This is a genomic window from Novosphingobium sp. 63-713 (genome assembly GCF_001898925.1).
In the GTDB taxonomy this organism is placed as follows: Bacteria; Pseudomonadota; Alphaproteobacteria; order Sphingomonadales; family Sphingomonadaceae; genus Novosphingobium.
This window is the reverse complement of record NZ_MKVS01000005.1, coordinates 1-230,686: the sequence shown is the minus strand read 5'-3', so window position 1 is coordinate 230,686 and position 230,686 is coordinate 1. Positions and strand designations below refer to the sequence as shown.

At 62.9% G+C, this 230,686-nt stretch carries 185 protein-coding genes and 2 pseudogenes (1 of these 187 cut by a window edge); 93 read left to right on the top strand and 94 right to left on the bottom strand.

Annotation, left to right across the window (positions count from 1 at the left end; all coding sequences use genetic code 11):
* Positions 1-317, bottom strand: the 5' end (the start) of a protein-coding gene (locus tag BGP00_RS02090) for a TonB-dependent receptor (RefSeq protein WP_292921759.1). Its footprint begins 1,954 nt before the window's first position; only the first 317 of its 2,271 coding nucleotides appear in the window; its start codon is at positions 315-317; the stop codon falls past the left edge of the window.
* A gap of 104 nt (positions 318-421) precedes the next feature.
* On the opposite strand from BGP00_RS02090, the gene BGP00_RS02085 reads away from it, so the two are divergent.
* Positions 422-1,381, top strand: coding sequence for a LysR family transcriptional regulator (locus tag BGP00_RS02085; protein ID WP_168601648.1), 960 nt, complete (start codon positions 422-424; stop codon positions 1,379-1,381).
* An 87-nt stretch (positions 1,382-1,468) separates the two neighbouring features.
* Here the strand turns inward: BGP00_RS02085 and BGP00_RS02080 are convergent, their stop codons facing one another.
* Positions 1,469-2,191 carry a DUF3142 domain-containing protein gene (locus tag BGP00_RS02080; RefSeq protein ID WP_310013664.1) on the bottom strand — a complete coding sequence of 241 codons (723 nt, stop codon included), beginning with the start codon at positions 2,189-2,191 and terminating at the stop codon, positions 1,469-1,471.
* Positions 2,188-4,323: a hypothetical protein gene (locus BGP00_RS02075; protein ID WP_292921763.1), complete on the bottom strand. Its 2,136-nt coding sequence runs from the start codon at positions 4,321-4,323 to the stop codon at positions 2,188-2,190. Before BGP00_RS02075 ends, BGP00_RS02080 begins: the two co-directional genes overlap by 4 nt.
* A 112-nt stretch (positions 4,324-4,435) precedes the next feature.
* Between BGP00_RS02075 and BGP00_RS02070 the strand changes: the two genes are divergently transcribed.
* The 3 genes from BGP00_RS02070 to BGP00_RS02060 all read left to right on the top strand — a co-directional run bounded on the left by BGP00_RS02070 (position 4,436) and on the right by BGP00_RS02060 (position 6,093).
* The gene (locus BGP00_RS02070) at positions 4,436-4,579 is read left to right on the top strand and encodes a hypothetical protein (RefSeq protein WP_292921765.1); all 144 of its coding nucleotides are present in this window, start codon (positions 4,436-4,438) and stop codon (positions 4,577-4,579) included.
* The gene (locus BGP00_RS02065; protein ID WP_168601652.1) at positions 4,569-5,375 is read left to right on the top strand and encodes an AraC family transcriptional regulator; all 807 of its coding nucleotides are present in this window, start codon (positions 4,569-4,571) and stop codon (positions 5,373-5,375) included. The genes BGP00_RS02070 and BGP00_RS02065 overlap by 11 nt, the downstream gene beginning before the upstream one ends.
* A gap of 121 nt (positions 5,376-5,496) precedes the next feature.
* Complete coding sequence (locus tag BGP00_RS02060) at positions 5,497-6,093, top strand: LysE family translocator (RefSeq protein WP_292921766.1); 597 nt, start codon at positions 5,497-5,499, stop codon at positions 6,091-6,093.
* Between the two features lie 79 nt (positions 6,094-6,172).
* Here the strand turns inward: BGP00_RS02060 and BGP00_RS02055 are convergent, their stop codons facing one another.
* The 5 genes from BGP00_RS02055 to BGP00_RS02035 all read right to left on the bottom strand — a co-directional run bounded on the left by BGP00_RS02055 (position 6,173) and on the right by BGP00_RS02035 (position 13,267).
* Positions 6,173-6,931, bottom strand: a complete 759-nt coding sequence (locus tag BGP00_RS02055) for a hypothetical protein (protein ID WP_292921767.1) — start codon at positions 6,929-6,931, stop codon at positions 6,173-6,175.
* Positions 6,932-6,962: 31 nt separating this feature from the next.
* The gene (locus tag BGP00_RS02050) at positions 6,963-8,237 is read right to left on the bottom strand and encodes a phosphatidylinositol-specific phospholipase C1-like protein (protein WP_292921768.1); all 1,275 of its coding nucleotides are present in this window, start codon (positions 8,235-8,237) and stop codon (positions 6,963-6,965) included.
* A 14-nt stretch (positions 8,238-8,251) separates the two neighbouring features.
* Complete coding sequence (locus BGP00_RS02045; protein WP_292921769.1) at positions 8,252-10,642, bottom strand: TonB-dependent receptor; 2,391 nt, start codon at positions 10,640-10,642, stop codon at positions 8,252-8,254.
* A 72-nt stretch (positions 10,643-10,714) separates the two neighbouring features.
* The gene (locus tag BGP00_RS02040) at positions 10,715-12,070 is read right to left on the bottom strand and encodes an MFS transporter (protein ID WP_292921770.1); all 1,356 of its coding nucleotides are present in this window, start codon (positions 12,068-12,070) and stop codon (positions 10,715-10,717) included.
* A gap of 9 nt (positions 12,071-12,079) precedes the next feature.
* The gene (locus BGP00_RS02035; protein ID WP_292921771.1) at positions 12,080-13,267 is read right to left on the bottom strand and encodes a TetR family transcriptional regulator; all 1,188 of its coding nucleotides are present in this window, start codon (positions 13,265-13,267) and stop codon (positions 12,080-12,082) included.
* Positions 13,268-13,423: 156 nt separating this feature from the next.
* Between BGP00_RS02035 and BGP00_RS02030 the strand changes: the two genes are divergently transcribed.
* Positions 13,424-15,067: a tannase/feruloyl esterase family alpha/beta hydrolase gene (locus tag BGP00_RS02030; protein ID WP_292921772.1), complete on the top strand. Its 1,644-nt coding sequence runs from the start codon at positions 13,424-13,426 to the stop codon at positions 15,065-15,067.
* Between the two features lie 78 nt (positions 15,068-15,145).
* Here the strand turns inward: BGP00_RS02030 and BGP00_RS02025 are convergent, their stop codons facing one another.
* Positions 15,146-15,751, bottom strand: a complete 606-nt coding sequence (locus tag BGP00_RS02025; protein WP_292921773.1) for a TetR/AcrR family transcriptional regulator — start codon at positions 15,749-15,751, stop codon at positions 15,146-15,148.
* 152 nt (positions 15,752-15,903) lie between these two features.
* On the opposite strand from BGP00_RS02025, the gene BGP00_RS02020 reads away from it, so the two are divergent.
* The 4 genes from BGP00_RS02020 to BGP00_RS02005 are packed head-to-tail and all read left to right on the top strand — an operon-like array spanning position 15,904 to position 19,604.
* Positions 15,904-17,133, top strand: a complete 1,230-nt coding sequence (locus tag BGP00_RS02020) for an NAD(P)/FAD-dependent oxidoreductase (RefSeq protein WP_292921774.1) — start codon at positions 15,904-15,906, stop codon at positions 17,131-17,133.
* The gene (locus tag BGP00_RS02015) at positions 17,130-18,029 is read left to right on the top strand and encodes a TIM barrel protein (RefSeq protein ID WP_292921775.1); all 900 of its coding nucleotides are present in this window, start codon (positions 17,130-17,132) and stop codon (positions 18,027-18,029) included. The genes BGP00_RS02020 and BGP00_RS02015 overlap by 4 nt, the downstream gene beginning before the upstream one ends.
* Positions 18,022-18,411 carry a DUF6379 domain-containing protein gene (locus BGP00_RS02010; RefSeq protein ID WP_292921776.1) on the top strand — a complete coding sequence of 130 codons (390 nt, stop codon included), beginning with the start codon at positions 18,022-18,024 and terminating at the stop codon, positions 18,409-18,411. The genes BGP00_RS02015 and BGP00_RS02010 overlap by 8 nt, the downstream gene beginning before the upstream one ends.
* A 23-nt stretch (positions 18,412-18,434) precedes the next feature.
* Complete coding sequence (locus BGP00_RS02005; protein WP_292921777.1) at positions 18,435-19,604, top strand: MFS transporter; 1,170 nt, start codon at positions 18,435-18,437, stop codon at positions 19,602-19,604.
* Positions 19,605-19,624: 20 nt separating this feature from the next.
* Here the strand turns inward: BGP00_RS02005 and BGP00_RS02000 are convergent, their stop codons facing one another.
* Positions 19,625-20,542 (bottom strand): LysR family transcriptional regulator, encoded by a 918-nt coding sequence (locus tag BGP00_RS02000; RefSeq protein WP_292921778.1) that lies wholly within the window; start codon positions 20,540-20,542, stop codon positions 19,625-19,627.
* Between the two features lie 104 nt (positions 20,543-20,646).
* Between BGP00_RS02000 and mdlC the strand changes: the two genes are divergently transcribed.
* From mdlC to BGP00_RS01980, 4 genes are read left to right on the top strand one after another with little or no spacing between them, the layout of a single operon-like run.
* Positions 20,647-22,212, top strand: a complete 1,566-nt coding sequence (gene mdlC / locus BGP00_RS01995; RefSeq protein WP_292921779.1) for a benzoylformate decarboxylase — start codon at positions 20,647-20,649, stop codon at positions 22,210-22,212.
* Positions 22,212-23,576, top strand: a complete 1,365-nt coding sequence (locus BGP00_RS01990) for an aromatic ring-hydroxylating dioxygenase subunit alpha (protein ID WP_292921832.1) — start codon at positions 22,212-22,214, stop codon at positions 23,574-23,576. The genes mdlC and BGP00_RS01990 overlap by 1 nt, the downstream gene beginning before the upstream one ends.
* Positions 23,573-24,058, top strand: a complete 486-nt coding sequence (locus tag BGP00_RS01985; protein WP_292921780.1) for an aromatic-ring-hydroxylating dioxygenase subunit beta — start codon at positions 23,573-23,575, stop codon at positions 24,056-24,058. The genes BGP00_RS01990 and BGP00_RS01985 overlap by 4 nt, the downstream gene beginning before the upstream one ends.
* Before the next feature lie 10 nt (positions 24,059-24,068).
* Positions 24,069-25,007 (top strand): 2-dehydropantoate 2-reductase, encoded by a 939-nt coding sequence (locus BGP00_RS01980; RefSeq protein WP_292921781.1) that lies wholly within the window; start codon positions 24,069-24,071, stop codon positions 25,005-25,007.
* A 132-nt stretch (positions 25,008-25,139) separates the two neighbouring features.
* On the opposite strand, the gene BGP00_RS01975 is transcribed toward BGP00_RS01980, so the two are convergent.
* The 5 genes from BGP00_RS01975 to hppD all read right to left on the bottom strand — a co-directional run bounded on the left by BGP00_RS01975 (position 25,140) and on the right by hppD (position 32,363).
* The gene (locus BGP00_RS01975) at positions 25,140-26,474 is read right to left on the bottom strand and encodes a DUF3999 family protein (RefSeq protein ID WP_292921782.1); all 1,335 of its coding nucleotides are present in this window, start codon (positions 26,472-26,474) and stop codon (positions 25,140-25,142) included.
* Positions 26,471-29,293 carry a DUF2339 domain-containing protein gene (locus BGP00_RS01970; RefSeq protein ID WP_292921783.1) on the bottom strand — a complete coding sequence of 941 codons (2,823 nt, stop codon included), beginning with the start codon at positions 29,291-29,293 and terminating at the stop codon, positions 26,471-26,473. Before BGP00_RS01970 ends, BGP00_RS01975 begins: the two co-directional genes overlap by 4 nt.
* Positions 29,294-29,410: 117 nt before the next feature.
* Positions 29,411-30,742: a fumarylacetoacetase gene (fahA, locus tag BGP00_RS01965; protein ID WP_292921784.1), complete on the bottom strand. Its 1,332-nt coding sequence runs from the start codon at positions 30,740-30,742 to the stop codon at positions 29,411-29,413.
* Positions 30,700-31,260 carry a VOC family protein gene (locus BGP00_RS01960; RefSeq protein WP_292921833.1) on the bottom strand — a complete coding sequence of 187 codons (561 nt, stop codon included), beginning with the start codon at positions 31,258-31,260 and terminating at the stop codon, positions 30,700-30,702. The genes fahA and BGP00_RS01960 overlap by 43 nt, the downstream gene beginning before the upstream one ends.
* Entirely contained in the window at positions 31,260-32,363 is a 1,104-nt protein-coding gene (gene hppD / locus BGP00_RS01955; protein ID WP_292921785.1) for a 4-hydroxyphenylpyruvate dioxygenase, read from the bottom strand. The genes BGP00_RS01960 and hppD overlap by 1 nt, the downstream gene beginning before the upstream one ends.
* Positions 32,364-32,519: 156 nt before the next feature.
* On the opposite strand from hppD, the gene BGP00_RS01950 reads away from it, so the two are divergent.
* The 3 genes from BGP00_RS01950 to BGP00_RS01940 all read left to right on the top strand — a co-directional run bounded on the left by BGP00_RS01950 (position 32,520) and on the right by BGP00_RS01940 (position 34,955).
* Positions 32,520-32,978, top strand: coding sequence for an Lrp/AsnC family transcriptional regulator (locus BGP00_RS01950; RefSeq protein WP_168601672.1), 459 nt, complete (start codon positions 32,520-32,522; stop codon positions 32,976-32,978).
* Positions 32,979-33,029: 51 nt separating this feature from the next.
* Positions 33,030-33,284, top strand: a complete 255-nt coding sequence (locus BGP00_RS01945) for a hypothetical protein (protein ID WP_168601673.1) — start codon at positions 33,030-33,032, stop codon at positions 33,282-33,284.
* A gap of 90 nt (positions 33,285-33,374) precedes the next feature.
* Complete coding sequence (locus BGP00_RS01940) at positions 33,375-34,955, top strand: MFS transporter (RefSeq protein WP_292921786.1); 1,581 nt, start codon at positions 33,375-33,377, stop codon at positions 34,953-34,955.
* Between the two features lie 101 nt (positions 34,956-35,056).
* Here BGP00_RS01940 and BGP00_RS01935 read toward each other — a convergent pair whose 3' ends face one another.
* From BGP00_RS01935 to BGP00_RS01910, 6 genes are read right to left on the bottom strand one after another with little or no spacing between them, the layout of a single operon-like run.
* Positions 35,057-36,355, bottom strand: a complete 1,299-nt coding sequence (locus BGP00_RS01935; RefSeq protein WP_292921787.1) for a sugar MFS transporter — start codon at positions 36,353-36,355, stop codon at positions 35,057-35,059.
* A 12-nt stretch (positions 36,356-36,367) separates the two neighbouring features.
* Positions 36,368-37,609, bottom strand: a complete 1,242-nt coding sequence (locus tag BGP00_RS01930; RefSeq protein WP_292921788.1) for a glycoside hydrolase family 27 protein — start codon at positions 37,607-37,609, stop codon at positions 36,368-36,370.
* The gene (locus BGP00_RS01925) at positions 37,606-38,442 is read right to left on the bottom strand and encodes a class I mannose-6-phosphate isomerase (RefSeq protein ID WP_292921789.1); all 837 of its coding nucleotides are present in this window, start codon (positions 38,440-38,442) and stop codon (positions 37,606-37,608) included. Before BGP00_RS01925 ends, BGP00_RS01930 begins: the two co-directional genes overlap by 4 nt.
* On the bottom strand, positions 38,439-39,176 hold the full coding sequence (locus tag BGP00_RS01920) for a GDSL-type esterase/lipase family protein (RefSeq protein WP_292921790.1): 738 nt from the start codon (positions 39,174-39,176) through the stop codon (positions 38,439-38,441). Before BGP00_RS01920 ends, BGP00_RS01925 begins: the two co-directional genes overlap by 4 nt.
* The gene (locus BGP00_RS01915; RefSeq protein WP_292921791.1) at positions 39,173-40,639 is read right to left on the bottom strand and encodes a carboxylesterase family protein; all 1,467 of its coding nucleotides are present in this window, start codon (positions 40,637-40,639) and stop codon (positions 39,173-39,175) included. The genes BGP00_RS01920 and BGP00_RS01915 overlap by 4 nt, the downstream gene beginning before the upstream one ends.
* Positions 40,636-44,076 (bottom strand): LamG-like jellyroll fold domain-containing protein, encoded by a 3,441-nt coding sequence (locus tag BGP00_RS01910; protein ID WP_292921792.1) that lies wholly within the window; start codon positions 44,074-44,076, stop codon positions 40,636-40,638. Before BGP00_RS01910 ends, BGP00_RS01915 begins: the two co-directional genes overlap by 4 nt.
* A 192-nt stretch (positions 44,077-44,268) precedes the next feature.
* Between BGP00_RS01910 and BGP00_RS01905 the strand changes: the two genes are divergently transcribed.
* Positions 44,269-45,540: a sugar porter family MFS transporter gene (locus BGP00_RS01905; protein ID WP_292921793.1), complete on the top strand. Its 1,272-nt coding sequence runs from the start codon at positions 44,269-44,271 to the stop codon at positions 45,538-45,540.
* A 261-nt stretch (positions 45,541-45,801) separates the two neighbouring features.
* Positions 45,802-46,977 (top strand): ROK family transcriptional regulator, encoded by a 1,176-nt coding sequence (locus tag BGP00_RS01900; protein ID WP_292925693.1) that lies wholly within the window; start codon positions 45,802-45,804, stop codon positions 46,975-46,977.
* A 4-nt stretch (positions 46,978-46,981) separates the two neighbouring features.
* Here BGP00_RS01900 and BGP00_RS01895 read toward each other — a convergent pair whose 3' ends face one another.
* The 7 genes from BGP00_RS01895 to BGP00_RS01865 all read right to left on the bottom strand — a co-directional run bounded on the left by BGP00_RS01895 (position 46,982) and on the right by BGP00_RS01865 (position 60,297).
* Entirely contained in the window at positions 46,982-47,875 is an 894-nt protein-coding gene (locus tag BGP00_RS01895; RefSeq protein WP_292921795.1) for an ROK family protein, read from the bottom strand.
* A gap of 27 nt (positions 47,876-47,902) precedes the next feature.
* Complete coding sequence (locus tag BGP00_RS01890) at positions 47,903-49,465, bottom strand: tryptophan halogenase family protein (protein WP_292921796.1); 1,563 nt, start codon at positions 49,463-49,465, stop codon at positions 47,903-47,905.
* Between the two features lie 107 nt (positions 49,466-49,572).
* The gene (locus BGP00_RS01885) at positions 49,573-52,587 is read right to left on the bottom strand and encodes a TonB-dependent receptor (RefSeq protein ID WP_292921797.1); all 3,015 of its coding nucleotides are present in this window, start codon (positions 52,585-52,587) and stop codon (positions 49,573-49,575) included.
* Between the two features lie 197 nt (positions 52,588-52,784).
* Complete coding sequence (locus tag BGP00_RS01880) at positions 52,785-53,768, bottom strand: YihY/virulence factor BrkB family protein (RefSeq protein WP_292921798.1); 984 nt, start codon at positions 53,766-53,768, stop codon at positions 52,785-52,787.
* Positions 53,765-53,965: a hypothetical protein gene (locus tag BGP00_RS01875; protein ID WP_292921799.1), complete on the bottom strand. Its 201-nt coding sequence runs from the start codon at positions 53,963-53,965 to the stop codon at positions 53,765-53,767. Before BGP00_RS01875 ends, BGP00_RS01880 begins: the two co-directional genes overlap by 4 nt.
* A gap of 48 nt (positions 53,966-54,013) precedes the next feature.
* On the bottom strand, positions 54,014-58,228 hold the full coding sequence (locus tag BGP00_RS01870; RefSeq protein WP_292925692.1) for a translocation/assembly module TamB domain-containing protein: 4,215 nt from the start codon (positions 58,226-58,228) through the stop codon (positions 54,014-54,016).
* Positions 58,228-60,297: a BamA/TamA family outer membrane protein gene (locus BGP00_RS01865; protein WP_292921802.1), complete on the bottom strand. Its 2,070-nt coding sequence runs from the start codon at positions 60,295-60,297 to the stop codon at positions 58,228-58,230. Before BGP00_RS01865 ends, BGP00_RS01870 begins: the two co-directional genes overlap by 1 nt.
* 447 nt (positions 60,298-60,744) lie before the next feature.
* Here BGP00_RS01865 and BGP00_RS01860 point away from each other — a divergent pair, with 447 nt between their 5' ends.
* The gene (locus BGP00_RS01860) at positions 60,745-61,248 is read left to right on the top strand and encodes a hypothetical protein (RefSeq protein ID WP_292921803.1); all 504 of its coding nucleotides are present in this window, start codon (positions 60,745-60,747) and stop codon (positions 61,246-61,248) included.
* 24 nt (positions 61,249-61,272) lie between these two features.
* On the opposite strand, the gene BGP00_RS01855 is transcribed toward BGP00_RS01860, so the two are convergent.
* From BGP00_RS01855 to BGP00_RS01835, 5 genes are all read right to left on the bottom strand, one after another.
* A complete protein-coding gene (locus BGP00_RS01855; protein ID WP_292921804.1) occupies positions 61,273-62,325 on the bottom strand; it encodes an acyltransferase in 1,053 nt (350 codons plus the stop codon).
* Between the two features lie 39 nt (positions 62,326-62,364).
* On the bottom strand, positions 62,365-63,954 hold the full coding sequence (locus tag BGP00_RS01850) for an ABC-F family ATP-binding cassette domain-containing protein (RefSeq protein WP_292921805.1): 1,590 nt from the start codon (positions 63,952-63,954) through the stop codon (positions 62,365-62,367).
* 174 nt (positions 63,955-64,128) lie between these two features.
* Positions 64,129-64,899 carry an ABC transporter permease gene (locus tag BGP00_RS01845; protein ID WP_292921806.1) on the bottom strand — a complete coding sequence of 257 codons (771 nt, stop codon included), beginning with the start codon at positions 64,897-64,899 and terminating at the stop codon, positions 64,129-64,131.
* Positions 64,896-65,822, bottom strand: a complete 927-nt coding sequence (locus BGP00_RS01840) for an ABC transporter ATP-binding protein (RefSeq protein WP_292921807.1) — start codon at positions 65,820-65,822, stop codon at positions 64,896-64,898. The genes BGP00_RS01845 and BGP00_RS01840 overlap by 4 nt, the downstream gene beginning before the upstream one ends.
* Positions 65,823-65,953: 131 nt before the next feature.
* A complete protein-coding gene (locus tag BGP00_RS01835; RefSeq protein ID WP_292921808.1) occupies positions 65,954-66,871 on the bottom strand; it encodes a LysR family transcriptional regulator in 918 nt (305 codons plus the stop codon).
* A 111-nt stretch (positions 66,872-66,982) separates the two neighbouring features.
* Here BGP00_RS01835 and BGP00_RS01830 point away from each other — a divergent pair, with 111 nt between their 5' ends.
* From BGP00_RS01830 to BGP00_RS01805, 6 genes are all read left to right on the top strand, one after another.
* Positions 66,983-68,422, top strand: a complete 1,440-nt coding sequence (locus BGP00_RS01830) for an aldehyde dehydrogenase family protein (RefSeq protein WP_292921834.1) — start codon at positions 66,983-66,985, stop codon at positions 68,420-68,422.
* Positions 68,419-69,987 carry an ABC transporter substrate-binding protein gene (locus tag BGP00_RS01825; protein ID WP_292921809.1) on the top strand — a complete coding sequence of 523 codons (1,569 nt, stop codon included), beginning with the start codon at positions 68,419-68,421 and terminating at the stop codon, positions 69,985-69,987. Before BGP00_RS01830 ends, BGP00_RS01825 begins: the two co-directional genes overlap by 4 nt.
* A gap of 202 nt (positions 69,988-70,189) precedes the next feature.
* Positions 70,190-71,272 (top strand): DSD1 family PLP-dependent enzyme, encoded by a 1,083-nt coding sequence (locus tag BGP00_RS01820; protein WP_292921835.1) that lies wholly within the window; start codon positions 70,190-70,192, stop codon positions 71,270-71,272.
* A complete protein-coding gene (locus tag BGP00_RS01815) occupies positions 71,272-71,664 on the top strand; it encodes a RidA family protein (protein ID WP_292921810.1) in 393 nt (130 codons plus the stop codon). Before BGP00_RS01820 ends, BGP00_RS01815 begins: the two co-directional genes overlap by 1 nt.
* Positions 71,665-71,760: 96 nt before the next feature.
* Positions 71,761-72,879 (top strand): heparan-alpha-glucosaminide N-acetyltransferase domain-containing protein, encoded by a 1,119-nt coding sequence (locus tag BGP00_RS01810; protein WP_292921811.1) that lies wholly within the window; start codon positions 71,761-71,763, stop codon positions 72,877-72,879.
* A gap of 53 nt (positions 72,880-72,932) precedes the next feature.
* Positions 72,933-74,255, top strand: coding sequence for an FAD-binding oxidoreductase (locus tag BGP00_RS01805; RefSeq protein ID WP_292921812.1), 1,323 nt, complete (start codon positions 72,933-72,935; stop codon positions 74,253-74,255).
* 119 nt (positions 74,256-74,374) lie between these two features.
* Here the strand turns inward: BGP00_RS01805 and BGP00_RS01800 are convergent, their stop codons facing one another.
* From BGP00_RS01800 to folE, 3 genes are all read right to left on the bottom strand, one after another.
* Entirely contained in the window at positions 74,375-79,846 is a 5,472-nt protein-coding gene (locus BGP00_RS01800) for a hypothetical protein (protein ID WP_292921813.1), read from the bottom strand.
* Positions 79,847-80,180: 334 nt separating this feature from the next.
* Positions 80,181-81,119 carry an FAD-dependent oxidoreductase gene (locus BGP00_RS01795; RefSeq protein ID WP_292921814.1) on the bottom strand — a complete coding sequence of 313 codons (939 nt, stop codon included), beginning with the start codon at positions 81,117-81,119 and terminating at the stop codon, positions 80,181-80,183.
* A gap of 13 nt (positions 81,120-81,132) precedes the next feature.
* The gene (gene folE / locus BGP00_RS01790) at positions 81,133-81,759 is read right to left on the bottom strand and encodes a GTP cyclohydrolase I FolE (protein ID WP_292921836.1); all 627 of its coding nucleotides are present in this window, start codon (positions 81,757-81,759) and stop codon (positions 81,133-81,135) included.
* A 192-nt stretch (positions 81,760-81,951) separates the two neighbouring features.
* On the opposite strand from folE, the gene BGP00_RS01785 reads away from it, so the two are divergent.
* Positions 81,952-82,533 (top strand): PAS domain-containing protein, encoded by a 582-nt coding sequence (locus tag BGP00_RS01785; RefSeq protein WP_168601702.1) that lies wholly within the window; start codon positions 81,952-81,954, stop codon positions 82,531-82,533.
* 84 nt (positions 82,534-82,617) lie between these two features.
* Positions 82,618-84,132 carry a cryptochrome/photolyase family protein gene (locus BGP00_RS01780; RefSeq protein WP_292921815.1) on the top strand — a complete coding sequence of 505 codons (1,515 nt, stop codon included), beginning with the start codon at positions 82,618-82,620 and terminating at the stop codon, positions 84,130-84,132.
* Here the strand turns inward: BGP00_RS01780 and BGP00_RS01775 are convergent.
* Together BGP00_RS01775 and BGP00_RS01770 are read right to left on the bottom strand one after the other, a co-directional pair.
* Entirely contained in the window at positions 84,091-84,252 is a 162-nt protein-coding gene (locus BGP00_RS01775) for a DUF2256 domain-containing protein (RefSeq protein WP_292921837.1), read from the bottom strand. The two genes, BGP00_RS01780 and BGP00_RS01775, sit on opposite strands and share 42 nt — an antisense overlap.
* A gap of 58 nt (positions 84,253-84,310) precedes the next feature.
* A complete protein-coding gene (locus BGP00_RS01770) occupies positions 84,311-84,694 on the bottom strand; it encodes a DCC1-like thiol-disulfide oxidoreductase family protein (RefSeq protein WP_292921816.1) in 384 nt (127 codons plus the stop codon).
* Between the two features lie 156 nt (positions 84,695-84,850).
* Here BGP00_RS01770 and BGP00_RS01765 point away from each other — a divergent pair, with 156 nt between their 5' ends.
* On the top strand, positions 84,851-86,395 hold the full coding sequence (locus tag BGP00_RS01765) for an FAD-binding domain-containing protein (RefSeq protein ID WP_292921817.1): 1,545 nt from the start codon (positions 84,851-84,853) through the stop codon (positions 86,393-86,395).
* Positions 86,396-86,403: 8 nt separating this feature from the next.
* Here BGP00_RS01765 and arsH read toward each other — a convergent pair whose 3' ends face one another.
* The 3 genes and pseudogenes from arsH to BGP00_RS01750 form a co-directional block, all read right to left on the bottom strand.
* Positions 86,404-87,144: an arsenical resistance protein ArsH gene (gene arsH, locus BGP00_RS01760; RefSeq protein ID WP_168601707.1), complete on the bottom strand. Its 741-nt coding sequence runs from the start codon at positions 87,142-87,144 to the stop codon at positions 86,404-86,406.
* A gap of 68 nt (positions 87,145-87,212) precedes the next feature.
* A pseudogene (locus BGP00_RS01755) lies at positions 87,213-87,629 on the bottom strand (aquaporin); the annotation flags it as partial.
* The gene (locus BGP00_RS01750) at positions 87,626-87,823 is read right to left on the bottom strand and encodes a hypothetical protein (protein WP_292921818.1); all 198 of its coding nucleotides are present in this window, start codon (positions 87,821-87,823) and stop codon (positions 87,626-87,628) included. The pseudogene BGP00_RS01755 and the gene BGP00_RS01750, both read right to left, overlap by 4 nt.
* Positions 87,824-87,957: 134 nt before the next feature.
* Between BGP00_RS01750 and BGP00_RS01745 the strand changes: the two genes are divergently transcribed.
* The 3 genes from BGP00_RS01745 (at position 87,958) to BGP00_RS01735 (ending at position 89,556) form a co-directional block, all read left to right on the top strand.
* Positions 87,958-88,260, top strand: coding sequence for a metalloregulator ArsR/SmtB family transcription factor (locus tag BGP00_RS01745; RefSeq protein ID WP_168601708.1), 303 nt, complete (start codon positions 87,958-87,960; stop codon positions 88,258-88,260).
* A gap of 67 nt (positions 88,261-88,327) precedes the next feature.
* Positions 88,328-89,308 (top strand): permease, encoded by a 981-nt coding sequence (locus BGP00_RS01740; RefSeq protein WP_292921820.1) that lies wholly within the window; start codon positions 88,328-88,330, stop codon positions 89,306-89,308.
* Between the two features lie 11 nt (positions 89,309-89,319).
* Complete coding sequence (locus tag BGP00_RS01735) at positions 89,320-89,556, top strand: thioredoxin family protein (RefSeq protein ID WP_168601709.1); 237 nt, start codon at positions 89,320-89,322, stop codon at positions 89,554-89,556.
* Positions 89,557-89,637: 81 nt separating this feature from the next.
* On the opposite strand, the gene BGP00_RS01730 is transcribed toward BGP00_RS01735, so the two are convergent.
* From BGP00_RS01730 to BGP00_RS01700, 7 genes are all read right to left on the bottom strand, one after another.
* Positions 89,638-90,018, bottom strand: a complete 381-nt coding sequence (locus tag BGP00_RS01730; RefSeq protein WP_168601710.1) for a glycine zipper 2TM domain-containing protein — start codon at positions 90,016-90,018, stop codon at positions 89,638-89,640.
* Positions 90,019-90,280: 262 nt separating this feature from the next.
* Positions 90,281-91,093, bottom strand: coding sequence for a peptidylprolyl isomerase (locus BGP00_RS01725; protein WP_292921821.1), 813 nt, complete (start codon positions 91,091-91,093; stop codon positions 90,281-90,283).
* Entirely contained in the window at positions 91,086-91,790 is a 705-nt protein-coding gene (narI, locus tag BGP00_RS01720) for a respiratory nitrate reductase subunit gamma (RefSeq protein WP_292921822.1), read from the bottom strand. Before narI ends, BGP00_RS01725 begins: the two co-directional genes overlap by 8 nt.
* Positions 91,783-92,481 (bottom strand): nitrate reductase molybdenum cofactor assembly chaperone, encoded by a 699-nt coding sequence (gene narJ, locus BGP00_RS01715; RefSeq protein WP_168601713.1) that lies wholly within the window; start codon positions 92,479-92,481, stop codon positions 91,783-91,785. The genes narI and narJ overlap by 8 nt, the downstream gene beginning before the upstream one ends.
* The gene (narH, locus tag BGP00_RS01710) at positions 92,481-94,004 is read right to left on the bottom strand and encodes a nitrate reductase subunit beta (RefSeq protein WP_292921823.1); all 1,524 of its coding nucleotides are present in this window, start codon (positions 94,002-94,004) and stop codon (positions 92,481-92,483) included. Before narH ends, narJ begins: the two co-directional genes overlap by 1 nt.
* Positions 94,001-97,738, bottom strand: coding sequence for a nitrate reductase subunit alpha (locus BGP00_RS01705; protein ID WP_292921824.1), 3,738 nt, complete (start codon positions 97,736-97,738; stop codon positions 94,001-94,003). Before BGP00_RS01705 ends, narH begins: the two co-directional genes overlap by 4 nt.
* Entirely contained in the window at positions 97,735-100,470 is a 2,736-nt protein-coding gene (locus BGP00_RS01700) for an MFS transporter (protein WP_292925691.1), read from the bottom strand. The genes BGP00_RS01705 and BGP00_RS01700 overlap by 4 nt, the downstream gene beginning before the upstream one ends.
* 219 nt (positions 100,471-100,689) lie before the next feature.
* On the opposite strand from BGP00_RS01700, the gene BGP00_RS01695 reads away from it, so the two are divergent.
* Positions 100,690-101,376 (top strand): helix-turn-helix domain-containing protein, encoded by a 687-nt coding sequence (locus BGP00_RS01695; protein ID WP_292925690.1) that lies wholly within the window; start codon positions 100,690-100,692, stop codon positions 101,374-101,376.
* Here BGP00_RS01695 and BGP00_RS01690 read toward each other — a convergent pair.
* Together BGP00_RS01690 and BGP00_RS01685 are read right to left on the bottom strand one after the other, a co-directional pair.
* Complete coding sequence (locus tag BGP00_RS01690) at positions 101,366-102,580, bottom strand: NnrS family protein (RefSeq protein ID WP_292925689.1); 1,215 nt, start codon at positions 102,578-102,580, stop codon at positions 101,366-101,368. The two genes, BGP00_RS01695 and BGP00_RS01690, sit on opposite strands and share 11 nt — an antisense overlap.
* A 39-nt stretch (positions 102,581-102,619) precedes the next feature.
* On the bottom strand, positions 102,620-103,087 hold the full coding sequence (locus BGP00_RS01685) for a hemerythrin domain-containing protein (RefSeq protein WP_292922951.1): 468 nt from the start codon (positions 103,085-103,087) through the stop codon (positions 102,620-102,622).
* 132 nt (positions 103,088-103,219) lie between these two features.
* Between BGP00_RS01685 and BGP00_RS01680 the strand changes: the two genes are divergently transcribed.
* The 9 genes from BGP00_RS01680 (at position 103,220) to BGP00_RS01640 (ending at position 117,441) form a co-directional block, all read left to right on the top strand.
* Complete coding sequence (locus BGP00_RS01680; protein ID WP_292922953.1) at positions 103,220-103,621, top strand: Rrf2 family transcriptional regulator; 402 nt, start codon at positions 103,220-103,222, stop codon at positions 103,619-103,621.
* 49 nt (positions 103,622-103,670) lie between these two features.
* Positions 103,671-104,912: a cystathionine gamma-synthase gene (gene metB / locus BGP00_RS01675; RefSeq protein ID WP_292922955.1), complete on the top strand. Its 1,242-nt coding sequence runs from the start codon at positions 103,671-103,673 to the stop codon at positions 104,910-104,912.
* A gap of 339 nt (positions 104,913-105,251) precedes the next feature.
* A complete protein-coding gene (locus BGP00_RS01670; RefSeq protein WP_292922957.1) occupies positions 105,252-108,737 on the top strand; it encodes a DUF3857 domain-containing protein in 3,486 nt (1,161 codons plus the stop codon).
* Positions 108,738-108,863: 126 nt separating this feature from the next.
* A complete protein-coding gene (locus BGP00_RS01665) occupies positions 108,864-110,228 on the top strand; it encodes an AarF/ABC1/UbiB kinase family protein (protein WP_292922959.1) in 1,365 nt (454 codons plus the stop codon).
* Between the two features lie 46 nt (positions 110,229-110,274).
* Positions 110,275-111,252, top strand: a complete 978-nt coding sequence (locus BGP00_RS01660; RefSeq protein WP_292925688.1) for a helix-turn-helix domain-containing protein — start codon at positions 110,275-110,277, stop codon at positions 111,250-111,252.
* A gap of 121 nt (positions 111,253-111,373) precedes the next feature.
* The gene (locus BGP00_RS01655) at positions 111,374-113,977 is read left to right on the top strand and encodes a TonB-dependent receptor (protein WP_292922962.1); all 2,604 of its coding nucleotides are present in this window, start codon (positions 111,374-111,376) and stop codon (positions 113,975-113,977) included.
* 5 nt (positions 113,978-113,982) lie between these two features.
* The gene (locus BGP00_RS01650; protein ID WP_366522324.1) at positions 113,983-115,068 is read left to right on the top strand and encodes an NAD(P)-dependent alcohol dehydrogenase; all 1,086 of its coding nucleotides are present in this window, start codon (positions 113,983-113,985) and stop codon (positions 115,066-115,068) included.
* Between the two features lies 1 nt (position 115,069).
* On the top strand, positions 115,070-116,479 hold the full coding sequence (locus BGP00_RS01645) for an aldehyde dehydrogenase family protein (protein ID WP_292922966.1): 1,410 nt from the start codon (positions 115,070-115,072) through the stop codon (positions 116,477-116,479).
* Positions 116,480-116,517: 38 nt separating this feature from the next.
* Positions 116,518-117,441, top strand: coding sequence for an alpha/beta hydrolase (locus BGP00_RS01640; RefSeq protein ID WP_292922968.1), 924 nt, complete (start codon positions 116,518-116,520; stop codon positions 117,439-117,441).
* Positions 117,442-117,460: 19 nt separating this feature from the next.
* Here BGP00_RS01640 and BGP00_RS01635 read toward each other — a convergent pair whose 3' ends face one another.
* Entirely contained in the window at positions 117,461-118,303 is an 843-nt protein-coding gene (locus tag BGP00_RS01635) for a sigma-70 family RNA polymerase sigma factor (protein WP_292922970.1), read from the bottom strand.
* Positions 118,300-118,752, bottom strand: a complete 453-nt coding sequence (locus BGP00_RS01630; RefSeq protein WP_168601729.1) for a carboxymuconolactone decarboxylase family protein — start codon at positions 118,750-118,752, stop codon at positions 118,300-118,302. The genes BGP00_RS01635 and BGP00_RS01630 overlap by 4 nt, the downstream gene beginning before the upstream one ends.
* A gap of 156 nt (positions 118,753-118,908) precedes the next feature.
* Between BGP00_RS01630 and BGP00_RS01625 the strand changes: the two genes are divergently transcribed.
* The 4 genes from BGP00_RS01625 (at position 118,909) to BGP00_RS01610 (ending at position 124,904) form a co-directional block, all read left to right on the top strand.
* On the top strand, positions 118,909-119,238 hold the full coding sequence (locus tag BGP00_RS01625) for a hypothetical protein (RefSeq protein WP_292922973.1): 330 nt from the start codon (positions 118,909-118,911) through the stop codon (positions 119,236-119,238).
* Positions 119,239-119,306: 68 nt separating this feature from the next.
* The gene (locus tag BGP00_RS01620; protein WP_292922975.1) at positions 119,307-120,557 is read left to right on the top strand and encodes a TolC family protein; all 1,251 of its coding nucleotides are present in this window, start codon (positions 119,307-119,309) and stop codon (positions 120,555-120,557) included.
* Between the two features lie 9 nt (positions 120,558-120,566).
* On the top strand, positions 120,567-121,697 hold the full coding sequence (locus BGP00_RS01615; protein ID WP_292922977.1) for an efflux RND transporter periplasmic adaptor subunit: 1,131 nt from the start codon (positions 120,567-120,569) through the stop codon (positions 121,695-121,697).
* A gap of 3 nt (positions 121,698-121,700) precedes the next feature.
* A complete protein-coding gene (locus BGP00_RS01610; protein ID WP_292922979.1) occupies positions 121,701-124,904 on the top strand; it encodes a CusA/CzcA family heavy metal efflux RND transporter in 3,204 nt (1,067 codons plus the stop codon).
* Between the two features lie 69 nt (positions 124,905-124,973).
* On the opposite strand, the gene BGP00_RS01605 is transcribed toward BGP00_RS01610, so the two are convergent.
* A complete protein-coding gene (locus BGP00_RS01605; protein ID WP_292922981.1) occupies positions 124,974-125,669 on the bottom strand; it encodes a DJ-1/PfpI family protein in 696 nt (231 codons plus the stop codon).
* A 79-nt stretch (positions 125,670-125,748) separates the two neighbouring features.
* On the opposite strand from BGP00_RS01605, the gene BGP00_RS01600 reads away from it, so the two are divergent.
* Positions 125,749-126,711 (top strand): GlxA family transcriptional regulator, encoded by a 963-nt coding sequence (locus BGP00_RS01600; RefSeq protein WP_292925686.1) that lies wholly within the window; start codon positions 125,749-125,751, stop codon positions 126,709-126,711.
* A 60-nt stretch (positions 126,712-126,771) separates the two neighbouring features.
* On the opposite strand, the gene BGP00_RS01595 is transcribed toward BGP00_RS01600, so the two are convergent.
* From BGP00_RS01595 to BGP00_RS01565, 7 genes are all read right to left on the bottom strand, one after another.
* Positions 126,772-128,247, bottom strand: a complete 1,476-nt coding sequence (locus BGP00_RS01595; RefSeq protein ID WP_292922985.1) for an aldehyde dehydrogenase family protein — start codon at positions 128,245-128,247, stop codon at positions 126,772-126,774.
* On the bottom strand, positions 128,244-129,869 hold the full coding sequence (locus tag BGP00_RS01590; protein ID WP_292922987.1) for a GMC family oxidoreductase N-terminal domain-containing protein: 1,626 nt from the start codon (positions 129,867-129,869) through the stop codon (positions 128,244-128,246). Before BGP00_RS01590 ends, BGP00_RS01595 begins: the two co-directional genes overlap by 4 nt.
* A gap of 27 nt (positions 129,870-129,896) precedes the next feature.
* Positions 129,897-130,325: a hypothetical protein gene (locus BGP00_RS01585; protein ID WP_292922989.1), complete on the bottom strand. Its 429-nt coding sequence runs from the start codon at positions 130,323-130,325 to the stop codon at positions 129,897-129,899.
* Complete coding sequence (locus BGP00_RS01580; RefSeq protein WP_292922991.1) at positions 130,322-130,750, bottom strand: cytochrome c; 429 nt, start codon at positions 130,748-130,750, stop codon at positions 130,322-130,324. The genes BGP00_RS01585 and BGP00_RS01580 overlap by 4 nt, the downstream gene beginning before the upstream one ends.
* The gene (locus BGP00_RS01575) at positions 130,747-132,306 is read right to left on the bottom strand and encodes an FAD-binding oxidoreductase (RefSeq protein ID WP_292922993.1); all 1,560 of its coding nucleotides are present in this window, start codon (positions 132,304-132,306) and stop codon (positions 130,747-130,749) included. The genes BGP00_RS01580 and BGP00_RS01575 overlap by 4 nt, the downstream gene beginning before the upstream one ends.
* 11 nt (positions 132,307-132,317) lie before the next feature.
* Positions 132,318-133,583, bottom strand: a complete 1,266-nt coding sequence (locus BGP00_RS01570; RefSeq protein ID WP_292922995.1) for an MFS transporter — start codon at positions 133,581-133,583, stop codon at positions 132,318-132,320.
* Between the two features lie 85 nt (positions 133,584-133,668).
* The gene (locus BGP00_RS01565) at positions 133,669-135,216 is read right to left on the bottom strand and encodes an FAD-binding oxidoreductase (RefSeq protein ID WP_292922997.1); all 1,548 of its coding nucleotides are present in this window, start codon (positions 135,214-135,216) and stop codon (positions 133,669-133,671) included.
* 179 nt (positions 135,217-135,395) lie between these two features.
* On the opposite strand from BGP00_RS01565, the gene BGP00_RS01560 reads away from it, so the two are divergent.
* The 3 genes from BGP00_RS01560 to BGP00_RS01550 are packed head-to-tail and all read left to right on the top strand — an operon-like array spanning position 135,396 to position 137,975.
* Positions 135,396-136,856 carry a 4-hydroxyphenylacetate 3-hydroxylase N-terminal domain-containing protein gene (locus BGP00_RS01560; protein ID WP_168601743.1) on the top strand — a complete coding sequence of 487 codons (1,461 nt, stop codon included), beginning with the start codon at positions 135,396-135,398 and terminating at the stop codon, positions 136,854-136,856.
* The gene (locus BGP00_RS01555) at positions 136,853-137,365 is read left to right on the top strand and encodes a flavin reductase family protein (RefSeq protein WP_292923000.1); all 513 of its coding nucleotides are present in this window, start codon (positions 136,853-136,855) and stop codon (positions 137,363-137,365) included. The genes BGP00_RS01560 and BGP00_RS01555 overlap by 4 nt, the downstream gene beginning before the upstream one ends.
* Complete coding sequence (locus tag BGP00_RS01550) at positions 137,358-137,975, top strand: TetR/AcrR family transcriptional regulator (RefSeq protein ID WP_168601745.1); 618 nt, start codon at positions 137,358-137,360, stop codon at positions 137,973-137,975. The genes BGP00_RS01555 and BGP00_RS01550 overlap by 8 nt, the downstream gene beginning before the upstream one ends.
* Before the next feature lie 295 nt (positions 137,976-138,270).
* On the opposite strand, the gene BGP00_RS01545 is transcribed toward BGP00_RS01550, so the two are convergent.
* Positions 138,271-139,743: a carotenoid oxygenase family protein gene (locus BGP00_RS01545; protein WP_292923002.1), complete on the bottom strand. Its 1,473-nt coding sequence runs from the start codon at positions 139,741-139,743 to the stop codon at positions 138,271-138,273.
* A gap of 274 nt (positions 139,744-140,017) precedes the next feature.
* On the opposite strand from BGP00_RS01545, the gene BGP00_RS01540 reads away from it, so the two are divergent.
* The 5 genes from BGP00_RS01540 (at position 140,018) to BGP00_RS01520 (ending at position 146,822) form a co-directional block, all read left to right on the top strand.
* Complete coding sequence (locus tag BGP00_RS01540; protein WP_292923004.1) at positions 140,018-142,327, top strand: TonB-dependent receptor; 2,310 nt, start codon at positions 140,018-140,020, stop codon at positions 142,325-142,327.
* A 190-nt stretch (positions 142,328-142,517) separates the two neighbouring features.
* Complete coding sequence (locus tag BGP00_RS01535; RefSeq protein WP_292923006.1) at positions 142,518-143,408, top strand: fumarylacetoacetate hydrolase family protein; 891 nt, start codon at positions 142,518-142,520, stop codon at positions 143,406-143,408.
* A 7-nt stretch (positions 143,409-143,415) separates the two neighbouring features.
* Positions 143,416-144,351, top strand: coding sequence for a cupin domain-containing protein (locus tag BGP00_RS01530; protein ID WP_292923008.1), 936 nt, complete (start codon positions 143,416-143,418; stop codon positions 144,349-144,351).
* Between the two features lie 44 nt (positions 144,352-144,395).
* Complete coding sequence (locus tag BGP00_RS01525; protein WP_292923010.1) at positions 144,396-145,592, top strand: FAD-dependent monooxygenase; 1,197 nt, start codon at positions 144,396-144,398, stop codon at positions 145,590-145,592.
* A gap of 3 nt (positions 145,593-145,595) precedes the next feature.
* Positions 145,596-146,822: a CoA transferase gene (locus BGP00_RS01520; protein ID WP_292923012.1), complete on the top strand. Its 1,227-nt coding sequence runs from the start codon at positions 145,596-145,598 to the stop codon at positions 146,820-146,822.
* A gap of 12 nt (positions 146,823-146,834) precedes the next feature.
* On the opposite strand, the gene BGP00_RS01515 is transcribed toward BGP00_RS01520, so the two are convergent.
* A complete protein-coding gene (locus tag BGP00_RS01515; RefSeq protein ID WP_168601751.1) occupies positions 146,835-147,548 on the bottom strand; it encodes an IclR family transcriptional regulator in 714 nt (237 codons plus the stop codon).
* Between the two features lie 114 nt (positions 147,549-147,662).
* Here BGP00_RS01515 and BGP00_RS01510 point away from each other — a divergent pair, with 114 nt between their 5' ends.
* Both BGP00_RS01510 and acnA read left to right on the top strand, forming a co-directional pair.
* Entirely contained in the window at positions 147,663-148,625 is a 963-nt protein-coding gene (locus BGP00_RS01510; RefSeq protein ID WP_168601752.1) for a hydroxymethylglutaryl-CoA lyase, read from the top strand.
* A gap of 4 nt (positions 148,626-148,629) precedes the next feature.
* Positions 148,630-151,083, top strand: coding sequence for an aconitate hydratase AcnA (gene acnA / locus BGP00_RS01505; RefSeq protein WP_292923016.1), 2,454 nt, complete (start codon positions 148,630-148,632; stop codon positions 151,081-151,083).
* Between the two features lie 45 nt (positions 151,084-151,128).
* On the opposite strand, the gene BGP00_RS01500 is transcribed toward acnA, so the two are convergent.
* Entirely contained in the window at positions 151,129-152,559 is a 1,431-nt protein-coding gene (locus BGP00_RS01500) for an NAD-dependent succinate-semialdehyde dehydrogenase (RefSeq protein ID WP_292923018.1), read from the bottom strand.
* Between the two features lie 41 nt (positions 152,560-152,600).
* Complete coding sequence (locus BGP00_RS01495) at positions 152,601-154,001, bottom strand: aldehyde dehydrogenase (RefSeq protein ID WP_292925685.1); 1,401 nt, start codon at positions 153,999-154,001, stop codon at positions 152,601-152,603.
* A 243-nt stretch (positions 154,002-154,244) separates the two neighbouring features.
* Between BGP00_RS01495 and BGP00_RS01490 the strand changes: the two genes are divergently transcribed.
* From BGP00_RS01490 to BGP00_RS01475, 4 genes and pseudogenes are all read left to right on the top strand, one after another.
* Positions 154,245-154,535 (top strand): transposase, encoded by a 291-nt coding sequence (locus BGP00_RS01490; protein ID WP_292925684.1) that lies wholly within the window; start codon positions 154,245-154,247, stop codon positions 154,533-154,535.
* A 110-nt stretch (positions 154,536-154,645) separates the two neighbouring features.
* Positions 154,646-154,903 (top strand): annotated as a pseudogene (locus BGP00_RS01485) (transposase); the annotation flags it as partial.
* 147 nt (positions 154,904-155,050) lie between these two features.
* A complete protein-coding gene (locus tag BGP00_RS01480; protein ID WP_292923989.1) occupies positions 155,051-155,515 on the top strand; it encodes a hypothetical protein in 465 nt (154 codons plus the stop codon).
* Positions 155,516-155,915: 400 nt separating this feature from the next.
* Positions 155,916-156,320 (top strand): DUF6326 family protein, encoded by a 405-nt coding sequence (locus BGP00_RS01475; RefSeq protein WP_292923991.1) that lies wholly within the window; start codon positions 155,916-155,918, stop codon positions 156,318-156,320.
* A gap of 125 nt (positions 156,321-156,445) precedes the next feature.
* Here the strand turns inward: BGP00_RS01475 and BGP00_RS01470 are convergent, their stop codons facing one another.
* Positions 156,446-157,174 (bottom strand): IS6 family transposase, encoded by a 729-nt coding sequence (locus BGP00_RS01470; RefSeq protein ID WP_292924045.1) that lies wholly within the window; start codon positions 157,172-157,174, stop codon positions 156,446-156,448.
* 36 nt (positions 157,175-157,210) lie between these two features.
* Between BGP00_RS01470 and BGP00_RS01465 the strand changes: the two genes are divergently transcribed.
* Positions 157,211-157,969 carry an SDR family NAD(P)-dependent oxidoreductase gene (locus tag BGP00_RS01465; RefSeq protein WP_292925683.1) on the top strand — a complete coding sequence of 253 codons (759 nt, stop codon included), beginning with the start codon at positions 157,211-157,213 and terminating at the stop codon, positions 157,967-157,969.
* A 47-nt stretch (positions 157,970-158,016) separates the two neighbouring features.
* On the opposite strand, the gene BGP00_RS01460 is transcribed toward BGP00_RS01465, so the two are convergent.
* From BGP00_RS01460 to BGP00_RS01445, 4 genes are all read right to left on the bottom strand, one after another.
* Positions 158,017-159,252, bottom strand: a complete 1,236-nt coding sequence (locus BGP00_RS01460) for a PQQ-dependent sugar dehydrogenase (RefSeq protein WP_292923995.1) — start codon at positions 159,250-159,252, stop codon at positions 158,017-158,019.
* Between the two features lie 31 nt (positions 159,253-159,283).
* Entirely contained in the window at positions 159,284-161,473 is a 2,190-nt protein-coding gene (locus BGP00_RS01455) for a TonB-dependent receptor (RefSeq protein WP_292925682.1), read from the bottom strand.
* Between the two features lie 90 nt (positions 161,474-161,563).
* A complete protein-coding gene (locus BGP00_RS01450) occupies positions 161,564-162,823 on the bottom strand; it encodes a PepSY-associated TM helix domain-containing protein (RefSeq protein WP_292923999.1) in 1,260 nt (419 codons plus the stop codon).
* 247 nt (positions 162,824-163,070) lie between these two features.
* Positions 163,071-163,559 (bottom strand): nuclear transport factor 2 family protein, encoded by a 489-nt coding sequence (locus BGP00_RS01445; protein ID WP_168601294.1) that lies wholly within the window; start codon positions 163,557-163,559, stop codon positions 163,071-163,073.
* Positions 163,560-163,765: 206 nt separating this feature from the next.
* Here BGP00_RS01445 and BGP00_RS01440 point away from each other — a divergent pair, with 206 nt between their 5' ends.
* Complete coding sequence (locus BGP00_RS01440; RefSeq protein WP_292924002.1) at positions 163,766-165,208, top strand: APC family permease; 1,443 nt, start codon at positions 163,766-163,768, stop codon at positions 165,206-165,208.
* 55 nt (positions 165,209-165,263) lie between these two features.
* Positions 165,264-166,760, top strand: coding sequence for an aldehyde dehydrogenase family protein (locus BGP00_RS01435; protein ID WP_292924004.1), 1,497 nt, complete (start codon positions 165,264-165,266; stop codon positions 166,758-166,760).
* 40 nt (positions 166,761-166,800) lie between these two features.
* Here BGP00_RS01435 and BGP00_RS01430 read toward each other — a convergent pair whose 3' ends face one another.
* The 3 genes from BGP00_RS01430 to BGP00_RS01420 are packed head-to-tail and all read right to left on the bottom strand — an operon-like array spanning position 166,801 to position 169,739.
* Positions 166,801-168,093, bottom strand: coding sequence for an FAD-binding oxidoreductase (locus BGP00_RS01430; protein ID WP_292924006.1), 1,293 nt, complete (start codon positions 168,091-168,093; stop codon positions 166,801-166,803).
* 14 nt (positions 168,094-168,107) lie between these two features.
* A complete protein-coding gene (locus BGP00_RS01425; RefSeq protein WP_292924008.1) occupies positions 168,108-168,530 on the bottom strand; it encodes a Rid family hydrolase in 423 nt (140 codons plus the stop codon).
* Positions 168,531-168,566: 36 nt separating this feature from the next.
* Positions 168,567-169,739 carry a tyramine oxidase subunit B gene (locus BGP00_RS01420; RefSeq protein WP_292924010.1) on the bottom strand — a complete coding sequence of 391 codons (1,173 nt, stop codon included), beginning with the start codon at positions 169,737-169,739 and terminating at the stop codon, positions 168,567-168,569.
* Between the two features lie 123 nt (positions 169,740-169,862).
* Between BGP00_RS01420 and BGP00_RS01415 the strand changes: the two genes are divergently transcribed.
* Complete coding sequence (locus BGP00_RS01415; protein WP_292924012.1) at positions 169,863-170,930, top strand: AraC family transcriptional regulator; 1,068 nt, start codon at positions 169,863-169,865, stop codon at positions 170,928-170,930.
* 1 nt (position 170,931) lies between these two features.
* On the opposite strand, the gene BGP00_RS01410 is transcribed toward BGP00_RS01415, so the two are convergent.
* The 4 genes from BGP00_RS01410 to BGP00_RS01395 all read right to left on the bottom strand — a co-directional run bounded on the left by BGP00_RS01410 (position 170,932) and on the right by BGP00_RS01395 (position 173,989).
* Entirely contained in the window at positions 170,932-171,294 is a 363-nt protein-coding gene (locus BGP00_RS01410) for a DUF6152 family protein (protein WP_168601289.1), read from the bottom strand.
* Between the two features lie 27 nt (positions 171,295-171,321).
* Complete coding sequence (locus tag BGP00_RS01405) at positions 171,322-171,825, bottom strand: DUF6644 family protein (protein ID WP_292924015.1); 504 nt, start codon at positions 171,823-171,825, stop codon at positions 171,322-171,324.
* A gap of 51 nt (positions 171,826-171,876) precedes the next feature.
* Positions 171,877-172,341: a DUF6644 family protein gene (locus BGP00_RS01400; protein WP_292924017.1), complete on the bottom strand. Its 465-nt coding sequence runs from the start codon at positions 172,339-172,341 to the stop codon at positions 171,877-171,879.
* 160 nt (positions 172,342-172,501) lie between these two features.
* A complete protein-coding gene (locus BGP00_RS01395; RefSeq protein ID WP_292924019.1) occupies positions 172,502-173,989 on the bottom strand; it encodes an alpha/beta hydrolase domain-containing protein in 1,488 nt (495 codons plus the stop codon).
* Positions 173,990-174,374: 385 nt separating this feature from the next.
* Here BGP00_RS01395 and BGP00_RS01390 point away from each other — a divergent pair, with 385 nt between their 5' ends.
* Entirely contained in the window at positions 174,375-174,803 is a 429-nt protein-coding gene (locus BGP00_RS01390; protein ID WP_292924021.1) for a cytochrome c, read from the top strand.
* Between the two features lie 64 nt (positions 174,804-174,867).
* On the opposite strand, the gene BGP00_RS01385 is transcribed toward BGP00_RS01390, so the two are convergent.
* The 3 genes from BGP00_RS01385 to BGP00_RS01375 all read right to left on the bottom strand — a co-directional run bounded on the left by BGP00_RS01385 (position 174,868) and on the right by BGP00_RS01375 (position 177,527).
* Positions 174,868-176,166 carry a DUF4185 domain-containing protein gene (locus tag BGP00_RS01385; RefSeq protein ID WP_292924023.1) on the bottom strand — a complete coding sequence of 433 codons (1,299 nt, stop codon included), beginning with the start codon at positions 176,164-176,166 and terminating at the stop codon, positions 174,868-174,870.
* An 82-nt stretch (positions 176,167-176,248) separates the two neighbouring features.
* Complete coding sequence (locus BGP00_RS01380; RefSeq protein WP_292924025.1) at positions 176,249-177,049, bottom strand: hypothetical protein; 801 nt, start codon at positions 177,047-177,049, stop codon at positions 176,249-176,251.
* Between the two features lie 91 nt (positions 177,050-177,140).
* Positions 177,141-177,527: a DUF6152 family protein gene (locus BGP00_RS01375; protein WP_168601285.1), complete on the bottom strand. Its 387-nt coding sequence runs from the start codon at positions 177,525-177,527 to the stop codon at positions 177,141-177,143.
* Positions 177,528-177,833: 306 nt separating this feature from the next.
* On the opposite strand from BGP00_RS01375, the gene BGP00_RS01370 reads away from it, so the two are divergent.
* Entirely contained in the window at positions 177,834-179,171 is a 1,338-nt protein-coding gene (locus tag BGP00_RS01370; protein ID WP_292924027.1) for a helix-turn-helix domain-containing protein, read from the top strand.
* 86 nt (positions 179,172-179,257) lie between these two features.
* Positions 179,258-180,655, top strand: a complete 1,398-nt coding sequence (locus tag BGP00_RS01365) for a serine hydrolase domain-containing protein (protein WP_292924029.1) — start codon at positions 179,258-179,260, stop codon at positions 180,653-180,655.
* 12 nt (positions 180,656-180,667) lie between these two features.
* On the opposite strand, the gene BGP00_RS01360 is transcribed toward BGP00_RS01365, so the two are convergent.
* Positions 180,668-181,846: a helix-turn-helix domain-containing protein gene (locus tag BGP00_RS01360; RefSeq protein WP_292924031.1), complete on the bottom strand. Its 1,179-nt coding sequence runs from the start codon at positions 181,844-181,846 to the stop codon at positions 180,668-180,670.
* Between the two features lie 324 nt (positions 181,847-182,170).
* Between BGP00_RS01360 and BGP00_RS01355 the strand changes: the two genes are divergently transcribed.
* Both BGP00_RS01355 and BGP00_RS01350 read left to right on the top strand, forming a co-directional pair.
* Positions 182,171-184,585: a TonB-dependent receptor gene (locus tag BGP00_RS01355; RefSeq protein ID WP_292924033.1), complete on the top strand. Its 2,415-nt coding sequence runs from the start codon at positions 182,171-182,173 to the stop codon at positions 184,583-184,585.
* Entirely contained in the window at positions 184,582-185,286 is a 705-nt protein-coding gene (locus BGP00_RS01350; protein ID WP_292924035.1) for a hypothetical protein, read from the top strand. The genes BGP00_RS01355 and BGP00_RS01350 overlap by 4 nt, the downstream gene beginning before the upstream one ends.
* A gap of 63 nt (positions 185,287-185,349) precedes the next feature.
* Here BGP00_RS01350 and BGP00_RS01345 read toward each other — a convergent pair whose 3' ends face one another.
* Positions 185,350-186,153: an SDR family oxidoreductase gene (locus BGP00_RS01345; RefSeq protein WP_292924037.1), complete on the bottom strand. Its 804-nt coding sequence runs from the start codon at positions 186,151-186,153 to the stop codon at positions 185,350-185,352.
* Positions 186,150-186,977, bottom strand: a complete 828-nt coding sequence (locus BGP00_RS01340) for a hypothetical protein (protein WP_292924039.1) — start codon at positions 186,975-186,977, stop codon at positions 186,150-186,152. Before BGP00_RS01340 ends, BGP00_RS01345 begins: the two co-directional genes overlap by 4 nt.
* A gap of 70 nt (positions 186,978-187,047) precedes the next feature.
* Between BGP00_RS01340 and BGP00_RS01335 the strand changes: the two genes are divergently transcribed.
* Genes BGP00_RS01335 through BGP00_RS01290 form a run of 10 tightly spaced genes read left to right on the top strand, consistent with a single transcriptional unit; the run spans position 187,048 to position 196,183 of the window.
* Positions 187,048-187,239: a hypothetical protein gene (locus BGP00_RS01335; RefSeq protein WP_292924041.1), complete on the top strand. Its 192-nt coding sequence runs from the start codon at positions 187,048-187,050 to the stop codon at positions 187,237-187,239.
* The gene (locus BGP00_RS01330) at positions 187,214-188,722 is read left to right on the top strand and encodes an aldehyde dehydrogenase family protein (RefSeq protein WP_292924043.1); all 1,509 of its coding nucleotides are present in this window, start codon (positions 187,214-187,216) and stop codon (positions 188,720-188,722) included. Before BGP00_RS01335 ends, BGP00_RS01330 begins: the two co-directional genes overlap by 26 nt.
* Before the next feature lie 41 nt (positions 188,723-188,763).
* Positions 188,764-189,801 (top strand): glycosyl hydrolase, encoded by a 1,038-nt coding sequence (locus tag BGP00_RS01325; protein WP_292925681.1) that lies wholly within the window; start codon positions 188,764-188,766, stop codon positions 189,799-189,801.
* Positions 189,788-190,261: a VOC family protein gene (locus BGP00_RS01320; RefSeq protein WP_292924785.1), complete on the top strand. Its 474-nt coding sequence runs from the start codon at positions 189,788-189,790 to the stop codon at positions 190,259-190,261. The genes BGP00_RS01325 and BGP00_RS01320 overlap by 14 nt, the downstream gene beginning before the upstream one ends.
* Before the next feature lie 35 nt (positions 190,262-190,296).
* On the top strand, positions 190,297-190,905 hold the full coding sequence (locus BGP00_RS01315; RefSeq protein WP_292924783.1) for an amino acid synthesis family protein: 609 nt from the start codon (positions 190,297-190,299) through the stop codon (positions 190,903-190,905).
* A gap of 3 nt (positions 190,906-190,908) precedes the next feature.
* A complete protein-coding gene (locus tag BGP00_RS01310) occupies positions 190,909-191,835 on the top strand; it encodes an alpha/beta hydrolase (RefSeq protein WP_292924781.1) in 927 nt (308 codons plus the stop codon).
* 26 nt (positions 191,836-191,861) lie between these two features.
* A complete protein-coding gene (locus BGP00_RS01305) occupies positions 191,862-193,415 on the top strand; it encodes an acetolactate synthase large subunit (RefSeq protein WP_292924779.1) in 1,554 nt (517 codons plus the stop codon).
* Entirely contained in the window at positions 193,412-194,158 is a 747-nt protein-coding gene (locus BGP00_RS01300; protein WP_292924777.1) for an SDR family oxidoreductase, read from the top strand. The genes BGP00_RS01305 and BGP00_RS01300 overlap by 4 nt, the downstream gene beginning before the upstream one ends.
* 31 nt (positions 194,159-194,189) lie before the next feature.
* The gene (locus tag BGP00_RS01295; RefSeq protein ID WP_292924775.1) at positions 194,190-194,735 is read left to right on the top strand and encodes a cytochrome b; all 546 of its coding nucleotides are present in this window, start codon (positions 194,190-194,192) and stop codon (positions 194,733-194,735) included.
* A gap of 26 nt (positions 194,736-194,761) precedes the next feature.
* A complete protein-coding gene (locus tag BGP00_RS01290; RefSeq protein ID WP_292924773.1) occupies positions 194,762-196,183 on the top strand; it encodes an NAD-dependent succinate-semialdehyde dehydrogenase in 1,422 nt (473 codons plus the stop codon).
* Positions 196,184-196,251: 68 nt separating this feature from the next.
* Here the strand turns inward: BGP00_RS01290 and BGP00_RS01285 are convergent, their stop codons facing one another.
* A complete protein-coding gene (locus BGP00_RS01285; RefSeq protein WP_292924771.1) occupies positions 196,252-197,961 on the bottom strand; it encodes an amidohydrolase in 1,710 nt (569 codons plus the stop codon).
* Between the two features lie 64 nt (positions 197,962-198,025).
* Entirely contained in the window at positions 198,026-200,164 is a 2,139-nt protein-coding gene (locus tag BGP00_RS01280; protein ID WP_292925680.1) for a TonB-dependent receptor, read from the bottom strand.
* Positions 200,165-200,376: 212 nt separating this feature from the next.
* Between BGP00_RS01280 and BGP00_RS01275 the strand changes: the two genes are divergently transcribed.
* From BGP00_RS01275 to BGP00_RS01265, 3 genes are all read left to right on the top strand, one after another.
* A complete protein-coding gene (locus BGP00_RS01275; protein ID WP_292924765.1) occupies positions 200,377-201,483 on the top strand; it encodes a helix-turn-helix transcriptional regulator in 1,107 nt (368 codons plus the stop codon).
* A 103-nt stretch (positions 201,484-201,586) separates the two neighbouring features.
* The gene (locus BGP00_RS01270; protein WP_292925679.1) at positions 201,587-202,615 is read left to right on the top strand and encodes a glycosyl hydrolase; all 1,029 of its coding nucleotides are present in this window, start codon (positions 201,587-201,589) and stop codon (positions 202,613-202,615) included.
* Positions 202,602-203,018, top strand: a complete 417-nt coding sequence (locus tag BGP00_RS01265; protein ID WP_168601267.1) for a VOC family protein — start codon at positions 202,602-202,604, stop codon at positions 203,016-203,018. Before BGP00_RS01270 ends, BGP00_RS01265 begins: the two co-directional genes overlap by 14 nt.
* Here BGP00_RS01265 and BGP00_RS01260 read toward each other — a convergent pair.
* Complete coding sequence (locus tag BGP00_RS01260; RefSeq protein WP_292924331.1) at positions 202,984-204,048, bottom strand: AraC family transcriptional regulator; 1,065 nt, start codon at positions 204,046-204,048, stop codon at positions 202,984-202,986. The genes BGP00_RS01265 and BGP00_RS01260 overlap by 35 nt on opposite strands.
* Positions 204,049-204,189: 141 nt before the next feature.
* Between BGP00_RS01260 and BGP00_RS01255 the strand changes: the two genes are divergently transcribed.
* Genes BGP00_RS01255 through BGP00_RS01245 form a run of 3 tightly spaced genes read left to right on the top strand, consistent with a single transcriptional unit; the run spans position 204,190 to position 207,546 of the window.
* Positions 204,190-205,521: a glutamine synthetase family protein gene (locus BGP00_RS01255; protein WP_292925678.1), complete on the top strand. Its 1,332-nt coding sequence runs from the start codon at positions 204,190-204,192 to the stop codon at positions 205,519-205,521.
* Between the two features lie 4 nt (positions 205,522-205,525).
* Complete coding sequence (locus BGP00_RS01250) at positions 205,526-206,275, top strand: hypothetical protein (protein ID WP_292924333.1); 750 nt, start codon at positions 205,526-205,528, stop codon at positions 206,273-206,275.
* Positions 206,272-207,546 carry a cytochrome P450 gene (locus BGP00_RS01245; RefSeq protein WP_292924334.1) on the top strand — a complete coding sequence of 425 codons (1,275 nt, stop codon included), beginning with the start codon at positions 206,272-206,274 and terminating at the stop codon, positions 207,544-207,546. Before BGP00_RS01250 ends, BGP00_RS01245 begins: the two co-directional genes overlap by 4 nt.
* A 37-nt stretch (positions 207,547-207,583) precedes the next feature.
* Here the strand turns inward: BGP00_RS01245 and BGP00_RS01240 are convergent, their stop codons facing one another.
* The 3 genes from BGP00_RS01240 to BGP00_RS01230 all read right to left on the bottom strand — a co-directional run bounded on the left by BGP00_RS01240 (position 207,584) and on the right by BGP00_RS01230 (position 210,581).
* Positions 207,584-207,970, bottom strand: a complete 387-nt coding sequence (locus BGP00_RS01240) for a carboxymuconolactone decarboxylase family protein (RefSeq protein WP_292924335.1) — start codon at positions 207,968-207,970, stop codon at positions 207,584-207,586.
* Complete coding sequence (locus BGP00_RS01235; RefSeq protein WP_292924336.1) at positions 207,967-209,148, bottom strand: MFS transporter; 1,182 nt, start codon at positions 209,146-209,148, stop codon at positions 207,967-207,969. Before BGP00_RS01235 ends, BGP00_RS01240 begins: the two co-directional genes overlap by 4 nt.
* 68 nt (positions 209,149-209,216) lie before the next feature.
* Positions 209,217-210,581 carry an aminotransferase gene (locus tag BGP00_RS01230; protein ID WP_292924337.1) on the bottom strand — a complete coding sequence of 455 codons (1,365 nt, stop codon included), beginning with the start codon at positions 210,579-210,581 and terminating at the stop codon, positions 209,217-209,219.
* A 262-nt stretch (positions 210,582-210,843) separates the two neighbouring features.
* On the opposite strand from BGP00_RS01230, the gene BGP00_RS01225 reads away from it, so the two are divergent.
* Positions 210,844-211,788 carry a LysR family transcriptional regulator gene (locus BGP00_RS01225; protein WP_292924338.1) on the top strand — a complete coding sequence of 315 codons (945 nt, stop codon included), beginning with the start codon at positions 210,844-210,846 and terminating at the stop codon, positions 211,786-211,788.
* An 86-nt stretch (positions 211,789-211,874) separates the two neighbouring features.
* Here the strand turns inward: BGP00_RS01225 and BGP00_RS01220 are convergent, their stop codons facing one another.
* Positions 211,875-213,056 carry an acyl-CoA dehydrogenase family protein gene (locus tag BGP00_RS01220; protein WP_292924339.1) on the bottom strand — a complete coding sequence of 394 codons (1,182 nt, stop codon included), beginning with the start codon at positions 213,054-213,056 and terminating at the stop codon, positions 211,875-211,877.
* 376 nt (positions 213,057-213,432) lie between these two features.
* Here BGP00_RS01220 and BGP00_RS01215 point away from each other — a divergent pair, with 376 nt between their 5' ends.
* The 4 genes from BGP00_RS01215 to BGP00_RS01200 all read left to right on the top strand — a co-directional run bounded on the left by BGP00_RS01215 (position 213,433) and on the right by BGP00_RS01200 (position 218,557).
* On the top strand, positions 213,433-215,685 hold the full coding sequence (locus tag BGP00_RS01215) for a TonB-dependent receptor (protein ID WP_292924340.1): 2,253 nt from the start codon (positions 213,433-213,435) through the stop codon (positions 215,683-215,685).
* Between the two features lie 82 nt (positions 215,686-215,767).
* A complete protein-coding gene (locus tag BGP00_RS01210; protein WP_292924341.1) occupies positions 215,768-216,343 on the top strand; it encodes an NAD(P)H-dependent oxidoreductase in 576 nt (191 codons plus the stop codon).
* Positions 216,344-216,462: 119 nt separating this feature from the next.
* On the top strand, positions 216,463-217,014 hold the full coding sequence (locus BGP00_RS01205; protein WP_292924342.1) for a GNAT family protein: 552 nt from the start codon (positions 216,463-216,465) through the stop codon (positions 217,012-217,014).
* 154 nt (positions 217,015-217,168) lie between these two features.
* Positions 217,169-218,557 (top strand): MATE family efflux transporter, encoded by a 1,389-nt coding sequence (locus BGP00_RS01200; RefSeq protein ID WP_292924358.1) that lies wholly within the window; start codon positions 217,169-217,171, stop codon positions 218,555-218,557.
* A 104-nt stretch (positions 218,558-218,661) separates the two neighbouring features.
* Here the strand turns inward: BGP00_RS01200 and BGP00_RS01195 are convergent, their stop codons facing one another.
* Positions 218,662-220,002, bottom strand: a complete 1,341-nt coding sequence (locus BGP00_RS01195) for a hypothetical protein (RefSeq protein WP_292924343.1) — start codon at positions 220,000-220,002, stop codon at positions 218,662-218,664.
* A gap of 65 nt (positions 220,003-220,067) precedes the next feature.
* Complete coding sequence (locus tag BGP00_RS01190; protein ID WP_292924344.1) at positions 220,068-222,437, bottom strand: TonB-dependent receptor; 2,370 nt, start codon at positions 222,435-222,437, stop codon at positions 220,068-220,070.
* 529 nt (positions 222,438-222,966) lie between these two features.
* On the opposite strand from BGP00_RS01190, the gene BGP00_RS01185 reads away from it, so the two are divergent.
* From BGP00_RS01185 to BGP00_RS01175, 3 genes are all read left to right on the top strand, one after another.
* A complete protein-coding gene (locus BGP00_RS01185; protein WP_292924346.1) occupies positions 222,967-223,332 on the top strand; it encodes a DUF6152 family protein in 366 nt (121 codons plus the stop codon).
* 61 nt (positions 223,333-223,393) lie between these two features.
* A complete protein-coding gene (locus BGP00_RS01180; RefSeq protein WP_292924348.1) occupies positions 223,394-224,194 on the top strand; it encodes a hypothetical protein in 801 nt (266 codons plus the stop codon).
* Positions 224,195-224,512: 318 nt separating this feature from the next.
* On the top strand, positions 224,513-225,784 hold the full coding sequence (locus tag BGP00_RS01175; RefSeq protein ID WP_292924350.1) for a hypothetical protein: 1,272 nt from the start codon (positions 224,513-224,515) through the stop codon (positions 225,782-225,784).
* Positions 225,785-225,791: 7 nt separating this feature from the next.
* Here BGP00_RS01175 and BGP00_RS01170 read toward each other — a convergent pair whose 3' ends face one another.
* The 3 genes from BGP00_RS01170 to BGP00_RS01160 form a co-directional block, all read right to left on the bottom strand.
* A complete protein-coding gene (locus tag BGP00_RS01170; RefSeq protein ID WP_292925677.1) occupies positions 225,792-227,102 on the bottom strand; it encodes a hypothetical protein in 1,311 nt (436 codons plus the stop codon).
* 473 nt (positions 227,103-227,575) lie between these two features.
* Positions 227,576-228,118 (bottom strand): cytochrome c, encoded by a 543-nt coding sequence (locus BGP00_RS01165; RefSeq protein ID WP_292924354.1) that lies wholly within the window; start codon positions 228,116-228,118, stop codon positions 227,576-227,578.
* A 36-nt stretch (positions 228,119-228,154) separates the two neighbouring features.
* Positions 228,155-230,302 carry a TonB-dependent receptor plug domain-containing protein gene (locus BGP00_RS01160; protein WP_292925676.1) on the bottom strand — a complete coding sequence of 716 codons (2,148 nt, stop codon included), beginning with the start codon at positions 230,300-230,302 and terminating at the stop codon, positions 228,155-228,157.
* Positions 230,303-230,686 lie beyond the last annotated feature (384 nt).

The following is a 230,686-nucleotide window of genomic DNA, read 5'->3' as shown; positions in this document are numbered from 1 at the left end:
GCAAAGGCATTGGCGCCGAAACTGCCGATGCCGCGCATATAAATCTGTGTGAAGGAAGCCGCCGGGGCCACCTGCAGCGCGGGCACCAGACGCGAAAGGTCGGTGGCCTGCGTCACCGATTGCTTGACCAGCGTGTCACCACCCACGGCGCTGACGGCCAGAGCTGCCTTCTGCAGGTTTTCCTCACGCCGCTGGGCGGTCACGACAATGTCCTGCAAACCGGCGCTCTGGCCCTCATTCGGCGCCGGATTTTGGCCCTGCGCCAGCGCGGGACCGGCAATCAAGGCAGAGGCCATCAGCATATATTTCAGGTGCATAACCTGTCTCCCCATGTGTTTTATGTGAAGAGAGGATGGCAAAGGCTTTTGTATAAAGGAAATATTTTGTATTTATCGAATGGATAACGAAAGCAAATCAACTAATGCGATTCAAGGGTCTCGATCTCAACCTGCTTCAGGTCCTCGACATGCTGATCGATCAGCGCAGCGTCACCCGCGCGGCCCAATTGCTGCATGTCAGCCAGCCCGCGATCAGCGCCGCGCTGGCACGGCTGCGGCTGCATTTCGAAGATCCGCTGCTGGTGCAGCATGGCAAGCGGATGATCCCGACGGCCTTTGCCCTGCGGCTGCAACCGGGCGTCAAATCGGTGCTGGGCGATCTGGAAGCGCTGGTCAACACGCCCGCCCATTTCGATCCGGCCACTTCCACGCGCCGGTTTCGGGTGATGGCCTCGGATTTCATTTTGGTCGCGGTGCTGGGCGATTTGTTGCCGCAAATCGAGCAGGAGGCGCCCGATGTGCGCCTGGATATCGTTTCGCCCCATGACAATGCGATTGCCATGCTGGAGGGCGGCGACGTCGACCTGCTGATCACCCCGCGCGATTATGTCAGCGACCGCCACCCTGCGGTCAATTTCTTTCAGGAGCGGCATGTGGTGGCCGGTTGGGCTGAAAACCCGTTGGTCCAGCGTGCGCCCGGTCTGGAGGATCTGCAGGCCGCGCGGTTCATATCGGTGCTGATCGGGCGCTCCGTCACTTCGTCCTTTGCCAATCACCAGCTTGCGCTTCAGGGCGTCACCATCAAAAATGCGCTGACGACCACCACTTTTGGCGTGGTGCCCCAATTGCTGGTGGGGACAGGGCGACTGGCGATCCTGCATGAATCGCTGGCGCGCAAGGCTGCCCAGCATCTGCCCATCCGTTACTGGCCGCTGCCCGTGGCCATTCCCGACATGCATGAGGCGATCCAATGCCATCGCGCACGGGCCAATGATCCCGCGATGGTCTGGCTGATCGATCGCCTGACGCAATGGTCGGCCGCCGTGATGGCGGAAAGGATGCCCGCTCTGCCGGCAGATATTGCAGTGTCTCCGGGCGCATGATTGATAGATTGCAGGATGAGCGAAAGGGTGCTTCGCCTCGCGCGGAACGATCAGGCATCCTTGCGCCGAGCCAATTTCGCGCTGCTTTCAATGTGTCGTTCGCATCAGGAACACGACATAACCAAGAAACGCCCGCTCCCCAGCCAAATCGGTTGGCGGATTCCATGCGCCGCCTTGCACCAGCGCAACGCGGAACGGGATCGGAAATCCGCGCATCTTGCGGAAATAGGCCTCGTAACCGGGAATTGTCTGGCGGCCCTGATAGGTCTGGATCACAACCTCGTCGATCACCGAACGCAGAGCGCGCAATTCCTGCGGATCGCCATGCGCGCTCCAGTCCATAAGACCGGTTATTGACAGGCGCCATTGCGCGGGCAACCGGGCGCGCAGATTGGTCAGAAACTGACGATAGCGGCCGATCCCATGGGTGGCTGCATCAAAGTCCACCTGAAGCCCGACCACATTGTTGCCTGCCATGCGCCAGCGGTCGAGGTCGGCAATCAAAGCCGCTTCGACACTTTCATTCCAATCCAGCCGCTCCACCCGTACCACAAGCCATAGCGGCGTAGGGGAGAGCTTCGGGACCCCCGGGCGGAGCCGCAGGAACCGGGGAGGTCCGCCGCGCCGCACCTCGCCGTCGAGCAGATACAGCAATTTCGGCCGGAGATCGGCCGATGGGCTCACCCCCGGCCACAGATAGAACGAAGCATAATGGCGCGGATCGACCGTCTGCCCTGATGCAGGCGGCGGCGGGGCCTGGCGGCACCCCGCCAACAGCATCGACACCATCAGGGCAAGGACGCGCCTCACCAGTAGTAACGCAGCGTCTTGGCCCATGGGCTGTCGGGATAGCGTCGCTTCAGTTCGAGGAACCACGCCTGCCGCTGCGATTTGGCGACCGATGCCTTGTTCATCGCGTCCGCGGTCAGGAACACGCCCGCGCATTCATTGTAGCCGCCCGGCGCATAGCACATCACCGACCGATAGAGCGCATAGGCGCGCTCGTCCGGGGTGGCCTGCGGATCGGCCAGGATGGCGGCATAGATCGCATCGCGGCGCAGCGGCGCGCCCGGAAATCGATCAGGCGCATTGCCCAAAGTCTCAGGGCCGACAGAGATGCCCCATACCATCCTCGCGGTGCTGAGAGGCGCGAAAGTATCGAATCCGTTGAGGCGCCAGAAATCGCCCAGACACAGCCGGGCGGGCCGATCGAGCGGCGAGCGGGCCAGCGTCGCCGCAGTTTGAGCCAGCGGCGGGCAGGCAAAGCCATCGGACCATTTGCCATGGGCGAACAGCCCGACCGCGACCGGATTCTCGCCCGCGAAATCGTAGAGTGTCCCCGGCGGCGCCCCTGTGGGAACCAAGGCCACATCACGCACGAAATCGGCATAGGCACCGTGCGACAGGCTCTTATAGAGCAGGATGAAACGGGCGATGTCGCGCTCGTGCTCCGGCCGACCGGTGTTGGCGGCCTCGGCGCGCAGGATCGACGGCGGCGCGATGGTCTGGAGCAGGATCTCGCGCGTCATCTGGTCTTCGATCGGCGATCCGGGCGCGAATATCAGGTCCAGCCGGTCCTGACGCTGCCAGTGGACGGCAAGGCCCAATTCGGCAAAGGGACGCTGATAGAGCGGCCGGCCCGCCGCGATCAGCCCGGCCCAGAAACCCGCCTCACCCGCATCGCGGCTATCGGCCAGCGCCATGCCGCGCAGGACCTGTCGGCTGAAGGCCAGCGGAGTTGCGCCGGGCGTATGCGTGTCTGCGGGAATGGCGGCCAGAATGCTGGCAGAAGGTTCGCCCGAATAATAGGCATGTGTCGCCTGAAGGAAAGCAAACAGGTCGGGGCGGCCGCCGAATACGGCTTTCTGGGCTGCAAGTTCATTGGCGCTGAGCGGCAGCTTGGCGGGCCCGGCCGGATCTGTCGATGGCGCGGTTTCGCTGTATGAACGGGCCTTGCGCATCTGTCGCATGTCGGTGACGGCCAGCAGCAGCGGCATGTCGCCCGCCCGGCGAATGACGTCATCGGCCTTGCCTTCGGCCAGCAGCTTGCCGTCAATTTCCTCGGCAAGATCGGCGGCCGCTTCGCTGTCCGGGGGCGTGGTGGCGGCCAGATGCTCATATGAGTGGGCCAGTTCCGCCATATCGCCCCGCAGCCACAGCACCCGCCGTGTCAGGCCCTGCGCCGAGGCGGTATAACGGCCATGCGGCCATGCCTTGAGATAAGCGGCAATGGCGCGTCCAGCCTCCACGGCGGCGCCGACATCGACTTTACCGCCATCGAAATTGCCATATTGGTCGGTTGCCCCCGCCGCCGCATGTTGAAGGGCAATGCGGATCGGCATGTAGGCAGAGGTTTCGGCCACCCACGGATCCCGAGCCCGCGTCAATGTGGCAAAACCATCGCGCGCGGCCTGCCAGTCGGCGGCATGGAAAGCCGCAGCTGCCTTGAGATAGGCGAGAAATTCCCTGCCTTGCGCACTGTTCACCGTCACCGCCCAGTCCACGGGTCCGCAGCCGACCTTGGCACGCAGAGCCAGCAGGGTGCTCCTTTCGCTGACCGGCACGGCGGCATTGGCCGCCAGCGCCGCTGCGAATTCCGCCTGCCCCGGGGCCGCGCAAGCCGGGTCGCCTCTTGCCGATGTATCATCCGTCGGCTGCGGATGGGGCCAAAGGGCGGCGCGCATGGATGACCATGTCAGGAAACTGTGGCCGAGCTGCTCCGTGGCCCAATCCGGTTCGGGATAGGCCGCGCCCGTGTCGCCCACCGGATGCAGGCTGCGCATCAGCCAGAGCAGGTTGATCCGGGTGTCGTTGCCCGGCGCGATAGCCGGACGACCGACCTCGTCATACTCCGGCGCCGCCAGACGCCAGACCGGGTAACTGGTGACATCCGCGCAGGCCCATGCGAGACCGGCAAAACCGAGCAACGCTGCGCCCGTCATCGCCGCATGGAAGGCCTTTCGAGAGGATAAGCGACCGGTTTTCCTCACCTTTTGGAAAAACACCATGCTTCGCCCCCTGCCGTTCATGATGGGACAGTAGCGGCCAAGGGACATGCTGACAATGCATCGGACCGGGCAATTTCCGGCATGGCGCAGCGCCGGATCACACGCCATGGATGGGGCGAACAGCAAGCCCGGCAATCGGCTGCTTTCTTCCATCGCTGTTCTGATGGTATGGAAAGCCTATGCCTCGTAGTCGCTATCATCACTTCGCCTGGTATCACGGCACGGAACTGTTCGAAGCCGCCTTCAGCAACCAGACATTTGCCCGCCACGCGCATGAGGGTTTTGCCATCGGCGCGATTGTCGATGGCGCAGGGGGCTATGTCTGCCGCGGAGAGAGCATGGTGCTCCCGACCGGATCGCTTTCGCTGATGAACCCCCAGGAGCCGCATACCGGCCATGCCGCCGCAGGTCAGGTGCGATACAGCATGCTTTATGCCGACGAAGACGCCGTAAGGGCGATACTGGGTCTGCGGGTGCTGAGGGGTTTTCCAGAAATAGCCACGCCTGACCGCGACCTGAAGGTGTCACGGGCCTTGGCGCGGTTGACCAACTGCCTCCGTGTGCCGGGCGCTCCGGACTACCGACTGGTTGTCGAGGAGGCGGTCCATGACGTTTTGGCGCTGACTTTCGCCCATTATGCCCGGGCCGAACTGCGCCAGCCCGGCCGAGAACCTGTCGCCATTCAAAGAATGATGGACCGCATCCGATCCGGCGTCGAAACCGGCGAGGCCCTGACGCTGGCTGACCTTGCCGTCGACACCGGCTGGACCCCGTCCTATCTTATCCGCGCAACCGTGCGGGCTACAGGCATGACGCCGCACGGCCATGTGCTGCGCGCGCGCGTCGATTTTGCCCGGCATCTGCTGCTGGCGGGGATCCCTTCGGCGCAAGCGGCGCTTGCCGCTGGTTTCAGCGATCAGGCGCATATGATCCGCCACTTCCGTCGCTATCTGGGCGTCACGCCGGGCGCGCTTATCCGCCACTGAGCAGGTCAATTTCGTTCAATCCCTGCGTTCCTTTTGCTGCGAGCAAGGCGGCGAAAGGAACTGTCCCCATGTCTTCATGCCCCGCCCCCGATCACCCCGCCAACCGATCGGGAAGGTCCTGATGCTGCCGCCTGTCGAAACGCTGTTGGCAATGAGCAGCTTTGCGCTGGCAGGTTCGGCAACACCGGGACCGGTCAATATCATCGGCGCCATGACGGGTACGCGGTACGGCACCGTCCGGGCTCTCCCTTTCGTGACCGGCGCGACGGTCAGCTTCCTCGCGCTGCTGTTGATCTGCGGCACGGGCATGCTGGCGCAGGCCGGATCGATCCTGACGGTTGCGCGGCCGATGACGCTGCTCGGCTCGGCCTATCTGCTATGGATGGCATGGGGGCTGGCGCGCAGCGACGGCGCGATCGGAGCGGCGCGGGCGCGCTCCATTCCGGGCTTCTGGTCCGGCGTGATGGTGCAGGGACTCAATCCCAAGGCATGGCTGGTCGTGCTCTCGGCCCTCTCCACCTTCATTCTGCCGCTCAGAGATCCGCGCGGAGGGTTGATGGCTTTCGTGATCCTGTCTGGCGTGATCTGCTGGCCATCGCTGGCGCTCTGGGCCTGGGGAGGTTCGCGCGTCCCCCAGGGATCGATGCGCCTGTTCAATCGCACCATGGCCTTGGCCCTGCTCATCTCCGTCGGCTATATCCTATGGCATGGGTTGTGATGAACCGCCGGCGCGCCGCCCCGTTTGGCTCGGACTGTGGCGCCCAGCCTCTGATCGCACCGGCCTCGGGGGACAGTGTTTACAGCAGCGCCGCTCTCTTCATCGCCAATTGGGCAATCATATCGCCCAGCAGATAGGTTGCCCTGTCCCGCGTCCATGCCTGGCCCGATTGCATGTCATATTCGACCGGCAAGGATATGCCGCTGATCGCTGCCGCTCTCAGGCCGACGGATTGCGACATCAGGATGCAGCGTTTGACGTGATCGCGATGGCCGACAATGCCCACGCGGCCCAATGCCTGGGCACCGCCCGCAAGGCGCAGGACGGCTTTGGCGACGCCTTCGGTGCTCAGATAGACGATTTTTCCATCCGGGCCTCGCTCCGGGTAAATCGGAATGACGCGCTCCATGTGAAAGGTCTCTTGCAGGATCGTCGCGATTTCCCATTGCGCATAAACCGGCACGTCCTTGATCGCGCGAATTTCGCCTACGGCCTGGGCAAGTCGGGCGTTGATCGGGCCGGGCACCGATCCGTCCGGCCCTGGACTTTGGCCCTTGGCGCCGGTTTCCGGAATGCGGTTGCCGAAGCTGTAGGCGATGAGCGCGTCGGCATCCCCTGCGGGCATTTGGGGATAGGTCCAAAGCATCGTCGCCTCGAACACAAGCGGCGCCAGCTTTCGTGCCACGCTTTCGCTGCCCAGTTCCTGGGCCATGTGCGTGACCATCAGCTCTTCCAGACCTGCTTTCGGGCCGACACCGGCCAGCGCCTCGGCGGTGGTGGCTGTGGCGCCCATGATGGCCGCCGTCGCGCCTTTGATGAGAGTACGGCGTGTCGTCATGGTTCCATCCCCGATATTGGCAAAATCCTGATCATGGCGCCGAAAGACCCGGAGCCGGATCACGGCGCGCCGGCCGGACGATAGGCGCCGCTTGTGCCGCGGCCCGATCCTTCCTCCCTGTCACCTCCACGGGCAGGCCGCCGCAGCGGTTGCCGGTCCGCATCGTGTTGCACAGGCTGGCCGCATGGCCGGGGAGACCGACGCTGAAGCCGCCGGGAAAGCGCGGATCGGCCCAGAGATAGTCGGTGGAAACCACCTGCGCGCCGGAATGCAGGGCCGTGTCGCGATGGGCGGTGTCATTGTTGCGGGCCTGCCATGTGCCTTCGTCGGCGCGGGTGCGCACCAGAAAACCGGCCTTCACATCGCGGGCGATGCGCTCTGCGTCCTCCACCGGCCTGTTCAGGGTCAGATAGGCGGCGGCGGGCGATTGCTCGTCGGTGTTGATAAACATCACGCGCCCTTCCAGCGACGAGCGATGCCCGCGATAGAGGGCTACCTTCTCGGGCGTTTCGTCCAGCGCGAAAAGGATGCGCCCGCGCGCCGCGCCCAGCCGGGGCCAGTTGTTGTGCAGGACCGCCTCGCGCAAGGTGGGATAATGGCCCTGCACATCGTCAGGCGTCAGCAATTGCGCGGCGGGCAGGACCGCGCGCACTTCGGCGTCCAGCGCGTCGAAGGCTGCCTCGTCGAAGGAAAGCAGCGGTGTGCGCCCCGGTGCTGTCCTGCCGTCCTTGGCGTTGATGAGGACAGTGATGGGGGCATGGCGGGGATGCGCGCGCGACCAGTCGCGCAAGAGGCCAAGACAGGCCTTGAACGTGATGCAGCTGGAGCGGAAATCGACATCGGGCACATGCTGCACCTTGAAGTCGGGCTGCTGCATGGCCTGCACCCAGCCCGGATCCAGCGCCGTTTGTGTCCGCGCAGCGATTTGGGGATGGGCATAGCGGCCCCCCTGCGGATCATAGACCACATCGATCTCGATCTCGCGCGCGCCGAAATCGAGCTGGGCGGCAAGGGACTTGTGGGCATAGTCCAGTTCCTGCGCCGCCTTGGGATCAGCACCGGCGATCAGCCGGTAATCGGCGGGAGGAATGGCGCGTTTGTAGCTGTTGTGCGTCCCTACCGTCAGCAGATCGTTGACCCGCAGATTGGTATCCATCCAGCGCTCTGCGCAGCCGCGCCCGGCATGGGCCACGTCCGGCGCGTCCAGACGGCAGGCGCCGGGGCGGGCTGCCGCCGCCGGGGCCGCAGCGGTCGCCACCATGGCCAAGGCCATGGCGACGCCGCCGCGCAAAAATTTGCCTTTCATCGCAAGGGCGCCTTTCAGAACTTGACCTGGGCAAAGGCGCCGACCGTGCGATAGGCATCGGGCGAGGTGTAATGCAGCAGGCCCAGCGCGCCATAGATCTGCCATCCGGTCGAGAAATACTGGTTGAACAGGTTGCGGGCATAGATGCCCAGTTCCACCTTGTCATTGGCGCGGGCCAGTGTGATCCGCCCGTTCACCAGACCATAGCCCGGCACATAGGAATAGCTGGCATTGGGTGTCTTGGTGCCGTCGGGATTGGTGACGGCGGGCGCGGTGATATTGCCCAGCATCGCGCCGGTCACAGTCTGCAGATCGGAGCGATAGACATATTCCACATGCGCTTTGATGTCGAATTTGTCATTGATCGGCGCGTTGTAATCGGCGGCGATCGTCGACATCCAGCGCGGCGCGTTGGTCAGGCGCGTGCCGGTGTAATTGGCATTGGCGCCGGCCACATAATCGGTGAATTTGGCATCGGTATAGGTCAGGGCGCCCGACAGCGACAGGCTGTGCGTGGGCTTGACCGCCACCTGCGCCTCAAAGCCCCGGCTGCGCAGGCCCGGCGCATTGCCGATGGCCGAAGCCAGAATGAACCCGCCCACGCCCGTTGAAACCGGGGTCAGGATCGTGGCCTGGAAATTGGTGTATTTCGAGGAGAAGACATCGAAATTGACGCGCAGGCGGTGGTTGAAGAATTCCCCTTTTTCGCCGATTTCCCAGCTCTTTACCGATTCCGGATTATAGGGGTCATACTTGTTGCCGACAAAGGCCACGCCGCCCGGCTTGTAGCCGGTCGAATAGGTGGCATAGAACATCACATTCCGGTTGAGCTGGAAGGTGGGCGCGATGCGATAGGTGAAGCGCTGCGAGGATTTCACACCATAGCGGAAATCGGCCGTCGGCGCCGTGCCGGTGGCGATGAAATTGACCGGGCTGCCCAGAATCGCCACCGGGTCGAAATTGGGATAGCTGATCGTCTGGTCGTTGCGGTCATAGTTATAGCGCCCGCCCAGCGTCAGGCTGAGCCGCGAAGTGGGGTTGAACTTGACCTGACCAAAGGCGGCCAGCGTTTCGTTATGCGCGTTGAACTGCACCGCATTGCCCAGCAACTTGCCGGTCACGGGATCATTGGCGCCGGTATTGGCGTAAAGCGTGCTGATCATCTGGCCGTTGACGATCAGCGGACTGGTGCCCAGCGGCCCCCATTGCACCTGCGTCTGGTTGGCGTGCAGGCGGTTGTAAAAGCCGCCGATCAGATATTCGACAAAACCGCCGGTGGGCGAGGCCAGATGCACTTCCTCGCTGAATTTGTCGGTCTTCAACCGGCCCGAATTGTACGAAATATAGGAATAGGCGTCATTGGGCAGCAGGTCGGCGGGCGTGTCGTTGCCATAGGCGGTTTCGCGATAGGCGGTGATCGAGGTCAGCGTATGATCGCCCAGTTTATAGGCGACATGCAGCGAGCCGCCCTGATTGGTGGTGCTGATCGAGCCCAGAAAGCCATCGGCCGTATCGACATTGCGCGGCCCCGGCGTCACGCCCAGCGCGATCTGCGCGGCGGTGACGGCGGCAGTGGGGGCAAAGCTGGTGCCCGCCGGACCGCCCACGGCGGTGCGCACGGATGTGTCGAAGTGATGAGTATATTCGCCCGCCAGAATGACTTCCAGATCCGGCGCAGGTTGCCACAGCAATTTGCCGCGCACGCCGAATTCATCGACACGCCCCAAATTGCGGTTGAGCGTGACATAGCGCCCCTTGCCGTCCTGTCCGACATCGAAAGCGCTGATGCGCAGCGCTGCTTTCTGGCCCAGCGGAATGTTGATCGTGCCGTTGATCGTGCGGTCATTGCGTTCGCCATAGCTGGCATAGACCTTGCCCGAAAAATCGTTCAGCTTGGGCTTGACGGTGGTGATGGCGATCACGCCCGAGGTGGAGTTCTTGCCGAACAGCGTGCCCTGCGGCCCCATCAGCACATCGACGCGCTCGATATCGACAAGGCCGGTGATGCCCAGATCGCGCTGGGCGTCCATCACCACATCATCGACCACCACATTGACCGATTTGGCATTTGAAAAGTCAAACGAGGTCGAACCCACGCCGCGGATCTGGAACGCCGCGCCCTGCGTCGGATCATAGGTCAGTCCTGGCGTGGTGTATTGCAGGTCGGTCAGCGACTGATAACCGCTGTTCTGCAAGGCGTCCCCGCTCAGCGAGATGATCGAGATGGGAACATTCTGCATCTTTTCCTGGCGCCGCTCGGCCGTAACGAGGATCTGATCGAGCGCGGGCGCGGCATCGGCAGCAGGGGCATCGGCCGCGCGGGCCGCGACGGGAACGACGGTCATGGCCGTGGCGGCAAGCAGCAAGGCAGGCGTGAGAGAAGCCGGGCGGCGGAAACTGGTCATGATTCGAAACCCCAAGTTGCGTTGGGGGGCGATTAGACGCTGGAGATGACAATTCAGAGACGATTGTTCAGCTTAAAAAACAGATTTTACCTTTTTAAAAATACGAGTGTTCAGCTCAATGGACGGCGTGGCCTCGCTCGTTTCGACACAGAGCGCCCGGCGTAGCAGGAAAGTGCAGCCGATGGCCGCCACCAGAATGACAGCTGCCAGCGCGCCGGTCAGCCAGGCGAGGCCAAGCCCCCTGTCGCCCATCGCCGCCATCGCGTGAAACAACAGGGCTGTGCCGATCATCGCGCCAAGATTGAAGGGCAGATGAAAACCGGCATAGAAAGCGGCCGCGGGAGCATCGCCGCCGTGCTGCCGATCCCGATCCAGCCTTTGCCCCAACAACACGCGCAGCAGCATGAAATCCACTGCCATCGTGGCCCCTGTGCCGCAGGACCAAAGGATCAAAGGCAGGATTTGCCCCGGCGGCAGCCATGGCAGAACAAGTGCCAGCCCGAGATTGAGCACAAACACAACTATCAGCATACGCAGCGGGGCGACGGCGCGAAGCAGGCCCGGCGCGATGCCAGTTCCGATCATCGCCGCCAGCGCCTGCGCCAGAATGCCCGGCGTGCCCCATTCGGCCAAATCGAGGCGCTGGCGGGCGATGAAGAGAAAGCTGCTGCCGATAACGGCCATATGCGCGCCCACCAGCAGGAACAGCGCGGCCAGCCAACAGTCTGCCGCAGAAGCCATAAGGACGCGAGACGGTTTGAGCGCGCTCCCCCAATCCGGTCTGGAGGGCACCATGGTCGGCCTCTCCTTCACACGCCAGATCAGCCAGCCATGGACCAGAGGCGATCCGGCCAGCGTCAGCCAGAGGAGGACATGGAAATCGTCCATGCCATGATGATCGTGGCGGCTCCACAGCAGCGCGGCGGCAAACAGGATGGAGCCCGCCATACCCGCCTGCGCGCGGGCGCCGAAAATCCGTCCGCGCGCCGGTACGCCGCTGGACCGTTCCAGCGCCCATGCACCATGGGCGAGGTTGGAAAGGACCCAGCCGCTGGCCCAAGGCAGAAGGCCGAGCAACCAGCCCAGGACCGTGCGATTTTGCGGCATGAGCCAAAGTATCAGGCCGCCGACACCTTGCAGCGCCATGCCTGTCATCACCCAGAAGCTGCGCCGCCGATGGGGATCGGGGGCCAGATCGCAGACCATCCCGAAGAGCACCTCGACAACAATGCCCCAGCCGCCCACAATGGTCAGGATCAGCCCGGCTTTGGCCACATTCAGCCCCGCCGCTCCCACCAGAAGCACCGGCAGATAGGTTTTGCGCGCCAGTTCATAACCGGAAAAGACGAAACTGGGCAGCGACAGCGCCAGCATTTCGGCATGGTCAGCGACCCGGCTGGAGGCCTGATCCTCCTGCATCACAGGCATGAGGCCCTCTCAGCGGCATACCTCGGCCAGACGGGTAAAGGCCGCATGAAGAACCTCATCCTCATCAAGCCCGCGCGCCATGGCCACCATGCGCATACCGAACAGGGCCACGGAAACCACCTGAGACGTGGTGCGATCCGCAATCCGCCCATGGGGCAGGCCCATGTCCCACAGCACCGAGGTGACGATATTTTCGCCGCGACGGCGCCGCATGTCGAGCGCATGAGGCCCCAGTCCGGGATGCCGGGCGGCGGCGATGGCAATGATCGAGGTTGCCCTGACCAGATCGCGGGAGGAGGCGTAATTGGCATGAAAGGGATGCGGCCGACCAAAGTTTTCGGCCAGATTGTGCCGGAAATTCGTGACAACCGCATGAAGGGCGGCCACCATCAGTTCATCGCGCGTGCCAAAATGATAGACCACGGTGGAGGCGGGCGTTCCGGCTGCCGCTGCGGCGGATCGATGGGTCAGCGCTTCCAGCCCGCAGGTGACGATCAGCCGCCCGGCCTGTGCCGCAATCAGCCCCCTCTTGCTGCGGTCGGGCGTATCGGGATAGGTTTGATCGGGTTCAAGCGCGGCGATCCACTGCTCCAGATGGCGGCCTTTTCCAATATCCTCGTCGGGATCGGGATAGATGCCGCCGGTGAAACGGTGCAGGCACAGGGCACGCAACATGCGATAGGCTGGTTTGGCATGGGCAAACAGCGAAAAACCGCCCTCGTCAAGGATATAGCCCAGCGCCGCATCGGCCTGACGCGGATCGCCAAACAGCACGTCGGCCCAGAACAGCCCCACCGCGTCCAGCCATGCGCCCAGAGCGGGGGGGCACTCTGCCCGTCGCCCGGCATCCTGCACCATATCAATCAGCAGGCAGGCGAGGGCGCGATGCCCAACAATCCAGTCGTCAAGAATGGTTTCGGCCAGCACGGCGCGCAGGCCGGGTCCTACCGGCGCCATCGCCTCAAGACGCCTCAGCCAGCTTTCGCGAAACAGGCGGTCCTGCCCCATCGCATAGTCGATGACCTGCGTCAGCAACTGCTCTTTCGACCCCATGGTCTGGGTCAGGGCATTCAGGCTCATACCGACCTTTTCGGCCAGCGGGCGCAGCGTCAATTCGGCAAGGCCATGAGAAGCGATCAGTTCCAGCGCCGAGGCGATGACGGATTGCGCGCCATGTGTTTCATCGACAGAAGTCATCAGCGTCCCGGGCGTTTGCAGGAATGTTTCCTCTAGTGGGAGCCTGTGGATTTGTCACCGGGCATGATGCCCGCTACATCGCGCTTTCCTGCGCTGTGGCCAAAGGCGAACGCACTGGCCACGCCGTATCCGGCGTCGGAAAAGGGGGATGGAACAATGAGCCGCAAACGGATCTTCGTCAGTCTGGCCGTCACTACATGGGCCAATGTCCTTTCCGGGACGGCCGTTCATGCCGCCGCGCCGCCCGAGGAAAGCCCCGCCGGTGCCTGCGCGGGGCTGGCGGGCATGTCGATCCCCGCTTCGAAAATCGGACTGCCGACCACGGGTGCGGTGGTCAGCACCGCGCGGCTTGTCCTGCCGGACTCATCGAACCCCAATGGCGAATTCTGCGAGGTGAGGGGCTTCATTCTGCCCGCGTCCACGGATGCGCCGAAGATGGAGTTTGAGGTCAACCTCCCAACCGCCTGGAACCGCAAAGCCGTCCAGTTCGGCGGCGGCGGTTTCGACGGTGTGCTGGTCACGGGCCTGGGCCATGCGGCGCTGCAGCCGGATTCGGTCCGCAATCCTCTGGCGCAAGGGTATGTTACTCTTGGCAGCGACGGCGGACACAAGGGAACAGCCGGTTTTGACGGCAGTTTCGCCCTCAATGACGAAGCCTTGCTGAATTTCGGTCAGCAATCGGTCAAAAAAGCCCATGATGCGGCCATGGCCATCATCACCGCGCGATACGGCCGCGCCCCCAAGCGCTTCTATTTCATCGGCGCGTCGCAAGGCGGCCACGAGGCGCTTGATGCCGCGGCGCGTTATCCCGCCGATTATGACGGCGTGGTGGCCAGTTATCCGGCCTATAATGTGACCATGCTGCATCTGGGATCATGGAATGTCGGCATGGCTCTCTATGAAAATGGCGGAGCAGGATGGCTGAACCCTGCCAAAACCAAGCTGCTTACCGATGCTGTCTATGCCGCTTGCGACAGTCTTGACGGGGCCAAAGACGGGATCATCAGCAATGTGAAGGGCTGCAACAAGCGGTTCAGCATCGCGACCGTTCGGGCCACTTTGCGCTGCGCCGATGGCAAAGACACTGGGGATGCATGCCTTTCGGACGCTCAGATTGCGGCGGTGGAAAAGATTACCTCCCCGTTCCGCCCCGGCTTCCCGATTTCCGGTTCCGAGGTGTTTGCGCGCTGGGCGCTGCTGGAAGGTGCCCTGTTCCACGGGCCTTCGACGCTGGGCTCGCGGCCCGTTCCCGCCAATCCCCCGACTGCGGCCGATCCGCTGCTCTACAACGCCGGTTCGGGCACCATAAAATATGTGATTACACGTCAGCCGGGGTTCGATCCGCTCACCTTCAGGCCCGATGAGTGGAAAGCGCGTGTGCAACAGTCGGGACAGATCATGGACGTGACCGATGTCGACCTGACGCCATTTCGGCGCAAGGGCGGCAAGATCATTTTGACCCATGGCACCATTGATGACTTCATCACCCCGCACAACAGCGAGGCCTATTATGAGCGACAGCTCGCTCGCCATGGCAAGGCCAATCTTCCATCCTTCATGCGCTTCTATGTGATTCCCGGCTTTGGTCACGGATTTGGCCTGTTCAGCGCCCGGTTTGATGGGCTCGCCGCGATTGACCGCTGGGCGGAAACGGGTCGTGCGCCGGAACGGCCGATTGCGGTTGATGCCAACAAGGACCAGCATCGTACGCGGCCCATGTGCGAATTTGGCTCCTGGCCGCGCTATCGCGGAACCGGTTCGGTGGACAGCGCCGCCAGCTTCACTTGCGTGAAGAATTAGCGGAACTTTCCAGGCGTCTCGTCGGTGATTTCCGGCTAATCCATGGCGCGGCCTTCCAAGGCGGCGCCATGATGCGGGTCAATCGACCAAGGCCGCCTTCACAGCCTGGGCCAGCACGCCGCTGTCCACTGCCTGCGCCGAAAGATCAGAGGGCTCAAAGGGCTTGAGCATCAGTTTGGAACGCAGCATGGCATAGCCATAGATCGCCGACCAGAAGGCCATCACCCGCACCGAAGTCTCCACCGGCGCATGGGCGGGCAAAGCGGCCTGCATCACATTGAGCAAGGTGCGATAGGCGCGATCCTGACAGGCGAGCAGCGCGGGATCGATTTCGGGCGAGGTCAATTCGCTTTCATACATCAGCTCGACAAGGCGGGGCTGGCGCGCGGCAAAATCCAGAAAGGCCTCACCCAGCGCCAGCAGTTGATCGGCCACCGGGGCGGGACTGTCGGCGATGGCGCTCGCGTCTGTGTTGAGTTCCGCGAAACCTTCGATGGCCACGGCCAGCAACAAGGCCCGCCGGTCGGTAAAATGGTAATAGGGCGCGGCCGTGCTGACCCCCACCTGCTGGGCCAGAGAGCGCAGCGACAAGGACAGGTGTCCATGTTCGGCCACATGCGCCCGCGCAGCGGCCAGCAGGTCACGACGCAGGTCTTCCTTGTGATATGTTTTTGCCTTGGCCACCTTGCGCTCCTGTTACCGGCCTTTCCCTACCAAGACTGGCGCTGGCTGCAAGGCCGGAGGAAGCGCTCTTGCCATCTATTTTAGCATCGCTTAGATAGCTCAATCTTAGCAATGCTAGATTCGGTGCCCAAGGGCATTTGAGGAGAGAGAAGATGGCACAATCGAAAGGGCGCATCGCGATTGTCGGTGCGGGGCCTGGCGGGATGGCCGCCGCGCTGGCCTGCCTGCGGCTGGGCTTTGAGGTCACGCTGTTTGAACGCGCAGGCGAGATCAGGGCGGCGGGCAACATCCTGAACCTGTGGCCCCCGCCCCAAAAGGTGCTCAAGCTGATCGGCGTTGATACCGAGGATCTGGGCGCGCCCTGCCACACCTATTTCGAAAGCCGCACAGGCAAACGCCGCGCCGATGTCCTGCTGCCACCTGAAGTCGAGGCGGAATATGGCGGCGGCTTTATCGGCCTGTTGCGCTGGGGCCTGTATCAGCGGATGATCGACGCCATCCCGCCCGAGGTGATCAAGCTGGGCCATGAACTGGTCAGGATCGACGATTACGGCGCGGGCGTGCGCCTGACCTTTGCCAATGGCGCGACCCATGAGGCCGATGTGCTGATCGGCGCGGATGGCATCAACTCCTTCGTGCGCGGCCATCTGTGGGGTGTGAAGCCGATCCGGCATCAGCGCCTGCATCTGGTGGGCGGCTATCTGTTTCTGGATCGGGAACCCGAGGGCGTCGGCATCATCGCCCATAATCGCACCACGCAGGTCAGCTACACGCCGATCCGTCACGAGGGCAAATGGGGCTATGAATGGTGGGTGCTGGAGGCCTGCGATCCGGCGGCCCCGGCGCCGCGCGACCTGATCGGTTTCTGCAAGGCGCGGGTGGAGGGATTTTCCAAGACGGTGCGCGATCTGATCGATGCCACGCCGGTGGAACATATGCAGCGCTGGGAAATCCGCGACCGTCCGCCGCTGAAGCAATGGTCCAAGGGGCGCATCACGCTGGTGGGCGATGCTGCGCATCCTACCTCTCCCTATGCCGCCTATGGCGCGGGCATGTCGATCGAGGATGGCTATTTCCTCGCCCGCGAACTGGCGGCGGTTGATATGGCCGATACGGCAGCAGTGCGGGCTGCGCTGCTTTGCTTTGAACAGCGGCGCATTCCCCATACGATACAGGTGACGCAAGGCGCCTATTACACCGGCAAGATCTTTCATCACTGCCCGGCATTCCTGCGCCCGATCCGCGACTGGATTTTCGACCACACGCCCTTTCTGCAAAAGATGGTGGGCGATGAAATGCCCAAACACATCCTCTCGCAATTGGCCGAGATCGAGGATGGCCAACCCTATATTCCCACCCACAAACGAAAGGCTGCGGCATGAGCGGCTTCCAATATGGCGTATCGCTCTACAGCTATACCGATGACATCGGCACGGTGATGGGGCTGGATGAGGCGCTCGAACATGTGGCCGACACCGGCGCCACCGGCATCGAGATCCTGAGTGAGAGCCACATTCCCGCCTATCCCCGGCCCGACACGGCATGGATAGACCACTGGTTCGCCCGGTTGGAGAGGCTTAAGCTGGTTCCCACCAATATGGCGTGCTGGGTCGATACCAGCATCACCCTCAACCATAACCGTACCGAGGAGGAAGGAGCAGCCCAACTGGCGCAGGATCTGCGTCTGGCCCATCTGCTCGGCTTCCGCTTCATCCGCCCCAAGTTCGGGGTGATAGACGAGGAACTGACCCCGCATCCGATCTGGCGCGGGGCGGTGGAGCGTGTGCTGGATCTGGCCGATGAACTGAACATCACCATCATCCCGGAAATCCATGCGCCCACCCCGATCCGCCATCCGGTGACCGAGGCCTATGTCGATTTCATCCAGAAGACCGGCACCCGGCACTTCGGCCTGCTGATCGACACCGGCATCTTTCAGGATCGCCCGCTGCCCTATTGGCCGGGGGAAACGCCGGAAATCCGCAAGGCCGCGCTCAGCTTTCTTGACGGCATCAAGGTGCCGGTCGAACATCTGGCCGAGGTGATCGACTATGTGCCCTTCATCCAGGCCAAGTTCCACCACATCGACGAGAAGCTGCACGATCACCATATCCCGTGGGATCGGATCGTGCCGATGCTCAAGAAGCTGAATTATAAAGGCTATCTCTCCAGCGAATATGAAGGCGTGCGCGACCCATGGGTGGCCATTGAGCAGGTGCGCCGCCAGCATTGCCTTATCCGCCGCCTCGAACGCGAAACGGAGCTTTCCCATGCCTGAGCGCAGCATCATCCAGTCCAGCGGCTTTGCCAATACCGAGGCAGGCTTCACCCTGCGGCTGCGCCAGCCCAACTATCGCGGCCTGCGCCTCAGCCTGATCGAGGGGATCGACATCACCGTCGACGGGCAAACCTATCCGGCCGAGGCCAACAGCATCCTGCTGCGCGGCGAGGTTTATTCCCATGCCGCCATGGCCGGGGCGATCGAGACGTGGTGGAATGTGGGCGAAACCATCGCGGTGCAGGTGGCAAAGCCGGACGGTCTGTCGGCGGGAGTGCATGAAGTGGGCTGCACCCTGCGGCTGCGGCATCCCTATTTTCCTCCGCAGTTCCAGCCCGCCTTTGTACGCGAAACCCGCCACATCACCATCATCCAACCATAACATACCAAAAGGGAGGGGCCGCGATGGCCACCGCATTTACCAAGCCGGCGCCTGTTGCGGGACCGGCGCAGGGGGTTCTCGTCATTCTGGCGGGGTTTCTGCCCATTCTGGCCATCGTTGCCCTTACTCCCGCCGTGCCCAATATGGTGGGGCATTTCGCAGGCGTGGCCGGTGCCACCACGCTGGTGCCCTTGGCCGTGACCGCGCCGGGGCTGATGATCGCGCTGTTCTCGCCCGTGATGGGCTGGCTCGCGGATCGTTATGGCAGGCGCGTCCTGCTGATCTGGGCGACATTCATCTATGGCTTTGTCGGCGTGGCGCCCTATTTTCTGGAAAGTCTGGCCGCGATCTTTGCCACCCGCCTTGCGCTTGGCCTGTGCGAGGCGGCGATCCTGACGATCACCAACACGCTGATTGCCGATTATTACCCCGAAGCGGGCCGCCGCAACTGGCTGATGGCGCAGGCCGCCATTGGCCCGATATTCGGCGTAACGGTGCTGATCGGATCGGGCCAGTTGGCGGCGTTTGACTGGCACCTGCCGTTCCTTATCTATGCGGTGGCGCTGCCGATTGCCGGGGCCATGGCGATCTTGCTGTTCGAACCGGCCCACCAGCGGGCCAGCAGCGCCGCCAGCAGCGAAACCTTCCCCACACGTCACATTGCGGTTTGCGGCGGCGTGACGCTGTTTGGGGCCTCGCTCTATTACGTTTATATCGTCCAGATCGGGCTGGCCTTTGAGGGCATCGGCCTCCACGCGGCGGACAAGGTCGGCATGCTGGTCGGCCTTGCCAATATCGGCGTGTTTCTGGGTGGGTTGGCGTTCAAACCTTTGTCCATCCGGCTTGGCGTTGCGGGACAGATCGCCGCGTTCCTCGGCTTTATGGGGGCGGGAATGCTGGGCATCGGTCTTGCCGCCGATATCGCCACGATGACGGGTTTTGCCATGATCGAGCAATTCGGCGCGGGCATCCTGATTCCGGCGCTGGTACTGTGGGCGATGCAGGGCGTCGCGCCCCAGCATCGCGGGCGCGCCATGGGCATCTGGAGCGCCTGCTTCTTCCTCGGCCAGTTCACCAGCCCGCTGGCGGTCTCATTGGTGCGGCTGAGCGGGGCCGGCATCGGCGGCGCCTTTGCCTGGTTGGGAGGGCTGGCGGTCATCTGCGCCGGTGTCGCGGTTTTGCGGGCAAGGTAGCAATGGCCGAAAAGGGGCGATCATGCCTCCTGAAACGGCGACGCCCCGCCGACCCCGAGTTTTTCAAGAAACAATTCGGCCGCCCGCGAAAGATAGCCATTGCTGCGCCGATAGATGCAGAAATGGCGCGGCAAAGTCAGGGCGGGAATGTCGAGCGCCACCAGGGAATCGGCCGCGATCTGGTCGCGGACCACCGGCCATGGCAGCCAGCCCAGCAGTCCGGTGGTTTGCAGCAGGGCGATCTGGGCGGCGATGGAATTGGTTTCAATCGCGATTTCCGGCATGGCGGCGCCCGCTTGGGCGATCAGGCCGTCAAAATAATGGCGCGGCGTCCGGCCCTTGTTGAGCATGACCCAGCGCTGTTGCAGGACATCGGCAAGCTGCGGCTTTTCCGGCAGCAGGCGGGCTGTGGCGCGGTTGCAGCAGACGGTGAAATGATCGCCCTCGCCGCAAGGCCCAAGCGGCCTGATGCCTTCGTAGACCAGACCTTCGCTGCCGATCATCAGGTCGATTCGGCGCTCGGCAAGTGCTTCGGTCAATTCGCCATCGGCTGCTTCGAACACTTCGACGCTGACTTGCGGGGCCGCGATCAGAAGCGCGCTGATCGCCTCGGCCACCGTGGCATAGATGGCCGAGGCGATCGCTCCAACGCGCACGCGGCTGCCCCGCAAGCCGTCGAGTTCGACCAGCGCCTCGCGGGCCTGCTGCATGTCGAAGGTCAGTTGCCTTGCAAAGCGGAGCAGGATGTCGCCCGCGATGGTGGGCGTCATGCCCTTGCTGTGGCGTTCGAACAACTGGCGGCCCAGGCGCAGTTCCATGTCATGGATCATCCGGCTCAGCGCGGGTTGGCTCATATTGACCTGATCGGCGGCGCGGCCAAGGCTGCCGCTGTCGGCAATCGCCACGATGGCGCGCAGGCGCTGTTCATCGAAAGTCATGCGGATTTAGTATGCCTTCCATCCATAATTGCAATGGATGATATGGACCGGCCCTCTTATCCTCGCGCCAAAGAGACGGTGAAGGGCAGCGAAGGATACCGGCTATGGCCACAGTCAGGGATGTCACCACGGATCTGCTGCGCAAACTGGGCATGACCCATGTTTTCGGTAATCCCGGTTCGACCGAATTGCCGATGTTCCGCGATTTTCCAGCCGATTTCCGTTATATACTCGGGCTTCAGGAATCGGTGGCGGTGGCCATGGCCGATGGCCACGCGCAGGCCACGCGCAATGCCGCGCTGGTCAATCTGCACAGTTCGGCCGGGACCGGCCATGCGCTGGGCAATCTGTTCACCGCGTTCAAAAATCAGGCTCCGCTGGTGGTGACCGCAGGCCAGCAGGCGCGTTCGATCCTGCCGTTCGAGCCTTTTCTTTTTGCTGAAAGACCCTGTGAATTTCCCCGGCCCTTTGTGAAATGGTCCTGCGAACCGGCCCGCGCCGCCGATGTGCCGCGCGCGATCCTGCGCGGATACCGGATTGCCATGACCCCGCCTTGCGGGCCGGTGTTCATCTCGGTGCCGGTGGATGACTGGGATCAACCATGCGACCCGCTCGATTTCGGCACGCTTGCCGCCGGCAATCCCGGCGATCCGGGCGAATTGGCGCAATTGGCCCAAGCCCTGACGAAAGCGCATGCCCCGGCGCTGGTGCTGGGCGCAGGATGCGCGCGGCAACAGGCGTGGCGCGCGGCCATCGATCTGGCCGAGGCGCAGGGTATGGCGGCCTATGTCGCCCCCTTTGCCAGCCGGAATGTGTTTCCCGAAGACCATCGCCTGTTCCGGGGCTTTCTGGCGGCCTCGCGGGAATCCATTGTCGAGACGCTGCGACAGCACGATCTGGTGATCGCGGTGGGCGGACCGCTCAACCTCTATCACACCGAAGGCGATGGCCCGCATCTGCCGCAAGGCACCAGCGTCTGGCTGATCGCCGAGGACCCCAATCTGCTGTCATTCGCGCCGTCGGACCGGGCCATTCTGGCCGATCCGCGCCTTGCGCTGGAAACGGTGGGGCGGCTGGTCGCGCCGCCCGCATCGCGCGCCGGTGTCCTGCCGCGTCCTCCGGCGCCGCTTGTTGCGCGGGACGGTCCCGGTTTGAATGATGCCTGCGTGATGGAGGCGATTGCCCGCCTGCGCCCCGCCGGATCGGTCGTGGTCGAGGAGGCGCCCTCCAGTCGGCCGGTCATGCAGCGCCATCTGCCCATGCTCGAACCGGACACATTCTACACCACGGCGGGCGGCGGGCTCGGCTATGCCCTGCCGGCCTCGGTCGGCATCGCGCTGGCGCGCAAGGAAGACAAGGTGATCGCGCTGCTGGGCGATGGTTCGGCGATGTATGCGATTCAGGGCCTGTTTGCGGCCGCGCGTGAGGAAACGCCTGTCAGTTTCCTCATCCTCAACAACCGGTCCTATGCCGCGCTGCGACAGTTTGGCAGCCATTTCGGATTGGAACGGGTCGAAGGCACGGATCTGGAAGGGCTGGATTTTTGCGCCCTTGCCCAAGGGCACGGGGTGGCCGCAAGGCGCGCGGCGACATCGGCCGAGCTTGACGAGGCCTTGCAGTGGTCCTTTACCTGTCCCTTGCCCACTCTTGTCGAAATCATGGTGGCGTGATGCAGAGCGACGCGACGGGCCATCAGCGCTTCCGCCTTGCCGCCCTGATCGACGACAGACCGGAGGAGGGCATATTCCGCGTCAACCGCGCGCTGTTTCGCGATGCGGCGCTGTTCGATCTGGAAATGCGATATGTCTTTGAAGGCGGGTGGGTGTTTGTCGGCATGGCGACGCAGGCCGAAAACCCGCATGACTTTTTCACCGCCAACATCGGCCGGGTGCCGGTCATCGTCAGCCGCGACGGCGAAGGCCAGTTGCATTGTTTCATCAATGCCTGTCCGCATAAGGGCGTGCGGCTGGTCCAGCGTCAGTGCGGACAGGCGCGGCACCATGTCTGCCCCTATCACAGCTGGACCTTTGACAGCGCGGGGGCCAATCGCGGCATCAAATGGGAAAAGCGCGGCTGTTATGGTCAAGGTTTCGCGGGTGAGGACCACAATCTGGCCCGTGTGGCGCGTTTTGGCGAATATCGCGGTTTTCTCTTTGCCAGCCTGAATGCGGACGTACCCTCGCTCGACAATCATTTGGGCGAGGCGCGCAAGCTGATTGATCTGGTGGTCGACAAGAGCCCGGAAGGGGTGGAACTCGTGCCGGGCCGTGTGCGCTTCACCTATGCCGCCAATTGGAAGATGCAGCTTGAGAACTGCTCGGACCAGTATCATTTCACCTCGACCCATCCCAGCTATATCCGCATCCTGAGCGAACGCGCGCTTGAAGAAACCTCGCAGGTGGTGACCGCGAGTCTGAGCAATGCCGATTTCTGGAAGGAGGATGCCGACGGCGTGACCGGCGGCACCTATTCGTTCGAGCATGGCCATGTGCTTAACTGGGGGCTGATGGGCGTCAGCGCGGCTTTGCCCGAGTATGAAAGGGCCGATGCGCTGGCTGAAGAGCTGGGCGTGGCCCGGCGCAACTGGATTTTCAACATGCGGAACCTGACCCTGTTTCCCAATCTCCAGATCGCCGAAAACGCCTCCAGTCAGTTGCGGATGATCCGGCCCATCGCGCCCGATCTGACCGAAATGCAGACATGGTGCATCGCGCCGCGCGGCGAGAGCGCCCGCGCGCGGGCGCTGCGGATCCGGCAATATGAGGACTTCTTCAATCCCACCGGCATGGCAACGCCTGATGATACGGTATGCTATGAAGAGGCCCAGACCGGTATGGCGCAGCAGGCCAACGGGTGGCTGCAAGGCCATGCGCGCGGGCTAGCCGCGAGTGTGGAAGGCGGCAATGACTTTTCCGACGCCTTGGACATGAAGCCTGCCCGCAGCGTTCTGGCCGACGCGCAATTGTGCGATGAAAGCCTGTTCCGCACCTACTATCGCGCCTGGGCACAGCGCATGGCGGCCGTGCTGTCATGAGCGGGCAGTTTGCCGAACTTCTCGCACGTGAGGCTTTGCTGCTGGATCGCGGCGCGTTTCAGGAATGGTTGGAGCTTTATACCCTCGATTGCCTGTTCTGGATGCCCGCATGGCGCGATGACGGTACACAGACCGATGATCCAGATCGTGAGCTTTCGCTGATCTATTATCGGGGGCGCCGCAACCTGGAGGACCGGATCAGGCGCGTGCAATCGGGCCTGTCGGTGGCCTCGTCGGTCATGCCGCGCGTCTCGCATATGATCGGCAATGTGCTGGTGGAGGAGGCGGATGCGGCAAGGGCGCGCATCGCCTCGGTGTTCAACGTCCATGTTCATGACGTGCGCACCGGCCGCGCCCATGTGTTCTTCGGGCGTTACGAGCATGAGTTCGTCCGCATCGAGGGGCGCTGGATGATCGCGGGCAAGATTATCCGCCTGATGAATGACACCATTCCCACCCTGCTCGATATTTACAGTATCTGAGGACGCCGACATGACTTCATTTCCCGATACGGTGGCGATCATTGGCGCCGGCGCCATGGGATGCCTGTTTGCCGCGCGCATGGCCGAGGCGGGCGCGCAGGTGACCCTTGTCGATGTCGACAGGGCGCGCATCGACGCCATTGCGCGCGATGGCATTCGCCTGACCGATGATCGCGGGACGCGCGACATTCGCGTGGACGCCGCTTTGGCAGGCGCGATCCCGGAGGCGCCGCAACTCGTCCTGCTGTTTACCAAGAGCTATCACAGCGCCGCGGCTATTGCCTCGATCCGTCACTGGCAGGCGCAAGGGCCGTTGGTGATGAGTTTGCAGAACGGGATCGGCAATGCGGAAAAGCTGGCCGATATGTTCGGCGCGGACAGGGTGCTTCAGGGCACGGCGCATATTCCCGCCGACCTTTCGCCGCCCAACGGGGTGGCCACCCATGGCTTTGGCCATATCCATTTCGGGGGCTTTACCGCCAAGGCCCACCGCGCGGCCCCGGATGTGCGCGATTTGCTGGAGTGCGCCGGTTTCGATGCCGTGCTGAGTGACGATGTGGAACGGGTGGTGTGGGAAAAGGTGGCTTTCAACGCCGCGCTCAACGCCACCTCGATGATCTGTCGGGCCACCAATGGCCAGATCAATACCCCGGCGGGCCGCCGTATCGCCCAAGGCGTGGTGCAGGAAACTGTCGCGGTTGCGCAGGCGCGCGGCCTGAGCCTGGATGCACAGAGCATTATCGGCACGGTCCATGCCGCGTTGGTCGAGCATGGCCATCACAAGCCCTCCATGCTGCAGGACCGCGAACATGGCCGGATGACCGAGATCGAGGCCATCAACGGCGCCATCGTGCGTGAAGGGGAGAGGCTAGGCATTGCAACGCCTGTTTGCGCGACGCTGGCCGATCTGGTGCGGGTGATCGAGGGGGTGGAGCATACGAGTTGCTGAATGATCGGGCGGGCGCCGCCGGCCTCGACATGATTGAGGATGACATGACGGCCGCAGACTTTGTCGGCAAGGACATGGCGGGCTTTATGGCATGAATTCGTTCCGCAAGATCACGGTGCCGCGCGTGCTCCTCTATCTTTGGGCGCGCGCGACATCATTGGCCCGAAGCAGCCGATAGGCCGCAAAACCCAGCACCAGCACCCCGCCGATCAACGCGGACCACAGCGCGATGATGCGCGGGGCAAACCCTTTGCGGCCATCGCCGGGGGCCACATCGATTTCGACAATCCGCCCATCGTCTTTCACCCGCGCCTGCGGGAAGGGCTCCGGCCGCGTGGCCAGTTCGGCCCTGTCGAAAAAGGCGGGTGGGGCCTTTGCCTGCCCCACGGCCAGGCGATAGGGGGCCGCGCCATTCAAGGCGGCCAGCACTTCGACCGGAGCCAATTGCAGATCCAGCCTGGGCGCCTGCGAAAATCCGGCGCTGCGAGCATCCGCTTCGATCGTGAATTCGCGCGGCCCGCCATCGCCCCATTCCAGAGATGCGCCCTTTTCCCCCTGCTTCACACTGCCCAAAGCGAGCGGCGTCCATGGCTGGTCTGGCGATGCACGGCCCAGCAGGCGGATCGGCACCACGCCATCCCGGCCGGTCATCGTGACCGTCAGGGCCGACGGCACCGCCCCTTCGGGCAGGGTCAAAAGCACATGATGCGGATCTTTCATCACCGCGCCCCTGGTGGCCACGGTGATGCGATGCGGCGCGGGCGTGGGCGAGGTGACAAGGTTTGCTCCGGTCACCATCGTGGCCGACGCGCCGCTCCATCTCACCCGCAGATAGCGCCCGCCCAGCACAGCGCCGCCCAGATCGATCCTGTCGGGCCCCAGCAGGCGCTTGCCCTGATCGGGCCGAAACAGCACCTTCTGCGTCAGGCTCTGCCAATGGCTGAGGTCGCTGCCCACGTCGAGCGAGACCGTCACCGGGTTTTGCACGGGCACGTCGGCTTCGAGCGTGATCGACATTGCCGGTTGGTCCAATTGGCGTGTGTCGAGCAGAACAGCGTGTTCCGATGCGGCGGGGGAGTGTTCATCGGTCTTGATGCTGACGGCCTGCGCTGCGCGATCCACCCGAACGGAAACGGAGGGGCCATGATGCGCAGGCGAGGGCGAACCAAACGGGGGCGAACCAAACGGGATCGCCTTGACCCGGACCACCGAAAATTCGCCGGGGCTCATCGGCAGCAAGGCCAGAGACAGCGTCCTGCCCTGCGCGTCGAACAGGCGAATGTCGCCCTTGTCCGCCCGCCGGATTGCCACCAGCGCGGCCGGAGGCAGCGCGACACGCTGAATTGGCTCCGCACCGGTCTCCACCGGCAGGGTCAGCGCAAAATCTTGCGGACCCAGCGGTTTGCCCTCATCCGCCCGGTCGCAAGAGGCCAGCAGCAGGAGTGTCAGGGCGGCAAGGCGCCTCATGCGTCCAACCCCGCGCGATCATCCGCGCGCGGCGGCAGCGGCACGAAATAACCGATCAACAGCATCAGCAGGCCCACCCCGATAAAGGCGACGATGCGCGCCACGCCTTCGACCTTGGACATATCGACGATCACCAGTTTGACAACGACCACCCCCAACAGGACCGCGCCGGTCAGCCACGGCAAGCGCTGGCGCCGCCGATGGGCAAACAGCATCAGGCCCATCGCGACCAGCGTCCAGAGCAATGAACAGCCCGACTGGACAATCTGGCTCTCGATCAATTCCTCGCTGCTCCACCCCACGCCCAGATAATGGTGAGCGGTACGCAGCCATAGGGTATTGACGATGGCAAAGTCCAGAACGGCGCCTGCGCCCATCCCCGTTTCGCTGACTATCCATCCGGCGCCGTCGGGCCGGGGCTGGGCGCCGCACAGCATTTGGCGCCACAGGCCCAGCGTAGCCAGAGCCAGCAGGGCCGTCAGATCGACCGGATTGAGCAGCGGCACATAGGGCAGGGGATCGGTCACCCCTTCGGCCATCAGTGTGGTGGCCAGCGCCCCGCCATAGACCAGCACGGCCAGCACCCGCGCCCCATGCCACCAATAGGCCCGCGCGGCCGGATCGAGCGGCCAGCCAAGCCCGGTCATATCGGCGCGCGATGCCGCCTTGCCCGCCCAGCGCGTGAGCGCGAAAAGCATGGCGGTGGCGCTGATGAGAAACACCACGCCCGCCCATGATGTGTCCCACAGCGCGCCGCGATCAATCCCCAGCCACAGCCCGTCCGCCACCATGGCCGTGCCCAGCAGCACGCCGCCGCCATGCATGGCGAGCGTCCAGCGATCCACGGGCAGATGCCGCAGCAGCCACAGGTGCAGGCCAATCGCCAGCGCCCAGTAGAACAGGTCGGGCAGATAGAGGATGTTGCGCCCATCCATCAACGCGGCCAGAAGGCAGAGCGTCAACAGCGGCAGGGAAAGCCGCGCGGGCCAGCCTGCGACCGGCCAGTCTTTGCTACGGCCAAAGGCCTGCGCGAGGGCCATTGCGCCCAGGATCGCCAGCATGGCGGTGTAAAGCTGCATATAGGGCGACAGCGCCGCCGCAGACAGGGAGGGTGCAGCAGCAGGGGCAGGCAGATAACGATCTGTTTCACGCAGAATGGCAAGGCAGACCAGCGCAAAGCCGCCCAGAAACCATGCCTTGCGCAAACTGTATTCCCACGGCGCATAGGCCTGCGCCAGAGAGGACCCGCTGTGCGCCAGAGGCGCGCGCAGCAGCCATGCGGTGAACAGCACCGGCAGGGCCACAAGCATCGGCACCATAAACCCGTTGTTGGCCAGCGGGAGCGCGGCAATGTTGGGTTCGAGAGACACCGCCACCATCAGCGCGGCGGCGGTCTGCAACAGCAAACCGAAAGCGCGCGGCATCCAGCGTGCCTGTCGCGCGCCCACCCAGAAGGCCCCCGCGCCTTCGAGCGCCCATGTGGCGGCGGTCCATTTTGCCTCCAGCGCCAAAGGCACGGCCAGCGTGACAAAGCCCACGCCGATGGCCAGCAGACATTCGTTGAGCAGGCGCATCTCGGCACGGCGGCGGCGCAGCGTCAGCGCGGCCATGCCGAGATAGGACGCGCCAAAGCCCAGCGCGGAAAAGGCCTCGGCAAAGGGGCGGCCATGGACCAGACCCGCCTGAAGCCCGAAACCGGCCAGCGCCGTCCCGAACAGCAGGGTGGAATCGGCGTAATTGCCAAGCGGGCCCGGCGTGTTGTGCGCATAGAGCATGGCCGTCGCGAGATAGATCGCGATCGAGGCGATGAGAAAGATCTCGCAGAGCAGGAAATGCCGCGTTTCATAAGCGGAAAAGCCCCACAGGCCCGCCAAAAGAAAGGTCGCGACAAAGCCCAGCAGATTGAGCGGCCGCCAGCTCTTTTTCCATGCGATCACCAGGATCGCCACATTCAGGATGGTGAGATAGGTGAACAGGCCGAGCGGCGTCTCGCTCTTGCCGCCCAGCAGCACCGGCACCGCAAACCCGCCCAGAAACGAGGCCAGCGCCATGGTCAGCGAATCCTGCATCAGCGCCAGCCCGCAGCCCAGCGCGGCAAACAGGATCATGAAGGCAAAGGCGGCCGCAGGCGGCAGCACCCCATAGGCCTTGGCCGCAGCGAACACCACGAGGTAGAGCACGGCCACGCCCGCTCCCTGAAGAGAGAGGCCAAAGGAGGGCCGCTCGATCCGCTTGTTGAGGCCCACCAGCAGCAGGGCCGCCCCGATCAGGGCAATCAGTGTCAGGCGCATTTCGATCGGAAACAGCCCGGCATTCGCCGCGAAACGCGCCAGAAAAACCAGGCCGACAAACAGCACCGCCAGACCGGCCCGCACAATCGTGTTGCCGCCCAACAGCCACGCGCGCGCCTTGGCAATGGCCTCCTCGACAGGGTCGGTGCGGGCGGGATGGTAGGTTTCGACGTGCCTTGGGGCGGCCCATCTTGCAGGGTCCGGTTGGCGATGGGCGTCCGGGGCAGGCGTCGGGGCGTCTTTGTGAGGGGGCGCATCGGCAACCGGTGCTGGAACGGTCTCGACCTCTTCCTCGACGGGTGCAGGGCTTTCGAGGGGGTGTGCGGCCTGCTTCTGGGGGGCGACCGGCTGGGCCTCGGCCAAAGCGGCCTGCACGGCGGACTGGATTTCCTGCTGCACCAAAGAGCGCAGCCATAGCCCCATCAGGGCGCCAAGGACCCCGCCGATAAAGACGCCCGTTAGATTATATCCCCCGGAAAAGCCCCCCAAAAGCGCGCCGACAATGGCGGCCCAGCCAATAATTCCCATCCCCGCCTCATCATCTCGTCTGAAGCGTCAGCTTCGCAGATTTGATGAAAATGGAAAGGCTTGTGTAATCCTCCTTAAACGGACTGGTCACGCTGGTCCTGTATGGAGCGTGCAGGCCTAACGCGCCTGCTCCACGATGCCGCGGCAGGGGCCAAAGCCGATGGCGCGATAGCCTTCGCGCATCGCGCGGGCGTGGAGCGTCAGTTCGTCGCCATCCTCCAGGAAGCAGCGCTGTTCTCCGCTGGGCAGGAGGACAGGATGTTGGCCGCCTTGGGAAATTTCCATCAAGCTGCCCTCGCTCCCGGGGGCGGGGCCGGAGAGCGTGCCGGTGCCCAGCAGGTCGCCGGTATGCAGATCGCAGCCGTTCGAGGCGTGATGGGTGACGATCTGAGCGGGGGTCCAGTACATGGCCTCGTGGGCCGCGCCTTGGCTCAATTGCTGCGCCTCAATGCCGCTCTTGCGCATTGCCGCGCTGGCCAGCGTGGCCGAGAGGGTGATCGACAATGCGCCCTGCGCCTGATCCTGCGCATCCCACAGATGGGGCAGGGGCGCAGGATCGCCCTGGGGCCGCGCGGGTTGCGCTACTCGGAAGGGGGCCAGCGCCTGCGCGGTGATGACCCATGGCGAGATGGTGGTAAGGAAGCTCTTGGACAGGAACGGGCCGAGGGGTTGATATTCCCACGCCTGAATATCGCGTGCGGACCAGTCGTTGAGCAGGCAGACCCCGGCAATCCTATCCCATGCCTCGCCAATCGGGATGGTTTCACCAAGGGCATTATCCCCGGCGATCCAGATGCCCAGTTCGAGTTCGTAATCAAGACGGCGGCAGGGGGCATAGGTCGGATGATCGGCATCGGGCGGCTTGATCTGGCCCTTTGGGCGGATCACCGGGGCGCCCGATACGCGGATCGAACTGGCCCGCCCGTGATAGCCGATGGGGACGTATTTGTAATTGGGTAGCAGCGGATTGTCGGGACGAAACAGCTTGCCGATGTTGGTGGCATGGTGGATGCCGACATAGAAATCGCTGTAATCGCCAATGGCAAAGGGCAGATGTAATTCAACACTTTGCGCAGGGTAAAGCCAAGGGGTGATCGCATCTTGCCGCGCCGGATCGGTCAGCACGGCGAAAAGCGCGTGGCGCAGCGCGCGCCGAGTGGCTGCATCAAGGCGAAACAGGGCGTTGAGCGTTTGTTCGCTCAAAGCCGGGCACAGGGCATCGGGCAGCAGGCCAGCCTCCGCCAGCCCTGTCAGATCGACGACATAATCGCCGATCGCCGAGCCAATCCGCCGCGTTTCGCCCTCGCGCGAAAAGACTCCCAGCGGCAGGTTTTGGACAGGAAAATCCGGGTGCTCATCGGCGCCCTCAACCCAGCTTGAGGCGGCGGCATCATGAGTATGGTCGATCACGCGCGATCTCCATCCCCGGCGGGCTCGTGATGCAGCCATTGCGCATGGCGCGGTGCGCGCTTGGTCCTGCTCCATTCCTCCAGCATCACCGGGGCCAGTTCGCGCAATTCGCGATATTGCTCGTCCGTGCCGATGTTGCAGGCCAGTTCAAGTCGATGGCCATTGGGGTCGAAGAAATAGATCGAGCGGAAAATCCCGTGATAAGTCGGCCCCAGCACGTCGATCCCCTGCGCCTCGATATGCGCTTTGGCGGAGAGCAGGGCGGCCTCGTCGGCGACTTCAAAGGCCAGATGCTGAACCCATGCGGGCGTGTTGGGGTCGCGGCCCATCTCGGGCTGGCCCGGCAATTCGAAAAAGGCCAGCACATTGCCCCCGCCCGAATCAAGAAACACATGCATATAGGGATCGAAGGCCCCGGTAGAGGGCACATGATCCTCGGCAAAGGCCGTGGTATAGGTCATGCCCAGCACGCGGCCATACCATTCCACCGTCTCCTTCGCGTCGCGGCAGCGATAGGCGACATGGTGGATACGTTGCAGTTGCGGTGCCTGTGTCATCATGCCTTCTCCGTCACGTTCAGCGCGCCGCGGCGCAACTGGTCGCGCTCGATGCTTTGGAACAGCGCGGTGAAATTGCCCTCGCCAAAGCCTTCGTCCTTCTTGCGCTGGATGAATTCGAAAAAGACCGGGCCGATCACCGTTTCGGAAAAGATCTGGAGCAGCAGGCGCGGGTCGCCCTCTTCGGTGCTGCCATCAAGCAGGATCCCGCGCCTTTGCAGTTCCGCCACCGGTTCGCCATGGCCGGGCAGGCGTTCGGCCAGCATCTCGTAATAGGTCGCGGGCGGGGCGGTCATGAAGGGCGTGCCGCTGGCCTTAAGCGCGTCCCAGCCCGCGATCAGGTCGTCGCAGCGGAAAGCGACATGCTGTATGCCCTCGCCATTATAGGCGCGCAGGAATTCGTCGATCTGGCCGCCGCCGGCTTTGCCTTCCTCGTTTAACGGGATGCGGATCTTGCCATCGGGCGCGGTCATCGCGCGGCTGGTCAGGCCCGTATATTCGCCCTTAATGTCGAAATAGCGGATCTCGCGAAAGCCGAAGACGCGTTCGTAGAAATGCGCCCAATGGGCCATCCGCCCGCCATAGACATTGTGGGTCAGGTGATCGATTGTGTGGAAACCGGCGCCGACCGGGTGGCGATCGACACCGGGCAGATAGGTGAAATCAATGTCATAGATCGACAGTTCATCGCCATAGCGGTCGATCAGATAGATGATCGAGCCGCCGATGCCCCGGATCGCGGGCAAGTGTAATTCCATCGGCCCGGTTTTCAGTTCCACCGGTTCGGCCCCGCGCTCGATGGCTGTGGCATAGGCATGGGCCGCATTGCGCACCCGCCAACCCATGCCGCACACCGAAGGCCCATGCTCGGCGGCGAAATAGGCGGCGGGGCTGTGCGCCTCGTAATTGGCGATCAGGTTGATCCCGCCCTGACGCCATAATTGCACATCCTTGCTGCGATGGTTGGCGATATGGGCAAAGCCCATGGCGGCAAAGACCGGTTCGAGCAGGCCCTTCTCCGGCGCGGAAAATTCGATGAATTCGAAGCCGTCCAGGCCCAGAGGGTTGGGGAACAGGTCGGTGGTCGGGGCGCTGTCGGCCATGGCTTTCTCTCCGCGATCAAAGGGCCGCGTTTTGCCGCAGCCGTTGGAGAAGGTTCTATCGCAAAACCCATGCGTGGTCCGCGCGAAGTTGGGGGGTAAACGGCTCCATTGCGCGCCACTCTTGCGCTCATTTATCCTTTCATGCAAAAATGGCGCATGGATCAACTCGACCGCAAAATCCTGACCCAGCTTCAGGCCGACGCCTCGCTGTCCCACGCCGACATTGGCGAGATCGTCCACCTGTCCGCTTCACAGGTCTCGCGCCGGATTGCCCGGCTGCAACAGGATGGCATTATCCGCAAACAGGTCGCCCTGCTGGATGAGGAAAATCTGGGCCTGCATGTCGAGGCCTTTGTCGCCGTGACGATGACCTCCTATGCCCCTGAAACCATCGCCCGTTTTCACGAGCGGATGCAGGCCATCGAAGGCGTGCTGGACTGCTGCGCCACCACGGGGGATTCGGACTATCTGCTGCGCATTCTGGCGCGCGATCTGCGCGGCCTGTCCGAACTCATCAATCGTGGGCTGCTGGGCCATGGCGATGTGGCCAGCGTCCGTTCCAGCGTTGTGCTGGACCGCATCAAGCGCACCACCGAACTGCCGCTGGGGGATTGAGGGCGGCACGGCATCTTCACCATGGCGTGCCGACAGGCTAAGGCCATGGTGATGACCGAACTTCCTCTGACGCCGCTCGAACGCGCCGCCCGCGCCATGTATGACAATGTTCAGCCCGATTGGGACTGGAGCGATCCTGATGCCGAGCCGATGCGCAAGCTGTATCGGGATAATGTCCGCGTCGCCTTCATGGCGGTGATGGAGCCCAGCGCGGCCATGATCGGCAAAGGCAACGCCAGACTGGAAGGCGGCGATTGCCTGGCGGTCTGGCAAACCATGGTCGCGGCCATGCTGCAGGGGCATTGACCGCGCTATCCCCGCAATCCCGCGCTCTCGCGGCTTTCCCTTGTCCGACAATAGGATTATCACGCCCCGGCAAGGGAAGGGTGAGGGCAGATGGGATCGATGAAAAGCACGCTGTCGGACCGGCACGTATGGGCCTTTGTCGCAGGCTGCATCGCGGTGACATTGGGTGTTTGCGCGCATTTGCCGATGTTCGCGATGGCGCGTGCCATGAATTATCAACTGGTCGGCATGCCCATGGACAACATGATGCTCTTTGGCATGGTGCTGATCGTTCTGGGCACGATGCTGGCCGCCTATGGCCTGTTGCCGCGCAATGTGACCGCGCAGAGGGAGAATGCCGCCCGGATCGAGGTGGCCGCGCCCGAGGATGCGCATCTTGGCCCCGCGCATTGGGGCCTGATGGCGGTGCTGACGCTTGCCCTTGTCATTGATGTCATGAAACCGGCTTCGCTGGGCTTCACAGTGCCGGGCATGATCAGCGAATATGGCGTGCCCAAGAAGACCGTCTCGCTGGTGCCGTTTTTCGCGTTGGCCGGGACGGTAACGGGATCGGTGCTGTGGGGCTGGATTGCCGATGTCTATGGGCGCAAGGCCTCGATCCTGCTCTCGGCGGTGATGTTTGTGGGCACCTCGATCTGCGGTGCGATGCCCAGTCTGGAATGGAACATTGCCATGTGTTTCATGATGGGCGCGGCGGCGGGGGGAATGCTGCCGGTGACCTATGCGCTGCTGGCCGAGATGATGCCGAACCGGCATCGCGGCTGGAGCCTGGTGCTGGTCGGCGGATTGGGCGCGGTGGGCGGCTATTTCGCGGCCAGCGGCATGTCTGCCCTGCTGCAACCGATCTTTGGCTGGCGCATCCTGTGGCTCGCAAATTTGCCCACCGGGCTGACGCTGGTGCTGCTGGGCGTGTTCATCCCTGAATCCGCGAAATTTCTGCTGGCGCGGGGCCGGGTGGAGGAGGCCGAGGCGGTCATGCGCCGGTTCGGAGCCAAGGCGCGGCGTACACAGGGCCCTGCCGATGGCGCGGCGCGTGAATCCCATGCGCTTGTCGGCTTTCAGCTCTACGGCAAACTGGCCGCGCTCAGCATCTGCGCGCTGTCATGGGGCCTGATCAACTTTGGCCTGCTGCTCTGGCTGCCGGCCGATCTTGTGGCCAAGGGCTATTCCGTGGGCGTATCAAGCCGCCTGCTGGCGGAAAGCGCGCTGATCGCCTTTCCCACCGTGTTCGTGGCCGCCCTGCTCTACAGCCGATGGAGCACCAAATGGGCGTTGACCTCGATGATTGTGCTGACCTTGCTGGGCCTGCTTCTGGTCTTGCGGCTGGAACTGGCGGGCGGCGGCAGTCCGGTTCTGCCGGTCGCCTTGCTGATCGTGGGAACGAATGGCATCATCGCCATCGTGCTGCCCTATACGGCCGAGAGTTTCCCGTTGAAGGTGCGGGGGCGGGCCACGGGCTGGGTGGCGGCCTGGACGAAGGGCGGCGGATTGCTGGCGCAGGGCTTGACGATCAGCGGGATCGCACTGTCGATGGGGGCATCATCGCTGCTGGTGATGGTGCCGACCGCGCTTTCGCTCTTTCTGGTGGCATGGTTCGGCAAGGAAACGCGCGGGCGCGATCTGCGCGATCTGGATGAGGATGGAGGGCGGGCAAGCCCCGTTCCGCTCTAGATTTTGTTTTACCCCGTTTTCCAAGCCATCAGATGATTCCATCTGCTTCGAAAACGCTGCGGGATCGTGGTCGTCGCCGCCCGCGATCCCGGTTTCGGCACTCAGGTCCGGTGCGGCCTGTGGGTATCATAGCCGAAATAGGCGATGACCGCATAGCAAATGGCGGGCAGGGCCAGCGCCAGTGACAGGCTGCCGGTCAGATCCGCCAGTGCGCCGGTCAGGATCGGCACGACGGCCCCGCCGAAAATGGCGATGTTGATGATGCCCGATCCGTCGGCCGCTCTGCGCCCCAGCCCTTTGCAGGCGAGGCTGAAGATGGTGGGAAACATGATTGAGTTCATCAGCCCGATCAGCAGCAGGCTGGCGGCGGCCAGATGGCCCGAGGCGTTGGCCGCGATCAGGATCAGCGCAATCGCGCCCATCGCATTGCAGGCCAGCACCTTGCCCGGAGAGACCGCCCGCAGCACCGCCGAGCCGACAAACCGCCCAACCAGCGTCCCGCCCCAATACCAGGGAATGTAAAGGCCCGCCGCCGCTTCATTAAGGCCCAGCACCTTGGGCTGTTTGAGATAATTGACGATCAGCGAGCCGATCGACACCTCCGCCCCGACATAGAGAAAGATGCAGAGCGCCCCCAGACCGAACCTCTTGTCGCGAAGCAGCGCAAAGCTGGCCCCCAGCGAGGAGCTTTCATGATGCTCCTCTTTGAAACGATGCCGGTTGACCCAGACCACCCCCGCCACCACCAGCAGCGCCAGAGCCAGCGCGGTGTAGGTATGCACCACGGTCTGGGTTTCGACCATGCGATAGGCCGCCAGCGCCGGTCCGGTCAGGGCGTCGCTCTTCCCTTCCCCCAGATTGCCAAGGATCAGTCCGGCGCCCACGGCGGGAAAGATCACCGTGCCCATCGAGTTGAAGCCTTGCGCAAAAGACAGGCGGCTATGCGCCGTCCGCGCCGGGCCCAGCAGCGAGATCAGCGGATTGGTCACGACCTGCACCACCACGACCCCGCTGGCCAGCACAAAGAGCGCGAGGAGAAACAGGGCGTATGTGGCGCTTTGCGAGGCGGGGATGAAAAGCAGGCAACCCGCCATCATCGCCAGCAGCCCCACCACCGCCCCGCGCATATAGCCGATCCGCTTGACCAGCGCCGCGCCGGGCAGGCCCATCACGGCATAGGCGGTGAAGAAGCAGAACTGCACCAGCATCGCCTGCGTATAGCTGAGCGTGAAGAGGTCTTTCAGCTTGGGGATGATGACATCGTTGAGGCTGGTGATGCCGCCAAAGATGAAGAACAGCGCCAAGACGAAAACCCGCAGTTCAGGGGCGTCAAGATGGGTGCCTTCCGCGTCCGGTGATGTCAGATCGCGCTCGGCGGACAGATTGGGGGCCAGTGCCATGGGGATCCCGCGTTATGGCTTGGGTTCAAGGATAAAGACCTGCGCATCGCGCGGCGCCACATGCAGGGGCAGAGGGCCCTGCGTGTCGCCGATGCGCCTGCCGGTCCAGGCGTCGATCAGGTTGAAATGATGCTCCCCGATCTTGGCAAAGGTCTGGGTCAGATCATCGCCCAGCGGTTCCTTGGTCCAGTCCAGCACATGGTTCTGCACAGAGGAGGAACGGTTGAGCGCGGCAATGGCCCAGCGACGGCCCGAGAGCGGCCGCGCCCAGATTTCCAGTTCGGAGCCACGCTGCCATGCGAAACCCTGAACGCCCAGCGCATCCTGATCGATGGCGACAAGGCGCGGGTTGGTCAGGACACGCGTGATTTCAGGCTTCAGGCCCGCAATATCGGCTCCCACGATTAGCGGCGCGGCCAGCATTGCCCACATCGCGAAATGCGAGCGGTTTTCGTTGAGATCAGTCAGATTGCCGACCTCGATCATATCCGGGTCATTCCAATGCCCCGGCCCGGCATAGCGGCGCAGGCCCTCCTGCTTGTCGAGGATCTCCATCACGCCCAGACTGTTCCAACTGCCATGGCCCAGTTTGCAGGACCAGCAATTGGCGATGTCGCCCGTGGTGCGCCACAGGTTGCCGATGCCCGCGGCCCATTCCCAAGGCTTGCTGTCGCCCCATTCGCAGATGGAAAAGACGATAGGGCGGCCCGCCTGATCCAGCGCGGCGCGCATCGTGGCATAGGCCTCGCGCGGGTTGCGCTGGGCCGCGCCGGTGCCGGTGTTGCACCAGTCATATTTCAGATAATCCACGCCCCAGCGGGCATATTGCGTCGCGTCCTGAAATTCATGGCCCTGACTGCCCGCGCGGCCGCCGCAGGTTTTGGCCCCCGCGTCGGAATAGATGCCCAGTTTCAGCCCGCGTGCATGGACATAATCGGCGAGCGCCTTGATCCCCGAAGGAAAACGAACCGGATCGGCCTGAATGAAGCCATCCTTGTCGCGCTCGCCTTGCCAGCAATCGTCGATGTTGACGTAGGTGTAGCCCGCATCGCGCATGCCGTTGGCCACCATCGCATCGGCCACGCCCCGGATCAGGCCTTCATCAATGCGGCAGCCATAGCGGTTCCAACTGTTCCACCCCATCGGCGGGGTTTGGGCCAGAGGGGCGGCACCCTGCGCAAAGGCGGGCGTGGAGGCGCAAACGAGCAACGCCATCAGCGCGGCGAGCAATTGGCGGAAGGAAAGGGATCTCACAAGACATCTCCCGAAAGAATAGGTTGCGCGATGAGGAACCGTGTGTGGGGGCTGATGCTCAGGGCGCTCAGGTCGGAAACAAGGGCGCAGTCGCCGGGAGCGGCGATGGCATCATCGGCATGAAGGGGGGCATTGAGGGGAATGACCAGCTTTGGCCTCTGGCCGTAGTCGGCCAGTATGGCGGGCGGCACCGGACCTTCGCACAGATCGAGCCGGAACAGCGGCCCATCGACCAGCCGCGCAGGCCCGCCTTCCGGCAGCATTTTATGCATCCGCGCCTTGTCATAGGTTTCGGGCAGGGCGACGGCCATCCCCTCGTCCAGATGCAGCGGCCTTGGGCGGCCATAGTCATAGAGGCGATAGGTGATGTCGCTGTTCTGCTGGATTTCCAGCACGGTGACGCCCGCGCCGATGGCATGGATGGTGCCCGCCGGAATATAGAAGAAATCGCCGGGCCGCACCGGATGCCAGGCCATCATCGCCTCGATCGAGCCATCAAGCGCGGCCCCGCGCAGGGTCTGGGAGTCGGTCGCTTCCCGCAGGCCGATGCCCAGTTTCGCAGCAGGCTGGGCCTCAATGACCAGCCAGCATTCCTCCTTGCCTTGCGCGCCCAGCCCTTTGGCGAGGGTTTGCGCATCGCTGGGATGGACCTGAACCGAGAGGTTTTCGCTGGTGAAAATGTATTTCACCAGCAATTCGCGCAGCGACGGCGGCGGATCGAACCAGATCTCGCCGGTCTTTCCCTGCGCGGGCGAGGGAAAGGGCGCGGGCAGATCGGCCCGGCCCCATGGCTTTTCCACCGCGATGCGCGGCAGAATGTGAACCAGGCTCATGCAAGATCCAGCCTGGCAAGGATGGGAAGCAGCACGCCGTTCATCGCCGCATAACCGGCAGGCGTGGGGTGAACACCATCGACGGCCAGCCCTTCGCGCATCGCGCCATCGGGCCCGGCAAGGACCGGGTGATAATCGACCCACACATGGCCATGGGCCCGTGCATAATCGCGCAGCCAGATATTATGGGCGGCAATCGGACCTTTGGTTTCAAGGCCGGGGCGCCACGGGAAATTACCCGCGGGCGGAATCGAGGCCAACAGCACGCGGATATGATGCGCCCGCGCCAGCGTGGCCATCGCGTCCAGATTGTCGCGGGTCATCTGGGCGGTCATCGGGCTGGTGTTGCCCGCAATGTCATTGGTGCCCGCCATGATATGCACCGCGCGCGGGCGCAGCGCGATCACATCCTGCATCATGCGCAGCAGCATTTGCGGCGTGGTCTGGCCGCCTATGCCGCGATTGACGCGCCCGGCGGGGAAAAACTCCGGGTTCTTGTCGCGCCAGCCCTGCGTGATGCTGTCGCCCATAAAGACGATGCGTGTGGGCGGCCCTTCGGCCAGCAGGCGGCGGTTGTCCTCGCCATAGCGGGCCAGCCAGGCGAAATCGGTATGGGCGCGGGCGGCTTCGGGGCTTTCGGCGGGGCCGGATTGCGCCCATGCCGGGGCGGCAAGGCCAAGGGGGGTGAGCGCGCCCAAACCTTTGAGTATGGCGCGGCGGTGGGTGGGGCTCATGGCTGGATCATCCATTGGCAGGGGGAGGCCTCTTGCGCCTGCGTTTGGGCGCCGGAGGCCGAGAACAGGAGATGCTCTTTGTTCGCGCCGAACGCAGGCCATGGCGGGCGGGCGTCGTCATTGGGATCGCCGCGTCCGGCAAAACTCAGCCAGTAATCGGCCAGCGAGAGCGAGCCGAAACGCGCGTCACCCAAGACATAGGGAATGTCCGATCCGTGGAAGGACAGGCCCCCATTGGCGGCCAGATCGAACTCATAGCGCCAGACCTTGCTCCCCGCGCGGGAAAGGAGATCAGCCCATTGTCCGGCGGGACAGCGAAACAGGATGTCGGTGGCGATGCGCAGGTCGCGATTGCCCCGACGCGGATCGGCGGGGGGATCGCCTTGGTCGAGGTGATAATAGGCGCGGGCCTTATCGGCATTGGGGCCAAAGGCTGCGTCAACGCCTGCATCGCGATGAGCGCGCCCGCCCGGCAGGCCGAATTCGGCGCGGTTCGATCCGATGATCACCGGCCGGGGCGGAGCATGGGCCAGCAGCACAGCAGGCGTGTCAGGCAGCACCGCGCCGTCAATGGTCGTGCGCAGCCATAGGAAATCATCGCTCTCCAGTGCCGGATCATGCAGCGTCCTGTCCGCCTCCAGCAGCGCATGGGCCGATGCGGCGCGCAGGGGTTCCACGCTGCCGTCCGTGCCCAGCATCGCGTCGAGTTGGTCGCCCAGCCGCAGGGCCTCGGGCAGAGGCCGCCATGAAAGGCCGAAGGATGGCGTGCCGCTTTGCATAATGGCGCGGGCGAACAGCCCCTTTGCCCCCGGCGCGGCCAGCAGCAGGCCGACATCCTGCGCCCCTGCGGATTCGCCAAAGATCGTCACATTGGCCGGATCGCCGCCAAAGCGGGCAATATTGGCCTGCACCCAGCGCAGCGCGGCTATCTGGTCCATCAGACCATAATTGCCCGCATGGCCGCCCTGTTCGGAGGCCAGCGTGCGATGGGGCAGATTGCCAAAAATCCCCAGGCGGTACTGGATCGCCACCAGCACAACCCCGCGCCGGGCCAGAGGCGAAAGCACCGTATCGCCCGCAGAGCCAGCTCGGTTGCTTCCGCCGTGGATCCACACCATGACCGGGCGCTTGCCCGTCAGGGCGGGGGTGGCGACATCCAGCGTCAGGCAGTCCTCGGAGGCGCGGACATAATCGGCGTGGTTCCAGCCATAGTCATTTTGCAGGCAGGAGGGGCCGGATTTCGCCCCATTGCGCCATCCTTTCCACGGTTCGACCGGGCCGGGCGGTCGCCAGCGCAGCGCGCCCAGCGGCGGCGCGGCATAGGGAATGGCGCGGAAGATCCGCGTGCCATGGGCATCGGTAGTGCCCTGAACCGCGCCGCCGGTAATCGCCACCGGCGGCGGGGAGGCCTGCGCGGCCCCCGCGCCGAGCAGCGCCATCAAAAGGAAGCCGGGCCATTTCATGGCAGGCGCGCCTCGGCCTCAACCACATTCCATCCGCGCAGCGCGACATGCGGTGCAGGCCCCTTGCGAGCGGGATAGCGGATGGTGATGGTCTGGCTCTGCCCGCCAGTCAGCGAGACATAATTGTCGCTGTAATAGGCGGGCAGGATGCGTTCGCCCTTGGCATCGAGCAGGGTCAGCTTGGCGGCAAGGGCAGGCGTGGCGGCAGGATTGGTGATAGTGACGCGCAATTCCTGCTCGCCGCCGATGGTGGCGGGCGGGGCCAGTTTGGCGCGCAGGGCTACCCTAGGCATGGTGTCCAGCGCGCGATAGCTGCCCTCATCCCGCCCGCGCCAGTAAAAATTGGACGAGACGAGGCGGCCCGAAGCATCGCTCAGGTTCTGCGTCACCAGCACCATCGGATAATCGGCCAGCGCCTTGTCCAGTGGCAGCGGGGCCAGCATCGTATCGGCATTGGCCGAGGCATCGAGACGGTCGGTGCGGGCGAAAAGCTCCTTGCCGTCCAGCCCCAGAATACGGCTGGTGGCGACAAGGCCGGGGGCGGGCTCGCGCGTGGTGTTGATCACCACAACCTCATTGCCGGGCAGGTTCAATTGCACATGGACCGGTTCGGAGGCCTTGGCGATGCCGTAATAGGCGGCATGGGTGTCGTAATCCGAACTGTAGATCTGCCATGCATTCGAGGTCCATGCCGGATGGGTCATCCACAGCAGGCGGCCCGAATTCTTGGTCCAGAGATGGCCGAGGAAGCCCTCGAACATGGCCTTATGGCCTTCAAGGTTCATCATCTGGGCCTTGCGCTCGAAATCGGCAAAGCTGGTGGCGGGGCCGAAACGGGTGTTCAGGCTGGCCATGAAGGTCTTGGTGTCGCCATTGCCGGAAAAATGCCAGTCGTGATAGGCCAGCGTGTCGCTGAGCGGCCATTGGTCCGCCTTGGGCACATAGGCCGCAATCGCCTCGCGCGTGGCCAGAGAAGGCGTGCCGGTTTCGACCGAAAATCCGGTGGCCAGATCGGTGAAATAGGCTTCGGGCTGGCGGTAATTATAGGGGCCGGAGCCTTGCAGGTTTACCGTGTTCGAGCTGCCCGTGAACCAGCGCGTGCCGTCGAGGCGGAAGAGCAGATCGTCCAGCCCTTCATTCAGCATCGGATAGGGCACGCCCTCGTTCCGCCCGAACCACACCACGATCGACGGATGGTTGCGATAGCGCTTCACGGTATCCTCGGCATTGGCGAGGAACAGGGCGGGGTCCTGCGGTTCGACCTGAAAATTCTGGGTCGATTGCCAGAAGTCGTTGAGCACCATCATGCCATATTCGTCGGCCAGATCGTAGAACTCATCCTCGGTGTTATTGCCCATCCAGTTGCGGATGATGTTGAGATGGGCATCCTTGTGCAGGCGGAAATAGGGCTCCAGTCGGGCGCGGTCATGGCGTTTCAGGGCATCGTCCATGCCCCAGCTTCCGCCCCGCGCGGCGATCTTCACGCCATTGACGCGGATGGTCAGATGCGGCTCGGGCAGCGTATCCTCCGCTCCCAGATCGCGCACCGCCGGGGATGCCTCCCCCGCCGCCGTCAGCGATTCAACCCAGCCCTTGGGGCTTTGCTTGATCGCCTCGTGGCGCACATCGATCAGCTTGATGCCCGCCTGCCGCCCATCGGTGGGCTGCACATTGACACGGCGCAGATGGCCCGCCCTGTCCATCAGCGAGAGGTCATAGGACACTTCGCGAATGCCGAAGCGGGTGGTGCTGGTGTCGGCGCTCTGCCCGTCGACGACGGCCTCGATGCGCAGCGTGTGGAGCGCCGGATCGCCATAGCCGTTGGGCCACCACAGGCGCGGGTTCTTGACATGCAACGCGGCAAATTCGGACGGCGCAAAGCGTGCCTCGCTCTCGCCGGGCGGGGCGGTGATTTCGCGGCTGATGCGCACATCGTCGAAACTGGCGGTGATGGTGACGCGGCGGGGTTGCGCGCCGTCATTGATGACCGGCACGGCGATGGAGATGTCGGCCGCATCCGTGCGCGGCAGAGGCAGGTCGGTGATGACCTGCGGATCGCCCAGACGCACCGCGCCGGTGGCCTGAATTTCCACATCCTGCCACAGGCCGGTGTCGCGGTCGCGGATGCCGGGAATCCAGTCCCAGCCCTCGGTGGCGATGAAGGTTGGCCCGTCGATGGCCAATTGTCCGCCGTTTTCGCCCACGCCCGCGCTGATGGATTGTTCATGCGGCGTGCCGGGATGCGGGGGCGGCGATACGCGGATGGCCACGACATTTTCGCCCGCCACCGCGTTGAAGGCAAAGCGGCCCCGCGTGAAGGCGCCCTTGGTGCTGCCCGCTCGGGCGCCGTTGATATAGGTCTCGCTTGCGTAATTCACGCCATTGAGAACCAGCGCGAGACGCTTGCCTGCTGCCGAGGCGGGCAGGGTGAAAGCGGCGCGATACCAGTAATCCTGCCGGGCAAGGCTTTCGGGGATTTTCAGATTGTTGAGGCCGAAATAGGGATCGGGATAGACACCGCGATCAATCAGCGTGGTCAGCACCGTGCCCGGAACGGTCGCCGCGCGCCAGATGCCTGCGGGCTTGCCGGGCAGCGAGAGGGCCGCGCCATCCTGCGCCACATCGGGCGCGGCGGCCAGTTGCCAGCCATGGAGGCGCCAGCGGTCGGCGGCAATCATCTCCATCGCGGGGCGGGGCGTCACGGGCTTGGCAACAGGCGCTGTGGTTTCGCCCTTGCCCACGGGCAGGGTCCAGGGGTCTTGCGGGCGCCAATAGCCGGTGTTGGCGGTTTTCTGGAATTCCCAGCCCACGCCGACCTGCCACATATGGACAAGCTCGAAGGCGGGGCGGGCGCCAGCCCTGGCGGCAATGGTTTTGGCGTTGGCCGCTTCGGGCGCGATCTGCGCAGCAACGAGCGAGCCGTTGAAATGGGCCTGCCCATCCTGCGCCGGGGCGATATGGATCTGTCCGGCAACCGGCTGCACCGGCAACGGTCCTGATGCCACCATCTGCCCATCGACATAGATCTGGGCGCCATCGGCCCTCAACGCGGCGGCGATATGGACCCATTGGGTTTTGACGAGCGGTTTGGGGGCAATCAGCCGATGCGACGCATCGCCCGATTGCAGCGCGGGCCGCCCGTCGATCAGCATCAGGCTTCGGTTTGGCCCTGACACATCGCCCAGTGTGATCAGACCGACCGAACCTTGCGCTATTTCTGCGGGATTGATCCAGGTCGATATCGTCATGCCCGATCGGCCGGACAGCAGATCCGAGGGCGGCAGTCCCCGGTCAATCCCGATGCCGCCTTGCAGGAATGTCGCATTATAGGGGCCAAGCGCTTCTGCCGATGCGGCCACCGGCGCGTCGGCCAAGGCGGGCTGGACAAGCGCGGGCAGGCAGGAAACAATCGCGCAAAGAGCAACGCTGCCGGCCATATTTCGGCCGAATTTAGGCAAAACCATATAACTCTCCCATGTCCCCGCGCCGGGCGCGGCGATCCGGACGCCATCTGTTCCGATGGGCATCATGCTTGCAAGCCTACCGAATTTATTTATTAATGCAAATTGAAATAATAAAAGGATGCCTGCCATATGCCCCCTTCTTCCCTCCCCCGATCCGGGCCTTCGATGGCCGCGCGTTGTGCGGTGCTGGCCAGCATGGCTGGGCTGCTGTTCGGCATTGATACAGCTGTCATTTCGGGCGTCACCCAGGCATTGCAGAAAGTCTTTGCCCTTAGCCCGCAGGATCTGGGGCTGGCGGTTTCCGCGGCCCTGTGGGGGACTTTGGCGGGCGCGGCCCTTGCGGGGCGGGCGGGTGACGTCTTGGGCAGCCGCCGTCTGCTGCTGTGGGTCGGATGGCTCTATGTCGTTTCGGCTCTGGGGACGGCGCTGGCCAACGGGCTGGTGAGTTTTTGCCTGTTCCGGCTGCTGGGCGGTCTGGCCATCGGCGCTTCCTCGGTCGTGGCGCCGGTCTATATTTCGGAAATCAGCGCCCCTGCCGAGCGCGGACGGCGGGTTGGCATGTTTCAATGCGCGATCGTTTCGGGGATTTTGCTGGCCTATCTCTCCAACGCGCTGGTGGCGCGGGGCGGTTTCGGGGCGATGGAATGGCGAGTGAAACTGGGGCTGGCCTGCGTGCCGGCGCTGGGCTTTGCGCTGTTGGCGCCATGGTTGCCCGACAGTCCGCGCTGGCTGCAGGCGCGTGGGCGCGATGCGCGGGCGGCGGCGGATCGGCTGGGGCTGATGCTGGAAACGGTCGCCCCGACGGTGAAGGACGAGCGCCTGTCATGGCGCCTGCATCGCAAGCCGATCCTGCTGGCCTTGGCGATCGGCGCGTTCAATCAGCTCTCGGGGATCAATGCGATCCTCTATTATCTCAATGACATATTTGCCGCCGCCGGTTTTTCGGGTTTTTCCGCCGACACCCAGGCCGTGGCCGTTGGGCTGGCCAATCTGCTGGCGACGCTGGCGGGCATGGCGATGATTGATCGGTTGGGGCGGCGTCCGCTGCTGCTGGCGGGGGCGCTGGGCACTTTTGCCGCGCTGGTCGGGGTGACGATGATCTTTGCCCTTGGTCAGGGCCGGGCATGGCTGTTGCCGCTGCTGGTGATGTTCATCGGCTTTTTCGCCGTGTCGCAGGGGGCGGTGATCTGGGTCTATCTTTCCGAACTTTTCCCCACCGCCGTTCGCGCGCGTGGTCAGGCGCTGGGCAGCAGCACGCATTGGGTGCTCAACGGCGCGATCAGTTTTGCCTTTCCGGTGCTGGCCGCGCATGGTCCGGCGCTGCCCTTTGCGGGTTTTGCGCTGGCCATGGCGGTGCAGGTCTTTGTGGTCTGGCGCTGGTTTCCCGAAACGCGGGGCGCCTCGCTCGACGATCTGGCAAGGCGCCTTGCCGGATAGGCCGCATGGTCCTTCGCGCAGGCAAACGTCGTGTCGGCCTCTATCCCAGCCTTACCCCGGCAAGGTCTGACTTAAGGCGGAACATGAAGGATCTCCTATAAAGAAAAATGTTTGAATTAATATTTTGTGGCTGGCCTTTGCCTGTGGCAAAGCGAAGAAGGTGAATGTGGGGCGCATGGGCGAAGTGATCGCGCTGCCTTGAAAGGATTTTTGGATGATGGCTCGGCACGTTCTCGTCTTTATAAAGGGATGGCCCGCCTGATGACGCATAGTCCGATCCGCCTTTCGGGCACCAATCTGGAACGCGCCGCCGACCATAATCAGCGCGTGACGCTGCATGCCATCCGCGTGAACGGGCCGATCACGCGGGTGGATCTGGCGCGGATCACCGGGCTGACGGCGCCCTCCATCGCCAATATTACCAAGCGTCTGGCCGCCGAAGGGCTGATCGAGGAGGCCGGGCAGATCCGCGGCGGGCGCGGCCAACCGGCCACCAAACTGGTGGTCAACAAGGCGGCCTGCTATTCGCTGGGTGTCAATATCGACCGCGATCATATCACCATCGTACTGGTCGATTTCGCTGGCGAGGTGATGGCGCAGGCCACGCGCGACATCGCCTTCCCCAAACCCGAGGACGTGCGCGATCACTACCGCGTGTCGGCCGCCGAACTGGTGGCGAAGGCCGGGGTCGATCCGGGCTTGCTGGTCGGTGTAGGGGTGGCCATGCCCGATGATTTCGGGCTGATCGACCTGCCCGGACGGCCCGAGGATTTCGCGCTCTGGGAAAGCACCAATATTGCCGCACTGCTGTCCGATCCCTTTGGCCTGCCGGTGTTTGTCGAGAATGATGCCGCCGCCGCCGCCATGGGCGAACAACAATTGGGCCACGGCCTGAAAGCGGCCAGCTTTTTCTATTTGCTGATATCGTCCGGCCTTGGCGGAGGGCTGGTGATTGACGGCAATTATATCCGGGGCGCGCAGGGCCGCAGCGGCGAAATCGGCTTCCTTTTGGCGCGGGGCACGGGTGAGCAGATCCAGAATCTCGTCTCGCTGTCGGGCGTCTATCGGCTGATGGCCGGGGAAGGGCTGACGCCCGCCGATCTGCGCGGCGACGGGGCTGCTTTGGAGCAGGTGCGCCGCCGCTGGATCGATCTGGCCAGCGATCAGTTGGTCGAGCCGCTGGTGGCGGTCAGTTGCCTGATCAACCCGGCGGCGGTGATTATCGGCGGGCGCCTGCCGGGGGGATGGATCGAGGATCTGGTCCATGCGCTCAACACAAGGCTGGAAAGCCATCGCCAGCATGTCCCCGTGCTGGCCCCGGTGATGAAGGCCCGACTGGCCGAGGAGGCGCCTTCGGTCGGCGCCGCCGTTCTGCCCTTCAGCCATTTCCTGCTGCCCAAGGCGACGGCCTTGTGGAAGGGGCCTGCCGAGGGCTGAACCATCAGCGCGCCTGTTCCTCCAACGCATTCAGCCCCAGCGCGATGGTGCCCAACGGCCCCGCCTGATCGCCAAGGCCGGGGGGCAAAATGAAGGTTTCCTCCGGCAGGGGAATGTAGCCTGCAACACTGTCGCGCACGTGGCGCTCGATCATGGCGCGCAGATGGGGCTGGCCATTGGCGACGCCGCCGCCGATCAGAATGCGGCGCGGGCCTGTGGCCATCAGCATGGTGTGGCACATCTGCGCCAGCGCATGGGCCACGCTGTCCCATAAGGGATGATCTGCGGGAATATCATGCACATGATCCTGCCCCAGCCGCGCCTTGATGGCAGGCCCGGCGGCCAGCCCTTCGACGCAATCGCCATGATAGGGGCAATGGCCCGGCCATGTGTCACCGGCCAGACGGGGGACGCGGATATGGCCCATCTCGCAATGGCCCAGCCCGCGCGTGGCATGGCCATTCACGATCAGCCCGACCCCTACCCCGGTGCCCACCGTGACATAGGCGAAATCCTGCAGGCCCTGCGCCGCGCCCCAGCGCTGTTCGGCCAGCGCGGCGGCATTCACATCCGTGTCGAAATGGCAGGGTACTGCGTAAGGCGCGCAAAGCGTATGAAGCACATCGGTGTCGCGCCAGCCCGGCTTGGCCGTGGCGGTGATATGGCCGAAATCAGGCGTGCCCGGCGTCAGGCCCACCGGGCCAAAGGAGCCGATCCCCAGCGCGTCAAACGGCGCCTTTGCGGCCCAATCGGCCAGAATGGCCGAGAGCGCGGGTAAGGTGATGTCGGGCTGCGTGGTGGGCACGGTGGTCTGTTCCAGCACATGCCCCTCGCCATCGCCGAGGGTGGCGACGCATTTCGTGCCGCCCAGTTCAATGCCGGCAATGCGAAGTGTCATAGATAGTCTCCAGGGGAATAAGGGTGGTCAGCCTACGCCGACGGGCGCGGCGGCGCGGCTCGCCTCTGGGGCAAGCCGGGCCAGAAAATCGCGGGCGGGGCGGGCATGGGCGGCAGCCGCCCTGATCGCCTCGCGCATATGGTCGAGCGCTTCGACCACCTGCGCATCGGTGAAATAATCGGCCATGGGATCATGCGCGGCGGGCATGATGCCGAAACCGGCATACATGCTCAGCCAGCTCGGATCGAAAAAGGCTTCCCATTCATAGCGAACCAGCTTGCCCCGCGCGCGCCAGAGCGACAATTTATGGGCCAGCTTTTCGGGCAGAGGCGCGGCGCGCATCTGGTCCCACAGCGGTTCGCCATGGCGGCGGTTGGCGTGATAATGCAGGATGAGAAAATCGCGGATGCGCTCATATTCCAGCGTGGTGGCCCGGTTGAATTCATCCGCCAGCGCCGGATCGCAGGCGCGGTCTGGGAAGAGATCGACCAGTTTTTCCAGCGCGGTCTGAATGAGCGTGATCGAGGTGGATTCGAGCGGTTCGAGAAAGCCTGCGGCCAGCCCGACGCCAATGCAATTGCCCCGCCAGAATTCCCGCCTGTGTCCCGCGCCAAAGCGGATCAGGTTGGGTTCGGCCAAAGCTTCGCCTTCGAGATGGGCGCGCAAGGTGGCCGCCGCTTCATCGTCGCTGATATGCGCCGAGGCATAGACATATCCATTGCCCACGCGGTGTTGCAGGGGAATACGCCATTGCCAGCCTGCCTTGCGCGCGGTGCTGGTCGTATAGGGCCGGTCAAAGCCGCCCGAGGCCGCGCAGGGCATGGCCACGGCCCGGTCGCAGGGGAGCAGGTCGGTCCAGTCCACCCATGAGCTGCCCATCACCTCACCCAGCAGGAGCGCGCGAAATCCGGTGCAGTCGATGAACAGATCGCCCGCGATGGAGAGCCCGCCGCGCGTTTCGAGCGATGTGATATGGCCCGTTTCGCCATCCGTGACGGTGCGTGTGATCACATCGTCGATCAGCCGCACCCCGCGCCGCTGCCCCAGATCGCGCAGCATGGCGGCAAAGCGCGAGGCGTCGAAATGGACGGCCCAGTCGAACACGGCCAGATCATTGACCGGATTGTCCACCGGCAGCATGAAGGCGCCGTTGCGGGCCATTTCGGTGCAAAGGCTGTAATCGCCCAGATCGCGGCCCAGCCCGGCTTGGGCGAGTTTCAGCCAATATTGATGAAAAGGCACCCCGCGCGAGGAAAGGCCGTAAAGGCCGAAAGGGTGAAAGAAGCGCGTGCCTTCGCCTGCCCATCCGGCAAAGTCTATGCCCAGTTTGGGCGTGCCGCCCGTGGCGCGCAGCACATCGAAGTCATGCAGGCCGATCATTCTGAAGAAATCGCGGATAGCGGGAACGGTTGCCTCGCCAACGCCGATTGTGCCGATTTCGTGCGATTCAACGAGGGTGATGCCAATCCCTCGCCCTTCGAACCGCGCGGCCAGATAAGTGGCCGCCATCCAGCCCGCCGTGCCGCCGCCCGCCACCACCACCGAGCGGATCGCGCCGGGAGAGGCGTTTTGCTGATCGAAGTCTGGCATTGCGATGCTCCTGAAAAAAACAGGCCTCAAAAAATCGGGCGGCGTTGCAGGCCGTTACGGCGCTGCAAGGCCGCCCGAAGGGGGAGGGACGGTGGGGAGGAGAGCGTTTAGAACCTCGCGCGGGCGCCGATCTGGAAGCGGCGTTCGTAGAGGTTGTTGAAGGCCTTCAGATCGGGCCAGACGAGGAAGTAATGTTCCGATTCCTTGGTCAGGTTCGACCCTTGCGCAAAGATCGTCACCTGCTTGTTCACATCATAGGACACCGAAGCATCGACGTAATTGGTGGGCGCCTGATACAGCGTCATGCCCGCGATACCGGCGAAATCGGACTGTTCGGCGCGCTTGGAGCGATAGTTCCACGCCACACGCGCCTGAAGGCCGTATTTTTCATACCAGAGCACGGCATTGATCTGATGCTTGGAATTGTCGTGGAACGGTTCCTTGGCGCCCGACAGGTCGTAATTGCCCGAGGAGGAGTCCGAATAGGTGTAATTGGCGTCAATGCCAAAACCGCCCAGCCAGCCCGGCAGGAAGTCAAAGCCATATTTGCCGCCCACTTCGACGCCCTGCAGCTTGCCGCCATTGCCCTGCACATTGGTGGTGATGGGCACGGTGGAGCGCACCACCCCGTCAAGATCGGGGATGTTGCTGCGCATCACCGTGGCGCTCTGGATAAAGCTCTTCACATCGATGCGGAACAGCGCAAGGCTGATCATGCTGGTGCGGCCGAGGTAATATTCCAGCGACACGTCATAATTGGTCGAGCGCCACGGATCGAGCTGCGGGTTGCCGTTCGAGCTGCCCCCCGCCACGTGGAAGACCGGCGGATTGGTGGTCGTATCAATGGCATAGTTCAGGTTAAGCCCGCCGCCCCACTGGTCAAGGTTGAGCGGGGTCATGTTCTTGGCCACCGCCGCGCGCACCCGCAGCTTGCTGGTCACATCGAGCGAGGCGTTGAAGGCGGGCAGGAAATCGGTGAAGGAACGGTCGGTGACCAGCGTGCCCGCGTCTGTGTTGGGCAGGCCATAGGGCTGGGGCGAACCGGCCAGATGCTGGATCACATGCAGGCTGGTGTTGATGATGCGCAGGCCACCATTGGCGTGGAAGGCCATCGAGCCGATTTCGCCGGCATAATTGAGCTGGGCAAAGCCGGACCACTGCTTGAAGCCGACCGAGAAGGTCTGGCCCGGCTGCACGAATTCCTTGTTGCCCGGATAGAAGCTGTTCTGAAACGCCAGCGGATCGCGCATGGCCATCGGGTTGATCGTATAGATCGAACCGACACCGCCCACCGGCAGGCTGGATTGCGTAAGCAGGCCCGACAGGGTGGGATCGGTGGCAAGGCGGGTCAGCCCGGCGGTCAGATACTGGCCCGAACCATTGGTGGCATTGCAGGAAGGATCGTTCATCTGAACGTCAAAGGCCTTCCACTTGACATAGCAACCGGCCGGGTTTGACGCGCCGTTGCCGCCATAGAGCGGGGCCGCGCGGTCGAACACGGTCTGCTGGGCGCTGCGGTCGCCATAGCGCAGGCCGAATTCGACGTTGAAGCTGTTGTTGAATTCATAGGCGCCGTCCAGACGCAGCACCTTCATATCCGCGTTCGAGCGCTGATTGCCTTCGGACGAAATCGTCTTGAGCGCATAGGCGCTCTTGTTGCCCAATTCATTGGTCAACTGGCTGGGCAGGGCGAAATTGACGGAAGATCCGGTGTAATCGACCGTCGCGGGCAGCGTGTTGTAAGTATAGCCCAGTGGGTTAAACGTGCGATTACCGCCCAGTGAGGCCGGATAGGTGCCAATGCCGTTGAACCATTGCGTACCGTCCGACAGCGAGAATTGGGCATAGCTGTTGTCGAGCCTGTAATTGGCCTTTCCATAGACGCCGCGCAGCGTCAGCCTCAGCTTGTCGCCCTTGTAGCGCAATTCGGCGTTGAGATTGGTCGAGTCCGAAATCGCGCGGTTGAGCTCGGAATAGCTGTCGAAATTCTGCAGTGTGTAATTGTACTTTTGCGTCGTGTTGAAATGGAAGCCGTTGATCAGCGATCCGGTGTCGCGGCTCTGCCCCGGCACGAAATCTGCGGCCTGCCAGTTGACGCCCTGCATCTGGAAACCGGAGGTGCCGGTGTACTGGTTTTGCTTGGTGTAGAAACCGTCGGCCACGAATTCGAGCGTGTCGCTCAGATGGGCCTGAAACGATCCGTTGACGCCGATGCGCTCGCGCTCGGTCACGCGGTTCCAGCCGGTATGGGCCTGGGGCGAGAAGAAGGAGTCGGTGGCGGTGCCATTGCCGTTGACGTCGATGCCGCCCGGCACATTGGTGCCGCGATTGGGATTGTCGAAGCGGAAGCCGCCATAGCCGGTGGCATTGGCCAAAGATTCATCGGCCAGACGCCCGCCATAGTCGCGCTGGATGCCCGAATAGGAATTGCCCAGATGGTCCTTGGAATAGGCCGCCGAGATCAGGAAGCCGACATTGTCATTGCGCCACGAGATAAGCCCGTTGAAATGGGGATCGAATTTCTTGGTGCTCGAACCCGATCCGCCATCGGCCGAAAATGCACCGTGCACGCCGGATTTCAGATCAAAGGGGCGGCGCGTCTTGAGGTCGATCGTGCCCGAAATACCCGCCGAGAGCATCGTGCCGGTCGCGCTCTTGATGACGCTGGCGCCGGAGAAGAGCTGCGAGGGAATGTCGGTGAAATTGGGCTGGACCGAGGTGATGGAGCCCGCACCAAGGAAGGACTCGCCGTTCATCAGCGTGACCACCTGCGGCAGGCCGCGCACGTTGACCGTGCTGCCTTCGCCCGCGTCGCGGCGGATCTGGACGCCCGGAATGCGCTGGAGCGAATCCGAGATCGTGGCGTCGGGCAGTTTGCCGATATCCTGCGCCGAGATCGCATCGACGATGCTGGCCGCATTGCGCTTGATGCTGACCGCGCGTTCGATGGAGGCGCGGATGCCGGTGACGATGATGCCCGGAGCATCCGCGTCAGGGGCCGCCGTTTGCGGGGCCGGGGCATCGGCGGCAAGCGCAACGCCGGGCATGAAGGTGGGCAGGGCAATGGCAAGCGCGGAAACGGCGCAGGACAACACACCAGACCGATTGGCCTTTGATCGCATGGGGATTCCTCTCCTGGGGTTGAGGCTCTTGGGAGACTCATTAAAGCAATTTGTTTTATCTATTTGCCCGAGGAGGGCGAGGGCGTCAAAGGAATTTTTAAGGTTGGATTAAGATGATTATATATCAATGCTATGGGGTGTAGAAAGCTGAACGACGCCAGCCCGGCAGGGCGTGCCCAGGATGCCCAAACATCTCGTTACACCCTGCTTCGTTTCCTCGCCTCAGCCCCCTTGTCGGCCAATGCCGCGCCGCGACGCCCCATAGGAAGGTCCGGGCCAACGGTGGTGTCCACCATCGTCTGCCGCTCGATCTCGCAATTGACCGCCGCCCCGATCAGCGCCGCATAAGCCGACAGATAGAGCCACACCTGAAACACCACCACCGTGGCCAGCGACCCGTAGACCGCATTGTATCGGGCGATATGGTCGACATAGACACCAAAGCCCAATGTCAGCCCCATCCAGATCACCGTGGACAGAAAAGCCCCCAGCGCGAGCCAGCGCCATTTGGCCGGTTGCCGGTCCGGCACCATGCGATAAAACACCGCAAAGCACAGGCTGACCACCACCACCGCCACGCTCCACACGGTGATGCGCGCCAATATCAGCACCTGTTCGCCCCACCATACCATCATCAGCGGCCCAGCCCAGGAAACCAGCGCGATGGCCGCCGTTGCCAGCACGCCGATCGCCACCATTCCGGCCGTTACCGCCACGGCCAGCAGAAAGGTGCGCCAGAAGGATCGTTTGGCCGGTTCCTCATAAATGAGATTCATCGCTGAAAGCAGCGAAAAGGCCGCATTCATCGCCCCATACAGCGCCACGCCCAGCGCCATCACCAGCCCCAGTCCCTTGGCGGGCGTTTCGGCATTGATCGCGGCCAACAGCGGCGGACGCGCCACCCGCATCACATCATCGGGCAGGAATCCGCGCAAACCGTCCAGCCCCGAGGCCACCGCATTGGGATCTCCGACCAGCCCATAGACCAGCACCACCGAGGCGATCATCGGCACAAAGGCCAGAAATGTGTAGAAAGACACGCCCGCCGCCAACAGGTTGAGCTGATGCTCGCCCATCGTCGCCCAGACCCGCCCGGCGATCTGGCGCCATGCCGCCCACGGCATTTCCAGCGGGCTGGTGGCGTCGCAGCCGGGGGCCGATGGGGGAACATGCGCGTTCATGGCCCGGTTGAGGCGGTTTCGGCCGCGCTGGGCAGTCCCTGCCCGGCCTCCTTGGCAATATGCAGGCGGGCCTGCATGTCACGCTCCATCGCGCTGGCGGTCTGGTCGGCTTCCTTGCTCCTGCGCTGCCATTGGTCATCAAAGCTTTCGCGGCGGCATCCCCCCGCCATCAGCGCCACCATGGCAAGAAGACCCAATCCGATCCCGCGGCCTGTTTGCGCGCCATGCCCCATCATCGCCTCTTCTCAATACCGCTTGCGATAGCGCGCCGTGACGCCGGTGCCGCCGAACTGGCCTGCCTGACTCAGGACCGAAAACGCCTTGGTCAGCGCGATTTCCAGCTGGGTGGCCATATAGCCGCGCGTGTCGGTCACAACCTCAACATAGATGTTGTTTGTGATATATTTGCCCGCCGCCAGCGCGGTCTGCCGCCCGGTGGTGGCATCGGCGCCCAGCACGCGCAGGCGGCTGATCGCGGTGGCCGATTGCAGCGCGCCCAGCGGATTAAGCCCGCCCTTGGCCCCGCGCAGCGTGTTGAGCGAGGAGGCAAGCTGGACCGCCTGAAGCGTCGAGAGGCTGCCCACCGGCCCGCCGAACAGAATGCGCGCCATCAATTCATCCTGCGGCAGCGCCGGGTCGGATGTCAGCGCGATTTCCGGGTTCGAGCCCGTGCCGGTGATGACGATGCTGATCGTCACATCCGAAATCGCGCCCGAGGCGCGGATATTGAGCGCCGGATCGGTCAGATCACCGCCATTGAGCGTGATCGTCCCGCTGTCGATGGTAAAACTGTGCCCGGCAAAATCCAGCGTGCCGCGCACCGCGCGCACCGTGCCGGTGATCGCTGGCTGGGTGGTCGATCCGCCGATGCGCAGGTTGCTCGACCATTCGCTGTCCAGCCCCATGCCCGTCACGAAGATCTGGTTGTCGGCCCGCACCCGCATGTCGAGGTTCCAGTTGACGGGCAGTGAATGCACCGGTTCGGCATCGCCGCTGATGCGCTCCGGCCCGATGGCGGGCTTGTGGCGCACGCCGCTCAGGGTGGGCACCGCCGCCGAACCCTGCCGCACGATGCGGTAATGCGTTTCGGGCAGATCGAGCGTGCCGCTGACCGTGGGCGGTTGGCCCGGTGCATTGACCAGCTTGATATCGCCGCTGGCCCGCGCCGAGAGGTCCGCCCCGCTGGCCAGTTGGGCGTTGGCCATGTTGATGCCCAACTGGATCGGATAGCCTTCCTGCGCGCTGAGCGAGATGAAGCCGCTGGCCTTGACCGTGCCGTCGCCCGCCTTCGCGGTGAGGCTCTGCACCTCCAGCCGGTCATTGGTGAACCGGCCCTGCAAGGCCATGTCGCTCAGGCGCGTACCATAGGTGGCGTTGTCATAGACCAGCTTTTGCGCGCGCACAGTGCCGGTGATGCTGGGCGCATGGGCCGATCCGCCGAAATCGGCGGCGATGCCGATCGGTCCCTTCAGGCTTTGATCGGAAAGCGCCGCCAGCGAGGCCAGCACATCGGCCGGACCATTGTAGCGCACCCCGCCGGACAGCGGCGCTGCCATCAGGCGATTGCTCCATGTGCCGGTTTCCGCCGCACCCATCGTGGCATTCACCTGCATTTGCCCGATCTGCGCATCCCCGCGCCGCACCAGCGCCTGAGCATGGGCGGCCCGGTTATCCAGTTGCGCGGCCATGGTGATATCCACCGGGGTCGAGACCGCCGAAAGACCCGTGCGGGTCAGTCCCGCCACCTGAAGATGGGCATCGACCCTGGGCATGGCCCCGGCGCCCGCCTGATCGAGATCGAGGCTGCCCGACATCCGCCCGCCCAGCCCGAGATCCGGCACAAAGCCGTTGACCAGCGCCAGATCGACGCCGTCAAGCCGCGCGCGCAGGGTGCTGGCCGCGCCATAGCGACCCTCGATCCGCAGGCTGCCGTTGTTGACCGAAAGCGTGGCGGGGCGCAGGAGATAGCCTGGTTTTTCCGGCACGATCTCGACCGCCCCGCGTGAGGCGATGTTGACGCCATTGATCCGCCCATTGACCGCCACCCGCCACAGATCGGGCGACAGCCTGCCTTGCGCGGCCAGACGGAACGGATAGCGGTTGCGCCCTTCGGTCAGCAGCTTCACGTCTCCCGCTCCATCGCGATAGGCAATGTTGGCCCGCGTCTGTGCCAGATAGAAATCGCCCTGCCGCGCGCCCGCCAGTTGCACATCGGCGTTCACCTGCGGCTGGTCGGCCATCACGGCATCGGCCTTGACCACCAGCCGCGCGATGCTCAGCCCGGCCTTGCCCGGCAGGCTGACATTCTGGCCGGTAATCGCGGCCACCGCCCGCTGATGCGCGCCCATGGCGGACAGTTCGACCCGCCCGTTCACCCCGGCCCCGGCAAGCGCCAGCGCGCCCGCAAAAGGCCCTGCGGCCTGCTGCTGCACATGGCCGGTGAGGGCGATTCCGGCAAGGCTGGTGCCGGGCCGCAGATCGACCGCCAGCGGCCCCTTGGCGGTGGAGACGAGCAGATCGGCGCCGATGGGGCCGTAATCGCTGGCGGCCTTGGCGTTCACCTGATAGGCGCCGCCCGCCCCGCGCACATCGGCCACCAGCGCGGCCAGCCCGACGCCCATGCCGGGGCGGGGCGCCTCCAGATGCAGCACCGGCTGCGCCACGCTGCCCTTTGCGCTCAACCGGATCGGACCATAGCGGTCGGAAGAGGCATCGGCGGCAAAGGCGATCTGGCCCTTGGCGTCATAGCGGCCCCGGCCATTGGCAAGGCGAAAGGCGGGCGCGGCAACGGTTAGTCCATCCACCGTCGCCACCCCGTCGCTGCCATAGCCCACCCGCGCGATAATCAGTGCATTGCCGCCCAGAAAGCCCGCTATCCCACCGCTGAGCAGACGGGTGGAGCGCGCGCTCACGCGGCCTTCCAGCCGGAAGCCCCCATTGGCCTGCGTCTTGAGCCCGATATTGGAGGCGAGGTTGAAAATACCGACGCTTTCAACGCGATAGCCGTTGATCGTGCCATTGAGCGTGCCGGTGTAGAGCGCGCGCGGCAGATCGGCGATCACCACGGCGCGCGCGTCGATCCGGCTTGATTGCAGGCGGATATTGTCGGACAGCAGCCGCCCGTCGGCATAGCCGAAATCGCCGCCAAAGCGGACATGGTCGAGCAAGGGCGCCACGCTGGCCGAGACGCCGGTAATGGCCCGCGCCGTGCCGTTTACGGGAATGCGCCAGTGGTCCTTGTCGAGCGCGGCGCTGCCCGATGCGGCAAGGCCGTCGATGCGGGTGGCGCCAAAGCCGATGGAGGCGGCCTTGACCGCATAGGCGATGCGCGGTGCGGCAAAACTGCCGTCTATAGTGGCCTCGGCGGCAATGCCATTGCCCGACAGGTTCGTGGCCAGCACGCGCGGCTGCATCACGTTTAGGGCAAGGCGCATCTGATGCATCGTGTTGTTGCCCATATCGGCCATGCCCTGAACGCCCAGAGCGAAATTGGCATTGCCGATCTGGGCCTTGACCTGCATCTGTCGATTGTCGAAGGCGGCGGTGGCGTCCACTTTCGTCTCGGGCTGGAACAAGGCGCTGTTCTGGCCCTTGAGCCAAACGTCGGGGTGGGCGAGGCCCGCGACATGAATGGTGCCCGAGCGCGCATTGATCACCAGATCGGCCAGAGATTTGCCGCCCGCGCTGGCCGCCAGCGAACCGTTCCACGCCTTCCAGTCGCCCCGCCCGGCCAGCCGGAGATGGCGCGCTTCGGCCTGCCCGGTCAGCGCCGCAAGCAGGCCGTCGGCGGGCGTATCCAGCGCGAAATCCATGTTCAGCCGGTTGATCTGCGGCACAGCATCCAGCTTGAGCGCAAGGCGGTCTCCGCCCGCCACGCCGGGCGCGACCAGCGCCGCGGCCCGCGCGTTGATACGGGCGCGCCGATCGGCGATATGGGCTTGCCCCTGAAGGCTGACGACATGGCGCCGGCCGGTGATGGCAGGGGCGATCTCCAGCCGATCCACCGCCAGTTGGCCCACGTCAATATCCAGGTCGGGCAGCAGCGGTTCATTGCTGGGCGGCGTGGGTTTGAAGCGGGGCGCACGCTCAAGCCGCGCAGCGGGAATATGCAGGCGCCGAATATCCAGATGCCCGCCGATATAGGCCAGGGGCCGATAATCCAGCGCCACATTTTCGGCATGGAAAAACCGCCCATCCGGATCGCCAATGTCCAGATTGCGGATGGTCAGCGCGCCCAGCAGCGAGCCTTCGATCCGATCGACATGCAGGCTCATGCCATTGGCAAAGGACAGGCGCGAGATCTGCGCGGCCACCATGTCGCGCCCGCTCTGCGTCGAAAGCCAGATCCACAGCGCCGCGACCAGCACGACAAGGACGGCCACCGCGATCCCGGCATAACGCAACGCCCTGCCCAGCAGGGGTTGGCGGGCCTGAACCTGCGGATTTTCCACCTGCTCCATCAGAATGCCTGCCCGATTGAGACATAGACCGCCACGCGCGATTCCCCGACCTGCCGGTTGATCGGCGTGGCGATGTCAAAGCGCATCGGCCCGAAGTTGGTGTAATAGCGAAAGCCCACACCCGCGCCAAAGCGCCAGGAATTGAAAGTGGGCACCTCGCTGGTGAAGACCTGTCCGCTGTCGACAAAGCCCACCACGCCGAAATTGCCAAACCGATAGCGCAGTTCCACGCTGGTCTCGGCCTGAGAGCGCCCGCCGATGGGGTGCCCGTCGGGGTCTTTTGGGCCAAGCTCCTGATAGCCGAAGCCGCGCACCGATCCGCCACCGCCCGAATAGAAGCGCCGCGATGGCGCAATGGATTCACGCGAGGCCCCGCCGATCATGCCGACCCGCGCCCGCCCGGCCAGCACCAGCTTTCCGGCGATGGGATAATAGCCGGTCGCTTCAAAGATCGAGCGGGCATAGGTTTGTATGTTGCTGCCCAAGGATGCCTCGGGCGAGAGCGTGGCCGAGAGGCGATAGCCGCGTGTGGGGTCGAGCAGCGAGTTCGACCGGTCATAGGTGATCTGTCCCGGCAGCGCGAGGATGTAGAAGGTGCGCCGCCGTTCGCCCGCCTGCTCAAAGGCATAGTCCTGCTCGTTCGAACCGATCAGTTCAAAACCATAGCTGTAGGTCCAGCGCTTTTGCCAGATGGCCGTGCTGGCGCGCGAGATGCGCCCTTTGAGCGCGCCGGTGAAGGCCTCATAGGCATCAAGGTTGGTGTGGTTGGCGCTGAGCGACACTTCGACCGTGCGGTCGCGCAGCCCTGCGTTGGACCGGCGAAACGTGCCCGAAACGCCCTGTTCGCTGGTGCCTGCGGTGGCGCTGGCGATGATCGCGCCTTCGGGGGGAAAGAGGTTGGCATGGCTCCAACTGCCAACCGCCTTGATGCCTTCGCCGGTGGAATAGCCCGCCTGCGCCGAGAGGGACCGGGGCGGTCCGGCCCGCTGGTTGACGACCAGATCGGCATATTCGGTGTTGTCGCCCGCGCTGATGCCGGTTTGGGCGGGGTCCACCGTGACCGTGGCAAACAGGTTGGTGGCCACCAGCGCCTTGCGCAGATCGTCGATCTGGCGGCTGTCGTAAAGCTCGCCCTTGCGGAAACGGGCGATGGTGGCGATGTGGCGGGCGTCGAACACCGGGCGGCGGCCCTTGATTTTGATGTCGCCAAAGCGGCTGCGAGGGCCGGGCGCGACGGGCAGCGTGTAATCCCCGATCCCGGTGGCGGCGTCGAGTTCGATGTCGCGCTGGCCGATCTTGGCAAAGGGATAGGCCGATTGCGGCAACAGCACGCCAAGCGCCGCCTCGGCCGAAAGCACGCGCTCGGCCACGATCGGTTCGCCCGAATGGACGCCGAAATGGCGGGTGAGCAGATCGGGCGGGACCAGCGCGGGCGCATCAAAGCGGATCGCGCCCAGCCGGTAGCGCGGCCCCGCCGCCACCGCCATGGACACGACAATATCCCCCGGCTTGCCTTGCTCGGGCATGGCGACCGAGGATTGCACGCCGGCATCGAAATAGCCCTGCGAGGCCATCACATCGGAGAGTGCCTGCCGGTCCTGCTCGATGCGGGCGGCGATGGCGGCGGCATTCGTCGCCTTGCCCTTGCCCTGTTTCAGCGCGGAAACGGCCTCGAAACTGTCCACCAGCGCACCGCCCTCGATGGGGGCCACCCGGTCGGCATCGCGCAGGTTTTCCAGCCCGGTCACATGCCAGCGATAGGACAGGCTGGGCGAGGTTTCGGTTTTTCCGCCGCCATTGTCATCGCGCAGGGCTTCCTTGTTGAAGTCATCCAACGGGACCAGCGGTTTGGTCAGATCAGGGTCGGTGGCGGCGGCGGGCTGGGCCGAGGAGGCGACCGGGTTGGCGGGGGCTTCAACGGGTGCCTCAACGGGGGGCAGCGCGGCTTCGAAATCATGATCGGTGATGATGGGGGAGGGCGGCGTGGAGGAGGTCGGCTGCTGTGTGGTCGGGGCGGGAGAGGGCTGCGCCGACGCAGCTCCGGCCATCAGCGCCCCGCCGATCGCCATGGCGGCCAAGGAGATTTCACGGCCGAAGATCCGTGCAACAGCACATTCGCGCGCAGAAAAACCAGCGCCCCCCACTGGGCATTTCGCGCCTTTCCCTGGCGCAGCTTGAAAAACCTTCCGCAAAAATGGCCCCCTTTTGCCGTCATGCGCCGACCTGTCGCATGCCATAACACGCCAGAACTCATAATGATCCGCCGCCATGACAATTTGCCTTGTCCAAAGCGATATTAGCGCCGGATCGGGCGGAGGATGGGGCCTTGGGAAAGCATCAAAAATTGTGTGGCGGACATGCCATCGGGGTCATGGATCAGGTTTTAAACGACGGGGCGCTCCTGTAAGGCGAGTATCGCGGGTTGCCTGTCTGGACTGAAGCCCGCCCGTCCTGTCAAGGATTGGCGCATTTTCAGGAAAGTCACGCCGGTGGACCTTGCCAAAGCCAATGATCTCATGCTCGGCAAGCTTGGGTTGGGCCTGTTGCCCCGCGATATCCGGTCGGGTGCCGTGGCGGTGGTGTCGGCGGTTCTGGGGGTGACCGGCTCTATCGCGATGCTCGATCTCTGGATTTTTCGCGACCGGCTCCCGGCGGATTATGTCGCCTTTTTTACCAGTCCGCTGGGCGACCGGATGCTGGCGATGTGTATCAGGGCGCTGGGCGAGGAGGTGATCTATCGGCTGTTGTATATGACGGCGATTGTCGCGGCGATAAAACTGGTCCGGGGCCGGGTGGGACCTGTGGGCTATGGGCTGGCGGCGGTTGCGGCCCAGATGATAGGCGTATGGCCATCGCTGGTGCAGGAGCCGTTCCGTGCGTCTCTGCGCTATCTTGCCGTCGGGGCGGTATGGGGATGGCTCTACTGGCGGCAAGGCTGGTTCGCGGCAGCGGCCGGGCATGGGCTGTCGCATCTGCTGATCGATCCGATGCTGCTGATCGGGCTGACGCATACCCGTTGACGGTTCAAACGGACAATGCGTCCATCAGCCATATTGCGGCTGATGCTGCGCGACGGCTCTGACCGGCCCTCCGCCCCAATAATGCCGGATGGCGCGGCGCCCCGGCACTTCGATCCAGCGAAAGGCGATCTCGGCTGCCATCAGGGTGAGCAGCACGATCGCGGCCTGCTCGATGATAAAACCCGCGCCCTTCAGCCCATCCGGCGGCCAAATCCCGTCTATGGCGTGGATGAAGAGCATATGCACCATATACAGCCCAAAAGAGCGCTGCCCCAGCCAGTGCATCACCGCGCTTTCCATGACCGGCATGCGCAGCGCCAGCAGGACCGCCGCAGGCCATGTCAGCAGGCCCAGCGGGACCAGCGGGCTGATATGGCCATTATCCAGCCAGAACCCCGCGCCCGCCATCGCGCACAGCAGGACTGTCGGCACGCGTGTGCCCAACGCACGGTTGCGCCACACCATTTGGCCGATAAAGAAGCCGAAGATGCCGCGCGGGATGGTTTCGCCAAACCACGGCCCGCCCGGATGGCCCAGCACCGCCAGCCACCATCCGCAACCCACCACCGCCAGCACGGTGATCCATAACAGCACCCTTTCGCCAAGCCATGCTCCGGCGGCAAACAGGGCGTAACACAGGATCTCGATGCTCAGCGACCAGCTTGCCGAATTGAAGGCCCGGGCGGTCATCAGGTCGAATCCCTGAAGCATCAGGGCATGGGCGAGAAAATGCGGTCCATCATTGCCGCCGCCCCACGAAAACACGGCGAACAGGCACAGGATGACAAAATGCAAAGGCCACAAACGGGCGAAACGCGCCACGGCAAAGGCCCGCATCGCGTGGGCCTGCCGCAACTGGCCCGGCGCGCCATAGACATGGGCAAATACAAAGCCGGACAGGACGAAAAACAGATCGACGAGCGTCCAGCCCTTAAGGAACACCCAGCCGGTTATCCTGTCCAAATGGACGGGCAGATTGGGCCAGTTGGCCATGTGATAGAGCACGACCCCGGCCGCGGCAAAACCGCGCAGACCGTCCAGCCTTGTCCATCTCTCGCCGCCGTCGCGCTCTTGCATGTCTGCTCCCCGAAGGGATTTCTGATACGCCCCGATGCGTTAAGAACTGGTTCGGTCGGGTGCGATCTGCCGGGTGATGCCCACGGCATCGCGAAATGCCGCGTCGTGGCTGACGAGCAGCAGAGCGCCGTCGTAGCCGCGCAGCGCATATTCGATCACCTCGATGGATTCGACATCAAGGTGGTTCGTCGGTTCGTCCAGCATCAGCAGTTGGGGCATGGGCAGCGCCGAAAGCACACAGGCGATCCCCGCCCGCAGACATTCCCCGCCGCTCAGATCCCCCACCAGCCTGTCCCCTTGGGTGTTGCGAAAGGCGAAACGGGCCAGAGCGGCGCGGAGGCTGTTGTCATCCAGCGCCGGATTGAGCCGCCGCATATTCTCCACCAAGGTCGATCCGCGATCCAGCAGGCTGACCGTCTGGTCAAGCAGGGCGTAGGGAACCGGGCGCTCGATCCTGCCGTGGGCGGGCGCGGCAAGGCCCGCCGCAAGCCTGAGAACCGTGGTCTTACCCGCCCCGTTTCGGCCGGTCAGGGCCACCCGCTCCGGCCCGCGCAAAGTGAAGGATAAGCCGTTGATGACGCGGCGCTCTCCGGCAAACCAACTGACATCCTCAAAGGCCAGCACAAGGCGGCCCGAGGGCAGGTGGCAGGACGGGATTTCGAGTTTGAGCGGGGTTGCCACCTCGACGCGCGCGCGCGCCGCCTCGCGCGCGTCCGCTGTGGCTCCAATCCGCTCCTCGGTCTGGGAGTGGACGCGACCGGCGCTGTTTTCCGCGCTTTCGCGCCGCCGACCCAGCAGGATCCTGGGCGCGCTGCCGCTGGCGGCATAGGTGCGCCCGGCGCGATCACGCCGGGCCTGCCGTTCGCGGGCGGTCTGCGCCTCGCGCTTGGCCGCGCGGATCTGCCGCTCCGCCTCCTCAAGGTCCGCTTCCGCCCGCAGCCTTGCCGCATCGCGCTCGGCAACCCATGATGACCACCCGCCGCCATGGATCGCGACGCCGACGGGCGAAAGTGCGACGATCCGGTCCATGCCTTCGAGCAGCGCGCGGTCGTGGCTGACCACCAAGGCCCCGCCGCGCCAGTTTGCCAACAGTCCGGCGATCGCCGCCCGGCCATCGTCATCCAGATTGTTGGTCGGTTCATCCATCAGCAACAGATCTGGTTGCGCGATCAGCAGGCGTGCGATGGCCAGTCGCGTCCGTTCCCCGCCGCTGAAACTGGCCAGCGGGCGTTCGAGATCGAGCACCGGCAGTCCGGCGCCGGCCAGTGCTCCTTCGAGCCGATGGGGAAGGGCCCAATCCGCTTCGGCGAAATCCTGCTCGGTTCCCGTGCCGGCCTCTATGCGATCAAGCCCGTTCAGCGCCGCACAGACGCCAAGCGCCTCGGATGCCGTTTCATCGCCGGGCGTGACAATCTGCTCCAGCAGGCCGACGGTGCCGCCCAGGACCACTGTGCCCGATTGCACCGGCGCCTGGCCAAGGATCGCGCGCAGCAGGGTGGATTTGCCAGAGCCATTGCGGCCCACCACGCCGATGCGCTCGCGCCCGACATGAAGCGACAGACCGGAAAACAGGGGCCGACCGGCGGGCGTGGCCAAAGCCACGGAATCGAGAGTAAGAAATGAGGGCATGACAGTACCGGAAACAAATAAGGGACGGGCGATTTCAGCGCGTCTTCCGGTCCATTTCATGCTCCTTTTGCACTCCGGCCGATTACCGGGTGGCGGCCATTTAGCACAGCACGGCCGAAGCTGCAAATAATGGGGCGTTCCGGCATCCTCTTTTCCGTCACGCCCCTTGCCTGCCTAGGGTTTCAGCCGCCATCCGGTGCGGAAAATCCACGCCAGAGCGATAAGGCACAGCGCCATGAAACCAGCCGTGAACCCAAGACTGGCGCCGACGCCGACATCGCCCATACCATAGAAGCTCCAGCGAAAACCGCTGACCAGATAGACTACCGGGTTGAACAGGCTGACCGTGCGCCACGGCTGGGGCAGCATGTCGATGGAGTAGAACGCGCCGCCAAGGAAGGTCAGCGGGGTGATGACCAGCGATGGAATGATCGCCAATTGCTCGAAATTCTTGGCCCAGATGCCGATGAGAAAGCCGAACAGGCTGAAGGTCAGCGAGGTCAGCAGCAGAAAGGCGACCATCCAGACCGGATGCAGAATGCGCACATCGGTAAAGAAAGTGGCTGTGGCAAGGATGATAAGCCCGATGACCACCGATTTGGTCGCTGCCGCGCCGACATAGCCGATCACCGCCTCGACCGCATTGAGCGGTGCGGACAGGATCTCGAACATCGTGCCGGTGAATTTGGGGAAGTAGATGCCGATGGAGGCGTTCGAGATGCTTTGCGTTAAAAGGCTGAGCATGATCAGGCCCGGCACGATGAAGGCGCCATAGCCCACCCCGCCGACATGGCTCATCCGCGAGCCGATGGCGCCGCCAAAGACGATGAAATAAAGCGCGGTGGTGATGACAGGCGTTGCCACGCTTTGCCATATGGTGCGCAATGTGCGGGCCATTTCGGTGCGGTAAATTGCCCAGATGCCGTGGAGGTTGATCACGCTCATGCCGCTTTCTCCACCAGATTGACGAAAATATCTTCCAGCGTGCTGCGGCTGGTGTCGAGATCGCGATAGGCAATGCCCAATTCGCTCAGGCGATGGAGCAGCGCGGGCATGCCGGTGTCCTCGGCCTGTGCATCGAAACTGTAGATCAGGCGCAACCCATCTTCGGCCAGCACCAGCGACCATTCGGCAAGCTCGGCCGGGATGGCGCTCAGCGGCGCCTGCAGGGTCAGCGTCAATTGCCGCTTGCCCATCTTGCGCATCAGGGCGTCCTTGTCCTCGACCAGCAGCAGCCGACCGCCGTTGATCACGCCTACGCGGTCGGCCATCTCCTCGGCCTCCTCGATATAATGGGTGGTCAGGATGATCGTCATGCCCCGTTCGCGCAGCTTGCGCACCAGCGCCCACATGTCGCGGCGCAGATTGACATCCACGCCCGCCGTCGGCTCGTCAAGGAACAGCAATTCGGGCTCGTGGCTCAGCGCCTTGGCGATCATCACGCGGCGTTTCATGCCGCCCGACAATTCCATGGTGCGCGCATGGCGCTTGTCCCACAGCGAAAGGTCGCGCAGGATTTCCTCGATATAGGCCGGATCGGGCGCCTTGCCGAACAGGCCCCGGCTGAACCGCACCGTATTGAGCACGGTTGAGAACATATCCAGCGCAATTTCCTGCGGCACCAGCCCGATGCGCTGGCGCGCTTCGCGGCGGGCATGGTCGATGTCGTGGCCTGCGACGGTGATCGTGCCCGCGCTGCGCGTCACCGTTCCGCATACGATGCTGATCAAGGTCGTCTTGCCCGCGCCGTTGGGGCCGAGCAGCGCGAAGATCTCGCCGCGTTCAATGGACAGATCGACGCCTTCGAGCGCCTTGTGGCCGGATTTATACTGTTTGCCGAGAGCTTCGATCGAAAGGATCGCAGGCATGAAGCCTCCATGTGGGGGATGGAACCGGCAGGATGTGCCGCCGCGCCCAAGATGGCGTGGTCGCCGCCGATGTCCAGACCCGCTCGTCAAATATATATTATATATACGCCTCTGTGGAATGGTGCGCTCTGCTATCCGGCGATGTCCGCGCGCCATGGCACCCGGCCCAGCGCCGCGCGCAGGCTGTGCAGAAAGGCGCTGGCCCGTCCGCTGCGGCCATGGCGGGCATGAAGCAGCGCCACCACATCGGCATCGGGCAGCGTCCATCCCGGCAGGACCTCCCGCAGCCGCCCGGCTGCCAGCTCGGTCGCCACATCCCATTCGCTGCGCACCATGATGCCAAGACCCGCCAGCGCCCAATCGCGCACGATTTCACCGTCATTGCTCGACATGGCGGGCTTGACCCGCACGGTCATGCGCCCTTCGGCTTCATGGGCAAGGCGCCAGAGGGTAACGTCCTCGTTGTTTTCCCGCAGCGCCAGACAACGGTGCGCGATCAGATCATCGGGCGTCACAATCCCCGGACTCTGCGCCAGATAAGCGGGCGAAGCGCAAAGCAGGCGGCGGTTGGGGGCCAGCGTCGTGACCAATCGGTCGCTTTCGGGCAGGGCGCCGATATGCACCACGATGTCCCAGCTCTCGCTGACCTGTCGGATGGGGCTGTCGGAGAGTTCGAGGGTGACGGTCGTGGCCGGATGGGCCTTGGCAAAACTTTCGACAACCGGGCTGACATAGCGCCGGCCAAAGCCATAGGGGGCCGCCACCCGCAAATGCCCTCGGATCTGGCTGGTGCGCGAGGCCAGCCTTTCGGCCAGATCCTCAATCGCGCCGATGATCTCCAGCCCTTCCGAGGCGATCAGTTCCCCTTCATCGGTCAAACTCAGCCCGCGTGAATTGCGATCGACCAGCTTCACCCCGACGCGGGCCTCCAGCGCGCGCAGCCGCTGGGTGACCGCCGGGGCGGTGACATTCAGGCTGCGCGCCGCCTCGGCCAGCGAGGGGGAACGGGCCAGAACCTGAAAGAAGGTGAGATCTTCGGTTGTGATCATTAGGTTTCAGCTTAATGAAGAATATAGATCGCGTTAATTGCGATATTCATGACTTGCCATATCATCGTCCCACAAGCAACCCAACCCTGATGCGCGAAAGCCCGGCTGATGATGTCTTTGCCCTCCTGTGATCTCATCTATGTCCATGGCGAATGGAAAGCCCCCATTGCCGCGGCCGCACCGATACCGGTGTTCAGCCCGGTGACCGAGGAGGTGATCGGCACGGTGGCCGCCTGCGGCCCGCAGGATGTGGATGCCGCCGTTGCCGCCGCCCGCGCCGCTTTCCCGGCCTTTTCGACCAGTTCGCGCGAGGAGCGCCTTGCCCTGCTGGGCCGCATTCTGGCGCTGATGGAAGAGCGGGCGGAGATGCTGGCGCAGGTGATCAGTCAGGAGATCGGCTGCGCCATCACCTTTGCCCGCGCCGCCCATGTGCCCTTTGGGCTGGCCCATGTGCGCGCGGCCATCGAGGTTCTGCGCGACTTCAGCTTTCTGAGCCAACAGGGCACCACCGCCATTGCCCGTGAGGCGATCGGCGTATGCGGATTGATTACGCCTTGGAACTGGCCGCTTTATCAGATCACCGCCAAGCTGGCCCCGGCGCTGGCCGCCGGTTGCACCGTGGTGCTCAAACCCAGCGAATTGTCGCCCTTCAGCGCCCAGATGCTGGCCCGGATCATCGAGGATGCCGGAACGCCCCCTGGTGTGTTCAACATGGTGACGGGCACGGGCGAAGTGGTAGGCGCCGCGATGGCGGCCCATCCCGACATTGACATGATTTCGATCACCGGATCGACCCGCGCGGGCGTTCTGGTCGCCCAGGCCGCCGCGCCCACCGTCAAGCGCGTCACGCAGGAACTGGGGGGCAAATCGCCCAACATCCTGCTCGACGATGCCGATTTCGCCCGCGTGGTGCCGCTGGGCGTGGCGGCGGGCATGCGCAATGTCGGCCAGTCATGCAGCGCCCCCACGCGGATGCTGGTGCCGCAAAGCCGTCTGGCCGAAGTTGAGCAACTGGCCGCCGATGCCGCCAACGCGCTGGTCGTGGGCGATCCGGCGCAGGATGCGACCGATCTTGGCCCCGTGGCCAACCGCAACCAGTTCGACAAGGTGCAGCAGATGATCGGCATCGGCCTTGCCGAGGGCGCGCGCCTGATCTGCGGCGGGCCGGGCAAGCCGGAAGGGCTGGAGCGCGGCCTCTATTGTCGGCCCACGATCTTTTCCTGCCCCGACCATACCATGCGGATCGCACAGGAGGAGATTTTCGGCCCGGTTCTCTGCATCATCCCCTATGCCGATGAAGAAGAGGCGGTGCGGATCGCCAATGACACGGTCTATGGGCTGGGCGCGCATGTGCAGTCGGGCGATCTTGATCGGGCGCGGCGCGTGGCGGGCCGGATCCGTTCGGGTCAGGTCCATATCAACCATCCCGCTTGGGACGGCTTTGCCGCTTTCGGCGGCTACAAGCAATCGGGCAATGGCCGCGAATATGGCCGCTTCGGTCTGGAGGAATATCTCGAAACCAAGGCCATTCTGGGCTTTTATCCGCAGTGACCGGGGGGGCGATCAACCGGCGTGTGGTGCTGGGCGGCGTTGCCGGGCTGGGGGCGGCGGCCATGGCCGGGCGGCTGCTGGACAGGCCGCATGTGGCCCCGGTCGCGCTCCACGGCGACGGCCCGCCCCGGCAGGGCGGGCGCATCCGCGTGGCCAGCACATCGACCTCGATTGGCGACACGCTGGATCCCGCGCGCGGCGCGCTCAACACCGATTATGTCCGGCATTTCATGCTCTACAGCGGGCTGACCGAACTGGACCGGCATTTGAATGCCCAGCCCGCTCTGGCCGAAAGCCTGACCAGCGACGATCAGCAGGTGTGGCATGCGACCCTGCGCCGCGGCGTGACTTTTCACAACGGCAAGAGCCTGAGTGCCAAGGATGTCGTCCATTCGCTGCTGCGCCACAAGGACCCGCGCATCGGCTCGAAAATGGCCGATATTGCGCGCCAGTTTGCCGATGTGCGCGCCACCGGCCCGCGTGAGGTCCGCATCACGCTGACCGGCCCGAATGCGGATTTGCCGGTCATTCTGGCCCAGTCGCATTTCCTCATTGTCGACGCCGATCATGACGATCCGCAAACGGCCAATGGCACAGGCCCCTTTCTTCTGGCCGAATTCCGGCCCGGCATCCGCACCGTGGTGCGGCGCAATCCCAATTTCTGGAAAGCGGGCAGGCCCTATCTCGATGAGATCGAACTGATCGCCATTCCCGATGAGGTCAGCCGCGTCAGCGCCTTGCTGGCGGGCGATGTGCAATTGATCAATGCGGTCAATCCGCGCTCGACGCGGCGCATTCTGGCCTCGCCCGCGCATGGGGTCATTGAAACGAAATCGGGTCTCTACACCAATCTGGTCGCGCGTCAGGACCAATTGCCCACCGGCAATCCCGATTTTACTGCCGCGATCCGCCACCTGTTGGACCGGCCGCTGATCAACCGCGCGCTTTTCCGCAATTACGGCACCATCGCCAATGATCAGCCGATCCCGCCCGGCCATCCCTATTTCCGCGACGATCTGCCCCAGACCAACCTCGATCTGGACCGCGCGAAATGGCATGTCCAGCGCTCGGGCCTGAGCGGCATACGCCTGCCGGTCTATGCCTCGCCCGCCGCCGAAGGGTCGGTGGACATGGCCTCGATCCTTCAGGAATATGGTGCCCGCGTGGGGCTGGATCTGGCGGTCAACCGGGTGCCCGCCGATGGCTATTGGTCCACCCATTGGATGAAGCACCCGCTGTTTTTCGGCAACAACAACCCGCGCCCCACGGCCGACATGGTCTTCAGCCTGTTTTACAAATCGGATGCCAATTGGAACGAAACCGGGTGGCAAAATCCGCGCTTTGACAAGCTGTTGATCGAGGCGCGGGGCGAGACCGACCACCAGCGCCGCAAGCAGCTCTATGGCGAGATGCAGGGGCTGGTCCACCAGCAGTGCGGCAGCGTGATCCCGGTGTTCATCAGCCTGCTCGATGGCCATGACCGCCGGTTGCGGGGCTTCTATCCGGTCCCGCTGGGCGGGTTCATGGGCTACACTTTTGCCGAACATGTGTGGTGGGATGGGTGAAGGGGTTAACCTCAAGCTTAATCTATCCTGCAAAAACCATTAATTGAATCCACCGCCCGGGACCGACACAATGGCCCGACAAGATCAGCAAGGAACATCTGTGGTGACTGAGCCGACACTTCTTGAGCAGGCCCGCGAGAGCGACGCTTCGCTGCGCCTTGGCGCATTGGAAACCCCCTGTCTTGTCCTCGATGCCGAGCGGATGGAGCGCAACATCGCCCGGCTGCGCGCCCGGTTGGCGCCTCATGGCGTGACCTTGCGGCCGCATCTCAAGACGGCCAAATCGGTTGAGGTCGCCCGGCAGGTGATGGAAAGCCCGCAGGGGCCCGCCACGGTTTCGACCCTGAAGGAGGCGGAATTCTTTGCCGATGCCGGGGTGCGCGACATCATCTATGCCGTGGGTATCGCGCCGTGGAAGCTGGCCAAGGTGATCGAACTGCGCCGCCGGGGCGTCGATCTGGCGGTGGTGCTGGACACGGTGGAGCAGGCGCAGGCGGTGGCCAAGGCCTCACGCGAAAGCGGGGAAGTCATTCCGGCGCTGATCGAGATCGACTGCGATGGCCATCGTTCGGGCGTGCTGCCCGATGATGCGGCGCGGCTGGTGGAAATCGGACGGGCGCTGTGTGATGGCGGTGAACTGCGCGGCGTCCTCACCCATGCCGGGGGCAGCTATGCCGCGCGTGGGACGCAGGCGCTGCAACAGGCCGCCGAACAGGAAAGGCGCAGCGTGGTCGATGCGGCCACCATCCTGCGCGACGCGGGCCTGCCTTGCCCGGTGGTCAGCATCGGTTCGACGCCCACAGCCCATCACGCGCTCGACCTGACCGGCGTGACCGAGGTGCGGGCCGGGGTCTTCGTATTCTTCGATCTGGTGATGGCGGGTATCGGCATTTGTAATGTCGATGATATCGCAATTTCGGTGATGGGCACGGTGATCGGCCATCAGCGCGACAAGGGCTGGATCCTGATCGATGCCGGATGGATGGCCATGTCGCAGGATCGCGGCACCTCCAAGCAGGCCGTCAATCAGGGCTATGGCGTGGTCTGCGATCTGGCGGGCAATCCCTATCCCGATCTCATTCTGGCCGATGCCAACCAGGAGCATGGCATCATCACCGTCCGCCCCGGTTCGGACGGGAAACTGCCTGACCTGGCGATCGGCGATCGCGTGCGGGTTCTGCCCAATCACGCCTGCGCCACCGGGGCGCAGCATCGTACCTATAACGTGGTGCATGGCGGCAGCGATCTGGTGACTGGCCAGTGGCAACGTTTCGGAGGCTGGTAATGAACAAGGCGCTTACTCCCATCCTGACCGATCAGGCGCCCGCGCCGGCGGGCCATTATGCGCAGGCGATCCGCGCCGGCGACATGCTCTATGTCTCGGGCCAATTGCCGATCCGGGCCGACAAGGCCCCTCTGGATGACATGGGCTTTGCCGCACAGGCCCGGCAGGCCATCGCCAATATGCTGGCCATCCTGGAGGCGGCGGGCGGGACCCCGGCGGATCTGTGCCGCGTCACGGCTTATATCGTGGGCGTGGAAAACTGGCCCGAATTCAACCGCGTCTATGCCGACATGCTGGGCGATGCGCGGCCCGCGCGCACGGTCGTGCCGGTGCCTGAACTGCATTACGGTTATCTGGTTGAAATCGACGCAGTGGCTGCGCTCCGCGGCTGATCCCCTTTTTGTCAGGAGGCCATTATGGCTGCTATTGCATGGAATCAGACTGATACTCCGCCTGCAAAAACTGACAGGGCCGCAACGGCCACGAGATTGCAAAGCATTGATGCGTTGCGCGGGCTGGTGATGCTCTTCATGCTGCTCGACCATGTGCGCGAGACATGGTTTCTCTACGTCCCGGTGGGCGATCCGGTCGATGCGCGCACGGCCATCCCTGCGCTGTTCTTTACCCGGATCACCAGCACGCTGTGCGCCCCCATCTTCGTCGCGCTGACCGGCCTTTCGGCCTATCTCTACAGCCAGCGGCATACTCTGGCCGAAACCAGCGATTTTCTGCTGCGGCGCGGGGCCTTTCTGGTCCTGCTCGAACTCACGCTGGTCAATTTTTCATGGCGGGCCGAATTTCCCTTCCATTTCGTGTTTCTTCAGGTGATCTGGGCCATCGGCCTTTGCATGATCGTGCTGGCGGGCCTGATCCATCTGCCGGGGCGGGCGGTGCTGCTGCTGGGGCTGGCCATTGTGGGCGGGCACAATCTGTTTGACGGGGTGTCTTTTGCCCCTGACAGCCCGATGTTCATCCCTTGGGCCATCCTGCACAAGCGTTCGCAGATCGAACTGGCGGGCATGGTGGTCAAGTTCAACTATCCGGTGGTGCCGTGGATCGGGGTGATCTGCCTTGGCTGGTCGGCGGGCTCGTGGTTTTCCCGGCTTGCGCCCGAGGCCCGGATGGCCCGGCTGACGGCCGTCGGCGCGGCGATGATCGCGGGCTTTGTCATCCTGCGCGCGATCAACATCTATGGCGACGCCCCGTGGTTCACGGTCGAAGGCAGCACCATCCGCACCGTCATGAGCTTTCTGGCCCTGACCAAATATCCGCCTTCGCTGCTCTTCCTCCTGCCCACGCTGGGCACCGGGCTGATCCTGCTGGCCCTGTTTGAACGCGTCAATCACGCGCGCATTACCCACTGGCTCTCGGTGCTGGGCAGCGCGCCGATGTTCTTCTATCTCTTTCATCTCTATTTGCTGCGCATTTTCTATCTGACCGCGCGCGCCGTGTTCGGCACCAACCATGGCGACATCTTCGGTTTTGACTCGCTGGGCTGGGTATGGGTGTTCTACCTTGCCATCATTGTGCCGCTTTATTTTCCCACCCGCTGGTTTTCCAATTTCAAGAAGGCCCGCAAGGACATCTGGTGGCTCAAATATCTGTGATGGACAAATATTTGTGATGGATGGTCCGCCATCGCTTGATGAGAGGTGAGGAAATGCATCCTGTTGTTCAACCGGTCGCGAGCGACGAGCATCTGCCCGATGCGGTCGATGTCGCCGTGATCGGGGGTGGTATCGTCGGCACGACATCGGCCTATTATCTGGCGCGGCGCGGTTTGCGCGTGGCGCTGGTCGAAAAGGGCTATGTCGGCTGCGAACAATCGAGCCGCACGTGGGGCTGGTGCCGCCAGCAGAACCGCGACCGGCGAGAGATGCCGCTCTCGCTGCTCTCGATGCGGCTGTGGGATGAGATGCGCGGCGACATCGGCATGGATCCGGGCTTTCGCCGCACGGGCCTGGTCTATGCCACCGATGATGCCGCGACGCTGGCCGCATGGGAGGGCTGGCGCCCGGTGGCCAAGGAGTTCGGGGTCGAAACCCACATGCTGACCGGCGCGCAGGCCGCAGAGCGCATCCCCCAGAACCGGCGGCAATGGGTGGGCGGGCTGCATTCGGTCCATGACGGCAAGGCCGAACCGGCGCTGGCCGCGCCCGTTCTGGCCGAAGGGGCAAGGCAGCTTGGCGCGACCATCCACCAGAACTGCGCCGCACGCGGACTGGATCTGACCAATGGACGGGTTTCGGGCCTGCATACCGAACGCGGCACGATCCGCGCCGATGCCGTGGTCTGCGCGGGCGGGGCATGGGCATCGGCCTTCATGCGCCGCCATGGTGTAACCTTTCCGCAGGCCAGCGTGCGCCAGACAGCCCTGCGCACCAAACCCACCGTCAATCTTGGCGAGGTGGTCTATTGCCCCGATCTGGCGATGACGCGGCGGCTTGACGGCAGCTACACCCTTGCCATCAGCGGCCGCGCGACACTGGAACTGACCCCGCAGGGCATCCGTTTCGCCCGCGAATTCATGCCGCAATTCATCCAGCGTCTCAAGGCGGTGCAGTTGGGCGTCAGCGGTTCTTTCTTTACGGGGCCGGAATCGCTCTCGGCCGTGCTGGGCCATGATCCGTCCATCTTTGAGGCCACGCGCGTGCTGTCGCCCAAGCCCAACCCCAAGCTGGTCGCGGCGATCAAGGCCAATCTTGTCGGCACATTTCCGCAACTGGCCAATCTGGAACTGGATGGCGCGTGGGGTGCCTATGTCGACTGCACGCCCGATGCGGTGCCGGTGGTATCGGCGGTGGATCGGATTGGCGGGCTGTATCTGGCCGCCGGTTGTTCGGGGCATGGTTTCGGTCTGGGGCCGGGCATCGGCAAGCTGATGTCAGAACTGGTGGCCAATGATGCGACGAGTGTCGATCCGGCCCATTTCCGCCTCAACCGTCTTGTTGACGGTTCGGCAATCAACGTGGGGTCCCTCTAGGTTCGGGCCCCTGTCGGGCGGGGTGTTCCGGCTGGTTCCGGCATCCCGGCCCGCCCGCAAAGGGGCGTAACAGCATAAGTCGCGAATACCAGCCCCACCCATCCGCTCTTTCCGGCTTCCTAGATCCGCCAGCGCAGCCCCGCCGTCACGCTCTCACGCTTGCCGCTTTGGCCCAGTTCGCCAGAGGCATTGAGGAACAGCACGGCACCGGGCGAGAGGCGATATTCGCCGCCGACGGCCGCCGTGGCGCTGACCGGATCGCGGCCGAAGCCATAGGCCATCAGACCATAGCCACCGCCCGCCATTCCCGCGATGGCCGAAACCGCATCGCTTTTCAGGCGATAGCGCATGCCCAGCGTCAGGAACGAACGCCAAGGCCCCTTGGCGTCGGGCGCATTTTCAAAGCCCAGCCCGGCATCGAGAAAGCCCTGCCTGCGCGTGGCCTCATCGATATTCAGCGCGAAAGGATGAGCGCTTGCCTCCTTCAGCGCGCCGTGATGCGTGCGGACCCAGGTGGCGCCCAGATGCGGGCGAAGCTGCCAGCCCTGAGACAGGTCAAAAACATGGCTGATCGAAGCGTCCAGCGAGAAGCTGGGCAGGGTGTAACCGGCCGAAACCTGTCCGGCATCGGGAACGTTGCGCCGGGTGGTTGCCCGCGCCGCGTCATAGGATGCCGACAGGGTCACGCTGGTGTTGCTGCCGCCCAGGCGCAAGGCCATGCCGCCCACGATCCCGCGCGCGCTGGTCGAAGCCCCGATGGCGCCGACCGACTGGTTCTGATCAACCCAGCCGACATAGGCCGAGAGCGCATAGCCTTCGCCCCCAAAGCCCAATCCGCCCAGCACGCCGTAGCCATTGATCGTCGCGCGGCTGATCCCCTGCGTTTCATGACCTGCAAACTGGCGCAGGCTGCCCAGCGTCTGGCCAAAGGCAAAAACGTGATTGCCTCCGCGATCTTCGCCCAGGCCCATCGTGCGCCCGGCTGCTGCCAGCGACAGAGCGGTTTCCGCGCCGATTTCCATCGCATCGGCATAGGGTTCAGGCGTGATCCGTGCAAAAGCAGTGGTGACAGGCGCGCCGTTGCCATCCTGCAGCGCCATCAGCGCCGGGAACAACGCGGCGGGCGCGTTGCTGGCCGCCATCGCATTGTTCACATAGGTGATCGCGCGTTGCACCTGCGGATTATAGGCGGCGGAATTGGCAAATTGCACCAGCAGGCCCAGATCGCCGTTAGACTGCGTTCTGACCACGCCGGGCAGGCCGGTTACCTTGTCATAGGTGCCGGTAATCCCGCCCGAGGCGCTGATAAGGTTCAGCGTGCTGCCCACCTTGATCGGGGTGGTGGCCGCGATCTGCAACGTGCTGCCCGAGGCGATGACCAGCTTGCCGTTGACGATCAGCTTGTCCTGCGCGGTGGGCGCGATTTCGAACAGTGAGGTCGAGCCGCTGTTCAGCGTCACATTGCCGTTGACCGTCATCGTGCCGGGCGACGCGCCGGGGCTCAGGATGCCGCTGACCGAGATATTGCCGTTGACCGTACCGGCCGAGCCGAAGGTCGCCCCGCTGCCCACGGCAATCGAGTTGGCATTGATCACCGATCCGGCCAGACCCACCAGTCGCCCGCCCGTCAGCCCGATCGAGCCCAGAGCAGCCGTACCCGAGACCGTGGCGAAGCCGCCGCTCTGCGTCAGGGCGGCGATGTTGCTGATCGAGGAAAAGCTCTGATTGCCGCCGGTGATGGCCAGCGTATTGGTGCCCGCCCCGCCATCGAGCGCGCCCGTGAACGCGCCGCCAAAGGCAAAGGCGTCATTGCCGGTGCCGGTAAAGATCCGGCCCGTCATCGTGCCCGTGTTGGTCAAGACCACCGGGGCGCCTGTCAGCACGACATCGCCGGTTATCGTGCCGCTGTTGTTCAGGCTCAGGTTCTGGCTGCCGGTGATCGACGCGTTGATGGCATAATTGATGGTGAGGACGGCATAATAGGGCGGCGTCGGAGAATAGGTATAATAGCTTTGCGTGTAGCCGGTGATCGTTCCGGAATTGGTGATGCTGGCCGTTGTGCCTGCCCCGCCGATGAGCGAAACGATCATTCCGCCATTGATTGTCCCGCTGTTGGCAATCGTGCTGTTGGCATTGGGCGATGAGCCATAAAGCGCGACGGCAGGGTTGCTGCCCGCGTTGAGGATCGTGCCGCTGTTGCTGAAATTGAGCCCTATCCCGGTCCACAGGGTGACGGCATTGCCAGACAGGCGGACCGAGCCAACAGTGGCCGAATTGTCAAACAGGCCTGCATTGACATAGATGCTGCCGACATTGGCCCGGTTGACCAAGCCAGCCAGTTCGGTGTTGAGATAGGATGTGTAATTGAGCGAATAGATGCTGCCGCTGCTGGCCAGTTGGTTGATGATCGTGCCATCGCCGCCGACGTAGATCGTGCCGGTATAGGACGATGGGCCGGTGAGGGTGATGCGCGAGGCCGCCCCTGCCGCAATGGCGAATTCCTGCATGAAATTGGCGGGCAAGGCGCCGCCCAGCGCCACCGTGGTCGTGCCGCTGCGCTGATGGCCCAGGCTGATCGTGCCTCCGGTCGTGCTGATCGTGCCGGTCACGCCATAGCCTTGACCCGTTTCGATCAGCATATTGTCGCCATAGCCGAAGGCCAGATTGCCGTTCAGCATGCCGCCATTGGCAACATAGGTTCCGCTGCTGTAACCGAAATTGATGTCGCCGTTGATCGTCCCGGCATTGCTGACCATTCCGCCGGCCATTTGGATGGCGGTTGCCGCGCCGGAAATGGTTGCCCCGGCCAGATTGGTGATGGTCGAATTAAAGCCGGAATATTGGGCGATCGCGGTGGTCGTGCGGCTGGTGATCGAGCCCGAATTGGTGATGTCGACCTTTCCGTACTGTATAATGGCGGCACCATCGGCGGTAATCTGGCCGCTGTTGAACAGGGTGGTATCGGGATGGGTGTTGGCGGTGTTCCAGGTGCTGCCGATGGAAATGCCTTGCGCACCGGCGATCGAAATGGTGCCGGTGTTGACCAAGGGCCCATAGAGGCTGATGGCCGAAGCGCCGGAAACGGCATTGCCCGCGGTGTTGGTTACGACAATCGATCCGTTGTTCACCAGGCTTGAGCCGGACCCCATGGCCATAACGACGGGCGTAAAGATGGAACTGCCGGCCCGGGCAACGGTGAGGCTGCCATTATTGGTGATCGCCAGCGCCGTTGACGCAGGATTGCCGCCGCCACCCGAGGGCGCCTGAACCGAAGTGGTATATATGAGAGGGCCGCTGCTGGAACTGAGCGAGCCGTTCAGATTGACCGAGCCAATGCCTGCGAGCGTGAGGGGCGAGGTGAGCGCGCTCTGCCCGGTCAGCGAAAGGGTCGCATTGTTGGACAACTGATAACCCAGCGAGGAAAAGCCGGAAGGCGGGCCGGGCGTCGCGCTGGCATTGGCGTTGACATTGTAGATCAGGCTGGAGTTGCTGGCGCTGACCGTGCCGTTGATGCCGGCAAAGGCGCCTCTGCCCGTGTTGACCAGATCGGTGATCAGCGTATCGCCTTGCCCGATCGTCAGATTGCCGTTCAGCACGCCGCCGGTTACCGCATAATAGAGGTTGCCGCTGGCATAGCCGGTGCTGGCAAGATTGACATTGCCATTGATCGTCCCGGCGTTGATGACGCGGTTGTTGAAACCATACCCAATCCCGCCGACCGCGGCGAGGCCGCCCGTCACCACCCCGCCGGCGCGGTTGTCCAGCGTGGAATAGGAACTGGTCTGAAACGCGGTACCGCTCGACTGGATCGTGCCGGTATTGACCAGAGTGCCGCCGCCACTCGCCACGCCGATCGACGCGCCGCTGATCGTGCCGCTGTTGGTGATATTGCTGTTTGAGGTCACGGCGGTGCCGCCGGCCGTGATTGTGCCGCTGTTGGTTATGGTGCCGCTCGTTGCGGAAACGGCATTGCCGCTGGCCGAAATGGTGCCCGTGTTGTTCAGGCTGACAAAGCCGGACAGGGTCACGGCCGCGCTCCCACCGGCATTGCTGCTGGTGATTGTGCCGCTGTTCCTGAACGTGCCGCCTAAGCCGTAGTTTGCCCCGGTGAAGATCGTGCCGGTGCCGCTGAGGCTGGTCTGGTTGTCAAGCGTGCCCGATCCGGTGAAATTGATCGCTCCGCTGTTCGCAAAACCATTGGCCAGCGTCAGTGTCGTGCCCGAAGCGGGGACAAAGCCCACCGACGAGAACCCCGTCGGCAGCGTCAGCGCCGCAGACAGGGTGACGTCGCTGTTGGTCTGCAGGCTGACCGTATTGGTGCCGCCCCCGCCGTCGATTGTGCCGGTAATCCCGGTATAGAGGCTGCCGTTCCTGAGCGTGGCAATCAGCGTGTCATTGCCATTGCCCAGCGTCAGATTGCCGTTGATCGTACCGGCGGTGGAATCGATGGTGTTGCCCAGATTATAGGAATAGGCAGGCAGGAAACCGGCGGTGACATTGCCGTTGATCGTGCCCGCATTGGTCAGGTTCAGCGAGGTCCCCGCATAGATCGCGGTCCCGCCCGCGCCGGTGCCGATTGTGGCTCCGGCATTGTTGGTGACGATGATCTGGCCGCCATAAAGCGTCATGCCCGTGCCGGTGTTGATGATCGAACCGGAATTGGTCAGATTTATGGCGTTGGACGGGGTGCTGGTAAGATTGGAGCTTACCACGCTGCTGCCAGAGCCGGTGATCGACCCGCCCGCCTGATTGGTCAGCCACACATAAAGCGAGTTGATGGCAGAGCCGGTGCCGGTATTCGTGATGGTGCCGCTGTTGCTGATCGTGCCCGAAAAGTTGGCGATCGTGCCCGAGGCGCTGGAGGAACGGATGGTCCCCGTGTTCGTGATATTGGAATAGAGATTGTAGCTGTTGTAGATCGCGCTCAGTCCGCCACCGGCAATCGTGCCATCGTTCGTGACCGAGGTGACAGACCCTTGGATCGCGCCGATGGTTCCGCTTGCCCGGTTGGTGATGCCCGTAAAATAGGATGCATATCCTGAACCGGCCAGCAGGGCCACGCCGCCGGACCCGCTGATCGTGCCCGCATTGTCGAGGCTGACATAGACCGAGCCGTAGGGGTAGCCCGAAACCTGCTCAAGCGCGATGCCATAGGTACCGCCAATCGAGGCTCCCGCCCCGACGGTGATGATCCCGGACATGCCGTAATAGTCAACGCCGACAGAGCCGGCGGGGCGGGAAAGCACACTGATTCCGGCAGCGCCGGTGGCCGAAACCGATCCGTTGACCGTGATATTGGCGGCGCGAAAATAGGAGGAGGCCGAGGCGGGCACGGATACCGTAATGGCCGACGCGCCCGAATTGTTGACACTGGCCCCGGAATTGACGGTCAGGGGTGAGGAACTGGTCGTGATCGTGATGCCATCGCTGTCCGTGCCGGAACAGGTGACGGCGGTGTTGGCCTGTGTGGGATCGGGGCTGCATTGCGCCAGAGCGTGGGTGGGGATCGCGGCGATCAAGGCAAGAGTGCTGCCATGCACAAAAAAGCGCGCCACCTGAAACCGGCGGCGGTTCGTATTCTTATTGATCACTCAAATGCCCCCGCATTCATGGAATTTCTTTTTTGGCTATACCTGATGCAGGGGTAAGTCACGGGAAATAATTGACATAAAATATTCATAATGCATGTTTTTGAACATATCGCTCCATTATGATGATTTTTGCCCTGATCGCCGTTCTGGTCTATCTTTGTCAGCTGCAGATCCGGATTGATGCCCAATCGCTTGCGAAAGCATTTCCGTCAGAACACTGCTCGGCGCCATGTCATTCTGACGCATGAGGCGCCATTGCTGCGCACGGCGCCATGCCCAACCGCGCCGGGGGCGACAGTTTGCCCATCAAGCACCCCCAATGAGGGGTGTGCTATCAGCCCCCGATAAGCCCCGCCAGCTTCGTCCCCGACAGCCATGCCAATTCGATCCTCGGGCCCAGCAGCCAGTCTCCGCAGGCGCCAAGCCGCAGATTGGCGTTCCACAGAGCGCCCCTTGGCGAGCGCTGCGCAACGGCATAGCGCCAACGGTGGGCCGACAGGTGAAGCCGGACGGGCAGGGGCGAGCCACCGGCCTGCCCCGCCAGCCAGTCGGCCAGGAATTCGGCCACCTGCGCCGCGTCATCTTCCAGATGCTCGGTAGACCAGGCGGGGCTGGCCTGCACCACCCATGCCTCGGTTGCCGGGCGGCCCGGCTTGGCGCTGTTGCGCGCGGCCCAGCCGACCGGGCCGGAGGGGCGCAGAACATCGGCCGCAATCGGCAATCTTTCCGCAAAGGCCATCATCGCGGTCCAGCAGGGCTGTGAGCGCGCGGCAATGGCGCAGGCCGCCATGGTCAGGTCATAGGTGCCGAGAAAGGCCGCCGCCTGTTCGGCGGGCAGCGCCAGCACCGCCGCATCATAGGGACCATGGCGGCTGCCGTCATGCAGCAGCACGCGCCAGTCGGCCCCCTCGCGCACCAGCCCCATGGCATGGCTAGCAAATCGGGCGTTATGGGCGCTGGCCATATGGGCGATGGGCGCATTCATGCCGGGCGTTCCCACCCAAGCATCATCCTGCGCAGCGGGCCAGCAGGCTACCAGTCCGTCCTTGCGCCACTGTTCCACCTGCGCGCGGAATGCCTCCTCGCGGGCGGTGAAGAACTGCGCGCCATGGTCGAATGAAATTTGCGCCTCGTCCAGAGCCACGCGCCGTGTCGACATGCGCCCGCCCGGCCCGCGCCCCTTGTCGAACAGGGTAACCTCATGGCCCATCTGTTCGAGAGCCTGGGCGCAGGCCAGACCCGACATGCCCGCACCGATAATGACAATCCGCATCGCCGTCACCCGCTCAATATCCCATCAGCGCGAGCACTTCCTTGCGGCTGCGAGGATCTTCGAGGAAGGTGCCCATCATCCGGCTGGTCACCATGCCGACGCCCGGCGTGCGCACGCCGCGCCCGGTCATGCATCCGTGCTGCGCCTCGATGGTCACCGCCACGCCCAGCGGCTGAAGATTGTCCCAGATGCATTGGGCGACCTGCGCCGTCAGCCGTTCCTGAATCTGCAGGCGGCGGGCATAGCCGTGGAGCACGCGGGCCAGTTTGGAAATGCCCACCACCCGGTTGCGCGGCAGATAGGCGATGCTGGCCTTGCCGGTGATCGGCGCCATGTGGTGTTCGCAATGCGACTGGAAAGGGATATCCTTGAGCAGGACGATCTCGTTATAGCCGCCCACTTCCTCGAACTGGCGCGCCAGATGCACGGCCGGATCTTCGCCATAGCCGCCGCAATATTCGCGCCACGCGCGCGCCACGCGGGCGGGCGTGTCGATCAGCCCTTCGCGCGCGGGATCATCGCCAGCCCAGCGCAGCAGCGTGCGGATGGCCTCCTGCACCGGCTCGGGCACAACCGGCTTGGTGTTGGCCACGACGGCGGGGGCCGAAGGGGCCGCCTCATCATGCCCGTCATCAAGCATGGCATCGCAGGAATGAAGCGAGGTGAGGAAATTCATGGGCTGCCTCCCGGCGACGCGACAGGGTTCGCGTCATGGCTGAACATCTTTGCCTCTCTAGACAGGGGGCCGTCGGCGGCAACATGGCTTAAAGGGTATGCCGCAACGAGGGCGATGCTGATGGTGGCAATTGCCGAATGGGAAGCGTTTGGGCCTATGGCTATTTCCGATATGATCAAGGGCAGCCTGGTGGCGGCCGTCATCAGCAATCCCAGACTGCCTGACAATCCGATCATCGAATGCAATGCCGCTTTCGAGGCGCTGACCGGCTATGGTCGCGACGAGGTAATCGGGCGCAATTGCCGCTTTCTCACCGGGCCGGGGTCGGAGCCGGACCTGATCGAGGCCCTGCGCGAGGGTATCCGCGAGCAGCGGCCGGTGATGGTCGAGATCCTGAACTATCGAAAGAACGGCCAGCCTTTTCGCAATGCTGTGATGGTGGCGCCCATTTTCGACAATGAGGGCGTGCTGGAATATTTCCTCGGCTCGCAGGTCGAAATTGCCGACGAGGCCGAATTGGGCCGGGCAAATGCGGCCCGCACCAAGGTCGAGCAATTGTCGCCGCGCCAGCGGGCGGTGCTGCTGGCCATGGCGCGGGGGCGGCTCAACAAGCAGATTGCCTATGAGCTGGGCCTCTCGGAGCGGACGATCAAGATGCACCGCGCGGCGATGTTTCAGGCGCTGGGCGTGCATACCGCCGCCGATGCGGTCCGTCTGGCGATAGAGGCGGGATTTTGATCGGGGCCTGCCGCAAAAATTGCCCCCAACAATTGCCCCAAAAAACAGGCATCGCACCGCGCAGGCGCAGGTTAGCCGTGATGCATGACGCGCATCATTCTGGTTCTGGGCGATCAACTCAGCCTTTCCCTCTCCGCCCTTCAGGCGGCCGACCGGGCAACCGACATCGTTCTGATGGCCGAGGTGGCCGCCGAGGCGACCTATGTGCGCCATCACAAGAAGAGGATCGCGCTGGTCCTGTCGGCGATGCGGCACTTCGTCGAGGAACTGCGCGGTGCGGGCTGGCGGGTGGATTATGTCCGGCTTGATGATCCGGACAACACGGGCAGTTTGCGCGGCGAGGCCGAGCACGCCCGCACGCGATGGGGCGCACAGGAAATAATCGCCACCGAGCCGGGCGAATGGCGGCTGATGCAGGATATGCGCGTCTGGGCAACGCTCCTGCCCGACGATCGCTTTCTGGCCGATCGCGAGGGTTTCGCCCAATGGGCCGAAGGACGCCTCCGGCCGGGGGGAGGCACGCGCATGGAGCATTTCTATCGCCTGATGCGCCGCAAGACGGGCCTGTTGATGGAGGGCGACAAGCCCGCCGGAGGCCAATGGAATTTCGACCATGACAACCGCGCTCCGCCCCCCGGCGCTTTGGGCCTGCCCCAGCCGATGCGTTTCGAGCCCGACGCCATCACGTGCGAGGTGCTGGATATGGTGGAGCGGCGCTTTTCAGACCATTTTGGCGATCTGGAGCCTTTCTGGTTTGCCGTCACGCGCGAACAGGCCGAGGCCGCCTTTGCGCATTTCCTGCGCGTGGCGCTGCCCGAATTCGGGCGCAATCAGGATGCGATGCTGACCGAGCACCGCTTTTTGCATCATGCGGTTGTGTCGCCCTATCTCAACCTTGGCCTGCTCGATCCCTTGGCCATGTGCCGCGCGGTGGAAGAGGAATGGCGCGCAGGCCGGGTGCCGATCAACAGCGCCGAGGGATTTATCCGCCAGATCATCGGGTGGCGCGAATATGTGCGCGGCATCTATTGGTGGCAGGGCCCCGATTATGCCAAAACCAACGCGCTGGAGGCCAATCGTTCGCTGCCTTGGTTCTACTGGAGCGGCGATACCTCGATGGCCTGTATGGGCGCCTGCATCACCCAGACCCGCGAGGAAGCCTATGCCCACCATATTCAGCGGCTGATGGTGACCGGCAATTTCGCATTGCTGGCCGGGATCGATCCCCATGCGCTGCATGAATGGTATCTGGCGGTCTATGCTGATGCCTTTGAATGGGTCGAATTGCCCAATACGATCGGGATGAGCCAGTTTGCCGATGGCGGCCTGCTGGCCAGTAAGCCCTATGTCGCCAGCGGCGCCTATATCCACCGCATGAGCGATTATTGCGGGGCCTGCGCCTATGACGTGAAGGCCAAAGAGGGGGAGCGCGCCTGCCCGTTCAACCTGCTCTATTGGCATTTCATCGCCCGCCATGCCGAGCGTCTGCGCGGCAATCCGCGCATGGCCCAGATGTTGCGCACATGGGCCAATTTCGCGCCCGAAAAGCAGGATCAGCTATGGCGTGACGCCGAGGCCTTTCTGGCCACCCTTGGATGAACGGCAACGGTCCGAACAATAACGGACCGTATCCCAGTCGCGCGCCCATTTCCTGCGCCATGCGAAAGGGCGCTGACAGGCCGCGCACAGCTTGGTCGGCAGATCGCCTTTTTTGCGCATTTTCATGATCGCGGCTCGTTGTTCCGGCCGTGCAGGCCACAGTCCTGTAATTGGGCGATCATCGCAACCATCTCTGCAAAACGGGGCGTATTTTGAGAAACCCGGCATAGGCCGCCTCCAAACCCCATAACACCAGTCGGTATCGGGCCAGTTCGCCCAGCAGGCGCAGGCGAGGAATTGCGCGCCACATGGCCGCAAAGGCGGCGGCGCCATCGAGCATCACGCCATCCTCCTGCGCATGAAAACGCGCCAGCATCAGCTGCCGGTCGAGCGGACACGCCTGCGCCTGAACGCCCAGGTCGATGAAGGCGATGTTTCCGGCGCGGTCCCATCGCCGCATCAGCGCGATCTCGCGCAGGCACAGCGGACAGCCGCCATCATACCACACCGTCAGCCTGTTGCGGCGGGACGGGGCGTGAGTTTGCTGGGGCGGACGGGGCATAGGGTGGAAAATACCGTCTCGCTTGCAAGGGGCCAGCTGATCCTTCGGGAAGTGCGCCTTGCCCGAAGAGCCACCTTGCCGGTTCGGTGGTCTGTCGTTCATGCCAACAGTGGTCTTTGGATAGGAATGGGCAAGGGCCGCAATCGGTGCGTCAGGATGATCAGCGGTCCAATCCCACAAGTCGTATGGTTCAAACGCGATCTGCGGCTGGAGGATCACGCCGCGCTTCACCGCGCCGCCTTGGCCGGGCCGGTCGTTGCCCTTGTCATCGTCGAGCCTGCCTATTGGCAAGGCTCTGACACATCCGGGCGGCAGTGGCGTTTCTGGCGGGCCTGCATGGCCGATCTGGCCGAGGCCATTGCCCGGCGCGGCGGGCGTCTTTGCCTGCGCGTGGGCGATGCCGTGGCCGAGCTGGAGGCATTGCGCGGGCAGATCGGGCCTTTTGCGCTGTGGGCGCATGAGGAAACGGGCAATGGCTTCACCTTTACGCGGGACCGGGCGGTGCGCCACTGGGCGCGGGCGCAGGGCGTTCCCTTTGTCGAGCTGCGCCAGTTCGGCGTGATCCGGGGGCGTGGCCTCAACCGCGACCATTGGGCCGCCGCATGGGATGCGATGATGGAGCAGCCCTTGCTGCCGGTCCCTCCGGTTGTCTGGCAATCCGCGCCCGGCCGCGACACTTTGCCCGGCGCGGCGGCCTTGGGTCTGTCGCCCGATGAAGCAGGCGCTTCGGTGCTCGCCGGACGCGCCGCCGCACTGGCCACGCTGGAGAGCTTCCTTTTCGAACGCGGCGAACATTACACGCGCGCCATGTCCTCGCCGCTCAGCGCGCCCGATGCCTGCTCTCGACTGTCGTGGCATCTGGCCTATGGGTCGGTTTCGATGCGCGAAGTTTGGCAGGCCACCCGCAGTCGCTATGCCGCCCTGCCGACCGAGGCGCGGGACTGGCGACAGGCCTTGCGCAGCTTCATGGCCCGGCTGCACTGGCATTGCCATTTCATCCAGAAGCTGGAGAGCGAGCCGGAGGCGGAATTTCGCCCCTTCGCCCGCCGCTATGAGGGTCTGCGTCCGCCCGCCGATCCCGCCCGTCTGGCGGCATGGGCGCAGGGGCGCACCGGCTATCCGTTTCTGGATGCGGTGATGCGCGCCTTGCAGGCCACGGGCTGGACCACCTTTCGGATGCGCGCCATGCTGATGAGCTTTGCCGCCTATGACCTCTGGCTGCCGTGGCAGGAGGCCGGGCTGGTGCTGGCGCGGGCCTTTATCGATTACGAGCCGGGCATCCACTGGCCCCAGTGTCAGATGCAGGCCGGGGAAACCGGGATCAACACGGTGCGGATCTATTCGCCCGCCAAGCAGGGGATGGATCAGGACCCGCAGGGCCGCTTCATCCGGGCGTGGGTCCCCGAACTCGCGCAGGTTCCGGGCGCATGGCTTCATGCTCTGGACAAGCTGGACAGCGGCCAGCGTCAGGCCCTGTGCCCGGATTACCCTTTGCCCATCGTCGACCATGGCGCGGCGGCGCGGGCCGCGCATCAGGCCATCGCCGCCCTGCGACGCACGCGCGAGGCGCGCGCCGAGGCCGACAGCGTTCAGCAGCGGCACGGCAGCCGCAAGCGATCAACCGCGCGCAGGGGGGAGGGGCGATCCTCCGCCCGTCGGATCACGCAAGACGCGATGCCCCAGATGCAGCTTGACCTCTAGGACCAGCATCAGCTTTGGGCCAAACCCGCCTTTTCCACCGGGCTTGCCACCGGCTGATCGCGCTCGACCCTCTCGGAATAACGATCCACCAACTGATCGGTATGAGGGCGCAGCAGCACGGTAAAACGCACCAGTTCCTCGCACACGTCGACGATGCGGTCGTAATAGGACGAGGGCTTCATCCGGCCCGCTTCGTCAAATTCCTCATAGGCTTTGGCCACAGAGGACTGGTTGGGGATGGTGAACATCCGCATCCAGCGCCCCAGCAGGCGCAGGGTATTGACCGAATTGAACGATTGCGACCCGGCGCTGACCTGCATCACCGCCAGCGTGCGGCCCTGCGTAGGGCGCATCCCCTTCATGGCCAGCGGCAGGTGGTCGATCTGGGTCTTCATGATGCCGGTGATCTGGCCGTGGCGTTCCGGGCTGCACCACACCTGCCCTTCGGACCAGAGCGAGAGTTCGCGCAATTCATGCACCGCCGGGTGGTCATCGCCGGGCACCTGATCGGGCAGGGGCAGGTCGGCGGGATCAAAGATCCTCACCTCGCAGCCGAAATGGAGCAGCAGGCGCGCGGCTTCCTCGACCACCAGCCGGGAATAGGAACGCGCGCGCAGCGAGCCATAGAGCAGCAGGATGCGCGGCGGTGGATCGAGCGCGCCAAGGCCCAGCGCCGGACGGGCATGGACATATTCACGCTTGAGCGCGGGCAGGTAATCGGGATCGGAAAGTTCACGCAAACGGTTCATGCGGCATCCTTATCGGGATCAGGCTCATCAGGAAACAGGGTAATGGCGGCGAAATTGGCGGCCAGCGCGCCTAGGATGGTCAGGATCAGGCCGAAAGTGGCGATGGCCTCGCTGACCCATTGGCCCATACCGTTGCGCGCCTTGGTCGAAAATTCCAGAACCGGGAGGCCTAACATGACATGCGCCGCCCAAACACCCAGAATGCCGCCCGCCAGTTGGGCCGCGACATAGGCCCATGCCTGCGGCTTGGTGATTTCTCCGCGCAGCCGCATGACGAGCGAGACGGCCGGGTTGAAATGCGCCCCCGACACCGGGCCCAGCATGGTGATCAGCACAAAGAGCATGGCGCCCGTGGCCAATGTATTGCCCAGCAGCGCCACGGCCATATTCCCGCCCGCCAGACTTTCGGCCATGATCCCCGATCCGATCACGGTGGCGAACAGCATGAAGCTGCCGATGGCCTCCGCGGCCAGTTTCTGTCTCACGCTGCGCCCTCCATCCGGCCGATTTCGGCCAGAGCGGCGGCCAGCTCCTCGCGCCTCATCGTTTCGAACGGCAGGGCCAGCAAAGCTTGCGCCCGCATCGTTAGCCAGCGCCATGTGGCCTCAAAGGCGGCATCTTCGGCGGCCTCGCCCACGGCGTCGGCCGGATCGGTCAGGCCCAAACGGGCGCGCAGCACAGGCCACGTCCGTACAGGGCAGGCCGCCGCAGCAGTTCTCGGTGAGATAGCCCATCAGCCCATCAATGCATTCAGCGCGAAGCCGGTTGACAGGCGTCAATGCGCTCATGCGTTTCGGCGCATAGATTGCCAAGATGCACAGGCCCATCGATCATTTGCTTGCCGCTCTTGCCGAACCCACGCGGTTGCGCGCCCTGCATATTCTTTGGGATGGCGACGAGCATTGCGTCTGCGAATTGATGGACCGGCTTGGCGCCACCCAATCGCGCATGTCGCGCCATATGGCGCGGTTGAAGTCGGTTGGGCTGTTGACCGACCGACGCGATGCGCAATGGACGCGCTATCGCCGCAATCCCGATATGCCCGCCGCCTGGGTCGCGGTGATCGAGGCCATTCTGGCCGCATTGCCCCCATCTGCCAATCAAAAGGCCGCCTGATATGACCAAAGGGCCTGCAAACCCCTATAGAACCCCGCAAGCATGGTTCGCCGGCATTGCCATCGGCGTGGCCATATGGTTTGCCCTTTATCGACAGTTGCAGCCGGTTTCGCGCTGGCTTGTGGCGCAATTGCCGATCCCGGCGGGCAGCCATCTGGCCGCTTCGGTCGAATTCTTCTTCTATGACACGCCCAAAGTGCTGATGCTGCTGACGCTTGTGGTCTTTGCCATGGGCGTTGTGCGCAGCTTCTTCTCGCCGGAGCGAACGCGCGCGCTGCTGGCGGGCAAACGCGAGGGCGTGGGCAATATCGCCGCTGCCATGCTGGGCATTGTCACGCCCTTTTGTTCCTGCTCGGCGGTGCCGCTGTTTGTGGGCTTTGTCTCGGCGGGCGTGCCGCTGGGGGTGACGTTTTCCTTTCTGATTTCGGCCCCGATGGTCAATGAAGTGGCGCTGGGCCTGTTGTTCGCGCTGCTCGGCTGGAAGGTTGCCCTGACCTATCTTGCCTTTGGCCTGTCGATTGCCATCCTTTCGGGCTGGATCATCGGCCGCCTGCATCTCGAAGGCTGGCTTGAAACCTGGGTGCGCGAGGTCCGCGCCGGGCAAGACCTGCCGGATGAAGAGCATCGCGACTGGGTCAACCGCTTCGAGGCGGGCTGGGATGCGGTCAAAGAGATCGTCGGCAAAGTATGGTACTGGATCATTGCAGGCATTGCGGCGGGCGCCTTTATCCATGGCTATGTTCCGGCGGGCCTGCTGGCGCGGATTATGGGGGCGGGAGCTTGGTGGTCGGTGCCCGCGGCGGTGCTGGTGGGTGTGCCGATGTATTCCAATGCGGCCGGTATCATCCCCGTTGTCGACGCGCTGCTGGGCAAGGGGGCGGCGCTGGGCACGGTGCTGGCCTTCATGATGTCGGTCACCGCCCTGTCGCTGCCCGAAATGATCATCCTGCGTAAAGTGCTTAGCCTGAAACTGATCGTCGTTTTTGCCGGGGTGGTGGCGCTGGGCATTCTGGCGGTCGGCTATCTCTTCAATGTCCTCTTTGCCTGAAAGGATTTCCGATGAAAGATGTCAAAGTGCTGGGTCCCGGCTGCAAGCGTTGCCAAACGGTCGAGGCCATGGTCAAGGCGGCGGCGGAGTCTCTGGGCGTCCCTGTCGCTTTGGAAAAGGTGACGGATTATGCTGACATAGCCAGGTTCGGCGTCCTGTCGACACCGGGGATCGTTATTGACAACAAGGTCGTCCATGCGGGCGGCATTCCCCGGGAAGAGGATCTCCGGCGCTGGCTGCAAGGCTGAGCGCGACCGTTTGATCGCCCGGTTGATCGAGAGCCGCAGACATCTGCGGCTCTCGCAAAACAGTGATATCCGCTGGTCAGCTTAGCGGCACGTCACGCTGCCCCGGTCGATTTCGCGCCCGAGCAGGCCGCCTCCGGCAGCGCCCAGAATGGTGCCAAGCGTCCGGTCCCCACGGCCCGCGATCTGGTTGCCCAATACGCCGCCCAGCGCCGCGCCGACCACCAGTCCGGTGGTGCCATTGCTGCGGCGGCAGTAATAGCGCCCGTCATTGCCTCGCCAGATCCGATCATCGCGGCCAAGGCGCCGATACTCGACATGGCGCCCATGATCGCGATAATCCCGATACTCGTCATGACCGCGGCGGCCATAGGCGGGCGCCCAAGGCGGCGGATCGGCAAGGGCGGGCGTGGCGATCGGCAGCATGATGGCGGCCAGCGCGGCCGAAATGACAATTTTGCGCATAAGGTTTCGTATCCCTTTGTCCGTTGTCTGATCTCTTGCTTGCCCTCTTTTTGGCATGGGCATCAGCAACCGGACATGAACAAAGAGTTCCTGCATTCGAAGCGGATCGGCAGGGCCGACGTGCCAGCGGAAAACGCGCCACGAAGCCCGCAGAGGCGCGATTTTCTGCGGCCCTAGCGCATGGCAACGGGAATTTCATCGGCCAACCGGATCAACGCCCTGGCGATTTTGCCATTCATCAGCCGCTTTCGCTTCGTCGCTCTTATTGCACCAATGATCCCGATGCCCCTGCGATCGAAACACCCTCCAGTTCGGCATGGCCCGCCAGCAGGCCGACATATTGCGCCATGGCCCGCCGCCAGCTGGCTTCCTCGAGATATTCGATAATCCGGCGCGAGACGGCCTCGAACGGAAGGTCGCGCGCTTCCTGGCGCCGCCCGGCGCGGATGACATGCAGGCCAAAGCGGGTTTTGACCGGAACGGGGTGGAGCGCCCAGGCCTCCAGCGCGAAGAGCACCTCTTCGAATTCGGGCACAAGCGCGCCGGGCGTGATCTGCCCCAGCTTGCCGCCCTGATCGCGGGAGGGACAAGCCGAATGGCGCCGGGCCAGCTCGGCAAAGGTTTCCGGCCTGTCCTGCAAATGGCGGATCGCCCCGCGCGCATCGCTGGTGGCCAGTCCATAGGCCATGGCATCAGCCGGATCAGCCGCGAAGAGGATATGTTCGGCCTCGACCATCGGGGGCGAGCGGAAGCGGGCGCGATGGGTTTGGTAATAGCGTCTGGCGGTGGCCTCGTCGGCCCGCGGCGTTTTGACCTCGCAGGCCAGCAGGGCCTCGATTCTGGCCTCCTCCTCCGACAGCGGGCGCCCTTCGGCATCGACAAGGTCATTCGCCACAATGTTCAACCTGTCGGCTTCATCGAGCAGCAACTGGCGGATGACCAGGGCTTCCGCCGCCGCCCTGCGGGCCTCATGGGCGGTGGCGGCGGGATGATGCTGCGTTTCGGCGGCAATGGTTGCAGGCGCGATTTCCCTGCCGTTCACCGCCACACGCGGATACTCGGGCGCGTCAGCCATGATGAGCCGCCAGTTTGCGCGAGCGCACCACCTGATAACCCGACCGCCAGACATAGCGGACCGGCATGCTCAGCATATGCACGAGGCGCGTGAAGGGAAAGATCAGCAGGATGGTCAGCCCAAGCATCAGATGCAGTTTGAACACCACCGCCACATCGCGGATTGACGCTGCGGCATCGGCGCGGAAGGTGAAAATGCCCTGTGCCCATGCCATGAACTTGACCATTTCGTGGCCATCGAGATGCTGCGCCGAAACCGGGATGGTGGACAGACCCAGCGCCAGTTGCGTCCAGAGCAGCAGGATCACCAGATTGTCGCTGAAACTGGAGGCGGCGCGCACACGCGGGTCGAAAAAGCGCCGGTGGATCAGCAGGCTGGCGCCCGCGATGGCCATGCATCCCGCAACCCCGCCCGCGCTCATGGCCAGCAATTGCTTGGCGCCATGCGACACGCCCAGCGCATCCCAGATGGCAATGGGGGTGAGCAGGCCGACCAGATGCCCGGCAAAGATCATCAGCACGCCCGCATGAAACAGCACCGAGCCGACGATCAACTGCTTGCGGCGCAACAACTGGCTGGACCCCGCGCGCCAGGAATAGGGTTCACGATCATAACGGATCACCGAACCCACCGCCAAAACGGCCAGCGCGATATAGGGATAGATGCCAAAGAGCAGGTGGTGCATGAAATCAGCCATGGTTCCGGTTCCTCTCAAGCGCGGGAGAGTGCAGGCGGGCGACCATGGCGGCCGCTTTGGGGCATTCGCCTTCGCCTGCGGCAGGTGTCGGCGTGTCAAAGCGGACCTGCTGCTCTTCCCAGATGGCGTCGAGAGCGCTCAGATCCTCGGGATCATCGGCCGGCGCGAGGGAGGCCGATGATCCCGTTGCCCCGGCCAGCCCGGACAGGATCCGCATCGGCGCGGCATAGAGCGCATCGCGTTCGGCCAGCCTTTCGGCCAGAGCCTCGATGATCAGTCCGGGCTGGGCAAGTTCCTCGAGCACCTGCGGCAAGGGAAGACACGAGAGATACTCAAGGAACATCGGCAAATAGTCGGGCAATTCATTGGCCGTGATTTCAAGGCCCTGCGCCATATAGCGGCTGCGCAATTCGACCATCGCCTGTCCGCGGTCCCGGCTTTCGCCGTGGACATGTTCGAACAGATGCAGCGAAATGGCGCGGCCGCGATCGAACAGGCCGACATAGCGCTCCTGAAGATCGAGCAGTTCCTCATCGACAATGGCCGCGATCAGCGGTTCGAGCTGCCCGATCTGGCCGCTTTCCAGCACGCCGTCCAGTTCGAGCGTGGCCAGCAGTTCGGGCGCGGCCTGTTGCAGGCCTTCGGTGGGATAGCGCAGCAGGTGCGAGAGGATGAGCAGAGTATGACGCATCAGAACACCTCCGAGGGCGTTTGCAGTTTCTTGCGGGCAGGGGCGCCAAACAGGTTGGGCTGCGACGATCCGCCGGAGCAGCCATTGCCGAAGGAAAAACCGCAGCCGCCGCGCTCGTCATACATGTCCTCGGCATCCTCGCGGTGGCCGCTGGGGATCACGAACCGATCCTCATAATTGGCGATGGCCATGATCCGGTACATCTCTTCGATCTGCGCGGCCGACAGGCCCACACCCGTCGCGATCGGTTCCTCGATCACACCCTTGACCGTTTTGGCGCGCATATAGGCGCGCATGGCCAGCATCCGCTCCAGCGCGTCGATCACCGGCGCCTCCTTGCCCGCCGTCAGCAGATTGGCGAGATATCTGACCGGAATGCGCAGCGAGCGGACATCGGGCATCCCGTTATGGGCCGAAATCTTGCCCGCGCTGGCCGCCGCATTGATGGGCGAGAGGGGCGGCACATACCAGACCATCGGCAGGGTGCGATATTCCGGATGCAGCGGGAAGGCGACTTTCCATTCCATCGCCATTTTCCAGACCGGCGAATGGCGTGCCGCCTCCAGCCATGCTTCGGGAACGCCATCGGCGCGGGCCTGCCGGATGACGTCGGGATCGTGGGGGTCCAGAAAGATATCCAGTTGGGCATGATAGAGATCCTCGACATTTTCCGCGCTGGCCGCTTCCTCGATCCGGTCCGCATCATAGAGCATCACGCCAAGATAGCGGATGCGCCCCACGCAGGTTTCCGAACAGACCGTAGGCTGGCCCGCCTCGATCCGGGGATAGCAGAAGATGCATTTCTCGCTCTTGCCGCTTTTCCAGTTGAAGTAGATCTTTTTATAGGGACAGCCCGAGACGCACATGCGCCAGCCCCGGCATTTTTCCTGATCGATCAGGACGATGCCGTCCTCCTCGCGCTTGTAGATCGAGCCGGAGGGACAGGCGGCCACGCAGGTGGGATTGAGGCAATGTTCGCATAGGCGCGGCAGGTACATCAGGAACGTGTTTTCGAACTCGCCATAGATTTCCTTCTGCACGCCTTCAAAGTTGTAATCGGCCGAGCGTTTGGCGAATTCGCCGCCAAGGATCTCTTCCCAATTGGGGCCGCCCTCGATCTTTTCCATCCGTTGCCCCGAAATCAGGCTGCGCGGACGGGCGGTGGGAAAGGCCTTGCTTTCACCCACCTGTTGCAGATGGGCATAATCATAGGTGAAAGGCTCGTAGTAATCGTCGATTTCAGGCAGGTCGGGATTGGCGAAAATCTTGGCCAGCAGCCGCCATTTGCCCCCCATGCGCGGTTGCAGCCGCCCGTGGCGCAATTCCCAGCCGCCGTTCCAGCGCTTCTGGTTCTCCCAATCCTTGGGAAAGCCGACGCCCGGCTTGCTTTCCACATTGTTGAACCAGGCATATTCCAGCCCTTCGCGGCTGGTCCACACATTCTTGCAGGTGACCGAGCAGGTATGGCAGCCGATGCATTTGTCGAGGTTGAGCACTTTGCCGATTTGCGCGCGAACTTTCATGCTGCATGCTCCCCTTCGGCCAGCGGTCCTTCAAGCCAGTCCACCTTTTCCAGCTTGCGCACGATCACGAATTCATCGCGGTTCGACCCCACCGTGCCGTAATAGTTGAAGCCATAGGCTTGCTGGACATAGCCGCCGATCATATGGGTGGGTTTCAGGATCGCGCGGGTCACGGAATTGTGGATGCCGCCGCGCTGTCCGGTCAGGGGCGATCCGGGCATGTTCACATGCTTTTCCTGCGCATGATACATGAACAGTGTGCCTTCCTTCATGCGTTGCGAGACGACCACGCGGGCGACCAGTGCGCCATTGGCGTTGAACGTTTCCACCCAGTCATTGTCGACCAGCCCGGCCTTGGCGGCATCGATCTCGCTGATCCAGACGATGGGGCCGCCGCGCGAGAGGGTCAGCATCAGCTGATTGTCGGTATAGGTGGAATGGATGCCCCATTTCTGATGCGGGGTGATGAAGTTGAGCACGACGTGTTTCTGGCCCTCGGCCCGGTCGAGCATGGGCTTGACCGCCTTGGTGTCGATCGGCGGGCGATAGACGCACAGCGCCTCGCCAAAGGCCAGCATCCATTTGTGATCCTGATACAATTGCTGGCGACCGGTCAGCGTGCGCCAGGGGATCAGTTCGTGGACATTGGTATAGCCGGCGTTGTAGCAGACATGCTCGCTTTCCAGCCCCGACCATGTGGGCGAAGAGATGATCTTGCGCGGCTGGGCCTGAATGTCGCGAAAGCGGATTTTCTCCTCCTGCTTGGGCCGCGCCAGATGGGTGTGGTCCTTGCCGGTGTTTTCCGACAGCGCCGCCCATGCCCGGACGGCTACTTCACCATTGGTTTCGGGCGCCAGCATCAGCAACACTTCGGCGGCATCGATTGCGGTGTCGATGCGCGGCATGCCTCTGGTCGGCCCTTCCTCCTGCACAGTGCCGTTCAACTGGCGCAGGTTTTCGACTTCCTGCGCCGTGGGCCAGGCGATGCCCTTGCCGCCATTGCCCAGCTTGTCCATCAGCGGGCCAAGCGCGGTGAAACGCTTGTAGAGATTGGGATAGTCCCGCTCGATCACCGCTACCGTGGCCATGGTCTTGCCCGGTACCGGCTCGCATTGGCCCGTGCCCCAATCGGCCACGTCAAAGGGCTGGGCCAGTTCATGGGCGCTGTCATGCTGGATGGGGGTAAGCACGACATCCTGCTCCACCCCCAGCACTTCGGGGGCGACTTCGGAGAATTTCCTGGCCAGCCCTTTGTAGATGTCCCAGTCGCTGCGCGATTCCCACACCGGATCGACCGCCGCCGAAAGCGGATGGATGAAAGGATGCATGTCCGAGGTGTTGAGATCGTCCTTTTCATACCAACTGGCCGTGGGCAGCACGATGTCGGAATAGACGCAGGTGGTGGACATACGAAAATCGAGCGTGACCAGCAGGTCGAGCTTACCCTTGGGCGCTTCGTCGTGCCATGTGACCTCGCGCGGTTTTTGCCGCCCGGCCTCGCCCAGATCCTTGCCCTGAACGCCATGGGCGGTGCCCAGCAGGTGTTTGAGGAAATACTCGTGCCCCTTTCCCGATGAGCCGAGCAGGTTGGAGCGCCAGACGAACATGTTGCGGGGCCAGTTCGCCGGATCATCGGGATCAAGGCAGGACATTTCCAGCGTCCCCGATTTCAGAGCGCCCGCAACATAATCCTTGGCCTCCATGCCGCTGGCCGCCGCTGCCTTGCCGACTTCCAGCGGATTGGTCTTGAGCTGCGGCGCGCTGGGTAGCCAGCCCATCCTTTCGGCGCGGATATTGTAATCGATCAGGCTGCCGTCCCAGTCGCCTTTGGGCGCGGTGGGCGAGAGAATTTCGCCGACATCGAGCGTTTCATAGCGCCATTGGTCGGTATGCGCGTAAAAGAAGCTGGTCCCGTTCATGTGGCGCGGCGGGCGCGCCCAATCGAGCCCGAAGGCCAGCGGCGCCCATCCGGTTTGCGGGCGCAGCTTTTCCTGCCCCACATAATGCGCCCATCCGCCCCCCGATTGCCCTACACAGCCGCACATCACCAGAAGGTTGATGATCCCCCGGTAATTCATGTCCATATGATACCAGTGATTGAGGCCCGCCCCCAGAATCACCATGGATTTGCCCTTGGTCGCTTCGGCATTGGCGGCAAATTCGCGGGCGGTGGTGATGATGTGATCGGCCGGAATGCCGGTGATCTTTTCCGCCCAAGCCGGGGTATAGGGCGTCATTTCGCCATAATCGCGCGCGACGAAATCGCCGCCCAGACCGCGATCCAGCCCGTAATTGGCGCAAAGCAGATCGAACACCGTTGCCACATAGGCCCGGCCCCCGACCAACTCCATCCGGCGCACCGGGACGCGCCGGGGCAGAATGTCGGGATGGTCGGTTCCGGCGAAATGGTCATGCTCGCGGTTGCCGAAATAGGGAAAGGCAACATCGACGACTTCGTCGTGATCCTTGTCCAGAATGGCGGTCAACCGCAGCTTGACCTTGCGGTCCTTGCCGTCCTTTTCCTCAAGGTTCCATTTGCCCTTCTCGCCCCAGCGAAAACCGGCGGTGCCCGAAGGAGCGACCACATCGTCGCTGTCCTCGTCGATGGCGACGCATTTCCACTCCGGATTGTTGCTCTCGCCAAGGCCATCGGCAAAATCGCTGGCGCGCAGCAGGCGTTCGGGCACCAGACGGCCATCCTGTTGGACCAGCCGCACCAGCATCGGCATGTCCGAATATCGGCGGCAATAATCCTCGAAATAGGGCGCCTGCCGGTCGAGGTGGAATTCGCGCAGGATGACATGGCCCATCGCCAGCGCCAGCGCCGCATCCGTCCCCTGCTTGGGATTGAGCCAGAGGTCGGCGAATTTGGTGGCTTCGGCATAATCGGGGCTGACCACGGCCACCTTGGCGCCGCGATAACGCGCCTCGGTCATGAAATGGGCGTCGGGCGTGCGGGTCTGCGGCACATTGCTGCCCCACAGCATCAGGAAGCCCGCATTGTACCAATCCGCGCTTTCGCAAACATCGGTCTGTTCGCCCCATGTCATCGGGCTGGAGGGCGGCAGATCGCAATACCAGTCATAGAAGGACAGGCAGGTGCCGCCCAGCAGCGACAGATAGCGCGCACCCGCGGCATAGGAGACCATCGACATGGCCGGGATGGGCGAAAAGCCGACTACCCGATCAGGCCCCCATGTCTTGGCGGTATAGGCATTGGCCGCCGCGATGATCTCATTCACCTCGTCCCATGTGGAGCGCACGAAGCCGCCATGACCGCGAATGGCGGTATAGCTCTTGCGCTTGACCGGATCGTTCTGGATCGCGGCCCATGCGGCCACGGGCGGCAGATGGCGCCGCGCCTCGCGCCACAGGCGGACAAGGCGCTTGCGGATCATCGGATATTTCAGCCGCTGGGCCGAATAGATATACCACGAATAGCTCGCTCCGCGCGGGCACCCGCGCGGCTCGTGATTGGGCAGTTCGGGGCGTGTGCGCGGATAATCGGTCTGCTGGGTTTCCCAGGTGATGATCCCGCCCTTGACGTAGATCTTCCAGCTGCATGACCCGGTGCAGTTCACCCCATGGGTGCTGCGCACGATCTTGTCATGTTGCCAGCGTCGGCGATAGCTGTCCTCCCAGTCGCGGGCCTCGCCGGTGGTCACGCCATGCCCGCCCGAGAACGGTTCTTTCTTCTGGCGAAAGAAGGTCAGGCGATCGAGCAAATGGCTCATGCGGGGGCTCCTTGGGTCTGTGAAAGGGGGGAGGGCAGGCCATGCTCGGTGGCGTGGAGCAGGCCGCTGCGGCGCGCATAGACCCACCAGGTCAATCCGGCGCAGCTGATGTAAAAGAGCAGGAATCCCCACAGGGCGGGCTGGGGGCTGCCGGTCAGGGTGATCGAGGTGCCAAAAGCCTTGGGAATGTAGAAGGCGCCATAGGCGGCAATGGCCGAGGTAAAGCCAACGATTGCGGCGGCTTCCTTGTCCGCCTGTTTTTCCGCCTCGACCGGGCCGAGTTCGGGCATCAGGCGCGGTGTTTCGAGACGCATGATGTTGGGGATCATCTGAAACGTCGAGGCATTGCCGATGCCGGTGACGAAGAACATGAAGACGAACATGGCAAGGAAGCCGCCAAAGTCCTTGGCATCGAGGGAATACATGACCCCGAAAGTGCCCGCGATCATGGCCATGAAGACCCATAGCGTGACCCTTGCCCCGCCCCATCGGTCGGCCACCCAGCCGGTGGCGGCCCGGCTGATTGCACCCACCAGCGGCGCGATCCACACATATTTGAGCGCGTCGACGTCGGGAAATTCCTTTTTGGCCAGCAAGGGCAGGCTGGCGGAAAAGCCGATGAAGGACCCGAAAGTGCCGGTGTAGAGCCAGCACATCAGCCAAGTGTGCCTGCGCTGAAAGATCACCGCCTGTTCGGCAAAGGTGGCCTTGGCATCGGCAATATCATTCATGCCGAACCATGCCAGCAGGCTGGAGGCGATGATGAAGGGGACCCAGACAAATCCGGCGTTTTGCAGCCAGAGACGGGCGCCCGTGCCGGTCAGTTGCGGTTCGCCGCCAAGAGTGCCGAACACGCCGCCCGTGATGACCACCGGCACCAGAAACTGCATCACCGAAACGCCCAGATTGCCCAGCCCCCCATTGAGCGCCAGCGCGCTGCCTTTGCGCGATGTGGGAAAGAAAAAGCCGATATTGGCCATGGAGGAGGCAAAATTGCCGCCGCCAAACCCGCAAAGCAGCGCCAGAACGAGAAAGATGAAATAGGGCGTGCCGGGATTTTGCACAGCATAGCCGATGCCAAAGGCCGGGATCAGCAATGAGGCCGTGCTGAGCGTTGTCCACAGGCGGCCGCCGAAAACCGGCACCATAAAGCTGTAGAAAATCCGCAAGGTCGCGCCCGACAGTCCGGGCAGCGCGGCAAGCCAGAACAACTGGTCCGTGGTGTAGTCAAACCCGATGAGGGGGAGTTTGGCCACGACCACGGACCAGACCATCCACACCGCAAAGGCAAGAAGCAGGGCGGGGATGGAAAGGAAAAGATTGCGCCGGGCGATGCCTTCGCCCTTGGCCGCCCAGAAGGCGGGGTCTTCGGGACGCCAGTCGGCCAGCACCCTGCCGGTGGTGGGCGGTGCATGACGGACAGGATCGTGCAGGCCGATCATCTCGGGCATTTGCGGCAGGGCCTGCGGGTCGATCCGGTTGGCCTTGCGCTCCATCTGGCGGATCGCGCCATGCATCCAGGCAAGAGCCACGCCCACAAGAAGGAACAGCACGGCAAAGCAACTGGTCCAGATCCCGGTAAGATCGCTGACCACGCCAAAGACGATGGGCAGCACGAACCCGCCCAGCCCGCCCACCATGCCCACCAGTCCGCCCACCGGGCCGACATGGTCGGGATAATAGACCGGGATATGCTTGAAGACGGCGGCCATGCCCAGCGCCATGAAGAAACCAAGCACAAAGACCGTCAGGACGAAGGGAACCAGCCCCATCGAGGTGGAAAAGCGGATGTCGCCCTTGATGCCGTGGATGACGTAATCGGTGGCCGGATAGGACAGCATGAAGAGCAACAGCAGCGAGACGCCAAAGGTGGCATACATGATGCGGCGGGCGCCATAGCGGTCGGACAGGATGCCGCCATAGGCCCGGAACAGGCTGGCCGAGAGGCTGAAGGTAGCGGCCAGCACGCCAGCGGCTTTGACATCGAGGCCATAGACGCCGATCAGATATTTGGGCAGCCACAAGGCGAGGGCCACAAAGGCGCCGAATACAAAGAAGTAATAGAGCGAAAAACGCCAGACCTGCTCGTTTCCGAGCGGCTGCAACTGTTCCGCCAGTCCTTTGGCGCGCGCGCCGGTTTTGCGCCGGGCGGCCAGTTCGGGATCATCCTTGGCCAGAAGAAAGAACAGAACTGCCGTGGCGGCCAAGGCCAGCGCCCAGATCCGCGCCACCGCCTGCCAGCCAAACGCCACCATGACGAAGGGCGCGGCGCTCTGGGTAATGAAGGCCCCCACATTGCCCATGCCGAAAAAGCCCAAGGCGGCGCCTTGGCGCGATGGCGGATACCATTTCGACACATAGGCAACGCCAATCGCAAAACCGCCACCGGCCAGCCCAAGCCCGAGGGCTGCCAGCAGCATTGCCGGATAGCTGACGGCATAGGTGAGCAGCATGGTCGAGGCCGCCGATGCCAGCATGGTAAGGGCAAAGACCGCCCGCCCGCCATATCGGTCGGTCCAGACGCCCAGCAGCAGCCGCAGCAGCGAACCGGTCAGGATCGGGGTTCCGACCAGCAGGCCAAATTGTGTGTCGTTGAGCCCCAATTCGGATTTGATCCGGATGCCGATGATTCCAAAGATCGTCCACACAGCGAAACAGACGGCAAAGGCAAGGGTGCTCAGCCCCAAGGCTCTTTGGGGGTCATTGCCCGGCGATCTCACGTGCGAGGACATGATGGTCTGCTCCGTCCCTGAATCGAACTTCGCGGATAGGCCTTGCCGACTTGCCCGACTGCTTAGTTGATGCATATCAATTTTTGTTGGGAGGGCATGACTAAATCAAAACCAATTAATATTGGCTATTTTATGGATGAATTTGGATCGGAAGAAAACTTGATAATTATCAAGACGTGCTGTATGATCCGAGCATTCCCCTAAGGAGAGGCTTGAGGAATGCGCGCTGCCGAAAGACCTGAAATTGCCCAATTGCCACTGTTTCGGGAAATGGCGGAAAGCGAACGCGAACGGATTTTCTCCGGCTCGTTCCTGCAGGTATTTCCCCCTCAGCTCACCCTGTTCGAGCTGGGGCAGAGGGCCGATTTCCTGCATGTCCTGATCGACGGCATGGCCGAGCTTTATACCAGCGGTGCGGGCCGCGACACGACGATGCGCATCGTTGAGCCGGTGTCCAGCTTCATCCTTGCCGCTGTTGTCACAGACATGCCCTATCTGATGTCGGCGCGCACATTGGTGTCCTCGCGCATTCTTCTGGTGCCTGCCGCGCTGATCCGCGAAGTTGTCCGCAAGGATCACAATCTGATGGAGGCCACCATGCGGGAACTGGCGCTGGCCTATCGGGATCTAGTGCGTGCGCTGACCGATATCAAGCTGCGCCAGTCGGCCGAACGGTTGGGCAATCTCGTGCTTCAGCAGGAACGGCGTCAGGGCGGGCATGGGCGGGTCGTGTTGCGCGCTGAAAAGCGGTTGCTGGCCTCGCTGCTGGGCATGACACCGGAGAACCTCTCACGCGGCTTTGGCGTGCTGGCCAAACATGGCGCCCTCACCGATGGGGCGCAGATCACGATCACCGACCGCGCTGCGCTGGAGGCATTTGCGCGGCCGGATGCGGTCAGCGATTGAGCGGGCCCCGGTCCTCCCGCCGGTTTGTCAGCATCGGTCCGTAGCGCAGGCAGAACCGGGCAAAACCCGCAATCCATGCGATCCCGGCAAGGTCATGCAGCGCCGGGCCCCATTGCGGGATCATGCCGGAGGCAAAGCGCAGCATAACGGCCGCAAACAAGGCCAGATAAAGCGCCATGGTGGCGCGGTCGGCGGCCAGTTCATGGCCGGTATGCCCGCGCGTGGCCCGCGTCATGACGGCTATCGTCATCATGGCGATGCAACCGGCCATCCACAAATGCTGCCCCGCCGCATTGGTGGCAAGGGCAGGAGCAACCGCTGAAACCGCCATAACCAGCGCACCAACCGGCAGGAAGGCATAGGCAAGATGCAGCACCCAGACCAGCGGCTCGCTCAGCGTGCGATCCCCGGCCCATCGGACAAGGCGCAGCAGATGCAGCACGCCCGCCGCAGCCAGCGCCAGAGCCGTCAGGCGGGATGAGGGCGCCGCGATCCACGCCAGCACAGCCGCCAACAGCACTGCCAGCGCGATTCTGTCGAAGCCCTGTTCGGGAGGGGTGGGCATGCGGCCGGGCCGGTTGCGGGTAAGCCAGTTTTTGGTGAAGGCGGGAATGATCCTGCCGCCAATGAGGGCGATCAGCATGATGACTGCCGCCACACCGGTCCGCAGGCCTTGTCCCTGAGCGGCAAATTCGTGGCGGGCCGCCTCACAATGGAACATCGCATTGCCCAGCGTGAAAATGCCCAGCAGCACCAGCACGCCCAGATTGCGCCAATTGCGCCCGGCAATGATTTCCCGCGCGATGACGAGGGACAAGACCACCGGCAGCGCCAGATCCGCCGCCGCCACCAAAATCGGAGACAACATCTGCGACACGGCAATGGCGATACGGCCCAGCATCCAGAGCGAAAACAACCCGACCAGCGGCCAGCCCATAATCGGCGGCCTGCCGGTCCAGTTGGGAACGGCGGTCAGCAGAAAACCGGCGATGACCGCGCCCAGATAGCCATAGAGAAATTCATGGGCGTGCCAGCTGATCGGATCAAAACCGGTGGGCAGGGCAAACAGGCCCGCCAACATGCCGATCCATACCGCCATCGCCAGCCCCGCCCATAGGCCTGCGCCCAGAAAGAAGGGGCGGAAACCATAGGTGAAGAGCGCGGGGCCTTGCCACGGGCGAGTCTGATCGGCGGTGTTGCTCACGTTGCGGCCCCTTGAATATGCGGGATATGGCAATCGGGCTTAATGCTCGAACAGCGGAAAGAGCGTCTCATTCTCGGTCCGCACATGATCGCCAAAATCGGACAGGAATTGGCCAAGGTCTTCATAGAGCATGGTCCATGTGCGGCAGGCACCTTCGGGCAGGATGAGATCGCCCGCCAGCCTGCGGATGGTATGAGCCTCCTCGATATGCCCGGCGTGATCGGCGCGCATGACATGGATCGGATGTTCGATGCCCGGCATCCCGCCCCGCCGCATGGCCGGAAAGAGGATAAACTCTTCCTTGCGCATATGATCGTCCAGCTCACCGAAGAAGCGGCGCAGGGCGGCGGCAAGGTCATGGGGAGCCTGGCTCTGATCGGCATGAACGGCTTCGACTTTTTCAGCCCATGCAATGAGTTGCGGGAATTGTTCGCGATGGCGCGCGTGAAAATGCTGTTCGATGTGATGAGTCAGCGCCACCGGGTCGATCATGAGGGTGTCGGTCACGATTTGTTGCTCCAATTCATTGGGAGACAATGAGCCGTTTGGCTGGAATCGAGCCTGTCCGGCCTTGCAAGGGATGGCTACGCCTGTTAATAGGCATTGTAAATACCAATTCATCAGCCGAAAGATTTGGCCATGCGCCTGACCTCTTTTACCGATTACGGACTGCGGATGCTGATGCGCATGGCGCGCGCGCCCGAGCGGGTATTTTCCACGGGCGAAATGGCCGAGGAACTGGGCCTGCCGCGCAACCATCTGGCCAAGATCGTTCAAAAGCTGGCGCAGATGGGTATTGTTGAAACGCGGCGCGGGGGCGGGGGCGGGGCCATTCTGGCGCGCTCGCCCGATCAGATTTCGCTGGGAGACATCATTCGCCGGCTTGAGGACGGACAAGCGCTGGTGGACTGTCTGGCCACGGGGGGCGAGCGGGATTGTTCGATCGACGGCAAATGCCGGTTGAAGTTTCGCCTGATTGCCGCCGAGCGAGCCTTTTACGCCGACCTCGACAAGACTAGTCTGGCCAGCATAGCCCTATGATCTGGCGTCACGCGGCGTTTCAGGCCGCCATCAGGACAGGAGTGCAGGCATGACAAAAGACCGCCACGATCACCCCCTGCACAGGGAAACCATCGCGGCCAGCCATGGTGTCGCGACGGACCCGGCCTTTGGCGCGGTTGCCCCGCCGCTGTATCTTTCGACCACTTATGAATTTGCCGGTTTTGATCAGGCCCGCCGATATGACTATGGCCGCGCGGGCAATCCGACGCGCGACCTCTTGTGCGATGCCTTGGCCCGGTTGGAAGGCGGGGCCGGGGCGGTGGTGACCTCCAGCGGCATGGCGGCCATCGATCTGGTGCTGGGGCAATTGTCGTGCGATGATCTGGTGATCGCACCTCACGATTGTTATGGCGGAACGATGCGGCTGTTGAAAGCCAGAGCGGCGCGGCGGCATTTTCAGATCGTCTTTGTGGATCAGTCCGATCTCGATGCCGTATCGGATGCCCTTGGGCGGGGCGCGGCCCTGCTGTTTGTCGAGACGCCCAGCAATCCCTTGATGCGCATTGTCGACATTGCCGCCTTGTGCCGGATGGCGCATGCCGTTGGCGCGCAGGTCGTGGTGGACAACACTTTTCTGTCCCCGGCGGTTCAGCGCCCCCTTTCGCTGGGTGCGGATTATGTTGTTCACTCGACAACGAAATTTCTCAACGGCCATTCGGACGTCATCGGCGGCGCGGTCATTGCGGCGCAGGAGCAGGCGGCGGCTTCCCTCAAGCAATGGTGCAATGTGATCGGCACCGCCGGATCGCCTTTCGATGCCTGGCTGACATTGAGGGGGCTACGCAGCCTGTTTGCCCGGATGCGGCAACAGCAGGCCACCGCCATGGCAATTGCCAAATTTCTGCACAGTCACCCTGCTGTTGCCAAGGTGCATTACCCCGGTCTGGCGTCCCATGCCGGGCATAAACTGGCCGGATCGCAGCAAACGGGTTTTGGCGCGATGCTGAGCTTTGAACTGGCCGGGGGCGAGGCAGCGGTCCGCCGCTTCGTGGCCCATATTGCGGTGCTGACTTTGGCCGAATCCCTTGGCGGCGTTGAAAGCCTGATCGCGCATCCGGCCACCATGACCCATGCCGATATGGGCAAGGAAGCGCGTCAGGCGGCAGGGATAAAGGACAGTCTGCTGCGCCTTTCGGTCGGATTGGAGCATGGCGACGACCTGCTGGCCGACCTTGGGCGCGCCTTGGAGGCGAGCGCTGATGCGACGATCCCGCTTTGCCGCCATGAAGAACTGGCCAGGGCGGAAAATGCGCGGAGAAGCGAGCGGTAGCGCCCGGCGGGTTTCAAAGTCCCGGGCCGTGCTGGCCGCTTTTCAGGAATATCTGCGCAATATCGCCTATGCTTCGTGCTGCGCAATCCGTGAAGCGGAGTGTTGGGCGCGATGGTTCCGCTGTCCGCGCCTTTGTGCTTTCTCTTTTGCCAACCTTTTTGGTTTGTGTTTCGCAATAGGTTTCAAGGCAACGAAAATCGTCAACTCCGATCACGCAAAGAAAATAATGGGTCCGTATCGGCGTTTTCATAACTGAAAACTTGTCAGTCGCGCGATTGGGTCATAGCAGGAATGCACTGCCCAAGGGGATCATTCGACTGTATCATGCAAAAGTCTTCAATGCCTTATCTGGCCTTGGCCGCCCTGCTTGCCGGTTCGGTGATGGCGGCGCCGGCTCTGGGTTCCCCTGACACGTCCATGGTGGCGCAGGACAGCGCCGACAAATCGGCGCTTGACCATGCCCTGACGCGCGAAGCGGTTCCCGACTGGGTGAAAATGCGAAGCATTCAGGACGTGACGGCCAAGCAAATGGGCAATGCCGAAAGTGGCATTTACTACGTCCTGACCGATTTTCAGGTCCGCACCACGGGCCAGGGCCATGATGACTGGCGGCGCGTTGCCAAGCGTGTGGTGAACAGGGCGGGGCTGGAGGCGGCGGGCCAGCTTTCCTTCAGCGTTGACCCGCATTTCGAAACGCTTGCTCTTCATTTTGTCCATATCATCCGCGACGGCAAGGTGATCGACCGCACTGGCGAGGCGAAATTCCGGCTGGTGGCGCAGGAGGATGATCTGGACGACGGGATCGTCAGCGGCGCGATGAAGGCCATCACCAACCTGCGCGACGTGCGGGTGGGCGATGTGGTCGATTATGCGGTGACGACCCATGCGCGCAGCAGTCTTTGGCCCGGCCATGGGTTTCAATATACCACCCAGCGCTTTTCCGATCCTCAGGGGTTGCAGGCCCTGCGCTATCTGTGGCCCGATGGGATGCAGCCCCAGTTTCGCGCTTTGAACAGCACCATTGTCTTCAAACAGACCAGGCTGGGCAATATGACGGAATGGGAGTGGACCCAGACCGACGCACCCGCCACCGATGCCGAAAAATGGGTGCCCCAAACCGCGTATCAATGGGGCATGGTCGAATGGTCGACGATGAGTCAGTGGTCACAGGTCGTCCAATGGGCCATGCCGCTTTATGCTGGCGACGAAAGCCTGACGGATGAGTTTGCGGCAAAGCTGGACGCCATTGCCAAGGCCTATCCGGCCCCCGCCGACCGCCTGACCGAGGTTTCGCGCTATCTTCAGGACAATATCCGCTATGTGGGCGAGGAAATCGGGGAGGGTTCCTATGTCCCCCGCCGCCCCCGGCTGGTCCTTGAACGCGGCTATGGCGACTGCAAGGATAAGGCGCTGCTGCTGACGGTGGCCTTGCGGCGGTTGGGGATAGAAGCGGCGCCTGCGCTGGTTTCCACCAGTTCGGGCTTTGCGCTCAAGCAGGAATTGCCCTCGCCGCTGGCGTTTGACCATGTGATCGTGCGCGTGGTGCTGGATGGCAAGGTGACATGGATCGACGCAACGGGCGCCCATCGCGGCGGACGCGGTCTGAATATCGTTCCCTCGGATCTTGGCTATGCCCTGCCGCTGCGGGCCGGACAGACCGATCTTGAGCGCATGACGAATTTTCCCGAACATGCCGGGAAAGTCACCGTTGCAGAGCACTATGCCATCGACCCTGACGCGGCTGTTGCGCTCAGGTTTGATGTGGAAACGGTGTACACGGACGAGCGGGCCGATGATTTCCGGGCCAGCGTCGCCTCGCGCGGGGCGACGCGGATCGCCAAGAACAATCTCAATTTCTACAGCAAACGCTATGCCGGTTTGAAAGAAAGCCGGACGCTGAACATCCGGGATGATCGCGATGCCAATGTCCTGACGATGGTGGAGCATTACGAACTGTCCAAGGCGGACTGGGACAAGGACGGCCTGTTTTCAAAATTGGTGACGCAGGCCTACAATGTCGATGATATTTTGCCCGAAAAGCAGGTCACTCCCCGGCGCAACCCCTTGGGTCTGCCTTCTTCCGCCTTGCGCGAGCATGTGATCGAGCTGAACGTCAAAGGCAAAAAGCTCGCGATGCCCGATGATATCGACAAGGTGGTGGGCGCGATCCATTTCCGCCGCAACAGCACGCAGGTGAATAATGGCCTGCGCATGGTCTACACGCTGGATACCGGTTTGGAAGACGAAGTGCCCGCCGGCAAGGCCAGGGAGATTTATGATCTCTCGACGCTGATTGACGATGAAGCCGGTCTTGCATTCCATTTCGACCAATCGGCCAATACCGCCGACGAACCCAAATCCGCCGTCGGCGCTGAACTGGGCGCCTATCAGGCGGATTTGAAAAAGATTGTCGAACTTTCGACCAAGGGTGACGATCAAAGCGCTGGCGCGGCGCTGGCGCTGGCCAACACCATCCTTGCCAAGCTGCCCCAGGCATCGGTCGGCGCGGGGATTATGGAAGGGATCAAGGGTGGCCTGCTTGCCCAGCTTCGGCGGCCGGTGGCGGCGCTGGCTTCGCTGCGTGCGGCCACGGCCCAGTATGACGGTAATCCGGCGGTCTACCATCTGTGGCTGGCGTTCGAGCTGGATCAGCTGGACGCCCCGACTTTCAACAAAGTTCTGCAGCGTACGCTGGCTGTTCAGCCCGATGTGGTGAAGGATATGCCGCTGGCCTGGGTGAAACAGGCGATGCGGACCATTCAAAAACTGCCGCCCGCCCAGCGCGACAGTGTGAAGCAGGATTTCTGCATCGCCATGGTGTCTGCGGACTGGCAATTGAACCCGCGCAGCCTGATGGGCGACCAGATCCTGAGCTGCGCCATCGCCGCGCAAACCAAGCGCGGGCAATTGGCCGCAGCGCGCGCGCTGCTGGACAAATCGCCTCCGGCATCCACCTTGGCCTCCATGTCCTCCAACCGGACCTATCAGGCATTGTGGCCCGATCTGGACAGGCAGGCAGGCGACGGTTTCCAAAAAGCGCTGGAGCGCGATTTGGCGCGCACTGTGCTGGCCCTGAAGGCAACGCCCGACGCCATGGACAAGATCCAGAGCCAGATGCAGGCGCTGGGCGCGCTGGGTCGGTATGAGGCCGCCGCCGAACTGGCCCGGCCCGTCGTGGCCGATATGAACAAGATCGAAGCGGCGGAGGAAGAGGGTTTCTGGCTGGTCAACAGCTATTCCAATGCGCTGATGCATATGGGCAAATTTGATGAATCCGTTGCCGCTCTCGACAAGGTTCTCGCGCTTGGTGTCGATCGCTATCCCTCGCTGGTCTCCATGGCGATCAATCGGCTCGAAGTGCTCTATGACGCAGAACGGTTTCAGGCCATTCTCGATGACGGTGCCGCGCTGGAAAAAGGATCGGGCGACAGGATCAGCGATTTCGGCCGGATGTGGATCTGGGCTTATCAGGCTTGCGCTCGCTACGCTTTGAACCAGACGGCCGAAGGGCGCGCGATCGAAGAGAAAATGGCCGCCAAGTCGAGCACCAATCAGCACGCGATGGCCATGGCTTTGGCCTGTCGCGGCGACGAGGCGGCGCTGGCCGATCAGATCCTCGCCCGTTTGGAGGATGAGGATCAGAGGGATTCCACTCTGGACCTTCTCCTTGTGTTCAAAGGCAAGGATATGCTCTCGCCCCGGCGTCAGCGCATCCTTCAAACCGTGGCGCGCGCGCTCCAGACACCCAAGGTGCAGGCTGCCGTGAAAAGGCTGGGGCGGCCCGTGAACTATGCAGGAACGCGGCAGGGCTGGCCGGACACCTGAGGTTGAACGGGTTGCGCTGCGCTCTTGCCCGATCAGCCATCTGGCAAACCGACCGGGGCAACCCCATGTCTGGCATATGGAAAAGGACGTTTTGACAAATTCGCCGCTCCGGCCCGGTGACGCACCATGAGCCGGTCGCGTGCTGTGCCCAGCGGCAGACTGGCGCGTCTGGCCGGTCTGGGCCAACTGGCGGGCGGCGTTGTCGGCGGCGCCCTGGCCGAGGGCGTGCGTCGTCTGGCGCAGGGTCAGCGGCCTTCACTGGCTGATGTTCTGTTGACCCCGGCCAATGCCTTGCGCACCGCCGATCAGCTTGCCCGGCTGCGCGGCGCGGCGATGAAGCTGGGGCAGATGCTTTCGCTGGACGCCGGTGATCTGTTGCCGCCGGAACTGGCCTCCATTCTGGCCCGCCTGCGCGAGGCCGGCGACACGATGCCGCCGGGCCAGCTTAACCGGGTGCTCACCGCCGAATGGGGCCGCGATTGGCGGCAACGCTTCGCCCGCTTTGATCCGCGACCGCTCGCGGCGGCCTCCATCGGTCAGGTGCATCGGGCGGCCTTGCACGATGGGCGCGAGGTGGCGGTCAAGGTGCAATATCCCGGTGTGGCCACCAGCATCAATGCCGATATCGACAATGTCGCCACCCTGCTGCACCTGTCGGGACTGCTGCCCGATGCGCTCGATATCGCTCCTTTGCTGGCCGAGGCCAAATTGCAGCTGCATGAGGAAGCCGACTATCTGCGCGAGGCCGAGCAGATGCGCCGCTATGGGGAACGGCTTGCTGGCGACGCACGTTTCATAGTCCCGTCGCCGGTTTCCGAGCTTTCCGGCAAGCATGTGCTGGTTATGGACTATATGGCCGGGGCGCCGATCGAAACTTTGGCTCAGGCTTCACAGGCGGAGCGCAATGCCGCCATGGCGGCGCTGTTCGATCTGGTGCTGAAGGAAATCTTTGTCTTTGATGCGATGCAGACCGACCCGAATTTCGCCAATTACCGCTGGCAGGCCGAGACCGGGCGCATCGTTCTGCTCGATTTCGGCGCAGCGCGGGCTGTTTTGCCGGAAACCCGGTCTGCCTATGGGCGGATGTTCGCGGCGGGGTTGGCGGGGGATCGCGATGCGCTGATCGACGCGCTGGTCGAGGGCGGTTTTGTCGGTCAGGCGATGAGCCGGAAGCATCGCCCGGCGCTGGCCGCGATGGTCGATTTCATGATCGGCCACCTCAACCGGCCGGGCCTGTTCGACTTTGCCGACCGCAGCTTTGTGGGCCACATGCGCGATCTGGGCGATGGCATCGCGCGCGACCGCGCCACATGGCATGTGCCCCCCGCGCCCACTCTGTTCGTTCAGCGCAAGGTGAGCGGAACCGCGCTGCTGGCGGTCAGGCTGAAGGCGCAATTGCTGCTGCGCGATATGGTTGAGGCCGCGCTGGGCTCGGTTGCATCCGGGGCAGGGGCGGCAAGCCCGGAGCTCTCGCTGTCACCGGGCAACTGAAAGGCGCGCGTCGTCGCCTTTCCAAAAGCCGCCGGTGCCGCTATGCATGGCAAGCATCAAATGCGCCGGTCAGAGCGCATCGGATAACGGGGAGAGCGCGATGCTGATCAAGCACGCTACGGGCTCGGTTTGCGCCAATGAGAGGCTGGATTACTGGAACGATCTGATCGCGGCGATGTTTCCGGGCATGACCGTCGATGGCGCGCGCGATATTGATGCCAGCTGGACCGGGTGCCGACTGGGCGATTTCGGGCTCAGCCTTGCGCTTTCGCAGCGTTCCTCGGTGCGGCGATGGGCGGGCAGCGCGCCGCAAAGCGTAGGGGAGCGCGGGCTGATCCATTTCCAGTCCCAGGGTTTCAGCGCCACCGAGCAATGCGGCCGCCATGCTGCGCTTTTCTCCGGCGATCTGACCTTTTGCGCGCCCGAAGAGCCCTATGGCATCGAAATTTCCGACCGCAACGCAATGTTCGTGATCGATTTCCCATGGGAAGCCTTGCGCGAATTCGGCGCAAGACCCGGCATGATTCTGCGGCACAGGACGCCTTCTCTGGGGGTGCTGCGTGGTTTCATCGCCTCGATTTTCGCCCAGAGCTGGAGCGACACCCATACGCCTGCGGAAAGCGAGGCCTTGGGCGAAGTGCTGATGCGTCTGCTGGCCAATGCCATGCGGACGCGCGAAAGCAGGCCGGAGGCGGGGGCCGACCTGCGCGAAAGGGTGCTGGCTTTTGTAGAGGACAATCTGGCCAATGGCGCGCTGCGCACCGGGTCCATCGCGCAAAGTCTGGGCGTACCCGCGCGCGAGGTGCAGATGGTCTTTGCCGAAATGGCGACAACGGCCAGCGATTATATCAACACGCGCCGTCTGGCGCTGGCGGCAGACCGTTTGCGCAAGGGAACGCGCGGTGCTTCGCTCAGCGATCTGGCCTATGAGCTGGGTTTTTCCGATGCGGCCCATTTCAGCCGCCGTTTCCGCGAACGCTTCGGCGAAACGCCCAGTTTCTATGCCACCCGGTTCCGGGGATAGGGCGGCCCATTTCCGTTCGTTCAAGCAAAGGGCGGCTGGGCGTTCAAGACAGTCAATGCTATAAGGGATAACGTTTCCTCCATCAGGGCGGCCAAGCCGCCTGAACGGGAGAGGAAACATCATGCGACACCATCTTTGGGTCAGCAGCGCCCTTGCGGCCGCGCTGGCCTCCGCCCCGGCCATGGCGCAGCAGGCCACTTTCGAGCCTGCCATCGGCGAAATCGTCGTTACCGCGCAGAAGCGTTCGGAAAATGTCCAGAACGTGCCGATTGCCATCAGCGCCTTCACCGCCTCGGCGCTCAAGGAGCGTTCGGTGACCTCGGTTTCATCGCTTTCGGCGCTGGCGCCCAATGTCAATCTGGATGGCGGCACGCCGTTTTCGGGGTCCTCGGCGGTGCTTTCGGCCACGATCCGCGGGATCGGCTCGGATGATTTTGCCTTCAACATCGATCCGGGCGTCGGCATCTATCTCGACGGCGTTTATCTGGCGCGCACGGTTGGCGCCAATCAGGATCTGCCCGATGTAGAGCGGGTCGAGGTGCTGAAAGGGCCGCAGGGCACGCTGTTTGGCCGCAACACCATCGGCGGCGCCATCAGCATCGTCACTCATGATCCCGGCAAGGAGTTCAAGGGCAGTTTCGATGCCACCACGGGCAGTTTCAACATGGTCAAACTGCGCGCCACGGTTGATATTCCGCTGACCGACAGCCTGTTTTCCTCGCTCACCGTATCGGGCATCAACCGTCAGGGCTTTTTGAAGCGCATTCCCTATCCCGACCAGCGCGCGGGCAATTCGGATTCCTATACCAAGTTTGCCAATGCCGATTATGCCAATGGTTCGCGCGAGGGTGGCGACAACAGTGTGAGCATGCGCGGCAAGCTGAAGTGGGACAATGGCGGGGCGATCACCGCCACCTTTACCGGCGATTATACGCGTCAAGACAGCCCGGCGCAGGCAACCAAGCTGCTGGGCGTGTTCCCCGATGTGCCTGGGCCCTTTGCGGGGGCAAACCATCTGCCCGGCACTGCTTTCGATCCCACATCGACCACGGGTTTTCTGTTTGCCGGTCTCTATAATTTCTGCATCGGCAGCACGCCCGGTCAGATCGCCGCGCGCAATGCGCAGGCCCTGTGCGGCCCGCGCGGCACGCAGTATAACCCGCAATATCAACTGGCCGGCCTTGGCAGCGTCAATGTCGACGGCAATCCGCTCAATGACCGGCTGCCGTGGGATTCGCGCTTCCTGATCGCCAATCCCGATCTCAGCTATGCCAATGGCCCCAGCTTCACCAAGCTGACCGCATGGGGTCTGGGCGGCACGGTGCAGGCCGAGGTCAGCCCCAATCTGACCGTCAAGTCCATCACCGCCTATCGCCAGACCAACTGGAAAGGCGGGGTGGATGCCGATGGCTCGCCGCTTTCCTTCCTCGAACTCAGCTTTACCCAGAACCAGTGGCAATTCAGCCAGGAACTGCAATTGCTGGGCCGGGCGTTCGACAAGAAATTGAACTATGTGCTAGGCGCCTATTATTTCAAGGAAAAGGGCGATCTGCACGACTATGTGAACTTTGCCGAGGGCCTGCTGCAAGTGGACGGCCCCAATAAGTTCAACACCGAGAACTGGGCGCTGTTTGGTCAGCTTGATTTCCGTCCCAGCGATCTGCTCGGTTTCACCGCCGGTGGCCGCTACACGCAGGAGCGCAAGCTGTTTGAAGGCGGGCAGCAGGATCTGAACGGCGGCAATTACAAGCTGTTCGGCTGCGCGGCGGGCGACGGCACAATCGCGCCCTATGGCAATTTCCCGCTGGCGCCTCCTGTGGCTGCGGGCGGACCGCCCTGTTATGCGGCGCTGTCCTATCCCAATCCCGCCAATCCGGTGCAGGTCTATGTGCCGGGCGTAAACCGCAAGAGCTTTTCCAATTTCTCGCCCAAGCTGGGGGTGCAATTGCATCCAGCGCGCGACATCATGGTCTATGGTTCATGGTCCAAGGGCTACAAGACCGGCGGCTGGACCACGCGCCTGACCAACCCGCAGGGCAATGTCGCGCCCGATTTCAACGAGGAAAAGGCCACCACCATCGAGGCGGGCATCAAATCCAGCCTGCTCGACCGCCATCTTCAGGTGAATATGGCCGCCTTCACCACCGCCTATAAGGGCGTGCAGCTCAATATCCAGATCGGCACCTCGCCCACCATCGCCAATGCGGGCGATGCGCGGATCAAGGGGCTTGAGCTGGAAGTGGTGGCCGCCCCGGTCAGGGGGCTGACCATCAATGGCGCGGTGGGCTATATCGATGCGCATTACACTTCGCTCCTGCCCGCCGCGCTGGTCAATGCCAGCCCCATTCCGGGCATTCAGGCGGGCATCTATGTCGGCGCGCCTTTGCCCAAAACGGCGAACTGGAAGATCAATGTCTCGCCCCGCTATGAGATGAAGCTGGGCAATGGCGGCTCCTTCGTGGTGCTGGGCGACTGGACCCACACCACCGAGGTGTGGAACGACATCGCCCGCGCCTTGCTGCTTCGCCGCCCCACCAATGACATGTTCAACGCCAGCCTGACCTACAACGCCCCCGATGCCAAATGGTCGCTCACGCTGGGCGGGACCAATCTGACCGATACCCGCTATATCACCAGCGGCGGGCTGAACATCGCGGCGGGCACGGCCTTTGGCACGTATAACCGGCCGCGCGAATGGTATCTGCGCTATGGGATGAAGTTCTGATGGGCATGCAGGCGACAGCCGCCGTTTCAAGAGTGGCGGGCGCGGCGCCCCGGCTGGAAAGCGTCATCATCGACGACCCCCGCCCCGGCGAGGTTCTAGTCAGGCTGGTGGCCACCGGCGTTTGCCATACCGATATGGTGATGCGCGATGGCCATCTGCCGGTGCCCTTGCCGGTGGTGCTGGGGCATGAGGGCGCGGGCCATGTGGTGGCCGTGGGGGATGGGGTTTCCCATGTCGCGCCCGGCGATGCGGTGGTGCTCTCCTTTGCCAGTTGCGGGGCCTGCCCTTCCTGCGATTATGATGCGCCGGCCTATTGCCACGGCTTCTTTCCGCGCAATTTCCTGGCCATGCGCGAGGATGGCTCCACGGCAATCCACGATGGGCAGGGGCCGGTGCACAGCCACATCTTCGGCCAGTCCTCCTTCGCCACCCATGCCATTGCCCACGGGCGCAACGCGGTGAAAGTGGACAGCGATCTGCCGCTCGAACTGATGGGGCCGCTGGGCTGCGGTTTTCTGACCGGGGCGGGGGCTGTGCTCAACGCGCTGGATGTGCGGGCGGGGCAGAGCATTGCCGTGCTGGGCGCGGGGGCGGTGGGCATGGCCGCGATCATGGCGGCAAGGATTCGTGGCGCGGGGCGCATTATCGCGGTGGACAGATCGGCGCAGCGTGTGGCGCTGGCCCTCTCGCTGGGCGCGACACAGGGTGTGGTGGCCGATGGGCAAAGCCTTGCTGATCATGGGCTGACCGGTCTGGATCATGTGCTGGACACCACCGGACATGTGCCTTTGATCGAGGAAGCGATCATGGCGCTGGGGCCGCAGGGGCAGGCGGGCCTGCTGGCAGCCTTTGCGCCGGGGGCGCAGGTGAAGCTGGATGCGGCTTTTGTCATGAGCGGGGGGCGCGTGGTGCGCGGCATTGTCGAAGGCTCGGCCGATCCGCAAAACCTGATCCCGCAACTGATTGCTTATTGGCGCGAAGGACTTTTTCCGATCGAACGCCTTGTCCAGTTCTATCCCTTCGCCGATATCGCAAAGGCCATCGCGGCCGGTGAAAGCGGCGCGGTGATCAAACCGATTGTGAGAATGTGATATGGAACAAGCGTTTCGTCTGTTGATTGATGGCGCTCTGGTGGATGGAGCGGGAGAGATGCCGGTCATCAATCCTGCCACCGGGCGCGCCTTTGCAACCGTCCCGCGCGCGGATGCGGCGCAGTTGGACGCGGCGGTGGCGGCCGGGCGCGGTGCCTTTCCGGGCTGGGCTGCGCTTTCCTATGCCGAGCGCCGGGTCTTTCTCGAACGCTTTGCCGATGGCGTGGAGGTGCGGTTTGAGGAATTGGCCCGCCTCATGACGATGGAGCAGGGCAAGCCGCTGGATCAGGCGCGGGGCGAGGTGGGCGGCACGATTGCCGGGCTGCGCTGGTTCGCGGCGCAGGAGATCGGCCCCCATGTCGTCCGCGACACGCCAACCGAGCGTATCACCGAGCATCGCAGCCCGCTGGGCGTTGTGGCGGCGATCACGCCCTGGAATTTTCCGCTGATCCTGCTGGTGGTCAAACTGGCGCCCGCGTTGATCACCGGCAATGTGGTGATCGCCAAGCCCGCGCCGACCACCCCGCTCACCACGCTTCTGCTGGGCGAAGTGGCCGCCGACATCCTGCCGCCCGGTGTGTTCCAGACGCTGGTCGACGCCAATGATCTGGGCGGGGCGCTGACCAGCCATCCGGGCATTGCCCATGTCAGCTTCACCGGATCGACCGCCACGGGCAAGAAGGTGCTTTCCAGCACAGCGGACACGCTCAAGCGCTTCACGCTCGAACTGGGCGGTAATGATGCGGCGCTGGTGCTGGACGATGCCGATGTGGGCAAGGTGGCCCCCGCTATCTTCGGCGCGGCGATGGTCAATGCCGGGCAGGTGTGTCTGGCGGCCAAGCGCGTCTATGCCCCGCGCGCGATGTATGATGAACTGTGCGATGCGCTCGGCGCTCTGGCGCGCGCGGCGGCGGTGGGCGACGGGCTGGATGAGGGCAGCCAGATCGGCCCGGTCCAGAATGCGGCGCAATATGCCAAGCTGATCGACTATCTGGCCGAGGCGCGCGGGCAGGGCAAGATCGTGGCCGGAGGCGCCCCGCTGGAGCGGGAGGGCTATTTCATCGCCCCCACCATCGTGCGCGATCTGCCCGATCACGCGCGGCTGGTGCGCGAGGAGCAGTTTGGGCCGGTGCTTCCTGTGCTGCCCTATGACGATCTGGGACAGGCCATCGCGGCCATCAACGCCAGCGAATATGGGCTGGGCGGCACGATCTGGACCGGCAATCCCGAACGCGGCGAACAGGTGGCGATGTTGATCGACAGCGGCACGGTCTGGGTCAACCGCCATCTCGATCTGCCCTTTGATGTGGCCTTTGGCGGGGCCAAGCAATCGGGCCTTGGGCGGCAACAGGGCATCGAGGGATTGCAGGAATTCACCCAGGCCAAGATCATCAACATCGCCAAGAGCTGAAACGGCCCCCAAATCCCGCTAAATTGAGAGGATCATCCATGACAAAGCCCTATGTTCGGCCCGATGTCGCTGCCTTTCTTGACGCCGGCCGGGAAAGCGGCGCTCCGCCGATCAACGAATTGCCGGTGCCCGAGGCGCGCGCGGCCATTCGCACCATGGGGCAGGCGCTGGATCTGCCCCCGGAACCGCTGGCGGTGGTGCGGGATCTGGCTTGCGGTTCGATCCCGCTGCGGCTTTACGATGCGCGCGAGACACGCGATCCCCGTCCGCTGATCCTGTTCTTTCACGGCGGCGGTTTCGTGTTTGGCGATCTCGACAGCCATGACTCCTTTTGCCGCTTTGTGGCGCAGCGCTGCGATCTGCCGGTGCTGGCGGTGGATTATCGCCTTGCCCCGGAACATCCCTTTCCCGCCTTTGCGCAGGATGCCGAAGAGGTCGCCCGCTGGGCTGCCGCCGGGCCTCAAGCGCTGGGCTTCGCGCCGACGGGCCTTGTGACCTGCGGCGACAGTGCGGGCGGGCATATGGCGATCCTGGTCGCCCAGCGTCTTGGGGCAAGGCCTGCCGATCGGCCGGTGCTGGCGCAATGGGCGATCTATCCCTTTCTGGGCGCGGGCCATGACTGGCCCTCGGTCCGGGATTTTGGCGAGGGCTATATGCTGACCCGCGCCGCGATGGACTGGTTCGATGGGCTTTGCGGCAAGCCGGAGGGGGATGAGCGCTACAATCTGTTGCTGGCCTCCGTTCCGGCCACGCCGCTGCTGATTCAGACGGCCGCGCTTGATCCGTTGCGCGATCCTGCGCGTCATTATGCGGACATGGCGCGGGCGACGGGCGCCAGAGTGGTGCAGCTTGAGGCCGAGGGCATGATCCACGGCTATGTCAACATGCGCGCCGCCTTGCCCTCCGCGCAGCAGGATGTGGAGAGCCTGCTTGCCGCCGGGCTGGCGCTCCTCCCCGTCTGAACGGTGAGGCGGGCGAGGTTCAATGTACCCGGCGCAGCTTGTCGGGATTGCGCGTCACATAGATCGCCCGGATGCGCCCATCCTCGACCAGCAGCGCGGTGGTCTGCAGCAAGCCATCGGGCTCGCGCGTGATGAAACCGGGCAGGCCGTTGATCGTGGCCACGCGCACAAGCTCTGAGGGAGCGCGGCGCAGCCGGGCCAGCGCCGCGTGTGCCCGCAGGAATTCGTCCGCGCCATGCAGGATGCGCGCGACCGCTGGCCGTTTCCCGCCGCCATCGGAATGGAACTGCACATCCTGCGCCAGAAGTGCGCTCAATTGCGCCATATCGCCTTTTTGTGACGCTTCGAAAAAGGCGTTGGCTATGGCCTTGCCCTGATGGTGATTGACGGGAAAGCGCGGCCTTGCATCGCGCACATGGGTGCGGGCGCGCAGGACCAGTTGGCGGCAGGCCGCCTCCTTGCGATCAAGCACGAGGGCGACTTCCTCAAAGCTCTCGCCAAACACATCATGCAGCAGAAAGGCCGCCCGCTCCAGCGGCGACAGGCGCTCCAGGGCCAGCAGCAGGGGCAGGGTCACATCCTCGCACAGATCTTCCTCGACCGCCGGTTCGGGCAGCCACGGGCCGATATAGCTTTCACGCTGAACCCGGGCGGACTTGAGATGATCGAGGCACAGCCGCGTAACGATCCGGCGCAGAAAGGCGGCGGGCACGCCGACCTGCGCATGATCCACGCCGCGCCAGCGCAGAAAGGCTTCCTGCACAATGTCCTCGGCATCGGCCATCGAGCCAAGCATCCGGTAGGCGACGCGCAGCAGACCCGTCCGCTGCGCGTCAAAGATCAGGCAGGCCGCCCGGTTCATTTCCAGCCCAGTTCCGGCGCATAGAAATTGAAGCCCACCGCCAGTCGGTTCCAGCCGTTGATGACATTGATGGCCAGCGTCAACTGCACCTGCTCGGCCGGGGTGAATTGGGCCGCCAGGGCATCATGCACGGCATCGGGGGCCCGGCTGGTGGCGATCTGGGTCATATGTTCGGTCCAATCCAACGCGGCGCGTTCGCGTGGGCTATAGCACGGGGCTTCGCGCCATACAGCCAGCAGATGGATGCGCTGCTCGCTCTCGCCTGCCTTGCGCGCGTCGAATGTATGCATGTTCAGGCAATTGGCGCAGCCGTTTATCTGCGAGGCGCGGATCTTCACCAGTTCCAGCAACGGCTTTTCCAGCCCGCATTCCGCCACCTTCTGCGAATAGGCGTACCATGCCTTGAAGATGTCGGGCGAGGCATTGTGGAGATTGAGGCGGGGGGTCATGCAACACATCCTTTTGACAGAGGTGCCCCTATGACGAGCCGGAACGCCGCCCTGTGACATGACCGGCAGATTTTTTCCAAAATGCCTCGCATAGGCCAACGTATGATTGTGGCGAACGGTGCTGACATTTGGGCTTGGGCGCGCTAAAGCCATGGGATGATCCGCCAAGGCCTCTTCCTGCTGTGCATGCTGATCGCCAGTCTCACGACGGCATCGGTGACGCATGCGCAGGAGTTTGCGGGCAATGCGGTGATCGAATGCTCGGGCTATGTCCATAGCGCGGGCGATGCGGATCAAAGCGATGGCGATGCCGACAAGGCCGCCCCCCATCATCACGGCGCCTGTCATGGCAGCGGGGTTTTCCTTGCGGGCGGCGCCCATGGTTTTGCTTCGGCCTATCGTCTCGCCGCCGCCGTCATGCCGCAGGCCGAGGCGGAATTGACCGGAAAGAGCATCGGTCCGGCTCTGCGCCCGCCCAGCATCTGATCGGGATTTCGAGGGGACTGGCGCATGTGAAGCGCGTCCCTTGTCATCATCTCGACAGGATTTTCATCATGAACAGGATCATCGCGGCCATTCTGGTCGCCAGCGCCTGCGTGGGCTGCGCCCATGCGCAGGCGCAAGCCGAGGCTCCGGCCCGCTGGCTTTCTCTTGCCGACGCGCTCGATCTGGCCAACGGCAAGGCCCCCGCCACCGATGCCGCGCAGGCCGGTGTCGAGGCCGCCCGCGCCGGGCGGACGACAGCCGGGCTGCGCCCCAATCCCACCGTGCAGACACAGGTGGAAAATGTCGCGGGCAGCAACAGCTATGGCGGTTTCCGACAGGCCGAAACCACGCTTATGCTCAACCTGCCGATCGAACTGGGGGGCAAACGTTCGGCCCGTATCGCGCAGGCTGACGCCCGCACCGATCGGGCGCTGATTGAGGCCGCCGTGCAGCAGGCCGAACTGCGCTATCAGGTGACGCAGCTCTATGTCGATGCGGTGGCGGCGCTGCGCCGAGCGGCAGTGGCCCGCGACCAGTTGCGCATTGCCCGCGAAGCGCTGGGCGCCGCGCAGGTGAGGGTGCGTTCGGGGCGCGCCTCGCCGCTGGAGGAACAGCGTGCCGATGTCGCGCGGATCAATGCTCAGGCCGGGGTGGAACAGGCGGAAAGGCTGGCGAGAGCTGCGTGGGACAATCTGGCGCGGCGGATCGGTCGATCGGTCAACGGCGCGCTGGACGAGGGCATGATCGACGCCATGCCTGCGGCCGTGACAGGCCCGGCTCTGCCCATGGCCACCGAGGGCACGTTGGCCATGGCGGCGGCCCGCGCCGATGTGGCGATTTCAACCGCCGGGGTGCAAATCGCCCGTTCGCAGCGCGTGCCCGATCTGGCCGTGGGGCCGGGGCTGCGGCGGTTGAGCGCGAGCAATGACACCGCGCTGGTCTTTTCGGTTTCGGTGCCATTGCCGCTGTTCAATGGCGGCCGCGCCGCCGTGGCGCAGGCCGCTGCCGAACAGAGCCGGGCAGAAGCGCTGCAACGCCTGACCGAGCAGGAGGTCGCGCAGGCCATCACCAGCGCACAGGCCGAGGCCGACAATGCCGCCACCGCAGCCAGAGCCGCCAGCGGCCCCGCGCTGGAGGCCGCGCAGGAAGCCGCCCGCATCGCCCGCATCGGCTATCGCGAGGGCAAGTTCGGCCAGCTCGACCTGCTCGATGCCGAACGCACGCTGGCCCAGACCCGCGTGGCCGCCATCGACGCCCTTGCTGCCTATCACATCGCCCGCGCCCGCCTTGAGCGCCTGACCGCTCGCGCGCCGGAATAAGGATTTCCCATGAAACTTCATCGCAATTTCGTTTTCGTGCTGCCTCTTGCCATCGCGCTGGCCGCCTGCGGAGAAAACAAGCCGCAGGAACCCGCCAAGGAGGAAGCACCCAAGACGGATTCCAGCCTTGTCCACCTTAGCGCCGAACAGATCAGCGCGGCCGGTATTGAGTTGACCCATCCCACGGTGGGCGGCGCGGGAAAGCTCGATCTGCCCGCTCTGATCGAGGGCGATCCGCAAGGCACACAGGTCGTTTCCGCCGCCATCGGCGGGCGGGTGGTCTCGCTCTCGCGCAATCTTGGCCAAAGCGTACAGCGCGGCGCGGTGCTGGCGGTCATTGAGAGCCGGGAAGCAGCCCAGCTTAATGGCGAGGTACAGGCCAGTCGCGCCCGCCTTGCGCTGGCGCAGAGCAATCTTGCCCGTGAGGAGCGGCTTTTTGCCCAGCGCGTGTCGCCCGAACAGGACGTGATTGCCGCGCGCACCGCTGCCGCTGAAGCGCGCATCGCCTACTCACAAGCTGCCCAGCAGGTTGCCGCGACCGGCGGTGGCGGCGGCGGGCTCAACCGTCTGAGCATCCTTGCTCCCGCCTCGGGCCAAGTCATCGCGCGCAGCGTGGTGCTGGGTCAGACGGTGGCCGCCGATGCCGAACTCTATCGCGTCGCCAATCTGGCGCAGGTATCGCTTTCGCTCAGCCTGCAACCGGGCGATGCCGGGCGCATCCGCCCCGGCGCCGAAGTCGCCGTGCGCGCGGCCGGACGCGAGGCACAGGGCAGGATCAGCTTTATCTCCCCGGCGCTGGACGAAAAGACCCGCCTTGTTCCCGTGATCGCCACGCTGGACAACCGAGACGGCCGCTGGCGCGTCGGTGAACCTGTGACGGCCTCGATCACGCTGGCCGGAACGGGGGCGGGGACCGGAATGACCGTACCGACCACCGCGATTCAGACTGTCGATGGCAAGCCCACCGTCTTTGTGCGGACCGGCGGCGGATTTCGCGCGGTGCCGGTTGAGCTGGGCGATGCGGCAGGGCCGATGATTGTCGTGCGCCGCGGCCTGTCGGCCCGCGATCAGATCGCCACCACCAATTCCTTCACGCTCAAGGCCGAAATGGGCAAGGGCGAAGCGGGCGAGGAGGATTGAGCCATGATCGCCAAAATCGTCAATCGCGCGGTGGACAGGCGCTGGCTTGTCCTGCTGCTGACCGGTCTTGCGGCGCTGGTGGGGGCGTGGGCGCTCTGGCGCCTGCCCATCGATGCCGTGCCCGACATCACCAACAATCAGGTGCAGATCAACATCCGCGCCCCCGCTCTGTCGCCCGAACTGGTGGAAAAACAGGTCGCTTTTCCCATCGAGACGGCGCTGGCGGGCATTCCCGGCCTTGAATATACCCGCTCGCTCAGCCGCAATGGCTTTGCGCAGGTCACGGCGGTCTTTACCGACAGTTCCGACATTTATTTCGCGCGCCAGCAGGTGGGCGAGCGGCTGACCGGTGTGAAAGAGAATCTGCCGTCCGGCGTGAACCCGGAAATGGGGCCGATCGCCACCGGTCTGGGCGAGGTCTATATGTGGACCATCCGTCTGGAGCATCGCGGGGATGACAAGCATCTGCCGGGCGAACCGGGGATGCAGCCTGACGGCAGCTATATCACCCCCGAGGGCGAAAGACTGACCAGCGAGGCGGACAAGGCAACCTATCTGCGCACCGCGCAGGACTGGATCGTTGCGCCTTTGCTGAAAAACACGCCGGGACTGGCGGGCGTTGATTCCATCGGCGGCTATGCCAAACAGTTTCTCGTTGTGCCCGATGTGCAGAAATTAGCCTCGATGGGGCTGACGCTGGGCGATCTGGCCGATGCGCTGGAAAAGAACAACACCAGTGTGGGCGGCGGCTTTGTCGAGCGCAATGGCGAAGGTCTGGCGGTGCGCTCCGATGCTTTGGTACGCAATGGGGCGGAATTGGCCCGCGTGGTCGTGTCTTCGCGCAATGGCGTGCCGATCACGCTGGATCAGGTGGCCGTCATCCGCAACGGACAGGCGATCCGCATGGGTTCGGCCTCGGAAAACGGAACCGAAGTGGTGGTGGGCACCGCCGTCATGCGCATCGGCGAGAACAGCCGCACGGTGGCCACGGCCGTGGCCAAAAGGCTGGCGGCGATCAATGCTTCGCTGCCGGCCGATGTGGTGGTCCAGCCGGTGCTGGACCGCACGGCGCTGGTCAATTCGACGATCCGCACGGTGGCGAAGAATCTGGCCGAGGGCGCGCTGCTGGTGATCGTCGTGCTGTTTGCCTTGCTGGGCAATGTGCGGGCGGCGTTGATCGCGGCGGCCGTCATCCCCGTCACCATGCTGCTGACCGGCTTTGGTATGCTCAAGGCCGGGGTTTCGGCCAATCTGATGAGCCTTGGCGCGCTGGATTTCGGGCTGATCGTCGATGGCGCGGTCATTATCGTGGAAAATGCCTTGCGCCATATGGCCGAGCTTCACCATGAGGCGCAGCGGCCTTTGTCGCTGCGCGAGCGGCTGCGCACCGTGGCGCTTTCCGCGCGGGAGATGATCCGACCCTCGGTCTATGGGCAGGCGATCATCATTCTGGTCTATGTTCCGCTGCTCACCCTGACGGGGGTGGAGGGCAAGACTTTCGTGCCCATGGCGATGACGGTCATCATTGCGCTGGTCTTTGCCTTCATTCTCTCGCTTACCTTTGTGCCGGCGGCCATTGCCATCTGGCTCTCACAGCGGATTGAAGAGAAGGAGGGGCGCATCATGGGCTGGCTCAAGGCGCGCTATGCGCCGGGGCTGGAGCGCGCCATGGGCCGTCCCGGTCTGACGCTGGGCGCCGGAATCGGCAGCGTGGCGGGGGCCCTGGCCGCCTTAACCGCTCTCGGGCAAGTGTTCCTGCCGCAGCTCGACGAGGGGGATATGCTGGTGCAGGCCCTGCGCATTCCGGCCACCTCGGTTCAGCAGAGTCAGGCGATGCAGGTGCCCATCGAACAGGCCCTCTCGAAAATGCCCGAGGTGCGGTTCGTTTTCTCCAAGACCGGCACGGCCGAACTGGCGTCCGACCCGATGCCGCCCAATGCGACCGACAATTTCGTGATTTTGAAAGACCGCAAACTCTGGCCCGACCCCAGCCTTTCCAGGGAGGCGCTGGTCGAGAAGATCGAGAAGACCTTGGCCCGTTTTCCGGGCAATGCCTATGAAATCACCCAGCCCATCCAGATGCGCTTCAACGAGTTGATCGCGGGGGTGCGCGGCGATGTGGCGGTCAAGGTCTTTGGCGATGATTTTGCGGCCATGAATGCCACCGCCGAAAGTATTGCCGACATTCTGCGCCGCACGCCGGGCGCGGCCGATGTGAAGGTGGAGCAGACCAGCGGCCTGCCGATGCTGGACATTCGGGTCAATCGCGATGCGATGGCGCGCCTTGGCGTCAGCGCGCAGGACGTGCAGGACACCGTCACCGCCACGCTGGGCGGGCGGCAGGCGGGCATGATCTTTGAAGGCGACCGCCGCTTTCCCGTGGTCATCCGCCTGTCCGAGGCACAGCGGGCTGATCTGGCCATGCTGGGCCAATTGCAGGTGCCCGCGCCCGGGGGCCGGTTCGTGCCGCTGGCCAGTGTGGCCGACATCCGCGTCACCGAAGGCCCCAACCAGATCAGCCGCGAAAACGGCAAGCGCCGCGTTGTGGTGCAGGCCAATGTGCGCGGACGCGATGTGGCCGGGGTGGTGGGCGATGCGCAGGCGGCTATTGCCAAGGATATTCGCCTGCCTGCGGGCAGCTACCTTGAATGGGGCGGCCAGTTCGAGAATCTGGCCTCGGCGCGCGAAAGGCTGCAACTGGTGGTCCCGGCCTGTTTCGCGCTGATCCTGCTATTGCTCTATGGCGCGCTGGGATCGGTGCGTGATGCCGCCATAGTGTTTACCGGGGTGCCGATGGCGCTGGTCGGCGGGGTTCTGGCGCTGTTTGTGCGGGGCATGGACTTTTCCATCTCGGCGGCGGTCGGCTTTATCGCGCTGTCCGGAATTGCGGTGCTCAATGGGCTGGTGATGGTGTCCTCGATCCATGATCTGATGCGCGGCGGCATGGCGCGCGCGGCGGCCGCCCGCATGGGGGCGCTTCGGCGCCTGCGCCCCGTCATCATGACCGCACTTGTGGCCAGCCTCGGCTTCGTGCCTATGGCTTTGGGATCGGGCGCGGGGGCAGAGGTGCAGAAACCCTTGGCCACCGTGGTGATCGGCGGGCTGGTTTCGGCCACCTTGCTCACGCTTTTCCTGCTGCCGACCCTTTACGCCCAGTATGGGCATGAACCGGCGGCGGGCAAACAGGAGGAGGATGTCGCGCCATAGGACGCCTTCCGGGCAGGCCTGCCTTTTGCGCGGCGCTCTGCGCATCGAAGGGGGGCAGGGGCGGGCGGCTCATGACACCACCTCCAGACGGGCGGCGGCCTCGCGCGCTTCGGCCTCGCGGGCGGGGATCGTTGCGGCCATCCGGGTCTGATAGCCGGCCAGGATCTCGGCCGGCGCGGTTTCGGGCGAGCCTGCGTCAAAGGGCGGCGCGGGCGCATATTCCAGCCCCAGTTGCAGGGTCTGCGCCAGGGCTTCGCCGCCCAGCTCCGCCAGCAGGGTCAGGGCAAAGTCGATGCCCGCCGTCACCCCGCCGCCGGTGATGACATGGCCATCGCGCACCACGCGCCCCGCATCGGGCAGGGCGCCAAACAGCGGCAGCAGGTGACGATAGGCCCAGTGACAGGCCGCGCGCCTGCCCTGCAGCAGTCCCGCCGCGCCAAGGATCAGCGAGCCGGTGCAGACCGAGGTGATATAGCGGGCACCCTCTCCCAATCGGCGGATCTGGGCGATGAAATCCTCGTCCAGCGCCACCTGTGTGGCCGCCACGCCGCCCGGCACGCAAAGCAGATCGCAGGCGGCAATGTCGGTCAGGCGTTGCGTATGGGCAAAGGTCAGCCCTTCGGCGGGAACATCGCCGCCATCCCGGCTCGCCACAATGCTCCGGCTGTCGGGCAGGCGCGAGAGGAATTGATAAGGACCGGTGAAATCGAGCTGGGTCATGCCCGGAAAGACGGCAAAGACGATGCGAAACGGGGGGTGGTTCATGACAGCCTCCTTTGGATGCGGGGCCATGATGCCGGTCGGGACGGCTTGACGAAATGACAATGATCCCTCATTTTATGCCATGTCTCAAAGTATCGGCATCTATCTTTATCCCGACTTTCAGCTCCTTGACGCCTGCGGCCCGATCACCAGCTTTGAAATCGCGGGTCGCATGGCGGGCAGGCCCTATCGGCTGGTGCCGATTTCGGCGGCGGGCGGGCCGGTGCGCAGTTCTTCGGGCATCGCGCTCGATACGGTGGCGGCCCAGGGCGCGGGCCCGTTCGACACGCTGGTCGTGGTGGGCGGCAATGGCAGCCGCGATGCCATGCGCGAGCCTGCCAACACCGATTTCCTGCGCACGGCTGCCAGGGATGTGCGGCGCCTGTGCAGCGTGTGTTCGGGGGCATTTCTGCTGGCCGGGGCGGGGCTGCTCGACGGGCGGCGGGCCACCACCCACTGGCGCCGGGCGAAATTGCTGGCGCGGCTGTTTCCGGCGGTCAAGGTTGATCCCGACCGCATCCATATCCGCGATGGGCATATCTGGACCTCGGCGGGGATTACGGCCGGGATCGATCTGGCGCTGGCGCTGATCGCGCAGGATCTGGGCGATGCGCTGGCGCAGCGGGTGGCGCAGGACATGGTGGTCTATTACCGGCGGCCGGGCGGGCAGTCGCAATTTTCGGCGTTGGCCGAACTGGGCGGCGATGAGAGTGAATTTTCCGCCCTGCTCGAATGGATCCGCAGCCATCTGCACGAGCGGTTGACCGTCGAGCGACTGGCGGAGCAGGCGGCAATGAGCCCGCGCAATTTCTCACGCGCCTTTTCGCGCAGCATGGGGATCGGCCCGGCGCGGGTGGTCGAACGCCTGCGCCTTGAGGTGGCGCGCGAAAGGGTCGAGCACAGCAGCATGCCGGTCGAGCAGGTCGCACGGGCCACCGGATTCCATGACCCGGAGCGGATGCGGCGTGCCTTTCTGCGCGCTTTTGGCCAGCCCCCGCAGGCTATGCGCCGCATCGCCCAGAGCGCTCAGACTGCGGCTGAGTGATCCACCGGAGGCGTCTCCTGTCCGCGACTGGCGGGCAGCGCAAGGCCCAAACACCGCATCTTACCAGCCCACCATCACCGATTTGGTTTCGGTGAAGGCTTCCACCCCATGCCGCCCATGTTCGCGGCCTAGCCCCGATTGCCTGAAACCGCCAAAAGGCAGGGCGAATTCCATGCCCGACCCGTTGATCTTGACCGAGCCCGAACGCAGCTTTTTCGCCATTGCATGGGCATGGCCCAGGTGGGCGGTCCACACATAGGCCGACAGACCGTAAATGCTGTCATTGGCCCGCGCCGCCAGATCGTCGAGATCGCCATCGCCAAATTTCATGACCGACAGGACAGGGCCGAAAATCTCCTCGCGCACGATCGACATGGACGGATCGGCATCGACAAAGATCGTGGGGTTGACGAAATAGCCCGGCCCCGAAGGTGCATCGCCGCCCGCGATCAGTGCGGCGCCTTCGGCTTTGCCCGCTTCGATATAGGCCATCACCTTGTCGCGCTGCGGTCCGGAAATCAGCGGACCAAGCGCAATCCCCTCCTCGGTCCCCGGCCCGACGCGCAGCTTTTGCGTGAAGGCGACCAGACCCTCGATGAAACGGTCAAAGATCGTCTCATGCAGGAACAGGCGCGATCCGGCCGCACAGACCTGTCCGCTGTTGCCGAAAATGCCCATGGCCACGGCGGGAATGGCCCGCGCCAGATCGGCATCGGGAAAGACGATGCTGGCCGATTTGCCCCCCAATTCGAGGCTGACTCGTTTGAGGTCGCCCACGCTCTGATGCAGGATCGCCTTGCCGGTGGCGGTTGATCCTGTAAAGCTGATCTTGTCGATGCCGGGATGGCCGACCAGAGCCGCGCCCGCCTCCACGCCGGTTCCCGTCACCACATTGACCACGCCTTCGGGAAAGCCTGCCTGCGCCACCAGTTCGGCCAGACGCAGCCCTGACATGGGCGCCAGTTCGGCGGGCTTGAGCACCACCGTGCAGCCTGCCGCCAGCGCCGCCGAGACCTTGGTGCAGGTGATGGCAAAGGGCGCGTTCCACGGCACGATCAGGGCCGCCACGCCCAGCGCTTCATGCGTGGTGTAGCCATGCCAGTTGCCCGGTACCGACATGGGCACCGTTTCTCCCGTCAACCGCCGGGGCCAGCCTGCGTGATAGCGGATCGCGCTGATCGCGCTGCCCACGGCCATCATCCGCGAAACGCCGTAGGGCATGCCGTTGTCGATGGTTTCCACCGCGGCCAGTTCGTCGCGGTTCTCCTCGACCAGATCGGCAAGGCGCAGCAGGAGCCTTTCGCGCTCGGCGGCGGGCATGGCCGACCATGATGGGGCGTCAAAGGCGCGGCGCGCGGCGCGCACGGCCTGATCGACCTCATCCGCTCCGCCAGCGGCAATCGCGCCAATGGCGGTTTCGCGCGCCGGATCAAGGACCGGGATTGTCGCCCCGGAGCCTTTGCGCCAGGCGCCGTCGATGAAATGGCCCGACAGGGCGGCGATACGCGCGCGGGCGGTGTCGAAAATCGGGTTCATGCTTGTTGCTCCTGACGCGCGGATTGCAGAATGAGATCGCTGGCTTTTTCGCCGATCATCACGGCGGCGGCATTGGTGTTGGCCCCCACCAGCAGCGGCATGATCGAGGCATCGGCCACGCGCAGGCCAGCGATGCCATGCACCCGCAATTGCGGATCGACCACCGCATCGGCCCCCAGGCCCATCGCGCAGGTGCCGACCGGATGATGCACCACGCCGGACAATTGCGCCTTCATCGCGTCGAGCGCCTCGTCGCTGGTGATATGGGCGCCGGGCAAGGTTTCTTCGATGACATAATCGGCAATCGGACCATTGGCGAAAATCCGCCGTGAAATCGTCAGGCCCTTTTTCAGCACATCCCAGTCGCGCTCATCGCCCAGCAGGTTGAGATGGATGCGTGGGGCCGAGCGGAAATCGCTGTCCTGCAGGGACACGCTGCCCCGGCTTTTCGGACGCAGCAGGCAGATCGAATTGTAGAAGCAGTCCTGCTTGGGGCGAGCGAAGCCGGGGAACCAGATATTGGCGTCCACCCGCACCGGGCTGGACATGATCTGAAGATCGGGTCGGTCGAGCCCGTCCTGCGAACGGGCCAGGATGCAGGCCGCCGCGATCTGATTGGCAAAGGGGCCGGAGCGCAGGAAATACCAGCGCAAAAAGGCCAAAGCAGCCCGGTCAAAACGCAATTGCTGGGCAAAGCTGTGGGGCGGGGCGGCGTCATATTGATGGGCAAGGCGCACATGCTCCTGCAGGTTTTGCCCGACGCCCGGCAATTCATGCACCACGCCAATGCCGTGCCGCGCCAGATCCGGCGCGCGGCCAATGCCCGACAGCATCAGCAATTGCGGCGAACCATAGGCGCCGCCGCACAGGATGATCTCGCGCCGGGCCGTGGCGGTCTGCTCGACGCCTTCCCTTTCAAAGGCGATGCCGATGGCGCGCTTGCCGGAAAACAGGATGCGGCTGACCTGCGCATGGGTGAGGACGCGCAGGTTGGAGCGGTCGCGGATCGGCTCCAGATAGGCCTTGGCCCCGCCGCAGCGCTCGCCGTCTTTCAGCGCGACCTGCACATCGGCGCAGCCCTCATTGCCGATGCCGTCATAATCGGGATTATAGGCATAGCCCTGCAGGGCGGCCGAAGCGCGCAATTCCTCGGCCATCAGGCGCGAAACATTGACCGGGCGCACGCCGATCGGCCCGCCCTTGCCGCGCCATGGATTGCCGCCGGTCCAATGGTCCTCGCTGCGTTTGAAATAGGGCAGCACGCTTTTGTAATCCCAGCCCGTGCAGCCCAGAGCGGCCCAATCGTCGAAATCGAAAGGATGGCCCCGGAAATGCACGGTGCCGTTGATCGAGGATGAGCCGCCCAGCACCCGTCCCCGGGGCAAGGGAAAGACCTTGCCGTCCAGATGCGGCTCCGGCTCGGAGGCGAATTGCCAGGTCAGCGCCGGATTGCGCAGGGCCTGAAGAAAGCCCAGCGGCATACGGATATAGGGGTGGTTGGCCTTGCCTCCCGCTTCGAGCAGGAGGACGCGGTTTTGCGGATCGGCGCTCAGCCGGTTGGCCAGCACGCTGCCCGCCGATCCGGCGCCCACGATGATATAGTCGAATTCCAGTTTGGACACTTTGGGATTCCTTGGGTCGGCGGCCGTTCAGGCCAGCCAGAGGAAGGAGGTGGCCTGCGAGGCGCAGCGGCGCGCGCAGGTTTCGCGCAAAGAGGCCAGCAGAGGGTCGCCGACATCGCCGCCGGGAAGGGCATGGGGCGCGCGCATCCGGCGGCCTCGCATCCGCAGCATGTCGCGGGCCAGCACGTAATCGCTGTAGGTTGTCAGGCCGATGATCGTGCCCGCCATTTGGTGGCCTTCTTCGCTCAGCAATAGGCGGATGATCTCGCCCGCAGGATGGGCGCAGGGGTGGCCTGCGGCATCGGCCCTTGCCCGGATCGCGGCGGCTTCGGGCAGGAGCGCGTCGAGGATGAAATGAAACCCGGCGGCGGCCTGCGCGCGCGGCGCCATGGCCAGACCCGGCAACACAGCCATGGCCCCCAGCACGGCGCGGCGGTTCACAGCCACCCCGCTCATTTCCGGCCCTTTCGCGCCAGCCAGTCGGCCACCTGCGCCAATTCCCGGTCGGTCAGCTCCACGCGGGTAAAAGTGGGCATGTTGACCAGACCGTTGCGCACCACGGCCTTGACATAATCGGCGGTCAGATCGCGCCGGTCGGGCAATTCGGCCTGTCCCTTGGGCACGCGGCGGGCCAGCATGAATTTTCCGGTGCTGGGGCCGATATGGCAAAAGGCGCATTTCTGGCCGAACAGTTTTTCGCCCGGATTGGCCGATTGCGCGCCGTAAGTGATCGCCCCCAGCGCGGTGGTGGCGATGGGCGTGGCGTTTGCCGATTTTGGGGCTGTTTTCTGCGGCGCTGCCGGGCTTTGCGCGTCGGCGGGCATGGCGATCAGCGCCAGGGCAAGGACAAGCCCGAGGATAAAGGCAAGGATGCGGATCATGGCCGGTCTCCCCCTTGGGCGCGGCTGCCGATACCGTTGCGGCCCGGCGCGATGATGTTGTTGGGGTCCAGCGCGGATTTGACGCGGTTGTTGAGCCGCGCCAGCGCGCCATCGGCAAAGTCATAGGTGGCGGCCACCTCGTCCATATAGGAAATATGGCCGCGATATTCGCCAAAGCCGCTGGCGGCGGCCTCCTTGAGCAGGTGGCGATAGAGCTTGTCCACCCGCGCGATGGCTTCCGGCTCATCGCGGTTGTAAAGGATCAGGCTGACATTGTTGATATGGCGGCGGCCGATGGTGAAGCTGGCGTAATAATCCTGCCCGACCTCTTCATAATAGGCCTTGATCTTCTTGGCATAGGCCAGCGCCATCGCACCGTCCTGCGGCAGGACCGGGGCAAAGCTGAGATGCCCGCCGCGCCCGCCATACCAGTTGACCGATTGCAGCCCCATCGTGGTGGGAATGCCGGTGGCCGATTTTTCCAGCGGATCGCCGCGTTTCCAGATCTCGAACTGCAGCGCGCTGCCCAGACGCGGTTCGAACAGGCGGCGGATCAGCGCGACCTGCGCCATCACGCTGCCCTCATCGCCAAACAGGCTGATCTTGGCGTTCCACCAACCAAGGCCCAGCTTGGCCATCATCTTTTCCGAAACGCTGTCGGGCAGGGCGCCGGGGCCATCATACCAATCGGCGCGCTGCGACATGGTCGAGGCTGCGCGCACGGGCGACCCGAACACGATATTATGCTGGATGATGTCACGGCGGCGCAGGTCGCACAGGATGTCGAGCGCCCATTCCGCATCATCGAACCGGGGCAGGGCCAGCGTGATCTTGGCCGTCATTTCCGGTTCCGGTTGCAGCCAGACACCCGCCTTTACCACCACGCCAAGGTTCGATTGCATGAACATCTGGTCCCAGCCGGGGCCATAGCCGTATTTATAGCTCTGCCAGCCCTTGGCGCCCTGCATCGCCCCCATGCCTGTGCGCAGCAGCGAGCCATCGGGCATCACCACCTCCAGTCCGCACAGCGTTTCGCAATGGTCGCCAAAGGGGGTGTAGCCGATGCCGCGATCCAGCGCATTGCCGATCACGCTGCCCCAAGAATTGCCCGGCACGCTCATCCACAGCGAGGGGGCATGTTGGCGCAGATGGCGGAACAGGTCGAAATAGCCCACGCCCGGTTCGATCAGACAGGATGCCTGTTTCTCGTTCACATCCAGAATGCGATTCATCCGCGAAAGGTCGAGGATGAGGTCGCCTTTCTCCTTGGGCGAAGAGGCGCCATAGCCCAGATTCTTGCCCCGGCTGACCGGCCAGAGCGGGGTCTTGTGCTGATTGGCGATGCGGATGATGGCCTGCACCTCCTCCACCGTCGAAGGGGCAAGGATCGCGCTGCAATCATGGTCCAGCCCATCGCCCATCGCATAGGGGTCGATATAGGTCTGGCGGTCCTCTTCGCCCGAGAGCACCCATTGATCGCCAAGCGCGCGGCGGAAATCGGCCAGCGCCTTGTCAAAGGCTGCGGCATTCATGCCATGGGGCAACTGGATCGACATGGCTTCTCCTTTCACGCCTTGGCGGCGGCCTGTTGGCCGGCCCAGTGGCGCGGATGGAATTGCCAGCCGATGCCCGCCGCCACAAAGGCCACGGCCGCCACCACGATGAAGGGAACGGTAAAGCCGCCGGTTTTGTCCACGCCCGCGCCGATGGCCACGATCCCGGCCGCCGCGCCCAGATGGAAGGCCGCCGTCAGCAGCGAGATGACCTGTGGCAGCGCCCGCACCCCATAGATATGGCGCGCCAGCACCGGCGCCTGAACGATCACCCCGCCATGCGAAACGCCGCGCAGGATGGTGAAGGCAAGGAAAGTGGCATAACCGGCCAGCGGGAAGGTGGCCAGCGCCGCCACGCCGCACAGCGCCCAGCACAGCGCCACACCCTTGGTCGAGAGCCGGTCGAACACCCAGCCGAACAGGATCTTGCCCAGCCCGGAAATCAGCATGACGATGGTAAAGCCCAGCGCCGCCACCGTCGCGCCCAGCGTGGTGTGTTTTTCAATGAAGAGCGGGATATATTCATTGATCCCGTTGCTGATCACGCCCGACATCGCGGTGGCCAGAATCAGCATCCAGAATTGCGTCGTCTTGCGGAACGAGGCGAAATCCTCGCCCAGATCGGGCAGGCCGCCGCTCGGGCGCCCCTTGCCGGGGTCCAGTTCATCGGCGGTATAGCCATAGGCCTCGGGCGTTTCATGCACCAGCAGCGAGATCGACAGGCCCACCAGAACCAGCACGATCAGCCCCGCCGCGCCCGCCGTGGCGTGCCATCCGAAATGGGTAACGCCCATGCGCGTGCTCATCGGCACGATAAATCCGGCCAGTGCCCCGCCCAGCATGGCAAAGCCGGTGTTGCGGCCAAGGCTGGCCGAATACCAGCGGGCCAGCGTCACCTGAATGGCGATCACGCTCCACACCGAACAGACCCCCGATACGGCGGCCAAGGCATAGTAAAACGGCAGCGAATGGGCGAAATAGAGCAGGCTGGTGGCAATCCCGATAACAAAGACCGAGGGCAACAGCACTTTCTTGGCCCCCACACGCACCAGCAGCGGCCCCGCCACCAAGCCGCCCATCGCCGATGTGGCCGATTTGATGGCCATGAAGCGCGTGGTTTCGCCAATGGTCCAATGCATCGATTCCAGAATGGAGTTGTACATCACGGGCATCATCATCGACACGCCCGCCAAGGCGATGCCCCACACGAGGAATCCGGCGATGATATTCATGCGCGCCAGACGGTGCGCCTGGGCAACGGAGATTCGCTCTCCACTCATGGTCTTTCTCCTCGGGGGGTGGCACATGCTTGCTGCCCATCCCATATGTTTTTATAATCGAATGATTTTTCTATTTGGCCTTTGGTCATGACGCCCCGCGCTGCCCGCCGGCCCAGATGCCGTGGTTGCCCGGCGCCAACAGGCCCGCCGGGTCCAGCGCATCCTTGAGCGTGGTGTAGAAACGGGCCATCGCGTTTTGGCCAAAGGCGAATTTGTCCTGCACATGATCGACCAGTGCGACATGGGCGCGATAGGGCGCGCAGCCCCATGTCGCCACTTCATCGCACAGATGGCGCACCGCCATGCGGGCGGTATCGACTCGGGCCTGATCGGCGGCATCAAACATCACCAGACTGGCGCTGACCATACTGCGCGGGAAGCAGAGCAGGCCGAAGGCGCCGATCAGGCCATGGCGCGCCATGGTCTCACCCAGCAGGGCTTCCGTGCGGCGGGCGTAATCGGCATCAATGGGCAGAACCGGCGAAAAATCCATATGGCCGAAACTGTCGCCAAACACGCCTTTCAGCCGGTCGAGCAGCACCTGATTGGGGATTCCGGCGGCGATCAGGTCGCGCGGTTCGACATCCTCGGGACCGGCATCGCCCGCATATTGGCGCAGCTCCATCACCGCGCCGGGGATGGCGGCCACTTCGCGCTCCAGCACAGCGCGGCGGGCGGAAACCAGCGCTTCATGGCCGTAAAGGCCGAAGCGCAAATTCCAGCGACCGGGCCGCAGCACTTGGCGCAGGTTTTCGGCGGTAAAGCGCCCTTCGCCCGATCCTGTGGCCATGGGCGGCGAGGAAACCAGCATCGGCACGCCCTGAAGCACGCCCGATTGCAGCAGGCGGCGCACCATGGCGATCAGGGGCACGATGTCCCCCTCGGCCTCGCAGCGGATCGTGCCGGTGGCCATCACTTCGGGGCGGGGCATCAGATGCAGCCCGGCCTTGGTGACGATGCCCAGATTCGACTGTTTGAACAGATCATCGACCGCCGGGCCAAAGCCCCGCCTGTGCCGATGCCACAGCGGACTGTCGGGCAGGGCGCCTTGGCCTGTGCGCAGCAGCGAGCCATCGGGCAGCACCACCTCCATCCCGCACAGGGCCGAGGCATGATCGCCCATCACGTTATAGCCGATGCCATGCTCCAGCGCATTGCCGATGATGCTGCCCCAGCCCAGATCGGGCACGGACATCATCAGGGGAATATCGTCCCTTCGCAGCGCGGCATAGAGATCGGCAAAGCTGACGCCTGGTTCGATCACAGCGGTGCCGTGGGTGGCGTCAATGTCGAGAATCCGGTTCATCCGCGAGAGGTTGATCACCACCGCGCCATCGGCAACCGGCGCCGAACCGCCATAGCCGTAATTGCGCCCTTTGGACGATGTCCAGACGTGGAGGCCCCTTTCGGCGGCTACGCGCAGGGCGGCCTGAACCTGCTCGACATTGGCCGGTTGAACAACCAGCGCGGGCTGATGGCCATGGGCTGAGGGGCCTTCAAACGGATCGTGGAAGGCGCGCTGGCGGCCGCCATTCTCCACCACGCCCTCAGCTCCGAGCAAGGCGGCAAAGCATTCGCGCGCCGAGGACAGCGCGGCAAGATCCGGCACAGCGGGCGCAATCGCGGCTGACATGAAACGCTTCTCCCAAGTGTTTGCACCTCTCATGATCGGAGGCGTTAAAAATAGAACACCATTCTATGAACGGCGCCACCTGTCGTCAATGCCCAAAGTTCCACTTGACAGAATGGTGTTTCATTGAGCATTTGACGATTCGTGAATACACTTGTTTCCACGTCTTGGGAGAAGATGCAATGGCTGCTCGCACAGGGGCCGAATATAAGGCTGGGCTGAAGGATAACCGGGTGGTTTATCTGGGCGATGGCAAGGTTGATGTGGCGAATGATCCGCGCCTTGCCGGGTCGGTCGACGGCATGGCCGGCTATTTCGATTGGCAGCACACCTATGCCGAGGATTGCCTGATTCCCGACCCGGAACGGTCGGGCGAAAAGATGAGCGTCAGCCTGATGCTGCCCAAAAGCGCCGAGGATCTGGCGATCCGCCATCGTGGCCTGGAGCGTCTGGCGCGTTATTCCAACGGTATGTTGGGCCGCACGCCCGACTATGTGAACGTGGTGCTCTCGGGCCATACCGCGCGCGCCGACATCTGGGCGCGGGGCAAGCCGGAGGGCTATGAACGCCTGAAGAAATTCCACCGCGAGGTGATCGAGGGCGACCTTTCGATGACCCACACCATCGTCCATGCCAATATCGACAAGAGCGTGGGCGATCTGGCGGGAATGAACACCGATCTGACGCTGCGCGTGGTGGGCCGCAATGAAAACGGCATCATCGTGCGCGGCGGCAAGGTTCTCGCCACGCTGGGGCCGCTTGCCGATGAACTTTACGTTTATTCCTCGTCGCCGATTCCGTCGGGCGGTGAAGATTATGCGCTGATCTTCTCGATTCCGGTCAACACCAAGGGCGTGATCCAGATCTGCCGCGACCATTACGGCACCAATGCCAGCATTCAGGACGCGCCTTTCTCGTCGCGCTTTGACGAACAGGACGCCTTTGTCATCTTTGACGATGTAGAAGTGCCCTATGAGCGCGTGTTCTGCGAAGGCGATCTCAACGTTTACAACAACCTCAACCAGGGCGTTTCGCCGGGCAACACGCTGCAGCAGACGGCGATCCGCGCGATGGTGAAGCTGGAATTCGCCTATGACCTGTGTTCGAGTATTCTGAAGGTGTCGAACAGCATCGCCCGCCCCGATGCGGCCGAAATGCTGGGCGAGATCCACGCCTATCTCTCGCTGACGCGTTCGGCCATCGTGGCGGCCGAGGCGCGTGCACATGACTGGGGCGCGGGGGCCTTCTTCCCGCATCGCGACCTCTCGGTGCTGCGCTGCGTGATGCCGGGCTGGATGACGCGGGTGAACCAGATCATCCGGGCTATCGGTTCGCACAACCTGCTCTGCACGCCTTCGCTGGCGCTGTTCGAAAACCCGGAGATCGGCGATATGCTGCGCAAATATCTGCCCGGCTCGGCAGGCATGAGCGCCGAGCAGCGCGCCAGCATCATGCGCACGGCATGGGACTTTGCCGGTTCGGCGCTGGGCAGCCGCATTGAACTCTACGAAATGTTCTATCTGACCAGTCAGGGCCGCGCGCGCATCGGCGACCACATGTACGCCCAGCGCGACGGTGAATGGGGTCAGGTGCGCGAATTTCTGGCCAAGTCGGGCGCGATGCCCAATGTGGACTGGAAATGAGCGGGCCGACAATAGACGGCGAGGTGATCGCGGCGCTGGAAGGAGACTTCCGCGCCGCCATGCGCCTGCTGGCCAGCGGGGTGGCTCTGGTCACCACGCTGGACGGCGCGGGCGCGCCCTGCGGCATCGCGATGACGGCCTTCATGTCGCTGAGCATGGAGCCGCCCTCGCTGCTGCTGGCGATAAACCGTACCGCCTCCCTGCTCCCGCCTTTGGAGAGCAATGGGCGGTTCGTGGTCAATATTCTGGCCGCCGATCAGGCCGCCGCCTGCAACGCCTTCGTCACCACGCCGCCCGACCGCCGCTTTGATACGCTGGACTGGCGGATCGAGGGCGGGCTGCCGCTTGTGGAATCCTGCGTTGCCACTATCCTGTGCCGCGTTGAACAGACAGCGGATTTCGGGAGCCATAGGGTGGTGACGGGTTTGGTGGAAAGAGTGATCGTGGACGGCGGCGAACCGCTGGTCTATGTCGATGGGCGCTATGGCCGGGTCAGCGTGGATGGCTGAAACGCCTGAAGGCAGCAGCCGCGATCGGTTTCTGATCGCGGCCGACGATCAATTTATCGAAAGCGGTTATGACCGCTGCACCATCCGCGCCATTGCCGCGCGGGCGGGCACCAGCCTTGCCTCGCTCAGCCGCAACTGGAGCGGCAAGCAGGAATTGTTCACCGAGGTTTTCCGGCGCCATTTTGACCCGATCCACGTCGCGCAAAACGCCGGCTTCGATGCGCTCGAAGCCTCGGGCGAGATCTCGGCCCGCGCCGTGATCGCCACCTTCTTCGGTTCGGCCATGCTGGGCGAGGGCGCCGATGTACAAAAAAGCCACCGGATCTACAGCCTCGCTCTGGTCGACCCGTCCGATGAGGCCCGTGTCATTACCCGCCAACTGGCCGAGCCGGTCCGGCGACGGGTGATCGGCCTGCTGCGCCAATGTCTGCCCGACCTCAACGAGGCGCGCTTCTTCCTGGCCATGAATGTGGTGCTGGGCGTTTATATCTATCCCCTCGCGCGCGGTGAGCGTCTGGCCGGGGTGATGGGTTTCGATCTGGCCTCGCTCGACTGGAATGAGGCGGTGGGGATGCTGGCCGATATGGTTTGCCGGGGGATCGAGGGGTAAGGATATTAAGGGGGCCTCCGGCGGGCAAAGGGTCTCGACCCTTTGCAATCCCGTTACTGTCTATGCTGCGTGAAGGTGGCAGCCAAGGTTGATGTCCCAGTCTCTGAAATTTTAAAGCCTGCGGCGCAAACAAGCACGAGTTTGCCGCGCCGCAGGCTTTCAGCATTTCATACGTCCCCGCCAATCAAGCGCCACCCCATTAACGGGACTGCAAAGGGACAAGTCCCTTTGCCCGCCGGAGGCATCCTTCCCCAAGAAAAAGAGCGAGAGCCAAGCCCCCGCTCTTCCCCATAATTCAAGCTTCTTCCAAAGCCTTCACCGCGCTCGCCTCGGCCCAATTGCCATGCAGGCCGAAGCGCAGACGCACCGGGATGGCGATGGTGGCGATGGGCCCTGCCGTGATATTGGTGGCCTCGAAGATCAGCAGGTCGCTGCTGCGGTTTTCAAGGCGGTTGCAGACCATGACGATCCAACCGTCACCTTCGCGCTCAGAACCGGGGCGGGGGACGAAGCAGGGTTCCTGGATCGAGGAGACTGGCCCGCACCACCATTTCTGCTCGGTCCTGCTTTCCAGATCGACGAAGCCCAGCGTGTTCATCACCCAGCCGCCCGCGCTGCCGCCTTTGAGCTCGACCGGCTGGGAAGGGTCGATAACGACCATCCAGCCATAGCGGTTCTTTTGCCCGGTGAAGCGATCATCGATGCGGGGAAATTCGCCGATCATGTCCGACAAGCGCTCGGATCGGTATTCCTCCTCATTCTGCGCAAGATCGACGCTCCAGCGCGTCAGATAGGTTGCGCCTGCCACCGGATCGAAGGGCGCGTCGTTGATGTCCGGGAAGAAGGGCATCATGTTATTGGCCGCCACGGGCAGGTCGAGATGCAGCTTTGTCCCGTCCTGATGCGCGTTCATCACATGGGCGGTGAAGCAATTGCCGCCCTTGAACCAGCGGATGTCCTGCGCGGTGGTACCGGCCTTGCGGGGCATCACGGCCAAATAGGTGGGCTGCGAGGTATCAAAACCGAAATGGGGTTTGCCTGCCTTCAGGCGCTCCCAACTGCTGGTCATCGGCATCACCGAAAACAGCGCATAATCGGGCGTGATCGCGAAATCATGCATCATGCAATAATAGGGCACCTCGAACCACACGTCATAGAGCAGCTCGCCCTCGGGGCTGATTTCGTAATAGGTCATATCGCGGGTCAGCAGGCCCTTGGAGGCATAGCCAAAGCCGCACATGTTGCCCGTGGCCGGGTCGGTCTTGGGATGGGCGGTGAAGGTCTCGCCCTTCATCCGCCCGTCAAAATCGGTGTAGCCCTGCGTCTCAAGGCTGACCGGGTCCATCACCAGCGCGGGGCTGTCCTCTTTCAGCGCATAGAGCCGCCCGCCGTGGATATAGGCATTGGTGTTGGCCGTGCCGCGGATCTTGCCCTTGACGCTTTCATCATCGGTCAATGGATTGCGATAGGCGCCGAACAGCGCCCGCCCGGCCTCATTCTCCAGCTTCCACTTGTCGGTTTTGGCCCAGCGCTGGGTGAAATCGACGCGGCCGTTCTTGAAGCGGAACATCGAGATCATGCCGTCGCCGTTAAACGCGATGTCATTGCCCAGCAGCGGCGGAAACTGATGCTCGGGCTGAACGCGATAGAAGCAGCCGTCCATTTCGGGCGGGATCGTGCCGCGCACATCAAGGTCATGGACGTTCGCCTCGACCCGCGAGGGGGTGTTGAAGCCGGTGAAGGCCGGAACGTCGGGGAATGTTGTCATGTCATCGTCTCCCAAAGGCGCGTTGGGGGAGTCGCGCTGAAAATAGAATGATGTTCTATCGTGACTCGGGCAGGCTGTCCAGATATGGCGTGAAAAGGATAAAATTGCTGTGAATCAGCGGATTGAGAGTGAATACACGTGTAATCATCTTTGATTGACAGGGCGTGAATCGCATTTTATAAGAATGGCATTCCATCAGAAAGAACGCGACTAAAGCCGCTCCTTCTGGTGAAGCCGAATTGTGATAACCATGAAATGATTGGGGAGGATTGAGATGAAACGTTGCGATCGCGCGGCGATGTTCCTGCTGGGCGTTGCGGCCAGCGCCTTGTTGCCCGCCGTGGCCCAGGCCGCCGAAGCGCCGCCGGCTCCGTCCAATGACGAAATCGTTGTAACGGCCCAATTCCGCAAGGAAAGCGCGCAAAAGACCGCCGTTTCCATCGACGTGCTGTCCGCCGAAACGCTGAACCGCGCGGGCGTGGCGCAGGCCACCGACCTGGCCCGCCTTTCGCCCGGCGTTCAGATCACGCAGGGTGGCAGTGCGATTCAGGTCTATATCCGCGGCGCGGGCGATTTTTCGACCACCGGCTATTCCAATCCTGCCGTGGCGCAGGCCTATGACGGCGTGTTCGCCGCGCGCAGCCAGTTTGTCGCCGCCACTTTCTATGACCTCGAACGCGTCGAAGTGCTGAAGGGCCCGCAGGGCACGCTCTATGGCCGCAACGCCACGGGCGGCGCGCTCAACATCATCCCCGTCCAGCCCAAGCTGGGCCAGTTCGAGGGCTATGTCAGCGCCGGTTTCCAGAATTACAACGGCTATAATGCCGAAGGCGCGGTCAACATCCCGCTTGGCGAGAAGGTGGCCGTGCGCGCCTCGTTCCAGGGCGTCTCGCGCGATGGTTATATCACCGACGGCACCGATGATGACAAGCATCACGCGCTGCGCCTTCAGGTGAAGGCCCAGCCGACCGAGGCGCTGACCCTGCGTCTGGGCGTAAATTATCAGCATCTGGGCGGTCGCGGTCCGGGCAAGGTGGTTTATGAACCGACCGCCCCCAACGCGCCGGGCATCACTAATCCCCAGCCGATCATCCCGGCCAATCGCTGGACCTCGATCAACCAGTCGCTCAACACCCTGATCGGCAGCGTGACCGCGCCTCCGGGCATCTATCCGCTCGACACCAGCAAGGTCTATCAGAACGTCGATGTGCTGGGCATCAACGGCCATATCGACTGGAACCTTGGTCCGGCCGTGCTGACCGTGATCCCGGCCTATCAGCGCGTGACGCAGGACTCGCTGGTCATGCCCGCGCTCTATTTCGGCACGAACAATTATTTCACCGGCGCGCCGTCCGTCTCGGAAGGCCAGACGCTGGAAGTGCGCCTTGGCCATGCCGACAATCGCGTCAAATGGGTGATCGGCGGCTATTATTTCAACGAGGATCAGGACAGCTACAATGCCGTCCGCCTCGGCCGCGCCTCTGACACCGCCTTTATCGCCAAGCTGAACACCCGCGCCTATGCCGCCTTTGGCGAGGCGACCTATTCGCTGACCAGCCGTTTCCGCGCCACGGCGGGCCTGCGCTATACCGACGAAACCAAGTCCGTGGACGGCCATCGCTATGCCATCGCGGGCAGCCTTGCCTGTCCCACGGGCGGCACGGCCATCGGCGGCTCCTGCGAGATCCTGACCTCGTCGGGTACATGGGTGAAGGGCACCTATTCGGCCAAGCGACTGAATTACAAGGCAGGCGTCGAATTTGACGTGGCGCCCCAGAATATGCTCTATGCCAGCGTCGTCACCGGCTTCAAATCGGGCGGCCAGTCGAATGCCGACATCGACCCGTATAAGCCCGAGGATGTGACCGCCTATACGATCGGTTCGAAGAACCGCTTCTTTGGCCGCCTGCTGCTGATCAACGCCGAATTGTTCTATATGGACTACAAGAACCGGCAGGAGAATTTCTCGCAGCTCGATCGCGGCGGCGCGCAGGTTTCCTCGCTGTTCAACGCAGGCAAGGCTGTGGCCAAGGGCATCACGCTGGAGGCCACGCTGCGTCCGACGATGAATGACTCCTTCCATGTCGGCGTCGAATATACCGAGAGCAAGTACAAGGACTTCTCCTATCAGGTCTATCGTTCGGCCAGCCCCGATCCGACGACCACCTGCGGCGTGAGCGCCATTCCGGGCGGCAATGCGCGGATCGGCTATTGGACGGTCAATTGCAACGGCTTCCAATTGCCGCGCACGCCCAAGTTCTCGGGCAATGTCAATTACACCCACACGTTTGACCTGAAGGATGGCGCGCGGGTGGAATTCACGCCGGATATGAGCTTTGCTTCCTCGCGCTGGCTCTCTGCCGAATTTGTCGAGAATGCGCGGGCCGATGCCTATGCCCTGTTCAACGCCAGCCTGACCTATTACGCGCCGGGCGACCGTTTCTCGGTTCAGGCCTTTGTCCGCAACATCGGCAATACCGCCGTTTACACGGGCACCCAGCAATATCCCTTCATCGCCAATTACAATGGCCATGACATTGCGCCGCCGCGCACGTGGGGCGCCCGTGTGCGCGCCAAATTCTAACGGCTGATACCCCGGCAAAGGGGTGACGGGAAAGGGCGCGCGATCCGCTTTCGCGCGCCCTTTTGCTTGGCCGCGCCCGATGGGGCGAGCGGAGAAAATCACCTTTTTGTGATCGTGAATACAGTTGATTTCATCATCGACTCGTTTATAAAAAGAACATCGTTCTTTTAGACAGAACTAGGAATTGCCAATGCGTCTCGCAAGATTTGATGGTGGCCGGATCGGGGTCTGTGTGGGCGATGAAATCGCCGATGTGACAGAGGTTTGCCGGGTTGATCCCGCACAATGGCCCCCGGTAGGCCCGCTGGTGCTGATCCGCGATTTCGCCATCCTGCGCCCCCGCATCGAGGCCGCGCTGGCCACTGCTCCGCGCAAAGCTCTGGCCGATGTGCGGCTGGAAACCCCGGTGCCATGGCCCAACAAGGTCATCGCCTATCCGGTGAACTATCACGCCCATGGCCGCGAAATGCAGGCCACCTATCGCGCCACCAATCAGGGCTTTTTCCTCAAGCCTTCCTCTTCGGTTTCGGGTCCGAACGATCCGGTTGTCCTGCCCCATGTGCCGGGGCGCGAGGTGCATCATGAGGCCGAACTGGGCATCATCATCGGCAAGACCTGCCGCTCGGTCCCGCGTGAAAACTGGCGCGAGGCGGTGTTCGGCTATGCCTGCCTGATGGACATGGTGGTGCGTGGCCGCGAAGAGCGCGTGTTCCGCAAGGCCTATGACACATTCTGCCCGGTCGGCCCGTGGATCACCACGGCGGATGAAGTGCCCGATCCCGACAATCTCGAAATGAACCTCTGGGTCAATGACGAGCTGCGCCAGCATGCCAATACGCGCGATCTGGTGCTCGACATTCCCGGCATGATCGAGACGGCTTCGGCGGTGATGACGCTGCAGCCGGGCGACATCATCGCCACCGGCACGCCACAGGGTGTCGCTCCCATCGTCGATGGCGACAAGGTGCGCATCTCCATCACCCGCCTTGGCGAAATGACCGTGGACGTGGTGCAGGGCACTGAAGGGGCGAGCGAGGTTTTCGCCGCGGCCTATGTTCCCCCCATCATCAAGCAGAATTGAGGGCATCATGGCCGACATTGCCACGCTCGATGACCTTTACGCCGCCTTCACCGCGCTCAACATGGAAGGGGGCTGGCATCGCCGTTTCCCCGCGCTGTGGAGTGAGCCGCGCGCCAATTTCCAGCCCTTCCAATGGCGCTATGGCGATGTGAAGCCGATCCTGGCCCGCGCGGGCGAGCTGATCGGCACGGACAAGGCCGAGCGGCGCAATCTGACCATGTTCAATCCGGTAGAGGGCAATGTCTATGCGACGCTGCGCTCGATGGTGGCCGCCTATCAGATGATCCGCCCCGGCGAGACCGCCCGCGCCCATCGCCACACGCCCAACGCTCTGCGCCTGATCCTTGAAGGGCGGGGGACCTATACCGTGGTCGACGGGCATCAGGTGGAGATGCGGCCGGGTGATGTGCTGCTGACGCCTTCATGGGCGTGGCATTCGCATGACAATGTCGGGCCGGACGATTGCTACTGGATGGATTTTCTCGACGTTCCGCTGGTCCATCTGCTCGAACCGATGTTCTATCAGCCGCATCCCGATGGGGTCGAGCCTGATCCCGCGCCGGTGGACAGCTCGCCGCTGGCCTTTCGGCGCGAGGATACGCTGGCGCGGCTCGAAACGGCGCCGGCGGCGGATGATGCCCATGCCTCGGTGCAACTGGGCGATCCGGCGCTCAAGACGATCCGGCTGGATATGCAAAGGCTGATCGCCGGGCGGGAAACCGCGCGATGCCGCACCACGGCCAACATCATCTACGCCGTGGTCGAAGGCCATGGCCGGACCGAAATCGACGGCCAGACCTTCAATTGGAGTTTTGGCGACACGATCGCGATCCCCGCATGGCGACCCTATCGCCATCGCGCGCAAAGCGACGCGCTGCTGCTCAAGGTTTCGGATGCGCCGGTGATGGCCGCCTTCGACTGGCTGCGCTGCGAGGCCGATTGATCCGCACCATTCCTTTCAAGAATTCATAAGTTTGGGGAGCATATATGACACAATCTCTCAAAGTGCTGATTGCGGGCGGCGGTATCGGGGGCATGGCGGCGGCCCTGTCGCTGCTGCGCCGGGGCTATGATGTCGAGGTCTATGAACAGGCCCCCGAACTGGGCGAAGTGGGCGCAGGCGTCCAGATCAGCCCCAATGGTTCGCGCGCCCTGGATGCGCTGGGTGTGTTCGAAACGCTCAAGGCCGCCTCCTGCGCGCCGCGCCGCAAGGAATTCCGCCTGTGGAACACGGGCCGCGCATGGCCGATGTTCGACCTTGGCCCCCAGGCGGTCGAGAAATATGGCTATCCCTATCTGACGGTCTATCGCCCCGATCTGCTGGCCACGCTGATCGACGCGGTGCGCGCGATCAAGCCCGACGCGGTCCATCTGGCCAAGGCGGTCAGCAATATTGACGTGCGCGAGGACGGCGTGACCCTGCATTTTGCCGATGGCACAAATGCGCAGGGCGACCTGCTTGTGGGTGCCGACGGGGTGAAATCCACCGTGCGCCGCTGCCTGTTCGGCGATGATGAGGCGCAGTTCACCGGCATGATCGCCTGGCGCGCGGTTATCCCCATGGAGCGCCTGCCCGAACGGTTGCGCGACATGCTGGGCTGGACCTGGATCGGGCCGGGCGGCCATCTGGTCAACTATCCCCTGCGCGGCGGCAAGCTGATGAACATGATCGGCACCATCGAGCGCAACGACTGGCAGGTGGAAAGCTGGTACACGCAAGGCTCGAACGAGGAATGCGCCCGCGATTTTGCCGGATGGCACGAGGATGTGCAGACGCTGATTCAGGCCGCGCCCTCGGTGATGAAATGGGCGTTCATGGAACGCGCCCCGCGCCAGACGTGGAGCGTCGGTCGCGCCACTTTGCTGGGCGATGCCTGCCATGCCACGCTGCCCTTCCTTGCCCAAGGCGCCGTCATGTCGATCGAGGACGGTGTCGTGCTGGGCCGCTGCCTCGACAAATATGCCGATCCGGTCGAGGCGCTGCACCGCTATGAACAGGCCCGCGTCGAGCGGACCAGCGCCATGGTGCGCGGGGCCAAGGAAAACACCGCCCGTTTCCATGAATCGGCGCTGGCCACCGAAGAGGGCGCGGTTGCCTATATGGAGAGCGAATGGAGCCGCGATCCGATCCGCGACCGCTATGACTGGCTCTATCGCTATGATGTGAACACGGCGGAGATCTGAGCGGTGAGCCAATCCTCGCAGCGGCCCCCCGCCGATCTGCTGTCGGGCATCCGGGTTCTCGATCTGACCAATATTCTCTCCGGCCCCTATGCCACGTATCAAATGGCATTGCTGGGGGCCGAGGTCATCAAGGTCGAGAAACCGAAGGACGGCGATCTGGCGCGCAAGTTGGGCGCCTCGCCCGCGCTCAACGGGCAATTGATGGGCACCAGTTTCCTCGCGCAGAACGCGGGGAAACTGTCGGTGACCGTTGATCTGAAACACCCCGAGGGCAAGGCGCTGTTCCGCGATCTGGTGGCCAGCGCCGATGTACTGGTCGAAAACTTCCGCCCCGGCGTGATGGACCGGCTGGGCTTTGGCCATGAAGCGTTGCGCGCGGCCAATCCGGGGCTGATCTACTGCGCGATTTCCGGCTTTGGCCAGAACGGGCCGCTGGCGGGCAATCCGGCCTATGACCAGATCGTGCAGGGCATGTCAGGCGTCATGAGCATCACCGGGGACGCCGATACTGCGCCTTTGCGCGTGGGCTATCCGCTGTGCGATACGCTGGGCGGGATGGCAGCGGGTTTTGCGGTGGTCAGCGCGCTGGTCAAGCGCGGGCGGACGGGCGAGGGGGCCTTTATCGACCTGTCGATGCTGGACGCCACGCTGTCGGCCATGGGCTGGGCAGTGTCCAATTACCTGATCGCCGGGGTCGAGGCGCGGCCCATCGGCAATCAGAACATGACCGCCGCGCCATCGGGCGCCTTCCGCTGCGCCGACGGGCCGATCAACATTGCCGCCAACAAGCAGGAGCAGTTCGAGAAACTGTGCGAACTGGTCGGGCGGCCGGAATTGGCCACCGACCCGCGCTTTGCCGAGCGCGAGACACGCAAGGCCAACCGCGCCGCGATCAATGCCGAACTGGAACAGGCGCTGGCCGCAAAAACGGCGCAGGAGTGGGAAAGCCTGTTTAACGCCCATGGCATTCCGGCGGGGCGCATCCTGACCGTGCCGGAAATTCTGGCCCATCCGCAGATCGCGGCGCGTGATCTGGTGCAGGATATCGCCATGCCCGAGGCCGATTTCGGCGGCGTGCGCGTGGTGCGCGCGGGCTTTGATCTTGCCGACAGTCAGCCCGCTGCGCGCTGCCCCCCGCCTTGGCTGGGGCAGCATAACGCGCGGATCTATGGCGAACTGGGCCGCGATCAGGCCGCGCTGGACCACCTTAGGGCCAGCGGGGCGATTTGAGCCATGGCGGCTTTATTCGGCGGTCAGAGGGGGCAGCAGGCCCGGCGTTGCCCCCAGCCGCAGCGACAGGCCAATCGCGGCCTCCACCGCCACGGGGGCGAGCCGCGCGACATGCTCCTGCGTAAAGCGCAGGCTGGGGCCGGACAGGGTGATCGCGCCCTGCAGAACCCCATTGGCGCCGAACACCGGCACGCCGATCGCCGCCATGTCCAGATCGACATTGCCCACCGAGACGACCACCATCGCCTCGCGCGTGATGGGCGCGCGCAATCCCGCGTCGAATTGCAGCAGGGTCACGCTGGCCGCGCCCTTGTTCAATTCGCGGCGCGAACCGGGGCGCACGCTGTAATCGCGCACCACATTGCTGCCATCGGCGCGGAACAGGCAGACCAGATCCTCGCCGTCGCGGATGTAAAACGTCGCGCTTTCCGAGGTATCTGTCACCAGTTGTTCGAGCACCGGTTCAACAAACTGGCGCAGGTCGAAGGAATCCTGAAATACCGAGGCAAAGGACAGCAGGCTGGCGCCCAGTTGATAGGTGCCGTCCGGGCGCTGCCAGACAAAGCCATAGCGTTCAAGGCTGCCCAGCAGGCGCAGGATCGTGCTTTTGTAAAGCCCGGTGATCCGCGCGATCTCGGCCAGTGTCAGCACCGGTTTGCCCGCGCGGAAGGCTTCGAGAATATCCAGCGCGCGATCAACCGCCGCCACCCCAGGCTTTGAATTCATGTTTCGGTCCCGCCTTGCACTCGTTTGTACTCATGTTCTGTATAGCAGAACAAAGGTGCGAAATGTCAATGGCCCCGCTCGCTTTTGCTCCATTTCCGTTTCGGGAGAACAAAAATGACCAACCTGCCCCCCCGCGTTTTCATCAAGGAGGAAGGCCCGCGCGAAGGCTTTCAGATCGAGCGCGCCCCGATCCCCACCGCCGACAAGATCAGGCTGGTCGATGCGCTTTCCGATACAGGCGTTGGTCTTATTCAGGTGACCTCCTTTGTCCATCCGCAAAAGGTGCCGGGCATGGCCGACGCCGAGGCCGTGGTGGCGGGCATGACGCCGCGCGCGGGGGTGCGCTACAGCGGGTTGTGGCTGAACCAGCGCGGGCTGGAGCGGGCGATTGCCACCGGGCGGCTCGATCTGGAAGGCAAGCTGACGCTCTACGCCTCCAACGTCTTTCTCCAGCGCAACCAGAACCGCACGCCCGAACAGCAGCGTGAGGCCCAGCCTGCGCTGATCGCCATGTATCAGGCCCATGGCATTCCGGTGCGCACCGGTTTTGTCACCGCCGCCTTTGGCTGCAATTTCGAGGGCGATGTCGATCCGGCCCGAGTGGTGGGGCTGGTGGGCGATATGCTCTCCATCGCGGCCGATCATGGCGAGAACCTGAGCCTGATGGGTCTTGGCGACACGATGGCATGGGCCACGCCCGAGCGTATCCGCCGCGTGGTGGGAGCGGTGCGTGAACGCTGGCCTGATCTCGAACTCTCGCTCCATCTGCATGACACGCGCGGGCTGGGCATTGCCAATGCGATGGCCGGATTGGAGATGGGCGTGCGCCATTATGATGCGGCGGTGGGCGGGCTGGGGGGATGCCCCTTTGCCGCGCATGGCGGGGCGGCGGGCAATATCGCCACCGAGGATTTCGTGTTCCTGTGCGAGGAACTGGGCATCGAAACCGGCATAGACCTTGAAAAACTGGCCGAATGCGCGCGTCTGGCCGAAAGCATCGTGGGCCATCCGCTGCCCGGCAAGATCAAGACCGGGGGCAGCCTGCGGGCCTTGCGCGCCAAAATCGCGGCGGCCTGATCCCATGCTTTCGCGTCTCCATGATGCCGACCGGGCGGCGTTGGCCGCTCTGCCGCGCTCGCTGGTCATCCTGCTGGAAAACATTCTGGCCCATGAGGCCGATCCCGCGCCCTATGTCGCCCATTTCCGGGATTGGCTCGACCATGGCGCGGTGGAGGCGGAGATCCCCTTTCGCCCCTCGCGCATCCTGATGCAGGATACAGCAGGCGTTGCCGCGCTTGCCGATCTGGCGGCGCTGCGCGACCATGCCGCCGCGCGTGGGTTTGCGCCGGAAGCGGTCGATGCGGCCATCCCCATCGATCTGGTGATCGACCATTCGGTCCATGTCGATCACAGCGGCTCGCCCGATGCCGCCGCGCGCAATCTGGCGCTGGAATATGCCCGCAACGGCGAACGCTACCGCTTCTTCAAATGGGCCGAGCGCGCCTTTGATCGCCTGGCCATCGTGCCGCCCGGACAAGGCATCTGTCACCAGATCAATCTGGAACGCCTGACCAGCGGATGCGTCCGCCATGAAAGCCGATGGATGGCCGAAACCGTGATCGGCACCGACAGCCATACCACTATGGTCAATGCGCTGGGCGTGCTGGGCTGGGGCGTGGGCGGGATTGAGGCGGAACTGGCCGCGCTGGGTGCGTCGGTGCCTATTCCGCTGCCGCGCGTGGCCGAGGTGCGGCTGGAGGGGCGATTGGCCCAAGGCGTGACCGCCACAGATGCCGCGCTCTTCATCACCGCGCGCCTGCGCGAGGCCGATGTGGTGGATCAGATCGTCGAGTTTTCCGGCCCCGCGCTCGATTATCTGAGCCTGCCCGATCGGGCGGCGGTGGCCAATATGTGCCCCGAATATGGCGCGACGGCCGCGCTGTTTCCGGTGGATGGGGCAACGTTGGCCTATATGGCCGCAATGGGCCGCCCGGTGGAGGATTACGAAGCCTATGCGCGCGCAACCGGCCTGTGGCGCGATGCCGGGCCGACACGACGCTATTCGCGGCGCCTGACCCTCGATCTAAATAAGGTGGAACCCGTGATGGCCGGGCCCAGCAGGCCGCAGCAGATCGTGCCGCTCGCGGCGGTTCCGGCATCCTTGCGCGAACATTTCCCGCAGGAGGAGGACGCTCTCACCGCCGTGGCCGCGATCACCAGTTGCACCAACACGGCCAATCCCGCGCTGATGGTGGCTGCGGGTCTGGTCGCGCAAAAGGCGGTGGCGCGCGGCCTGTCCGTTCCGCCCTGGGTCAAAACCTCGCTGGCCCCCGGATCGCCGCGCATTGCGGCTATGCTGGAGCAGGCCGGATTGCAGGAAAGCCTTGATGCGCTGGGTTTTCATGTGGTCGGCTTTGGCTGCACCACCTGCGTCGGCAATTCGGGCGATCTCAAGCCGGAGGCGGGCGAGGGGCATCTGCTGGCGGCGGTCCTGTCGGGCAATCGTAATTTTGAAAACCGCATCCATCCCGCCATTCGGGCCAATTATCTCGCCTCGCCGCCGCTGGTGGTGGCCGCCGCGCTGGCGGGGCGGATGGGCGTCAATCTGGCGCAGGATGCTTTGGGCACGGATCGCGACGGCGCGCCGGTGTTTCTGCGCGATCTCTGGCCCGACGTGGCCGAGGTGGCAGCGGTTTTGCAAACTCTGCCCGATAGGGTGGAGATGCCATCAGTGGACCGGACATGGGCGGATCTTGAGGCCCCCGATGGCGCGCAATTCCCGTGGGACCCGGCCTCGACCATGGTGCTGCCCCCGCCCTTTTTCAGCAGCGCGAACGGTGGTCTGACCGGCGACCTGCATGGCGCGCGGACGTTGCTGGTGCTGGGCGACAATGTGACCACCGATCATATCTCACCCATCGGCAGGATCGCTGCCTCGTCGCCCGCTGCCGCATGGCTGCGCGCGCATGGACAGGACAATCCGGGCAGCTATGGCGAAAGGCGTGCCAATGACCGTGTGATGCTGCGCGGGACTTTCGACAATGCCCGGTTGATCAACTATCTGGCGGACGCACCGGGCAATCGGGCGCCGGGGCCGCACGGCGTGGAAAGCTCCGTGTTCGAGGCGGCGCTGGCCTATGTCGAGCAGGGCGCGCCGCTGCTGGTCTTTGCCGGGGAGCGTTACGGCACCGGATCGGCGCGCGACTGGGCGGCCAAAGGGACCGCGCTGCTGGGCATCCGGGCAGTGATCGCGCGCAGTTTTGAACGGATCCACCGCGCCAATCTGGTGGCGATGGGCGTGCTGCCGATTGTGTGGGATCAGGATGCGGTGGCGCTGGTTCGCGCCAATAGCCGGATTGCGATCCTTGGCATCGAAAGGCTGAGCCCAGACCAGCGCGACCTGATCATCGAGATCGACACGCCGGGCGAAGGGGCGCGCCGCTTTCCCTCGCGGGCCGATGTCGGTTCGGCGGGACAGATAGCGCTGCTGCGCGACGGCGGCCTGTTCGCCCGTTTCGCGCGGCGCTTCGACTGACGGGTTCGGCGCCGGAAGGGATGATCCCTCCGGCGCCGATTTGCCTCATCCCTCGTGGATGGTCTTGGTGACAAGGCAAGCCTGCAAGCCTTCCGGGCCGTCTTCATGGCCGTGACCCGACCATTTCACCCCGCCAAAGGGCGCATCGGCCGCACCGATCGTGGTCGTGTTGATCGCCAACATCCCGGTTTCCAGTTCGGCGGCCAGACGGCGATGGCGGCGATAATCCTGCGTCCAGGCATAGGCGGCAAGGCCATAGGGCAGGCGGTTGGCCTCGGCGATCATCGCGGCTTCATCGGCGTATCGGTTGATCAGCGCGACCGGGCCAAAGGGCTCCTCCTGCATGATCTCGGCATCCAGCGGCGTATCGGCCAGCACGGTGGGGGCAAAGAAACAGCCCTGATTGCCGATCCTTGCCCCGCCTGTGACCAACCGGCCCCCGCGCGAGACCGCATCACCCACCAGCTTTTCCATCGCTTCGGGACGGCGCGGATTGGCCATCGGCCCCATCTGCACGCCATCGTGCCAGCCCGGACCGACGCGGATGGCCGCCGCCCTTTGCGCGAAACCGGCGACGAAGCGGTCATAGATTGCATCCTCGACGATAAAGCGCGTGGGCGCGACGCAGACCTGTCCGGCATTGCGGAATTTATGCGGTACGACCTTGTCGAGAACTTCTTCCAGATCGACATCGCCGAACACCAGCACCGGCCCATGTCCGCCCAGCTCCATCGTCGTGCGCTTCAGATCATTGGCGGCCAGTTTCATCAAATGCTTGCCGATGGCGGTCGATCCCGTGAAGCTGAGCTTGCGGATGACGGGCGAGGCGAGGAGATAGTCCGACACCTGCGCCGGATCGCCAAACACCGCCTGCGCCACATCGCCGGGCAAGCCCGCATCATAGAGGCATTGCAGCACGCCCAGCGCCGAGGCGGGCGTTTCTTCGGCAGCTTTCAGGATGACGCTGCACCCCGCCGCAATCGGCGCGGCCAGTTTGCGCCCCGGATTGCCCAGCGGAAAATTCCACGGCGCAAAGGCGGCCACCGGCCCCACCGGCTCATGCACCACGGTCGAACGCATCCCGGCGGGGCGCACCAGTTGGCGACCATAGAGGCGATGAACTTCGCCCGCATAGAAGCGGAAGAGTTCGACATTCATCATCACTTCGACCCGCGCCTCGGCCAATGTTTTGCCCTGTTCCTGCGTCGCGACCCATGCCAATTCCTCCTTGCGTTCCAGCATGAGGGCGGCGGCGCCTTGCAGCACTTCGGCTCTTTGCGCTGCGCTTGCATGGCGCCACAGGGCAAACCCGCGCGCGGCGGCTTCGAGCGCGCGATCAAGATCGGCGGTATCGGCAAGGGGCAAATGCCCCAGCGCATCGCCGGTGGCCGGGTTGCGGACGGTGAAGGTGGCGCGATGGTCGATGCCGATGCGCTCTCCGGCAATTACCATGGCGAGTTCGGGATAATGGGGCATGAAATCCTCTGATTTTATATGAATTTTTGGTCAATCGTGGGTCAGATGGGGAAATGCCCGTCTTGGGTTTCCACCGTGATCCAGCGGGTTTCGGTGAAGCTGTCGATGCCCTGGCGCCCGCCGAAGCGGCCATAGCCGGAGGCGCCGACGCCGCCGAAGGGCATCTGGGCCTCGTCATGGACGGTCGCGCCGTTGATGTGGCAGATGCCGCTCTTGATCTGCTTGGCCAGACGCAGGCCCTTGGCGATGTCCTTGGTGAAGACCGCAGCCGACAGGCCATATTCGGTGTCATTGGCCAGCTCGATCGCGTGCGCTTCATCGCGCGCGCGGATGATGCCGACGACGGGGCCAAAGCTTTCATCGCGGAACAGCTTCATGTCCGGCGTCACCTTGTCGACCAGATGCGCGGGCATCACGACGTTGAGCGTGGTTTCCCCGCCGGTCAGCAGGGTCGCGCCCTTGGCCACGGCATCGTCCACCAGCGAAAGGCAATGCGCCACCGTTTTGGCATCGACCACCCCGCCCAGCGGCGTGTTGCCCAGACGCGGATCACCGGCAGTCAAGGTCTTGACCTTGGCGGCGAATTTGGCCGCGAATTCATCGGCCACGGCATCCACCACGATGATCCGCTCGGTCGACATGCAGATCTGGCCTTGGTTCATATAGGCCCCGAAAGCGGCCGCCTTGACCGCCTCGTCAAGGTCCGCGTCCGCACAGATCACCAAAGGCGCCTTGCCGCCCAGTTCAAGCAGGCAGGGCTTGAGATGCTCGGCCGCGCGCTTGGCGATGATGCGGCCAACGGCGGTGCTGCCGGTAAAATTGATGCGCTTGACCTCAGGCGCGTCGATCAGCGCGCCCACGACATCGGCGGCATCGGCAGGCGCATTGGTCACAACATTGACCACGCCTTCGGGGAAACCGGCCTCGGCAAAGGCTTCGATAATCAGCGCATGGGTGCGCGGGCACTGTTCCGAAGCCTTCAAAATCACCGCATTGCCGCAGGCCAAAGGCGTGGCAATCGCGCGCACGCCAAGGATGATCGGCGCATTCCACGGCGCAATGCCCAGGATCACGCCCACCGGTTCGCGCAGCGCCATGGCAAGGCAGCCGGGCTTGTCCGAGGGGATCACTTCGCCCGAAATCTGGGTGGTTAGGCTGGCGGCTTCGCGCACCATGCTGACGGCAAGGCCAAGGTTGAACATCGCCCAACCGGCGGTCGCACCGATCTCGCCCATCATCGCGGCGACGAACTCATCCTTCTTGGCCGCCAGCGCATCGGCCGCCTTTTGCAGCACCGCGCGGCGGGCATTCGGGCCCATGGCGCCCCAAGCAGGCTGGGCCGCCGCAGCACGCGCCGCGATTCCCGCCATCTCGCCCGCCTGCATCGCCACCGCCGACGAGGCCACTTCGCCCGTCACCGGGTTCAATCTCGTGAATTCCATCATTTACTTCCTAACCGGTGCGGAATGGTCGGTCAGGTACCGCCACCCTGCTTCATCAATGCCGATGGCTGCAGGGTGGCAAAAATTTGCCCACCTGTCCATTAAAAGAACAATGTTCTGACAGATGGAATTTCGGATATGGTGAACCTATAGGAGGCAGATTGTTGATTGCCGCTCTGAGAAGTGACCCCCTGGGGATGCGGGGGGATGCGGACGAAAACTTGGACTCCCAGGAGGTCGTTCATGTATTCCTACGCAGATAGAATCCGAGCAGTCGAGTTGTATCTCAAGCTCGGCAAACGAGTTAAGGCGACCATTCATCAGCTGGGTTACCCCACCAAAAATGCCCTGAAAGGCTGGTGCCGTGAGTATGAGCGGTACCGCGACTTGCGTGCGGGTTGTGCGGCAAGGGTGCCAAAATATTCTGCGGCCCAGAAGCAGGCGGCGCTGGAGCATTACTACAATCATGATCGCTGCATCGCTGCATCGCTGCGACCATGCAGGCCTTGGGGTATCCCGGTCGCGGAACGTTAACTGCTTGGGTTAGAGAAGCGTTTCCTGAGGCCAAAACTGCCATCGTAGGTCGATCCTGGCGTCCCGCTTACCCCGAGGCGCTCAAGCAGACCGGCGTCATTCGACTTTGCAGTCGAGAGGAAAGGGCTCAAGATGTAGCTGACCAGTTGAGCGTTTGTCGGCCACAGTAAGACGAATGGGTCGTCTCGCGCCGCGAGCGCAAGAAGGTCGAGATGTTGTTCGCGCACCTGAAACGCATCATGCGGCTCGACCGGCTGCGATTACGCGGACCAAATGGTGCCCGAGACGAGTTCCACCTAGCCGCAGCCGCCCAGAACCTGCGCAAGCTCGCCAAGATCAGCCTTGCCAAGCAAGCCGCGATGACCTGAAGCCGGGTATCTCAGTGCGTCCGCAGCGATCGGAACCTTACACTTCGACCAAGGAGCGACTTTTTCAACGGCATCGGTGGGAAGTGGACCTTCCGGTACGCCCGCATATGCCGCATAACCGGCGGCACATAGTGCCTGGGGGCCAAGATGAGATCGATATATTCAACCGCCGTCGCCGCATTGCTGGTCATTCCCGTGCACGCGCGCGCCACTGAACTAGAAGGCCCAGCCCGCTTTTGCGGCTACTCTCCGATCATAGATCTGCTTCCGGGCGAGAAGGTCACAACACTGGAAGGTGGCATTCATGGCGGCAACTTCCGTTGGGAAGGCGCATTCGGCTCGTTCGACATCCAAGGAATTGGCTGGGCATCGCCAGCGAAGGGGCGAATGCTCAACCAGCCAAGCACCGACAAACTGGCTATATTTGCGCCGCGACGGGTAAAACAAGGCTATCAGGTCGCGATCTGGAACGGTGCCCACGCCACGGCCTATTTCACGTCGCCATCCCCATTCAGCGCAGCGCAAATGGCCGCAATCAAACGTGTTCGCTTGTTTGAAGAAGGGCAGCAGCCCAGCGGCTGCAAACTACAAACGATCTTCGTATGGGAATGAGGGGGTGAGGCGCACCCGGCGCTCCTGAGTGTCCACTTCTGGCGCGCGAGCCGCCCGTCTCGTGATGGTGGGATAGCCGACGTTCCGGAAAGGCAGCTTGGGTATGGAGGTTGGCTCAAGCTGACCTTCGTTCACAGGCTCAAACATCGGCGCCAGAATGCCCAGGGCTGGGAACGGACCGGAACCGCACCTATGGTGAAGGGATTGGCCAGTGCTGACCTTCATTCATTCGCTCCGAAGACTGCGGCAGATTTTCCATGATGACGGACTTTGCCGTCAGGCGGCTTCAGCGCCGAGCCCTCCGCCTAGCTGATGTTTCCGGCAACTGCGTGCCACCATAGCATTGCCGCAGCAACATTGCTGTGTTAGTGCGACAACACACATGGCGTTGGGGGTATGGATGGAATTGGAGGAATATCGAGCACCGGCGAAGGTGAAGCTGGCGGCACTCTGGGCCTCCACCATGTTCTGCTACATCTACGGCGACTATTTCGGCCTCTATGTCGCCGGCACAGTGGCGGATATGAACCACGGCCTCATGGGGCCGCTCGGCCGTGTGACACCTGCCGTTCTGACGGGGGTATCGCTGATGATGGCGGTGCCGAGTCTGATGGTCGCGCTGTCGCTGCTGTTACCGGCGCGCATCTGCCGGTGGGCCTGCATCGTCCTTGGTCTTTTCTATACTGCCATCATGGCGGTCAGCCTTCCCGGCTCGGAACCTTTCTACAAGGTGCTGGCGGCGATCGAGATGGTGCTGACGCTGGCGATCACCGGCGTCGCGCTTCGCTGGCCACGAGAGATTTAACGTAATTAAGGCTGCACCTTCACCCTCCGTCGCGCGTCTCGCAGGCGCTCTCTACTTGGGCACGATCATATTGGTTCTGTCGCAAGGATCTGGGCAGGCCGAGAAGCGCTCTTTGAAACATTGAATTATGCGGCGAGGGCTTCGAACTGCTGGGCGATGGACGGATTTCGCCCATCATTCCGTGGGTGAGCAGGCCAATCCATCTGGCCCTTGCGGATCATATGGATGAGTTCGATGCCTTCCAGAATAATCGCAGCGCTGGCCATCGACTTGAAGCCAAGCATCGGGCGGGTTCTGCGTTTGATCCGCCGGTGATCCTGCTCGACGCGGTTGTTCATGTATCGGCTCTGGCGGATGATCACCGGCCTGGCACTTGACCGCGTCTGCAACCTGACCTCGCCATGGCAGCGCCGGGCGGCTTCCAGATTGGTCTGGCTGTCGTCGATCGTGACCTGCGATGGCAGTCCGTGAAGTTTATATGCTCGCCGGAAAAACCGGCGTGCATCCTTGAGATTGCGCTTGGCCGAAAACATGAAGTCAACCGTGGCGCCCGCCTTATCGATGGCCCGATACAGATACATCCATTGGCCTTTCACCTTGATGTAGGTCTCGTCCAAATGCCATTTACGCGAGACCGGCCGCTTGCGTCTGTTGAAATTGCTCAGCAGTTTCGGTGCATATCGCAACACCCAACGGTGGATCGTGGAATGGTCCACGCTGATCCCGCGCTCGACGATCATCTCCTCCAGATTCCGAAGGCTCAAGCCGTAACTCAGGTACCAGCGCACGCACAGCAGGATCAGAGATGCATCAAAGTGCCGACCTTTGAACACCCTTTTCTCCCACAATCCCATCACGTTGCGCACAGCCATATAGGAATACCGCAAATTTTGCGACAGAACCGCGAATTTGTCGTTCCGGTTGCGGGCCGCACGGTTTTGGTCAGCGATGCCGCCCATGCGATGGGGCGCGCGATGGTTCGCGCCTTGACGCAGGCGGGGGCGGGGCTGGTGGTGGCGGGGCTGTCCGCGCCGGCGTCGGCGACGGACGCCGATGATGCCATACTGGGCCACGATGCGGTGCGGATTGTCCCGCTCGATCTTACCGATACCGCCTCGGTTGTTACGGCGCTGGGGATGATTGAGCGCCCGCTCGACATTGTCATCAATACAGCGCGCTACGTTCGTGATGGGGGCGTCAGCCGGAACGCAACCCTGGCCGAGCAGCGGTTTGCGCTGGAAGTATCCGCCATGGGCCTTTCGCGTCTGGCCGGGGCCGCCGCCCCTTTGCTGGCCGAGCGGCCCCAGGGGGCTTTCGTCGATCTGATCTCGGTTCAGGCGCTGGCGGGAGACGCGGGATTTGCCGGGTTCGCGGCGGCAGAATCGGCTCGGCTCTCGCTGGTGCAAAGCCTGCGTCATGAAATGCGCGCCACCGGTGTTCGGGTGTTCACGGTCTTTACCGGCCCCACCGATGATGCGGATCATCAGTCCCTGCCCCCGCCGAAAGTGGCGCCTGCCCGTCTGGCGGCTGCGGTTCTTGATGCTCTGGCGCAGGGCCGGGAGCAGACCTGTGTGGGCGATGTGGCAAAGGATGCCATGGCGCGCTGGCTTGTCGACCCGGCCCTTTTTATCAAGGAGATCAATCTCTAAACCGTGGATCGCACCGCAAGGATGGTCATTCTCCTGCGGCGCTTTTTCTATCGCGCGGCAGGGCCGATGCGCATAACCACAGCATGAGGCTCGTCGGTCACGGCATAAATCAGACCATCGGGGCCTTGGCGCACATCCTTGAAGCGTTGATGCAGGCGGTCGAACAGGACTTCCTGACGGACTTCCTCAAGCCTTTCGTTGAAAACGACGCGGATGAGCGCGCCCGTACCGTTGATCTGGCCACGCCGCGCACTGGCAACGAACAGATTGTTGCGCCATCCCGGCATCTTTGCGCCGGTATAAAAGGCGATGCCGCTGGGCGCGATGGAGGGCGACCAGATGAGCGTTGGCCCCTGTGTGCCGGGCGGCACAGGCGCGGCGGGCAACGGCGAGCCGCCATATTGGGTGCCGTAAGTGGCATTGGGCCAGCCATAATTGCGCCCCGCCGACAGGATGTTCAATTCGTCTCCTCCCTGTGGCCCGTGTTCCGAGGCGATGATCTGCCCGGTCTGGGGCGCAAAGGCGAGACCCAGCGGATCGCGGTGGCCATAGGTCCAGATTTCGGCCCTTGCCCCTTTGACGCCGACAAAGGGATTGTCGGCCGGGATCCGCCCATCGCGCATCACGCGCAGCACTTTGCCATAGATGGTGTCGGTGTGCTGGGCGGACTGAATGTCGTTCTCGCTCAGCGCGCCGACCGAGACGAACAGTTCACCATTGCGTCCGGGCAGGATACGCGATCCGCCGACCGCCACCTTTGCCTCGCCCACCACGAGGTCGGTGTTTTCCACCAGCCGCGAACCGTCCAGCCGCGCCCGCGCCAGAACGGTGGCGGCGGTGACCCGCCCGCTGGGCGCGTCCAGCCCGACCGGGCGGTTATAGGTGAAATAGATCAAATGGTTGGCTGCGAATTCGGGATCGGGGGCCACGTCCTGAAGGCCCAGCACATCGGATGGATCGAGATGGGGCGTATGGCTGTATTCAGGTATGCCCGCGATGGGTTTTGGCGCCAGCGTCGGTCGCGGACCGGTGGCTTTACGCAGCAGGCGCAATCGCGCGCCGCGCTCCACCACCAGCGCATCGCCACTTGGCAAGAAGGCCAGACTGTAGCCATTGGCCAGACCCTGCGCGATGATTTCGACCTTTACGGCGCCTTGTTCGGCGGTCTGGAACAGGAAAGGCCCGCCGCCCGGCAGGCGGGCAGGGACGCCCACCTCAGGCCCGTCGGCGGCGCCTGCGGCCGTCGAGATCGCGGCGAGGGACAGCGCGAGGGCGCATCGCATGTGTTTTGGATAAGTGCTCATCTCCGCCTCCTCAAAAGCTGTAGTCAAGGCTGAGGCCCACCGTGCGCGGCGCGATCAGGTTGAACCAGTAGCGGTTGAAATTGGTCTGGTTGTAATAGCCGCCGCCGATCAGGCCGCGCTTGTCGGTCAGGTTCTGGACAAAGGCATTCGCATTCCATTTGCCAAAGCTGAGGCCGCCATTGATGTCGAACTGGACATAGCCGGGATAGGTCTGACGCAGGGGCGCTTCGGCCTGACTGGGCACGAATTCGCCCTTGCGGTCGCCGACATAGGTGGCCGACAGGCCCAGCCGTGCCTTCATGCCATCGCGCAGCGGAGCCTCGTAATCCAGAGAGAAGCGGCCTGAATGTTCACTGGAATAGGGCAAGCGATCTCCCGGCGCGGCATAGAGGACGGCTGATGCGAAACCCTGACGCAGCGTGGCGTCGACATAGGACCACCACATTTTGGCCGTCAGTCGGTCCGTGGGCCGTGCTTCAAGGGAAATCTCTAAGCCGCGGCTGCGTGCTTTCCCGCCGTTGGAATTATAGGTGAACGTGCCGAGGGCCGAAACCTGGGTTACCTGAATATCGCGCCAGTCGATGGCAAAGAGCGAGATGTCATACGACAAAGCCCGGTTCAGCAGATCCCCCTTGGCGCCCAATTCGTAATTGATCGTCCGGTCGGGCTTGAACTGGCATGGAACCGGCTCGGCGGGATCGGTGTTGCACCCGGCATTGGGGCCGCCGGGGCGATAGCCCGAGGCAACGCGGCCATAGATCATGTGGTCGGACGTAGGCTTGAACCGGGGTGAAACCTGAAAGGTGAAGGCATTGCCGCTGGCCTGCGGGTTGGTTTCCCGATGGGCCGCAGGAGCAGGGTCGGGCGCGAGCATCGTCCATTCGCGGTGGATCATGGATTGGGTGTTGCGGCTCCACCGCCCGCCCAATTGCACATCGAACCTTTCGCTCAACCGCGCAGTGATATTGGCAAAGCCTGCAAATTCCTCATAGGTCGCCGAATCGCGCCAGACCACCGGATAGCCGTAGATCGCGCCGTTGAGCGGATTGGTGGCGGCCGAATCGATCGTGTAATTCGCCTTTTCCCGCGTATAGAAACCGCCCGCGATCCAGTCGAAAGACTGCGCCAGCGTGCCCGACAGACGCGTTTCATGCGAGACCTTGTCTACACTGTAGCCGGTCATCATCACATGGCCGAAATCGGGCGCGGCGGGATAGACAACCGGAAACACCGCGAGGGTGAGCGGCGAGGCGGTAAAATCGATGCGGTCCGAATTGCTGTTGCGCGAAAAGGCGGTCACGGAGGTCAGGTCTACCTCGCCAAGGCGGGCCTTGATGGTGGCGTTGTACATCTGCACTTCGGAATGGCTGGGCCCGGCGCCGATCTGGTCGGTCTGCTGAAAGGGCGCGCCGGTTCGGCCGTCCACTGAGGGTGAGCCATGCAGGTCGCGCACCTGATAAAGGGCGCTCAGCCGCAAGGAGAAAGACGAGGAAGGCTTCCACAGGGCTGAGAGGCGACCGCCGGTGACGTTGGAGGAATTCACATTGTCGCGGCCGGTGCGGATATTGTCGATATAGCCTGCATCGCGGCGAGTGAACACGCTGGCCCTTATGGCGGTGTCCTGGCTTAGAGGAATGTTGAGCGCGGCGCGGGCATTATAGCCAAGCGACTGGCCGCCATAGTTGACCATGTTGAGGCCGCCGCCCACGCTGCCGGAAAAGCCGCGTGTGTCTGGGGCGACGGTCACATATTTCACCAGACCGCCAATGCTGCTGGCGCCATAGAGCGTGCCTTGCGGGCCGCGCAGAACCTCGATCCGGGCCAGTTCCGAAGGGTCGATGTCGGGCGCCGCGCCAAACAGGCCGCCCTGACCGGTGGACGATCCGTAGGGCACATCATCGATGGTAAAGCCGACCGCCGGATTGCCGGTCGCGGGGCCGGTGGTGATGCCGCGAATGGCCAACTGTGCCCGGTTGTTGACGAATTGCAGATTGACGCCCGGCATGCTGGAAAAGAAGTCCTGCGCGCGGGTCTGGTTGACCGCCAGCAGGGCGTTGCCGCCGATGGCCGACACGGGAACAGGCACATCCTTGAGGCGCTCCTCCCGCTTTTGCGCGGTCACGATGATCTCGTTGGAAATGTCCGGCTTGGCTGGGCCATCTTTGGCCATCGCCGGAGAACTGGCCACGACAACCGCCATGAGGCGGGTCAGTGGCAAGTTGCGGACACGGATCTTGGCATTTCCCATCACAGGCTTCCCTCTTCTTTTTTAGTTATTGAAAATAAATGGTTATCGTAGGACCCTGCGGCGCCACCACAACCACAGCCCCGTGACGCAGCCAAGCACCACAGCCAGTCCAAAGCATGCCACCACCACCTGCCAGACACGCCCTCCGACAGCCGTGACATGCAGGGCAATCAGCCAGCTGGTCAGCGTGTTGCCGGCCCGCTGTCCGGTGGGAAGCTGCAGCCCGACGAAGCGGCCATCACGCGCGTCAATCGCGATGGTTGCTGCCGTTGCGGGGGAGTCGGTTTCCGTGGGGCGGCCTTGCGCGTCGAGCAGATCGCGCGAGGTGTGCATCAGAAAGAAATACAGGCCCAGATCGCGCCGATATTCGATGGCGGCCGGTTTGCCGAGCGTGAAGCCTTCGCGCTGCGCTTGCTGGGCGAAATAGCGCTGTCCCAATTCGGCGGCCTTGAACCAGTTAATCGGCGGATTGATAAGTGGTTGCGGCAAGGTTTCGCGCGGAGGAGCCTCCTGAAAATGCTCGTAGGCGGCGATGCGCTGGACCGCATGGGCATAGGGTCCGCCCAGATTAAGGGCAAAGCCGGTGATTGCGAAAATAGCCAGCAACGGCCAGAGCCACAGACCGGGCGCCCGATGCAGATCGAACAACAGGCGATTGGTGTTGCCCTTGCGCTCGATTTTCCATGCGCTGGCCCAACGCTGGTGGAAGGGGCGGGGGGAGGCATCTTTTTTCGACTTTTTCGGCTGCGCGGGAAGCGTCAGCCAAAAGCCCGTCATGCTTTCGACCAGCCAGACGAGGCCGAGTATCCCGATCAGCAGGATGCCCGCGCCAAAGGGCAGAAACAGCGCGTAATGAAGGTAATAGAGAAAACTGGGCAGCCCCTCCAAATGAAAGGTGGCGGCGCCGATCCGGCGCCGGCCCAATCTTTCGCCATTATAGGGGTTGGCGAATAATTCATCGTAATCAAGCGCGTATTCCCTACCGCTTTTGGGATCGATCGCGGGCATAACGCGCGCAAACAGCGCCTCATCCGGATTTTGCGGCAATTGGAGCGAAAAGACGCTGCTGTGCGGGTCCTGCGCTTCCAGCCTGGCGCGGATTTTCAGAGCATCCTGAAGTGTCCACCCCTGCGGTTGCGGCTCCACCATCCGCATATGCGCGTTGAGCGCGCGCTCCATCTCCTTGTAAAAGGCAATGGCGCTGCCCGTTGCGGCGATCACGATTAGAAACAGGCCGAGCGCCAGACCCATGATCCGGTGCAGCGTCAGGCATGCAGATCGGAGCGGCGATGAAGCAGCCACGTATTGTCCCCCAATAAACAGAATGCGTTTGGCCATTGTCTCGATGTGACTGCCAAATTGCCCCCAGACCGCGCTCTGCGGTCTCTGCCGCCGATGACTACGGTTTCTCTTTTATCGAGGTTAGAATGACATAATGCTCAGCAAGAAGAATGGCGCGAATGGACTTGGCCATGATAATTTCGGCCACTGCCGAGGTGAAGCCGGGATCTCTTGCCCTTTCGCAACGTGCCGGACCCCGGCCTGTCGGTCAGTAATCGAAATCCAGTTCCGGGCGCGACCAGGCCCAGCCGGTGATGCGCCAGCCTGCGGCTTCTTTATGCAGCGCGACGGTAAAGGTCGCATCGATTTCCGCGCCCTGCTGGCCGTTCAACGTGTAGCGGAAATCGGCGGGAACCACGACATAGGCGCGATCCCCGGTCACATCGACCCGTCGCGGTTGGCGCAGCGTGTTCACGCCCTTTGTCAGCCCGATGGCCTTGTTATGCGCCGTCAGCGCCGAAACCCAGCGCGCGCATGTATCGGCGCCATGCCATTCATAAGGCGCGAATTCGTCAACAATGGCTGCCTCCTTGGCGCATGTGGCGATAACGCCTGCCGTGTCGCCCTTGTTCAGATTGTCGACATAGCTGCGCACGGTCTGCATCACCGCATCGGCCACGGCCGGATCGGCCTGTTCCTGCGCCTGTGCTGGCATAGCCAATGCCATCAGCCATGCCGCCGTCATCCATCGCTTCATTGCTCGGTTCCTTCCTTCATCCGGTCGGGTTCGAGGCCTTGCCCAAGCGGCCTGTGATGACAAGCGATCAGGCCCCTCGGGCGGGGGTGCTGGCCGAAAATACAAACTATGGCGACACAAGTGCAATACCGTGTGGCCGCAAACCTGCCATTGCTGCATCCTTGGGCGGACAGGGTTCCCCGGCCCTTATGACACGACGAGTTCCTATGACCGATTGCGACCATGATACCACCGGCGAAGGTGGTCTGTTTTCCGGCATTCTTGGCACTGGCGATATCATTTTCATGATCCTGGCCTGTGCCGCCCCCATGGGCGTTTTGGCAGGAATCGTGCCTCTGGCCTTTGCTTTTGGCAATGGCGCGGGGGTTCCCGGCACTCAGCTTGGCATGAGCATCGTGATGCTGCTGTTTGCCGTGGGCTATGTGCGGATCATTCCGCATGTGCGCAATGCCGGGGCATTTTACGCCTATATCGCGGCCAGTCTGAACAAGGAGGCAGGCATCGCGGCGGCCTATACGGCGGTGGCGGCCTATATATGCGCGGCCGCGTCTGTGCTGGGCGCGATGAGCTATTTTGCGGCCGATCTGTTTGCCACCCTGACCGGAATTGTCACAAGCTGGTTGATCTGGGCCATGCTCAGCATCGCGATCATTGCATGGCTGGGCTATCACAAGATCACGATGGCGGCGAAGGTGCTGATCGTGGCGCTCTTGCTGGAAGTGGGGCTGATCGCGGTGATCGACGTCCTGATCCTGTGGGATCACGGATGGTCCGGCCTCGATTTCAGCAGCTTCTCACCCCGCAGCGTCTTCGCGCCGGGTCTTGGCATCGCGGTCATCTATGCCATCAACGGCTGCATCGGCTTTGAAGCGACGGCCATCTATCAGGAAGAAGCGGTCAACCGCGCCGTCACCATTCCGCGCGCCACCTATGGCGCCGTGCTTGTCCTGGGCAGCTTCTATGTTCTGTCCTCATGGTGTCTGGTTCTGGCGGTGTCGCCCGACAAGATCAAGGCCGTTGCCGCAGCCGATCCGGGCCATCTGGTGGCAAGAGTGGCTTTCCATTATCTTGGCCAGTTCGGGCGCGATGCGCTCAATCTGCTGACGATCACCAGCCTGTTTGCTGCGGCCCTCGGCTTCTTCAACAATATTTCGCGTTATTTCTTTGCCTTGTCGCGCGACGGGCTTATTCCCGCGCCGCTGGGCCGGGTTCATCGCCTGCATGGGTCGCCCTATCTTGCCTGTCTGCTGCTGGCGTGTCTTTTGATCCTCATCATCGGGTTTTTCGCGCTGGCAGGGCTTGATCCGCTGCTCAGTCTGGCCACCAGCCTTTCCTCTATGGGCGCGGTGGGGCTGGAGATCCTGCTGACGACCACCTCTTTGACCATCCCTCTCTTTTTTGCCCGGCGCGGCGAATATTCCTGGGGCAAGACCGCCGCTCCGCTGGCCGCCGGACTGATCATTGCGGCGGCGACATGGCTGTCGCTGGCCAATTATTCCACCCTGACGGGCACCACCTTGCCGGTCATCAACCGCCTGCCTTTGCTGTTTATCGCCATTGCGGTGCTGGGTTTGGGGCATGGCATCTATCTGCGCCGAAGGCGACCTGCGGTTTATGCGCGCGTGGGTTCGTCCCACATCGAGGGCTAGGCCCATCGGGGTCATGGCCGTCACGTTCCAGCGAGCCTGAAATACGGAGCATCCTATGACACTGTCCTTTTCACCCACCTTGCCGTCGGGCCGCCTGTTGATCGACGGCGCCTTGGTCGAGCCGATAAAGGCCGATCGCTGCATCGATGCCGTTGACCCGGCAACCGGGCGCACCATCATGCAATTCCCCGCCTGCGATGCGCGGGATGTCGACCGGGCGGTGCAGGCAGCCCATCGCTGTTTTGAAAGCGAGGCATGGCAGATGATGCGCCCGATCGATCGCGGACGATTGCTGGAAAGGCTGGCCCTGTTGGTCGAGCGTGAAAGGGATGATCTGGCCGCGCTGGAATCGCTCGACAGCGGCAAGCTGCTGGCGGTGACCAGCGCGATCGACCTTCAGTTCACCATCGACGGCCTGCGCTATTTTGGCGGCTGGGCGTCCAAAGTGACGGGCGAAACCGTGACGCATTCGCCCCTGGTGGCCGAAGCGGCGGTCTATCGCGCCTTTACCCAGCGGCGTCCGGTGGGCGTGGTCGCGGGGATCACGCCTTGGAATTTCCCCATCGGACAAGCCATTCAAAAGATTGCCCCCGCCATCGCCTTTGGCTGCACGGTCGTGCTCAAGCCATCGGAGGAAACCTCGCTCACGGCGCTTCGACTGGGCGAATTGATCGCGGAGGCAGGCTTTCCGGCGGGCGCGGTCAATATTGTGACGGGTGATGGCGCGGTGGGGGCCGCTCTTGTCGAGCATCCCCTTGTGCGCAAGATCGCCTTCACCGGCTCCAATGCCACCGGGCAATCGATCCTTCAGGGCGCGGCGCGTTCGATGAAGCGGGTGACGCTGGAACTGGGCGGCAAATCGCCGACCATCGTGCTGGCCGATGCCGATCTGGATCGGGCGATTGCGGGGGCGGCCGGGGCGATCTTTGCCAATTCGGGCCAGATCTGTACGGCGGGGTCGCGCCTGTTGATCGAGGCGCCCATTTATGACCGCGTTCTGGAGGGCGTATGCCGGATTGCTCAGGATCTGCGGCTTGGTTCGCCCTTTGATGTTGCAACGCAGATGGGGCCGCTGATTTCGGCGCGTCAGCGTGATCGGGTGGGGGCTCTGGTGTCAACGGGTCTGGCCGAAGGGGCCAGCGCTCTGGCCGGAGCTGTGATGCCGGAGGGCGAGGGTTGGTTCTATCGTCCGACCGTGCTGGCAGGCGTCCGCTCGGACATGACGGTGATGCGCGAGGAGATCTTTGGCCCGGTGGTCTGCGCGGTCAAGGTGGAGGATCGCGCAGACATTGTGCGCATGGCCAATGACACATCCTTTGGCCTTGCCGCCAGCATCTGGACCCGAGATATTGACGCGGCGCATCTGCTGGCCGACCGGATCGATGCCGGGACGGTCTGGATCAACACGCATAATGTGCTGGATCTGGCCATGCCGTTTGGCGGCAACAAATTGTCGGGCGTGGGCCGGGAGTTTGGCAGCGAGGCCATGCAGGCCTTTACCGAGCCCAAGGCGGTCTGCCTGCGGCTGGATCGCGCGGCGGCGGGGTTTTGATCGAGGACAGGCCCGATGCGGGGGGCATCGGGCCTGGGATTTAAAAGCGGTTGAGGCGATAGGGATACGGGTCGATAAAGGGGCGCTCGCCCATGGCCAGATCGGCGGCCAACTGTCCGGCCGCAGGCCCCGTGCCAAAGCCATGCCCGGAAAAGCCGGTGGCCAGCGTCAGATTGGGCAGCCGATCCAACGGGCCGATAACGGGCATGGAATCGGGCGTTACATCGATCATCCCGCCCCATGCCTGCGCCACGCGCGCCTTGGCAAAGATCGGCCATGCCGCGATCAGATTGCGCATCGCCTCATCATTCAGGCTCTGATTGACGGGCGGGTCGATGGTGCGCAGCCGTTCGAAAGGCGAGACCCGCGCCGCATTCCACCGGCGGGGCAGGGCCAGATCATCCAGAAATTCGCGCCCCAGCGAGACGCGTAAATTCTTCCACTGCGCGATCAGCGTGGGCAGATATTTCATCCCGATCAACAAATGATCCAGCGTCAGCGGGGCAAAGAGCGCGCCGCGCTGGGTGATCGTGAAGCCGCCGTCGAGCCTTTTGCGAAACGAAAAATCGGCCCCGCCGACCGCGCTTTCAGTCGGCCCCTCCATCGGTTCGGTGCGCAGCACCGAGGCGACCAGCGGCAGGGTCAGCAAGCGCTGGCCATGATTGGCCAGAAAACGGCGCGACCACACGCCTCCGGCCAGCACGACATGCTGACAACGGATTTCGCCGCGTTCGGTCATCACCCCGCTGATCGCGCCGCCGGTGGTGACCAGCATGCGCACGGCGCAGTTTTCAACGATCACCGCGCCTTTGGCCATCGCGGCTCTCGCAATCGCGCTGGAGGCCAATGTCGGTTCGGCGCGGGCATCCGATGGTGTGGTGATCCCGCCCGCCCACGTGCCGGTGCTGCCGGGAATGAGCCTGTCCACCTCGGCGCCGGTCAGCATACGGCTGTCCAGCCCCGCGCCGCGAACGCTTTCCAGCCACGCCTCATGGCCGCCCAACTCCTCCTGCGTGCGGGCGACATAGGTGATCCCGGCTTGGCGAAAGCCGCAATCCTCGCCCACGCGGCGGGGCATCTCCTGCCACATCCGTTCGGCCGCGATGGCCATCGGCAGATCGGGCACAGAGCGCATCACCTTGCGCACCCAGCCCAGATTGCGCGAGGATTGCTCGCCCGCGATCCGCCCCTTTTCCAGCACCACCACCGGAACGCCGCGTTCGGCAAGGCTGAGCGCGGTGGACAGGCCCACGATCCCGCCGCCAATGACCACCACCGCGGTTTGCGCCGGATGGTCCAGCGAGGTTGCGACCGGTGCGATCCGGGGCGCCATGTTGACCGGGTCCGTCAAAGCGTGATCTGCATTTCGCGGACTGGGGCCTTGGACGCCCCGCGCCAGGCGGTCACCTCGATTTCGACCTTATATTCGGGCGAGCCGAGCGGCGGGCTGGTCATGGTCAGCGTGGGGTTGATGCCGCGCATCCGTTGGCCATAGGCATCCATCACGGGCAGGACATCTTGGGCGAACTGGACAAAGACGCGCGCGGCCACGACATCTTCCAGACAGGCGTCCACTGCGGCCAGCGCGGCGCTGATATTGTCGAGCACCTGATTGGTCTGCTCGGCAAGGTCGGCGGGGATTTCCTTGGTTCTGGGATTTCGCCCGGCCGTATTGGACACAAAGATCAGATCACCCACCGCGACGAGGCGCGAATAGCTGCCATGTTCCTCGAATTTGTTGCCGGTTTTGACTTTGATGACTTCGAGCATGAAAATCTCGCCTGATAAAAGTTTATAGGGAAAAGATTATTTGAGCGCGGGCTGCTCCCACAGGTTCAGCCTTGTACCGATCCCCTGGGCCATGGCGCGGCGATAGACCTGCGTGCCCCAGGCGACGTCTTCGACGGCCATGCCGCCGATCGAGAGCATGATAATTTCGTCATCGCTGGTCCGGCCGGGCGCGGGGCCTGCGACAATGGCGCTCAGATCTTCGAGCGAAGCGGCAGCAAGGCGCCCTTCATCGACCAGATCGAACCAGCGCACCCCGATGGCCGGGATAAAGCGGTGGACCGGTTTGGGCATTTCCTCGCGATAGGCTTCATACAGGCCGGTGAAATCGAGCACCTTGCGGATGTCATCGCCCTCCGTGGCCGCATCGATGTTGCAAGGAGCGGGCATGGAAAGGAAAGTGCCGGGGCGCACCCATTCACGCCGGACCGTGGGATATAGCGAGGGATCGCCGGTCGGCACCGAGGCGCAGAAAGTGGCAATATCGCTGTCACGCACGGCTTCTTCGTCGCTGCCCACCACGCGGACATGGAGCTGGGGGAAGGTCTGGGCGACCCATGCGCAGAAGGCATCGACATTGGCCTGTCCGCGCCCCTTGATTTTCACGGTATCCAATGCGGGGCATGTGGCCATGAAGGCTTCGAGCGAGGTGCGCGCCATGACGCCGGGGCCGACGATGCCGACCACGCGCGAATCCTTGCGGGCCAGATGGCGCGCGCCCACGCCCGGAATGGCGCCCGTGCGATAGGCGGAAAGCAGATTGGCCGACATATAGGCCAGCGGCGCCCCGGTATCGGCATCGTTGAGCACGAAGGTCAGAATCGAACGCGGCAGGCCCTTGTCGCGATTGTCGATGTTTGAACCATACCATTTCATGCCTGCCGTGCGAAAGCGGCCGCCCAGATAGGCGGGCATGGCCATGAAGCGGCGGTCGGTCGTGGGCTTGGGCATGGCGGGAAAGGGCGAGGCTTCGGGGAAAACGATGATGGCGCCATGCTGGTTGTTATTACCGCCCGCCATGCGGTAATCGCCGTGGTGCAACAGGGCGAACATCTCTTCCATCGTGTCCACGCAGGCGGCCATGTCGGTCACGCCCGCTCGGATCATGTCGGGTTCGGAAAGATAGAGGAAGTCGATCCTGGGCAGCTTTGCAGAAGCGGCCTCCATTTCGCAGATCATCGGGTCAGACACAGGCACTCCCCATATTCCGTCAGGTGTATTCGTCGGCCATCAAGTGGCCCAACAGGGTGGGCGCGGTAAATTGCAGGCGGGGATTGACGTTTTGCAGATTCGGCCACATCCTTTCTTTTCCTTATGCCCGACATTGCTCCCCCCGAACCCGCCGCGCCTCCTTTCAGGGGTAGTCAGGCCACGATCCGCATGTTGTTTCTGGTGGCGCTGTTTTCTGCGCTGGAGGATGTGGGCAAGCGTATCGACCCCTTGCTGCGCGATTACGGCATGTTTCGGGAGCAGCTTGAAACACCGTATGATTTCGTGCCTTTGCACCGCTATATCGGGCTGCTGGAGGCCGCGGCGCAGAAGTTTCAGCGGCCCATGCTGGGGCTCTCGATGGGGGCCACGTTCAGCCTTGCGGATCTGGGCCCGTTCTATGCTCTGCTGCGCGCGGCCGGGTCGCTGCGCGGGGCGCTGGATTATCTGGTTCTGTTTCAATCGCGTTTGCAAAGTCGGACTCTGTTTGACAGCCGGCGCGAGGGCGAGACCACGATCTACAGCTATCGCATCGAGGATCCCTCGATCTGGCCACGGGTGCAGGATGCGGAATTTGCCATAGCCAGCTATGTCGCGCTGATCCGTCAGTTGACCTCGACGCGCTGGGCGCCGGTGGCCGTTCATTTCGAACATGCCATCGCCGGGCGAACCGACGCCTTGCATCAGTTTTTCCGTGCGCCCGCCATCGGCAATCAGGTGGCCAATGCGCTCATCCTGCGCAACGAGGACCTAGACAAGCCTTTGCCCAGTGCGATCCCTTCCGAAGACCGCAAGCTGCGCAATATTCTGGAATGGCATCTCCTCTCGCTGATGGGGCCGGAGGCGACACCGGCGGAGAGTTTTGTGACGCTGACCCGCGATATCATCGGGCGTTGGCTTGGGCGCACGCATGTCGATTGCGCGTCGGTGGCGGCCGAGATGAAACTGTCGGAACGTTCGCTTCGTCGGCGGTTGGCCGAAGAGGACACATCCTTCCGCGACCTTTTGCAGCAGGCGCGGCAGGAGCGCGCGCAGACATTGCTGTCCAAGACGGGCATTTCGCTGACGGTTGCGGCCGAGCAGCTTGGCTATGCCGACACAGCCGCCTTTTCCCGCGCTTTCAAGGAATGGACCGGGGTTTCCCCCGGCCGCTTCCTGCGCAAGGATGGTTGATTTACCAGCCGCTCAACACTTTGCCATCGGCCAGTTTGACGGTCTTGAGCATTCCTCCCGGTTTGCCGTTGCGCAGCGGGTAGAAAACGATGTCGACCTTGTCGCCTGCTTTCAATGTTTGATAATTCCAGCCCGCATGGGTCATCAGGTTTGGGCTGCTGCATTCCAGAGCATAGGTTGTCTGTCCGGACTGAACCATCACGAAAGCGTGGGGATTGGTCCAGGTGAATTTGGTGACCAGCATTCCGTCCAGTTCAACCTGTTTGGTCTGGTCAAACATGGCAAAGGAATGGTGCGCCGCAGCGGGTTGGGCCGCGATCATCGCGGTTGCCCAAAGAATTGCGGAACAAAGCTTCTTAGTCATGGGGCGAGGTTTCCTTTGGAAAAGACGTCAGAACAGCACGTCGAGCGTGAAGCCGATCCAGCGACCCAGGAAGATCACCGCCGTCCACAGCAGCAGCGAGAGAACACCGGCCGCGCGGGCGGCAAAGGGCGGGGTGGCGTCTTCGTCCCATTGGTCGATCGTGCGCTGGGTCGAGACATGGAAAATCGCCATGTTGATCCCGGCTGCCGCAATCATCAGCAGCTTGAGGCGAAATTCGGTATTGGCCGCATAGGCCATCGCATTCGAGGCGAACAGCAGCCCGCCTGAAATGATCGCCAGCCCAAAGGCAACCCAGGTAAAGGGCAGCAGCTCGGTAATCAGCCGGTTTGTGCTGCGCCGATGCGAGGCATAGCCCACCAGCCGCAGATCGACGATGAGAATGGTGCCGAAGACCAGCGTGATGGCCAGCACATGCAGCGTTTCAAGCAGCGGAAAGGCGTTGACGTTTTCGCGGATGGCGTTGGACAGAGGCAGGTCGTAAATCTGCTGAAGCGTGGTTTGCAGGGTCATGGCGAAGGCTCCCCCCATATTGTTGTGCAGGATGCGGGCGGCGCGGGGCCGTCAGGTATAGGCGATGAAGCGGCCGCAAAAGATCACCGCAATCCACACCGCCAGCAGGAGCCATGAAATGGCCTTGGCCGCGGGCGGGGCATCTTCGCGCAGCAGCGGGCGGCGCAGCAGGACCGTCGCAGCAAAGGCGAAAAACACCAGAGCCATCTTGGCCCAAAACACCGTATTGCCCAGCGTGCGGGCCGGTTCGGCCACGATCAGCACGACACCGCTGAGCAGCAGCACGACCAGCGCGCGCCACAGCCACGGCAGATAGCGGCGAACCACATTGCCCGCCGGTTCATCATTGGCCAGAACGGAGGCAAGGCGCAATTCAGACACCAGCGCCGAACCAACGACCACCGCAATGGCCAGAATATGGATGCTCTGCACCGTGGGAATGATCCACGTCGTCACGCGAAAGGTGCTGGAAATCGGCGTGGCATAGAGCCAGTCGCCAAACGATTGGACAAACATCGGCCAGGTCTCCCCTGATTGGCTTTCTTGTATTTTGATGGGAAATGGCCTGTGGGATTAGCGGGCCGGGCGCGGCAGGGGACGTTTGAAACCGTTGCAATACGGGAACAGGTCGCGGTGAAACGGCGCCGAAGCGCCGTTCTGTGCGGGATGCGCGGGATCAGGGGGAGGGTGTGGGGCGGTTCCGCTCAAAGTCTTCCGGTTTTGCCACCGGGGAGAGGTGCGGGGCATCTTCGGGCAGGATCACACCGGCGCGCACGGCTTCTATGGTCGCGGCGGCAAAACGGCGCGCATAGTTTGCATAGGTGCCGTAGAGCTTTCTCAACCGCGCGGCGGAGTAGGGCCGTTTCGAGTCATAGACAACGCCGCAGCCGGTTTCGAAATCGGTCCAATATTCCGCAGCGGGCACGGTGATCCAGGGAGGCCGGACGCCGCCCGTCGGGTTGCCGCTCCGCATATCGCGCATAACCCCATCGGCCGTGCGGAGCACGCGCGGGGCGTGCGGCATCGGGCGATGTTCGCGCACCCATAGGTCCATTGCATCCAGCAAGGCCGAGAAGGGCAATTCGGCCGGTTCGTCATAGATGAACTGACAGCGCGGATCATCGGGCTTGCCGCGCTGGTTAGGCCATGGCTCGATCTCGCCTGTGCCCAGATCGGCGGCGCGCAGATGCGAGGTTCCCATGACCTCGTAATAGCGCAGCATCGGCGTGTCGCTGTCCGATGGCAGGGCGATATGCTCCATCGCATCGTGGACGGTTTCCGATTGGCTATAGACGGTTATAAAGGGCACATCGGGCGGCAGGCGGGTCGGCAGGCGCAGGGCCGCGCCCGCCACTTCCCCATAGGAGAACTTGCCCGTCATATAGGCGTCGATCAGTGGCCGCCCATCCGGCATCCGCCATTGCTGGTGCCTTCCCTGATCGAGATAATCAAACCAGACCTGTGCCTGAACCGCCCAACTGTTGACATAGACGCGCCGGACATCCAGCCCCGCAGTCGGCCCGTCGGGGCGATTGGTTTTCAGCAGCATGGCCAGTTCGGCGCCGATCCCCTGCGCCTGAGGCAGGAACGGATCGGGCAGACCGCCCCGTTGAAAACGCTGAGGATCGTAATAGCTGCCCAGCGGAGCATAGCGGGCATAGTCAAACCGGCGCATGAAATCGAAATTGACGATGGCGCCATATTGGCTCTTGCTCTCGTCCGTGGTGCCGGGGGGCGGGGGCGGAAATTTGGGATCGCTGACCGGGGTGTTGATGTTGAGCGTATAGCCGACAAAGGCAAAACCACGCCGCAGAAGATAGTCCCTTGTCAGGATCCATCCGGCGGCGCGCTCGCCAAACCAACTGAAGGGCTCGATGATGACCGTGCCGTTGAAATGCTTCGGGTCCACAGGTTTGCGGATCAGAAAGCGGGTGACATAGGGCGCCTGAGCCAGAATTTGGCCCTGCGCCGAAATGGCGGGAGCCATGCCGGAAAGGTAATATTCCTCCTCAACATAACCGGCGCTTTGCAGATCGGCATATTCGGTGCCCGCCCGCCGCGCCGATGACAAGGGCAGCATGCCGTCATCAGGCACCCGGATCGCGCTGGGCATGGGCAGCGCCATGGTCGACGGCTCTGCGCCTGCGGCAAGCGGACTGGTCAAGGCCAGTGCAATGCAGCCGTGCCGAAAAAGGCGGGCAAGCCGATTGGGTTGTTTTGAATGTGGATGCATGGCGCTTATGTGCCTTTCTTGTGATCTGCCTTAGTCGATCCACGCGAAATCGGGCGTGATCGAACCCGTTTCAGTGACCGTAACCCAACCGTTTCACGCGCGGCTTAGGCGCGCATTTGCCCTAGGTTTGGCTCATCAGAACGCCATCAGGGAGAAAGCGGTGATGAAGGGTGATAGAAGATTGATGCGGTTCTTGCCGGCGGCTCTGGCGTTGTTGGCCGTATCGGGATGCGGCGAGCGAAAGACTGAGGCTGATGCCCCAGCGAGAGCCCCGGCCCCCACACCGTTTCTGCCCATAGTATCGATCAAGGAACTGATGGATTCGACAGTCGATCCGGCGGCCGATGGCGTGTGGGATGCGGTGGGCACCATTTCCTCGGCCAAAGGCGTGGACCACCATCAGCCGCGCAATGACGAGGAATGGCAGGCCGTCCGCCGCCACGCCGTCACGCTGGCCGAGGCGATGAATGTTGTGATGATCGATGGTCGTCATGCCGCTCCTCCCGGAACCAAGGCAGGGCTGGGCGAGCAGGAGCCGGCCCGGATGGAGACTGCGATCAAGGCCAATCCCGCCCAGTTCAACCAGTTCGCCACCGCCACCCGCGATGTGGCCGTCGAGATGGTCGGAGCCATCGACCGCCGCGACACGCAGGCGCTGATGACTTTGGGGGGAACGCTCGATGATCGCTGCGAAGCCTGCCACGTCACCTATTGGTATCCCAATTCCCCCCGGCCCAAGACCTGAGCCGGAAGGCGGGGGCGCCATCGGTGCCCCCGCCTTGCACGATCCGGGCATCATCCGGTTGCTCTCATCGCAGGACGAGATCCACCCGTTGGGCATTGAAGGAAAAACCGGGCATGTAGCGGCGCAGGAATTGCGTCTCGACAGCCGCCTTTTCACTGGCCTTCTCCGCTTTGGCCAAGGCGGCATCCAGCAGTTCCTCGTCGCGGCCAAAATCGCGTATCCCTTTCAGATCGGACCAGACGAGCCAGAAGGAACGTCCGTCATCGGCGATCCATCCCGGCGCGATTTGCGGGGCATAGGCGCGGGCTTCGCGGTCCCCTGCTGGGCACCATGCGGTATCCTCGTGGATCTGGCGCCATGGCCCCCACGGGTTGGGCGCGACCCACAGGCCGAAATAGCTGGGCCTGCCAAATTCCGTTCCGTCCGCAGCCACGCCGATCCCGGCGCTGGCCATCATGTAGCATCCCAGCGGCGCGTTATAGACCACGCTGGGCAGCCAGCTCTCGACGATCAGATCGCCGGGGAAGAGGTTGGTGTAATTGACCCAGCCTTGCGGAAAGCTGTGGACCGGCTGCCGCCGGGCGATGTCGGCGGACCAGATGGCGCGGCCGCCCCGATCATGACCGGCAAAGAAGCGATAGGCCGATCGCTGGGTGATCGCGTCCGGTTTGACGCGAAAGAGCATGAGCTGGTTCATCAGCCCGTCGGTGCTGCCGTTCAGGCCGTAGATATAGAGCCATCCGTCAGGCGCTGCGGGCTGTCCTCGCATCGGTTGAAGAATGCTGAGCAAGGAAAAGGCGCCATCGGCCTCATCGAAAAAGGCGAAGCCTTCGAGCGACTGTTGGTTCCAGTCTTCCCAGATCACCGGCGTTGAGCCATCGCGATTATGCCACGTTTGCCCATTGTCGGCGGACCAGATGAGCTTGGCCCCGGTCCAGCGCTGGGGCCTGTCGGTGGCATTGTCATGCGTGGCGACGAATTGATAGATGCGCGGGCCTAGTTGAATCACGCCGTGGCCGTAATAGCGCGCTGCTTCAGGCGGGCGGGCTGCGCGGTCAAGGTCGGGATATTGGGGCAGCATGGTGAAGTGCGTGTTTTCAGGACGGCCATCCATCGCCCATAAGCGGGTGTTGTAAAACGCGATGGGCGGATCGGCCCAGCCGGGGCCGTCGTTGACCACAACCAGTTGCGTGCCATCGGGCCGCAGCGTCATTTTATAGCCGTCGCCAAGGCCGCCAAGCCGCAGGATGGTCTGGTCGCGGCGGACAGCTTGAACAATGCGAGAGTTGGCGGCCCGGGCAATCCCTGATGGCAGCGCCAGTGCCGTCAGCGATTGGGCGAGGAAGTTGCGCCTGCTGGTCATGGCCGGTTCCTTTGGTCCAAAATCATGAACCCGGCCCACCCACGGGGCAGGCCGGGCATGAGAGATCGTAAAGGGTCTGATTTCACTTAATTTCGTCGGAAGTTTTCATTTCCACGGTGCCGTCGGCCTTGACCTTGAGCAGGGGGTCATCGCGCTCGCAAAAATATTCCATCATTTCGTATTGCCGGTTTCGCTTGTAGCCATAGGTGAAGCGATAGGGTTTGAGCAGCATCTTGGGGTCCTCGATGGTGATCTGGTCCTCCATCAACTCCGGCCCGGTGCGGCGGATGCGCTCGGTGATGGTCATCTCGGCGCTGTGCGGAATTTCGAAGAAACGGACATCCTCTTTGACCCCGCGCGTGGTCAGGACCAGCGTATTGCCTTCCCAGCGGCCGGTGGTCAGGCCGTAGAAGGATGGCGTGATGTCATCCATCTTGGGTTGGGCACGGTTCAGATAGATGCGTCGGGTCTGCGTCAGAAATTCGGCCAGAACCGTTACACGGCCTGGCGTTTGCAGGATCTCGATCGGGAAAATGGCTCCCATGATCATGGGCATACCCTCGGGCATGCACTGCGTGCTGGGATCGACCAGCGGGGTGCCCGCCTTCAGGGCCGCGTCACGCTTGTCACGCAGGGCTTTCCATTGGGCGGCATAGGGTTCGCGCAGTTTCGGGCCATCGCCGGGCACCGGCAATTCGCGAAATGTGTTTTCCTCTCCGGCGAAGGGGTCGGGATAGAGTTCCCACACGCCGCTGATATCCTTGGGCGCAACTGTTCTGGCTTGGGGGGAGGGCACCCTGGCCTTGGCGGCCTGGGCCTCTGCCGCACCGGCAAGCATCGCCGCCGCCATGGCCGCAGCATGCGCAAATGTCTTGAAACGCATCATATTCTCCCTGCGCGGCATATTTTTTTGATTGCCGCGTCCCGCTGATTGCGATGTCTGCGCCGGTCGGTGCAGGCCCGCCTGATACAGTTTACCAACCGCTGAGCGTGCGCCCGTCAGCCAGTTTTACCGTCTTGAGCATTCCTCCCGGCTTGCCGTTGCGCAGGGGATAGAAGGTGACATCCACCACATCGCCGGTCTTGAGGGTGCTGAATTTCCAGCCCGCCTTGCTCATCATGTTCACGCTGCTGCATTCCAGGGCATAGCTGGTGGTGGTGCCCCCGGCATTGACGCTGACCACCACGAAGGAATGCGGGTTGGTGAAGCGGAATTCGGTGACGGTGGCATGGGCCTTGGTTTCGATTTTCGTCTGGTCGAACATCGCAAAGGAATGATGCGCCATCACCGGCGAGGCGACACCCAGAGCAAGGGCAAAAAGGCCTCCTGCCAAGGGCATCTTTTGGGTCATCGAAATCATCGGGAAAGCTCCTCTCGTGATGAGAAACGGTGGACCGATGCCGGGGGCGACCAAGGGCCGCGCGGCATCAAGTCCGTGCCGGTTTGTGGCGTGCACGTTTACGGGGTGTAAAGCTGGCGAAAATGGGCGCGGGGGGCGACGGGATTACTGTTGCGAAACCGTTACACCTGCTGCATTTGCTTGGGTTATGACGGGTTTGCCTGCGGTCGGTCGCGCTTGTGATGATACGTTTCGGGTATTTAAAATCTGAAACAAATAGTGTAAATTTTAGCATATTGTTGAGTTTTGAAGACGAGTGATTTCCCCATGTCGAGCGCTTCGCTTTCCCGATCTCCCGCGCTCGATGCGCATTCGCAGGCCATGGATGCGGCGGTGGTGCGGATGCGCGCGGCGTTGGAGCGCACCCGGTCGGAAAGGCTCCTCGCGCTCTTCGATTATCTGGTGGCGCAGGCCGACGAGCCGACCGCTCCTTCTGAATCCCAGATTGCTGCGGCTGTCTTCATTGATGCGCGCAGCCCGGCCTATCGCCCGGATGCCAACGTGCGGGTCTATATCCACCGCTTGCGCAAACTCATCGAGGCCGAATTTGCCGCTCGGGATGGACCATTCCTGCGTCTGCCCGCCGGCACCTATCGGTTGGAACTGGCGGGCGAGGTTGGCGAGCCTGACGAGACGCCTGCCGAGAACAGTCCGGTAGATTCGCGCCCCCCTGCGCGGGCAAAAAGGGCGGCGTGGCTGCTGTTGCTGCTGGCGGTGATCATGGGCGCGGGCACGCTGGTCTGGTGGCAGCATGACAGGGGAAATACGCTGGCCACGATCTCGCCATGGTCTGCGCTTGCAGGCAGCAACCGACCCGTGACGGTGGTGATGGGCGATTATTACTTTTTCACCGAAACGCCGCCCTCCGCACCTGCGGAGCAGCCCTTGCGGGAGGTCTGGGATCACAGTGTGCCCACGCGGGAGGATCTTATCATCTTTCAGATGCTCAATCCGCAGAAAGCCGAAACGGTGACGGATATGGACCAGCATTACGTCACAGCCGCCACCATGACGGCGGCTGCCACGATCCGGGCGGCCCTGATGCGCGACGAGGCATTCCGCGACCGGGCCATCCGGTTGATAGCCGCATCACAATTGACGCCCGATGTCCTGAAGGTTTCCGACATTATCTACATCGGGCAAATGGGCGGGATCGGCACCTTGCTGCGTGATCCCCTGACGCAGGCATCGCGTTTCCGCCTTGATGCCGGGCTGAACGGACTGGTCGATACGGTGGACGGCAAGCGCTATCAATCGGATGGGATGGAGCTTCACGACGAGCGCATTGCCCGGCGCGATTATGGCTATTTGGCCTGTCTGCCGGGACCGGCGGGCAATACGGTCCTGTTCATCGCTTCTCTTCACGATCCGGGCCTGAGCGAGATGGCGGAATTGAGCACGGATGCCGGAAGGATGCGCTCTGTGGCGCATGGGCGGATCGGATGCGGCGGCGGTTTTGAGGCCTTGTTTCAGGTGCGCACATTGGGCAGCGCCCATCTGGGTTCGACCTGGCTGCTCGATCGCCCCGCCAAGGTGCAGGGGATATGGGACAATTCCGCACCGGCGCCGGAATACTGGCTGAATGAAGCGGCCTCCGCGCCTTAGTCGCGCCTGCGGAACAGGCCGCAACTGGCAAATTTCGGGCCGTTTGTGCAATGCACAGTGTGAAAAACCTATGGTGTGATGATGCAATGACGATCATGCCTTTGAAAGCGGTGCTGGCCGCGATGCTCTTGTCGATGGGCCTTGCGCCGACACTTGTTCGCGCCGACGCCATTGAGGAACGTGTGCGGCAGGAAATGGCGCGGGGCGATGTGCCGGGCGTGGCCGTGGCGATCCTGCGCGATGGGCAACCCGTGCGTGTCGAAGGCTTCGGCTTTGCCAATATCGAGCATCAGGCGCCGGTCCATCCCGACACGCTGTTCAAGACCGGCGCCCTGGGCATGCAATTCACGGCCGCCGGGGTTTTGCTCCTGGCCGAGGAAGGCAAGCTCGATCTGGATGCTTCGGTGCGGCGCTATCTGCCTGAATTGCCGACAAGTTGGCAGCCTGTCAGCCTGCGCCTGATGCTGAACCACACGTCTGGATTGCCTGCCACGCCCAATGGCGATTTCCGCGTGGAATATACCGATGCCCAGATGCTCGACATCATCGCCCATGAAAAGCTGAACTTTGCCGCAGGCTCGCGCTGGCGTTTCAGCTATGTCGATTATGTGGTGCTGGGGCAGGTGATGGCCCGTGTGACGGGGCAGCCTTATGCGCGCTATCTGGCCGACAAGGTCTTTGCTCCGCTGGGCATGACGCGGGCGCGCGGTATTGATGAAATGGCGATCATTCCCAACCGGGCGGCCGGTTATGAGCGGCGCGATGGCCATTTGCGCAATGCCGAGTGGATTTCCGCAGCGGCCAATTCCACGGCCGATGGCTCGCTTTACCTCTCTGTACTGGATTATGCCGCATGGGCCGCCGCCTTGAGCCGACAGAGCCTGTTGGCCAAAGCCTCTTGGGCGGCCATGGGCCAGCCCGCGCGTCTGGAGAATGGGGCGGCCTGCAACTATGGTCTTGGGTGGTATCAGGACGACAAGGCGTGGTGGCACGGCGGATCGTGGCAGGGTTTTCAGACCTTCTCGATCCGTTATCTCAAGCCGGAATTGACCGTCGTGGTGCTGGCCAACGGGGAAGGGGCGGATGCTGAGGCGCTGGCGCGTGATCTGGCCGGGTTGACCGAACCCGCGCTGGTGCGGGCAAAGGCGGCCCCGATGGCCGAAACGGATCGGGCCATGACCGCTCAAGTGGCCGCCTTGCTGGATGCTATTGCGGCCGATCGCGTGGCGGCTGGCGGCTTTACCGATTATGCGGACCTCGATCTGAAAGAATTGGTGGGGCAATATGTGACTCTGTTGCAGGGAGCAGGGCCGCGAGAGGAACTCGCGCTTTTTGCCAAATCCACGCAATGTGGCGAACCCTATTGGCGCTATCGTGCGCGCTATCGCGATCAGGTGGTTGAGGTGCGGCTTAGCAAGGCCGCCAATGGCAGGATCGGTAATCTGGAGATCGTGCCGGTTCGCGGGTGGGACGCACCGCTCTGACGGCGCCGCCGATCAGCGCAGGCCGTGGGCGGCGACAAGGCGGCTGTCTATGAGCATGCCGTCGCGAAATTGAAACTCATAAAGCGCCTCGAAATGGCGCTTCCGGCCGATCCGGGCTGAAATCTGGTCAAGACTGGTCGGGCTGGTGGCAATGCTGCCCATCTGGTCGGTGGCGAAATCGCCCATGCCCGCACTGATCAGCAGCCCGCGCCCCGTCGGGCCGGGCAGGTTGGCCAAATAACCATAATCCGTGCGCAAAGCATGTTCGCTCGCAAGGGCGGGCGAGGCGCGAAAAACCTGTCCGCTGGCCGGGTCGGTCATGGTGTCCTTGGCGGTCAGCCGGAATTGCGTGGCACCGCCCACCGTTGCCGACAGCGGGCCAAGATTGGCAAGGCGTCCGACATAGACCACATTGCCCGCCTGCAGCATGGCTGGCTTCAGTTTGGAGGCAGCCAGCACAATGGGGCGGCGGTGCGGGTTTTCGCCCAGATTGGGCAGGGCCTGCAGAATGGTCCATGCGGCCTGGGTGCTGGCGACAGGCGTAAAGTGCAGATCAAAATCGAAGAGGCGATAGAATTCCTCGGGATGCGTACGGATATGCTGGCCCAGATCCTCGCGGGAATTGATGGCCGGGTCCAAAATCATACGCCGCACCGTCTTGCGATCCCCGGTTTCGGCCAGCACATAGGCATCGCCCACCAGAATGGTGGGAGGCGTTCCGGCATCCAGTCCGCGCGAAAGCACGCTGGGCCTGTCCTGCGCATCCTGCTGCGCCGGGACGGGCCAGAACGCCCATGCCGTCAGGAATGCCACCCCAAGTCCGGCCGCAGCCGGAATCGGCCACCAGGGCCTTGTCTGTTTGATGATGGGCGGCGGAGGAGCCGGTGGGGGCTGTTGCGGTATCGGCTCCTGTTTATCGGGCATGGCCAGCGCGATACGATATTCGCCCTTGGGAATGATCAGGCGCTGGCCGGTGTGGCCGCGATAGTGATCGTCGAGCCGTTTGCGCAGGCGGTGAACGTAAACCCGCACACCGGAATCCGCTGCCGAATCCTGAACGCCATCGACGCCGAACACGGCAAGTGCGACCTCGATCTCCTTGGGTGCGCGGACGTCGCCTGATCGCTCCGCAAGGTAATCGAACAGACGCAGTTGCAGTACCGACCGACCCGCCGCGATGGTCTTGCGCATCTGCGCAACTTCGGCGGCAAAGCTATCGGAGAGATCGCCGGAAGGTGGGGAGGCAGATGACGATTCGTCGGGCACTGAAACCTCATAAAGTAAACAATATCAGGCAATATACCAAATCTGTTGCAAGAAGGAAATATAATCCCGATTTCCGTCAGGGGTTGGGATGGGGCGCCGTCTTTGGCCCGGAATGCGGTTAATGTAACGGTTTCGCAACAGTAAAACCTTCGTCTTGACAGGAGTCTTCACAGCAACGTGCGGTTGCTCAGCCGTGCGCGAACAGCGCGGAAAATGGCGGCGGGACACATGTTACAGGGAGAAATAACAATGACTTCGACGCAGCGCGCGCAACGTGTCACACACTTGCGCAACGATCTGCTGGCGGGGCTCGTCTTGCCTGCCTTGCTGGTGGCATCACCTGCGCTGGCGCAGGATGGGGGAAGCGCCACCGCCGCGCGCAATGCCGATATGCCGGCTCCGGGGGAGATTGTCGTCACCGCCACGCGCAAGGCGCAATCGCTCAGCCGCGTTCCGGCCAGCGTGGTGGCCAAAAGCAGCGTGGAACTTGATACGCAGGGCGTGCGCTCGATCGCCGATATCGCGCAGGTCACGCCGGGCATCACCTTTGGTCAGTCCGCCGTCCTTTACGGCACAGGCCAGACCTCGATTGCGATCCGCGGCATCGACTCCGCTTCGGGGATTCCCACCACCGGCGTCTATATCGACGATACGCCCGTACAGACCCGCGTCGGGGTCAGTCCGTCGCTGAGCAATCCCTATCCGCAGGTGTTCGATCTTGATCGCGTCGAAGTGCTGCGCGGGCCGCAGGGCACGCTGTTCGGCAGCGGCTCGGTGGGCGGCGCGGTGCGCTTCATCATGCCCAAGCCCAGCTTTGACAAGATTTCCATGTATGACCGCGCCGAAGTGGGCAGCACGCATAATGGCGCGGCCAGCTATGAGGCCGGGGTGGCGCTTGGCGCGCCGATCGTTACCGACAAGATCGGCTTTCGCGTCAGCGCATGGACCCGCCATGACGGCGGCTATATCGACCGTCTGGATCGGACCACCAAACAGGTTACGCAAAAGGACATCAACAGTTCCGATACAGTATCGCTGCGTCTTGCGCTGGGCGCACGGGCCACGGATCGGCTGACGATCACCCCGTCGATCTTCTATCAGTATCAGAACATTGCCGATGGTTCGCGCTTTGAACTGGCGACCTCCGATCTGGCCCATGCCGACCAACGGCTGAGCCTGAACACGAAGCCGGAGCGGCACCGCGACGATTTCTATCTGCCCGCACTCAAGGTCGAGCTTGATCTGGGCCGCGCCACGCTGGTTTCCGATACGTCCTATTTCCACCGCACCACGCGGACGCAGAGCGATGACGCCACGCTTAGCCTGACGCTGTTCGGCGGCGTGGTCGGCTCCATCCCCAGCCAGTTCCAGAACTATGCGCCGGGCACGCAAAGCCACACGATCCAGAAATCCTTCACGCAGGAACTGCGCCTGCAGAACAACAATGCCAATGACCGCTTCAACTGGATCGTCGGCCTGTTCTATCAGCGCTCCTTTGTGCAGGACCAATATGCCGGCAGCGATCCGCAGTTGCTTGATGTCGTCAACTATGGCCAGGCCCAGAACGGCAATCCGCCCTACTCCTCGCTGATGGATGCCTATGGGGTCGATCTCTATCAGGGCCAGTTCAGCGTGTTTCAGCGCAACACCCACCGCGATCAGCAAATGGCCGCTTATGCGCAGGCTGACTATGAAGTGGTGCCCCGGCTGAAGCTGACCCTTGGCGGGCGCTACACGATTGCCAAATATCAGTTTGAAGGCTTCACCGCCGGGCCGCTCTACACCACCCCCGGCCGTACCGACAGTCTGGGCATCACCAGCCGCACTTTCACCCCGCGCCTTGGCGTGACGTTTCAGGCCGACCAGCGCAACATGTTCTATGTCAGCGCGGCCAAGGGGGTGCGCGGCCCCGGCGTATCGCCGCCGGTGGGCCTGACATGCAGCAGCGATGCGGCGGCCATCGGATTTGATCCGCTCGCCTCGCTCAACGTCAAGCCGGACTCGATCTGGAGCTATGAGGCGGGCAGCAAGAACCGTCTGTTTGGCGGCAAGCTGGCGATGGATGCCTCGGTCTATCACATCGACTGGAACAATGTGCAGACGCTCTTTGCGCTGCCGACCTGTTCCATCTATGCCGCGCTCAATCTTGGCTCGGCCAAGGTTGACGGGTTCGATCTTGCAGTCACTGTGCGCCCCGTGCCCTCGCTGACGCTTGGCGCTTCGGTGGCCTATACCAATGCGCGTTATACCACCTCTATTCCGGGACCCAACGGCAGCACCATCCGCAAGGCCGGAGAGCCTTTCGCTGTGGCTCCCTGGTCATTCCAGTTGAATGGTGAATTCACCCATCCCGTTGGCGGCATCGAGGGCTATGCCCGCGCCGATTTCTCTTACAACAGCCACAACAGCACACCGGTCAACGTCAATTCGCCGCTGGTCGACCCGGCCTTGCCGCGTCCGCCCGCAACCTCGCAACTCGATCTGCGCGTCGGTGGCCGGATCAAGGCAAACTGGGCCGATCTTGATCTCAGCCTCTATGCCAATAACGTGACCGACAGCCAGCCTGTGCTGGCGCTTTATCACGATTCGCCGATTTCGACCTGGTATCGTGCGGGCAGTTTCCGCCCCCGCACGATCGGTCTCACCCTGACGGCGCGCAAATGAGGCGTCGGGTATTTGTCGTGGTCAGCGCTCTTGCAGCGCTGACCAGCACCCCGGTTTGGGCCGAACCCGATTTTTCCGGGGTCTGGAACCGCTATCCGGCCTATCCCGACACATTTTCGGGTATGCCCGACCCGCCCGAGCTGCAGGTGGTGGAGCCGCCCTTGCGCGAGCCTTACCTGACGCAATGGCGCGCCATGCAGAAGCGCCGCGCCGATGCCGATGCTGCGGGCGCGCCCTTGCCAACCCCCAGTTCACGGTGTCTGCCCGAAGGGGTCCCCGGCCTGATGGGCGCGCATTACGCCTTGCAGATCCTGCAAAATCCGGCACTCAAGCAGGTGACGGTGCTGGGCGAATTCATGTCGCAAATCCGGCGTATCTATCTTGATGAACCGCTGCCTCCGATCAAGAGCATCAATCCGGGCTATTTCGGGCGGTCGACAGGCCATTGGGCGGGCGAGGCGTTGGAGGTGGAAACAGCCGGTGTGCGCGAGGATGTGCAATATGCCGACATCCCGCATTCGGCCGACATGGTGGTGCGTGAGAAATTGCACGTGCGGCCTGACGGGATTCTGGCCGATGATGTGACCATCACCGATCCTCAATATCTTACCCGGCCCTATACTTTCACATTTCTCTACAAGCGCGAGCCGCGAGAGTATCGCATTGACGAATATGTCTGCGAGCAAACGAAAGACGATTGAAAAATAATAGAGCCAGACCCGGTCATCGAGGTCTGGCTCTATCTTTTCCCGACATTGGGTGAATTACAGGAACACCGCGCGCGACAGGCCGCCATCGACAGCAATCGATTCCCCGGTGATGCCGCTGCCCAGTTCGCTGGCCAGAAACACGATCGGATCGGCCACTTCATGTACTTCAAGCATACGCTTGAGCGCGGCAGGGGCGCCGGCCTCGCGCTCGACAATGGCTTCAAACGTGGTGCCTTCTTCGGCGGCCATTTCGTTGAACCACTGTTCTATATGTTCGGTGCGGGTCACGCCCGGATGGATGATGTTGACGGTGATGCCGTCACGACCCAGTTCATCGGACAGCGTTTTGGTGAAATGCACCAGCGCCGCGTTGCGCATCCCGCTCAGGGCCTCGGTGCAGCGCGCCGTCAGGCCGCCGACATTGACGATACGGCCCCAGCCCGCCTTGCGCATATGGGGGGCGCAGGCCTTGGCGGTGCGGAAATAGCCCATCAGTTTGGTGTTGAGATCGAGCAGCAGCGCGTCCTCATCGGCCTCTTCGATGGCGTTGCGCACCAGGCCGCCGGGGGCCGCCGCGCAATTGACCAGAATGTGGACCCCGCCGAAATGTGCGACCGTGGCGTCGACCAGAGCCTGCACCGCCGCCATGCTGGTGGTGTCGGCAGGGATGGCCAGAACCTCGCCGCCGGTTTCCTCGCGCAATTGCGCGGCGGCGGCTTCCAGCGTTGCCTTGGTGCGCGCGGCGATCACAACCTTTGCGCCCGCAGCGGCCAGTTTGCGCGCCGTTTCCTTGCCGATGCCCACGCCGCCGCCTGTGATGATGGCCACCTTTCCGGCCACGCCCAATTCGAATGTCATGCTTTGCTCCTCATCTGATCCTTGGCAAAGGTGGTCATAACCGTGCCTGCTGTCTTATTGTCCGGTGTGCCGAATTGTGCGGTCACGCTCTTGTCTGATGCGATTTGTGTAATTCCCGTCATGCTGCCGCAAGCGATGATCTGATGCCGTCGCAGGTGTTCGCCCCGCCGCCCCAGCCATGCCGCCAGCCAGCCCAGCGCCAGCAAGGGGTGGCCCATCACGGCGCTTGCGGCTCCGTAAACCGGCTCTGCTCCTTCGGGCTGAAGCACTACGGTGCCTTCTGCCAATTCCTCGGACCAGCCATTGGCCAGCAAATCGCCCGTTACGATCGCGTTGAGCAATCCATTGTCGGCCACGATGCCCGAGGGGGAAAGATCATCATCGGCAAACCGGCTCGAACAGATTTCCAGACCCAGCCAGACCCGATCGACCGCTTCGGCCATCCTCGCCAGGGAGGGCGCGTCGGACATCACGGGCAGATCATCGCCGATGCGGACCAGCAGTTCGGCCTCGGCATAAACGGGGCGATCCATCGGCACAGCCAACGGGCACGCCACAAGTTCGGGCGCCGTAATTCGGCCCACCAGCGGGCCGTCCAGCCCCATCGCTTCCTGCGCGCGCAGGCTGGTCGCGGCCAGCTTGTAGCCTGCCAGCGGCAGACCGCGCAGCTCAAAGACGGCCTGCTGCACATGATAAGCCTGATCCAGCGTTAGTGCGGCGGCAATCTCGCTCTCGACATGCCCCAAGGCGTGGCCGGTGGCATGCGCATGAGCCAGGGATTGTGCCAGCAAGGCTTCCGGGCCTGCCCAAGGAGCCTGTGTCATGACGATTCTTCCCCATTGATTTCTTGTTGAGAGCAATCATGCCCAGATTGTCTCGTTATAGCAACAGAAAATGGAAAAACTTTTTGATTGTTTCCTTTTTGATGTCGCGCTATCCCTAACTCGACTCGGGAATGCCGAGCCTTGGCGACGCATGCCTTTGCGGCGCATCACAGGAATTTTTGCCGCCCGGGCGCTTCAAAGCAGCTTTGCGCGGATGGAAATTGGGGAGAAATTCTATGGCCTTGGTGGAAAATGCCTATGACGTGGCGGAGCGTCTGACCCGTGACATGGCGGGCAAGGTTCAGGGCCTGCTGATCGACGGCCAGCGGGTTCCCGCGCTTTCGGGCGAAAGCTTTGCCACGATCAACCCGGCCACCGGCGAGGAAATCGCACAGGTGGCGCGCGGCGGGGCAGCCGACATCGACCGCGCGGTGGCCGCTGCCCGGCGGGCGTTTGAAAATCCGGCATGGCGCAAGATGAACGCCAATGACCGCTCGCTCTTGCTCTATCGCCTTGCCGACTTGATCGAGCAGCATGCCGATGAACTGGCTGTGCTGGAATGTCTCGACAACGGCAAGCCGTGGCTGTTCACCAAGGCCGTGGAGATCGAGGGTTCGATCAAGACGTTTCGTTATTTCGCGGGCTGGCCCACCAAGTTTGGCGGCGAAACGCTGCCTGTCTCGCCCCGCAGCGGCGCGCACATCCTCAATTACACCACCCGTGAGCCGGTGGGCGTGGCCGGGCTGATCGTGCCGTGGAACTATCCGATGTCGATGGCGGCATGGAAGATCGCCCCGGCCGTGGCGGCGGGCTGCTGCGTCATCCTCAAGCCTGCTGAACAGACCCCGCTCACCGCGCTTCGCCTTGGTGAATTGGCGCTGGAGGCGGGCTTCCCGGCGGGCGTCATCAATGTCGTGCCTGGTTTTGGCGAAGCGGGTGCGGCGCTGGTCGAACATCCCGGCGTGGACAAGGTGGCCTTCACCGGATCGACCGCCGTCGGCAAGGCCATTGTGCGCGGCAGCGCGGGCAATCTCAAGAAGGTCAGCCTTGAGCTGGGCGGCAAGTCGCCCCAGGTCGTGCTGGCCGATGCCGATCTGGACGCTGCGGCGGCCAGCATCGCTTCGGGCATCTTCTTCAATCAGGGCCAGACCTGCACCGCCGGTTCGCGCCTTTATGCCCATGCCAGCGTGGCCGATGAGCTGCTTGAGCGCATCGCCGCTCATGCCGCCGCGCAAAAGATCGGCAATGGCCTGGACGACGCCACCACCTTTGGCCCGCTGATCTCGCAGGAACAGTGGGATGTGGTAAACGGCTATGTGAACATCGGCCAGCAGGAAGGCGCACAGGTTCTGGCGGGCGGGCGCCGCCCTGCGGAACAGGTCAGGGGCTTCTTCTTTGAGCCCACCATTCTGGCCTCGGCCGGACCGGACATGCGGGTGGTGCGCGAAGAGATCTTCGGCCCTGTGCTTTCCGCCCTGACCTGGACCGATCCCGAAGAATTGGTGCGTCAGGCCAATGACAGCGAATTCGGCCTGTCGGCGGGCATCTGGACCAATGACCTCAAGACCGCGCATCGCATGGCCGAGGCGGTCAAGGCAGGCACGGTCTGGATCAATTGTTTCAACATGGTCGATCCGGCCAGCCCCTTTGGCGGTTTCAAACAATCGGGCTGGGGCCGCGAGCATGGCCGCGCCGCGATGGAACTCTACAGCGAGACAAAGAGCGTGTGGGTCAATCTCAGCTGAGATTTTTGAGCCGACCTCAAACAGATAGTGGAACAGCGAAAATGCAGAAGACGCTTTTGGTATCGACCGACGGACAGGCGATCATGCGCAGCCACGACGGCGGCACGAACTGGTATCGCATCAATGTGGGCCAGGATCTGGAATATGACGATTGCGTGCGCTGCCTGCTGGTGGACCCGCGCCGGAACGGCGCGATCTGGGCGGGCAGTGAGCGCGGCCTTTTCCGCAGCGAGGATTGCGGGGCGCATTGGCATCAGGTCGATTGCGCGCTCAGCGGATTTGCCGTGTGGAAGCTGGCAGTTTCGGAGAGCAATCCTGATTACATGTACGCCGGGACCGGATCGCCCACTCGCGCTGCGTTTTTCCGCAGCAAGGATGGCGGCAAGACATGGGAGCAGACCGATCTGCTGATGCCCGAGCGTTGCGCCGGGGTCAGCCGCCCGCGTATGCTGGCGCTGGCGGTCAATCCGCGCGATCCGCTCGATGTCTGGGTGGGCGTGGAAGAAGGCGGCCTGTTCCGCACGCTTGATGGTGGCAACACATGGGCGCGGCTGGATGAGGAATGGCCCCATCATGCGGGCAATTCCGACATCCATGACATCGTGATCTTGCCCGCCCCGGCTGGTCAGGAAGACACGGTTCTGGTGCTGGTGGTCAACGCGCTTTACCGCTCGACCGATGGCGGACAGACGTGGACCCGTATGCATGCCCGCGAAACCTGGGGCCTGCGCTATGCCCGCGTGCTGCTGCGCAAACCGGGCAGCGACCGCGAACTGGCGATCGGCATTGGCGACGGCACGCCGGGCAATACGGCGGCGGTGCTGGTGTCTGCGGACGCAGGGGCCACATGGGCCGAGAGCAAGCTGGACTATCAGCCCAATTCCTGTCTGTGGGCCTTTGGCGCCAATCCGGCTTTGCCCGACCTGATGATGGCGGGCACCAAGTTCGGGCATCTTTTCATCAGCGATGACAGCGGGCGCAACTGGGTAAAACAGCGGCGCGAATTCAGCGAAATTACCGGTATGGCCTGGGTTCCCGGCGTACCGTCGGACATGGAGCTGCCCCATGAAACCCATTAATGTGAAGCGGATTGCCCATATCGTCCTTTACGTGAAGGACCCGGACGCCTCGGCCCTGTGGTACAACAAGGTTCTGGGCACCGAGGTTTCCGCCCGCGTTCAAGACGGGCCCTACAAGGGCGGCGTATTCCTCACCTTTGGCGAGAGCGATCATGACATCGCGCTGTTCCCCGCCGAGGAAGGCGCCACGACGGGCAAGGAATTCGAACATATCGGCCTGCAACTGGTCAGCCGAACCATGGACGATCTGCGCCGCGCCTATGGCCATCTGCTGGCCAATGACGTGCGGATTGCCGAGATCCTCGATCATGGCGTTTCGGTGGGCATCTATTTCTACGACCCTGACGGCCACATGCTCGAGGTGTTTCATCAATTGATCGATCATGCCGAGGGCAAGGCGATTGCCCAGTTGCATGACAATGGCGGGCAGGCCGACCCCACCCATCTCGATCCGCTGTGACAGCAGGATCTGATACCCTATTCCGGAGAGAATTCATGAAGACGCATACCCCCAATTTCGGCCCTTTCCACATCCGCAAGTGGTATGGTTTTGTCGATGAAACACTGGCCGGCGAAACCGGCGCGCCGGCGGATGGCGAACCAATCTACAAATATGTGATCGCCGCGGCCATTCACTGCCCCTATGCCGGACAGTATGTTCAGGACCTGACCGGCTGGATCGACGCCTCGCCCGCGCTGGGCGTGGAAATCGGCCGTCGCCTCAATGAGTTGAGCGGCGGCAAGGCGATCGAGAGCTATGGCAAGTCGATCCTGGTCGGCACCGATTGCGAATATGAGCATGGCAATGCGCTGCTGACCAATCCGGCGGCGAATCCGGTGCGCGACGCGCTGGGCGGCGGCAAGAGCTGGGTTCCCTCGACCGGCAAGCGCGGCGGGCCCGGCACGATTGTGGACATTCCGCTGGCGCACAAGGACGCGCTTTATGTCCGTTCGCATTATGACACGATCAGCGTCAGCTTCAACGACGGGCCGAACCGCGATGAAGTGATCCTGATCTGGGCCTTTGCCACGCGCGGGCGCCTCAACGCCCGTCTGGGCGGATTGAAGGCCAGCGAGGTCAAGGGCGAAGACGGGTTGGTATAAGCCATGGCTGATGCGCAAAACCTGATGGCGGACAACAGGCCGCCTGCACAGCCCGTCGGCCTTGGCGATGAGCGCGTTTCGTTCATCGAGGCCAATGGCCTGCGTTTGCGTGTGCGGGAATGGGGGCGGGCCGATGCGCCTGCCCTTGTCGCCCTGCATGGGCTGCGCGGCTTTTCCGGCACATGGCGGGCGCTGGCGGCGGCGCTGGGCGCGGGCTGGCGCGTGATCGCGCTGGACCAGCGCGGGCGTGGCGAAAGCGATTGGGATGCGCAGGCCAATTATTACACCGACGCCTATCTGGCCGATCTGGAGGCGCTGGTCGATGGATTGGGGCTGGAGCGCTTCGTGCTGCTGGGCCATTCGATGGGGGGAACCACATCCTATGTCTATGCGGTCAGACATCCCGAACGGCTCAATGCGCTGATTATCGAGGACATCGCGCCCGGTTCCTCGATCAGCGGGGCCGGGGCCGAGCGGATCAAAGCCGAAATGGCCGCCCTGCCGCTCAGCTTCGACGATTGGAGTGAGGCGCGGGCCTATTGGCGCCGCACCCGCCCCAGTGTCAGCCTTGCCGCGCTGGAACAGCGGTTGTGGGAGAGTCTGCGCGAGACGCCTGATGGGCGGGTGGGCTGGCGCTATGACGCCGCAGGGATCAGCGCCACGCGGCTCGATCCCGACCCAGCGCGGGTGGTCGATCTCTGGCCGGTGGTGGAAAGTCTGCGCGTGCCGACATTCGTAATCCGTGGGGCGAAATCGGATTTCTGCCCGCTTGATACGGTGCGGGACATGGAGCGGCGCAATCCGCGCATCACCCATGTCAGCGTCGAGGGTGCAAGCCACTATGTCCATGACGACAGGGTGGATCAATTCAACGGTCTGGTGGCCGGATTTTTGGCCGGCGTGGCATCCGCGCAGGCATCGGGCGAATAAGCCCAACATTGGGGAGCAAGGGTCAGGTGAGCAAGATTGAGGAAAATGGCGCGGTTGCCCTGTTGCGGACGCTTCGTCTGGGCGGCGCGCGCATCTGCTTTGCCAATCCCGGCACGACCGAGCTGACCATGGTGCGCGCCATGGCCGATGTGCCCGAACTCAAGACCGTGCTTTGCCTGTTCGAAGGCGTGGCCACGGGGGCCGCCGACGGCTATTCGCGCGTTTCGGGCGAAGTGGCGCTGACGCTGCTGCATCTGGGGCCGGGTTTTGCCAATGGCATCGCCAATCTGCACAATGCGCGCCGCGCCCATTCGCGCATTGTCAATCTGATCGGGGATCATGCGACATGGCATCTGGCCTATGACGCGCCTTTGACCAGTGACATCCGCTCGCTTGCCTCGCCGGTTTCGGCCGAGGTGATTTACACCAGCGATGCCGCGCAATTGGGCAAGGATGCTGCGCGGGGGCTGCGCGCGGCGCGCGTAGCGCCCGGTGCGATCACCACGCTGGTCTTGCCCACCGATGTGATGGACGCGCCCGCCGTTTCGGATCAGCCGGACGATCTGGGCGATACCGCGCCCGTGGCGGCCCCGGCGGCCCGGATCGCAGGCGTCGCGCAAAAGCTGCGCGGCGGCAAGGAAAAGGTGCTGCTGCTGGGCGGCAATACGCTGGGCGAGGCGGGCATTCGCGCGGCCGAAAAGGTGGCGCGCCGCACCGGCGCGCGCATCCTGATGGAGCCTTATCCGGCGATTGTCACACTGGGGGGTGATCTGCCGCGTGTCGAGCGACAGGCCTATTTCCCCGATGACGTCATCCGCCAGTTGGGCGATGCCACGGTGGTACTGGTGGGCGCGCGTATGCCGATCAGCTATTTCGGTTATGAAGGCTATCCCAGCCAGTTGGTGCCCGATGAGCGGCTTGCCCTGCTGACCGAGGCGAACGAGGATGGGACCGCCGCGCTGGAGGCGTTGGCCGCTTTGCTCGATGGGTCGGAGGGCGACTTGCCCGCATTGCCGTCGGTCCCTGCCGCGCCGGTTGGTCTCAATGCCGATGCCGTGGTCGAGGCCCTGCTGCCGCGCCTGCCGGAGGATGCGATCATTTCGCTGGAAGGCTCGACCCTTGGCGGCCCTTGGCTGCGTGAGGCGCATCGCGCAGCCCGCCACCGGGTGATGACCAACACCGGCGGCGCTATCGGCCAGGGCCTGCCCTGTGCGCTGGGGGCCGCTTTGGCCGCGCCGGGGCAGCGGGTGGTCAGTCTGCAATCGGATGGATCGGCGCAATATACGGTTCAGTCGCTCTGGACCATGGCGCATGAAAAGCTGCCGATCACGATCATCATCGCGGCCAACCATCGCTATGGTATTTTGCAGACCGAACTGCGCCGCGCGCAGGCCGATCTGGCCCATCCGGCGATTGCGGGCATGACGGTGCTGGACGATCCAGCCACCGACTGGGTGGCGCTGGCCAAGGCCTATGGCGTTCCGGCCCTGCGCGTGACCGAGGCAGGGCAATTGGGCGAAGCGCTGGATCAGGGGCTGGCCTGCAACGGGCCGATGCTGATCGCGGTGGAATTGCCGTGAGCCGGGTTGCACTCGTTACCGGGGGCAGCGGCGGGATTGCGCCGGGGATTGTCCAAAGGCTGGTGGCCGATGGATGGCAGGTGTTCATCACCGCGCGCCGGGCCGAGCCGCTTGAGGCGGCGGCCCGGCAACTGGGCGCCCGTGCGATCACCTCGGACGCCACCGATGCGCAGAGTGTGCTTGAACTGGCGCGGCAGGTCGGCGGGATCGATCTGCTTGTCAATGTCGCGGCCAGCAGCACGCCCATCGGCGGAGCCATCGAAACGGTTGATGTCGATGCTTTGATGGGCGATCTGGACACCAAGGTGGGCGGCTATCTGCGCTATATTCAGGCCTTTGCGCCCGGCATGCGGCAAAGGGGCGGGGGCGCGATTGTCAATATCGGTGGCCTGACCGGACGCTCGTCGGACACGCTGAGCGGTTTGCGCAATGCGGCGATCAGTCATTTCACCAGGGTTCTGGGCGATCAGCTTGGGCCCGACGGGATCAGGGTCAACACGATCCATCCCGGCATCGTGGCCAGCCCGCATCTGGTGGAACTGTTTGGCGAAATGGCCCATGAGCGGGGCGTAACGGCTGCGCAGGTCGAAGCCGAATTTGTCGCGCAGGTGCCGACGCGGCGGGTCATTGATCCGGCCGAAATCGGCGATCTCGTGGTATTTCTGGCCGGACATGCCGGGCGCTCGATCAATGGCGAGTCCATTGCTCTGGACGGCGGATATTCGCGCGGCATTTATCTTTGATCCGATGAACGCAAAGGAAGGCATGTCAGCCATGGAGCCAGTGAACCGCTATCCCCTCGCCATGCGCCTGCTGCACTGGTTGCGCGCGGGGCTGATACTTGGGCTGATCGCCGTGGGCTTCACGATGACCTCGCTGCCCGATACGGCCAGCATCAAGTTCACCACGCTCTATCCCATGCACAAGGAGTTTGGCGTGCTGGTCTGGCTGATCGTGGTGGTGCAACTGGCGATCCGTTGGCAAAGCCGCCTGCCGCAGCCTCCTGCCGGGCTCAAGCCCTGGGAGGCGCATCTGTCGCATGTCGTGCATGTTGCCATGCTGGTGCTGGCCTTTGTCGTGCCCTTGATGGGCTATAGCATGTCCGCAAGCTTTACGCAGAGCGATGGCGTGCCCTTCTTCGGCTTGGAAGTGCCTGAACTGCTGCCCAAGAATGACAAGGCCTTTGCCGTGTTTCAACTGCTGCACAAGGTGCTTGCCTATACGTTGCTCGGGCTGGTGGGGCTGCATGTGGCGGGTGTTTTCAAACATCGGTTTCTGGATGCCGACAAAGCCAATGATGTTCTTCCCCGGATGCTGTGAAGGCCTCCCACTATAAAGACAGAAACATGATACAGGCGATTAATTATATTGAGCAGTCCCTGCGCGATCAGGATGGTATTGAGGTTACCAACCCGGCCAATGGCGAACTCATCGCCTCGATCCGGTCGTGGAGCGTGCAGGACGTGTCGGAGGCGATTGACCGGGCCGATCAGGTCCGCCCCGCCTGGGCCGCCAAGACAGCGCAGGAACGCGCGACGATCCTATTGAAATGGTACAATCTCATTCTCGCCAATGAGGATGTTCTGGCCGAAGTGGTGACGGTGGAGGCGGGCAAGCCTTTGGCCGAGGCGCTGGGCGAGGTGCGCTATGGCGCCGCCTATGTGCAATGGTATGCCGAGGAAGGCAGACGCGCCTATGGCGAGGTCATCCCGAGTTTTGCGCAGGATCGCCGTGTGCTGACCCTGCGTCAGCCGGTGGGGACCTGCGTGGCGATTACGCCATGGAATTTTCCCGTGGCAATGATCACCCGCAAGGTAGCGCCAGCATTGGCGGCGGGCTGCTCCATCGTGGTCAAGCCGGCGGAGGCCACGCCGCTCTCGGCGCTGGTGCTTGAGCAACTGGCGATCCGCGCCGGTGTGCCGGAGGGCCTGTTCACCGTGACGCCTTCGGGCCAGTCGGCGGCGGTGGGGCAATTGTTCTGCACCCATCCCAAAGTGCGCAAGCTCAGCTTCACCGGATCGACCCGCGTGGGCAAGATCCTGATGGCGCAGGCCGCTGATCAGGTGCTGCGCCTCAGCCTTGAGCTGGGTGGCAATGCGCCGCTGATCGTGATGGATGATGCCGATCTGGATCGCGCGGTGCGCGGCGTAATGGATGCCAAATTCCGCAATGCCGGGCAGACCTGTGTTTGCGCCAATCGCATCCTTGTTCATGATGCGGTGCATGACGCCTTTGTCGAAAAGCTGGCGGCGGCAGTGTCTTCGCTCAAGGTGGGCAACGGATTGCTGGCCGATACGCAGATCGGTCCGCTGATCTCGCCGAAGGAGGCCCAGCGCGTGTCGGAACTGGTGGATGATGCGGTGGCGCGCGGCGCCACGATTGCCGCGCAGGCGCAAGGTGCGCCCGCCGCATCCGCTTTTGCCGCGCCCCGCGTGGTGACGGGCGTCACCCCCGATATGGATCTGGCCAGCGGCGAGATCTTTGGCCCCGTTGCTCCGGTCATCCGCTTCGCCAGCGAAGAGGAGGCTATCGCGCTCGCCAATGATACTCCTTACGGGTTGGCTGCTTATCTCTTCACCGGCGATATGGGCCGCGCATGGCGGATGATGGAGGCGCTGGAATATGGCATGGTGGCGGTCAACGACGGTCGCCTGTCCAGCGAAGTGGCGCCCTTTGGCGGGGTGAAACAGTCCGGCTTTGGCCGCGAGGGTTCGGCGCATGGGCTGATGGAATATATGGAAATCAAATATGCGATGATGGGCCTGTAATCCGGCCCATCATCGCATCAAAGTTGCAGCAGGACGGGCGCCGGGATCATACCAGCGCCCGTTTTCCTTTATGGGTTAGCCAGATAGGCCTCCTTGCCCGCGATCACCGTAAGCAGCACCTTGGTGGCATGGATTTCACGGGGAGGAATGGCAAAAATGTCGCGGTCGATGACGATGAAATCGGCCTGCCGCCCCGGCTCCAGTGTCCCCACCTTGTCACCCACGCCCAGTTGCATGGCCGCCGAAACAGTCATCATCCGCAGGGCTTCGGCCACGCTGACTTTCTGGGAAGGGGCAAGGCTGGTGGCGCCGCCCCCCGGAGTTTCGCGCGTGACCAGCGTTTCGATCGCCACCCATGGCGACATCGAAGGCACGACCGGCCAGTCCGAACCGATCACCACCCGCGCGCCCGCGTCCAGCGCCTCGCGCACGGGGGTGAAACGCGCCATGCGTTCGGCGCCGACGGTGTGGTATAGGTCCTGAACCGGGGGGCTGGGGAACCAGATATAGGGCGAGAATTCAAAGGTGGCGCCCAGATCGCGCGCTCGGCCAATATCGGCGGGCAGGATGAAATTGCCATGGGCGATTTCGTGGTGCGGGCCATAGGCGCCATTGGCCTTGCGCGCGGCGGTGATCGCATCGAGTGCGGCATGCACCGAGGCGTCGCCGGCCGCATGTAGCTTCACCGTAAGCCCCGCCGCGTCATAGCGCGTGAGGCGCTGCTTGATCGCCTCGGGCGCGATGATGAGCGATCCCTTGGCGCGGCTTGCATCGCCAAAGGCCGCCGCATCGGCATAGGGATCATGCATGGCGGCGGTGTGGGATTCGGTGGGTACGCCATCGAGGATCATCTTGATGCAGGAAACGTCCAGCCCCGGCCTTGCATAAAGATGGCGCTGGGTAATCAGGCCCTGATCGCTGTCCCACATGCAGGTGCGCACATGCTGGGCCAGACCGCCCGTATCGGCCAGAGCGGCATAGGCGCGAGCATTGGCCGTGGCCATCAGAGCCTCTTCATAGGCGGTGATGCCCTGCGCCAGCATCGCCTGCGTGGCCTGGCGCAAGGCCGCCACGCGGTCCTCGTCGCTGGGAGAGGGCACTTTGTTGAGCAGCAAGATGGCAGCGTTTTCGCGCAGGATTCCGGTAGGTTCGCCCTTACTGTCGCGCTCGATCACGCCGCCTGCCGGGTTGGGCGTCTTGCGGTCAATATCCGCGGCGGCCAGCGCGGCCGAATTGGCCCAGACGCTGTGCAGGCTGATGTCATGCAGCACGACCGGCACCTTGGGTGCGATGGCGTCCAGAATGCGGCGATGGGGCGCAACCTTGCCCAGCGAGGATGCATCCCATTGCCCGCCGACAACCCACGCGCCCGGTTTTGCGGCCTCGACACAGGCCTTGACCGCTGCCACCACGGCAGGCGCGGCGGAGCCTTGGGGAAAGGCGCATTCGCGCGCGTGGAGCCCGGCGTCCACCGCATGCACATGCATGTCGATCAGACCGGGCAGCACCGTTTTCCCGCCCAGATCCACCACGCGCGTGGCGGCGGTGCGATGGGCGCTCATCTGCGCCTCGTTGCCAATGGCCAGAATGGTGCCCTTGCCCAGGGCTAAAGCGGTCCGCCAGCCATCGGGCGTGGCGATATGGCCGTTGATATAGATGGTTTCGGCCGGGGCCGGGGCGGCAGGCGTGATGGCATCCTGAAACTGGGCCATGGCAGGGGTGGCCATGGTGGTGGCCAGCAGCGCGGCCATGACGCAGGCGGTCAGACGAGAAGGCATGGAAATGTCCCTGAAACAGCGGGCGCGGCATGCCGGAGAAATCCCGCAAGCCGCGCCCTTTAGGTTAGAATTTGGCGCCCAGTTCGATCCCGTAGGTGCGCGGCGGCGCCCAGCGGTCCAGCCGCTCGGAGAAAGGCGCGAGATAGAAGGAGTAATCCCGATAGCGCTTGTCGAACATGTTGCGGGCAAACAGCGCCACTGACAGGTGATCCTGGGCAAAGCTGTAGGCAAGGCGGCCATTGGCCAACAGATATCCGGGAAGATTGCCGTCTGCGGTATTCGTCGCCTCGAAATAAGTGCTGCTGTGCCAGTTGACGTCGATCCGCCCGGTCAGCCTGCCCGCGCCCAGATCCTGACCGATCTGTGCGCCTGCGTTAAGCGAAAAGCGCGGAACGAAGGGCAGGCGGTTGCCCGCGCAATTGGTGGCCGGAGCGCAGCCGGGGAAATCCTTATAGGTGGCATCGGTATAGCCCGCGCCGAAGTTAAGTTCGACCGCGCGTATGGGTTTGGCGGTCACTTCCACTTCAAAGCCCTTGATTTTGGCCGCTGCGGCATTGCGGATCTGGAACGCGGCGCCCACCAGCGCGGAGACCTGCAGGTCTTTGTAGTCGGTGTAGAAAGCCGCCGCATTGATGCGCAGCTTGTGGTCCAGCAGGTCCGACTTGAACCCTGCCTCATAGGACCATGCGTTTTCCGGACCAAAGCTGATGTTGGTGTCGCCCACGATGTCGGGGTTGAACCCGCCGCTTTTGAAACCGCGCGCGATGCTGGCATAGATCCGCGTATCGCGGAGCACCTGATAGGTGATGCTGGCATTGCCCGAGACATTGGTGTCGCGGCGATGCAGTCGTGCGGAAAGATCGGGCAGTGGGACAAAGGATGTGTTGGTCTGATTGAACACCAGATCCTTGGTCTCCAGATTATAGCGCAGGCCGCCGCTGAGGGTCAGGCCGGGCAGCGGGCGCCAGTTGCCGCTGGCAAAACCGGCGAAGGCGTCGGTCTTGAGGCTGGAAATGCTCGAAATCGTGCCGAAAAACGCGCCCGGCCCCGGAGGTCCGAAGGCCACCGTCGCGCGGTTTGAATCGGCATCCTGACGCAGATAATACAAGCCCAGCAGATAATCGACGCTGCCGCTGGTGGGTGAGGCGAGGCGCAGTTCCTGTGTGAACTGTTTGGCGCCATCCTGAAAATCCGAATAGGACAGGGGCAAGGGGCGCGAGTCATTATCGACGATCAACCGCGAACGATTGTCGCCATAGGCGCTGATCGAGGTGATGGTGTAAGCGCCCAGATGCCAGTCGATGTTGAGATTTGCGGTCCATATGTCCCGTGTCTGCTGGCTGGGATGGTCCTGCGACACGGTATAGGGATCGGCGTAATAGCCCGGCAGGCCAGCAAGGCCGCCTGCGGTATTGCTGGCCGGTTGGCCCAGGATCATACGGTCGGCCTGCTTGAGCCAGCTTCCCGTCAGCGCGATGTCCAGCGAGGGCGAAGGTTGCCACAACAGCCCGCCGCGCAGTGATTTGCGGTTGAGGTTGTTGACCTTGGAATGGTCATAAACATTGGTGATATAGCCGTCGCGCCCGGCAATCGAACCGGCCACCTTGATGCCCAGCTTGTCGGTGATGATGGGCGCGGTGGCAAACAGGCTGGCTTCGGCCAGCCCCAGATTGCCCACCGCCACCTTGCCTTCGGCAATGGTGCGGTCAAGGCTGGGCTTGCGGGTGGTGATGTTGATGGCCCCGGCGGTGGTGTTGCGGCCAAACAGCGTTCCCTGCGGCCCGCGCAGAACTTCCAGCGTGGCAATATCGGGCAATTCCTGATCCGCGCCGCTGGGCCGCACGGTAAGCACGCCATCGACATAGACGCCAAGCCCGCTGTCGAAACCGATATTGCGCGTTTGCGAAACCACGCCGCGAATGCCGATCGCCCCCAGCACGGCGCCGCCGCCATCCTGCGACATATTGGGCACCGATGCGACCAGATCGGTTACGCGGTTGACGCTGCGCTCGGCCAGCCCGGCGCCGGTCAGCGCGGTGATGGAAATGGGTACGCTTTGAACATTTTCCTGTCGCTTGCGGGCCACCACCATGATCGTGTCTAGCCCGCCGCCATTATCCGAAGGCGGCGCACCGTTCTGCGCTTGCGCGGGCGTTGCGGCGCAGGCGCAGATCGCCAAGGCCAGTATGCTTGTTTTCCCCATTGCTTATGCTCCCAGAGAGTCTGTTGCTCTGGCGCCATGGTGATGCGGGCCGATCCGGGGGGCATCACCCATTTACGGTATTGTGTGACAAATATTTGCAAAAATAATGGAGGAATTTACAGAATTGTTGCATCAATACGTAGTGCTGCGGCTGCCAATCCTGCGCGACTCAAGGCACCTGAAAGCCGCCGATCTGTCAGGGGAAACAGGTGATGGATGATGCCGGTATTCTGGGCCATCTCTATGGCGCGGCGCATGATTCAAGGCGATTGACGATTGTGCTGGACGCCTTGCGCGCCCGCACCGGGGCGGGCAGCGTCACCATTCATTGGTTTCATCGCCGGGCAGACCGTTTGCGCCATCGCTGGATGGTCGGCTGTTCGCAGACCCCGGCCGATTTCGCCGATCTGGGCGCGATGGATGACATCAACCCGCGCACGATTGCCGCGCTCAATCCGGTGCACAGCGGGGTTGTGATGCTTGAGGACAGCCATATTCCCGATATCTTGAGCGATGAAGTGGCCGAATGGCAGAAAAAGCTGCGCAACAGCGGGCTCGGCCAGTTTATCGGCGCACGCATGACGATGGGCGAATTGGGAGAGGCCGGACTGGCCGTTCATGCGGCCCATGGCGGACAAGCGCCGGCGCAGGATTGCCGCGCGACGCTTACCTCAATGATGCCCCACGTCCGCGAAGTGCTGAAACTGTCGGTGGCAAATGCGGAGCGCGAACGGGAACGCGAGAGCATGCGTCTCCTGATTGACCAGATGCGTTTGGGCGTGTTGTTCTGCAATGCATCGGGCTGGATCATCACCGCCAATGCCATCGGGCAAAGATGGATGACGAATGCCGCTCTGGCTGCTCCTGAGCGCTGCGGCCTTGGCCAACGCGCCCGGCTGGTGACTGCGGCGCGTGGTCTGTTGCTGTCTCATGGTCCCAGTGAAATGCGCTGGACAACGCCAGCGGGGGACTGGCTGATCCGGGCCATGCCGCTTGTGCAGGACGGCTTCGATACGATCCCGCAACCTTTAGGACGGCCCAGCCATGTCATCGTTGGCTGTGATGCGGACGGTCGGGTTTCTCCCGCGCCGGGTGAGTTGCTTGCCCTGTTTGGTGTGACGCGGGTGGAGGCCGAATTGCTGGCTCATCTATGTATGGGGGAAGATCTGAGAGCCTTTGCCCAGAGCCGCGGCGTTTCGATCCACACCGCGCGAACCCAGCTCAAGCAGGTGATGGCCAAGACCCGCACCCACCGGCAAAGCGATCTGGTGCGTCTGGTGATGAACAGTCCGGTCGGCCTGTTCGGCTCGCATCACTGATTGATCTATCGCGTTTTGACAACAATCAATTTATTATTTCAGTAATTGTTGCATTGAGATTCCATTCCGGCGAGGGAGAAAGCGCCGGTCAGGGAATATATCCATGCAAAAGACGCTTTTGGTATCGACCGACGGACAGGCGATCATGCGCAGCCACGACGGCGGCACGAACTGGTATCGCATCAATGTGGGCCAGGATCTGGAATATGACGATTGCGTGCGCTGCCTTCTGGTGGACCCGCGCCGGAACGGCGCGATCTGGGCGGGCAGTGAGCGCGGCCTTTTCCGCAGCGAGGATTGCGGGGCGCATTGGCATCAGGTCGATTGCGCGCTCAGCGGATTTGCCGTGTGGAAGCTGGCGGTTTCGGAGAGCAATCCTGATTACATGTACGCCGGGACCGGATCGCCCACTCGCGCTGCGTTTTTCCGCAGCAAAGACGGCGGCAAGACATGGGAACAGACCGATCTGCTGATGCCCGAGCGTTGCGCAGGGGTCAGCCGCCCGCGTATGCTGGCGCTGGCGGTCAATCCGCGCGATCCGCTCGATGTCTGGGTGGGCGTGGAGGCGGGGGGCCTGTTCCGCAGCCGCGATGGCGGCGACCATTGGCAGGAAATCCACCCGCAATGGCCCGATCATGCAGGAAACACCGATATTCACTCGATCCTCATTCTGGATGGCGAAGTGCCGATCATCCTCGCGCTGGTGGTCAACGCGCTTTACCGTTCGGCCGATGACGGGCGGACATGGACGCGGTTTCACGCCCGCGATACATGGGGCCTGCGCTATGCCCGTGTGCTGTTGCGCAAACCCGGCAGCGATCGGGACGTGCTGATCGGCATCGGCGATGGCACACCGGGTACGACCACGCTGATCCTGCAATCGCAGGATGCGGGCGAAACATGGCAGAGCGCCGAACTGGCGGGTGATCCCAATTCCTGCCTTTGGGCCTTTGGCGCCCATCGGGCCGATCCGGAGGTGATGATGGCGGGCACAAAATTCGGCCACCTTTTCATGAGCGCCGATGGCGGCCGCCACTGGGCCAAACAACGCCGCGAATTCAGCGAAATCACCGATATGGCATGGCTGCCCGGCGTTCCGGCCCAATTGGATTTGCCCCATGAAACCCAATGAGCCGATCCCGCCGATCCGGATTGCCGCCATTGCGCATATCCTGCTGTTCGTCCGTGATGCCGAGGCTTCGGCGCGCTGGTATGGCGATAGGCTCGGTATGAAAATCACCGCGCGCAGCCCTGATGGCCCCTATCGCGGCGCGATCTTTCTTTCCTTTGGCCAGAGCGATCACGACCTTGCCCTTTATAGCGCGCCGCCAGACAAAGCGGGGCGCGAATTGGGCGAAATCACGTTGGAATGGGACGCGGACGGGCAAGAGGTCGCCGCCAGACTGGCCTTGTGGCGCCGTGACGGCGTGGCGGTGGAGGAAATCCGCAAGGGCGCGATCCTGACCGGCCTGCGCCTGCATGATCCGGATGGGCGGCCGATCAGCCTTGCCATCGGTTCTTGCGGCGCCATGTGAGAGGGGTTTCGCCCGTTTCGGCCATGAAGGCGCGGGTGAAACTGGCCGTTTCGCCATAGCCGAGCCGACTGGCCACTTCGAGCACCGAAAGGCCCGATTCCTGAAGCAGGCGGCAGGCCATGGCCGCCCGCTTTTTGCGCAGGATGCCGCGAAAGGTCATGCCTTCGCTTCGCAAATGGCGGCGCAGCGTATCGACGCTGGTGTCAAGCCGCGCGGCGACATCGCCAATGGTCACCGCCCGCGTGCCGATGATACCCGAGAGAACCTGGTCCACCGTTTCGCTCAGGGACGAGGGCGCCGCCTCGCGCCGGTCCATCAGCGCAATGTAATGCCGCAGCATGGCCGCCAGCGTCGGATCGGAGCGCGCCATCGGACGGGCCAGATCGACCTCATCCAGCACCAGCGCATTGGCCCTTTGTTCGAAATAGACCGGGCAGCCAAAGAAACGCTCATAATGGGCCAGATCGCCGATCCGGGCATGTTCGAAATAGACCTCGCGGGGGGCGAAGGCACCATCCAGTGCCTGTCGGACAAGATGATGGACATAGGCCAGCGAGAATTCCACATCATGGCGGCGCGGGCGCATATCCTCATCGCTGATCGTATAGGTCAACATGGGCGCGCTGTGGCGAGAGAAGGCGAAGCTGGTCACACCCTGAATGCTGAAAACACTTTGTGAAAAAGCCTCCAGCCCGGCGCTCAGCGTGGGAGAGCAAAGCAGGACATAGCCGATCGGCCCGACCAGCCCCGGCCCCATCCGGTTCGCCAGATCCAGGCCAAGCGTCGGCCTGCCGGTGTTTTGCGCAAGCCTTTCGAACAATCGCATATAGGTGGCCAGCGGCACGGTGGGGGGCATGCCGTCCGCGCCGTTCTGCCCCGACAGGCTTTCAAGGCGCAGCCCCTCCACGGCCAGCAGGCGCGAAGCCTCCAGCCTTGTCAGCCCGGCGGCATGGATGATGCCTTCCAGCACTTTGGCTTGAATTAGGGCTGGGGCCTGAAGCGGAGCGGGCGAATGTAATGGGGAGCTCATGGCGCAGAATATCAAATTTCTGCATGAAAATATCAATAAATCGGCAGGGCGAATGATAGGTTTTCCTCATTCAGAACAAAGGTGACCGGCCCCGCGCAGGATGGCGCCAAGCGGCCGTCGATCACCGAAAAGGGGAAATCCATGACAGTTGCACCGGGTGATCGTTTTGTGACCGTGGCGGTGGTGGACACCAACGGTTTGCTGCGCGGGCAAAAGCTGGCGGCCGAGGATTTGCCCGGCATTCTGGAAAACGGGGTGGGCATGTCGCCTGCGCAGCTCGCGCTCGATCCCACCGATGTTTTTCTCGACATGCCGGGCGTCACCGATGACAGCGCCGATTTCCATGACAGCCAGCTGGCCGTGGACCGCGCCAGTCGCGTCACGATGCCGTTTGAACAGTCCTGCGACAGCGGCCTCTATTTCGCGCAATTCACCGGCGATGCGGCCCGGTTCTGTCCGCGCAGCCTGCTGGCAAAGGTGCTGGCGCGCGGCGCGCAAATGGGCATGCAGCCCCGCATCGGTTTCGAACTGGAATTCACCCTGTTCGATGAAACCCCGGCCAGCCTTGCCGAAAAGGGTTTCGAGGATCTGACCACGGCCACCGCCCATGCCAGCCATGACCTGTTGATCTATCAGGCGTTTCAGTCCGAATTCTATGGTCAGGTGGCCGATATGGCCCAGACCCTCGGCATCCGCCTCGGCAAGATGCATGAGGAAATCGGCGGCGGTTTCATGGAAGCCTGCGTCGGTCCGGGCCGGGCGGATGCCACCGCCGATCAGGCCGTGCTGTTCAAAAATTTTCTCAAAGTTCTGGCCATGCGGCGGGGGCAGACGGCCTGTTTCATGCCGCGCTGGTCGCTTGATGCGGACAGCCAGTCCTCGCATCTGCATCTCTCGCTGCTGGATGGTGAGGGCGCGCCCCTGTTCTGGGACGCGGCCCGGCCCGACCGCATGTCGGATACCTTCCGCCATTTCATTGGCGGGTTGCAGCGTTTCCTGCCCGAGGTGATGCTGTTGTTCGCACCCACGGTCAACAGTTGGCGCCGCTTTGCCCCCGGCACTTTCGCGCCGCCCGCTTTTACATGGGGCATCGAAAACCGCACCACATGCCTGCGCGTGGTGGGCCATGGGCCGGGTTCGATCCGGGTGGAAAACCGGCTGCCCTGCGCCGATGCCAATCCGCAACTGGTGGCGGCCGCCTCCATTGCGGCGGGGCTGGCGGGGATTGCGGGCCGGATCGAACCGGGCGAGCAGACCATCGGCAATGGCTATGCCGCGCCGCCCGCCAATGCCGTTCCTCTGCCCGATGGGATGGAGGCCGCGATCATGGCGCTCGAAGGCTCGAGTTTTGCCCGCGAATGGCTGAGCGAGCGTTTCGTCGAAACCTATTGCGCCACGCGCCGGGCACAGCTCGCCCAATTCGCGGGCAAGACGCTGATCGACGAACGCCGTCGCTTCTTTGAATTGGGATAAGCGTATGATCACGATAGGAATTCTGGAATGCGGACACAATCTTGAGCGCTGGCTGCCCGAACATGGCGGTTTTGCCGACTGGCTCCCCCCGCTTCTGGCTCAGGCCGGTGATGATTGCGCCTTCCGCGTCTATGCCGCCATTGAGGGCGAGTTGCCGGAGGATCCGCGCCTGTGCGATGCATGGCTGCTGACCGGCAGCCCGGCGAGCGTCTATGAGGACAAGCCATGGCAGCAGGCCCTGACCCGCTTCGTGCGCAAGGCGGTTGCCCTGCGCCCGGTGGTGGGCATCTGTTATGGGCATCAGCATCTGCACGCCGCGCTGGGCGGGCGGGTAGGGCTGCATGAAAACTGGGGTGTGGGCATTCATGCCTATGCCACCCAAACCATGCCCGAATGGTTGCCGCCTGACATCGCCGCCCAAAGCGCCGAGGGGCTGCGCATGATCGCCCTGCACCGCGATCAGGTGGTGGAACCTGCGCCGGATACGACGGTACTGGCCGCAGACGACCATTGCCCGCTGGCGATCACCACCATCGGCGCCAATGTCCTGACCATTCAGGCGCACCCGGAAATGACCCGCGCGCAGGCCGCCGAAATCTATCGCCACCACTATCACGACATTGGCCCCGCCGCCGCGCAGGCCGCCATCGACAGCCTGCCGGGCGCGCTGGATGCCGCATTGGCGGCGCATTGGATCATCGGTTTTATCCGCGCCCGCCTTGCCGCGCGCGATCACAAGGGAGAGATGGCATGACGGCGCAAGATACGATCCCCACCAAAGGCCCCACCACAGGGCTTGACCTGTCCGACGCCGGGGTCTGGCACAAGGCTGTGCCTTATGAGGAATTTGCCCGGATGCGGCGCGAGGCCCCCGTGGCATGGAATGAGCGCCATGATGGGCACAAGGGCTTCTGGGCCGTGGCCAGCCATGAGGCGATCATGGCCGTTTCCGCCGACACCGAAACCTATTCTTCGCGCCATGGCGTGATCAGTCTGGACGATTTCGACAGCGAGCAGAATGATGCCCGCCGCACTTTGCTGGAAATGGATGCGCCGCAACATGGGGCGATGCGCAAAATCACTTTTTCCGGCTTTTCGCCCAAGGGCATCGCCCATCTGGAAGCCGCGATCCGCGCCAAGGCGATCAGCCTGCTCGAAGGGCTGATCGATGCCGGGCCGTTCGATGCCGTCTCGCTTTTGTCGAAGCAATTGCCCATCTCGACCCTGTGCTCGCTGCTGGGCGTGCCCATGCAGCGGCAGGAGGACATGATCCGCTGGAGCGATCTGCTGATCGGTTCAGATGACCCCGATTTCGTTGACCCGGCCTATGCCCATTTCCCCGAGGAGGAGCGGCGGATGCTGCCCTTTGGCCATCCGGCCTCGCTCGATGCTTTTGCCATGGGGCGCGAATTGGCCCAGGCGCGCAGGGCATCGCCGCAACATGATGTCGTCTCGGTTCTGGCCAATGCCACGGTCGATGGCCGTCCGCTGACCGACAATGAATTCTGCAATTATTTCCTGATGCTGGTGGTGGCGGGCAATGAAACCACGCGCCATTCGATTTCGCATGGGCTGGCCGCTCTGGCCGACAATCCGGGCGAATGGGCGCGCTTTCGCGCCGATGCGCTCAATCCTCGTCTGGCCACCAGCGAGATCGTGCGCTGGGCCAGCCCGGTGTTTTTCGTGCGCCGCGTCGCCATGCGCGATGCCCAATTGATGGGCGCCAATATCCGCGCGGGCGACAAGGTGGCGATGTATTTCATCTCTGGCAACCGGGACGAAGCCTATTTCGACCAGCCCGACCGTTTCATTATCGACCGGGTGCAAAATCCGCATATGGGTTTTGGCAAAGGCGGCCCGCATTACTGTCTGGGCAATCATGTGGCCCAGTTGCAGATCCGCATCCTGCTGGAGGAAATGGCCCTGCGCGTGGCGCGGATCGAGAGGGAGGGGCCGATGGACCGGCTGCGCAGCAACCATGTCCATGGCGTCAAATCGTTACCTATCAGCCTGCACAGCGTTTGATGGACCGGGGCCGGGGCATGCACCCCGGCCTCTCGTCTTATGCCGGCGCGGTGTCCATCTCGGCAAAGACCTCTTTGGCCATGTGGAATGAGGCGATTCCAGCGGGCACGCCGGCATAGACCGCCACCTGCAACAGAACCTCGCGAATTTCCTCGCGCGTCAGTCCGTTGTTGAGAGCGGCACGAATATGCAGGCGAAACTCCTGCGGCCGGTTGAGGCAGGCGATCATCGCAATGTTGATCAGGCTGCGATCCCGCCGCGCCAATCCGGGGCGCGACCAGACCTCGCCCCAGCAATAGGCGGTGGAAAGCTCCTGCATCGGGCGCATGAATTCATCCGCCGAGGCCATGGCCGCATCGACATAATCGGCGCCCAGAACCTCGCGCCGAATGGCCAGACCACGGTCGAAAGGTGTGTCGCTCATGCCTTTTTGCTCCGCCCCAGCATCTGTTCCGCCGCCACGCAGCCGATGCCCATCAGCATCGTGACCGAGGCCATGGTGATCGCCACGCCAAACGAGCCACCCGCCACCGTGGGGGCCACGACCGCAGGGCCAAGCCCCATGCCGAAAGTCTGCACCGCGCCCATCGCGCAAACCACGCGGCCCCGGCTGTCGGCATCGGCGCAGAGGCCTGAAAGCAGGGGCTGGGCAAAATTCCACCCGCCCCAGATCAGAAAATTGCCCAATTCAAACGCAGCGGCGCCGACATGGCCATTGAGCAGTTCAAACCCGGCAATCGCAATCACACCGCCGATCAGGATCGGCCCGACGCGTCCCCAGCCTTGCGGCAAGGCCGCCGCCGCCAAAGCGCCCAGAATGCCGCCCACCATGCCCAGTGACAGGCCATTGGCCACGGTCTGCGCACCAAGGCCGGAGGCATGGCCAATCCGCTCGGCATAGGACCAGACGGCGCTGATTGCGAAAAACACGAAAAGCACGGCGGCCAGACCGAACAATGTCTTGCGCCAGTCCACCTTGCCGGAAAGGTCGAAATGGGCCTCGTCCTTCTGGCCTTCCGGAAAGGCGACGATGCCCAACGCGGTCAAGGCGGTCAGTGCCACGCTGGCCATGAAAATGGCCGAAGGCGCATAACGCTCCTGAAGCGCGGGCAGGGCGAAGAGGAGGATCGCCGCGGCAATGCCGCTCACCACCAGATAATAGGCGAAGGCGCGGTCAGGATTGCGCGCGCGGCCCAGCGCGGCAAAGGAAAAGCCGATAGCCATGCCTTCGCCCGCGCCCGTGATTGCGCGTGCGCCGGCCATCGCGCCGTAGGAATGGGCAAGGCCCGTCACCATATCTCCCCCGGCGATCAGCAGCAGCGCCAGCCCCATAGCCAGACGCCATGAGAGCCGCGTCAGCAAAAGCGTGCTGACGGCGATGGCGGCGGCCATGGCGTTAAGGTTCCACGAGGCGATATAGCCCAGATGCTCGTCATCCACGCCCGATTGCGCGGCAATCAGGCCCAGAATGCCTGGCGTAGCATAGACAAACAACGCCCCTACAAAACCAATGACAATGGCGCTGATCAGACCCGCAGGGCTGAGCCGTTCGGCATGGCGGCCCAATTGGGCCTGTCCATCGATGGTAGAAACATGATCCATGGCAAGGCCCAGTTCTTATCGGGAAAAATCAGCGCCAGTGTCGCTTGGCCAGTGTGAATGAGCCGCTATCAGGCGGGCAATACGTCGTTTACGGCGGCCGCGAACTTGTCGACCAGTTCGTCCACTTCGGCCCGGTTGATGACCAGCGGCGGCGCGAACACCAGCGTGTCGCCCAAGGCGCGGGTGATCAGGCCGCGTGCGGCGGCCGCCTTGAGCACCTGGCGCCCGGTGCGGTCGGCCATGGGCAGGATTTCCTTGGTGGCGCGATCCTTGACCAGTTCGATGCCGACCATCAGCCCCTTGCCGCGAATATCGCCCACGGCGCGATGATCGCCGATGGTGGCGCGCATTTGGGCAAACAGATAGTCGCTCTGCTGCTGAACATTGGCAAGGATGTTCTCCTCGTCGATCAGGCGCAGCGAGGCCAGCGCCGCCGCTGCCCCCACCGGATGCGCAGAATAGGTAAAGCCATGGCCGAACAGGCCGGCGGTTGCCGCATTGCTTTCGATCACATCCCAGACCTTGGGCGAGATGAAGCATGCCGACATCGGGAAGTAGCCGCTGGTCACGCCCTTGGCCGAGGTGATGAGGTCGGGCTCGACATTATAGGTCTGCGCCCCCCAATAGGTGCCGAGGCGACCATAGCCGGACACCACTTCATCCATGACCAGAAGGATGTCATTGCGGCGCAGGATCGGCACGATTTCCTCGAAATAGCCTTCAGGCGGTGGGATCAGGCCGCCTGCGCCCATCACCGCTTCGGCAAAGAAGGCGCCGATCGTGTCCGCGCCTTCGCGCTCGATCAGTTCCTCCAGTTCCTTGGCCAGATGGCGCGAGAATTCACGCTCGCTCATGCCTTCGGGGGCCTTGCGATAGTAATAGGGCGCGCTGGTGTGTACAATCGGCCCCATCGGCAGCAGGAAGGGCGAATGCATGCCGGGCAGGCCGGTCATGCTGGCCGTCAGCACCGCCGAGCCGTGATAGGAATTCCAGCGGCAGATCAGCTTCTTCTTCTCAGGCTTGCCGCGCAGCTGGTTGTAATACCAGATCAGCTTGGCCTGGGTTTCGTTGCCGTCGCTGCCCGATGCGCCAAAGAACACGCGCGACATGGGGACGGGCGCGCGCTTGAGCAGTTCTTCGGCGCATTCGACGGCCACATCGATCGACATGCCGTTGAACGCATGGAAGAAGGAAAGACGGCGGCTTTGCGCATCCATCGCCGCTGAGATTTCCTCGCGGCCATAGCCCAGATTGACGCACCACAGGCCCGCCATGCCGTCCAGATATTCCTGACCGTGAATGTCGGTGATGCGCACGCCCTTGCCCGATGCCATGATCGTGGGACCATCGGCCTTAAGATCGGCAATGGAGGTGAAGGGATGGAACAGGCTTTGCTGGTCGATCGTTCCGGCGCGCTGAATATCCAGGGTCATGTCATGTCCTATTGGCTGGGACAGGCAAGCCGAAAGGTTGCCCGTTGGGTTTCTCCCCCTTCGGTCCTGCGTGGGAGAAGGGATTATTATCTGCAACAGTCACAGTAAATAGCCTAAGTTTGTTGTCAAGGGTAAACATTAGTGCCCGGGAGCCTATCACTGTTTACCTCCGGTGAGCTATGGGGCCGAAACAAGCGCTTTGTTTCCTGCGCGACATGCGGCATCAGCTTGACTCGAAGGCAGAAGAGAGGAATCTGGACCGATGGACGACAAGCTTGAAACCAACAACGTCATCGCCATGATGTCTTTTGCCGAAGTGGTGAGCACCGGCAGTTTTTCGGCGGCGGCAACTTCGCTGGGCTATTCAAAGGCGGCCGTGAGCCGACAGATTTCGCGGCTTGAGACCAGCGTCGGCATGAAGCTGCTCGAGCGCAACACGCGAACGGTGACGCTGACCCCGGTGGGGCGCGAAATGTATGCGCGCTGCGCCCGGATTGTGGACGAGGTGAACGAAGCCAATCGCGTGATGACCGGGATGCAGCAAAAGCCGCGCGGCGATCTCAAGGTCAATGCGCCGGTGGTTTCCTCGCTGTTCGACCTGACCAAGATCATCCCGCGCTTTTTGCAGGCCTATTCCGATATTCGCCTGTTCATCAACCTTTCCGACAGCCGGGCAGATTTGCTCAAGGGCAGATTCGATGTCTCGTTCTGGATTGGCGAGCCTTATGACGCCAATCTTGATTCGGTGCTGCTGCGCGAATATCCGATGGTGCTGGTGGCTTCGCCGGCCTATCTCGACCGCGAGGGGCGGCCCAAGGCGGCCGGCGATCTTAAAGAGCATGTCTGCATTTCCGAAACCCACCTGTCGCAATTGGGCGAATGGCGGCTTTCCAAGGATACGACCGTGGCGATCGGGCGCGGGCCTTTGACATCGAACTCGGTGCGCATGGCGCGCGAGGCCTCGCTTCAGGATCTGGGCGTCAGCTATATGCCGCGCTTTCTGGTGGCCGATGACATTGATGCCGGAAGGTTGGAGGTGCTGCTGCCCGATCTGGTGACCGAAACAATCTCGCTCCATCTGCTCTTTCCCAAGGGAAGCTACATGCTTTCCAAGGTCCGCGCCTTTGTCGATTTCGTCGCCTCGGAAGTGCGCGAAGGTCCGGCCGCCAGTGTGGGCGGCGGTATCGCCCTGACGCAGGCCTATTAAGCGCAAAAAAGGGGCGCCGCAGATGTGGCGCCCCCTCAGGGTGGATTATTGGCGGGGCGCGATTGTTCGCGCCCCGCAAGGCTGGTTCAAAGATCGAGGCAATCGTTCGGGAAGCCGAAAGACATGGCCCCCAGATTGCGGAAATAGGGCACGGGATTGTTCGCCACATGCGCGCGCGCCGTGTGAATATCGAGAAAGGCGTTCTGGACCAGATTGCCGCGATAGATCGCCTTGCCGCCGCTGTAGAGCATCAGCTTGTCAATGGCGGTGACGCAGCGGCTGACGGTCGAGGTGGTGGAGGCCCCCAGTTCGGCGCGGCGCTCCAGCGGCCAGTCATTGCGCTCTGCGCGATCGACCATTTCGGCCAGATCGCGATTGAGGCGCATGTCCAGATCATCCAGCGTCAGCTTCACCTCGGCGATGGTTTCCTGAATGGCGCTGTCGCCCGCGATGCGCTGGCCTGTGTAGGTGGTGCGCTTCTCCCGCGTGGCCTCGATAAAGGTGTCGAGCGCGCGTTGCAGGGTGCTGAGTGAAGTGGTCGAAACGGTGCGGTTGAACACCTGCGCAAAGGGGATGCGATAAAGCGCACTCTTGTTGACCGCATGACCGGGGCATTCCATGCGGAACATGTCAAATTCGCGGATCACGCGATGTTCGGGCACGAAAGCGCCCTCGACGAGAATATCGTTGCTGCCCGTACCTTGCAGGCCCATCACATCCCAATTCTTCAGGATCTGATAATCGGCGCGCGGGATCAGGAAATTATAGGGCTCAACGCCCGGCGCGCCATCCTCACGGGGCACATTGGCGCCCAGAATGACCCAATCGCAATGATGCGAACCGCTGGAAAAGGCCCAGCGCCCGCTCAGGCGATAGCCGCCCTCGACCCGTTCCACCTTGCCCACCGGCATGTAGGACGAGCTGATCCGCACCGAATTGTCCGCGCCCCAGACATCCTGGGCCGCGCGATCATCGAACAGCGCCATTTGCCAGTTATGCACCGCCACCACGCCATAGACCCAGGCGCTGGCCATGCAGCCCAGCGCAAGCTGGCGGGCGATGTCGACATAGACCTTGGGCGACAATTCATAGCCGCCATAGGCCTTGGGCTGGAGCACTCTGTAAAAGCCGGCGTCCACAAATTCCTGAATGGTCTGATCGCTGACCTGACCGTTACGGCGCGTCTCGGCTTCGCGTTCGCGCAGCACCGGGATCATGTCGGCGGCACGCTTCACCAGATCCTGCGCCAAAGTGTGCGATGCACCCATGGAACTCTCCTCTTTCGATAGGCTGGCGGACATTTTTGACTCCTCTCGAATCACTGTCGCTCATTGTGGCGTTCTAAGGTTGCCATAATGCAATCAAATACGTCAATAGGCGCATACTGTTGCATGAGTGCAACCATTTATTTTTGACAAAAACAACATAAATACAATGATATATGTAAATTCAAGCGACCGAATTTCCGGGATGTTTGGCGTGCATTACGTCAAAGTGCGGTGGCGAAATTTTTCAGTTGCATTTACGAAACAATAGTCAATATTAAGTGCAAATCGTTGCTCTCGGATAAACGAGGGGACAGACTCGCAGGTGAAACCTCGCTGCATGCAATGCTGCGGGCTCTGTGTTGATGAAAGGGAGACCATGACTAACCACCGCCAAAGCCTCAAACGGGATCTTATCCTTGGTTCCGCCATGGCCATCCTGCTTGCTACATCCGCGCAGGCGGCCGATAATGCGGCGGCCCCTTCGGCTGATGCGGGGGCCGCGCCTATGGCCGGCGAAATCGTGGTGACCGCGCAGAAGCGCCAGCAAAGCCTGCGCGATGTTCCGCTTTCTATTGCCGCGCTGGGCGCTGATGAGATGAAGGCCGTGGGGCATCAGGACGCCACCGCGCTTGTCACCCGCCTGCCCAGTTTTCAGGTCCAGCAGTTCAGCCCCAGTTCGGTGATCTTCAACATTCGCGGCGTGTCGCAGAACGATTTTGCCGACAGTCAGGAAGCCCCGATCGCCTTCTACAATGACGAAGTTTACGGCGCGGCGCTCTCCGCCATCAGCGGTCAGAATTTCGACCTTGAACGCATCGAGGTGCTGCGCGGTCCGCAAGGCACGCTGTTTGGCCGCAACGCCACGGGCGGCCTAGTGCAATATATCACCGCCAAGCCGACCAAGAAACTGGAGGCTGCCGCCTCGCTCACCCTTGGCGACTATGGCGAAGTGGGCGTCGATGCCTTTATCAGCGGTCCGCTGTCCGACCGTGTTCGCGCCCGTCTGGCCGTGACCAGTGACGATTACGGCGGCTATATCCAGAACCTTTCCGGCGCCAATGTGGGCAGCCGCCATTTCTTTGGCGCGCGCGGCCAGATCGAAGGCGACGTGGGGGCAAGCGGCCTCCTGCGCGTCAAGGTGCAATATCTGCAGAACCGCAGTGAAACCAGCGCGCCCTATACATGGCTGGCCGCGCAGCCCAATGCCGATGGTTTGGGCGTGCCCAATCCGGGACAGCCGGACAATCTGGGCTATATCAACACCAATCCATCGCCCTTTGTGCAGTCGTTTAACAACGTGCCGCGTTTCCGCCGCACGTTCTGGAGCGTTTCGGCGCGTTATGAACAGCCGCTCAACGATAATATCCAGTTCGTGTCGATCACCGATTATCAGCACGTGACCAAGCATTACGGCGAAGACACCGACATGACGCCGCAAAGCGTCTTTGACTATTATCAGGATCAGACCCAGTGGCAGGCGTCACAGGAATTCCGCCTGTCGGGCAAGACCGATCGCCTGAACTGGGTGGCGGGCATCTATGGTCTGGTGATTGATGCCGATGCGCGCGCCACGATTGACGGCCAGATTCCGGGCTTTCTCGTCGGTCGCCTGCAGGCAGGCGGGCCGCAGAAAACGCTCAGTTTTGCGCCCTTTGGTCAGTTTGACTATAAGGTGACCGATAAGCTCACCCTGACTCTGGGCGGCCGTTACAGTTGGGATCGCAAGAAGGACGATTATTTCCACTCTGTGGTCGGCGATTATGGCTACACCACCGGCGTCGTCACCCTGAACGGCGTGGATGACAGGTTCAATCCCGGCAACAATCCGCTGGCTGTGCAATATTATCGCAACTGGTCGGGCAAGGCCGGGCTTGAATATCGCCCGATGAAGGACGTGCTGTTCTATGCAGGCATCAACCGGGGCACCAAGAGCGGCGGCTTCGACATTCCCAACTTCCTTATTCAGGATGCGAACGGCAATTATCTGAACAACACCATCCCTTATCGTCAGGAAGTTCTGACCAATTACGAGGGCGGGTTCAAGATCTCGACGCTCAACCGCAAGCTGGATGTCAACGCTTCGCTCTTCCATTATAAGTACAGCAATTATCAGGCCTTTATCATTCAAGGGCTGACGGCGGTCATCACCAATCTGCCTGCCCAGATCACGGGCGCGGAAATGGAGGTCGCGGTGCGCCCGATTTCGGGCATGCGTCTGGGCGCCTTTGCCACCTATCTTGACACCAAGATCAACAATGTCGCGCTGCCCTCGGGCCGGGTGACGGATCGCGTCATGCCTCAGGCTCCCCGCTGGAGCGCGGGCTGGAACGGCAGCTATTCTTTCGCTCTGGGCAAGGGGGAAGTCAGCCTTAGCACTGACTGGCGCTATGATGGCGATTTCTACTTCTCAACCTTCAACGCGCCCATCGATCTGGAAAAGTCGCATGTGATGGGCAATGCCCGCATCGGCTATACGCTGGGCCATTGGTCGATCACCGCCTTTGTCAACAATGTCACCAACAAGCGTTTCCGGGTCTATGATCTGGATAACAGCCTTTCGTTGGGTTCGGCGCAGGCCACCTTTGCCCGCCCGCGCTGGATGGGCGTGACCTTCGGCTGGAAGATGTAAGCCGGACCTGCGTTTTCCGCCGTCCGATGGGATGGCGGAAAACGCGGGCATTATTCCCCTTTGAAATCGTACAGGATTGAGAATGAGCAAAAAGGTCGTGATCCTCGCTGGAGGAGGTGGGTCCTCAAAAACCAGCCTGTTGGTGGCATGGATCGCCTCGCAAATGGCTCGCTCGGATATTGAAGCCGAGATCGTCCGTCTGGCAGAGATCGACTGTCAGGCGCTGGCAAGGTTCGACCTTTCCGATCCCGGCGTCAAAAGAATGCTGCGTCTGGTGGATGAAGCTCACGGCGTGGTGGTGGCGACTCCGATTTACAAGGCGTCTTTTGCCGGGATCGTCAAACTGGCGCTCGATATTCTTCCGCAATTTGGCTTGGCCGGTAAGGCCGTGTTGCCCGTCGCAACGGCAGGCAGCCTGGCTCATGCGCTGGCGCTCGACTATTCCCTTCGCCCGGTGTTGCAGTCCATGGCGGCGCGCCACATCGTGCAATCCACCGTGGTGACCGAAGCAGACTGGATCTACAGCGAGGCCGGACCTTCGCTGGTCGACAAAACCGAGGATATGCTGTTGCGGGCGGTCGAGCATTTTGCTTTTGCCCTCGATAACCGAAGGGAAGTGGCGGAGCTAGGTTCCCCGCGTATGCTGATCGAGCCGTAGCAAATAGGGTAACATTGCTGAGACTTTGTGGCCTGCGCTTTGTTCTCTGGCAAGCGGTTCCATAGCAAAACGCCGGCCTTGGACCATTCTCGACGGCAACGGGGAAAAGAGGAAACCGGATGATTGTTGCCACAACTGACAGGCTAACACTTCGTCAGTTCCGCGAGGGCGATGGTCCGGCACTCTTTGCCTATCTGCACAAGCCGCGTGTTTCCTGTTTCGCTTCCATGGCGGTGGCCGACGAGATTGCCGCAGAGGCCGAAGCACGCGTTCGTGCCGCGGCCGGGGATTATGTCGCTGTCTGCCGTCAGGATACTGGGCAACTGATCGGGGACCTGTTTATGAAGCGGGAGGGCGATACAGTTTCGATAGGTTGGCACTTCAATCCCGATCATACGGGCGCGGGGTTCGCCTTCGAAGCATCCCGGGCTTTGATCGACAACCTTTTTTCCAGCCAAGGTGTTCGCCGTATCTACGCTTATGTCGAAGACGACAACGTCGGATCGCAGCGCCTATGCGAGCGTTTGGGGATGCGGCGCGAAGGCCTGTTTCTGGAGTTTGCATCCTTTATCGACGACGCGGATGGTCAGCCAATTTTCGAAAATACGTTCCAATATGCGATGCTGAGCAAGGAATGGCCGTCGCAAGGTAATTCTGTTGCCACTGCCTGATAATCATTCAGACCGGCAGGTCGCCATGCTTTCCGATCGCGCTGCCGACCCCCGCCAATCGCTCCGCCTTGCCGACACGGCTTCTTCATTGAACCCGCGTCGCTCCAATCCATGGCTTGATCGCGTTCGGTTGGCAATCGGAGGGACAGAAAGTATGCGGATTGTCTGGCGTTCTGAACCAGTCATATCGGAGGCTAGGGCGCTTTTCAGCCTTGCGGCGCCATTCATCATTGGCAATCTGGCATGGTCTCTGATTGCGGCAGGCAATCTTTTTCTGATCGGCCATCTGGGTTCTGACGCGGTTGCTTCGGGTGCGCTGGCGACGAATCTGTATAATGCTTTTCAAATTTTCGGAATGGGGCTGGCGACTGCGATTTCCCCGATGATTGCCCGCGAGCGAGGGCAGAACAAGTATTCGGTGAGGGAAATACGGCGCACGGTCCGTCAGGGAATGTGGATCACGGCCGGTTTTTGCGTGCCAATATGGATTGCCCTGTGGCACGCAGCCACAATCCTTCTGGCGCTGGGGCAGGATGCGGTCCTTGCAGGCCAGGCTCAGATGCTTCTGCGGGGCCTGCAATGGGCACTGTTGCCCTATCTGTGGTTCTATGGGCTCCGGCATTTTCTGGGCGCAATGGAACGTCCGCTTTGGGGCGTGATCATCACTGTTGCCGCGCTGCCCGTCAATTTTCTGCTCGGCTGGTGCCTGATATTGGGGCATCTGGGCCTGCCCCGCCTTGGCCTTTTCGGCGCGGGACTGGCGAGCAGCCTGACAGCGCTGGCCATGTTGCTTACTTTGGTGACGGTCATTGTACGAGATCGTCAGTTTCAACGCTTTCACGTTTTTGGCCGCTTCTGGGCTGCGGATTGGCCGCGGCTCCTTACTATGCTTCGGCTTGGTGCGCCTATCGCCGTTACATTTGCCATGGAAGTGACGGTGTTCAACGCGTCTGCCTTTCTCATGGGAACAATTGGACGTCCCTCACTGGCGGCCCATGCCATTGCCAATCAAATTGCGGGGCTGTGCTTCATGGTCCCGCTGGGCATCAGCCAGGCGTCAACGGTTAGGGTCGGGATCGCCTATGGCCGCAGGGATGCAATGGCCATCAGAAGAGCCGGATGGATCGCGCTTGGTTTTGCCCTTGCCTTTGCGATGACATCCGCGCTGACGCTGGCAGCACTGCCGCGCAACCTCATCGCGCTTTTCCTGGATCTGCATGACCCGCGAAACGGTGAGGTCGTGCTGCTTGCCACCAAATTTATTTACATTGCTGGGGTGTTCCAATTGATGGACACCACACAGGCGGTAAATGCGGGTTTGCTCAGAGGGCTGCATGACACGCGCTATCCTATGACGGTGGCGGTGTTGGGCTATTGGCTGGTAGGGATGGGAACCGGATACCTCCTTTCTACGCGCACGCCGCTGGCTGGTGTCGGCATTTGGATCGGGCTTGCAACCGGGCTGGCTTTCGTGGCGCTCTTGCTGTCCATGCGATGGCTGTCGCGTATTGACCGTTTGAATTTTGGCGCTGGTATCGTTTAAGGATTGATCGCAATTTACGTGCGATCACGCCCGGAGATCCGGGAGCTTTGCTCCGTTTACCAAACCATCAAATGTTCCTATTTGGCCGCGATACACTCCTGTTCTCATTGCATCCGGCATGTACTGAAAATCAAATCAATGCGTTGCGCGTTGAGTCTGAGCAGCGGCATCGCCTGGCGCATCATTTCCGCTTCGGCCAAAGGGCCTTGCGGCTCAAGGTCAGGTTCCTGTGCCGACGAGCCGACTGGCGCAGGATCGCTGAGGCTCCTGATGCCTTGGAGATCGGCCCATACCAGCCATAGCGACTTGCCGTCAGGCGCGAGCCATTGCGGCGCGATTTGGGGCGAATAGGGCCGCGCATCGGTGTTTCCACCCGGAGCCCACGCGCGATCCTCATGAACACGCCGCCACGGTCCCCAAGGGGTGTCTGAAACCCAGAAGCCCAGATAGCCGGGCCGTGCGAACTCGGTTCCATCGGACGCACAGCCGGTACCGGCGCTGACCATCATGTAAACTCCAAGCGGTTCGTTCCAGACAACGCTTGGCAACCAGGTTTCAACCACGATATCGCCTTCAAAAAGACTGGTGCGATTGACCCAGCCCTCGGGAAAGATGTGGACAGGCTGACGTGCCTCGATCTCCGGGCGCCAGACCGGGGCGCCTTCGGCCGTACGACCCGCGTAGAATTCATAGGAGGTTCGCTCCAGTATCTGTGCGATCGGGACGCGGAACATCATCAGTTGATTCATCAACCCGTCGGTGTTTCCATTAGGGCTGTACACGTAGATGTAGCCGTCACGATTGGCGCGATAGTCCTGCCCCATTTGCAGAAAACTCAACAGAGAGAAACAGCCGTCCGGCTCGTCGTAGAAGGCAAGCCGGGAGCGAGATTGCTCTGCCCAGTTCTCGTCGCGAACAGGCGTGCTGCCATCCTGATTGCGCCATATGCGGCCACCGTCATCGGAGTAGATCAACTTGGCCGCATTCCAGTGACGCAGACGGCCCTGTGCCCGGTCCAGCGCGCCAAGTGATTGATAGATCCGGCCATGCACCGCCAGCAGACCGTGGCCGTGGTAATGAGGAACATCTTCCGGCCCTGCCACGTGATCGACAGCCGGGTAGCCCCGTACTTCGTCCACCGTGAGAGCAGGGGGGTGTCCATCCAGTTTCCAAAGCGAGCGTTTGTAGAACCTTCGGGGTTTCGTCGTGAAACCAATGCCATCGTTCTGCACTATGAACTGTTGGCCATCGGCTCCCCATGTCATTTTATAGCCGTCGCCCATGCCGGGCAGGCGAAAAATCGTCGCATCGCGCAGCTTGAGGCCGGAAATGCGGCCTTCACCGGTATTAGGCCCTTGGGCAAGCGCGCCGCGCGCCCACACAGCTTGCCCCGCCGTCACCGCTGCTGCCAGCACCTGCTTTATGAAAGATCGTCGCGCCGACATATGTGCTTCTCCTGGAGCAACCGGTTTTGACAGCGGCGGGGAATGTCCTGCCGCTGTCCATGAAATCAAAAATCAAGCTGATACTGGATGCCGATCTGCCGCGGGCGGCTGACGACCGCCCGCGGCAGGCGTTGGTATGTTCCGTCGGCAAGCAGTTCTTGCCGGTCGAAGCTGGAGGCGGGCTGATCGCCGTAGTTGAGCCGCTTATCCAGCAGGTTCTTCACGAAAACCATAACCTGCGACCGGCCGAAGCTCAGTCCCATATTGCCATTGATCATGCTGATCGGCTGACGCGTATAGAAGCCACCGGCACCATTGGGCACCTTTGTACTGCTAGAGTAACTGTAGTCGGCAGCAGCAAAGAACGTGAACGTATTGTTGATCTGGTTTTCGTAATAGCCAGATACGGTCGCGCTCCATTTCGGCATTTGCGGCAATGGGCTGTTCGCAGGCATCGGCAACACGCCGGGCTGGAGCAGGACGCCATTGGTGTACCCCAGGCCGGCCTGGATCGAGAATGGAATGGAGGCAATCGGTCGGCCGGAAATCTCCAGTTCACCGCCGCGTATTCGTGCCTTACCGGCGTTCGTGGTGATGGACAACAAACAGGTCGGAAGGATCGTGGATTGCTGGATATTGCTCCAGTCGATCTGGAATGCCGCCGCGGAAGCATTGATCCGGCCTCCGGCAAAGCGACTCTTCGCACCAATCTCATAATTCCAGAGCGTGTCGGACCGGTACTGCCTGACCTTGGCGCTATCGAGTCCGAGATTGGCCAGGTCTGCATTGCAAATATCAGGCAGCAGCGCCGTGCTGCCACCAGGACGGAACCCCTTTGATGCGGAAACATAGACATTTCCGTGGTCTCCAACCTTGTACGAAAGCACGGCCTTGGGAACCCAACCGCTTTGCTTGTCACTAACGGCAGGGCTATACTGACCATTTACGTCAAAGAGTATGCCGGTATTCATTGACGCGTCGCCGCTTGTTTTGTTCCAATATTTACGAATTCCTAAAGTAGCTGTCAATTTTGGAATTATTTCGTAGTAAATTTCGCCAAATATTGCATAGTCATTGGAGCGGGTGATGCCCAGGTTAGCCCCAAACCAATCCGGCTCGAAACCAGCGGCTGCTAATGCCGGAACATGGTTTACCGGAACATCTGCACTGGAATACTGGTGCTGGTAATAAACACCTGCGATTCCTGACAAGTGCGGCAACAATGTGCCCTCGTCGAAGGAAATGCGGTCTTCATGCGTAAAGCGCCGTTCCTTATTCAAAGAATAGGCGGTGATCACCGGATGCCCGAAATCCGATCCGAAATTTTGCTCGAGCCACAGGTTGCTGCCTTCGGTATCATCTTCCAGCTGCCTGATCCGGCGCATAAAAAAGCTTGTCGAGGACACCACCGAGAAGCCCTGACCAGCATAGTTCAGGACGAGGGAGCCAAGGCCCCAGCTGTCATGCGAGTACTCCTGGACGTCGGCATCGCGGTTCGAGACATAAGAGAGGGGGCGATACCCGGGCAGCGGCACATAGGCAGCGGGGAAGCCGTGCAGGATGTCGGATTGGCCGATGACTGATGCTGTGACCTCCAGGCGATTTGTCAGCTTGGCTCGCATTGTGGCCGATCCTGCCAAGACGTCATTGCCTCCTTGACCGCCAACCGAAACCAGTCGACCGGAAGCATCGGGGAATGTTCGCGTAATAAAGCCTGAATCATGCCTGTAACCGGCTGCAACGTCCAGCGCGAGTTTGCCGGGCACCAGCACGAAATTGGCTTGGGCATTACCCTGTCCATCAAAGCCGGCATCCTTGGTGCCTCCGCCCTGGACTTGGACAGAACCTGAGGTCTCGCTCAACGAGGGTTTCTTGGTGATGAAGCGTAGATTGCCGCCCATCGAACTGGCGCCAAACAAGGTACCTTGCGGCCCTTTCAGTACCTCCATGCGGTCAATGTCCAGCGTCAAAGGACTGACGGACGAGGGGACCGGCGTATCGTTGATATAATAGGATGTCGTGCCTACTCCGGCGACCCCGCGGATCGTGGTCTGGCGGTCACCTGCCCATTGTAGCGTGCCGCCCTGACCATACTGAAAGCTTAGATTCGGAACCCGGGTGGCGTAATCGGAGAAGCTCTGGATATTTTGCGATTTGATGTAGTCGGACGAGAGGGCCGTGATTGACGCGGGCACGTCAGTCAGCTTTTCATCCTTGCGCCGGGCTGAAACGACAATATCCGAAGTCTGCGACAGAATGGTATTGGATGTGCCCTGCCGGTCGGCAGTTTGCGCGCCGGCTGCGCTGTTGGTCAGCGCAAGCGCTGCGCCCGCCAACAACACCGAGCGAAACGGTGTAATGCCGCTCGTGGATATCGCTGCGGAAATGGCTTTGGATCGACGACAAGTCGTCGCTGCTATGAGATCGCTGCTCAATTTCTTTTTACTCCCTGTGTTAAGTATTTTGGTTTTGATGGGCTCAGGCCGACTCTGAGGTCAAACATCCAACGCTTGAAAATTGGCTCGCCGGCGCAAGCGGAAGAGTTGGGAGCCGCCTGCAATTAGGCTGCGCAACTGGTTTCGGCTCAGGTGGACATCGTTACCCATGAGTAACGTGCAGCGAATTTTTCTGAATTTTGTTGCGCGATTGTAAATAGAAAAATCGCGTTGAAACCCGTTCGGAAACGTTTGCCCACGCCGGTTGAATGTTACCTACCGCGCATGGTGTTAACCGGAAGGACGCCCGTCTTTCGGTCAGTTTGCAGCAGCAAGCAATGGTCAAACGGTTACACCACGGCTTCGCGCTTTCTCCGTCGTGCGCATCTGACATAGCCTGCGAGGCAGATCGGCTGTCAGGTCGGCGGATGTTGGGGGGAAACGGCTCGGCTGCGGAGCGATGCCCGGCGCGAGGCGCCGGAGCGTTCGATCCGGCCGCGCAATTCTCGCCGCGACAATGGAGATCAAGATGAAGAAAGTTAAATTCGGTATTGCTGTCATGGCTGCCGGCTTGCTGGCGGCAGTGCAGCCCGCATCGGCTCACCATTCGTTCGCCATGTTCAATCAGAATAATACCGTAGAGTTCAAAGCCGCGACCGTGGTCCAATTTCAGTGGTCAAACCCGCACGTCTACGTGGTGATCAAGAGCGGAAACACAAATTATACTCTTGAATGCAGCAGTCCTTCCGGAATGCGCGACAGCGGATGGAAGTTCGATACCTTGAAGGCCGGCGATAAAGTTGATGTGGCGTTTTTCCCTATGCGTGATGGTCGACCGGGCGGCGCATTAAAGACCGTCACCTTGCAGGGCGGCAAGGTTCTGAAGGCATGGTAACCGCTCTCCGGTAAAATCTTCAGGGCGAAACAATCACTTCAATGAAAGGTCTACCGCTTATATGCGGATTCAGAACGTATCCCGGCTCATGGTGTCTGCCTCGATTTTGCTCACCGCTCCCACCGCGATCGCCGCGGAGGTTAAGCCTGCCCATGCCGTTGCGCATGTTTCCGAAAACGCCATCATGAGCGCCGAACATAACCTGACCGGCGTCTGGGAGCGAGACCCAAGCCCATTTGAGGAAGGCGGTGCAGGTGCGGCCGAGGACATGCCTCCGCCACGGCCGGGGCCAAACCTCAAGGAGCCTTTTGCTGCCGAGTGGAAGGCGCTGCGGGCCAACCGGCAGGCGGCTCTGGATGCAGGCAAGCCGCTTGCGGATTCAAGCACGCTGTGCATGCCGGAAGGCACGCCAACGATCATGCAGGCAATCTACCCGATCCAGATTCTTCAGACGCCGGGACAGGTCACGGTGTTGGCAGAACTCTACATGCAGACCCGGCGGATCTATATGAACGCGCCCTTTCCCAAGCGGGGCGATCTGGAGCCGACGTTCTATGGCTTTTCCTCCGCCCGTTGGGAGAACAAAACACTTGTTGTCACCACCCGAGGACTGCAAAAGGAGATGCAGTTTTTCGAAATCCCGCACAGCGATCAAATGGTGGTGACCGAACGATACCAGATCACTGGGCCTGACAAGATGCGGGTCGATTTCTCGATCGAAGATCCCGCCTTTCTGAAATCGCCTTATCGCTGGACATGGCGATACAAGCGCAACCACAAGTACCGCATTCCCGAATATGTTTGCGATCACAGCCTCGAAAAGATCAACCCTGACGGGACGGTGTCCTTCGAGCCAAAGTAAGTTGATCCCGGCATCGTTGCTGTCCGCTCAGTTGGATGGCAACGATCCCGCTTTCGCCGGACAGCCGGCACACCAGCAGGCTGGGTCGTTCGGCGCAGATTCGCCTCATGGCGATAGCTGTCATGTTTGCGCGTGCAACCGATCGCGTGGTTGATAAACCTACATATCTGGGTAGTTTGTCGGCATGGGCAAATTTATGGCAACATATGAAGGAATATCAGGCATCTGTCCTGCATCGATACTATTGGGTCGGCAGTTCCGGAATGCTATGGACTATCTCTGGAAGTTGGTGAACTTGGCGAGGCGGGCGCAGGATGAATGGCGCCGATGGCAATGAATGCTTCCGACGAAGATGCCCAGGCCCTGATCGCGGAAGGCAAAAAGGTTCGAGAGTTCATCGCGTCCAATCGGTCCGACACTCTGCTGCGCATTTTTGATTACCTGTTGCAATGCTCGATCGAAGGCCAGCGACCGCGCGAAACCGACATTGCCGCCGAGATCTTTCCCAACGACCTGATGACAACCGGCCAGCAGGGATCTCGGGTACGTGTCGGCGTTTACCGCCTGCGCAAGAAACTGGATGCGTTTTATGAGGGGCGCATAGGTCGGCGCCTTATCATACCGCCCGGCGAATATGCGCTTCAGTTGACAACGCCGGACGGCCCGGTCGAGGTGGTCGATCATCAGAAAACCCCTTCCGTACAGCCCCGGCGGGCGCCGTTCTTGTGGATGGCGATTGCTGCGTTGGTGCTTATAAATGGGGTGGTCGCATGGCTTTACATGGATCATCAATGGGCGCCGGAGCGGCCGCTGGTCCGCTCGCCGCTATGGGGCGCTATCGCTGCAAGCAAGCACAAGACCTATCTGGTGATAGGGGATCACTTCGCCTTCGCCAAAGTTTCAAGCGGCGTGAAGGATGATGATATCGTTCACGACCTCAATATCAATTCAACAGACCAATTCTACAAATATACCTCTTCCAGCCCGCATCTTTCGGAAAACCTTAGGGATCAGAGCCTTTATACGGTCAGTGCTCAGATTCTGGGTTCCGTTGGTATCATAGCATCGTACTTGCATATATCGACAATTCAGCCGACGACATCGTTCAGGCTCGATCCCACCATGATGCAGGCGTCGAATATTGTCTATGTTGGAACATTGGACGAAATGTCGAACCTCTTACGCACCCCGCTTATGGAAGCTTCGGGATTTAGCTGTGGTTCGCATTGCTTTGACCTTATCGACAAGGCATCCTCTCGGCGCTTTGCTTCCGACAGCCCTTATGTGCTTACCGATGGCACCGTTCCGCGACGAGACTACGGCTATCTGGCGAGCTTTCCAGGGCCGTCCGGCCATTCGGTTGTGATTGTCTCCGGCACTGGTGATGCTGCGGTGCGGCAGATGGCCGAGATTGTTACCGATGTGACCATGATCGAGCGTCTCCGCCACCAACTGGGCGGCAACCTGTCTGCGTTCGAGGCGCTGTATCAGGTGCGCACCATGTTCGATCAAACCTATGGCAGCACCCTGATCGTGGCGCGCCCGCTGAATTCAGGACATATGTGGGATAAGACAAAGCCCGACGAATAGCATCGTTTTATTGCTGCGCTGTGCCACCCGGCGTGATTTTCAGCAGCCGTGAGTTAATCAGGCGGGCCTCAAACACCAGATTGCCAACGGTTCGGAACTGGAAAAGCGCCTCGAAAGCCGCGGCAGGGCCGATACGTCGGGAAATGGCATCGAGTTGCCGCTTGTCGGCAACGATGCGCACTATCTGCGCCAATGCAGCGTCCTCGATGCCGGCGATCACGATCGTCCTGTTACCGGCACGGCCCGGAAAACTCGCGACATAGCCATAATCGTAGCCCATGGCGGTGCCTGCCTGATTCTCGCTTGATGTCGTGGCTGAGTCCGTTTTTGCACGAAATGTCTGTCCGGTCGCCGTATCCCTGATTTCTTCAAAGTCGGAACCCGGTGCGTAACCCAGGATGGGCAGAATTGGTGAACGAAGTTTCCCTAACTGCGAAAACGGCGCAACATAGATGACATTGCGTGTATCGATCATGTCCTGTGAGATTTTCGATACGGGAACGATGTCGCCCATCGCATGATCCTGCCTCACATCACCGGCCAACGATAACGTGGTCACCGCAGCCATCGCAACGCTTGATGGAATCCGATAGATGTCGCGATCATGCAGTGCGGGGTAAAGCTGTGGACGTTGTCCCAGATAGGTGTCCAGATCGAGCGACGACTGGATTCCCGAATGCATCACAAGGCGAGCGATCTGTCCATCGCCGCCGCCTTCGGCCACCATATAGAAGTCGCTGACGGCGATGACGGGGGAATGCGGATGAGCCGCGATGGGCTTCCAAAGCTGACTTTGAGCGAGGGGAGGTACCGCAGGTTGTGTACGACCGGCACTCCACCCCCATAGCAGCAGCCACAGAAGGGCGCTTGTGACAAAAGCCGCGCCAAGCGCCATTCCGACCCGCTGCTCGCCCGCCGAGGTGGGCATGGCGGCGGGGGGCGGAGTATCACCGGGCTCTGTGTCGTCGGCCGCCTGAAGCAGCAGGAGCCGGTATTCACCTTTGGGGATGTGCAGCCGCGCCCCGCCAGCACCGGCGTTGAAAGCCTCCAACCTTTGGCGCAGTCGATAGACATAAGCGCGAACTGTGGAATCCTGAGAGGTGTCGAAATCCGCACTCTTGTCGAACACGGACATCGCGATTTCGACCTCCTTGGGCGCGCGCGATTCCGATGATCGAGCTACGAGATAGTCGAACAGTTGGATCAGCTTGATGGCTCGACCGTCAGTAGCAAGCACTTCACGAAAACGCGCCGATTGCTCGGCCATGATCTGCTCTGTCGGGGTGTGGAACGAGTCTTCTGCAACAGGCTCTGTCAACTGGAAGGGCCTCCTTGCATTCAACCCTATCTGATGGCTTTCGGGAGTCAATACATAGCCAATCGACTATATCTATTAACCCCATCTGCAGTATTTCGTCGGAATTTCCGCCCGATTTTTCTGAAGCATATTACCGTACCAAAGTGGTGCCGAAAGGCTGCAAACACAATTCTTACCCCCTTGAGATGCTTAGAAGTGTCACCCCGTTCGCGTAATCGAGATGTCAGGTTGTGGACGTCATTGGGATGGAGCGTCTGGGGCAATCACCATGCTGCGGGCATGCTTTGAGCAAACCTGTAAAGAGGAATGTTTGCGGCTGACTTCTGCGCAATCGCGCCCTGCATCGCGTCGAGCGGATTAGCCGCCTCGATCAACGCGGCAAGGCAATAGTCCGATCAACTAGATCGACCGCAAGTCTATCAAGAAACTGCGCATTGATGGCCGCCTTCCTTGCCGAGGGGCGGGCATGCGGCCTATTGCGCGTCCTTGGGGAACCAGAAGGTCTGGTGACAAGTCTCGCACTGACCATCCAGTTCGCCGGCCGCCTCATAGACGGTCTTGAGATCACGGCGGTCGGCGGCCTTGCCGATGCCGTCGATCTGGCGGGCAAGGGCGGTGGCATATTGGCGGAAGCCGGCGGGATTGGCGTCGATGTGGCGCTGAATGTCGGCCGGTTTGGCGCCTCCGGGGGTCTGTTCGTCAAGGATCTGCTGATCGGCCTTGCGCACCACAAAACTCTTGGCCCCGCCCAGCCGGTTGAGCGAGGCCGACAGGTCCGTCAGGGCGGCGCGCAGCTTGATCCAGTCGGCAGGTTTCATCTTCTTGGCCGAAGGATTGCCCTCATCGTCCAGCTTGGCATTGGTGATGTCCCATAGAACCTGCGCCTTGGCCGCAACGTGATCGTGCATCTCGCTATAGACCACCACCGGCCCCTTGCGCGCAGGCTTGACGGCGCCCTGCGTCAACACGGCCAGCTGTACCAGCGCGGCCATGCCCAACAATTTCCAATCTGCCATTCCTTCGATCCTTTCCTGACTTCTTGCGCGCGCGCTTTAAAATTCCTTGCGGATGGTAAACCGGGCCGAGCGCGGCTCAAGCGGATGGGCGTGATAACCCTCGACGCCCTCGGCTGCTTCGCCCTGCAGACGGGAGGTGTAGTAATAGGTGGCTGAATCGCTTCGGCTGTTAAAGATGTTGAACAGGCTGACCTGCGCCTTCCATCCGCCGCGCAGGGCATAGGTGACGTCGATGTTCCACTCGCTGTATCCCCCATCGCGCGGGTCGAGCTGTCCATCGGCCAGCGAATGCGTGCCCAGTCGCCGCCATTGCAGCGAACCCGACCACGGCCCCAGACCGTTGACCAGCGCGCCCGCCGAATAGGTGAAATTGGGCGCGTCCGCGATATAGGGCTGGGCAATGCCAAAGGCCGCCAGATTGGCGCCGCGATAGCGCGGCCGCGCAAAGGCCAGATCGCTGTTCAGCTCCAGCCAGTGAACCGGGCGATATTGCGCGGAAATCTCGATGCCCTGACGGCGGCTGGGGGCGCCCGCCTCGTTCTGGCCCGTATCGGCGTTATAGCGCAGTTCCGACCCGAAATCCTGCTGGAACGCGGCGATTTGCAGGCTGACGCGCGGGATAAGGTTGCTGCGCAGCCCCACCTCCATCCCCGTGGTCGAGGCCAGCAGCGGCGTGCCACCCGCCGCCAGCGGCACGCCTTGCGTGGGCACTGTGCCGAACACGCCGCGCACGTCATTGGAGTGAAACCCGCGCCCCGCGCTGAAATAGAACTCGGTCTTCGCCCATGGGCCAAGGATCAGGCTGCCCTTGGGTTGCCACAGATATTGATGGCCGCGTCCGCTGGTGCCGGTGACATAGCTGACATCATCGGCCCGCATATAATCCAGCCGGACGCCGCTCACCGTGCGCAGCCAACTGGCCCAGCGCAGCGTCGTCTGCATATGGGGTGAGAGCATCAGGATATGCACCCGGTCGGCGTTGCAATTGCCGTTGACGGCATTGTAGTAAAGGATGCCGCTACCGTCCTGTTTCTGAAAGCAATTGGACAGGATCGTGTCGCGGTTCTTCGTATGGCGGCGGTCGACCAGCGCGGTATCGTGGCGGATCTGTGCGCCCCATACCGTCTCTGTCTCCAGCCCCAGCACCTGCGCCTTGAGCGTATAGCTGGCCCGCCCGCCCAGCACAGTGCGCGCCTCATGCTGGGCCTGCTGGTCGCCGTTGACGGGGTCATAAAGGTAATGGGTGAAATTGTTCCACAGCGTCATGGTCGAACGGATCGCATAGAGGCTGGCGGAGAATTGCCCCGGACCGATGGGTTTTTCGATATGGCCCGACAGGCTGTAACGTTGCGAGCGGCTGTAGTCGCTGGGGTCCAGCGTGCCGTAGGGGCTGATGATGCCCGCCTCGACCGCCCGCTGGGGCTGGTCGGTGGTCAGCCGCCCCTCGCTGGCATAGGCCATGGCGGTCAGGGTGAAGCCGTCTCTGGCGGTGCCTTGGCTGTAGCGCAGCATACCGTTGAGCTTGCGGAAATTTTGCCCCGGCTGCCACGGCCCCTCATAATGGCTGATCTGAAATGCGCCCAGCAGCCGCTTGTCCTTGCCAAGGCGTAGCGTACCCATGCCCTGAACTTCTTCGTAGCCATCGGTGCCCACGGTCGCGGCCATTTGCGCGGGGGCTTCATTCAGAAGCCGCGTGCGTGCGGACGCCACCGAGCCGAAATCACCTACGCCCGCGTAATAGGGGCCTTTCGTATAATCGATCCCGGCCACGACCTGCGGGATCAGAAAGCCCAGATCGGAATAACCCTGACCATGGGCATTGGTGCCGCGATTGACCGGCATGTCGTCGATGAAATTGGCAAAATCGGTGCCATGATCCAGCGCATAACCCCGGATCAGGTAATAGGGCGCCTTGCCCTCGCCCGAATGGGTGGTGACGACAAGGCCGGGGATGCTCTCGAACAATTGCGCGGCGCGATAGATCGGGCGCAGGGCAACCTCCTGCTGACTGATCGAACCCTGACTGGCGGTTTCGGCCTTGCCCATCATCTCGCTGCGCGATGCGGTGACGATGATCGTGCGCTGATCCTCGGCGGATGCCTTGCCCGCGATGGCCATCGTGCAGACACCTGTCAGCAGGAGGAGGCGCGATGCGGCGCAGGGGGCGGAAAGACGCAAGTTCATGACGGTGATCTCAAATCTCTGGGGGCAGCATCGCCGCACTGCCAGAAGGCGCCGAGGATGATGGCCGATGCGGGGGGGGGGGAGCAGGATCCGCCATGGCGGCATCCACCCCTCCAGTATTTCCAGCAGACGGCTGGACGCAAGTTCATTACCGTTGGTTGGACGTTACAGGACGTTACACGCGCGCCGAATGTTTTACTCTTTGGCGAAGAGCGCGTCGGGAAAACAGACCAGGCGCGGGGCAGGCCATGTCGGGTTCTTGGGTGACCAGGCGCCTAGCAAGGCACATATGGCCTGCTGCCGGTTTGATGGACACCGAGATAGGCTTCTTTAGGCTACCCCAGCCTGGCGCTCGAAGTCGATAGGGCTGAGATAGCCCAAGGT

What these genes read in the sequence shown, in the direction of transcription:
- BGP00_RS01845 (WP_292921806.1), bottom strand. Translation starts at nt 64,899, where the DNA reads ATGAGCGTGATCAACCTCCACGGCATCTGGGCAATTTACCGCACCGAA.
- BGP00_RS02020 (WP_292921774.1), top strand. Translation starts at nt 15,904, where the DNA reads ATGGCACAATCGAAAGGGCGCATCGCGATTGTCGGTGCGGGGCCTGGC.
- BGP00_RS01665 (WP_292922959.1), top strand. Translation starts at nt 108,864, where the DNA reads ATGAGCCGGTCGCGTGCTGTGCCCAGCGGCAGACTGGCGCGTCTGGCC.
- BGP00_RS01765 (WP_292921817.1), top strand. Translation starts at nt 84,851, where the DNA reads ATGATCAGCGGTCCAATCCCACAAGTCGTATGGTTCAAACGCGATCTG.
- BGP00_RS01770 (WP_292921816.1), bottom strand. Translation starts at nt 84,694, where the DNA reads ATGCCCCGTCCGCCCCAGCAAACTCACGCCCCGTCCCGCCGCAACAGG.
- BGP00_RS01550 (WP_168601745.1), top strand. Translation starts at nt 137,358, where the DNA reads ATGGCTGAAACGCCTGAAGGCAGCAGCCGCGATCGGTTTCTGATCGCG.
- BGP00_RS01795 (WP_292921814.1), bottom strand. Translation starts at nt 81,119, where the DNA reads ATGCGGATTGTCATTATCGGTGCGGGCATGTCGGGTCTGGCCTGCGCC.
- BGP00_RS02045 (WP_292921769.1), bottom strand. Translation starts at nt 10,642, where the DNA reads ATGACCAGTTTCCGCCGCCCGGCTTCTCTCACGCCTGCCTTGCTGCTT.
- BGP00_RS01805 (WP_292921812.1), top strand. Translation starts at nt 72,933, where the DNA reads ATGCATCCTGTTGTTCAACCGGTCGCGAGCGACGAGCATCTGCCCGAT.
- BGP00_RS01290 (WP_292924773.1), top strand. Translation starts at nt 194,762, where the DNA reads ATGATACAGGCGATTAATTATATTGAGCAGTCCCTGCGCGATCAGGAT.
- BGP00_RS01575 (WP_292922993.1), bottom strand. Translation starts at nt 132,306, where the DNA reads ATGTCGATCCAGTTGCCCCATGGCATGAATGCCGCAGCCTTTGACAAG.
- BGP00_RS02055 (WP_292921767.1), bottom strand. Translation starts at nt 6,931, where the DNA reads ATGACGACACGCCGTACTCTCATCAAAGGCGCGACGGCGGCCATCATG.
- BGP00_RS01960 (WP_292921833.1), bottom strand. Translation starts at nt 31,260, where the DNA reads ATGACACAGGCACCGCAACTGCAACGTATCCACCATGTCGCCTATCGC.
- BGP00_RS01580 (WP_292922991.1), bottom strand. Translation starts at nt 130,750, where the DNA reads ATGATCCGCATCCTTGCCTTTATCCTCGGGCTTGTCCTTGCCCTGGCG.
- BGP00_RS01680 (WP_292922953.1), top strand. Translation starts at nt 103,220, where the DNA reads ATGCGCCTGACCTCTTTTACCGATTACGGACTGCGGATGCTGATGCGC.
- BGP00_RS02000 (WP_292921778.1), bottom strand. Translation starts at nt 20,542, where the DNA reads ATGACTTTCGATGAACAGCGCCTGCGCGCCATCGTGGCGATTGCCGAC.
- hppD (WP_292921785.1), bottom strand. Translation starts at nt 32,363, where the DNA reads ATGGCCGACAGCGCCCCGACCACCGACCTGTTCCCCAACCCTCTGGGC.
- BGP00_RS01885 (WP_292921797.1), bottom strand. Translation starts at nt 52,587, where the DNA reads ATGCGATCAAAGGCCAATCGGTCTGGTGTGTTGTCCTGCGCCGTTTCC.
- BGP00_RS01945 (WP_168601673.1), top strand. Translation starts at nt 33,030, where the DNA reads ATGACCGAACTTCCTCTGACGCCGCTCGAACGCGCCGCCCGCGCCATG.
- BGP00_RS01375 (WP_168601285.1), bottom strand. Translation starts at nt 177,527, where the DNA reads ATGATTTCGATGACCCAAAAGATGCCCTTGGCAGGAGGCCTTTTTGCC.
- BGP00_RS01470 (WP_292924045.1), bottom strand. Translation starts at nt 157,174, where the DNA reads ATGGGATTGTGGGAGAAAAGGGTGTTCAAAGGTCGGCACTTTGATGCA.
- arsH (WP_168601707.1), bottom strand. Translation starts at nt 87,144, where the DNA reads ATGAACCGTTTGCGTGAACTTTCCGATCCCGATTACCTGCCCGCGCTC.
- BGP00_RS01910 (WP_292921792.1), bottom strand. Translation starts at nt 44,076, where the DNA reads ATGGCCGGCAGCGTTGCTCTTTGCGCGATTGTTTCCTGCCTGCCCGCG.
- BGP00_RS01970 (WP_292921783.1), bottom strand. Translation starts at nt 29,293, where the DNA reads ATGGGAATTATTGGCTGGGCCGCCATTGTCGGCGCGCTTTTGGGGGGC.
- BGP00_RS01735 (WP_168601709.1), top strand. Translation starts at nt 89,320, where the DNA reads ATGAAAGATGTCAAAGTGCTGGGTCCCGGCTGCAAGCGTTGCCAAACG.
- BGP00_RS01870 (WP_292925692.1), bottom strand. Translation starts at nt 58,228, where the DNA reads ATGGAGCAGGTGGAAAATCCGCAGGTTCAGGCCCGCCAACCCCTGCTG.
- BGP00_RS01610 (WP_292922979.1), top strand. Translation starts at nt 121,701, where the DNA reads ATGATCGCCAAAATCGTCAATCGCGCGGTGGACAGGCGCTGGCTTGTC.
- BGP00_RS01175 (WP_292924350.1), top strand. Translation starts at nt 224,513, where the DNA reads ATGGCGCCGATGGCAATGAATGCTTCCGACGAAGATGCCCAGGCCCTG.
- BGP00_RS02075 (WP_292921763.1), bottom strand. Translation starts at nt 4,323, where the DNA reads ATGACGGGCGCAGCGTTGCTCGGTTTTGCCGGTCTCGCATGGGCCTGC.
- BGP00_RS01645 (WP_292922966.1), top strand. Translation starts at nt 115,070, where the DNA reads ATGGAACAAGCGTTTCGTCTGTTGATTGATGGCGCTCTGGTGGATGGA.
- BGP00_RS01480 (WP_292923989.1), top strand. Translation starts at nt 155,051, where the DNA reads ATGAGATCGATATATTCAACCGCCGTCGCCGCATTGCTGGTCATTCCC.
- BGP00_RS01695 (WP_292925690.1), top strand. Translation starts at nt 100,690, where the DNA reads ATGCGCGCTGCCGAAAGACCTGAAATTGCCCAATTGCCACTGTTTCGG.
- BGP00_RS01555 (WP_292923000.1), top strand. Translation starts at nt 136,853, where the DNA reads ATGAGCGGGCCGACAATAGACGGCGAGGTGATCGCGGCGCTGGAAGGA.
- BGP00_RS01895 (WP_292921795.1), bottom strand. Translation starts at nt 47,875, where the DNA reads ATGACACTTCGCATTGCCGGCATTGAACTGGGCGGCACGAAATGCGTC.
- BGP00_RS01560 (WP_168601743.1), top strand. Translation starts at nt 135,396, where the DNA reads ATGGCTGCTCGCACAGGGGCCGAATATAAGGCTGGGCTGAAGGATAAC.
- BGP00_RS01345 (WP_292924037.1), bottom strand. Translation starts at nt 186,153, where the DNA reads ATGACATTCGAATTGGGCGTGGCCGGAAAGGTGGCCATCATCACAGGC.
- BGP00_RS02060 (WP_292921766.1), top strand. Translation starts at nt 5,497, where the DNA reads ATGCTGCCGCCTGTCGAAACGCTGTTGGCAATGAGCAGCTTTGCGCTG.
- BGP00_RS01905 (WP_292921793.1), top strand. Translation starts at nt 44,269, where the DNA reads ATGGCCGCGCGTTGTGCGGTGCTGGCCAGCATGGCTGGGCTGCTGTTC.
- narJ (WP_168601713.1), bottom strand. Translation starts at nt 92,481, where the DNA reads ATGCGTCATACTCTGCTCATCCTCTCGCACCTGCTGCGCTATCCCACC.
- mdlC (WP_292921779.1), top strand. Translation starts at nt 20,647, where the DNA reads ATGGCCACAGTCAGGGATGTCACCACGGATCTGCTGCGCAAACTGGGC.
- BGP00_RS01660 (WP_292925688.1), top strand. Translation starts at nt 110,275, where the DNA reads ATGGCAAGCATCAAATGCGCCGGTCAGAGCGCATCGGATAACGGGGAG.
- BGP00_RS01330 (WP_292924043.1), top strand. Translation starts at nt 187,214, where the DNA reads ATGGCCTTGGTGGAAAATGCCTATGACGTGGCGGAGCGTCTGACCCGT.
- BGP00_RS01435 (WP_292924004.1), top strand. Translation starts at nt 165,264, where the DNA reads ATGACACTGTCCTTTTCACCCACCTTGCCGTCGGGCCGCCTGTTGATC.
- BGP00_RS02035 (WP_292921771.1), bottom strand. Translation starts at nt 13,267, where the DNA reads ATGACTTCTGTCGATGAAACACATGGCGCGCAATCCGTCATCGCCTCG.
- BGP00_RS01935 (WP_292921787.1), bottom strand. Translation starts at nt 36,355, where the DNA reads ATGGCACTGGCCCCCAATCTGTCCGCCGAGCGCGATCTGACATCACCG.
- BGP00_RS01615 (WP_292922977.1), top strand. Translation starts at nt 120,567, where the DNA reads ATGAAACTTCATCGCAATTTCGTTTTCGTGCTGCCTCTTGCCATCGCG.
- BGP00_RS02085 (WP_168601648.1), top strand. Translation starts at nt 422, where the DNA reads ATGCGATTCAAGGGTCTCGATCTCAACCTGCTTCAGGTCCTCGACATG.
- BGP00_RS01920 (WP_292921790.1), bottom strand. Translation starts at nt 39,176, where the DNA reads ATGAGCCCCACCCACCGCCGCGCCATACTCAAAGGTTTGGGCGCGCTC.
- BGP00_RS01855 (WP_292921804.1), bottom strand. Translation starts at nt 62,325, where the DNA reads ATGCAAGAGCGCGACGGCGGCGAGAGATGGACAAGGCTGGACGGTCTG.
- BGP00_RS01455 (WP_292925682.1), bottom strand. Translation starts at nt 161,473, where the DNA reads ATGGCGGTTGTCGTGGCCAGTTCTCCGGCGATGGCCAAAGATGGCCCA.
- BGP00_RS01540 (WP_292923004.1), top strand. Translation starts at nt 140,018, where the DNA reads ATGAAACGTTGCGATCGCGCGGCGATGTTCCTGCTGGGCGTTGCGGCC.
- BGP00_RS01780 (WP_292921815.1), top strand. Translation starts at nt 82,618, where the DNA reads ATGACGCGCATCATTCTGGTTCTGGGCGATCAACTCAGCCTTTCCCTC.
- BGP00_RS01670 (WP_292922957.1), top strand. Translation starts at nt 105,252, where the DNA reads ATGCCTTATCTGGCCTTGGCCGCCCTGCTTGCCGGTTCGGTGATGGCG.
- BGP00_RS01385 (WP_292924023.1), bottom strand. Translation starts at nt 176,166, where the DNA reads ATGACCAGCAGGCGCAACTTCCTCGCCCAATCGCTGACGGCACTGGCG.
- BGP00_RS01445 (WP_168601294.1), bottom strand. Translation starts at nt 163,559, where the DNA reads ATGAAGCGATGGATGACGGCGGCATGGCTGATGGCATTGGCTATGCCA.
- BGP00_RS01980 (WP_292921781.1), top strand. Translation starts at nt 24,069, where the DNA reads ATGACTTCATTTCCCGATACGGTGGCGATCATTGGCGCCGGCGCCATG.
- narI (WP_292921822.1), bottom strand. Translation starts at nt 91,790, where the DNA reads ATGGCTGATTTCATGCACCACCTGCTCTTTGGCATCTATCCCTATATC.
- BGP00_RS01310 (WP_292924781.1), top strand. Translation starts at nt 190,909, where the DNA reads ATGGCTGATGCGCAAAACCTGATGGCGGACAACAGGCCGCCTGCACAG.
- BGP00_RS01850 (WP_292921805.1), bottom strand. Translation starts at nt 63,954, where the DNA reads ATGCCCTCATTTCTTACTCTCGATTCCGTGGCTTTGGCCACGCCCGCC.
- BGP00_RS02015 (WP_292921775.1), top strand. Translation starts at nt 17,130, where the DNA reads ATGAGCGGCTTCCAATATGGCGTATCGCTCTACAGCTATACCGATGAC.
- BGP00_RS01985 (WP_292921780.1), top strand. Translation starts at nt 23,573, where the DNA reads ATGAGCGGGCAGTTTGCCGAACTTCTCGCACGTGAGGCTTTGCTGCTG.
- BGP00_RS02030 (WP_292921772.1), top strand. Translation starts at nt 13,424, where the DNA reads ATGAGCCGCAAACGGATCTTCGTCAGTCTGGCCGTCACTACATGGGCC.
- BGP00_RS01940 (WP_292921786.1), top strand. Translation starts at nt 33,375, where the DNA reads ATGGGATCGATGAAAAGCACGCTGTCGGACCGGCACGTATGGGCCTTT.
- BGP00_RS01185 (WP_292924346.1), top strand. Translation starts at nt 222,967, where the DNA reads ATGAAGAAAGTTAAATTCGGTATTGCTGTCATGGCTGCCGGCTTGCTG.
- BGP00_RS01515 (WP_168601751.1), bottom strand. Translation starts at nt 147,548, where the DNA reads ATGAATTCAAAGCCTGGGGTGGCGGCGGTTGATCGCGCGCTGGATATT.
- BGP00_RS01245 (WP_292924334.1), top strand. Translation starts at nt 206,272, where the DNA reads ATGACGGCGCAAGATACGATCCCCACCAAAGGCCCCACCACAGGGCTT.
- BGP00_RS02065 (WP_168601652.1), top strand. Translation starts at nt 4,569, where the DNA reads ATGCCTCGTAGTCGCTATCATCACTTCGCCTGGTATCACGGCACGGAA.
- BGP00_RS01830 (WP_292921834.1), top strand. Translation starts at nt 66,983, where the DNA reads ATGTCTTTGCCCTCCTGTGATCTCATCTATGTCCATGGCGAATGGAAA.
- BGP00_RS01295 (WP_292924775.1), top strand. Translation starts at nt 194,190, where the DNA reads ATGGAGCCAGTGAACCGCTATCCCCTCGCCATGCGCCTGCTGCACTGG.
- BGP00_RS01360 (WP_292924031.1), bottom strand. Translation starts at nt 181,846, where the DNA reads ATGCGCAAGACCATCGCGGCGGGTCGGTCGGTACTGCAACTGCGTCTG.
- BGP00_RS01270 (WP_292925679.1), top strand. Translation starts at nt 201,587, where the DNA reads ATGCAAAAGACGCTTTTGGTATCGACCGACGGACAGGCGATCATGCGC.
- BGP00_RS01655 (WP_292922962.1), top strand. Translation starts at nt 111,374, where the DNA reads ATGCGACACCATCTTTGGGTCAGCAGCGCCCTTGCGGCCGCGCTGGCC.
- BGP00_RS01950 (WP_168601672.1), top strand. Translation starts at nt 32,520, where the DNA reads ATGGATCAACTCGACCGCAAAATCCTGACCCAGCTTCAGGCCGACGCC.
- BGP00_RS01240 (WP_292924335.1), bottom strand. Translation starts at nt 207,970, where the DNA reads ATGAGCGACACACCTTTCGACCGTGGTCTGGCCATTCGGCGCGAGGTT.
- BGP00_RS01325 (WP_292925681.1), top strand. Translation starts at nt 188,764, where the DNA reads ATGCAGAAGACGCTTTTGGTATCGACCGACGGACAGGCGATCATGCGC.
- BGP00_RS01160 (WP_292925676.1), bottom strand. Translation starts at nt 230,302, where the DNA reads ATGAACTTGCGTCTTTCCGCCCCCTGCGCCGCATCGCGCCTCCTCCTG.
- BGP00_RS01165 (WP_292924354.1), bottom strand. Translation starts at nt 228,118, where the DNA reads ATGGCAGATTGGAAATTGTTGGGCATGGCCGCGCTGGTACAGCTGGCC.
- BGP00_RS01315 (WP_292924783.1), top strand. Translation starts at nt 190,297, where the DNA reads ATGAAGACGCATACCCCCAATTTCGGCCCTTTCCACATCCGCAAGTGG.
- BGP00_RS01525 (WP_292923010.1), top strand. Translation starts at nt 144,396, where the DNA reads ATGACACAATCTCTCAAAGTGCTGATTGCGGGCGGCGGTATCGGGGGC.
- BGP00_RS01900 (WP_292925693.1), top strand. Translation starts at nt 45,802, where the DNA reads ATGACGCATAGTCCGATCCGCCTTTCGGGCACCAATCTGGAACGCGCC.
- BGP00_RS01915 (WP_292921791.1), bottom strand. Translation starts at nt 40,639, where the DNA reads ATGAAATGGCCCGGCTTCCTTTTGATGGCGCTGCTCGGCGCGGGGGCC.
- BGP00_RS01820 (WP_292921835.1), top strand. Translation starts at nt 70,190, where the DNA reads ATGGAGCGCAACATCGCCCGGCTGCGCGCCCGGTTGGCGCCTCATGGC.
- BGP00_RS01700 (WP_292925691.1), bottom strand. Translation starts at nt 100,470, where the DNA reads ATGTCCTCGCACGTGAGATCGCCGGGCAATGACCCCCAAAGAGCCTTG.
- BGP00_RS01425 (WP_292924008.1), bottom strand. Translation starts at nt 168,530, where the DNA reads ATGCTCGAAGTCATCAAAGTCAAAACCGGCAACAAATTCGAGGAACAT.
- BGP00_RS01490 (WP_292925684.1), top strand. Translation starts at nt 154,245, where the DNA reads ATGTATTCCTACGCAGATAGAATCCGAGCAGTCGAGTTGTATCTCAAG.
- BGP00_RS01405 (WP_292924015.1), bottom strand. Translation starts at nt 171,825, where the DNA reads ATGACCCTGCAAACCACGCTTCAGCAGATTTACGACCTGCCTCTGTCC.
- BGP00_RS01815 (WP_292921810.1), top strand. Translation starts at nt 71,272, where the DNA reads ATGAACAAGGCGCTTACTCCCATCCTGACCGATCAGGCGCCCGCGCCG.
- BGP00_RS01180 (WP_292924348.1), top strand. Translation starts at nt 223,394, where the DNA reads ATGCGGATTCAGAACGTATCCCGGCTCATGGTGTCTGCCTCGATTTTG.
- BGP00_RS01625 (WP_292922973.1), top strand. Translation starts at nt 118,909, where the DNA reads ATGATCCGCCAAGGCCTCTTCCTGCTGTGCATGCTGATCGCCAGTCTC.
- BGP00_RS01840 (WP_292921807.1), bottom strand. Translation starts at nt 65,822, where the DNA reads ATGCCTGCGATCCTTTCGATCGAAGCTCTCGGCAAACAGTATAAATCC.
- BGP00_RS01400 (WP_292924017.1), bottom strand. Translation starts at nt 172,341, where the DNA reads ATGTTTGTCCAATCGTTTGGCGACTGGCTCTATGCCACGCCGATTTCC.
- BGP00_RS01370 (WP_292924027.1), top strand. Translation starts at nt 177,834, where the DNA reads ATGTCGAGCGCTTCGCTTTCCCGATCTCCCGCGCTCGATGCGCATTCG.
- BGP00_RS01975 (WP_292921782.1), bottom strand. Translation starts at nt 26,474, where the DNA reads ATGAGGCGCCTTGCCGCCCTGACACTCCTGCTGCTGGCCTCTTGCGAC.
- BGP00_RS01890 (WP_292921796.1), bottom strand. Translation starts at nt 49,465, where the DNA reads ATGCCAGACTTCGATCAGCAAAACGCCTCTCCCGGCGCGATCCGCTCG.
- BGP00_RS01745 (WP_168601708.1), top strand. Translation starts at nt 87,958, where the DNA reads ATGCACAGGCCCATCGATCATTTGCTTGCCGCTCTTGCCGAACCCACG.
- BGP00_RS01730 (WP_168601710.1), bottom strand. Translation starts at nt 90,018, where the DNA reads ATGCGCAAAATTGTCATTTCGGCCGCGCTGGCCGCCATCATGCTGCCG.
- BGP00_RS01530 (WP_292923008.1), top strand. Translation starts at nt 143,416, where the DNA reads ATGGCCGACATTGCCACGCTCGATGACCTTTACGCCGCCTTCACCGCG.
- BGP00_RS02070 (WP_292921765.1), top strand. Translation starts at nt 4,436, where the DNA reads ATGCTGACAATGCATCGGACCGGGCAATTTCCGGCATGGCGCAGCGCC.
- BGP00_RS01350 (WP_292924035.1), top strand. Translation starts at nt 184,582, where the DNA reads ATGAGGCGTCGGGTATTTGTCGTGGTCAGCGCTCTTGCAGCGCTGACC.
- BGP00_RS01565 (WP_292922997.1), bottom strand. Translation starts at nt 135,216, where the DNA reads ATGTCAGCCGCGATTGCGCCCGCTGTGCCGGATCTTGCCGCGCTGTCC.
- BGP00_RS01200 (WP_292924358.1), top strand. Translation starts at nt 217,169, where the DNA reads ATGCGGATTGTCTGGCGTTCTGAACCAGTCATATCGGAGGCTAGGGCG.
- BGP00_RS01210 (WP_292924341.1), top strand. Translation starts at nt 215,768, where the DNA reads ATGAGCAAAAAGGTCGTGATCCTCGCTGGAGGAGGTGGGTCCTCAAAA.
- BGP00_RS01585 (WP_292922989.1), bottom strand. Translation starts at nt 130,325, where the DNA reads ATGAGCGGGGTGGCTGTGAACCGCCGCGCCGTGCTGGGGGCCATGGCT.
- BGP00_RS01630 (WP_168601729.1), bottom strand. Translation starts at nt 118,752, where the DNA reads ATGACCCCCCGCCTCAATCTCCACAATGCCTCGCCCGACATCTTCAAG.
- BGP00_RS01640 (WP_292922968.1), top strand. Translation starts at nt 116,518, where the DNA reads ATGACAAAGCCCTATGTTCGGCCCGATGTCGCTGCCTTTCTTGACGCC.
- BGP00_RS01280 (WP_292925680.1), bottom strand. Translation starts at nt 200,164, where the DNA reads ATGGGGAAAACAAGCATACTGGCCTTGGCGATCTGCGCCTGCGCCGCA.
- BGP00_RS01535 (WP_292923006.1), top strand. Translation starts at nt 142,518, where the DNA reads ATGCGTCTCGCAAGATTTGATGGTGGCCGGATCGGGGTCTGTGTGGGC.
- BGP00_RS01410 (WP_168601289.1), bottom strand. Translation starts at nt 171,294, where the DNA reads ATGACTAAGAAGCTTTGTTCCGCAATTCTTTGGGCAACCGCGATGATC.
- BGP00_RS01500 (WP_292923018.1), bottom strand. Translation starts at nt 152,559, where the DNA reads ATGCCCCATTATCCCGAACTCGCCATGGTAATTGCCGGAGAGCGCATC.
- BGP00_RS01265 (WP_168601267.1), top strand. Translation starts at nt 202,602, where the DNA reads ATGAAACCCAATGAGCCGATCCCGCCGATCCGGATTGCCGCCATTGCG.
- BGP00_RS01250 (WP_292924333.1), top strand. Translation starts at nt 205,526, where the DNA reads ATGATCACGATAGGAATTCTGGAATGCGGACACAATCTTGAGCGCTGG.
- BGP00_RS01545 (WP_292923002.1), bottom strand. Translation starts at nt 139,743, where the DNA reads ATGACAACATTCCCCGACGTTCCGGCCTTCACCGGCTTCAACACCCCC.
- BGP00_RS01355 (WP_292924033.1), top strand. Translation starts at nt 182,171, where the DNA reads ATGACTTCGACGCAGCGCGCGCAACGTGTCACACACTTGCGCAACGAT.
- BGP00_RS01990 (WP_292921832.1), top strand. Translation starts at nt 22,212, where the DNA reads ATGCAGAGCGACGCGACGGGCCATCAGCGCTTCCGCCTTGCCGCCCTG.
- BGP00_RS01340 (WP_292924039.1), bottom strand. Translation starts at nt 186,977, where the DNA reads ATGACACAGGCTCCTTGGGCAGGCCCGGAAGCCTTGCTGGCACAATCC.
- BGP00_RS01785 (WP_168601702.1), top strand. Translation starts at nt 81,952, where the DNA reads ATGGCTATTTCCGATATGATCAAGGGCAGCCTGGTGGCGGCCGTCATC.
- BGP00_RS01195 (WP_292924343.1), bottom strand. Translation starts at nt 220,002, where the DNA reads ATGTCGGCGCGACGATCTTTCATAAAGCAGGTGCTGGCAGCAGCGGTG.
- BGP00_RS02005 (WP_292921777.1), top strand. Translation starts at nt 18,435, where the DNA reads ATGGCCACCGCATTTACCAAGCCGGCGCCTGTTGCGGGACCGGCGCAG.
- BGP00_RS01925 (WP_292921789.1), bottom strand. Translation starts at nt 38,442, where the DNA reads ATGAGCCTGGTTCACATTCTGCCGCGCATCGCGGTGGAAAAGCCATGG.
- BGP00_RS01475 (WP_292923991.1), top strand. Translation starts at nt 155,916, where the DNA reads ATGGAATTGGAGGAATATCGAGCACCGGCGAAGGTGAAGCTGGCGGCA.
- BGP00_RS01230 (WP_292924337.1), bottom strand. Translation starts at nt 210,581, where the DNA reads ATGACCCTGGATATTCAGCGCGCCGGAACGATCGACCAGCAAAGCCTG.
- acnA (WP_292923016.1), top strand. Translation starts at nt 148,630, where the DNA reads ATGCTTTCGCGTCTCCATGATGCCGACCGGGCGGCGTTGGCCGCTCTG.
- BGP00_RS02010 (WP_292921776.1), top strand. Translation starts at nt 18,022, where the DNA reads ATGCCTGAGCGCAGCATCATCCAGTCCAGCGGCTTTGCCAATACCGAG.
- BGP00_RS01380 (WP_292924025.1), bottom strand. Translation starts at nt 177,049, where the DNA reads ATGCGTTTCAAGACATTTGCGCATGCTGCGGCCATGGCGGCGGCGATG.
- BGP00_RS01775 (WP_292921837.1), bottom strand. Translation starts at nt 84,252, where the DNA reads ATGCGCAAAAAAGGCGATCTGCCGACCAAGCTGTGCGCGGCCTGTCAG.
- BGP00_RS01600 (WP_292925686.1), top strand. Translation starts at nt 125,749, where the DNA reads ATGTCTCAAAGTATCGGCATCTATCTTTATCCCGACTTTCAGCTCCTT.
- BGP00_RS01605 (WP_292922981.1), bottom strand. Translation starts at nt 125,669, where the DNA reads ATGAACCACCCCCCGTTTCGCATCGTCTTTGCCGTCTTTCCGGGCATG.
- BGP00_RS01260 (WP_292924331.1), bottom strand. Translation starts at nt 204,048, where the DNA reads ATGAGCTCCCCATTACATTCGCCCGCTCCGCTTCAGGCCCCAGCCCTA.
- BGP00_RS01255 (WP_292925678.1), top strand. Translation starts at nt 204,190, where the DNA reads ATGACAGTTGCACCGGGTGATCGTTTTGTGACCGTGGCGGTGGTGGAC.
- BGP00_RS01705 (WP_292921824.1), bottom strand. Translation starts at nt 97,738, where the DNA reads ATGAGCCATTTGCTCGATCGCCTGACCTTCTTTCGCCAGAAGAAAGAA.
- BGP00_RS01320 (WP_292924785.1), top strand. Translation starts at nt 189,788, where the DNA reads ATGAAACCCATTAATGTGAAGCGGATTGCCCATATCGTCCTTTACGTG.
- BGP00_RS01620 (WP_292922975.1), top strand. Translation starts at nt 119,307, where the DNA reads ATGAACAGGATCATCGCGGCCATTCTGGTCGCCAGCGCCTGCGTGGGC.
- BGP00_RS02050 (WP_292921768.1), bottom strand. Translation starts at nt 8,237, where the DNA reads ATGAAAGGCAAATTTTTGCGCGGCGGCGTCGCCATGGCCTTGGCCATG.
- BGP00_RS01285 (WP_292924771.1), bottom strand. Translation starts at nt 197,961, where the DNA reads ATGCCTTCTCGTCTGACCGCCTGCGTCATGGCCGCGCTGCTGGCCACC.
- metB (WP_292922955.1), top strand. Translation starts at nt 103,671, where the DNA reads ATGACAAAAGACCGCCACGATCACCCCCTGCACAGGGAAACCATCGCG.
- BGP00_RS01650 (WP_366522324.1), top strand. Translation starts at nt 113,983, where the DNA reads ATGCAGGCGACAGCCGCCGTTTCAAGAGTGGCGGGCGCGGCGCCCCGG.
- BGP00_RS01225 (WP_292924338.1), top strand. Translation starts at nt 210,844, where the DNA reads ATGGACGACAAGCTTGAAACCAACAACGTCATCGCCATGATGTCTTTT.
- BGP00_RS01430 (WP_292924006.1), bottom strand. Translation starts at nt 168,093, where the DNA reads ATGGCGCCCCGGATCGCACCGGTCGCAACCTCGCTGGACCATCCGGCG.
- BGP00_RS01365 (WP_292924029.1), top strand. Translation starts at nt 179,258, where the DNA reads ATGACGATCATGCCTTTGAAAGCGGTGCTGGCCGCGATGCTCTTGTCG.
- folE (WP_292921836.1), bottom strand. Translation starts at nt 81,759, where the DNA reads ATGCTTGATGACGGGCATGATGAGGCGGCCCCTTCGGCCCCCGCCGTC.
- BGP00_RS01570 (WP_292922995.1), bottom strand. Translation starts at nt 133,583, where the DNA reads ATGAGTGGAGAGCGAATCTCCGTTGCCCAGGCGCACCGTCTGGCGCGC.
- BGP00_RS01335 (WP_292924041.1), top strand. Translation starts at nt 187,048, where the DNA reads ATGGAAAAACTTTTTGATTGTTTCCTTTTTGATGTCGCGCTATCCCTA.
- BGP00_RS01215 (WP_292924340.1), top strand. Translation starts at nt 213,433, where the DNA reads ATGACTAACCACCGCCAAAGCCTCAAACGGGATCTTATCCTTGGTTCC.
- BGP00_RS01460 (WP_292923995.1), bottom strand. Translation starts at nt 159,252, where the DNA reads ATGCGATGCGCCCTCGCGCTGTCCCTCGCCGCGATCTCGACGGCCGCA.
- BGP00_RS01860 (WP_292921803.1), top strand. Translation starts at nt 60,745, where the DNA reads ATGCTCGGCAAGCTTGGGTTGGGCCTGTTGCCCCGCGATATCCGGTCG.
- BGP00_RS01235 (WP_292924336.1), bottom strand. Translation starts at nt 209,148, where the DNA reads ATGGATCATGTTTCTACCATCGATGGACAGGCCCAATTGGGCCGCCAT.
- BGP00_RS01440 (WP_292924002.1), top strand. Translation starts at nt 163,766, where the DNA reads ATGACCGATTGCGACCATGATACCACCGGCGAAGGTGGTCTGTTTTCC.
- BGP00_RS01595 (WP_292922985.1), bottom strand. Translation starts at nt 128,247, where the DNA reads ATGAACCCGATTTTCGACACCGCCCGCGCGCGTATCGCCGCCCTGTCG.
- BGP00_RS01275 (WP_292924765.1), top strand. Translation starts at nt 200,377, where the DNA reads ATGGATGATGCCGGTATTCTGGGCCATCTCTATGGCGCGGCGCATGAT.
- BGP00_RS01495 (WP_292925685.1), bottom strand. Translation starts at nt 154,001, where the DNA reads ATGGAATTCACGAGATTGAACCCGGTGACGGGCGAAGTGGCCTCGTCG.
- BGP00_RS01390 (WP_292924021.1), top strand. Translation starts at nt 174,375, where the DNA reads ATGGATTCGACAGTCGATCCGGCGGCCGATGGCGTGTGGGATGCGGTG.
- BGP00_RS01205 (WP_292924342.1), top strand. Translation starts at nt 216,463, where the DNA reads ATGATTGTTGCCACAACTGACAGGCTAACACTTCGTCAGTTCCGCGAG.
- BGP00_RS01880 (WP_292921798.1), bottom strand. Translation starts at nt 53,768, where the DNA reads ATGAACGCGCATGTTCCCCCATCGGCCCCCGGCTGCGACGCCACCAGC.
- BGP00_RS01415 (WP_292924012.1), top strand. Translation starts at nt 169,863, where the DNA reads ATGCCCGACATTGCTCCCCCCGAACCCGCCGCGCCTCCTTTCAGGGGT.
- narH (WP_292921823.1), bottom strand. Translation starts at nt 94,004, where the DNA reads ATGAAAGTTCGCGCGCAAATCGGCAAAGTGCTCAACCTCGACAAATGC.
- BGP00_RS02040 (WP_292921770.1), bottom strand. Translation starts at nt 12,070, where the DNA reads ATGCCTGTGATGCAGGAGGATCAGGCCTCCAGCCGGGTCGCTGACCAT.
- BGP00_RS01510 (WP_168601752.1), top strand. Translation starts at nt 147,663, where the DNA reads ATGACCAACCTGCCCCCCCGCGTTTTCATCAAGGAGGAAGGCCCGCGC.
- BGP00_RS01725 (WP_292921821.1), bottom strand. Translation starts at nt 91,093, where the DNA reads ATGGCTGACGCGCCCGAGTATCCGCGTGTGGCGGTGAACGGCAGGGAA.
- BGP00_RS01835 (WP_292921808.1), bottom strand. Translation starts at nt 66,871, where the DNA reads ATGATCACAACCGAAGATCTCACCTTCTTTCAGGTTCTGGCCCGTTCC.
- BGP00_RS01220 (WP_292924339.1), bottom strand. Translation starts at nt 213,056, where the DNA reads ATGGGTGCATCGCACACTTTGGCGCAGGATCTGGTGAAGCGTGCCGCC.
- BGP00_RS01865 (WP_292921802.1), bottom strand. Translation starts at nt 60,297, where the DNA reads ATGGCGATCGGCGGGGCGCTGATGGCCGGAGCTGCGTCGGCGCAGCCC.
- fahA (WP_292921784.1), bottom strand. Translation starts at nt 30,742, where the DNA reads ATGGCTGCATCACGAGCCCGCCGGGGATGGAGATCGCGCGTGATCGAC.
- BGP00_RS01635 (WP_292922970.1), bottom strand. Translation starts at nt 118,303, where the DNA reads ATGAACCGGGCGGCCTGCCTGATCTTTGACGCGCAGCGGACGGGTCTG.